This is a genomic window from Methyloprofundus sp. (genome assembly GCF_965251085.1).
GTDB lineage: Bacteria > Pseudomonadota > Gammaproteobacteria > Methylococcales > Methylomonadaceae > Methyloprofundus.
This window is the reverse complement of record NZ_OZ252594.1, coordinates 2,825,903-3,056,588: the sequence shown is the minus strand read 5'-3', so window position 1 is coordinate 3,056,588 and position 230,686 is coordinate 2,825,903. Positions and strand designations below refer to the sequence as shown.

204 protein-coding genes, 1 tRNA gene, 14 pseudogenes and 1 riboswitch (2 of these 220 cut by a window edge) are annotated in these 230,686 nt (G+C 42.2%); of the genes and pseudogenes, 128 read left to right on the top strand and 91 right to left on the bottom strand.

Features of this window, described 5'->3' with window-relative positions; genetic code table 11:
* Positions 1-1,715 carry the 3' end of an exodeoxyribonuclease V subunit beta gene (recB, locus tag ACQY3F_RS14220; RefSeq protein WP_428355559.1) on the top strand. 1,804 nt of this gene lie to the left of the window's left edge, so only the last 1,715 of its 3,519 coding nucleotides appear in the window; its start codon lies off the left edge, out of view; it ends in the stop codon at positions 1,713-1,715.
* Here recB and ACQY3F_RS14215 read toward each other — a convergent pair.
* The gene (locus tag ACQY3F_RS14215) at positions 1,686-1,898 is read right to left on the bottom strand and encodes a hypothetical protein (RefSeq protein ID WP_428355557.1); all 213 of its coding nucleotides are present in this window, start codon (positions 1,896-1,898) and stop codon (positions 1,686-1,688) included. The two genes, recB and ACQY3F_RS14215, sit on opposite strands and share 30 nt — an antisense overlap.
* Positions 1,899-2,056: 158 nt before the next feature.
* Here ACQY3F_RS14215 and ACQY3F_RS14210 point away from each other — a divergent pair, with 158 nt between their 5' ends.
* Positions 2,057-2,236, top strand: a complete 180-nt coding sequence (locus tag ACQY3F_RS14210) for a transposase (RefSeq protein ID WP_428355556.1) — start codon at positions 2,057-2,059, stop codon at positions 2,234-2,236.
* Positions 2,237-2,281: 45 nt separating this feature from the next.
* Here ACQY3F_RS14210 and ACQY3F_RS14205 read toward each other — a convergent pair whose 3' ends face one another.
* A complete protein-coding gene (locus ACQY3F_RS14205; RefSeq protein WP_428355555.1) occupies positions 2,282-3,049 on the bottom strand; it encodes an exodeoxyribonuclease III in 768 nt (255 codons plus the stop codon).
* A 98-nt stretch (positions 3,050-3,147) separates the two neighbouring features.
* On the opposite strand from ACQY3F_RS14205, the gene rpmE reads away from it, so the two are divergent.
* Positions 3,148-3,348: a 50S ribosomal protein L31 gene (rpmE, locus tag ACQY3F_RS14200; RefSeq protein WP_428355553.1), complete on the top strand. Its 201-nt coding sequence runs from the start codon at positions 3,148-3,150 to the stop codon at positions 3,346-3,348.
* Positions 3,349-3,392: 44 nt separating this feature from the next.
* Complete coding sequence (locus ACQY3F_RS14195; RefSeq protein WP_428355552.1) at positions 3,393-4,682, top strand: citrate synthase; 1,290 nt, start codon at positions 3,393-3,395, stop codon at positions 4,680-4,682.
* A gap of 254 nt (positions 4,683-4,936) precedes the next feature.
* On the opposite strand, the gene ACQY3F_RS14190 is transcribed toward ACQY3F_RS14195, so the two are convergent.
* Complete coding sequence (locus tag ACQY3F_RS14190) at positions 4,937-7,270, bottom strand: penicillin-binding protein 1A (RefSeq protein ID WP_428355550.1); 2,334 nt, start codon at positions 7,268-7,270, stop codon at positions 4,937-4,939.
* A gap of 563 nt (positions 7,271-7,833) precedes the next feature.
* Here ACQY3F_RS14190 and ACQY3F_RS14185 point away from each other — a divergent pair.
* From ACQY3F_RS14185 to ACQY3F_RS14140, 10 genes are all read left to right on the top strand, one after another.
* Complete coding sequence (locus ACQY3F_RS14185) at positions 7,834-8,895, top strand: pilus assembly protein PilM (protein WP_428355549.1); 1,062 nt, start codon at positions 7,834-7,836, stop codon at positions 8,893-8,895.
* Positions 8,895-9,461, top strand: coding sequence for a PilN domain-containing protein (locus tag ACQY3F_RS14180; protein ID WP_428355547.1), 567 nt, complete (start codon positions 8,895-8,897; stop codon positions 9,459-9,461). The genes ACQY3F_RS14185 and ACQY3F_RS14180 overlap by 1 nt, the downstream gene beginning before the upstream one ends.
* A complete protein-coding gene (locus ACQY3F_RS14175; RefSeq protein ID WP_428355545.1) occupies positions 9,461-9,961 on the top strand; it encodes a type 4a pilus biogenesis protein PilO in 501 nt (166 codons plus the stop codon). Before ACQY3F_RS14180 ends, ACQY3F_RS14175 begins: the two co-directional genes overlap by 1 nt.
* Positions 9,962-10,017: 56 nt before the next feature.
* Positions 10,018-11,583, top strand: a complete 1,566-nt coding sequence (gene tnpC, locus ACQY3F_RS14170; RefSeq protein ID WP_428353782.1) for an IS66 family transposase — start codon at positions 10,018-10,020, stop codon at positions 11,581-11,583.
* A gap of 23 nt (positions 11,584-11,606) precedes the next feature.
* Positions 11,607-12,266: a pilus assembly protein PilP gene (locus tag ACQY3F_RS14165; RefSeq protein ID WP_428355544.1), complete on the top strand. Its 660-nt coding sequence runs from the start codon at positions 11,607-11,609 to the stop codon at positions 12,264-12,266.
* A 13-nt stretch (positions 12,267-12,279) separates the two neighbouring features.
* Entirely contained in the window at positions 12,280-14,559 is a 2,280-nt protein-coding gene (gene pilQ, locus ACQY3F_RS14160; RefSeq protein ID WP_428355542.1) for a type IV pilus secretin PilQ, read from the top strand.
* Between the two features lie 60 nt (positions 14,560-14,619).
* Entirely contained in the window at positions 14,620-15,141 is a 522-nt protein-coding gene (locus ACQY3F_RS14155) for a shikimate kinase (protein ID WP_428355540.1), read from the top strand.
* Positions 15,142-15,143: 2 nt separating this feature from the next.
* On the top strand, positions 15,144-16,229 hold the full coding sequence (gene aroB, locus ACQY3F_RS14150) for a 3-dehydroquinate synthase (protein WP_428357696.1): 1,086 nt from the start codon (positions 15,144-15,146) through the stop codon (positions 16,227-16,229).
* 70 nt (positions 16,230-16,299) lie between these two features.
* The gene (gene hemE, locus ACQY3F_RS14145) at positions 16,300-17,364 is read left to right on the top strand and encodes a uroporphyrinogen decarboxylase (protein WP_428355539.1); all 1,065 of its coding nucleotides are present in this window, start codon (positions 16,300-16,302) and stop codon (positions 17,362-17,364) included.
* A 12-nt stretch (positions 17,365-17,376) separates the two neighbouring features.
* The gene (locus tag ACQY3F_RS14140; RefSeq protein WP_428355538.1) at positions 17,377-17,862 is read left to right on the top strand and encodes a DUF411 domain-containing protein; all 486 of its coding nucleotides are present in this window, start codon (positions 17,377-17,379) and stop codon (positions 17,860-17,862) included.
* Positions 17,863-18,048: 186 nt separating this feature from the next.
* Here the strand turns inward: ACQY3F_RS14140 and ACQY3F_RS14135 are convergent, their stop codons facing one another.
* Complete coding sequence (locus ACQY3F_RS14135) at positions 18,049-19,062, bottom strand: IS110 family transposase (RefSeq protein ID WP_428355537.1); 1,014 nt, start codon at positions 19,060-19,062, stop codon at positions 18,049-18,051.
* 583 nt (positions 19,063-19,645) lie between these two features.
* Here ACQY3F_RS14135 and ald point away from each other — a divergent pair.
* Positions 19,646-20,758, top strand: a complete 1,113-nt coding sequence (gene ald / locus ACQY3F_RS14130) for an alanine dehydrogenase (protein WP_428355536.1) — start codon at positions 19,646-19,648, stop codon at positions 20,756-20,758.
* A 24-nt stretch (positions 20,759-20,782) separates the two neighbouring features.
* On the opposite strand, the gene ACQY3F_RS14125 is transcribed toward ald, so the two are convergent.
* Both ACQY3F_RS14125 and ACQY3F_RS14120 read right to left on the bottom strand, forming a co-directional pair.
* On the bottom strand, positions 20,783-21,223 hold the full coding sequence (locus ACQY3F_RS14125) for a hypothetical protein (RefSeq protein WP_428355535.1): 441 nt from the start codon (positions 21,221-21,223) through the stop codon (positions 20,783-20,785).
* A 603-nt stretch (positions 21,224-21,826) separates the two neighbouring features.
* Positions 21,827-22,618: pseudogene (locus ACQY3F_RS14120) on the bottom strand (IS1380 family transposase); the annotation flags it as partial.
* 127 nt (positions 22,619-22,745) lie between these two features.
* Here ACQY3F_RS14120 and ACQY3F_RS14115 point away from each other — a divergent pair.
* The 4 genes and pseudogenes from ACQY3F_RS14115 (at position 22,746) to ACQY3F_RS14100 (ending at position 27,164) form a co-directional block, all read left to right on the top strand.
* Positions 22,746-23,653 (top strand): annotated as a pseudogene (locus ACQY3F_RS14115) (tyrosine-type recombinase/integrase).
* The gene (locus ACQY3F_RS14110) at positions 23,650-24,726 is read left to right on the top strand and encodes an IS91 family transposase (protein ID WP_428352924.1); all 1,077 of its coding nucleotides are present in this window, start codon (positions 23,650-23,652) and stop codon (positions 24,724-24,726) included. Before ACQY3F_RS14115 ends, ACQY3F_RS14110 begins: the two are co-directional and overlap by 4 nt.
* A gap of 457 nt (positions 24,727-25,183) precedes the next feature.
* Positions 25,184-26,091, top strand: a pseudogene (locus tag ACQY3F_RS14105) (tyrosine-type recombinase/integrase).
* The gene (locus tag ACQY3F_RS14100) at positions 26,088-27,164 is read left to right on the top strand and encodes an IS91 family transposase (RefSeq protein WP_428352924.1); all 1,077 of its coding nucleotides are present in this window, start codon (positions 26,088-26,090) and stop codon (positions 27,162-27,164) included. The pseudogene ACQY3F_RS14105 and the gene ACQY3F_RS14100 overlap by 4 nt, the downstream one beginning before the upstream one ends.
* Positions 27,165-27,374: 210 nt before the next feature.
* Here ACQY3F_RS14100 and ACQY3F_RS14095 read toward each other — a convergent pair whose 3' ends face one another.
* Positions 27,375-28,064 carry a transposase gene (locus ACQY3F_RS14095; RefSeq protein WP_428353770.1) on the bottom strand — a complete coding sequence of 230 codons (690 nt, stop codon included), beginning with the start codon at positions 28,062-28,064 and terminating at the stop codon, positions 27,375-27,377.
* Positions 28,065-28,812: 748 nt separating this feature from the next.
* On the opposite strand from ACQY3F_RS14095, the gene amoC reads away from it, so the two are divergent.
* The 6 genes from amoC to trmL all read left to right on the top strand — a co-directional run bounded on the left by amoC (position 28,813) and on the right by trmL (position 38,072).
* A complete protein-coding gene (gene amoC / locus ACQY3F_RS14090; RefSeq protein ID WP_428355534.1) occupies positions 28,813-29,565 on the top strand; it encodes a bacterial ammonia monooxygenase, subunit AmoC in 753 nt (250 codons plus the stop codon).
* Positions 29,566-29,686: 121 nt separating this feature from the next.
* Entirely contained in the window at positions 29,687-30,436 is a 750-nt protein-coding gene (amoA, locus tag ACQY3F_RS14085) for a bacterial ammonia monooxygenase, subunit AmoA (RefSeq protein ID WP_428355533.1), read from the top strand.
* Between the two features lie 74 nt (positions 30,437-30,510).
* A complete protein-coding gene (gene amoB, locus ACQY3F_RS14080; protein ID WP_428355532.1) occupies positions 30,511-31,755 on the top strand; it encodes a bacterial ammonia monooxygenase, subunit AmoB in 1,245 nt (414 codons plus the stop codon).
* Between the two features lie 229 nt (positions 31,756-31,984).
* Positions 31,985-34,735: a preprotein translocase subunit SecA gene (gene secA, locus ACQY3F_RS14075; protein WP_428355531.1), complete on the top strand. Its 2,751-nt coding sequence runs from the start codon at positions 31,985-31,987 to the stop codon at positions 34,733-34,735.
* A gap of 290 nt (positions 34,736-35,025) precedes the next feature.
* Positions 35,026-37,527, top strand: coding sequence for a glycogen/starch/alpha-glucan phosphorylase (locus ACQY3F_RS14070; protein ID WP_428355529.1), 2,502 nt, complete (start codon positions 35,026-35,028; stop codon positions 37,525-37,527).
* 89 nt (positions 37,528-37,616) lie between these two features.
* On the top strand, positions 37,617-38,072 hold the full coding sequence (gene trmL, locus ACQY3F_RS14065) for a tRNA (uridine(34)/cytosine(34)/5-carboxymethylaminomethyluridine(34)-2'-O)-methyltransferase TrmL (RefSeq protein WP_428355527.1): 456 nt from the start codon (positions 37,617-37,619) through the stop codon (positions 38,070-38,072).
* 256 nt (positions 38,073-38,328) lie between these two features.
* On the opposite strand, the gene ACQY3F_RS14060 is transcribed toward trmL, so the two are convergent.
* Positions 38,329-39,468 carry a PilT/PilU family type 4a pilus ATPase gene (locus ACQY3F_RS14060; protein WP_428355526.1) on the bottom strand — a complete coding sequence of 380 codons (1,140 nt, stop codon included), beginning with the start codon at positions 39,466-39,468 and terminating at the stop codon, positions 38,329-38,331.
* An 18-nt stretch (positions 39,469-39,486) separates the two neighbouring features.
* A complete protein-coding gene (locus ACQY3F_RS14055; RefSeq protein WP_428355525.1) occupies positions 39,487-40,524 on the bottom strand; it encodes a type IV pilus twitching motility protein PilT in 1,038 nt (345 codons plus the stop codon).
* 535 nt (positions 40,525-41,059) lie between these two features.
* Between ACQY3F_RS14055 and ACQY3F_RS14050 the strand changes: the two genes are divergently transcribed.
* From ACQY3F_RS14050 to polA, 4 genes are all read left to right on the top strand, one after another.
* Positions 41,060-41,740 (top strand): YggS family pyridoxal phosphate-dependent enzyme, encoded by a 681-nt coding sequence (locus ACQY3F_RS14050; RefSeq protein WP_428355524.1) that lies wholly within the window; start codon positions 41,060-41,062, stop codon positions 41,738-41,740.
* Between the two features lie 303 nt (positions 41,741-42,043).
* Positions 42,044-43,240 (top strand): ISAzo13 family transposase, encoded by a 1,197-nt coding sequence (locus tag ACQY3F_RS14045; protein WP_428352931.1) that lies wholly within the window; start codon positions 42,044-42,046, stop codon positions 43,238-43,240.
* A 270-nt stretch (positions 43,241-43,510) separates the two neighbouring features.
* Positions 43,511-43,648, top strand: coding sequence for a hypothetical protein (locus ACQY3F_RS14040; RefSeq protein ID WP_428355523.1), 138 nt, complete (start codon positions 43,511-43,513; stop codon positions 43,646-43,648).
* A gap of 14 nt (positions 43,649-43,662) precedes the next feature.
* Positions 43,663-46,380, top strand: coding sequence for a DNA polymerase I (gene polA, locus ACQY3F_RS14035; RefSeq protein WP_428355521.1), 2,718 nt, complete (start codon positions 43,663-43,665; stop codon positions 46,378-46,380).
* Positions 46,381-46,603: 223 nt separating this feature from the next.
* Here polA and yihA read toward each other — a convergent pair whose 3' ends face one another.
* Positions 46,604-47,203 carry a ribosome biogenesis GTP-binding protein YihA/YsxC gene (gene yihA / locus ACQY3F_RS14030; RefSeq protein ID WP_428357695.1) on the bottom strand — a complete coding sequence of 200 codons (600 nt, stop codon included), beginning with the start codon at positions 47,201-47,203 and terminating at the stop codon, positions 46,604-46,606.
* A gap of 99 nt (positions 47,204-47,302) precedes the next feature.
* Between yihA and ACQY3F_RS14025 the strand changes: the two genes are divergently transcribed.
* Together ACQY3F_RS14025 and ACQY3F_RS14020 are read left to right on the top strand one after the other, a co-directional pair.
* Positions 47,303-48,010 carry a c-type cytochrome gene (locus ACQY3F_RS14025; RefSeq protein ID WP_428355519.1) on the top strand — a complete coding sequence of 236 codons (708 nt, stop codon included), beginning with the start codon at positions 47,303-47,305 and terminating at the stop codon, positions 48,008-48,010.
* Positions 48,011-48,043: 33 nt separating this feature from the next.
* Positions 48,044-48,655, top strand: coding sequence for a thiol:disulfide interchange protein DsbA/DsbL (locus tag ACQY3F_RS14020; RefSeq protein WP_428355517.1), 612 nt, complete (start codon positions 48,044-48,046; stop codon positions 48,653-48,655).
* A 435-nt stretch (positions 48,656-49,090) separates the two neighbouring features.
* On the opposite strand, the gene ACQY3F_RS14015 is transcribed toward ACQY3F_RS14020, so the two are convergent.
* A complete protein-coding gene (locus ACQY3F_RS14015; RefSeq protein ID WP_428355516.1) occupies positions 49,091-49,342 on the bottom strand; it encodes a hypothetical protein in 252 nt (83 codons plus the stop codon).
* A gap of 89 nt (positions 49,343-49,431) precedes the next feature.
* On the opposite strand from ACQY3F_RS14015, the gene ACQY3F_RS14010 reads away from it, so the two are divergent.
* The 12 genes from ACQY3F_RS14010 (at position 49,432) to ACQY3F_RS13955 (ending at position 62,309) form a co-directional block, all read left to right on the top strand.
* Positions 49,432-49,893 (top strand): NfeD family protein, encoded by a 462-nt coding sequence (locus ACQY3F_RS14010; RefSeq protein WP_428355515.1) that lies wholly within the window; start codon positions 49,432-49,434, stop codon positions 49,891-49,893.
* Between the two features lie 16 nt (positions 49,894-49,909).
* The gene (locus tag ACQY3F_RS14005; protein ID WP_428355514.1) at positions 49,910-50,755 is read left to right on the top strand and encodes an SPFH domain-containing protein; all 846 of its coding nucleotides are present in this window, start codon (positions 49,910-49,912) and stop codon (positions 50,753-50,755) included.
* Positions 50,756-50,848: 93 nt separating this feature from the next.
* A complete protein-coding gene (locus ACQY3F_RS14000) occupies positions 50,849-51,754 on the top strand; it encodes an AAA family ATPase (protein ID WP_428355513.1) in 906 nt (301 codons plus the stop codon).
* A gap of 139 nt (positions 51,755-51,893) precedes the next feature.
* A complete protein-coding gene (locus tag ACQY3F_RS13995) occupies positions 51,894-52,796 on the top strand; it encodes a DUF58 domain-containing protein (protein WP_428355512.1) in 903 nt (300 codons plus the stop codon).
* Positions 52,797-53,122: 326 nt separating this feature from the next.
* Positions 53,123-53,965 (top strand): 23S rRNA (adenine(2030)-N(6))-methyltransferase RlmJ, encoded by an 843-nt coding sequence (locus tag ACQY3F_RS13990; protein ID WP_428355510.1) that lies wholly within the window; start codon positions 53,123-53,125, stop codon positions 53,963-53,965.
* 3 nt (positions 53,966-53,968) lie between these two features.
* Positions 53,969-55,930 carry a transglutaminase TgpA family protein gene (locus ACQY3F_RS13985; protein WP_428355509.1) on the top strand — a complete coding sequence of 654 codons (1,962 nt, stop codon included), beginning with the start codon at positions 53,969-53,971 and terminating at the stop codon, positions 55,928-55,930.
* Positions 55,931-56,078: 148 nt separating this feature from the next.
* Positions 56,079-56,450 (top strand): YajD family HNH nuclease, encoded by a 372-nt coding sequence (locus ACQY3F_RS13980; protein WP_428355508.1) that lies wholly within the window; start codon positions 56,079-56,081, stop codon positions 56,448-56,450.
* A complete protein-coding gene (locus ACQY3F_RS13975) occupies positions 56,447-57,010 on the top strand; it encodes a DNA-3-methyladenine glycosylase I (RefSeq protein WP_428355507.1) in 564 nt (187 codons plus the stop codon). The genes ACQY3F_RS13980 and ACQY3F_RS13975 overlap by 4 nt, the downstream gene beginning before the upstream one ends.
* A 118-nt stretch (positions 57,011-57,128) precedes the next feature.
* Positions 57,129-60,299 (top strand): type ISP restriction/modification enzyme, encoded by a 3,171-nt coding sequence (locus ACQY3F_RS13970; protein WP_428355505.1) that lies wholly within the window; start codon positions 57,129-57,131, stop codon positions 60,297-60,299.
* A gap of 107 nt (positions 60,300-60,406) precedes the next feature.
* Complete coding sequence (locus ACQY3F_RS13965; protein WP_428355503.1) at positions 60,407-60,859, top strand: REP-associated tyrosine transposase; 453 nt, start codon at positions 60,407-60,409, stop codon at positions 60,857-60,859.
* A gap of 80 nt (positions 60,860-60,939) precedes the next feature.
* Positions 60,940-61,650, top strand: a complete 711-nt coding sequence (gene dnaQ / locus ACQY3F_RS13960; RefSeq protein ID WP_428355502.1) for a DNA polymerase III subunit epsilon — start codon at positions 60,940-60,942, stop codon at positions 61,648-61,650.
* Positions 61,638-62,309, top strand: coding sequence for a Crp/Fnr family transcriptional regulator (locus ACQY3F_RS13955; RefSeq protein ID WP_428355500.1), 672 nt, complete (start codon positions 61,638-61,640; stop codon positions 62,307-62,309). Before dnaQ ends, ACQY3F_RS13955 begins: the two co-directional genes overlap by 13 nt.
* Here ACQY3F_RS13955 and ACQY3F_RS13950 read toward each other — a convergent pair.
* A complete protein-coding gene (locus ACQY3F_RS13950; protein ID WP_428355498.1) occupies positions 62,306-62,500 on the bottom strand; it encodes a hypothetical protein in 195 nt (64 codons plus the stop codon). The two genes, ACQY3F_RS13955 and ACQY3F_RS13950, sit on opposite strands and share 4 nt — an antisense overlap.
* Positions 62,501-62,928: 428 nt before the next feature.
* Between ACQY3F_RS13950 and ACQY3F_RS13945 the strand changes: the two genes are divergently transcribed.
* Positions 62,929-63,489, top strand: a complete 561-nt coding sequence (locus ACQY3F_RS13945; RefSeq protein WP_428355497.1) for a thioredoxin family protein — start codon at positions 62,929-62,931, stop codon at positions 63,487-63,489.
* A 67-nt stretch (positions 63,490-63,556) separates the two neighbouring features.
* Here ACQY3F_RS13945 and ACQY3F_RS13940 read toward each other — a convergent pair whose 3' ends face one another.
* From ACQY3F_RS13940 to ACQY3F_RS13880, 13 genes are all read right to left on the bottom strand, one after another.
* Positions 63,557-63,907 (bottom strand): hypothetical protein, encoded by a 351-nt coding sequence (locus ACQY3F_RS13940; RefSeq protein ID WP_428355496.1) that lies wholly within the window; start codon positions 63,905-63,907, stop codon positions 63,557-63,559.
* Positions 63,908-64,045: 138 nt separating this feature from the next.
* Entirely contained in the window at positions 64,046-64,768 is a 723-nt protein-coding gene (locus tag ACQY3F_RS13935; RefSeq protein ID WP_428355494.1) for a cytochrome c1, read from the bottom strand.
* A 1-nt stretch (position 64,769) separates the two neighbouring features.
* A complete protein-coding gene (locus ACQY3F_RS13930) occupies positions 64,770-66,167 on the bottom strand; it encodes a cytochrome b (RefSeq protein WP_428355493.1) in 1,398 nt (465 codons plus the stop codon).
* Positions 66,164-66,763 (bottom strand): ubiquinol-cytochrome c reductase iron-sulfur subunit, encoded by a 600-nt coding sequence (petA, locus tag ACQY3F_RS13925; protein ID WP_428355491.1) that lies wholly within the window; start codon positions 66,761-66,763, stop codon positions 66,164-66,166. The genes ACQY3F_RS13930 and petA overlap by 4 nt, the downstream gene beginning before the upstream one ends.
* A 200-nt stretch (positions 66,764-66,963) precedes the next feature.
* A complete protein-coding gene (gene hisC, locus ACQY3F_RS13920; RefSeq protein WP_428355490.1) occupies positions 66,964-68,046 on the bottom strand; it encodes a histidinol-phosphate transaminase in 1,083 nt (360 codons plus the stop codon).
* Positions 68,047-68,066: 20 nt separating this feature from the next.
* On the bottom strand, positions 68,067-68,396 hold the full coding sequence (locus tag ACQY3F_RS13915) for an ASCH domain-containing protein (protein WP_428355489.1): 330 nt from the start codon (positions 68,394-68,396) through the stop codon (positions 68,067-68,069).
* A 127-nt stretch (positions 68,397-68,523) separates the two neighbouring features.
* On the bottom strand, positions 68,524-69,825 hold the full coding sequence (gene hisD, locus ACQY3F_RS13910; protein WP_428355488.1) for a histidinol dehydrogenase: 1,302 nt from the start codon (positions 69,823-69,825) through the stop codon (positions 68,524-68,526).
* A gap of 6 nt (positions 69,826-69,831) precedes the next feature.
* On the bottom strand, positions 69,832-70,458 hold the full coding sequence (gene hisG / locus ACQY3F_RS13905) for an ATP phosphoribosyltransferase (protein WP_428355486.1): 627 nt from the start codon (positions 70,456-70,458) through the stop codon (positions 69,832-69,834).
* A 14-nt stretch (positions 70,459-70,472) separates the two neighbouring features.
* Entirely contained in the window at positions 70,473-71,738 is a 1,266-nt protein-coding gene (murA, locus tag ACQY3F_RS13900) for a UDP-N-acetylglucosamine 1-carboxyvinyltransferase (RefSeq protein ID WP_428355484.1), read from the bottom strand.
* Positions 71,739-71,744: 6 nt separating this feature from the next.
* The gene (locus ACQY3F_RS13895) at positions 71,745-72,056 is read right to left on the bottom strand and encodes an STAS domain-containing protein (RefSeq protein ID WP_428355483.1); all 312 of its coding nucleotides are present in this window, start codon (positions 72,054-72,056) and stop codon (positions 71,745-71,747) included.
* Positions 72,057-72,306: 250 nt separating this feature from the next.
* Positions 72,307-72,771, bottom strand: coding sequence for an outer membrane lipid asymmetry maintenance protein MlaD (gene mlaD, locus ACQY3F_RS13890; RefSeq protein WP_428355482.1), 465 nt, complete (start codon positions 72,769-72,771; stop codon positions 72,307-72,309).
* 2 nt (positions 72,772-72,773) lie between these two features.
* Complete coding sequence (gene mlaE, locus ACQY3F_RS13885) at positions 72,774-73,553, bottom strand: lipid asymmetry maintenance ABC transporter permease subunit MlaE (protein WP_428355480.1); 780 nt, start codon at positions 73,551-73,553, stop codon at positions 72,774-72,776.
* Positions 73,550-74,347 (bottom strand): ATP-binding cassette domain-containing protein, encoded by a 798-nt coding sequence (locus ACQY3F_RS13880; RefSeq protein ID WP_428355478.1) that lies wholly within the window; start codon positions 74,345-74,347, stop codon positions 73,550-73,552. The genes mlaE and ACQY3F_RS13880 overlap by 4 nt, the downstream gene beginning before the upstream one ends.
* Before the next feature lie 175 nt (positions 74,348-74,522).
* Here ACQY3F_RS13880 and ACQY3F_RS13875 point away from each other — a divergent pair, with 175 nt between their 5' ends.
* The 29 genes from ACQY3F_RS13875 (at position 74,523) to lpxC (ending at position 103,659) form a co-directional block, all read left to right on the top strand.
* Complete coding sequence (locus ACQY3F_RS13875) at positions 74,523-75,344, top strand: spondin domain-containing protein (protein ID WP_428355477.1); 822 nt, start codon at positions 74,523-74,525, stop codon at positions 75,342-75,344.
* 558 nt (positions 75,345-75,902) lie between these two features.
* Entirely contained in the window at positions 75,903-76,865 is a 963-nt protein-coding gene (locus tag ACQY3F_RS13870; RefSeq protein WP_428355476.1) for a calcium/sodium antiporter, read from the top strand.
* 10 nt (positions 76,866-76,875) lie between these two features.
* The gene (locus ACQY3F_RS13865; RefSeq protein WP_428355475.1) at positions 76,876-77,847 is read left to right on the top strand and encodes a KpsF/GutQ family sugar-phosphate isomerase; all 972 of its coding nucleotides are present in this window, start codon (positions 76,876-76,878) and stop codon (positions 77,845-77,847) included.
* Position 77,848: 1 nt separating this feature from the next.
* On the top strand, positions 77,849-78,376 hold the full coding sequence (locus tag ACQY3F_RS13860; RefSeq protein WP_428355473.1) for a KdsC family phosphatase: 528 nt from the start codon (positions 77,849-77,851) through the stop codon (positions 78,374-78,376).
* Positions 78,376-78,945, top strand: a complete 570-nt coding sequence (gene lptC / locus ACQY3F_RS13855; protein ID WP_428355472.1) for an LPS export ABC transporter periplasmic protein LptC — start codon at positions 78,376-78,378, stop codon at positions 78,943-78,945. The genes ACQY3F_RS13860 and lptC overlap by 1 nt, the downstream gene beginning before the upstream one ends.
* A complete protein-coding gene (lptA, locus tag ACQY3F_RS13850) occupies positions 78,932-79,447 on the top strand; it encodes a lipopolysaccharide transport periplasmic protein LptA (RefSeq protein ID WP_428355471.1) in 516 nt (171 codons plus the stop codon). Before lptC ends, lptA begins: the two co-directional genes overlap by 14 nt.
* On the top strand, positions 79,447-80,172 hold the full coding sequence (gene lptB / locus ACQY3F_RS13845; protein ID WP_428355470.1) for an LPS export ABC transporter ATP-binding protein: 726 nt from the start codon (positions 79,447-79,449) through the stop codon (positions 80,170-80,172). The genes lptA and lptB overlap by 1 nt, the downstream gene beginning before the upstream one ends.
* A 47-nt stretch (positions 80,173-80,219) precedes the next feature.
* Positions 80,220-81,671 carry an RNA polymerase factor sigma-54 gene (locus ACQY3F_RS13840; RefSeq protein WP_428355469.1) on the top strand — a complete coding sequence of 484 codons (1,452 nt, stop codon included), beginning with the start codon at positions 80,220-80,222 and terminating at the stop codon, positions 81,669-81,671.
* Positions 81,672-81,722: 51 nt separating this feature from the next.
* Positions 81,723-82,013, top strand: coding sequence for a ribosome hibernation-promoting factor, HPF/YfiA family (gene hpf, locus ACQY3F_RS13835; protein ID WP_428355468.1), 291 nt, complete (start codon positions 81,723-81,725; stop codon positions 82,011-82,013).
* Positions 82,014-82,093: 80 nt separating this feature from the next.
* Positions 82,094-82,951 (top strand): RNase adapter RapZ, encoded by an 858-nt coding sequence (rapZ, locus tag ACQY3F_RS13830; protein WP_428355466.1) that lies wholly within the window; start codon positions 82,094-82,096, stop codon positions 82,949-82,951.
* A 52-nt stretch (positions 82,952-83,003) separates the two neighbouring features.
* Positions 83,004-84,353, top strand: a complete 1,350-nt coding sequence (mgtE, locus tag ACQY3F_RS13825) for a magnesium transporter (RefSeq protein ID WP_428355465.1) — start codon at positions 83,004-83,006, stop codon at positions 84,351-84,353.
* Positions 84,354-84,383: 30 nt separating this feature from the next.
* Positions 84,384-84,740 (top strand): hypothetical protein, encoded by a 357-nt coding sequence (locus tag ACQY3F_RS13820; RefSeq protein ID WP_428355464.1) that lies wholly within the window; start codon positions 84,384-84,386, stop codon positions 84,738-84,740.
* 397 nt (positions 84,741-85,137) lie between these two features.
* Positions 85,138-85,605, top strand: coding sequence for a division/cell wall cluster transcriptional repressor MraZ (mraZ, locus tag ACQY3F_RS13815; RefSeq protein WP_428355463.1), 468 nt, complete (start codon positions 85,138-85,140; stop codon positions 85,603-85,605).
* A 14-nt stretch (positions 85,606-85,619) separates the two neighbouring features.
* Positions 85,620-86,543 carry a 16S rRNA (cytosine(1402)-N(4))-methyltransferase RsmH gene (rsmH, locus tag ACQY3F_RS13810; protein WP_428355462.1) on the top strand — a complete coding sequence of 308 codons (924 nt, stop codon included), beginning with the start codon at positions 85,620-85,622 and terminating at the stop codon, positions 86,541-86,543.
* Between the two features lie 4 nt (positions 86,544-86,547).
* The gene (gene ftsL, locus ACQY3F_RS13805) at positions 86,548-86,811 is read left to right on the top strand and encodes a cell division protein FtsL (RefSeq protein WP_428355461.1); all 264 of its coding nucleotides are present in this window, start codon (positions 86,548-86,550) and stop codon (positions 86,809-86,811) included.
* A 2-nt stretch (positions 86,812-86,813) separates the two neighbouring features.
* On the top strand, positions 86,814-88,562 hold the full coding sequence (locus ACQY3F_RS13800) for a peptidoglycan D,D-transpeptidase FtsI family protein (protein WP_428355460.1): 1,749 nt from the start codon (positions 86,814-86,816) through the stop codon (positions 88,560-88,562).
* Between the two features lie 4 nt (positions 88,563-88,566).
* Positions 88,567-90,027 carry a UDP-N-acetylmuramoyl-L-alanyl-D-glutamate--2,6-diaminopimelate ligase gene (locus ACQY3F_RS13795; protein ID WP_428355459.1) on the top strand — a complete coding sequence of 487 codons (1,461 nt, stop codon included), beginning with the start codon at positions 88,567-88,569 and terminating at the stop codon, positions 90,025-90,027.
* 5 nt (positions 90,028-90,032) lie between these two features.
* Positions 90,033-91,388 (top strand): UDP-N-acetylmuramoyl-tripeptide--D-alanyl-D-alanine ligase, encoded by a 1,356-nt coding sequence (locus tag ACQY3F_RS13790; protein ID WP_428355458.1) that lies wholly within the window; start codon positions 90,033-90,035, stop codon positions 91,386-91,388.
* Positions 91,389-91,390: 2 nt separating this feature from the next.
* Entirely contained in the window at positions 91,391-92,473 is a 1,083-nt protein-coding gene (mraY, locus tag ACQY3F_RS13785) for a phospho-N-acetylmuramoyl-pentapeptide-transferase (RefSeq protein ID WP_428355456.1), read from the top strand.
* 2 nt (positions 92,474-92,475) lie between these two features.
* Entirely contained in the window at positions 92,476-93,849 is a 1,374-nt protein-coding gene (gene murD / locus ACQY3F_RS13780; RefSeq protein ID WP_428355454.1) for a UDP-N-acetylmuramoyl-L-alanine--D-glutamate ligase, read from the top strand.
* A complete protein-coding gene (gene ftsW / locus ACQY3F_RS13775; RefSeq protein WP_428355453.1) occupies positions 93,846-95,036 on the top strand; it encodes a putative lipid II flippase FtsW in 1,191 nt (396 codons plus the stop codon). The genes murD and ftsW overlap by 4 nt, the downstream gene beginning before the upstream one ends.
* On the top strand, positions 95,029-96,078 hold the full coding sequence (gene murG, locus ACQY3F_RS13770) for an undecaprenyldiphospho-muramoylpentapeptide beta-N-acetylglucosaminyltransferase (protein ID WP_428355452.1): 1,050 nt from the start codon (positions 95,029-95,031) through the stop codon (positions 96,076-96,078). Before ftsW ends, murG begins: the two co-directional genes overlap by 8 nt.
* Complete coding sequence (gene murC, locus ACQY3F_RS13765) at positions 96,075-97,511, top strand: UDP-N-acetylmuramate--L-alanine ligase (protein ID WP_428355451.1); 1,437 nt, start codon at positions 96,075-96,077, stop codon at positions 97,509-97,511. Before murG ends, murC begins: the two co-directional genes overlap by 4 nt.
* Entirely contained in the window at positions 97,508-98,404 is an 897-nt protein-coding gene (murB, locus tag ACQY3F_RS13760) for a UDP-N-acetylmuramate dehydrogenase (RefSeq protein WP_428355450.1), read from the top strand. Before murC ends, murB begins: the two co-directional genes overlap by 4 nt.
* Complete coding sequence (locus ACQY3F_RS13755; protein ID WP_428355449.1) at positions 98,401-99,333, top strand: D-alanine--D-alanine ligase; 933 nt, start codon at positions 98,401-98,403, stop codon at positions 99,331-99,333. The genes murB and ACQY3F_RS13755 overlap by 4 nt, the downstream gene beginning before the upstream one ends.
* Entirely contained in the window at positions 99,330-100,046 is a 717-nt protein-coding gene (locus ACQY3F_RS13750) for a cell division protein FtsQ/DivIB (protein ID WP_428355447.1), read from the top strand. The genes ACQY3F_RS13755 and ACQY3F_RS13750 overlap by 4 nt, the downstream gene beginning before the upstream one ends.
* A gap of 67 nt (positions 100,047-100,113) precedes the next feature.
* Positions 100,114-101,340 (top strand): cell division protein FtsA, encoded by a 1,227-nt coding sequence (ftsA, locus tag ACQY3F_RS13745; RefSeq protein WP_428355446.1) that lies wholly within the window; start codon positions 100,114-100,116, stop codon positions 101,338-101,340.
* Positions 101,341-101,362: 22 nt separating this feature from the next.
* Positions 101,363-102,523, top strand: a complete 1,161-nt coding sequence (gene ftsZ, locus ACQY3F_RS13740; protein ID WP_428355445.1) for a cell division protein FtsZ — start codon at positions 101,363-101,365, stop codon at positions 102,521-102,523.
* Between the two features lie 215 nt (positions 102,524-102,738).
* A complete protein-coding gene (gene lpxC, locus ACQY3F_RS13735) occupies positions 102,739-103,659 on the top strand; it encodes a UDP-3-O-acyl-N-acetylglucosamine deacetylase (protein ID WP_428355444.1) in 921 nt (306 codons plus the stop codon).
* A 105-nt stretch (positions 103,660-103,764) separates the two neighbouring features.
* Here lpxC and ACQY3F_RS13730 read toward each other — a convergent pair whose 3' ends face one another.
* The 5 genes from ACQY3F_RS13730 to ACQY3F_RS13710 form a co-directional block, all read right to left on the bottom strand.
* Complete coding sequence (locus tag ACQY3F_RS13730) at positions 103,765-104,196, bottom strand: DciA family protein (RefSeq protein WP_428355443.1); 432 nt, start codon at positions 104,194-104,196, stop codon at positions 103,765-103,767.
* Positions 104,193-104,909 (bottom strand): ABC transporter permease, encoded by a 717-nt coding sequence (locus ACQY3F_RS13725; protein WP_428355442.1) that lies wholly within the window; start codon positions 104,907-104,909, stop codon positions 104,193-104,195. Before ACQY3F_RS13725 ends, ACQY3F_RS13730 begins: the two co-directional genes overlap by 4 nt.
* An 18-nt stretch (positions 104,910-104,927) precedes the next feature.
* On the bottom strand, positions 104,928-105,524 hold the full coding sequence (locus ACQY3F_RS13720) for a DUF502 domain-containing protein (protein ID WP_428355441.1): 597 nt from the start codon (positions 105,522-105,524) through the stop codon (positions 104,928-104,930).
* A gap of 24 nt (positions 105,525-105,548) precedes the next feature.
* Positions 105,549-106,277, bottom strand: a complete 729-nt coding sequence (locus ACQY3F_RS13715) for a TSUP family transporter (protein ID WP_428355439.1) — start codon at positions 106,275-106,277, stop codon at positions 105,549-105,551.
* 208 nt (positions 106,278-106,485) lie between these two features.
* Positions 106,486-107,682 (bottom strand): ISAzo13 family transposase, encoded by a 1,197-nt coding sequence (locus tag ACQY3F_RS13710; protein WP_428352931.1) that lies wholly within the window; start codon positions 107,680-107,682, stop codon positions 106,486-106,488.
* 207 nt (positions 107,683-107,889) lie between these two features.
* On the opposite strand from ACQY3F_RS13710, the gene ACQY3F_RS13705 reads away from it, so the two are divergent.
* Positions 107,890-108,348: a TerB family tellurite resistance protein gene (locus tag ACQY3F_RS13705; protein ID WP_428355438.1), complete on the top strand. Its 459-nt coding sequence runs from the start codon at positions 107,890-107,892 to the stop codon at positions 108,346-108,348.
* 410 nt (positions 108,349-108,758) lie between these two features.
* Here the strand turns inward: ACQY3F_RS13705 and ACQY3F_RS13700 are convergent, their stop codons facing one another.
* Positions 108,759-109,301 (bottom strand): DUF2380 domain-containing protein, encoded by a 543-nt coding sequence (locus tag ACQY3F_RS13700; RefSeq protein ID WP_428355437.1) that lies wholly within the window; start codon positions 109,299-109,301, stop codon positions 108,759-108,761.
* Between the two features lie 400 nt (positions 109,302-109,701).
* Here ACQY3F_RS13700 and ACQY3F_RS13695 point away from each other — a divergent pair, with 400 nt between their 5' ends.
* A complete protein-coding gene (locus ACQY3F_RS13695; protein WP_428357693.1) occupies positions 109,702-110,616 on the top strand; it encodes a D-hexose-6-phosphate mutarotase in 915 nt (304 codons plus the stop codon).
* 5 nt (positions 110,617-110,621) lie between these two features.
* On the opposite strand, the gene ACQY3F_RS13690 is transcribed toward ACQY3F_RS13695, so the two are convergent.
* A complete protein-coding gene (locus tag ACQY3F_RS13690; protein ID WP_428355436.1) occupies positions 110,622-111,167 on the bottom strand; it encodes a helix-turn-helix domain-containing protein in 546 nt (181 codons plus the stop codon).
* Positions 111,168-111,527: 360 nt separating this feature from the next.
* Between ACQY3F_RS13690 and ACQY3F_RS13685 the strand changes: the two genes are divergently transcribed.
* Both ACQY3F_RS13685 and ACQY3F_RS13680 read left to right on the top strand, forming a co-directional pair.
* Complete coding sequence (locus ACQY3F_RS13685) at positions 111,528-111,965, top strand: hypothetical protein (RefSeq protein ID WP_428355435.1); 438 nt, start codon at positions 111,528-111,530, stop codon at positions 111,963-111,965.
* Positions 111,966-112,007: 42 nt separating this feature from the next.
* Positions 112,008-113,423: a helicase HerA-like domain-containing protein gene (locus ACQY3F_RS13680; protein ID WP_428355433.1), complete on the top strand. Its 1,416-nt coding sequence runs from the start codon at positions 112,008-112,010 to the stop codon at positions 113,421-113,423.
* A gap of 148 nt (positions 113,424-113,571) precedes the next feature.
* Here the strand turns inward: ACQY3F_RS13680 and ACQY3F_RS13675 are convergent, their stop codons facing one another.
* Complete coding sequence (locus ACQY3F_RS13675; protein ID WP_428354400.1) at positions 113,572-115,758, bottom strand: IS4 family transposase; 2,187 nt, start codon at positions 115,756-115,758, stop codon at positions 113,572-113,574.
* A 145-nt stretch (positions 115,759-115,903) separates the two neighbouring features.
* On the opposite strand from ACQY3F_RS13675, the gene ACQY3F_RS13670 reads away from it, so the two are divergent.
* Complete coding sequence (locus tag ACQY3F_RS13670) at positions 115,904-116,584, top strand: type 1 glutamine amidotransferase domain-containing protein (protein WP_428355432.1); 681 nt, start codon at positions 115,904-115,906, stop codon at positions 116,582-116,584.
* 127 nt (positions 116,585-116,711) lie between these two features.
* Positions 116,712-117,077, top strand: coding sequence for an STAS/SEC14 domain-containing protein (locus tag ACQY3F_RS13665; protein WP_428355431.1), 366 nt, complete (start codon positions 116,712-116,714; stop codon positions 117,075-117,077).
* Positions 117,078-117,252: 175 nt separating this feature from the next.
* Here ACQY3F_RS13665 and ACQY3F_RS13660 read toward each other — a convergent pair.
* From ACQY3F_RS13660 to istA, 6 genes and pseudogenes are all read right to left on the bottom strand, one after another.
* Positions 117,253-117,930, bottom strand: a pseudogene (locus tag ACQY3F_RS13660) (Druantia anti-phage system protein DruA).
* A 514-nt stretch (positions 117,931-118,444) separates the two neighbouring features.
* Positions 118,445-119,941, bottom strand: a pseudogene (locus tag ACQY3F_RS13655) (ISNCY family transposase).
* Between the two features lie 207 nt (positions 119,942-120,148).
* Positions 120,149-120,754 (bottom strand): annotated as a pseudogene (locus ACQY3F_RS13650) (IS66 family transposase).
* 53 nt (positions 120,755-120,807) lie between these two features.
* A pseudogene (locus ACQY3F_RS13645) lies at positions 120,808-121,218 on the bottom strand (IS66 family transposase); the annotation flags it as partial.
* Between the two features lie 901 nt (positions 121,219-122,119).
* Positions 122,120-122,875 carry an IS21-like element helper ATPase IstB gene (istB, locus tag ACQY3F_RS13640; RefSeq protein WP_428354848.1) on the bottom strand — a complete coding sequence of 252 codons (756 nt, stop codon included), beginning with the start codon at positions 122,873-122,875 and terminating at the stop codon, positions 122,120-122,122.
* A gap of 93 nt (positions 122,876-122,968) precedes the next feature.
* Positions 122,969-124,519 (bottom strand): IS21 family transposase, encoded by a 1,551-nt coding sequence (istA, locus tag ACQY3F_RS13635; RefSeq protein WP_428357691.1) that lies wholly within the window; start codon positions 124,517-124,519, stop codon positions 122,969-122,971.
* Positions 124,520-124,633: 114 nt separating this feature from the next.
* Between istA and ACQY3F_RS13630 the strand changes: the two genes are divergently transcribed.
* Together ACQY3F_RS13630 and ACQY3F_RS13625 are read left to right on the top strand one after the other, a co-directional pair.
* A complete protein-coding gene (locus ACQY3F_RS13630; protein ID WP_428355430.1) occupies positions 124,634-125,149 on the top strand; it encodes a hypothetical protein in 516 nt (171 codons plus the stop codon).
* Positions 125,150-125,208: 59 nt separating this feature from the next.
* Positions 125,209-126,942 carry a putative transposase gene (locus ACQY3F_RS13625; protein ID WP_428355429.1) on the top strand — a complete coding sequence of 578 codons (1,734 nt, stop codon included), beginning with the start codon at positions 125,209-125,211 and terminating at the stop codon, positions 126,940-126,942.
* Positions 126,943-127,067: 125 nt separating this feature from the next.
* Here the strand turns inward: ACQY3F_RS13625 and ACQY3F_RS13620 are convergent, their stop codons facing one another.
* The 4 genes from ACQY3F_RS13620 to ACQY3F_RS13605 form a co-directional block, all read right to left on the bottom strand.
* On the bottom strand, positions 127,068-127,709 hold the full coding sequence (locus ACQY3F_RS13620; RefSeq protein WP_428355428.1) for a hypothetical protein: 642 nt from the start codon (positions 127,707-127,709) through the stop codon (positions 127,068-127,070).
* A gap of 498 nt (positions 127,710-128,207) precedes the next feature.
* Positions 128,208-129,440 carry a glycolate oxidase subunit GlcF gene (glcF, locus tag ACQY3F_RS13615; RefSeq protein ID WP_428355427.1) on the bottom strand — a complete coding sequence of 411 codons (1,233 nt, stop codon included), beginning with the start codon at positions 129,438-129,440 and terminating at the stop codon, positions 128,208-128,210.
* A 275-nt stretch (positions 129,441-129,715) separates the two neighbouring features.
* On the bottom strand, positions 129,716-130,789 hold the full coding sequence (glcE, locus tag ACQY3F_RS13610) for a glycolate oxidase subunit GlcE (protein ID WP_428355425.1): 1,074 nt from the start codon (positions 130,787-130,789) through the stop codon (positions 129,716-129,718).
* Positions 130,789-132,273 carry an FAD-linked oxidase C-terminal domain-containing protein gene (locus ACQY3F_RS13605; protein ID WP_428355424.1) on the bottom strand — a complete coding sequence of 495 codons (1,485 nt, stop codon included), beginning with the start codon at positions 132,271-132,273 and terminating at the stop codon, positions 130,789-130,791. The genes glcE and ACQY3F_RS13605 overlap by 1 nt, the downstream gene beginning before the upstream one ends.
* Before the next feature lie 396 nt (positions 132,274-132,669).
* Between ACQY3F_RS13605 and ACQY3F_RS13600 the strand changes: the two genes are divergently transcribed.
* Both ACQY3F_RS13600 and ACQY3F_RS13595 read left to right on the top strand, forming a co-directional pair.
* On the top strand, positions 132,670-132,873 hold the full coding sequence (locus tag ACQY3F_RS13600; RefSeq protein WP_428355422.1) for a cold-shock protein: 204 nt from the start codon (positions 132,670-132,672) through the stop codon (positions 132,871-132,873).
* Positions 132,874-132,976: 103 nt separating this feature from the next.
* A complete protein-coding gene (locus ACQY3F_RS13595; protein WP_428355421.1) occupies positions 132,977-133,237 on the top strand; it encodes an RNA recognition motif domain-containing protein in 261 nt (86 codons plus the stop codon).
* 174 nt (positions 133,238-133,411) lie between these two features.
* Here the strand turns inward: ACQY3F_RS13595 and ACQY3F_RS13590 are convergent, their stop codons facing one another.
* Positions 133,412-134,176 carry an inositol monophosphatase family protein gene (locus ACQY3F_RS13590; protein ID WP_428355420.1) on the bottom strand — a complete coding sequence of 255 codons (765 nt, stop codon included), beginning with the start codon at positions 134,174-134,176 and terminating at the stop codon, positions 133,412-133,414.
* Positions 134,177-134,868: 692 nt separating this feature from the next.
* Here ACQY3F_RS13590 and gap point away from each other — a divergent pair.
* From gap to ACQY3F_RS13575, 3 genes are all read left to right on the top strand, one after another.
* A complete protein-coding gene (gene gap / locus ACQY3F_RS13585; RefSeq protein ID WP_428355419.1) occupies positions 134,869-135,882 on the top strand; it encodes a type I glyceraldehyde-3-phosphate dehydrogenase in 1,014 nt (337 codons plus the stop codon).
* A 148-nt stretch (positions 135,883-136,030) separates the two neighbouring features.
* Entirely contained in the window at positions 136,031-137,485 is a 1,455-nt protein-coding gene (gene pyk, locus ACQY3F_RS13580) for a pyruvate kinase (protein ID WP_428355418.1), read from the top strand.
* 187 nt (positions 137,486-137,672) lie between these two features.
* A complete protein-coding gene (locus tag ACQY3F_RS13575) occupies positions 137,673-138,065 on the top strand; it encodes a hypothetical protein (RefSeq protein ID WP_428355417.1) in 393 nt (130 codons plus the stop codon).
* Positions 138,066-138,233: 168 nt separating this feature from the next.
* On the opposite strand, the gene ACQY3F_RS13570 is transcribed toward ACQY3F_RS13575, so the two are convergent.
* Entirely contained in the window at positions 138,234-139,280 is a 1,047-nt protein-coding gene (locus ACQY3F_RS13570) for an HD domain-containing phosphohydrolase (protein ID WP_428355415.1), read from the bottom strand.
* Between the two features lie 615 nt (positions 139,281-139,895).
* On the opposite strand from ACQY3F_RS13570, the gene ACQY3F_RS13565 reads away from it, so the two are divergent.
* Both ACQY3F_RS13565 and ACQY3F_RS13560 read left to right on the top strand, forming a co-directional pair.
* Entirely contained in the window at positions 139,896-140,408 is a 513-nt protein-coding gene (locus tag ACQY3F_RS13565) for a retropepsin-like aspartic protease family protein (RefSeq protein WP_428355413.1), read from the top strand.
* A 65-nt stretch (positions 140,409-140,473) separates the two neighbouring features.
* On the top strand, positions 140,474-141,475 hold the full coding sequence (locus ACQY3F_RS13560) for a type II secretion system F family protein (RefSeq protein ID WP_428355412.1): 1,002 nt from the start codon (positions 140,474-140,476) through the stop codon (positions 141,473-141,475).
* Between the two features lie 401 nt (positions 141,476-141,876).
* Here the strand turns inward: ACQY3F_RS13560 and htpX are convergent, their stop codons facing one another.
* Complete coding sequence (htpX, locus tag ACQY3F_RS13555) at positions 141,877-142,752, bottom strand: protease HtpX (RefSeq protein ID WP_428355411.1); 876 nt, start codon at positions 142,750-142,752, stop codon at positions 141,877-141,879.
* 86 nt (positions 142,753-142,838) lie between these two features.
* Between htpX and ACQY3F_RS13550 the strand changes: the two genes are divergently transcribed.
* Entirely contained in the window at positions 142,839-143,435 is a 597-nt protein-coding gene (locus ACQY3F_RS13550; RefSeq protein WP_428355410.1) for an NUDIX domain-containing protein, read from the top strand.
* A 109-nt stretch (positions 143,436-143,544) separates the two neighbouring features.
* Positions 143,545-144,906 (top strand): MFS transporter, encoded by a 1,362-nt coding sequence (locus ACQY3F_RS13545; protein ID WP_428357690.1) that lies wholly within the window; start codon positions 143,545-143,547, stop codon positions 144,904-144,906.
* Between the two features lie 178 nt (positions 144,907-145,084).
* Here ACQY3F_RS13545 and ACQY3F_RS13540 read toward each other — a convergent pair whose 3' ends face one another.
* The 3 genes from ACQY3F_RS13540 to ACQY3F_RS13530 all read right to left on the bottom strand — a co-directional run bounded on the left by ACQY3F_RS13540 (position 145,085) and on the right by ACQY3F_RS13530 (position 146,378).
* Positions 145,085-145,372, bottom strand: a complete 288-nt coding sequence (locus tag ACQY3F_RS13540; RefSeq protein WP_428355409.1) for a hypothetical protein — start codon at positions 145,370-145,372, stop codon at positions 145,085-145,087.
* 374 nt (positions 145,373-145,746) lie between these two features.
* Positions 145,747-145,947 (bottom strand): hypothetical protein, encoded by a 201-nt coding sequence (locus tag ACQY3F_RS13535; protein ID WP_428355408.1) that lies wholly within the window; start codon positions 145,945-145,947, stop codon positions 145,747-145,749.
* Complete coding sequence (locus ACQY3F_RS13530; RefSeq protein ID WP_428355406.1) at positions 145,944-146,378, bottom strand: PIN domain protein; 435 nt, start codon at positions 146,376-146,378, stop codon at positions 145,944-145,946. The genes ACQY3F_RS13535 and ACQY3F_RS13530 overlap by 4 nt, the downstream gene beginning before the upstream one ends.
* A 382-nt stretch (positions 146,379-146,760) precedes the next feature.
* Here ACQY3F_RS13530 and ACQY3F_RS13525 point away from each other — a divergent pair.
* Positions 146,761-147,702: pseudogene (locus tag ACQY3F_RS13525) on the top strand (IS91 family transposase); the annotation flags it as partial.
* 195 nt (positions 147,703-147,897) lie between these two features.
* On the opposite strand, the gene ACQY3F_RS13520 reads toward ACQY3F_RS13525, so the two are convergent.
* A complete protein-coding gene (locus tag ACQY3F_RS13520; RefSeq protein WP_428357688.1) occupies positions 147,898-148,710 on the bottom strand; it encodes an IS3 family transposase in 813 nt (270 codons plus the stop codon).
* Positions 148,711-148,848: 138 nt separating this feature from the next.
* On the opposite strand from ACQY3F_RS13520, the pseudogene tnpA (ACQY3F_RS13515) reads away from it, so the two are divergent.
* A pseudogene (tnpA, locus tag ACQY3F_RS13515) lies at positions 148,849-149,326 on the top strand (IS200/IS605 family transposase).
* Here the strand turns inward: tnpA (ACQY3F_RS13515) and tnpC (ACQY3F_RS13510) are convergent.
* The 5 genes from tnpC (ACQY3F_RS13510) to ACQY3F_RS13490 form a co-directional block, all read right to left on the bottom strand.
* Positions 149,254-150,813 carry an IS66 family transposase gene (tnpC, locus tag ACQY3F_RS13510; protein ID WP_428355404.1) on the bottom strand — a complete coding sequence of 520 codons (1,560 nt, stop codon included), beginning with the start codon at positions 150,811-150,813 and terminating at the stop codon, positions 149,254-149,256. The pseudogene tnpA (ACQY3F_RS13515) and the gene tnpC (ACQY3F_RS13510) overlap by 73 nt on opposite strands.
* Before the next feature lie 129 nt (positions 150,814-150,942).
* A complete protein-coding gene (tnpB, locus tag ACQY3F_RS13505; protein ID WP_428353775.1) occupies positions 150,943-151,296 on the bottom strand; it encodes an IS66 family insertion sequence element accessory protein TnpB in 354 nt (117 codons plus the stop codon).
* Positions 151,297-151,304: 8 nt separating this feature from the next.
* Entirely contained in the window at positions 151,305-151,622 is a 318-nt protein-coding gene (gene tnpA, locus ACQY3F_RS13500) for an IS66 family insertion sequence element accessory protein TnpA (RefSeq protein ID WP_428353774.1), read from the bottom strand.
* 193 nt (positions 151,623-151,815) lie between these two features.
* Positions 151,816-152,127 carry a hypothetical protein gene (locus ACQY3F_RS13495; RefSeq protein ID WP_428355403.1) on the bottom strand — a complete coding sequence of 104 codons (312 nt, stop codon included), beginning with the start codon at positions 152,125-152,127 and terminating at the stop codon, positions 151,816-151,818.
* A complete protein-coding gene (locus tag ACQY3F_RS13490; protein ID WP_428354722.1) occupies positions 152,091-152,594 on the bottom strand; it encodes a transposase in 504 nt (167 codons plus the stop codon). The genes ACQY3F_RS13495 and ACQY3F_RS13490 overlap by 37 nt, the downstream gene beginning before the upstream one ends.
* A gap of 609 nt (positions 152,595-153,203) precedes the next feature.
* Here ACQY3F_RS13490 and ACQY3F_RS13485 point away from each other — a divergent pair.
* Together ACQY3F_RS13485 and ACQY3F_RS13480 are read left to right on the top strand one after the other, a co-directional pair.
* Positions 153,204-154,111: pseudogene (locus tag ACQY3F_RS13485) on the top strand (tyrosine-type recombinase/integrase).
* A complete protein-coding gene (locus tag ACQY3F_RS13480; protein ID WP_428355401.1) occupies positions 154,108-155,154 on the top strand; it encodes an IS91 family transposase in 1,047 nt (348 codons plus the stop codon). The pseudogene ACQY3F_RS13485 and the gene ACQY3F_RS13480 overlap by 4 nt, the downstream one beginning before the upstream one ends.
* A 264-nt stretch (positions 155,155-155,418) precedes the next feature.
* Here the strand turns inward: ACQY3F_RS13480 and ACQY3F_RS13475 are convergent, their stop codons facing one another.
* The 3 genes from ACQY3F_RS13475 to ltrA all read right to left on the bottom strand — a co-directional run bounded on the left by ACQY3F_RS13475 (position 155,419) and on the right by ltrA (position 159,482).
* Entirely contained in the window at positions 155,419-155,979 is a 561-nt protein-coding gene (locus tag ACQY3F_RS13475; RefSeq protein ID WP_428355400.1) for a hypothetical protein, read from the bottom strand.
* A gap of 215 nt (positions 155,980-156,194) precedes the next feature.
* A complete protein-coding gene (locus ACQY3F_RS13470; RefSeq protein WP_428352976.1) occupies positions 156,195-157,556 on the bottom strand; it encodes an IS1380 family transposase in 1,362 nt (453 codons plus the stop codon).
* Positions 157,557-157,979: 423 nt separating this feature from the next.
* Entirely contained in the window at positions 157,980-159,482 is a 1,503-nt protein-coding gene (gene ltrA, locus ACQY3F_RS13465; RefSeq protein ID WP_428353824.1) for a group II intron reverse transcriptase/maturase, read from the bottom strand.
* Between the two features lie 841 nt (positions 159,483-160,323).
* Between ltrA and ACQY3F_RS13460 the strand changes: the two are divergent.
* Both ACQY3F_RS13460 and ACQY3F_RS13455 read left to right on the top strand, forming a co-directional pair.
* A pseudogene (locus tag ACQY3F_RS13460) lies at positions 160,324-161,231 on the top strand (tyrosine-type recombinase/integrase).
* Complete coding sequence (locus ACQY3F_RS13455; protein ID WP_428352924.1) at positions 161,228-162,304, top strand: IS91 family transposase; 1,077 nt, start codon at positions 161,228-161,230, stop codon at positions 162,302-162,304. The pseudogene ACQY3F_RS13460 and the gene ACQY3F_RS13455 overlap by 4 nt, the downstream one beginning before the upstream one ends.
* A 327-nt stretch (positions 162,305-162,631) precedes the next feature.
* Here the strand turns inward: ACQY3F_RS13455 and ACQY3F_RS13450 are convergent, their stop codons facing one another.
* Complete coding sequence (locus ACQY3F_RS13450) at positions 162,632-163,309, bottom strand: DJ-1/PfpI family protein (RefSeq protein ID WP_428355399.1); 678 nt, start codon at positions 163,307-163,309, stop codon at positions 162,632-162,634.
* A 208-nt stretch (positions 163,310-163,517) separates the two neighbouring features.
* Between ACQY3F_RS13450 and ACQY3F_RS13445 the strand changes: the two genes are divergently transcribed.
* The 3 genes from ACQY3F_RS13445 (at position 163,518) to ACQY3F_RS13435 (ending at position 165,566) form a co-directional block, all read left to right on the top strand.
* The gene (locus tag ACQY3F_RS13445) at positions 163,518-164,507 is read left to right on the top strand and encodes an integron integrase (RefSeq protein WP_428355398.1); all 990 of its coding nucleotides are present in this window, start codon (positions 163,518-163,520) and stop codon (positions 164,505-164,507) included.
* A 475-nt stretch (positions 164,508-164,982) separates the two neighbouring features.
* Entirely contained in the window at positions 164,983-165,246 is a 264-nt protein-coding gene (locus tag ACQY3F_RS13440) for a hypothetical protein (protein WP_428355397.1), read from the top strand.
* An 11-nt stretch (positions 165,247-165,257) separates the two neighbouring features.
* Complete coding sequence (locus ACQY3F_RS13435; RefSeq protein ID WP_428355396.1) at positions 165,258-165,566, top strand: AbrB/MazE/SpoVT family DNA-binding domain-containing protein; 309 nt, start codon at positions 165,258-165,260, stop codon at positions 165,564-165,566.
* On the opposite strand, the gene ACQY3F_RS13430 is transcribed toward ACQY3F_RS13435, so the two are convergent.
* Together ACQY3F_RS13430 and ACQY3F_RS13425 are read right to left on the bottom strand one after the other, a co-directional pair.
* Positions 165,508-167,724 carry a primosomal protein N' gene (locus tag ACQY3F_RS13430; protein ID WP_428355394.1) on the bottom strand — a complete coding sequence of 739 codons (2,217 nt, stop codon included), beginning with the start codon at positions 167,722-167,724 and terminating at the stop codon, positions 165,508-165,510. The genes ACQY3F_RS13435 and ACQY3F_RS13430 overlap by 59 nt on opposite strands.
* Positions 167,725-168,085: 361 nt before the next feature.
* Positions 168,086-169,753 carry an inorganic phosphate transporter gene (locus tag ACQY3F_RS13425; RefSeq protein WP_428355393.1) on the bottom strand — a complete coding sequence of 556 codons (1,668 nt, stop codon included), beginning with the start codon at positions 169,751-169,753 and terminating at the stop codon, positions 168,086-168,088.
* Between the two features lie 513 nt (positions 169,754-170,266).
* Positions 170,267-170,369: riboswitch (TPP riboswitch) on the top strand.
* Positions 170,370-170,425: 56 nt separating this feature from the next.
* On the opposite strand from ACQY3F_RS13425, the gene thiC reads away from it, so the two are divergent.
* From thiC to ACQY3F_RS13400, 5 genes are all read left to right on the top strand, one after another.
* A complete protein-coding gene (gene thiC, locus ACQY3F_RS13420) occupies positions 170,426-172,297 on the top strand; it encodes a phosphomethylpyrimidine synthase ThiC (protein WP_428355391.1) in 1,872 nt (623 codons plus the stop codon).
* A 187-nt stretch (positions 172,298-172,484) separates the two neighbouring features.
* Positions 172,485-173,678: a hypothetical protein gene (locus tag ACQY3F_RS13415; protein ID WP_428355389.1), complete on the top strand. Its 1,194-nt coding sequence runs from the start codon at positions 172,485-172,487 to the stop codon at positions 173,676-173,678.
* A gap of 697 nt (positions 173,679-174,375) precedes the next feature.
* On the top strand, positions 174,376-175,554 hold the full coding sequence (locus ACQY3F_RS13410) for an NAD(P)/FAD-dependent oxidoreductase (protein ID WP_428355388.1): 1,179 nt from the start codon (positions 174,376-174,378) through the stop codon (positions 175,552-175,554).
* A 561-nt stretch (positions 175,555-176,115) separates the two neighbouring features.
* The gene (locus ACQY3F_RS13405) at positions 176,116-178,047 is read left to right on the top strand and encodes a TonB-dependent receptor (RefSeq protein ID WP_428355386.1); all 1,932 of its coding nucleotides are present in this window, start codon (positions 176,116-176,118) and stop codon (positions 178,045-178,047) included.
* 1 nt (position 178,048) lies between these two features.
* A complete protein-coding gene (locus tag ACQY3F_RS13400; protein ID WP_428355385.1) occupies positions 178,049-178,537 on the top strand; it encodes a transcriptional repressor in 489 nt (162 codons plus the stop codon).
* A 674-nt stretch (positions 178,538-179,211) separates the two neighbouring features.
* Here the strand turns inward: ACQY3F_RS13400 and ACQY3F_RS13395 are convergent.
* A complete protein-coding gene (locus ACQY3F_RS13395; RefSeq protein WP_428355383.1) occupies positions 179,212-181,014 on the bottom strand; it encodes an IS1634 family transposase in 1,803 nt (600 codons plus the stop codon).
* 474 nt (positions 181,015-181,488) lie between these two features.
* Between ACQY3F_RS13395 and thrS the strand changes: the two genes are divergently transcribed.
* The 10 genes from thrS to ACQY3F_RS13345 all read left to right on the top strand — a co-directional run bounded on the left by thrS (position 181,489) and on the right by ACQY3F_RS13345 (position 190,010).
* Positions 181,489-183,396 (top strand): threonine--tRNA ligase, encoded by a 1,908-nt coding sequence (gene thrS, locus ACQY3F_RS13390; RefSeq protein WP_428355381.1) that lies wholly within the window; start codon positions 181,489-181,491, stop codon positions 183,394-183,396.
* Positions 183,397-183,419: 23 nt separating this feature from the next.
* Positions 183,420-183,944 (top strand): translation initiation factor IF-3, encoded by a 525-nt coding sequence (gene infC / locus ACQY3F_RS13385; protein WP_428357687.1) that lies wholly within the window; start codon positions 183,420-183,422, stop codon positions 183,942-183,944.
* Between the two features lie 292 nt (positions 183,945-184,236).
* Positions 184,237-184,434 carry a 50S ribosomal protein L35 gene (gene rpmI, locus ACQY3F_RS13380; RefSeq protein ID WP_428355380.1) on the top strand — a complete coding sequence of 66 codons (198 nt, stop codon included), beginning with the start codon at positions 184,237-184,239 and terminating at the stop codon, positions 184,432-184,434.
* A 17-nt stretch (positions 184,435-184,451) separates the two neighbouring features.
* Positions 184,452-184,814 carry a 50S ribosomal protein L20 gene (rplT, locus tag ACQY3F_RS13375; RefSeq protein ID WP_428355379.1) on the top strand — a complete coding sequence of 121 codons (363 nt, stop codon included), beginning with the start codon at positions 184,452-184,454 and terminating at the stop codon, positions 184,812-184,814.
* Between the two features lie 221 nt (positions 184,815-185,035).
* Positions 185,036-186,055, top strand: coding sequence for a phenylalanine--tRNA ligase subunit alpha (gene pheS / locus ACQY3F_RS13370; protein ID WP_428355377.1), 1,020 nt, complete (start codon positions 185,036-185,038; stop codon positions 186,053-186,055).
* 14 nt (positions 186,056-186,069) lie between these two features.
* On the top strand, positions 186,070-188,442 hold the full coding sequence (gene pheT, locus ACQY3F_RS13365; protein WP_428355376.1) for a phenylalanine--tRNA ligase subunit beta: 2,373 nt from the start codon (positions 186,070-186,072) through the stop codon (positions 188,440-188,442).
* A 5-nt stretch (positions 188,443-188,447) separates the two neighbouring features.
* Positions 188,448-188,747, top strand: coding sequence for an integration host factor subunit alpha (gene ihfA, locus ACQY3F_RS13360; RefSeq protein WP_428355375.1), 300 nt, complete (start codon positions 188,448-188,450; stop codon positions 188,745-188,747).
* Positions 188,728-189,081 (top strand): MerR family transcriptional regulator, encoded by a 354-nt coding sequence (locus tag ACQY3F_RS13355; RefSeq protein ID WP_428355373.1) that lies wholly within the window; start codon positions 188,728-188,730, stop codon positions 189,079-189,081. The genes ihfA and ACQY3F_RS13355 overlap by 20 nt, the downstream gene beginning before the upstream one ends.
* 95 nt (positions 189,082-189,176) lie before the next feature.
* A tRNA-Pro gene (locus ACQY3F_RS13350) sits at positions 189,177-189,253 on the top strand.
* Between the two features lie 208 nt (positions 189,254-189,461).
* Positions 189,462-190,010, top strand: coding sequence for a type IIL restriction-modification enzyme MmeI (locus tag ACQY3F_RS13345; protein WP_428355372.1), 549 nt, complete (start codon positions 189,462-189,464; stop codon positions 190,008-190,010).
* Between the two features lie 226 nt (positions 190,011-190,236).
* On the opposite strand, the gene ACQY3F_RS13340 is transcribed toward ACQY3F_RS13345, so the two are convergent.
* The 15 genes and pseudogenes from ACQY3F_RS13340 to ACQY3F_RS13270 all read right to left on the bottom strand — a co-directional run bounded on the left by ACQY3F_RS13340 (position 190,237) and on the right by ACQY3F_RS13270 (position 201,632).
* The gene (locus ACQY3F_RS13340; protein ID WP_428355371.1) at positions 190,237-190,512 is read right to left on the bottom strand and encodes a type II toxin-antitoxin system RelE/ParE family toxin; all 276 of its coding nucleotides are present in this window, start codon (positions 190,510-190,512) and stop codon (positions 190,237-190,239) included.
* Positions 190,509-190,727 carry a TA system antitoxin ParD family protein gene (locus ACQY3F_RS13335; RefSeq protein WP_428355370.1) on the bottom strand — a complete coding sequence of 73 codons (219 nt, stop codon included), beginning with the start codon at positions 190,725-190,727 and terminating at the stop codon, positions 190,509-190,511. The genes ACQY3F_RS13340 and ACQY3F_RS13335 overlap by 4 nt, the downstream gene beginning before the upstream one ends.
* Positions 190,728-191,002: 275 nt before the next feature.
* On the bottom strand, positions 191,003-191,503 hold the full coding sequence (locus ACQY3F_RS13330; RefSeq protein WP_428355369.1) for a YqiA/YcfP family alpha/beta fold hydrolase: 501 nt from the start codon (positions 191,501-191,503) through the stop codon (positions 191,003-191,005).
* A gap of 195 nt (positions 191,504-191,698) precedes the next feature.
* On the bottom strand, positions 191,699-192,172 hold the full coding sequence (locus ACQY3F_RS13325) for a hypothetical protein (RefSeq protein ID WP_428355368.1): 474 nt from the start codon (positions 192,170-192,172) through the stop codon (positions 191,699-191,701).
* Positions 192,173-192,578: 406 nt separating this feature from the next.
* On the bottom strand, positions 192,579-193,178 hold the full coding sequence (locus ACQY3F_RS13320; protein WP_428355367.1) for a putative adenosine monophosphate-protein transferase Fic: 600 nt from the start codon (positions 193,176-193,178) through the stop codon (positions 192,579-192,581).
* Positions 193,171-193,677: a YhfG family protein gene (locus tag ACQY3F_RS13315; protein WP_428355365.1), complete on the bottom strand. Its 507-nt coding sequence runs from the start codon at positions 193,675-193,677 to the stop codon at positions 193,171-193,173. The genes ACQY3F_RS13320 and ACQY3F_RS13315 overlap by 8 nt, the downstream gene beginning before the upstream one ends.
* A gap of 547 nt (positions 193,678-194,224) precedes the next feature.
* The gene (gene hypB, locus ACQY3F_RS13310; RefSeq protein WP_428355364.1) at positions 194,225-194,962 is read right to left on the bottom strand and encodes a hydrogenase nickel incorporation protein HypB; all 738 of its coding nucleotides are present in this window, start codon (positions 194,960-194,962) and stop codon (positions 194,225-194,227) included.
* Positions 194,963-195,221: 259 nt separating this feature from the next.
* The gene (gene hypA / locus ACQY3F_RS13305; RefSeq protein ID WP_428355362.1) at positions 195,222-195,563 is read right to left on the bottom strand and encodes a hydrogenase maturation nickel metallochaperone HypA; all 342 of its coding nucleotides are present in this window, start codon (positions 195,561-195,563) and stop codon (positions 195,222-195,224) included.
* Positions 195,556-196,065, bottom strand: a complete 510-nt coding sequence (locus tag ACQY3F_RS13300; RefSeq protein WP_428355361.1) for a hydrogenase maturation protease — start codon at positions 196,063-196,065, stop codon at positions 195,556-195,558. Before ACQY3F_RS13300 ends, hypA begins: the two co-directional genes overlap by 8 nt.
* Positions 196,062-197,435, bottom strand: a pseudogene (locus tag ACQY3F_RS13295) (Ni/Fe hydrogenase subunit alpha); the annotation flags it as partial. The gene ACQY3F_RS13300 and the pseudogene ACQY3F_RS13295, both read right to left, overlap by 4 nt.
* A 30-nt stretch (positions 197,436-197,465) precedes the next feature.
* Complete coding sequence (tnpC, locus tag ACQY3F_RS13290; protein WP_428352934.1) at positions 197,466-199,100, bottom strand: IS66 family transposase; 1,635 nt, start codon at positions 199,098-199,100, stop codon at positions 197,466-197,468.
* Between the two features lie 46 nt (positions 199,101-199,146).
* On the bottom strand, positions 199,147-199,512 hold the full coding sequence (gene tnpB, locus ACQY3F_RS13285; RefSeq protein ID WP_428353231.1) for an IS66 family insertion sequence element accessory protein TnpB: 366 nt from the start codon (positions 199,510-199,512) through the stop codon (positions 199,147-199,149).
* Positions 199,509-199,826 carry an IS66 family insertion sequence element accessory protein TnpA gene (gene tnpA / locus ACQY3F_RS13280; protein ID WP_428355359.1) on the bottom strand — a complete coding sequence of 106 codons (318 nt, stop codon included), beginning with the start codon at positions 199,824-199,826 and terminating at the stop codon, positions 199,509-199,511. Before tnpA (ACQY3F_RS13280) ends, tnpB (ACQY3F_RS13285) begins: the two co-directional genes overlap by 4 nt.
* A gap of 42 nt (positions 199,827-199,868) precedes the next feature.
* On the bottom strand, positions 199,869-200,042 hold the full coding sequence (locus ACQY3F_RS13275; protein WP_428357805.1) for a hypothetical protein: 174 nt from the start codon (positions 200,040-200,042) through the stop codon (positions 199,869-199,871).
* Positions 200,043-200,417: 375 nt separating this feature from the next.
* Complete coding sequence (locus ACQY3F_RS13270) at positions 200,418-201,632, bottom strand: Fic family protein (protein ID WP_428355358.1); 1,215 nt, start codon at positions 201,630-201,632, stop codon at positions 200,418-200,420.
* Between the two features lie 230 nt (positions 201,633-201,862).
* On the opposite strand from ACQY3F_RS13270, the gene ACQY3F_RS13265 reads away from it, so the two are divergent.
* Positions 201,863-201,991, top strand: a complete 129-nt coding sequence (locus ACQY3F_RS13265) for a hypothetical protein (protein ID WP_428355356.1) — start codon at positions 201,863-201,865, stop codon at positions 201,989-201,991.
* 14 nt (positions 201,992-202,005) lie between these two features.
* Here the strand turns inward: ACQY3F_RS13265 and ACQY3F_RS13260 are convergent, their stop codons facing one another.
* From ACQY3F_RS13260 to ACQY3F_RS13250, 3 genes are read right to left on the bottom strand one after another with little or no spacing between them, the layout of a single operon-like run.
* The gene (locus tag ACQY3F_RS13260) at positions 202,006-202,545 is read right to left on the bottom strand and encodes an NADP oxidoreductase (RefSeq protein WP_428355354.1); all 540 of its coding nucleotides are present in this window, start codon (positions 202,543-202,545) and stop codon (positions 202,006-202,008) included.
* The gene (locus ACQY3F_RS13255; protein WP_428355353.1) at positions 202,535-203,254 is read right to left on the bottom strand and encodes a 2Fe-2S iron-sulfur cluster-binding protein; all 720 of its coding nucleotides are present in this window, start codon (positions 203,252-203,254) and stop codon (positions 202,535-202,537) included. Before ACQY3F_RS13255 ends, ACQY3F_RS13260 begins: the two co-directional genes overlap by 11 nt.
* 1 nt (position 203,255) lies before the next feature.
* Positions 203,256-205,034 (bottom strand): NAD(P)H-dependent oxidoreductase subunit E, encoded by a 1,779-nt coding sequence (locus ACQY3F_RS13250; RefSeq protein ID WP_428355352.1) that lies wholly within the window; start codon positions 205,032-205,034, stop codon positions 203,256-203,258.
* Positions 205,035-205,349: 315 nt separating this feature from the next.
* Between ACQY3F_RS13250 and hypF the strand changes: the two genes are divergently transcribed.
* Positions 205,350-207,551 (top strand): carbamoyltransferase HypF, encoded by a 2,202-nt coding sequence (gene hypF / locus ACQY3F_RS13245; RefSeq protein ID WP_428355351.1) that lies wholly within the window; start codon positions 205,350-205,352, stop codon positions 207,549-207,551.
* 29 nt (positions 207,552-207,580) lie between these two features.
* On the opposite strand, the gene ACQY3F_RS13240 is transcribed toward hypF, so the two are convergent.
* Positions 207,581-209,314, bottom strand: a complete 1,734-nt coding sequence (locus ACQY3F_RS13240; RefSeq protein WP_428354873.1) for a putative transposase — start codon at positions 209,312-209,314, stop codon at positions 207,581-207,583.
* 59 nt (positions 209,315-209,373) lie between these two features.
* Positions 209,374-209,838 (bottom strand): hypothetical protein, encoded by a 465-nt coding sequence (locus ACQY3F_RS13235; RefSeq protein WP_428353027.1) that lies wholly within the window; start codon positions 209,836-209,838, stop codon positions 209,374-209,376.
* 253 nt (positions 209,839-210,091) lie between these two features.
* On the opposite strand from ACQY3F_RS13235, the gene ACQY3F_RS13230 reads away from it, so the two are divergent.
* The 4 genes from ACQY3F_RS13230 to hypE all read left to right on the top strand — a co-directional run bounded on the left by ACQY3F_RS13230 (position 210,092) and on the right by hypE (position 213,563).
* A complete protein-coding gene (locus ACQY3F_RS13230; RefSeq protein WP_428355349.1) occupies positions 210,092-210,334 on the top strand; it encodes a HypC/HybG/HupF family hydrogenase formation chaperone in 243 nt (80 codons plus the stop codon).
* Positions 210,331-211,419 (top strand): hydrogenase formation protein HypD, encoded by a 1,089-nt coding sequence (gene hypD / locus ACQY3F_RS13225; RefSeq protein ID WP_428355348.1) that lies wholly within the window; start codon positions 210,331-210,333, stop codon positions 211,417-211,419. Before ACQY3F_RS13230 ends, hypD begins: the two co-directional genes overlap by 4 nt.
* Positions 211,420-211,488: 69 nt before the next feature.
* A complete protein-coding gene (locus ACQY3F_RS13220) occupies positions 211,489-212,493 on the top strand; it encodes an IS630 family transposase (protein WP_428353111.1) in 1,005 nt (334 codons plus the stop codon).
* A gap of 29 nt (positions 212,494-212,522) precedes the next feature.
* The gene (gene hypE / locus ACQY3F_RS13215) at positions 212,523-213,563 is read left to right on the top strand and encodes a hydrogenase expression/formation protein HypE (RefSeq protein ID WP_428355346.1); all 1,041 of its coding nucleotides are present in this window, start codon (positions 212,523-212,525) and stop codon (positions 213,561-213,563) included.
* A 145-nt stretch (positions 213,564-213,708) separates the two neighbouring features.
* On the opposite strand, the gene ACQY3F_RS13210 is transcribed toward hypE, so the two are convergent.
* Entirely contained in the window at positions 213,709-213,897 is a 189-nt protein-coding gene (locus ACQY3F_RS13210) for a hypothetical protein (RefSeq protein WP_428355345.1), read from the bottom strand.
* Between the two features lie 324 nt (positions 213,898-214,221).
* Between ACQY3F_RS13210 and ACQY3F_RS13205 the strand changes: the two genes are divergently transcribed.
* On the top strand, positions 214,222-215,583 hold the full coding sequence (locus ACQY3F_RS13205) for an IS1380 family transposase (RefSeq protein WP_428352972.1): 1,362 nt from the start codon (positions 214,222-214,224) through the stop codon (positions 215,581-215,583).
* A 776-nt stretch (positions 215,584-216,359) separates the two neighbouring features.
* Here the strand turns inward: ACQY3F_RS13205 and ACQY3F_RS13200 are convergent.
* A complete protein-coding gene (locus ACQY3F_RS13200) occupies positions 216,360-216,551 on the bottom strand; it encodes a CPXCG motif-containing cysteine-rich protein (RefSeq protein ID WP_428355343.1) in 192 nt (63 codons plus the stop codon).
* Positions 216,552-216,757: 206 nt separating this feature from the next.
* On the opposite strand from ACQY3F_RS13200, the gene htpG reads away from it, so the two are divergent.
* Positions 216,758-218,686 carry a molecular chaperone HtpG gene (gene htpG / locus ACQY3F_RS13195; protein ID WP_428355342.1) on the top strand — a complete coding sequence of 643 codons (1,929 nt, stop codon included), beginning with the start codon at positions 216,758-216,760 and terminating at the stop codon, positions 218,684-218,686.
* 122 nt (positions 218,687-218,808) lie between these two features.
* Here htpG and ACQY3F_RS13190 read toward each other — a convergent pair whose 3' ends face one another.
* From ACQY3F_RS13190 to ACQY3F_RS13165, 6 genes and pseudogenes are all read right to left on the bottom strand, one after another.
* Positions 218,809-219,186, bottom strand: a complete 378-nt coding sequence (locus tag ACQY3F_RS13190; RefSeq protein WP_428355340.1) for a type II toxin-antitoxin system VapC family toxin — start codon at positions 219,184-219,186, stop codon at positions 218,809-218,811.
* Positions 219,186-219,422 (bottom strand): type II toxin-antitoxin system Phd/YefM family antitoxin, encoded by a 237-nt coding sequence (locus tag ACQY3F_RS13185; RefSeq protein WP_428355339.1) that lies wholly within the window; start codon positions 219,420-219,422, stop codon positions 219,186-219,188. The genes ACQY3F_RS13190 and ACQY3F_RS13185 overlap by 1 nt, the downstream gene beginning before the upstream one ends.
* 410 nt (positions 219,423-219,832) lie before the next feature.
* Positions 219,833-220,210 carry a CBS domain-containing protein gene (locus ACQY3F_RS13180; RefSeq protein WP_428357685.1) on the bottom strand — a complete coding sequence of 126 codons (378 nt, stop codon included), beginning with the start codon at positions 220,208-220,210 and terminating at the stop codon, positions 219,833-219,835.
* Between the two features lie 32 nt (positions 220,211-220,242).
* Complete coding sequence (locus tag ACQY3F_RS13175; protein WP_428355338.1) at positions 220,243-220,593, bottom strand: P-II family nitrogen regulator; 351 nt, start codon at positions 220,591-220,593, stop codon at positions 220,243-220,245.
* 13 nt (positions 220,594-220,606) lie between these two features.
* Positions 220,607-221,386, bottom strand: a pseudogene (locus tag ACQY3F_RS13170) (DUF1538 domain-containing protein).
* Positions 221,383-222,111 carry a DUF1538 family protein gene (locus tag ACQY3F_RS13165; RefSeq protein WP_428357684.1) on the bottom strand — a complete coding sequence of 243 codons (729 nt, stop codon included), beginning with the start codon at positions 222,109-222,111 and terminating at the stop codon, positions 221,383-221,385. Before ACQY3F_RS13165 ends, ACQY3F_RS13170 begins: the two are co-directional and overlap by 4 nt.
* Positions 222,112-222,428: 317 nt before the next feature.
* Between ACQY3F_RS13165 and ACQY3F_RS13160 the strand changes: the two genes are divergently transcribed.
* Positions 222,429-223,514, top strand: coding sequence for a TRAP transporter substrate-binding protein (locus ACQY3F_RS13160; RefSeq protein ID WP_428355337.1), 1,086 nt, complete (start codon positions 222,429-222,431; stop codon positions 223,512-223,514).
* Between the two features lie 146 nt (positions 223,515-223,660).
* Here ACQY3F_RS13160 and ACQY3F_RS13155 read toward each other — a convergent pair whose 3' ends face one another.
* Positions 223,661-223,789, bottom strand: coding sequence for a hypothetical protein (locus tag ACQY3F_RS13155; protein ID WP_428355336.1), 129 nt, complete (start codon positions 223,787-223,789; stop codon positions 223,661-223,663).
* A gap of 59 nt (positions 223,790-223,848) precedes the next feature.
* On the opposite strand from ACQY3F_RS13155, the gene edd reads away from it, so the two are divergent.
* From edd to aceF, 5 genes and pseudogenes are all read left to right on the top strand, one after another.
* A complete protein-coding gene (gene edd, locus ACQY3F_RS13150) occupies positions 223,849-225,696 on the top strand; it encodes a phosphogluconate dehydratase (RefSeq protein WP_428355334.1) in 1,848 nt (615 codons plus the stop codon).
* A gap of 82 nt (positions 225,697-225,778) precedes the next feature.
* Positions 225,779-226,426 carry a bifunctional 4-hydroxy-2-oxoglutarate aldolase/2-dehydro-3-deoxy-phosphogluconate aldolase gene (locus ACQY3F_RS13145; RefSeq protein WP_428355333.1) on the top strand — a complete coding sequence of 216 codons (648 nt, stop codon included), beginning with the start codon at positions 225,779-225,781 and terminating at the stop codon, positions 226,424-226,426.
* A 146-nt stretch (positions 226,427-226,572) separates the two neighbouring features.
* Positions 226,573-229,254 (top strand): pyruvate dehydrogenase (acetyl-transferring), homodimeric type, encoded by a 2,682-nt coding sequence (gene aceE, locus ACQY3F_RS13140; RefSeq protein WP_428355331.1) that lies wholly within the window; start codon positions 226,573-226,575, stop codon positions 229,252-229,254.
* 15 nt (positions 229,255-229,269) lie between these two features.
* A pseudogene (locus ACQY3F_RS13135) lies at positions 229,270-229,437 on the top strand (biotin/lipoyl-containing protein); the annotation flags it as partial.
* 183 nt (positions 229,438-229,620) lie between these two features.
* A protein-coding gene (gene aceF / locus ACQY3F_RS13130; protein ID WP_428357683.1) for a dihydrolipoyllysine-residue acetyltransferase crosses the window boundary here: on the top strand, positions 229,621-230,686 show its 5' portion. 194 nt of this gene lie beyond the right edge of the window; only the first 1,066 of its 1,260 coding nucleotides appear in the window; it begins with the start codon at positions 229,621-229,623; its stop codon lies off the right edge, out of view.

Here is a 230,686-nt window from a genome sequence, read left to right as displayed (position 1 = left end):
TGGCGCAACCTGCTGATATAAACCTGTTAAAACAGGCCTTAAGCTTGTCCTGGTTCGCTATGGATGGACAGCAGCTGTATCGCACTTTGAGTGATGAAGTGCAACTTGGTGCCTGGTTAAGTCGCTTTCAGGACTACCATGAACTATGGCAAAAGAAAGGCTTTATGGCAATGATGCTGCGTTTTTTAAGCCAGGAAAATGTGCGTGTGCATCTCACCCGTACAGCACAGGCTGAAAGGCAGATTACGAATTTGCATCACTTGCTGGAATTAGTGCAACAAGCCAGCCTGGATGAACATTTGGGACTGCTTAAAAGCATCGCCTGGTTACGCTCTGCGATAACGGCAGAAAATAACCCTAACGATGAGCAGCAATTACGTCTGGAAAGTGATTCCGATGCAGTTAAAATTGTCACCATGCACCGCTCTAAAGGACTGGAATATCCGATAGTTTTTTGCCCCTACTTATGGTCGCGTAGTGATCGTTTGCAAAAAGAACAACTGACGCTCACTTGCCATGCGGAAGGTGAAATGCTGGTCGATTTAGGTTCGGATAATTTTGCACAGCATCGGGACATAGCACTACAGGAAGAATTGGCTGAAGACTTACGTATACTCTATGTCGCACTAACACGGGCTAAGTATCGCTGCTATATAAGCTGGGTAGACAGCCGATCGAAGCATAAACCAAATCAGTCTGCGCTGGCTTATCTGTTATATGCACAAGCAGACATTGCATTTACCCAGCAGCAAGAAATATTACAGCAGTTAGCAAGTGACTATCCCGCTAGTTTTGCTTATCAATTGCTGCAACCCGGCAACGGGCTAAACGGAACTTACCAGGTAACTGAGCAAGGTGGTAATTTAACAATACCCAGACAGAAGCGTCATTTATACAGTAACTGGCAAATGAGTAGTTATACCGCCTTATCCTATTTAAGTCAGCATGAAGCAGCAGAATTGCCTTTGGATAAAGCTGAGGAGGGCAATGACGTTAGCTATTCAATTGAGCAAGCACCGATTGCATTAGCTAAGGGCGCGCATACCGGAAACGTTATCCACGATCTGCTAGAAAATATTAGTTTTACGACCCTGGCAGGGAGAGAAGAAATAAGCCAGCAACGAGATGCAGCCTGTCAGCGTTATGGTCTAAGCGTTGATGCTCCTGAAATTATTAACGAACTACTGTACCACGCCGTAACCACGCCCCTTAGCATAGATGATAGTGAGTTTTACCTTGCGAATATAAATGAAAAATCTTGTCTAAAGGAAATGCCTTTTTATCTAAGCTTGACTGAATTTAGCACTGATAAGATTAACGAAATCCTGCAGCAACACCCCGCTTTTCAGCCTTTGTCTGCAAAGCAAATGCAGGGTTATTTAACCGGTTTTATTGATTTAATATTTGTATATCAGGGGCGTTACTATGTGCTGGATTATAAAAGTAATACCTTGAGCGATTATCAACCGGAGTCTTTAACACAGGCTATGCGCGAGCATAACTATGGCTTGCAATACTGGCTGTATAGCGTGGTTTTGCATCAATACTTGCAACAGCGATTACCGGCTTATCAATTTGCAGAACATTTTGGTGGAGTACGCTATCTATTTGTTCGCGGTATGCAGGCAGAGCAAGCGACGAGTGGTGTGTATAGTGATTTGCCAGATGAGCAGCGGATTAGTCTGTTAACCGAGCTTTTTATGCAAGGAGGGTAATACTCTTTTAGAGTTTGTAATTATATCTGTGCTTAGCGAAAAGCGTTTTTGTTTAAAGTGATGATGTAGGCGTGAGGCTAATAATACAAAGACGACACCTGCATAAAAAAGCGGCTCACTTAAATCGGATTTAACTAACCAAAGATAATGAATCACGGCACTCACCCCTGCTAAATATACCATATATGGACTCCTCAATTATTGCAAGCCAGGTTTTTAAATTTTGGTGATATCAACAGTGAACAAGATTGCAGCTATATATTCGGTCTCTAACAGAGTGAAATGGTTCAATAAAACAGGACACTTCTAAAGACATATTTATAATATCATTAGAGCTGAATATGAGTAAGCAAGCTAAATCAACAAGACCTGTTTATAATCTTGAATTCAAACAAGATGCAGCCAAATTAGTTATTGACAAAGGATATGCTCACCAACAAACTGCGGACAGCTTAGGCGTATCCTTAAGTGCGATTGGGCGCTGGGTTAGAGCAGACAATCGAAACAAAATCAACACCTAGCTTATCTGGTCAGTCAGAATTAGCAGGGTCAAATGCTGTGGGTATTTACAGCTTATAATCCACGATGAGAGGCGCGTGATCTGAAAAGCGCGTATCTTTATAAATATAGCTAGCCTGTACGCTATCTTTTAGCCTGGCACTAATCACCTGATAATCAATGCGCCAGCCAACATTTTTTGCCCAGGACTGGCCGCGATTGGACCACCAGGTATATTGTTCTGCTTGTTGATTCACCAGCCGAAAAGCATCATACCAGGGCTCCTGCTCAAATAATTGATCTAACCAGGCGCGCTCTTTGGGTAAGAAGCCTGAATTTTTCTGATTGGCCTTCCAGTTTTTTAGGTCGATTTCTTTATGTGCAATATTCCAGTCGCCGCAAATTATATAATCGCGATCACTGCGTGCGTTTTCCTGTAAAATGGGCATATAACGATCCATAACACTATATTTAAAAGCCTGGCGTTCTTCTTTAGAAGAGCCTGATGGCAGGTAGAGGGAGATTACACTGAGCTTACCTAGCTGTATTTCTAAATAGCGTCCTTCGCTATCGATATCTTCAAAGCCCATGCCGACGATGACTTTGTCGGGTTTGTGTTTGCTGTAAATAGCGACTCCACTATAGCCTTTTTTTTCCGCGCTATGGTAATAGCAATGATAGCCTGCTGGCCTAAATGCTTCGGCTGTTAATTGCTCGGGTTGTGCCTTGGTTTCCTGTATACAGACGATATCTGCATCTTGTTGTGCTAGCCAGGGGAAAAATCCTTTGCGCTCGGCAGCACGGATACCGTTGGTGTTTATGGTAATAATACGCATAATTGTTGATAGTGACTTGCAGTAATTAATTTAAAGAAGTATTATACTCTGTTCAAAATTGTATGTTAGTCGATTTATTAGACGTGGAAAGGTCCATTATGAAACCAGAAATTCACCCAGATTATAAACAAATAACCGTTACTTGCGGTTGTGGAAATGAGTTCTCTACAGGCTCAGTTTTAGGTAAAGATTTGCATATTGAGGTATGCTCTTCATGCCATCCGTTTTATACCGGAAAGCAGCGTGTTGTTGATACTGCAGGACGAGTAGACAAATTCCGTAAGCGTTATAATAAGTAATCAGAAGAGGTTACTTTAGTGTAAACCAGACATTAGGAAACAGCATGGCACAAGATACATTGACTATAAGAAATAATTCTAATGGGCAGGAAGCTGACTTTCCCTTATTAAAAGGTACTGTAGGTACTCCCGTTGTTGATGTCAGTTCATTGCATAATCAAATGGGTCTGTTTACCTATGACCCGGGATTTTTATCTACAGCTAGCTGTAAAAGTGCAATCACCTATATAGATGGTGAGAACGGTATTTTGTTATACCGGGGTTATCCGATTGATCAATTAGCTGAAAAATGCTCTTTTCTTGAAGTGTCCTATTTGCTGATGAATGGCGATTTTGGTCAGCCATCTGAGCAAGCTGAATTTGAGCGAGAAATCAGTCATTACGCGATGTTACATGAAGCCATGCGTGGTTTTATAGATGGTTTTCATTATGATGCGCATCCTATGGCAATGATGGTTGGAATTGTGGGTTCCCTATCTGCGTTTTATCATAGTGAGTTGAATATGAATGACCCAGAACATCGACGTATTTCAGCGATGCGTATGCTGGCAAAGATGCCGGTGATTGCAGCAGCGTGTCATCGTCATTCTATAGGTTATCCTTATGTTTATCCTCGCTCTGACTTGAGCTATGGAGAAAACTTTCTGAATATGATGTTTTCCCTGCCATCGCAGAAATATATTGATATAGATAACTATATCGACCCGGTCGCGGTTAAAGCTCTGAACCTGTTATTTATTCTGCATGCTGATCATGAGCAGAATGCCAGTACCTCAACAGTCCGTCTGGCAAGTAGTACTGGAGCAAATCCTTATGCCTGTATTGCAGCGGGTATTGCCGCGCTCTGGGGGCCTGCGCATGGTGGTGCTAACGAAGCAGTATTAAGTATGCTGGCGGAGATTGGTACGGTAGACAGAATTCCTGAGTATATAGAAAAGGCTAAGGATAAGAATGATCCTTTTCGTTTGATGGGCTTTGGTCACAGGGTTTACAAGAACTTTGATCCTAGAGCAACGATTATTCGTAAAGCCTGTTATGAAGTGCTAGAAAGTACTTCGGCAAAAGATCCGCTATTTGATTTAGCGCTGGCGCTGGAAGAATATGCATTGAAAGATGAATATTTTATTGAGAAAAAACTCTATCCAAATGTGGATTTTTACTCAGGTATTATTTATAAGGCGCTTAATATCCCTGTGGATATGTTTACCGTGATGTTTACCATTGCTCGTACTGCTGGCTGGGTATCTCACTGGCTAGAAATGATGGCTGAGCCAGGGCAGCGTATTGGACGCCCAAGGCAGGTTTATACCGGGAGAGATGTGCGTAATTTATAGCACACTAGTGGATTATTTATGTTCGATAAGAAAGCAGCCTTTATGGCTGTTTTTTTATGTCTAAAGGAAAGTCGGATCTGAGCAGCGTAGTGTGTACAGAAGGAAGGGTGGTGCTGTTGACTTATGAATAAACTCCGGAGAAGGTTGGGATGAGGGGATTGTAAATGCTTGATTTTATCCTCCTCACTCACCCCTTTCCAGCAAGAGAGTGCTTAAGCCAACAGTATTGTTGGAAGGTTATTACATGCGTAAGTCTAAAATAATGCTTCTTCTGGTGTTTGCTGCTCAGGTATGCCCAGCTCTCCGGTTAGCGGGTTTTCCGCTTCATAATTAGGTGTAAACTCAGTTGGGATCGATTCGTCGGTGAAATACTCCCAGATCCCGGTTGCCGATTCTTCTCTAGTCAGCAGGCCTGTTTCTGGGTCGATCAATACTTTGCTGATGCCTTCCGGCATTAGGAGTTCTTGTTCCACATGGTTTTGTAGCGCATAACGCATAAAATCTATCCAGATGGGTAGCGCTGCTTTGCCGCCCGTTTCCCAGCGGCCAAGACTTTTGGAGTTGTCTTTACCTACCCAGGCTATGCCAACAATTTCAGCTGAAAAGCCATTGAACCAGGCATCTTTTTGATCATTCGTTGTGCCGGTTTTTCCCGCTAGATCTATCCGCAGTAGGGATTTGGCTTTGGTTGCAGTACCTCGCTGCACAACATCGCGTAATAGTGAGTTCATTAAGAAATTTATTTGCGCGGAAATAATTCTAGGCGCAGTGCTATTCTCGCATTCAGCACAAGCAGTTAAAGGCTCTGCTTGAAAGAGTATCTCGCCGGTACTGGATTCTATGCGGTCTATATAGTAAGGGTTAATTAAATATCCGCCATTAGCAAACACTGCGTACATCCGGGCCATTTGAAGCGGTGAGGCGTGTCCGCTACCTAATGCGATAGATAGCTTTTTGGGAAGCTGTTCTTCCAGAAAACCGAAACGCAGGGCTGTGTCGGTAATTGTTGGAATTCCGGTTGCTCTTGTCAGGCGTATAGCAATGAGGTTGCGAGATTTGCGTAATGCTGTGCGGATGCTGGTAGGGCCGTAAAATTTATGGCTATAGTTCTCTGGTCGCCAGGCGCTTTCTTCTGTAGAGCCGCTGGTGCTTACTATAGGTGCATCGTTGATCATGCTTGCAGGCGTGTAACCCGACTCAAGCGCGCTGGTGTATATAATAGGCTTAAAGCCTGAGCCTGGCTGGCGTTTTGCCTGGGTTGCGCGATTGTATTTATTATTGAAATAAGCATAGCCGCCGGTTAATGCTAAAATAGCCCCTGACTTGGGGTCTAACGCTACAAAAGCACCTTCTGCTTCAGGAATTTGCGCTAGCCGCCATGAGTCGCTGACTTGCCTGACGCGAATCGTGTCGTGTAATTCAATAATATCTAAATAGGAATGAATTTTTTTGCTTTGCTGAGTAGCGGAGTTCAGCTTTGTGCTCCATGGACTGTCTTTCCATAATAACTTTATGAGTGTGTCGTCTTTAAGTTTCGCCGTTAGTTGTTGTGTATTAATTTGAATGACTTCGGCTGGATAAGTTGCGCCTGTGCTATCGCTTGATTTTAGCGGGAGTTTTTGTTTATTGCTGACTCTATAGCTATGACGCTCATCATAGTGATGCAAATTTTCTCGTAAAGCGTTAACGGCAGTATTTTGCAGATCCGACTTTAAGGTGGTGTATACTTTGAAACCCTCTGAATATGCCGCATCTTCGCCATACAGCTGGATAATATCATTGCGTACCATCTCTGCTATATAAGGTGCATATAGCTCTCTTTGAGAGGTGTAAGTGTCGGCTGTGATCGGGGCTTGTTTTGCTGCAGCATATTCTGCTTGCTGGATATATTCTAAATCGAGCATACGCTTTAAGACATAATTACGCCTTAAAACAGCACGTTCCGGATTGGATATGGGGTTGTAACTAGAGGGAGCTTTAGGCAGTCCGGCAATCATACTTAGTTCGGCCAGCGTTAACTGTTCAAGCGGACGGTCGTAATAGATTTCAGCTGCAGCTGCTACGCCATACGATCTTTGTCCTAAATAAATTTTATTGAGATATAGCTCCAGAATTTCGTTTTTACTAAATTCCTGTTCGATTTGTATGGAGAGTATGATTTCTTTGAGTTTGCGGGTATAGGTTTTTTTATTACTCAACAAGAAATTTCGCGCAACTTGCATGGTTATAGTGCTGCCACCCTGCTTTTTTTTGCCTGTTAACACCAGTTGTATAGCTGCCCGGGCGAGCCCTTTAAAGTCGATACCTATATGCGAAAAAAATTGACCATCTTCGGCGGATATAAAAGCATTAATGAGTTGTTGTGGTGTCTCAGCAATACTAACGGGGATGCGTATTTTTTCACCAAATTGTTCGATTAATAGCCCGTCCTGACTGTAGACGTTTAAAGGTTGCTTGTACTGGACATCTCTTAATACTTCAATATCGGGTAGTTCAGAACTGAGTTGTTGATAGACAAAATAAGCTGTGATTAATCCTGCGATAGAGAGTGTAAGGAATATAGTGAGTAAGTGTTTTAATATTCTCATTACAGGTGTTGGTTTTTTGGTAAAGTTAATTTAGCACTTTTAGTTGCTGAAATCGTTACGTAGCCAGCTATGCACCGGTTTCAGCGCCCCGTATCAAGCACGGGGCAGGCTTTGCTATCGACAAAAATTAGCTCCCTATATTCTCCGCATCCGTAACCGCGCGAAGTATAAGCTGTTTTTTAGGTGCTATTATACTGTCTATTAATTTGTAGTGTGTTGTTTATAAAAACCTGTACTGCAATCCTCCCTTGGCACTTGTATCTGGTACAAGCGTGTGAGCGCGCTCAGGGTGAACTGTTTTATTGGCACAGCTTGGTGTTCCTTGGTACAAGTCATTAAAAGCGCTAAATCATTGCAAAAACATATAGCTTATATAGAGTCTTTTTGTATTAACTGTTAAGGTTTAACAAGTGCTTACGGTTGTGAGTTAGTTTTCTATATTAAGTTTTTGCTTAAAGGTGGTATGAAAATATAAAAATATGACTATACTTCTTACTAGATTCTAGATTGGGAAAGTGATGTGTTATTCCCTGATGTTATTGAAAAAATAAAAGAGCTTCTACATGAAATGGTTCAACCGAAAGCATAATCACCTTCTTGGGATAGATATTAGTACAGCCGCTGTTAAGTTGTTAGAGCTAAGCTTGTCCGGCAATAGGTATAAGGTTGAAAGTTATGCTGTGGCTCCTTTAGCTCAAGATGCAGTTATTGATAATAATATCTCTAATATAGAAATGATTGCTGAAGCCATTAAGGTTGCATTAAAACAATCGGGTACCCGCGAACGCCATGCTTGTGTCGCAATCGCTGGGTCTGCTGTGATGACTAAGGTAATTACCATGTCAGCACAATTATCTGAAGATGAAATGGAAGAGCAGATCATGGTAGAAGCTGATCAGTATATTCCTTACTCTTTGGATGAGGTGCGTCTTGATTTTGAAGTGCAGCAGGTTAATGATGCAAATCCTGAAATGGTAGATGTGCTTTTGGCTGCATCACGTAAAGAAAATGTTGATGAGCGTGTGGAAGTTCTGCAAATGGCAGGTTTAACGGCAAGTATTGTCGATGTAGGGGCGTTCGCTATGGAAAACTCATTTGCTTTACTGAAGGATCAGTTGCCGAATGACGATGATGAGCAAACTGTCGCAATTGCTGATATCGGTGCAACCATGACAACCCTGAATATTTTACAGGACGGGCATGCTATCTATACGCGTGAACAAGGTTTCGGAGGCAAACAGCTTACTGAGGAAATTCAGCGGCGCTATGGGCTTTCTTATGAAGAAGCAGGGCTTGCTAAGCGCCATGGTGGTTTACCCGATAACTATAACAGCGATGTGCTAGGTCCATTTAAACGAGCTTTGGTGCAGCAAGTTGCAAGATCATTACAGTTTTTCATCTCATCTAGTGCGAATAGAACCATTGAAAGTGTTGTTTTAGCGGGTGGCTGTGCTTCCATCCCGGGCATTGATAAATTAATTGAAGAAGAATTAGGTATTCCTGCATTTGTGGCCAATCCTTTTACTAATATGGCGCTATCGAATAAAATTAAACCGCAAAGTTTAAGTAATGATGCGGCTGCAATGATGATTGCCTGTGGTTTGGCGCTAAGGAGTTTTGACTGATGACTCGAATTAATTTATTACCCTGGCGCGATGAGTTACGTAAGCAAAATCAACAGGAATTTATTATAAGTATTGTGTTTGTTGCTGTTGCTGCGATTGCAATATTGTTTGGCATGCAGGCATATTTAGACAGTCTGATCGTGGAGCAACAAGATAAAAAACGTATAGTAAACGCAAAAGTAGCAGAAGTTAATTTGATTACCGCTAAAATTAAAGATATTGAAACACAAAATACCATTTTACAAAGTAAAAGAAGTGCGATCCAGGCCTTACAAAAGAGTCGCCCTGAGATAGTTCATTTTATCGATGCTATAGCAAGAGTAACTCCAGAAGGTGTGTACCTCACTCAATTGAAACAGGATAATGCCCGTGTTGCATTAATAGGCAAAACGCAGTCCAATGCACGTGTTTCAGCTTTTATGAGAAATGTCGAAGCCAATCAATGGCTAGTTGATCCAGAGTTAAATATTATTCGGGGCAGCAATAAAAACAAGAATGGTAAGTTAAGTGATTTTACTTTGTATGCGCAACAGTGGAAAAGTGAAGCTGAAGATGAGGAGTTGTAATGAACCTGTCTGAAATTAACTGGGATCTCAATGCAGCAGGTAGCTGGCCTAAGGTAATTAAAGTAGCTGCAGGAATATTAGTGTTTCTGATATTAATGGGTTTGGGATACTATCAGTTTACCAGTGAAAAAGTAGCACAATTAAAGATAGAAAAAGAAGCTGTTGCATCTGCCTTGAATAAATACCAATATGCTTGGCGGATGGCACAAAATCTGGAATTACACCAGAAGCAGTATAAGCAAATACAAGCTTCATTGGCCGAAATGATGAAATTAATGCCAACTAAAGCTGAGGTTGCGAGCTTATTGATCGATATATCACAGACGGGTTTATCGAGTGGGCTGGAATTTGAATTATTTAAACCTGCTGGCAAGATTGATAGAGGGGATGTTATTGAGTTGCCTATCGATATTAAGGTGATTGGTCAATACAGTGAATTAGGCTTGTTTGTCAGCGGGCTTGCGACACGTAAATATTCAGACCCCTACCGACAAACTTGACAACTAATTTAAAAAAGGCTTGTAACTTTATGATACCAAGAAGTATTATGTAGGCCATGCAATTAAGTAATCAGGATCTAAGCCAACTTGACGAAGAAGAGCTTCTAAATTTATCAGAAGAAGAGTTACGTCGTCTTTCAATAAGATTGCTTACAGATTTAAAGGAAGCTCGTGAACGGTTAAGCCAGAATTCCCATAATAGTTCTCGGCCTCCAAGCAGTGAAGCACCATGGGAAAGGGACACTCAAAAAGATTCCAGTAATGATTCCGAAGAGGAACAAGAAGCGACTTCAGATAAAAAAGAGTCATCTCCTACTGAAAAGCCCAATAAAACATCCAGACAGTCCCCGAAAAATGAAACAGAAGAACAACGAAAACCAGGGAAGCAACTTGGAGCCAAGGGTTTTGGGCGACAACAAAAAATAGTGATCACAGACTATCAGGAACATTTTCCTGAAATATGTGAATGCTGCCATCAACCATTAAATGACCATTTCAAAAAAGCATACACGGCTTTTGAAACCATTGATATCGTATGGTCTGATGAGAAAAATCCAGGCCTGAGGCTAACGAATACCAAGCATAGCTATTATGAAGTCACCTGTCACTGTGGACATATTACAATAAAAGAACCGCATCGTTCCAATTCCGATGGCACCTTGCAGGATATAAACTGTAGCCAATGGAGATTGGTAGGTCCGGGGCTTGCAGCATTAATTATATGCCTTACTTATCGCATGCGGCTTTCACGAGAACGTGTCCAAGAGTTTTTATGTGATTGGCTAGGGTTACAGATTAGTGTTGGCACGATTAACAATACATTACATGAAAGCGGCGCAGCAGCAATGCCTATAGAAGCTGAATTAGTAAAGGAAGTCGTAGAAAGTAATCTACTTCATGTTGATGAAACTTCCTGGATGGAACTCACCACTTTTTTATGGCTATGGGTTTTTAGTACAGATACCGTCACAGCCTACTGGATTTCAACTCGGTCATCAGAACTGATTGAAAACATCCTGGGTCAAGCATATTGCGGCTGGCTAATGAGTGATGGTTACCAGGTTTATCGAAAATACCTTAATCGAGCTCGTTGCTGGGCTCACCTGATTCGTAAGGCAAAAGGCTTAAAAGAGGGCTTAAATAAAGACTCTCAGCTATTTGGAGAACAAACACTCAAATTAATGAACATGCTTATGACAGCAATTCGTGAAGCACGGCACCACCCTCCAAACTCGCCACTGACGGAAATTTACCAAACGCAATTGATAGCCTATCGGCAACTGTGTGAACAAATGAAAGCATCAACACACACAAAGACCCATGCGCTAGCAACAGAAATGCTCAATGATTGGGAGGCTATCTTTCGGGTACTCGAATTCCCTCATTTACCCTTAACCAATAACGAAGCAGAACGTGCCTTACGGCACTGGGTTATATTAAGGCGAATCAGCTATGGAACACGAACTGAAGAAGGTTCATGTGTGTTTGCTATTTTGATTAGTGTCATCGAAACCTGTAGAAAAAGGCAGCAATCCCCATGGATATATTTAGCGGCCGTTATTCACAATCAGCGGGTAGGTGTTGCGGTTCCTAAGCTACCAATTGTTAAGGGGTCTGAATAATTACTGCGACACTGCCAAGAATTGTGACTATAAAAAATATTCAGATCTCCCCTGTTAATAAACCTTTATTAGCAATGAATGCCCTGATTACAACATACCGGGAAGGCATCAGTGATATAGAAAAAGATCCATTGGCATTGGATAATAGCGCTTTAGTTTGTTTAGGTCATGATGGATTGACAGTACAAGGATGTAAAAAGAAAAGTACCATTGTTGTGACTTATGCAGAACTTGAACAAAGATTAAAAGAAAAAAGAAAAATTACTAATCCCATAAGAATCAGCCCTATTCAACCTATGCCTCCCGTTGGTACATTTTTATTTGACCCAGATGGCTTAAGAGATCCATTTAGGCCAATTGAAAAAAGCATGGAAGCCATGGCTGCAATAGCAGTTACAGATAATGGAGTGCACCCGGATTTTAATCGACATAAAGAAGAATTAGAGGGCTATTCCCTGGATACCTTAAGAATGGTTGGTACTGTGAAAATGAAGCGTGTGCTATGGGGTCTGATTAAAGCTAGTGACGGCACAATTCACCGAGTTAGAGAAGGCAATTACTTAGGTAGAAATCATGGACGTATAATGCGTATATTGCAGGATAAAATTGAAATAATGGAAATTGTTCCAGATCAGCCGGGCAGTTGGCGTGAGCACCAGGCATCAATAGCGTTATCTGAGTGAGCTGGAGATTGATATGAATATTAAGCAAGGTGGTTTTTGTATGAGCTTTTTAAAGCAATGGTCTGTATTGCGTATTTTGGCAATAAGCGCATTATTATTGGGGCAGGTTTCTGTTACAGAAGCTAAAGAAGTTGCACTAAGTTCAGTAAGCTTGAATGCGCTGTCTGGAGATAACTTGCAGCTTGCTTTTGAAATGACAGGAGACGTTGCCAAACCAAAAGTATTTCATACCGATAATCCGGCAAGAATAGTTTTAGATTTTATAGGTGTCAAAAGTGCTTTAAAAAAGAAAAAAAATATTATACGTGTCGGGGGAGTTACTAGTTTTGTTGCCGTTGAAGCCGAAGGGCGACTAAGAGTTGTTATTAATCTTGTCAAACTTGTGAGCTACCAGGTGGAGTTGCAAGGGAATCGTGTGATTGTCGAACTGCACAGTTCTAGTAGATTAGCCCGGGATAGTCATGAAAAATTAACTAAAAAAACGCTGAATCAGTTTGCCAGTTTAATACCGGAGCAGGCGATTGATAAAATTGACTTTCGCCGTGGAAAACAAGGAGAAGGCAATTTATTAATATTTTTGTCTAATCCTAATACCGTTGTTAACACCCAGGAAAAATCTGGCAAGATTGAGCTAAGTTTTTTGAATACAACATTACCAGCTAAGTACGCAAAAAAAATGGATGTACTTGATTTTGCCACGCCTGTTTCATTGATAGAGGCAAAGAAAATAGGTTCTAAGGTAAAGGTATTAATTACTCCAGCGAATAAAGATTTTGCTTATTCTACATTTCAGTCAGATGGCTTGTTGACTGTAGAAGTCAGGGCTATTAGTTCGGGTGATGAAGAAGAGAAACGCAAAAATAAATTCCCCTATAGTGGTGAGCGATTATCATTAAATTTTCAGGACATAGAAATTCGTTCTGTATTGCAAATTTTGGCTGATTTTACCGACCTTAATATTGTCGCTTCAGATGCAGTTACCGGAAATATAACTTTACGTATGAATGATGTTCCCTGGGATCAGGCTTTAAACTTTATTTTGAAGTCTAAAGGTCTATCTAAAAGAGAGGCTGGAAATGTTATTCTTGTGGCTCCGACAGCAGAAATTCTTAAGCTGGAGGAAGAAGAGCTAGAGTCGCAAAAGGTGGCAGAACGTTTAGAGCCTTTAAAGACTGAATATATACAAATTAATTATGCCAAAGCAGAAAATTTTAGAGATATTTTGCTTGGTATTGATAACAATAATAATAACCAATCATCGGGTTCTAATGGATGTAGCGTATCTGATGGCGGGCCGCTGGGTAACATTGAGGGTGTAGCTGGAACCTCTAACCGTGGTTCCGGGGGCAGGGGCGGAGGTGGAAATTCAGGTGGAAGCAATCAAGGTGGAAATCGTGGAAATTCAGGTGATGCTGAAGATCAGAATTACACACTATTATCTACTAGAGGAACCGCAATTGTTGATTCGCGCACGAATACCTTAATTGTTAAGGATACCGCTAAAATTCAGGAAGAAATCAGGGTGATGATAGATAAATTAGACAGGAAGGTACGCCAGGTTCTAATTGAGGCCCGGATTGTCATAGCGGAAGAAGGATTCGCCCAGGAATTAGGTGTTAAATTCGGTGCGGCTTATGTGGGTCCGAATGGCTCGTTTGGAGCGACTACCGGGAGTAATCCAAACAATGGTACACCAGGAGATATAGTGTCGCCGATATTATCTAATCTGGCAGTCTCTAATCCGTATGGCGCATTAGGTATGACTTTAGCAAGTGGTGCAAATTATGTACTTAATCTGGAAATTTCTGCGCTACAGGATGACCTCAGGGCAGAATTCATATCTAATCCCAAAATTTTAACCTCTGATCGTTGTGTCGCTGCAATAAAGCAAGGTGTGCAAATACCCTTTCAGACTGTAAGTCAGAATGGAACGCAAACGCAATTTGAGGATGCCGCAATAATTCTGGCAGTAAGGCCGCAAATTACACCGAATGGTAGTGTGATAATGGACTTATTTATTACTAAGGATACACCAGGAGTGCCAACACAGGATGGGCTGACCATTAATACACGACAAATTACGACTAGTGTCCAAATAGAAGATGGAGAGACAGTTGTGTTAGGCGGGGTCTTTGAGGGTAATACACGTCATGATGTTAACTCGGTACCCTGGTTTGCTGATTTACCTTTAGTCGGTTGGATGTTTAGAAAAACGATAGAGGAGGACTTTAAAAAAGAACTTTTAATCTTTATTACCCCTAAAATTATTAAAGATTCAATGAAAATGAGGTAGTGAGCTTCAATTGCAAGAAGAAAAGGGGCATAATGCCCCTTTTTTTATGAAAAAACATTAATGAATAAAAAAAATATATATTTAATTGGTTTAATGGGTGCTGGAAAGACAACAGTAGGCCGCTTGCTGGCAAAGTCTTTGGGAGTTCCGTTTTATGACAGTGATAAGGCGATAGAGGATATAACTGGAGTCGATATTGCCACTATCTTCGAATTTGAAGGAGAAAAAGGCTTTCGCGTAAGAGAAAACAAAATGATTAAGGAGCTTACTGATCTGGAAGATATCGTTCTGGCTACGGGAGGCGGGGTTATTTTAAATGAAGAAAATAGACAGCGCTTAAAAGAAAATGGTTTTGTTGTTTATTTAAAATGCTCTGTTGATAGAATTGTTGACCGGACATCTCGCAATTCTCAAAGGCCATTACTCAATGTAGATGACCCAAGAGATAAAATTCAAACAATTCTTGACGAGCGCGAGTCCTTATATATGGATTGTGCCGATTTTGTGATTGATAGCGGGCAAATACAAAGTAAGGCTGCAGTAAAAGAGATACTTAAAGAATATACAAATAGATTAAATTAATGATAAATACCATGCAGGTCGAGCTGGGTGACAGGAGCTACCCTATTTATATGGGGGTAGGCAATCTTGATAAAGCGGACTTATTGATTCAGCATATCAAATCAAAACAAGTCATCATCGTGACAAATGAAACGGTTGCCCCTTTATATCTGCAGCAGGTAAGTAGGCATTTGCAGCAGTTTCAAGTTGAAGTCGTTATCTTGCCAGATGGAGAGCAGTATAAAACACTGTCTACAGTGGAGACAGTTTTTACAGCTTTATTGAGTAAGCAGTTTAGTCGAAATGCAACGCTGATTGCTCTGGGTGGTGGGGTGGTTGGTGATATCAGTGGGTTTGCTGCCGCTTGTTATCAACGAGGAATACCTTTTATACAGATTCCTACCACTTTACTCGCTCAAGTAGACTCTTCAGTAGGAGGAAAAACCGGGGTAAATCATGCGTTAGGTAAGAACATGATAGGTGCTTTTTATCAACCGCAATGTGTGATTATTGATGTCAATGTCTTAGCTACGCTGGATGATCGGCAGTTGGCAGCGGGAATAGCAGAAGTGATTAAATATGGCTTAATCCGCGACTACGACTTTTTTAGCTGGATTGAAGTTAATATCGATAAAATTTTAGCCAGAGATGAAACCGCGCTAACCTATATCATTGAGCAATCTTGTCGCAATAAGGCTGAAGTTGTTGCTGCCGATGAAAGAGAGTCTGGAACTCGCGCAATATTGAATTTGGGGCACACATTTGGACATGCAATAGAAACCGGAGTGGGTTATGGACGCTACCTGCATGGTGAAGCGGTCGCTATTGGAACCTGCCAGGCTGCAGATTTATCCAGGAGAATGGGTCTGTTAACTGATATTGATGTGGAACGAATTGAGACACTTCTACGCAAGGTTGGGCTTCCAACAGAACCGCCAGTTGACTTATCAGCTGAGGAATTCATTAATTTAATGGCAGTAGATAAAAAAAATGTAGATGGTGAGATTCGCCTGATTTTGCTTAATAAGATTGGTGAGGCAAGCTTGCCCATTGGCGTTGAAAGATCAGTTTTACTTGAAACATTGAATCACTATGGACGTACAGATTGATATTCTTTGCTTGTTGCAAGAATGAAAATATAAATTTAAAAGTTAAGAGAAACAAGGACTAAGATACAATATGAGTGATTTAAAAAACGATAGGTTCATTCGCGCTCTATTAAAGCAACCAGTGGATAAAACGCCGATATGGATGATGCGTCAAGCTGGAAGGTATTTGCCTGAATACCGCGAACTACGAGCACAGGCTGGTAGCTTTATGAATCTATGTACTAACCCTGAGTTAGCATGTGAGGTTACTTTGCAGCCTCTGGAGCGATTCGATTTTGATGCGGCAATCTTGTTCTCTGATATTTTAACAATCCCCGATGCTATGGGGCTGGGGCTTTACTTCAGTGAAGGAGAGGGGCCACGATTTGAACGTCCTGTACGAACTGCAGCTGATATAGAAAAACTGCCTATTCCAGATCCAGAGATGGAGTTGAAATACGTGGTCGATGCTGTACGCTTGATCCGAAAAAATCTGCAGGGGCGTGTGCCTTTAATTGGTTTTTCAGGGAGTCCGTGGACACTGGCAACTTATATGGTAGAAGGGAGTAGCAGTAAAACTTTTTCCAAAGTAAAAGGGCTGATGTTTGAGCAGCCGCATTTAATGCATAAAATGCTGGATAAGCTGGCGCAATCTGTTGCTATTTATCTTAATGCGCAAATTGCTGCAGGGGCACAGGCGGTTATGCTGTTTGATACATGGGGTGGTGCACTAGGTACAGAAGAATATCTAGAGTTTTCGCTGCGTTATGCGCAACAAGTACGGTCGTTATTAAATACAAATCAAAATGGCCAGAAGATCCCCACAATTTTGTTTACTAAAGGGGGTGGACAATGGTTAGAGGCTATGGCTGAAACAGGCTATGATGCGCTGGGTCTGGATTGGCAAACTGATATAGGTCTAGCGCGCTCTAGAGTAGGACAGCGAGTTGCTTTGCAGGGGAATATGGACCCTATAACCCTGTATGCCAATCCTGAAGTGATTACGGCGAAAGTGGCAAATATTCTTGAGAAATATGGTTCAGGTTCTGGACATGTATTTAATTTAGGGCATGGTATATTGCCAGATATTAACCCGGAACACGTGAAAGCAATGGTCGATGCAGTGCATGATTTAAGCAGGCCATATCACAGTTAGGTGGAGTGAAAAATGAAAAAAATTGTAATAGCATTATCAATAATATACGTTGTTGGCATTAATGTTTCCTACGCTCAAAGTGTCTGGGATAAGCCGGTTGTTGCGGTAGACGATAAGTCTATGGATATAGTGGTGTATAGAAGCCCTACTTGTGGCTGTTGTAGCAAATGGCTGGCACATCTCAAGAAGCATGGGTTTAATGTGCAAGATAATGTTCTTGAAGATGTGCAGAGTATTAAAGATAAATATGCGATAAATAGACAATTAGCGTCATGCCATACAGCAATTATCGATGGATATATTGTAGAAGGGCACGTCCCTGCTAATGATATTAAAGCCATGTTACAAGCAAAGCCAGACATTAAGGGATTGTCAGTGCCTGGTATGGTGGTAGGAACCCCGGGTATGGAAATGGGTAATAAGCATGCACCGTTTAAGGTAGTGGCATTCGATAAAGACGGGCAGGCCAAGGTATACAAGGCATACGACAAATATTAATGGAAGATATAGTATAGTAAAAAATTGTAACTACTCAGCGTATCTGAGTAGTTACAAAAATAGATTGTATATTTCCAGCCAGGCACCAGAGAAGCAGGTATTTGATAAAAAACATCATGATAGAACAAGCGTTTTGTAGATACTCTATTAAAACACAAGCGTAAATGTACAAATATTCATATTTTTTTATGAATCTGTAGTGATAGGCAGCGTATAAAAACGCGCTCCATCAAATTCTTTATTCGTCCGTAACATGCCATGGATGGCGTGCAATAATTTACGCATTACAGCACAGACGGCTTGTACTTTTTTTAAGCCGTTATCATCAATTAAGTGATGATAATAGCCTTTAATATTTGGCTCGAAGCGGCTCGAAACCAGTGCAGGCATATACAAGGCCTGGCGAATATATTTATTCCCTACCTTACTGATACGTGACTTCTTAGACACGCTACTCCCTGAATCAAAGATCCTTGGGTCCAGCCCCGCATGAGCAACCCATTGCCGAGCAGTCATATCCTTAGGTAAGATCATAAGCTCACTTAGTATTTGTACGGCTGAGGCTTGTGCAATCCCTTTGATTCCAGTGATTAATGTATAAGCCTGCTCCAGCTCTTCATTTTGATAAATGATATTAAGAGCACTGTCGCGAAGGGTTTTAATTTGTGCATCTAATATATCAATCAACTTTTCCGTCTGCTCAATGACCAGTGCAGGTGTTTCCACGGTTGATACTAAAGCATGAAGCTGGTTTTTAGTTTGTGTTTTTTGCTTATTTAGAGCTGCAATACGGCGCGCAGTGGCTTTTAAGCTGATACATTCATCGGCTGGACGTTCCCAGGCGTCAAAAGGCATTCTTTCAGCATAAATAGCTAAATTCCCTGCATCAACTGTATCGGTTTTGCTGCGTGTCATTAATACTTTAAAAAAATTGTGTGCAGCCTTAGGGTTAATAACCATCACCTCAATATTATCAGCCCTGCTAAGGGCGACAGCTAAATCAAAATGATAGACACCTGTTGCCTCAATGCAAACCTTTGTTTCTCCTTTAAGTTTTGTTAAAGACCCAATAATTGATTGATGACCTAAGGGAGTATTATCAAAGGATTTAGCTTTACGTGCCTTGCCATTAACCATGACGACAACAACTAATTCCTTACAGCTCACATCAATTCCGATAGTATTCATTTTTTCTCTCATATTTAAGTATTATAATGATCACTGGTTTCCCAGCCCTGACACTTCACCTACCGTCCTTGTGAATGCAGACTCAGAAGCATCGCTTACAGGTCTCAGATACTCCACGGCATGGATGACGAGGGTGGGGAGCCAATCTACATACAAGCTCGAAGCTTCAGGATGGGCCGGCTTCCCCAGAAAATCAGTTATTACTATAATTGTTTTGTGTTAAATAATCCTGTGTTTAAGAGATATGTTTAATATACTAGGATGGGCAAAGGAGGTACGACGTGCCCATCCTGTTTTCGTTGATGGGCACGGATGAGGCCCTTTGCCCATCCTTGTGTTTATTTTGCTGTAACTACTCTCAGCTTGTCTGAGTAGTTACAAAAAATATAAGTTGCTTGGCTCTAGAAAAATAAGTTACTCACGTTTTCTAGCACAAGTTATTGATTCCACAGCACTTCCAAAAAATCCCCGCTTAACCTACAGGTGAAGCTAAGATTTTTTGAAAATGTTAGATTAATTCAATATCTTGCACTATAAATTCGCGCTCAACTGATCTTTCCAGGATGATAGGTGGGCCTGTAAAATAGGAAAATAAATGATTATCGGAGTGCCAAAAGAAAAAAAGGTTCAGGAATATCGGGTCGCCATTACTCCTTCGGGAGTTGGAGAGCTTGTGGAGGCGGGACATAGGGTTTTAGTCGAGCGTGACGCAGGAGTAGGTTCGGGTTATCCAGATCAAGAGTATAAGCAAGGCGGGGCAACCATGGTTTCTGCTAAAGAGGCCTGGGCTGCAGAGCTCGTTGTTAAAGTTAAAGAGCCTTTACAGCAAGAATACCAGTATTTACAGGGGCAGATTTTATTCACTTTCTTACACTTGGCTGGAGTGGACAAAGAATTAACACGTTGCCTGTTAAGTAGTGGTACTTCAGCCATAGCCTATGAGACATTAGAGGATGAGCTAGGTAGATTGCCATTATTAGCGCCTATGAGTGCAATTGCAGGCAATATGGCGGCCTTGGTTGGCGCATATTATTTAGCTAAGTTTAACCAGGGCAATGGTGTGCAGATGGGCAGTATACTTGGTAGTCGACATGGAAAAGCGCTGGTTATAGGTGATGGGGTTGTAGGGTTTCATGCGGCTCATGCTTTGAATGGGGTGGGGGCGAATGTATATCAGGCGGGACTGTCCGAGCTTGGAGCGGGGATGCAGCAAGCTAATGGCCTAGAAGGTGTTGAATATTTTTGTTCGACTACTAGTGCAATAGAAAAGCATTGCATAGACGCAGATTTGGTGATTGGTGCCGTGTTAAATAAAGGAGCCAAAGCGCCTTATGTCGTTTCTGAGGAAATGGTTAAATCCATGCGTCCAGGCACAGTTCTAGTTGATGTCAGTATAGACCAGGGAGGATGTATAGAGACATCAAGAGCAACTACGCATGATAAACCCGTATTTATCAAGCATGGTGTAACACATTATTGTGTAACCAATATGCCGGGGGCATACCCTCGTACGGCAACGTTAGCATTGTGTGCTGAAACTTTTAAGTATGTTAACTTGTTAGCTGATGAGGGTGTGTCGGGCCTATTGGCTAGAGAAAATGCTTCAAAAGCAGTAAATATATATAAGTCAAAAGTCGTTAATGAGCAGGTAGCGGTAAGCTTAAGTATGCAGAATAATTATATGTCGCTCAAAGAATTGTTCGAGTAAAACAGAATAACACTCACCTTAAATTTATAGCCCGGAAATACCTGATAATCCGTGAAGAGTCCAGTTTCCTGAGTCCATAATGCCTTCCATGTCTGCCTCGTTGTCATATCCTATTTGACAGGCATACTTTTTGACAAATGTAGGTGTCGTTTCTGAATTCAGCTCTATTTCTGCGTTAACAATATACCGGTAGTTTCCTAAAGACCATGATTGTAGCGGTTCTGTGGGGAAGCTAATGTTGTATTCGCTATCGATTTCGTCTCTTATTGCTTTATTGCACTGGAAGAAAGCATAGCTAGTCATTTCGGTTGATGAGGGGAATCTGCTGCCTTCATCTCCAGAGTCTACAAGGAATAAGCTTGATGATGCGACTTTTTCAGCAAAAGGGATAACAGCTTTATATTGAAATACAAGTATGCCGACTAGGCCGCCTACGAACAGAAAAGGAACAAATTTTTTTTGCATGACTAATTAATGAATTGGATTTGAAAAGACACTAATATTCTAACAGAAAAATTATGATGGGATATGTCGCCTAAAGAAACTTGATATATCCTTCGTTTTGGCTAAGTCACTATAAACCTTGAAAAACCAGTTGCTCACGGTTTCTAGCACAAGCTATTGATTCCATCGCGCGTCCAAAAATGTCCGCTTAACCTATGGGTGAAGCTACAATTTTTTGAAAGTATTGCATTAATTCAATGTCTTGCACAATAAAATCGCACTCAACGGATTTTTCTAGGATAAAACTAAAGTAAGTGAATAAGTTATTAAATAACTTCCTGATTACGTGCAACTCTCAGCCATAAGAGAATAAAACATTAAAAACAGTACCTAAATCCTGCAAGCCCATATTTTGACTCTCATTAACCTGTCTAGCTAAGTGGTTATTAGGTTTTTACTGCCGCTTTGCCAGCCCTCTTTGTCCAACCGATCAAAATATCCAGATTTAAATCATAAATAGAGGAAATTTTTTGTATCGTATGGATATCCCCCGAGCCCAAGGCAATAAACACCCTGCCAACGTGCCATGACCTTTTAATCAAAGTGACTTAACTTCGGTTAATGTTAAGCGAGTAACCCCACCTTAACCCAATCATCCCATTCCTGTGGATAGAGCGGGCCTGCAGGTGTTCTGACTCTCAGCTGATTATTGCCTGTGAGTAATTTTCCAGCCACCCGAATCAGATAAGTACGAAGTGTATCCGGCTCCCATTGGCACAACGTTTTGTTGCCACTCAATTGAGCCATCCAGCGCACGGTATTGTAGGCAAGAACGGCGCAATGAAATAATGCGGCATTAGCCAGAAATTGATTCGTTCTGATTTTACCTAAACCCATTTGTGATTTTGCTTCTTCAATCCATGTTTCGCACGTCGCTCGTTCACCATACTTCTTATGTGTTTGCCAAGGCGATAGAGGTTCAGTTGTTACATAACAAAAATAGTCATATTCTGCCGTATCCCAAAGCTCGGACTGAGGTCCTGTCACTTGTTTAGGTTGCTTTATCCTGACCGCGACAAACTGACGAGAGCGAGACCAGCCACCACAACGATATTGAAACTCGCTCTGCTCCCAACCGGGTCGGCCTTGTATGGCTGTCCAGGCCTGTTTGGCCAGCAATGCGTTCAAATTCTTAAGTTTAACCTTTATTAGATACCCATGCCCTCTGGTATCGAGAAATTCAAGCAAATCACCGACAAAATAACCACTGTCACCGCGAAAAATAATGCGCATCCGATTGGGCAAGTGTGCAAGTAACTGTTTGGTAAATTCTACAACACCATTGCTTGTAAAGGCATTGCCTGTCCGGAACCAGGCTTGTAAAATTTCTTTTGTTTCCGCTAGAAAAGCGAGTTGGACGAAGCCGCTATCGCGGAGAAAAACAGCGCATCCCTTAAATTTAAAGTGTAACCTCATTGCCTGTTATATGCATAACAGGTAACTTGTAAGCTCATCCAACTAACAATAATGAGGTTACACTGTTATGACACCATCGATAGAGCTTAAATTCAACCATTATTATATCCAGCACTGTAAGCATTTAAAGCTTAAGGGACTGCAACCCAAAACCATTGACGCTTATTCACGCGCTATTCGCCGTATCGGGGAACACTTTCAGGGGCATCTGGATAACTTAACGCAAGATCAACTGGTGGATTATTTTCATGCTCTTTTAAGCCGCCTTTCCTGGAGTGCCGTGAAACTAGATCTCTATGGTCTCAAGTTTTTCTATACACATGTGCTACAAAAGCCGTGGGTTGATGTGCTAATGATTAAACCACCACGATGTACGCGTATACCCGATATTGTCACTGTGGTTGAAGCACAACAACTGTTTATGTCGACCCGTAATCTAAGCTATCGAGTTTTTTATTTTACGATTTACAGTCTAGGTTTACGTTTGGGCGAGGGCTTAAGCCTGAAAGTAGGTGATATTGATGCGACACGCATGCGGGTACATATTCGCAATGCCAAAGGCAATAAGGATCGGCTTGTGCCTTTGCCTGTGAATACCTTGAAGGTGTTGCGTAAGTTTTGGGCTGTGCATAAAAATCCAGTGCTGGTATTTCCCAACCGTGCCCGGGGTCTAAAAGGTGCACATCTTGCTGAATCCCCCCTTGATCGCGGTGGCATCCAGAAGACAATCCGTCTTGTGACGCAAGAAATGGGACTAAAAAAAAGATTTCCTGCCACTCGCTGCGCCACAGTTACGCCACTCACCTGTTAGAAGCCGGGGTTGATTTAGTTGAGTTGCAGAAGATTCTGGGCCATACCAGTTTAGTAACCACGGCTCGCTATACGCATTTGACCGATATTACCGATGAGAATGCAGAGCTGCACATTAATCAGTTAGTCAATGACTTTTCTATTCACTGGGGGCAGATTTCATGATAACCCTAGCTGCAGTGATTGATCAATTTCAGTCTGACTTTTTAAGCGAGTATCAATCTCGTTTACGCTCCAATCAGATCAGTGCATTACATGCCATGAAGAGCTGTCGGACACAGCTGAGTCCTGTGATGCAGGTTAACTGTGCAGACTGTGACTATCAAACCTTTGTGCCTCATTCCTGTGGCCAGCGTAACTGCCCGCATTGTCAACATCATGAGAGTCAACAATGGATTGAACGACAGGTACAAAAACAAGTCCCTGCTGATTATTTTATGAATACCTTTACCTTACCTGCGCAGTTAAGGTCGTTAGCCAGGCAGCATCCGCGGTTACTTTACAGTATGATGTTTGACTGTGCCTGGGCGACTTTACAGAGTTTTAGTAAAAATGATAAGCAGTTGCAAGGCGATGCCGGGGCGATTGCTGTCTTACATACACACTCACGCGAATTAAATTATCATCCGCATATTCATGTCATTATGCCTGCGGCAATCGTGGATAAAATCAAGAAGCTCTGGCGCACTAAGGAAGGCAAATACCTGTTTCATCATAAAGCACTAGCAAAAGTATTTCGTGCAAAGATGCTAGCGCGTATGAACGAAGAAAAGTTGCCATTTCCCACAGCTATTCCGGAAAAATGGGTGGTCGATTGTAAGTTTGTCGGTGCAGGCGATAAAGCATTGATATATCTGGGTCGATACCTGTATCGTGGTGTGATTCGTGAACAGGATATCTTATCCTGCCAAAATGGCAAAGTAACCTACCGTTATCAAGACAGCAAAACCAAACGCTATCAAACCAAAACGGTATCGGGGGCTAAATTTCTGTGGCTGGTGCTGCAACATGTTTTGCCTAAAGGCTTTCGTCGTGCGCGCAATTATGGCTTTTTACATCCGAATAGCAAGGGTGTTATTAAGTTGATTCACTCCCTGCTAAAGTTTGACCCGACGAAGATATTGCGTGCACTCAAAGTACGGCCGGCATTCAGTTGCAAATGTTGTGGCGGGGCGATGGTTGTTGGGCGTCGGCAAATACCCAGGGTGGAAATAATGTTTCAGCCTTTGCCAACTTAACAATTGGAATCACTAGCGCTTATGTAAATTTAAACACTTCGACCCAGGCTATCAGCGGATTAAATGCTGAGGGAGTTGCTTGGGCTAAAATCGGAGATTAAGGCAGAATTTTGCTCCGATACTTGGACTTTGAGAGTTGACTGCAATGGACAACGCTCAAAGTTCAGTTAAACAGGTAAAAACAGAGGTTCGATTCATCAGTCGGGCTGATCAACAAAAAGCTATTTTCATAGAGCGCATTAAATGAATTCCTACTATCGTGCCGGGCTTGTCCAACAAACGGTTCAGATTGTGGCTCGCTTCGCGATCACAATCTAACCTTATTCGTTGGACGAAGCCGCTATCGCGGAGAAAAACAGCGCATCCCTTAAATTTAAAGTGTAACCTCATTGCCTGTTATATGCATAACAGGTAACTTGTAAGCTCATCCAACTAACAATAATGAGGTTACACTGTTATGACACCATCGATAGAGCTTAAATTCAACCATTATTATATCCAGCACTGTAAGCATTTAAAGCTTAAGGGACTGCAACCCAAAACCATTGACGCTTATTCACGCGCTATTCGCCGTATCGGGGAACACTTTCAGGGGCATCTGGATAACTTAACGCAAGATCAACTGGTGGATTATTTTCATGCTCTTTTAAGCCGCCTTTCCTGGAGTGCCGTGAAACTAGATCTCTATGGTCTCAAGTTTTTCTATACACATGTGCTACAAAAGCCGTGGGTTGATGTGCTAATGATTAAACCACCACGATGTACGCGTATACCCGATATTGTCACTGTGGTTGAAGCACAACAACTGTTTATGTCGACCCGTAATCTAAGCTATCGAGTTTTTTATTTTACGATTTACAGTCTAGGTTTACGTTTGGGCGAGGGCTTAAGCCTGAAAGTAGGTGATATTGATGCGACACGCATGCGGGTACATATTCGCAATGCCAAAGGCAATAAGGATCGGCTTGTGCCTTTGCCTGTGAATACCTTGAAGGTGTTGCGTAAGTTTTGGGCTGTGCATAAAAATCCAGTGCTGGTATTTCCCAACCGTGCCCGGGGTCTAAAAGGTGCACATCTTGCTGAATCCCCCCTTGATCGCGGTGGCATCCAGAAGACAATCCGTCTTGTGACGCAAGAAATGGGACTAAAAAAAAGATTTCCTGCCACTCGCTGCGCCACAGTTACGCCACTCACCTGTTAGAAGCCGGGGTTGATTTAGTTGAGTTGCAGAAGATTCTGGGCCATACCAGTTTAGTAACCACGGCTCGCTATACGCATTTGACCGATATTACCGATGAGAATGCAGAGCTGCACATTAATCAGTTAGTCAATGACTTTTCTATTCACTGGGGGCAGATTTCATGATAACCCTAGCTGCAGTGATTGATCAATTTCAGTCTGACTTTTTAAGCGAGTATCAATCTCGTTTACGCTCCAATCAGATCAGTGCATTACATGCCATGAAGAGCTGTCGGACACAGCTGAGTCCTGTGATGCAGGTTAACTGTGCAGACTGTGACTATCAAACCTTTGTGCCTCATTCCTGTGGCCAGCGTAACTGCCCGCATTGTCAACATCATGAGAGTCAACAATGGATTGAACGACAGGTACAAAAACAAGTCCCTGCTGATTATTTTATGAATACCTTTACCTTACCTGCGCAGTTAAGGTCGTTAGCCAGGCAGCATCCGCGGTTACTTTACAGTATGATGTTTGACTGTGCCTGGGCGACTTTACAGAGTTTTAGTAAAAATGATAAGCAGTTGCAAGGCGATGCCGGGGCGATTGCTGTCTTACATACACACTCACGCGAATTAAATTATCATCCGCATATTCATGTCATTATGCCTGCGGCAATCGTGGATAAAATCAAGAAGCTCTGGCGCACTAAGGAAGGCAAATACCTGTTTCATCATAAAGCACTAGCAAAAGTATTTCGTGCAAAGATGCTAGCGCGTATGAACGAAGAAAAGTTGCCATTTCCCACAGCTATTCCGGAAAAATGGGTGGTCGATTGTAAGTTTGTCGGTGCAGGCGATAAAGCATTGATATATCTGGGTCGATACCTGTATCGTGGTGTGATTCGTGAACAGGATATCTTATCCTGCCAAAATGGCAAAGTAACCTACCGTTATCAAGACAGCAAAACCAAACGCTATCAAACCAAAACGGTATCGGGGGCTAAATTTCTGTGGCTGGTGCTGCAACATGTTTTGCCTAAAGGCTTTCGTCGTGCGCGCAATTATGGCTTTTTACATCCGAATAGCAAGGGTGTTATTAAGTTGATTCACTCCCTGCTAAAGTTTGACCCGACGAAGATATTGCGTGCACTCAAAGTACGGCCGGCATTCAGTTGCAAATGTTGTGGCGGGGCGATGGTTGTTGGGCGTCGGCAAATACCCAGGGTGGAAATAATGTTTCAGCCTTTGCCAACTTAACAATTGGAATCACTAGCGCTTATGTAAATTTAAACACTTCGACCCAGGCTATCAGCGGATTAAATGCTGAGGGAGTTGCTTGGGCTAAAATCGGAGATTAAGGCAGAATTTTGCTCCGATACTTGGACTTTGAGAGTTGACTGCAATGGACAACGCTCAAAGTTCAGTTAAACAGGTAAAAACAGAGGTTCGATTCATCAGTCGGGCTGATCAACAAAAAGCTATTTTCATAGAGCGCATTAAATGAATTCCTACTATCGTGCCGGGCTTGTCCAACAAACGGTTCAGATTGTGGCTCGCTTCGCGATCACAATCTAACCTTATTCGTTGTGGATGGTATGAACGGGCACCTTTCTTTTTGGGGTTGAAGCCTTTGGCACTTCCTTCTTGTCGACCACAAACGGTGTCCACAGTTGAATCGACATCGACCCACTGGACGGATTGTATGCCAGTTTTCGATTTTCCGGAACGAAGCAATCGCCGCCAGTGTTGACCACGCAAAGTATGCGTGAGCGTTTCAAACTGGCTTATCTGCCTATCACTTACTTCCTTAAAGATCCGTAAAATTGTGGTTTCAACAGGAATCTTTATCCAGCCAGCTACTTTGCGCAGTACGCTATCTGCCCATACGGTCGTCACCTTTGCCATTGATGTTGCTCCCCCCATCATGCCAACCAACGTCAATAGAACCACATCAGATAAGTGATGGTCTGCATTTTCACCCCGCCGATGTGGAACGCTTTGTTTTACGGTTTTTTCAAAACCTATCCTGTCTAAATATTTCACGACGGGAATCAGTCCCGCCTGGCTTGTCAATCCATGTGCTGTAGATGTCATTTTTACCGTTCGGGTACGGTTTCTTACGTGAGATGAGGATTTTGATACTTTAGAGGGCTTCATTAAAACAATGAGATAGTGAAATCAGGAAAATGATATTATATCATTGTTTAATAAGGAGTTTTGTGGATTATTATGTATAATGCTTGCAGGATTTAGGCAGTATATTAAAAACTCGTCATGCCCGAAGTCTTTTATCGGGAATCTATGCTTAACCTACGAGATCCCTGCTAAAAGCATGCAGGAATGACGGCTATGCACTTAAGACGGGATACCGTAGGCTGGGTTACGTTATCTGCGCTTCGCTAGATAAGCAAACCCAGCCTGCATTGCTTTGTCCCGTTTTAAAATGGTAGCTGGAATGACGGAGTCTAGCTGAGAGCTGTGGGTAATCAAGAATAACTTTAACTGGCTGAAGGCTTGGAGGGCTAAGGGTGTCATGACAGGGTTGGCTCAATACAATATATGTATTTACAAATAAATTGAATGAAGGGCTCTAAGTAAGAGGCTATTGCTACCTAGATAAACAGTTTAGTGGGTATGCAATGCCAGTATGAGGCTGAAAGAATGGGCTGGGGTGATTTATTATAAAAAAATGTATTTTAATTAAGTTAGGGAAATCAAAAGTTTAAATTAGTCGTGTCGACTCAATGTTAATGCCGGTATAGATTTGCTTGACATGAAGGAGAAAGTTGATAAACTTAGCAACACTCAAATGGAATGGTGTCATCATTATTAATGATGTTACAGGATGTATTAATGCTTTCGGTGTTTGCCGAGAGATTTAATTATTTACTTTTAGGAGGTAATAATGGCTGCTACAACTGATTCAGTGAAAGCTGACGCTTCAGAAGCACCACTACTAAACAAAACTAACCTGATCGCTGGGTTTATGTTGTATTTAGTATTCTATTCATTTATTCGTTGGTACGAAGGTGTATACGGATGGTCTGCTGGTTTAGATTCATTCGCACCTGAGTTCGAAACATATTGGATGAATATGTTGTACATTGAGCTAGTTGTTGAAGTGATACTTGCTTCGACTATCTGGGGATATCTGTGGAAATCACGTGATCGTAATGTTATGTCTATCACTCCTCGTGAAGAGTTAAGAAGACATTTTACTCACTGGACATGGTTAGTAATGTACGGTTGGGCTATCTACTGGGGAGCTTCGTACTTCACAGAGCAAGATGGTACATGGCATCAAACTATTGTTCGTGATACTGATTTTACACCTAGTCATATCATCGAATTCTACTTGTCATACCCAATCTACATCATCACTGGTGTTGCTGCTTTCTTATATGCAAAAACTAGATTGCCTGCTTATCAAGAAGGTCTATCTATGATGTATTTGATATCAGTAATTGGTCCTTTCATGATTCTTCCAAATGTTGGATTGAATGAGTGGGGACACACTTTCTGGTTTATGGAAGAATTGTTTGTTGCACCTCTTCACTATGGCTTCGTATTCTTCGGATGGGCTGCTTTAGCGATTATGGGTGTTGTAAACATCGAAGTAGAAGCATTAACTAAACTACTTAAGAAAGACCTAGCTTAATATAAAGCAGGCTTTTGATTTATATAGTAGAAAACTTGTTATCTCCTATTCTCGCCATCGTTAGATGGCGAGATGAAAGAGAGGTAATGATAATAAAAATAATTTTTTTGGAGGTAAGCTAATGAGTGCATCTCAATCAGCTGTACGTTCACGCGCTGAAGCGGTACAAGTTTCACGCACGTTGGACTGGATGATTCTCTTTACACTATTCACTGCTGTACTGGGTGGATATCATATTCACTACATGTTAACTGGTGGTGACTGGGATTTCTGGACAGATTGGAAAGATAGACGTTTATGGGTAACTGTAGCGCCAATCGTATCAATTACTTTTCCAGCTGCTGTTCAATCAATGCTATGGTACCGTTACCGTCTACCTTTTGGTGCGGTAGTAGCTGTTATGGCTCTTATGATTGGTGAGTGGATTAACCGTTATTTGAACTTCTGGGGTTGGACTTATTTCCCAGTAAATTTCGTATTCCCATCTAATCTAGTTCCTGGCGCAATCGTTCTTGATGTTGTGTTAATGCTTTCAGGCAGCTTTGTTTTGACAGCTGTTATTGGTGGCTTGGCATATGGACTATTGTTCTACCCAGGTAACTGGCCAATTATTGCTCCTTTACACGTGCCTGTTGAATACAACGGTATGATGTTTACATTAGCTGATTTACAAGGTTACCATTATGTACGTACTGGTACTCCTGAGTATATCAGAATGGTTGAGAAAGGAACGCTAAGAACGTTTGGTAAAGACGTTGCTCCAGTATCTGCATTCTTCTCAGGTTTCGTTTGTATTATCATATACTTCTTGTGGCATTATTTCGGTCGTTGGTTTAACAAAACTGACTTCATTGATTCTGACAGTATTTAATAATAACTAAAAATGCAATAAATATTATATTTATTGATAAACGAAAATAAATTTCTCTAGTTTGGAGGAGATATATGAAAACAATAAAAGACAAGATAGCTCAACTATCATTTGTCGCATTGCTTTTGGCTGTAACATCTGCGATGTTCTACACGCCTGCAGCATCTGCACATGGTGAAAAGTCTCAAGCAGCGTTCATGCGTATGCGTACTATTCACTGGTTTGATCTTAATTGGTCAAAAGATGAAGTAGTGGTTAACGAAACAGTAGTTATTGAAGGTAAATTCCACGTTTTCGCTGGATGGCCAGAAACTGTTGATAAACCAGAAGTAGCATTCCTGAACATTGGTATTCCAGGTCCTGTATTTATTCGTGCAGGTTCTTGGATCGGTGGTCAGTTAGTGCCTCGTTCAGTTTCACTAGAACTTGGTGAGACTTATGACTTTAAAGTACTTCTAAAAGCACGTCGTCCAGGTGACTGGCATGTTCACACTATGATGAACGTTGAAGGCGGGGGTCCAATCATTGGTCCAGGTAAATGGGTAACTATTACTGGTTCTATGTCTGACTTCACTAACCCTTTGACTACATTAACGGGTGAAACACTTGATCTAGAAGATTATGCGTTAGATAACGTATACTTCTGGCATGCATTATGGATGGGTATTGGTTTTGCTTGGTTATTATTTTGGATCAAGCGTCCAATGTTTATTCCACGTCATATCGCTATTACTTCTGGCAAAGCTGATACATTAATCAGTGCTACTGATAAGAAAGTAGGTATCGCATTCGCTGTTGGTACTATGGCTCTTGTCATGGCGGCTATGGGTTCTACGAATGACAAATACCCAATTACAACTCCATTACAAGCGGGTTTGATGCGTGGTATTCAGTGGATTGATCTGCCTGAAACTTCAATTGATGTAAAAGTTGAAGATGCTAGCTATCGTGTTCCTGGTCGTGCAATGCAAATGACTCTAACAATCACTAACAATGGTGATTCTGCGGTTCGTTTAGGTGAGTTCATGACTGCATCTGTACGTTTCCTAGAGCCTGATGTACTAGAAGATGAAACAGGTTATCCTGATGATCTACTAGCTGAAGAAGGTTTAACTGTTTCTGATAACAGCCCTCTAGCTCCAGGTGAGACTAGAACTGTTGAAGTAACTGCTTCTGATGCTGCATGGGAAGTTTACCGTTTAGCTGACTTGATCTACGATCCAGACAGTCGTTTTGCTGGCTTACTATTCTTCTTCGACGAAGATGGTAACCGTCAAATGATTATGGTAGATGCTCCATTAATTCCAACATTCATCTAATGAATAGAATACTCAGTTAACACTGAGTAGGAATTAGAAGCACAGAGCCCCTGTTACGCAAGTAACAGGGGCTTTTTTGCGTTTAGAGAAAAGTAAAGTAGGACGCTAGTCGTTTTAAAGAATGAATGCAATAAAATTAAAATAGGATTGTTTGTTCCTGATATAGCGAAAAAAGGTTATAATTGATAAGTTATATGTCTCAAAATGAATTCACACTGGGTAAATTAGGATGCTAGGTAAGCTTGTTAAATTTGTTGTCGGTAGTCGTAATGACCGATTAATTAAAAAGAAAAGAAAAACAGTAAAGTCGGTTAATCAATTTGCTGAAGAATATGCAAAATTAACAGACGCAGAGTTACAAGCAAAAACTAAAGAATTTAGAGTTCGCTTAGCTGAAGGTGAACAATTAGATAATTTAATTCCTGAAGCGTTTGCTACGGTAAGAGAAGCATCGTCACGTGTATATGGTATGCGCCATTTTGATGTCCAACTGGTGGGCGGCATGGTGCTTAATGAAGGCAAGATCGCAGAGATGAAAACGGGGGAAGGTAAAACCTTAATGGCTACCCTTGCTGCGTATTTGAATGCCTTGCCTGCAAAAGGTGTACACGTTGTCACGGTCAATGATTATCTTGCAGCACGAGATTCCGAATGGATGGGGCAATTATATGGATTTCTTGGCCTGACGACAGGGGTTATTATTAGTGACCTGGATCATGCGCAGCGTAAAGAAGCGTACGCAGCTGATATAACCTACGGAACTAATAATGAGTTTGGCTTTGACTATTTACGCGATAATATGGCGTTTAGTCTTGATCAAAAAGTACAAAGAGGCTTGCATTTTGCGATTGTCGATGAAGTAGATTCAATTTTAATTGATGAGGCGAGAACACCATTAATAATTTCAGGTCCTGTTGAAGATAGCACTGAAAACTATATTAAAACAAATGCAATCATTCCCTTTTTAGCAAAAGTAGAACGTCAAGAAGGTGAAAAAGAAGGTGAGGAATTAGGCCCTGGTGATTATACGGTTGATGAAAAGTCCAAACAGATTCATTTAAACGAAGCGGGTCATATACATATCGAGCAGTTATTGGTTGAACATGGACTGTTAGAAGAAGGTGCAAGTCTATATGAACCTACCAATATAAGGTTAATGCACTATGTGAACGCCTCATTAAGAGCGCATACATTATATCATCGAGATGTAGATTATATAGTTCACAACAATGAGGTGATTATAGTTGATGAGTTTACTGGTCGAGTTATGCCCGGACGACGTTGGTCGGAAGGCTTACATCAAGCTATGGAAGCTAAAGAAGGCACAAAAATTCAAGATGAAAACCAGACACTAGCTTCTATCACTTTTCAGAATTTCTTTCGCCTGTATGAAAAACTATCAGGAATGACAGGTACGGCGGACACAGAATCATTCGAGCTAAATAAAATCTATGGACTAGAAGTTGTTGTAATACCAACTCATAGACCTATGGTTAGAGAAGACAAAGGCGATTTGATTTATTTGACGACAGATGAGAAATATCAGGCTATTACTGAAGATATTAAAGAGTGTGTAAAAAGAGGCCAGCCAGTACTAGTCGGTACTACATCAGTTGAAAATTCAGAACTTATTTCGAATGTACTGAATAAAGCTAAAATAAAACACGAAGTGCTGAATGCTAAACAGCACGAACGCGAAGCGCATATTATTGAACAAGCAGGTATGCCGGCAGCAATAACCATTGCTACAAATATGGCCGGACGTGGAACAGATATTGTTCTGGGTGGTAATTTAGATGCTCAAATCCTAACATTAGGTGAAAATGCTACGCAAGCTGAAATAAATCATGTTAAACAAGAATGGCAGGAACGACATGAGCGCGTAAAAGACAGTGGTGGGCTACATGTTATTGGTTCAGAACGACATGAGTCACGCAGAATAGATAACCAGTTACGTGGTCGTTCTGGTCGTCAGGGTGATGCTGGCTCAACACGGTTTTATTTGTCACTGCAAGATGATTTAATGCGTATCTTTGCTTCTGATAGAGTTGCGGGTTTGATGAAAAAACTTGGCATGGAACAAGGTGAAGCAATTGAACATCCATGGGTAACTCGATCGATTGAGAATGCACAGAAAAAGGTTGAAGGAAGAAACTTTGATCAACGTAAAGAAGTGCTTGCCTATGATGATGTTGCTAATGATCAGCGTAAAGTTGTCTATACACAACGTGACGAATTGATGGAATCTGAGGATATCAGTGACATTATCAAGGTGATTAGAGAGGATGTGGTTAATGATGTAATAACTAAATACATCCCACCCAAAACAATGGAAGAGCAATGGGCAATTGACGGCTTGGAAGCACATTTAAAAGATGAGTTTGAAGTTGATATCCCTGTAGCAAAAATGCTCGAAGATGACTCAAGCTTACACGAAGAATCATTACGCACGGCAGTCATAGATATCATTGCCAAAGAATATGCTAATAAAGAAGAGCAGACTGGTGCAGATGTGATGCGCCATTTTGAGAAATCAGTCATGCTACAAGTTCTGGACAATAGCTGGAAGGAGCATTTGGCCGCAATGGACAGTTTGCGACAAGGAATTCACTTTAGAGGTTATGCGCAAAAAGATCCTAAGCAGGAATTTAAGCGTGAAGCATTCGATATGTTTGCCAGTTTGCTTGACCAAATAAAATATGAAGTCATCAGTATTTTATCTAAAGTTAAAATCAACAAGAAAGAAGATGTTGATGCTATTGATGAACAGCGTCAGACACCACAAGAAATGCACTTTGAACATGCTGAAGCTGATAGCGGGTTAGAGGAAGCAGAAACTAGTCAGCAAGCGAGTCAGGAACAAAACAATAAGGATGAAACTGAAGTCCCCTTTGTTCGAGAAGATAGAAAAGTTGGCCGCAATGAACCATGCCCATGTGGCTCAGGGAAGAAATATAAACAATGTCACGGTAAATTGTAGATTCTAGAAGCATACTAATTATTTTTGATAAGCATTTTTAGCGAGTAGTTACGAGCGAGTGTGCAATATTCAATAGACTCATTCTATGAGTATGAGCGCGTAGATTTTTCTTATTAATAGTATGCTTTCCCTAAGGAATGTACACGAAATTATTTCGACAACTAGTTTGCCCTTTTATCCGTCTTCTGCAACTTAGAGGCGAATAAAAATTCTACGCCAGTAATCGATCTTATTCCATGCATGTCCCTGAAGAACATTTAATAAATTTAAATCTTACCTAGTAAAAGCATATGCCAAATAACGTATTTAAAAAAAGTAACCCTTGCTCTGATATTACAGAACTACCAAAATTAGGGCTGGATAAAAAAAATATAACTGCAGACTTTAAGCGCTATTACAGTCACCGCTTAGGTCGTGACCAGCATTGTCGTTCAACACATTACGCTTATGAAGCACTTTCCTTGGCGATAAGTGACCGTTTAGTTGAACGCTGGAAAGAGACTTACAATACTTATAGAGAGACAGATTGCAAGAAAGCGTATTATCTTTCCATGGAATTTTTAATGGGACGTACGTTAAGTAACGCCATGCTTAATCTAGGTGTTACTGATCAAGTAACAAAGGCGATGTATGATTTAGGCCTGGATATAGAAGAACTGATAGATAGCGAACCTGATGCTGGCCTGGGTAATGGTGGTCTGGGTCGATTAGCCGCCTGTTTTATAGATAGTTGTGCGACCTTGCAATTACCCGTTACCGGCTATGGCTTACGCTATGAATACGGCATGTTTACCCAGGCTATTATTAATGGAGAACAGGTCGAACGACCTGATCACTGGTTAAAAAATGGCAATGTCTGGGAAATAGAACGCCCAGAATACACAAACCGTATTAAGTTTGGTGGTAAGGTCGTGGAAGCGGTTGATGATAAAGGTGCAAAGAAGAGAATGTGGATTGATACACATGATATTTTGGCCGTACCTTATGACACCCCGATTCCTGGTTATCAAAATGGTACGGTCAATACTTTACGCTTATGGAAAGCAACAGCCACTGAAGAATTCAATTTAGATGAATTTAATGCGGGAGCGTATGCTGAATCCGTTGCTGCAAAAAATACAGCTGAAAATATCAGCATGGTACTTTATCCCAATGATGCTAATGAAAATGGTAAGGCACTGCGTTTACAGCAGCAGTATCTTTTAGCGTCAGCAAGTTTACAGGATATTGTTGCCAACTGGGTGGGACGACATGGAAATGATTTTACCCATTTTGCCGAAAAAAATTGCTTTCAATTGAATGATACGCATCCAAGTATCGCAGTGGCAGAACTCATGCGCCTATTAATTGATAATCATGATATAGAATGGGCTGAAGCATGGAATATCGTGACAAAAACCATGGCTTATACAAACCATACTTTATTGCCGGAGGCATTGGAGAGATGGTCGGTTGGTTTATTTGAACATTTATTGCCGCGAGTAATGGAAATTATTTTTGAAATAAATGCTCACTTTATGGCTGAGGTATCTACAAAATGGCCTGGCGATAATGAGCGTTTAACGCGCATGTCCATAATTGAAGAAGGGCATGGTCATAAGCATGTAAGAATGGCCTATCTTGCTATCGTCGGTAGTTTTTCAGTCAATGGTGTCGCAGAGTTGCATTCGCAATTATTACAAAGAGGCTTGTTTAAAGATTTCTATGAATTATGGCCAGAAAAATTTAATAATAAAACCAATGGCGTTACTCCTAGACGTTGGTTGGCAGCATGTAATCCTGAATTAGCAGAATTTATTACCTCAAAAATTGGCGATAAATGGATTACTAATTTGTCAGAGCTAAAGAAACTTGAAAAATTTCTTGATGATAAAAAGTTTTGCAAAAAATGGTATGAATTACAACAAAGTGCCAAACAAACATTAATTGACTTCAAAAAAACAGAGCATGATATCGATCTTAATGTAAATGCTTTATTTGATGTACAGGTAAAGCGCTTTCATGAATATAAACGTCAGTTGTTAAATGTATTACATGTCATACACCTGTATGAGCGTATTAAGCGTGGTGATACAGCTAACTGGACAGACCGTTGTGTATTGATTGGTGGTAAGGCTGCACCAGGTTATTACATGGCAAAGCGTATTATTAAGCTGATTAATAACGTTTCTGAAATAATTAATAATGATCCGGATGTAGGTGAAAAATTAAAACTGGTATTTATGCCAAACTACTGCGTTTCAGCAATGGAAAAAATATGTCCAGGAGCTGATTTATCGGAGCAGATCTCTACTGCGGGTAAAGAAGCCTCTGGTACTGGTAACATGAAATTTATGATGAATGGCGCGTTAACCATTGGCACGCTGGACGGTGCAAATATAGAAATCCGCGAAGAAGTTGGCGATGATAATTTCTTCAAGTTCGGCTTAACTGAAACTGAAGTTGAAGAAATGCGCAATCATTATGACCCTATGGGAATTATTGCTCAGGATGAAGACTTACAACGCGTGATGAACCTACTAGAAAGTGGGCATTTTAATCAGTGTGAGCCTGGTATTTTTGATGATGTTATCAATTCCATTAAGAGTTCAGATGATATGTGGATGACGATTGCGGATTTCCGTAGTTTTATTGACGCACAAAAACGTGTTGAAGAAGCCTATCAGGATAAAGATCGCTGGACGCGTATGAGCATTATCAATACAGCCAATAGTGGAAAATTTTCTACTGATCGTACTATCCAGAGTTATAGTGATGATATCTGGAAACTAAAGGCAGTGAATGTTAAGTAATTAACAGGCATTGAATAAAAAGCCCAATGTGTTTTTAAATACATTGGGCTTTTTTTTGTTTGCAACCCTATGTCGAGCTGGAATTATAAATGTTTAATATCGTACTTTTTGAACCGGAAATACCCGCAAATACCGGCAATATTATTCGCTTATGCGCCAATACAGGTGCAAAATTACATTTAATCCAACCTTTGGGTTTTGAGCTGGACGATAAAAAGCTGCGTAGAGCTGGGCTGGATTATCATGAATGGGCAGATATAAAGGTGCATGAAAATATAGCTGCATTCTTAAGCAATGAGCAATATGCAACAGTTTATGCATTAACGACTAAAGCTAAGCAATGCTACTCATACACGGCATTTCAGCCCGAGGATGTGTTGATGTTCGGGCCAGAAACACGAGGATTGCCTGATAGTATTTTAACTAGCTTACCTGAACAACAAAGGCTTCGCTTACCTATGTTGCCGGAAAGTCGGAGTCTAAATTTGTCTAATACAGTCGCTGTAACCTTATATGAAGCCTGGCGGCAACAAGGCTTTTCCTAAATGCAGTAGAGCAGGCTTTAATCGGCTTCGCTCACAAGATAGATCGATAACTGGCTAAGGAACGAGAATTTAATAATATTCGCAAGTATGACGCAGGATTTTGGCATCACAGGCGTGTAAGGAAAACAGGCGCAGTGAGGCTACGCAACAGTTTTTTTAGTGCGACTGTGGAATCAAAAGAAACGTCATTCCTGCGTAGGCAGGAACAAGTCAGACTCGGGTATTATTAAATTCTCGCTCCTAAGTGTAATAGCACTTAATAGCGAATGTTTCCACCTTCATCTTCATCAATATTTGCTAAGCTTATTTCCTGATCTTCGCCGGAGAAATCAGAGTGTGCACCTAATTTAATCATCAAGCGGACTTCATTTTTAGAGTCAGCGGCATTAAGTGCATCTTCATAGCTAATTTTTCCTTGAGTGTATAAATCATATAAAGCCTGATCAAAGGTTTGCATGCCTAACTCCCTTGAAGATTTCATCAATTCTTTTAATTTATGCACTTCACCTTTACGAATAATGTCAGAAACTAAGGGTGTGCCCAATAGAATTTCCATCACTGGGTAGCGACCTTTGCCATCAGCCCGGGCAACCAGTTGCTGAGCGATAATTGCTTTTAAATTTAGTGAAAGGTCCATAAAAACCTGACCATGCATATCTTCAGGAAAGAAATGCAAAATACGATCTATTGCCTGGTTGGCATTATTTGCATGTAAGGTGGATAAGCATAAATGACCTGTTTCTGCAAAGGCCAGGGCGTGCATCATGGTTTCTCTGGTACGGATTTCACCAATAAGAATAACATTAGGAGCCTGGCGGAGGGTGTTTTTTAGTGCAACTTCATATGATTCAGTATCCATACCCACCTCACGTTGAGTTACGATACAACCTAAATGCGGGTGCACAAATTCTATAGGGTCCTCTATGCTGATAATATGTCCGCTACTGTTTTCATTACGGTATTTAATTAGAGAAGCCAGTGAAGTCGACTTACCCGTGCCGGTGGCACCAACAAAAAGCACCAGGCCACGATTTTCCATAATGACATCTTTTAAAGTAGCCGGAAGGTGCAAGCTTTCCCAGTCTGGAATCTCAGATTCGATACGTCTTAGAACCATTCCAGCAGCATCTCTTTGGGTAAATGCACTAACTCTGAAACGCCCTAGTCCATGACGGCTAATGGCAAAATTACACTCTTTAGTATTTTCAAACTCATCGCGCTGGCGTTGCGACATGATGCTTTTTACCAGCTGTAGAGATTGTTCCTCTGTTAGTGGGGTTTTTGAAACATCTTTAATTTTACCATCAATTTTCAATGCAGCTGCTCGCCCCGCAGTAATAAATAAATCTGATGCTTTTTGTGTACTCATTAATTCTAATAGCTTCTCAAAATCCATAGTATTCTCCTTGATAACTTAACGGAACATATCTCTACTAACGGCCTTAATCATAGCCGCCTTGGAGGTTATTTTTCCCGCATCTACCAGCTCTTTAAGATTTTGATCCAAAGTCTGCATACCATCACGACGCCCCGTTTGGATTGCAGAATACATTTGCGCGACTTTCGCTTCACGAATCAGGTTGCGAATCGCGGGTGTGCCGACCATAATCTCGTGTGCGGCGATACGTCCGCCGCCGATTTTTTTCAATAAGGTTTGTGAAATAACGGCTTGTAATGACTCAGAAAGCATGGAACGAATCATTTCTTTTTCGGCTGCCGGAAAAACGTCAATAATACGGTCTATGGTTTTTGCAGCAGAGGTGGTATGAAGTGTGGCAAAAACCAGATGACCTGTTTCAGCAGCCGTAAGTGCCAGACGTATGGTTTCAATATCCCGCATCTCACCGACCATTATAATATCGGGATCTTCTCTTAGAGCTGATCTTAATGCGTTATTAAAGCTTTGCGTATCTCTATGCACTTCCCGTTGGTTGATTAGACATTTTTGACTGGTATGCAGGAATTCGATGGGATCTTCAATAGTCAGAATATGTTCATATCGACTGAGATTAATATGATTAATCATAGCCGCCAGAGTAGTTGATTTACCTGAGCCTGTCGGGCCTGTGACCAGTACCAGACCGCGCGATTTTTCAGTTAATGTGGTAAAAAACTTAGGTGCATCCAGGTCTTCCAGAGATGATATCTCCGAGGGAATGGTACGAAATACCGCCGCTGCACCGCGCTCCTGGTTAAAGGCATTAACACGAAATCGAGCTAAACCGGGTAATGCAAAAGAGAAATCTGTTTCAAAAAACTCTTCATAGTCACGTCGCTGCTTGTCATTCATAATGTCATAAATAAGCGCATGCACTTGTTTATGGTTGAAAGCATCAATATTAACTCGACGAATATCGCCATCCACTCGAATCATAGGCGGGAGGCCGGCAGATAAATGCAAATCCGAGGCACCGTTTTTTACAGAAAACGCGAGTAATTCAGCAATATCCATTGAGACTCCAAGTCGATAGTAAAAATTAATTGTAATGGTATCTTTTATACCATAGCTTATGTCTTTGAATTTTTAAAGTAGTAGTGTTTAATAAAGCAACAAAAAATGATTGTACCTCTTAAACCTAGAAAAATCAGTTGCTCACGGTTTATAGCGCAAGCTCTTGATTCCACAGCACTTCCGAAAAACCCCCGATTAACCTACGTGAATCTAAGATTTTTTGAAAGTGTTATATTAATTCAATATCTTGCACTATAAATTCGTGCTCAACTGATTTTTCTAGGTTAAACTAAAAACCGCAGTTGAACGCTAAAAATACTCTAAGTATTTGAATATAAAGCATAATTACCGTAATAACTTATCGCCTGCAGGGTGAACAGACTCCGCTTCACGGTTTTGTGAATAAATCTGAGCGCGAAATACTGCGTTACAGCTATTGCCAAGGGCTACGGCCATTGCCTGCTAGCTGTGCCTGGTCTTTCGCACTCAGGTTTTCCACAAAATCCCTGCTCAACTGCGGTTTCTAGGATAAAAAATGACATCAATAGCTATAAATTTAGACAGGATTAACACCGCTATTCGCCAGAGTGAATCTGATTCGCAGCGAATCCCATATTCCGTTCAATTGCTTGCAGTTAGTAAAACCAAACCAGCAGAAGATATAATTCAAGCTTATCGTGCTGGGCAAAGGCAATTTGGTGAAAGTTATTTACAAGAAGCATTAGCAAAACAGAAGCAGCTGAGCTGTTATCAGATTTGCTGGCATTTTATAGGACCAATACAGTCCAATAAAACCCGGCAAATTGCAGCGCATTTTAGCTGGGTACATAGTGTTGATCGAATAAAAATTGCAAAGCGCCTTAGTGAGCAGCGACCAGGCTATTTGCCGCCATTAAATATATGTTTGCAAATCAATATAAGCAATGAGCCAAGTAAATCAGGTTTTCAGCTCGATGAATTAGCCGATGCAATTGAGCAGATTGAAAAGTTACCAAATCTTAAATTGCGTGGTGTAATGGCGATACCACAGCCAGCAACTGACTACGAGCAGCAATGTAAGCCATATCGTAAGCTATTTCAAGCGGTAAGCGCATTACACAGGCCTGAAATAGGTACTTTTTCTTTCGGTATGACAGCAGATTTGAAAGCTGCAATAGCTGAGGGCTCAACCATTGTAAGAGTTGGAACGGCCTTATTCGGCCGTCGATCGGCGTAGCTAATGTGATTCAACTGTTATGATTTTCTATCGTCAGCGGTCATCAAGCGCGCAGCTAAATCGTGATCAGAAAATTTGTTCATAAACCGGTGTCTACTAAGAATAAATCATCAAGTGTAGTGTCTAAACTGATAAAATTAGCTACTATCAACAGAATAGAGGCAGAGAATCTGCAGGGTGGCTTTTGATCGCACTTGGTTAGGGAGATGGAAAGAAATAATCATCCAAACGAAGTAAGCTTGTGTCTCAATAATTTATAATAATGAATTCTGAATTTATTCTCACACTAGGCAGATAAGCTTGTTGATATTAACAGATAGCATTATAGGTTGGATTATAAATACAGCCCATCGTTTAAAAGGCTCGGTACGTCGTATATTCATGGCTGAAACGGTGGAGCTACTAGGCTCAGGTGGTGCAAGTATTGCTGAAGAAAAACTAGGATGGAATAGAGGCACTATCCGAAAAGGACAATATGAACTTGAAACTCAGCCCATAGAAGATAATTTTTCAGCGAGAGGGCGTAATAAAAGTGAAGAGCATTTTCCTCATCTACTTGATGACATAAAAAAAATTGCTGAACCGGAGTGTCAAACGGATCCCTCTTTTAATTCCTGTCGATTATATACCCGGCTAACGGCTAAAGAAGTTAGAAAACGTTTACTGGAGATTGATTATTACGATGAAAAAACATTACCTTGCTCAAAAACTATCAATACAAAATTAAATGACCTGAGTTACCATCCAAAAAAGGTACAAAAAACAAAGCCTCATAAGAAAATCAAGGAAACGGATGCAATTTTTGAACAAGTTCATTCAGTCAATGGAATGGCAGATATCAACCCAAAAGAGATTCGTATATCAATTGATGCCAAAGCAAGAATGAATATAGGAAATTTTTCACGGGGAGGACGAAATCGGGTTTTAACAAAAGCAGAGGATCATGATTTAGATGTTAAGGAAAAGTTAACTCCTTTTGGTTTTTATCTGCCTGAACATGATGATTTTTTCCTTTTCTTTACAGCAGGCTATGCCAGCAGTGATTTCATCGTTGACCGATTGGAAGAAATTTGGCCAGAAATTCAAGAAAAATATGGAGTAGATATTCTGACAATTAACGCTGACAATGGTATGGAGAACAGTAGCTCCAGAACTCAGTTTATAAAAAGGCTTGTGGAGTTTGCTGAAAAAAGCAACATAAAGATAAAACTGGCCTACTACCCTCCTTATCATAGTAAATATAACCCAATTGAACGAGTATGGGGAGCCTATGAAAATCATATTAGTGGCGACATAATGGATACAGTTGAAACAACTTTAAAATTTGCCAAAAGTATGACCTACAATGGCAAAGCACCTATTGTTAAATTAACAGAAAAAATATATGAAACAGGAGTAAAGGTAGGTAAAAAAGCAATGAAGACGTATTATCAGTTTGTTGACCGAATGCCATCGTTGGAGAAATGGTTTTTGACCATTTCTCCTGGTTGTTCTGGATGATTATTTCTTTCCATCTCCCTTAGTAAAGTTTCATAGGGTCCTAGCGGTTTTATACTTGGCGCGGTCACGGATGCGGTTGTATAGTGAGCTGATTTTTGTCGATAGCAAGACGCTGAAACTGGCGCATAGCTAGAGGAAAGTAAATTATTTCAGTATTGGTCATAATAGCGGGAGTGTAATAGTTTTAGCGATTACTACTAAATAAACTGAAGTTTTTTACTCCCGTTTAAATGTTTTGTTAGAGTATTTTTTTGAAATTTTGGAAAGCTTATGAGCGCTTATAAAACCAGTAAAAAGGTGAGATATCTCACCTCAATTATTTTTATATTATTTATGGCATTTATTGTCGGTGGGTCTTATCTTGCACAGCAAAACCAGCGTGTAACGGAAAATACACTTGAATATTAAACATATTAACACTTATGCCTAAAAAACTACTCCTAGTTGACGGATCCTCTTTTCTGTTTCGTGCTTATCATGCAGTTCCGCCTTTAAGTAATGCTGAAGGGTTGCCCACTAATGCGATATTTGGCGTTGCAAATATGCTAAAGCGATTAAGAAGCGATCATAAAACGGATTATTTTACTGTGGTGTTCGATGCACCCGGCGGCACATTTAGAAATGAGCTGTATAGTGAATACAAAGCGCATCGCCCGCCTATGCCGGATGATTTACGTGTGCAGATTCAGCCTTTGCACGACTTAATTATCGCGATGGGCATACCGCTAATAATGGAAACCGGGGTGGAAGCTGATGACGTGTTGGGAGCTCTGGCACAAATGGCAGTTGAGCAAGGCTTTCAAGTGGTGATTTCTACCGGCGATAAAGACATGGCGCAATTAGTGACCGAGCAGGTGACTTTAGAAAATACCATGTCTAATACAACAATGGATATTCAGGGGGTTATTGATAAATTTGGCGTCACCCCTGCACAGATAATTGACTATTTAGCCTTAATGGGTGATAGCGCGGACAATATTCCTGGCGTGCCTAAGGTGGGGCCAAAAACTGCAGCAAAATGGCTGGCACAGTATCAAACACTGGATAATTTAATAGCCTGCGCAGATGAGATTAAAGGGAAAGTGGGTGAAAGCCTGCGTGCAAGCCTGGACGATTTACCTTTATCCAAACAATTGACCACCATTAAATGTGATCTGGGTTTAGCCTATACGATCGAAGATTTACGTTGTAGCCAGGCAGATACTGCTGAACTACAGCAGCGAGTAGCGGACCTGGGATTTTCTGCATGGTCAAAAATATTACAGCAGCCGGTCAAAGCTGAGAAAACAGCCGCTCCTGCACTAGAAGAAACTGAAGTTGCAGTCATAGCTGCGACAGAATATGCAATGATTCTGAGCTGGGAGCAATTTGATCAGTGGCTGGAAAAATTAAAGGCTGCAGAACTTTTTGCCTTCGATACGGAAACCACCAGTCTCGACTATAGTGAGGCTGAAATTGTCGGAGTATCTTTCGCCATTACTGCGGGAGAGGCGGCGTATATACCTTTGGCACATGATTATCCCGGTGTCGCTGAGCAACTCCCACGCAGTGAAGTGTTGCAGAAATTAAAGCCGCTATTAGAAGACCCTGAACAGGCGAAAGTAGGGCAAAACCTGAAATATGACAGTAATGTGCTGGCGAATTACGCGATAGAATTACAGGGAATTGCCGAGGATACCATGCTGGAATCCTATGTGCTCAATAGCACGTTAACCCGACATAATATGGATGATCTGGCGAAAACCTATCTGCATCGAACGACCATTCATTACGAAGATGTCGCGGGTAAAGGTGCAAAGCAGATTGGCTTTGCTGAAGTTGCGTTAGATCAGGCAACTCAATATGCGGCAGAAGATGCGGATATTGCGCTGGCCTTGCATCAAGTGTTGGCACCTAAACTGGCTGAACATCAGGCTCTGCTTGATTTATATAAAAACATAGAACTGCCGGTACTGGGTGTTTTATCTCGTATGGAGCGCAATGGGGTATTAATTGATAGTGATATGCTCGCACAACAAAGCATGCAGCTGGCAAATCATATTATGGCGATAGAGCAGCAGGCGCATGAGTTAGCCGGACAGAGCTTTAATATAGCCTCACCAAAGCAGATTCAGCATATCTTGTATGATCAATTACAGCTCCCGGTGTTAAAGAAAACGCCTAAAGGACAGCCGTCAACAGCAGAATCCGTGCTACAAGAATTAGCGCAAGAATATCCATTACCGGAATTGATATTAAAGCACCGCAGTATGAGTAAGCTGAAATCGACGTATACCGATAAGCTGCCGTTACAGATTAGTTCGACAACAGGCCGGGTGCATACGTCGTATCATCAGGCTGTAGCAGCGACAGGGCGTTTATCATCATCTAACCCTAACTTACAAAATATTCCGGTACGAAGTGAAGAAGGGCGCAAAATTCGTCAGGCTTTTATTGCGCCTGCAGGCTATAAAATAGTCGCGGCAGATTATTCGCAAATTGAATTACGCATAATGGCGCATTTGTCTGGTGATAAGGGCCTGCTAGATGCTTTTTCTAAAGGTGAGGATATACATAAGGCAACGGCTGCTGAGGTATTTGGCGTAGCGCTGGAGCAGGTGACCACTGATTTACGGCGTTCGGCAAAAGCAATTAATTTTGGCTTGATTTATGGTATGTCAGCCTTTGGTTTGGCAAAGCAGCTAGGTTTAGGCCGCTCTCAGGCGCAGGAATATATCGATTTATATTTTTCTCGCTACCCAGGCGTTCAGCAGTATATGCAAGATACCCGTGAGACGGCGAAGGCTCAGGGCTATGTTGAGACTATATGGGGGCGGCGTTTGTATTTGCCGGAAATTCATTCTAAAAATGCGGCGCGTAGACAATATGCAGAGCGTACCGCAATTAACGCACCTATGCAGGGAAGTGCGGCAGACATTATTAAACTGGCCATGATAGCCACGGATGTCTGGTTAGAGGACGACCAAACTGATGCCAAAATGATTATGCAGGTGCATGATGAGTTGGTGTTTGAGATAGCTGAAGATAAAGTTGTTGAATATAGTGCAATGATCAGGAAATTGATGAGTGAGGCTGCTGAATTAAATGTCCCTCTAATAGTAGATATTGGTGTCGGTATTAACTGGGATGAGGCACATTAATTAATACAGTAGAGCGGACTTTAGTCCGCTTTGGTTTTAACACTTTAGTATAGGGTGTGTTGGCGCTAGGAAACGCATTCGTGATGCGTTTCGTGTCTTAACGCATCCTATATTGGAGATAAATTTTCACTTTCTAGGTTAAAGGGTAACCCATAGGATGGGTTGAGCGTTTTTTTGCGAACCCCATTATTTTGTGAAAGCCCACCCATACCCGTCAGCTAAATTATTCAGCCTCAAACCAGCTATCTAACAATTCGTGAATATCATCTATGCCACTTTTTTTTAACGCAGAAAATAATTGTAGTGTGACCGATAGATCTTGTTCTTGCAGTTCACGTTGCACTTTAAACAAGGTATTTTTCGCCGCACCATAATTTAATTTATCGGCTTTTGTTAATAATATGTGCAACGGTTTTTTTGTATAGGCGCACCACTCGATCATTTGCCAGTCAAATTCAGTCAGCGGATGGCGGATATCCATGACCAGGATAATGCCATATAAAGATTGGCGTTCCTGTAAATAGGTTTCCATTAAGTCGTGCCATTGCCGCTTCACTTTTGCGGGAACTTTTGCATAGCCATAGCCCGGTAGGTCAACAAATCGCTGCTGCTCATTCAAATTAAAAAAATTCAGTAATTGTGTGCGCCCCGGTGTTTTACTGGTTCTGGCTAATGATTTTTGTCGGGTTAAAGTGTTTAATGCACTGGATTTTCCAGCATTGGAGCGACCTGCAAAAGCAACTTCCCGACCTGAGTCAGCAGGTGCAGAATCTAAACCGGGAGCGCTAAGGACAAATTTTGCCTGATGATAAAGAGGGTTCATGTGCATCTCAAGTAGAGGGATTAATTAAATTAGAGTAGAATTCTAACCACTATTGTACATAACAACCTTATGATTATCTTATTCCGAAGGGGAAGTCTAATGAAGAAAAGTTTACTAGTGGTTTCTGTATCGTTTGCTTTACTTAACATGTCCGGGATTGCACAAGCAGTTGGTGATATTAGTGCAGGCCAGGGGAAAAGCGGGACTTGTGCTAGCTGTCATGGTGAAAATGGTAATAGTATGATGCCTCTATTCCCTAAATTAGCGGCACAAAACGAAGGTTACCTGGTTAAGCAGATGCATGCTTTCAAGGATGGCTCACGCAGTGACCCTACGATGGCGTCAATGGTTGCGGGTCTATCAGATCAGGATATAGAAGATATAGCCGTTTATTATGAAGCGCAAGCCGTTACAGCAAATTCAGAACCACAAATAAATCCTGATGACCTGGATGAGATTGATGATAATGATTCACTCAGTGAAGATGAAAAAACCGCTGCCCGGAAAGCTTTGCAAGATAAGCAGGGTGCTTTAATAGCGCAGGGTTACGATGTCTACCGTAATGGTGATCTGGACAATGAAATATCCGCCTGTATTGCCTGTCATGGCCCAGAAGGCGAAGGTAATGAGCCTGCTTCATTCCCGGCTTTAAAAGGCCAGCATGCAGATTATCTGATAAAAACTCTGACCGACTTTAAAACCGATGTGCGTAGTAATAACCCTGATAATATGATGCATATGATTGCCAAGAAAATGACCGATGAAAAAATCAAAGCTATAGCCTATTATGTTTCGGTAATGAAATAACTGTTTGTGACCAGTAAGAGAGAAGAGCATACAATGTTAAAAAATATTATTAAAGCAGGCCTGATTAGCTTGGCAGTTTTGAGCAGTGTTAGCTTTGCTGCAGAAAAAGGTTATAAAGATTTGGCGGCAGTACAGCCAACTCAGGACCCGTCAAAAGTCGAAGTGATTGAATTTTTTTGGTACGGTTGCCCACATTGTTATCAATTTGAGCCCTATGTAGAAAAGTGGAAGTCCAGCTTGCCGGAGAATGTAACGTTTATACGTCAGCCTGCTGTATTCAGCGCGGTGTGGGCTAAGCATGCAAAAGCTTACTATACTGCAGAAGTTTTAGGTGTAGTTGATAAAATACATGCTGATTTCTTTCAAGCGATACAGGTTAATAAAAAGCAATTAACTAGTGAAGATGATCTCGCTAAATTCTTTGTTGCCCATGGCGTTGATGAAGCTGCTTTCCATGATGCTTATAATTCTTTTATAGTTGATACTAAAATGCGCCAGGCTAAAACTATGGGACCACGTTATGGTATAACCGGTGTGCCAGCAGTCGTGGTCAATGGTAAGTATCTAGTCAGCGGCAAGTCAGCAGGGTCGCATGAAGGCATGATCAAGGTGATTAACGAATTAATCGTACAGGAAAGTCAATAAATAGAGCTGACTTTGGGGCAGTTAAAGTATTTTTTGTATGTTGGGTAGAGGTACAAAACCCAACAATCGATGCCGCATAAGCTATTGATTGTTGGTGTTTCCTGGCTCGTTCCAGTCTACATGGTCAGTTTTGTAGTGTGTATCATTGAATATTTTTATAGTCTCTTTAGGCGGCTATTGATAATACCAGAAGTTCGAGGGGGGGTTGCGGACTGACGTCTGCTCTACTCTGAGTAACGGGATAAAAGAACTTAGGAACGAGAATTCAATAATACCCGAGTCTGACTTGTTCCTGCCTACTCAGGAATGACGCTTCTTTTGACTCCACAGGCGTACGAGAAAAACAGTTGCGTAGCTCTCACTGCGCCTGTTTTCCTAACACGCCTGTGAAGCCAAAATCCTGCGCCATACTTTCGGGTATTATATCCTCATTCCTTATTGTGCTAAATCGTCGGGGGTTTCTGTCGCGGCTGGCTTTTCGGATTGTACTACTTCAGACAGGGACCCACCCTGCTTGGTGCCTTCGCCAAACATGATTGCAGCCGCCATAAATAATATGACTGAAACACCCACAATGATGAATCTGTTCGGTTGATCCATCCAGAATAATAGCCATTTAGGTTTGATTAAACCTACCGCTAAAATACCGATGGCTAAAACAAGTAAGTTAATCGCCCATATAATCATGATTTTTCCTGATGCTTAAAAAAATAAATAAGCGGGTATTGTACTGTTTCATGCATGAAATATAAAAATTTTTATAAGGGGCAGAAATGATGGAATGGTTAAATACAAATATTGCTTACTGGCACTGGATGATTTTTGGCTTATGTCTGGCATTGGCGGAGGTCATGTTGGTTAGTTTCGTGGCATTATGGTTCGGCATAAGCGCGATTATTGTGGGGTTATTGCTACTGATCTATCCATTTTCATTTACCGTGCAATTGACGATATGGATAGTTTTATCTATTTTTATTGTGTTCGCTTGGTTTAAGTGGGTTTCGCCACATTTAAAAAATAAAACCTTTTCAGGCATGTCACGGGAGAGCATGATAGGCCAGATTGGTACGGTGATTGAATATAATTCCCTCCATGAAGGTCGAGGTACTTTACGCTTTCCGGCCCCCATTCTGGGCAACGATGAATGGCAATTTATTTGTACTGATATTGTAGGCATAGGGGATCGCGTAATAGTGCGCGAATTTTCGGGTAATACGCTGATAGTTTCAGCAAAATAACGAGAGAGGATTTAATATGGAAGGTTTGTCAGTTGTTGGAGTTTTTGTTGTTTTAGTCATTGTAACGGTCGTCAAAGGAGTGCGCATAGTCCCACAGGGCTATAAGCACATCGTACAACGCCTGGGGAAATATCATTCTACTTTAAAGCCAGGGCTAAATTTTATTATCCCTTATGTCGACTCTGTTATTGACCGGTTGACGACTAAAGATATCGTGCTGGATATTCCGTCACAGGAAGTGATTACTAAAGATAATGCGATGATTATTGCAAATGCCATTGCCTATATTAATATCGTATCGCCAGAGAAGGCGGTTTATGGTGTAGAAGATTACGAGTTGGCAATAATAAAGCTCATTCAAACCTCGCTCAGAGCGATTATTGGTGAAATGAGTTTAGATGATGCGCTTTCTTCTAGAGAGCATATTAAAACAAAGTTAAAGGATGGTATTTCTGATGATATCGCCGATTGGGGTATTACTCTTAAGACAGTGGAAATTCAGGATATTAATCCGTCTACAACCATGCAGGCTTCGATGGAAGAGCAAAGCGCTGCTGAACGGGAGCGTCGTGCCGCAGTCACGCGAGCAGAAGGTGCAAAACAGGCTGCCATACTTGAAGCTGATGGTCGATTAGAAGCTTCGCGTCGCGATGCAGAAGCAAAAATATTACTGGCGGATGCCAGTGGTAAAGCAATCGAAAGTATTACCACAGCACTTAAAGATAAAGAATTACCTGCAACTTATTTATTAGGTGAGAAATATATCGAGGCCATGCGCGAACTAGCAGAATCTGATAATTCTAAAACGGTTGTGTTGCCTGCTGACTTACTGCATGCTGTAAAAGGTATTTTGGGTAAGTAGTAAAACAATGGCATAGGTAGGGCGTGGCTTTAGCCCGCCTGGGTGGCGAAATAGGCGGGCTAAAGCCACGCCCTACACAAAATAAGGATATTTATGCACCAGATTCTCGACCTGGTAATTAATGCAGCAAACAACATTATACTGGGTAAAGAGCATCAAATTCGATTGTCATTATGCTGTTTATTAACGGGTGGTCATTTACTGATTGAAGATATACCCGGCGTTGGAAAAACTACTCTGGCGCATACCTTGGCAAAACTAATGGGTCTGGAGTACCAGCGCATCCAGTTTACCAGTGATTTGTTGCCCGCGGATATTATTGGCGCAACGATTTATAATCCAGAGCAGCATCAATTTACCTTTCATAAAGGTTCGATTTTCAAGCAAATGGTTTTAGCTGATGAAATAAATCGCGCCACACCTAAAGCGCAAAGTGCGTTACTAGAAGCGATGGAAGAGCAGCAAGTTACGGTAGAAGGGGAAACTTATCCCTTACCACAGCCCTTTTTTGTGATCGCAACGCAAAATCCAAATCGTCAGTTGGGTACATTTCCTCTGCCAGAATCACAGTTAGACCGTTTTTTAATGCGTATTGAATTGGGCTATCCTGATCATGATGCTGAACGCGAATTATTGACAGGTCAAAACCGTTATAAGTTAATTGCAACATTGGACGCAGAATTATCTGCTGAGAAATTAATACAGATGCAACAAGCGATAAAAAACGTTTATGCTTCCCCAGCTTTACTGGACTATGTACAAGCACTCATAAAATTCACCCGAGACTCCGAAGAATACCAGGTCGGTTTATCGCCCCGGGCAGGATTGGCTTTATTGAATTCTGCTAAGGCATGGGCTTATATGCAGCGACGTGAGTCAGTGATTCCTGAGGACGTACAAACAGTATTGGCTCCTGTGGCTGGGCATCGTCTTCGTGCCAGCCATAGTAATTCAGATAATATAGTCGCACCCCTGCTAGCGAATGTCGCAATTCCTTAAAAAGCAGGGAATGATAGGGCGCTGCCCCCCCCCCCTGAATTTAGGTATAAAGGCAGCAGTAGAGCGTGACTTTAGCCCGCAAGAAATATCGCGAAAAAAGGTCGTAGTTCGGCTCTGAAGCCTTTCATCTCTATTGAATATGAAAACAACACCCTCTGCAAAACCCATACGCTTAAGCTATAGAAGCATTTATATACTGCCTACCAAACGTGGCTTGGGCTTTGTATTGCTTATGACCATACTGATGTTGATAGCCTTTGTTTACAATAACAACCTGGTTTACCTGCTGTGCTTTTTACTCGCTAGCCTGTTTTTTATTACGATTGTACATACCGTTAACTCGTTACAAGGACTGCTGATTAAAAAAGCGCAAAGTCCTGATGTTTTTGCGGGTGAATTAACTAAAAGTGCTTTAATTATCGATAACCCGGGTAATTCAGATCGCTATAGTGTTCAGTTAGGCGCCACAAGGAAAAGTATGGTGTCTTGTGATATAAGTGCACAACAAAGTGCGCATGTCAGCCTGGCGCAGCGAGCTAATCAGCGCGGCTGGTTGGTAGTAAGTCGCCCGGTTATTTCTAGTTGTTATCCTTTTGGTTTATTTCGCGCCTGGAACCGTTTAAACATAGAAATTAAAACATTAGTTTATCCGCGCCCGGGCACACAAGTGTGTCCGCTCCCAGAAAATAGTAGTCGTCAGGGAATGCAAGGTAATGCACAAAAAGGTCAGGATGATTTTTATGGGCTACAAGATTACCAGGCGGGAGACGGTATCAGACATATTCATTGGCGAGCTTATGCAAAAGGGCAAGGCTTACTGACGCGTCAATACACGGGCTTACAGAGCGCAGAAATCTGGTTGGATTATGAACAAACTCTAGGTTCAGACCAGGAGGAACGCTTAAGTCAGATGTGTCGCTGGGTGTTAGACGCAGATAAAACCGGGGTAGAATATGGCATGAAACTAATGGATCTTAATATAGCCCCAAACCGGGGGCATGAGCATTCCACGCAATGTCTCCAAGCTTTAGCGCTTGTGTAGGGTGAGTTACCCTGCTCTAGTAAGTGTACATGGAGTATACGTAATGCGGGGAATCTCTGTTACGAATACCCGGTATTCCGCAAGCTTCTAACGGGCTACAAGTTTGACCGTTAAGCTGCAAATTAATAGCGCTTACCCAGCTTAGGAACGCGCACGAAATAACTTAAGCAACTGGCTTGTCTTTTTACCCGTCTTCTGCGTTGTAGAAACTGTTACGTAGCTGGCTATATGTCTGTTTCTACGTCTTGAATACGAATAAAAATTCTGCGCCAGATGCTCAACTTATTCCGTGCGCGTTCCTTAATATACACTTACATAAACGACCTATGCTTAGTTATCGTCACTCCTATCATGCTGGAAATTTTGCCGATGTGTTAAAACACAGCGTATTAATTCATATTCTTGAGCACCTGAAAAAGAAGCAAAAGCCTTTTTGTTATGTTGATACCCATGCTGGGGCAGGAAGCTACTCTCTAACTAGTGAACAAGCAGAAAAAACGCAAGAATATCAGCAAGGAATCGCTAAACTATGGCAAGAGAGCAACTTGCCTCCTGCGTTGACTGCCTATGTAAATGTAGTTAAAGCATTTAATGTCCAGAATGAATTAACGCGTTATCCAGGTTCACCGATGATAGCCAGGCATTTAATGCGTCAACAAGATCGCTTGTTTTTATACGAGCTACACAATAGTGAAATTGAGATCTTACGCATAGCGGTCAATAAAGATAAGCGCGTACAGATCGCGCATGAAGATGGATTTACTCGCAGTTTGTCAATTATGCCGCCGCAGCAACGCCGTGGACTGGTGCTAATAGATCCCTCGTATGAAATCAAAACCGATTACAAACAGGTTGTTGAAACACTAGACAATTTATATAAGCGCTTTGCAACCGGGACTTATACACTCTGGTATCCCGTTGTAGAGCGGCAGCGAATCGATGAACTAGAACAGAGTATTGCCGCCAGCAGTTTACAAAACGTACAGTTATTTGAATTAGCTCAATTACCGGATAAGCAGGCGCTAGGGATGACTGCCAGCGGGATGATAGTTGTCAATCCGCCATGGACATTAAAGGGAGAAATGCAACTGTCCTTATCCTGTCTGGCCGAAAAGTTAGGCATTGAGCATCAGGGAAGTTATCGTATAAAACAATTAAAAGATGAATAGCTTATGCAAGAGACAATTAATCAGCGTAGCATAGTTTTTCTGCTCAGCTCCATAGGCTTAATCACTTTACCGCATGTGTTACATGTACCTGCGCCTATTTTTGCTTTTTTCTCTGTGTTATTAATCTGGCGATTTATAGGTGTCTGGCATCCAGAGTATTTGCCGAATCAGTTACTGGTTTTTTTACTCTTACTCTGTGGTATAAGTTTGTTGGTGACCATGCATCAGGGGGTCTTCGGTCGAGATGCTGGCACCACTGTTTTTGTTATTGCTCTGGGGTTGAAATTGCTGGAAATTAAAACTCAAAGAGATGTTTATCTAATTGTCTATCTTGCGTTTATTGTTGCAGCATCCCAATTATTGTATATACAAAATATATTAATGGCGGGGTACATTTTGTTAGTCTGCATCAGTCTATTAGCGACCTTGATTTTTATTAATAGTGCTAGCCAGAGCAATATTGCATCATTAAAAACTGCTGGAAATATTTTAATGCAGGCCATCCCTTTGATGGTGATTATGTTTATCTTTTTTCCGCGCGTTGAAGCGCCGCGTTGGTCTTTTTTAGACAATGATAATCAAGCGACTTCAGGGCTGAGTGACACTTTAGAACCCGGTTCAATTAGTCAGTTAGGCTTGTCAGGAGAGCTGGTGTTTCGAGCGAAATTTACAGGAGATTTACCTCCGAATGCAGAGCGTTATTGGCGGGGGCCTGTCTTTTCTTTTACCGATGGTAAAAAATGGACCCAGACTAAAAATACACATTTCAAGCGCTATCTGGATAAAACTCAATTCATGGGAAAAGCTTATCAGTACCTGCTACTGATGGAGCCGCAATCTAAGAACTGGGTCTTTGCACTGGATATGCCTGAAACTTACCATTGGCCATTACATGAAAATGGCAACCGTCAACTAATAAGCTCAGAACCTGCAGGAAAAAGAGCAGAATACAGCATCACCTCCTATGCGCAATACAATACTGGTTATATTACCAAAACAGAGCTGAGTGATAATTTACAGTTACCGAATCGGGTTGAGGGGCGTATTGATGATTTAGTTGGGCAGTTAGGCGGCTTTGATACATCCCCGGGAACATTCATTAATAAAGTATTTGCGCATTTTAGAAATGAGGACTTTTATTACACCTTAATGCCGCCGTTACTGGATGAAAAGCCGATAGAAACTTTTTTATTTGATACCCGTGAAGGTTTTTGCGGACATTACGCAACTGCTTTTGTCTATTTAATGCGTGTTGCCGGAATCCCTGCGCGCATTGTGGGTGGTTATCAAGGCGGGGCCTATAATGAAACAGGTGGATTTATTGAAGTCAGGCAGGCAAATGCGCATGCCTGGGCGGAAGTATGGCTACAAGATAAAGGCTGGGTACGATATGACCCAACCACTGCCATAGCTCCGGAGCGAATAGAACAGGATGTTAACATTGAACAGCAGATTGCGAATAATGCAGTCAGTTTTGCACCGATACAGCTTGATAGTCAAACACTTGCATTGCTAAAACAGGCGCGAAGTTTATGGAGTAGTGCAGATTATAACTGGCACCGCTGGATAATTAACTATGATCGTCGCCAGCAGTTCAGCTTTTTATCAAGTTTTGGTATAGATACGCTTAAATCCATGTTGTATTGGCTAGTAGGCTTGGTTGCTTTAGTAACGATTTTTCTGGCTGCCTACCTGTTTCGTAAACAAACTCTGGTATTAGAAAAGTCACAGATATATTATGCCCGAGCCTGCCAGAAATTAGCTAAAACAGGTTTGATTAAACAGGATTGCGAAGGGGCAAATGATTTTTCCCAACGGGTAAGAGAGCAACAGCCAGATATTGCAGAAAGCTTTGCGCATATTACCCAGCTTTATGTGCAAATTCGGTATGCCAGGCAGTTTGATGATTCACTACTGGAGCAATTAGGCGCAAGTGCTGCGGCTTTTCGGGTAAGTAAAAGCTAAGTAAGCAGTAGAGCGGACTTTAGTCCGCTAAAATAATACACTAAAGGCGGGCTAAAGCCGCGCCCTACATTCATCTGTTGAAAATTTAACAATCAAAATCCTGCGAAGTATATAATGAACTTTTTTAGATTTATATAAATGAGGTCTTATGGCAAGCAATAATCAGCAGAGTATGAGCGCTAGTGAGCGCATAGTCGCAGAGGCACGTAAACATCAGACTGACCGGGAAAAAACCTATCGTGGTCAGGCCTTAAAAATGTACCCCTGGGTATGCGGACGCTGTTCCCGCGAATTCACCAATGCCAATTTACAGGAACTCACGGTACATCATAAAAATCATAATCATGATGACAATCCTGCGGATGGTAGTAACTGGGAATTATTATGTTTGTATTGTCATGATAATGAACATTCAAAATACGAAGAAATGCGCTTTGGCAGTGGCAAGAAAGAGATTCAGGATCACTCGGGCGGTTCACATAACCCTTTTGCCGGTCTAGGCGATCTATTAAAAAAATGAGTAAGTGTCCGTGGGCGCTTGCTAGTGAAATGGAAGAGCACTACCATGACACGCAATGGGGAGTGCCGGTACATGATGAGCGGCTATTGTTTGAGATGCTGATATTAGAAGGCGCGCAAGCAGGCCTAAGTTGGTCTACCGTGTTAAAAAAACGCGAGGGCTATCGCCAGGCATTTGATAACTTTGATGTACACAAAGTCGCTAGCTATAGCGAGCAAAAACAACTGGAACTACAAAACAATCCCGAAATTATCCGCAATAAATTAAAAATACGCTCAGCAGTGACTAATGCTCAAGCTTTTATCGCCATACAAGAACAATACGGCAGTTTCGATACCCATATCTGGTCGTTTGTAAATGGCAAGCCCATCATAAATACCTGGCAGACGATGCAACAAGTACCCGCAAATACCCCTGAATCAGATGCCATGAGCAAGAGCTTAAAAAAGGCAGGCTTTAAATTTGTCGGCACCACCATTTGCTATGCCTATATGCAGGCGGTAGGGATGGTTAATGATCACCTAGTGACTTGCCCCAGATACAATGTCTTTTATGCTTAATGTAGGGCGCGGCTTTAGCCCGCCTTGGTATAGCACGATATTATTGTACGTTAATAATGGCGGGCTAAAGCCGCGCCCTACGATGAAAGAACGGTCGTTTGAATAGATAAGGAAGACTGTGCAAGAAATACAAAGCTATATCGACAAGCTAAATCAGCGCTACAAAACGGGGATATCCCGAGAGCATAGCTATCGAGGCGATTTGCAAAATCTTCTGGAAGCAATGCTGCCGGAGATATTGGTTACCAACGAACCCGCGCATATTGCCTGTGGTGCACCCGATTATATCCTCACTAAAAAGCATATCCCTATCGGCTATATCGAAGCAAAAGATATAGGTAAGCCGCTCAATAGCAAAGAATACAAAGAACAATTTACCCGCTACAAAAATTCCCTGACTAATCTGATTATTACCGATTATCTACAGTTTGAATTTTATAAGGAAGGCGAGAAAGTCGCACATATAAGCCTGGCAAATATAACCAGTGAGGGCATCACTCCCAGCACAGAAAATTTCCAGAATTTTATCGATTTGATTCAGGACTTTGCCACTTATGTTGGGCAAACACTCAAATCACCTAGCAAACTCGCCGGCATGATGGCCGGCAAAGCCAAACTATTGGCTGCTATTATCGAGTCAGCTTTAAATAGTGACGAGCAACACCAGCATGACAGCACCCTGCAAGAACAAATGCAAGCCTTTAAAGCGATTCTGATTCACGATATCAGTGCCAAAGAATTTGCCGATGTCTATGCACAAACCATTGCTTACGGCATGTTTGCCGCACGTTTACACGATCCCACATTACCCACGTTTTCACGACAGGAAGCCGCTGAACTGATTCCCAAAAGCAATCCGTTTTTGCGTAATCTGTTTCAATATATAGCCGGTTACGATCTGGATGAGCGGATCGTCTGGATTGTCGATTCCCTTGCGGACATCTTTCGTGCCACCGATGTCGCCGCCATTCTGAATAATTTTGGCAAGGAAACTCGGCAAAACGACCCAATCATTCACTTTTACGAAACCTTTCTCGCTGCATACGATCCCAAACTGCGCAAAAGTCGGGGTGTCTGGTATACGCCTGAGCCAGTGGTTAATTTTATCGTGCGCGCGGTCGATGATCTGTTAAAAACGGATTTCAATCTGCCTAAAGGTTTGGCGGATACCAGCCAGACCACCATACAAGTGGAAAGGGCGGTTATTAAAGGTCGTGGTAAAAATAAAGCCACGCGCCTAGAGAAAATCGACAAAGACGTACATAAAGTCCAGATATTAGACCCCGCAACCGGAACCGGCACGTTTTTAGCGGCAGTCATTAAGCACATCTATAAAAATTTTGCGGGTCAGCAAGGTATCTGGCCGGGCTATGTGGAACAACATTTAATTCCCCGTCTGCACGGCTTTGAATTGCTGATGGCCTCCTATGCGATGGCGCATTTAAAGCTGGATTTATTACTGACCGAAACCGGTTATCATGGCAAGATTCCGCAAAGACTTAATGTCTACTTAACTAATACATTAGAAGAAGAACACCCGGACACTGGCACGCTGTTTGCCACCTGGTTATCCAATGAAGCCAGCGCTGCTAACCGCATTAAACGCGAAGCACCAGTGATGGTGGTGATGGGTAATCCGCCCTATGCCGTGAGTAGCAGTAATAAAGGCGCGTGGATTCAGGACTTGCTAAAAGACTATAAAAAGGACTTGAACGAGCGTAATATCCAGCCCTTATCGGATGATTACATCAGGTTTATCCGTTACGGTCAGCATATGATTGATAAAAACGGCGAAGGCATACTCGCGTATATCAGCAATAACAGTTTTATCGACGGCATAATTCATCGGCAAATGCGCAAATCCTTATTGGAGAGCTTCGATAAAATTTATATTCTGGATTTGCACGGTAATAGCAAAAAGAAAGAAGTCGCCCCTGATGGTGGTAAAGATGAAAATGTATTTGATATTATGCAAGGGGTATCGATTAATCTGTTTGTTAAAACTAGCAGGAAACGCGATTTAGCCGAGGTTTATCATCTGGATTTCTACGGCAAGCGGCAGGATAAATATCAGCGATTACTGGATAGCTCCTTAGCTTCCCTTGACTGGAATAAGCTGGATTGTCGAGCGCCGGAGTATTTTTTTGTGCCTAAGGATTTTAAAAAAGAGAAAATATATAAACAAGGAATTTCAATCACTGAAGTTTTTCCTGAATTTTCTAGTGGTATCAGTACTCATAGAGATCATTTTGTAATTGATCTTCACAAACCTGATTTAATAAAAAGAATCCAAGAGTTTCTTAATGGTGATAATTCTGACAATGAACTACAGGTTAAATTTAACTTAAAAGATAATAGAGACTGGAAAATAAGAGAATCTCGATTAAATGCCTATGCAACTACAAAGATTACAAATATTTTGTATAGGCCATTTGACAAAAGGTCAATCTATTACGACTCTGCTTTAATTGATTTTCCTCGCGAGAAAGTTATGCAACACTTGGTAAATAGAAAAAATTTTGCATTCAATTGTCTACGGCAGTCACGATCTAATGAAGCTGGTACTTTTTTAATTTCAAATGAAATTGTATGTAAAGATACTGTTTCATTATTAGATCGATGCTCCACATTTCCTCTGTATTTATATTCAGAACCAACCGCTGAACAATCGATGGAAGAAACCTCACACCGCACCCCTAACCTAAACCCCGATATAGTTAAACAAATAGCCGAACAACTAGCTCTAACCTTTACCAACGAAAAACAAAACACAGAAAATACATTTGCCCCGATAGATCTGCTCGATTATATATACGCTGTACTGCATTCGCCCACTTACCGCGAAACCTATCAGGAATTCCTGAAAATCGACTTTCCGCGTGTGCCCTATCCCGATAAAAATATCTTCTGGCAACTGGTTAAACTGGGCAGCGAGTTGCGTCAGATTCATTTGCTGGAAAGTCCGATTGTCGAAGACTTTATCAGCACCTACCCCGAATCCGGCGATAATCAGATCACCCGTAAAATCAATAAACACGATTTTGTGCTGAACCCTGAAGATAGCACGCAAGGCCAGGTATGGATTAATGACCAACAATATTTTGCGCAGGTGCCGGTGATCGCCTGGAACTTTTATATAGGCGGCTATCAACCCGCACAAAAATGGTTAAAAGACCGCCACGGCCGCACCCTGGATTTTGATGACATCCTGCACTACCAGAAAATCATCGTCGCGCTTTCTGAAACCCACCGGATTATGCAGAAAATTGATAAAATAATAACCCTGTAGGGCGCGGCTTTAGCCCGCCTTTGGTATAGTACGATATTATTTTACATTAATAATGGCGGACTAAAGCCGCGCCCTACAGGTGCTTTCGATGATTTTATGGGGGGATAATGGTTTATGCTGATTTAACTAAGGGGCGGTTTTCTGAATTGGGTCGAGCGTATTCATTAACGATAGTAACTGAAAAGCGCATTCCGCATTTTCATGATTTTGCTTATGCAAGATGCGTTATTAAACAAATGCAATCTATGCACGATGCTGAGCTATTGCATTCTCTTGCCTGGGTCTTAATGCCGGATCATTTGCATTGGTTAGTTGCAGTAGACTCTATTGAGTTATTCGAAGTGGTGCGTGTATTTAAGGGTAAAACGGGTTTTGTTTTAAATAAACGTTTAACTCGGCAAGGGGCTTTTTGGCAGCGTGGGTTTTATGATCATGCGCTAAGAAAAAAGGAAGACATAAGAGCGGCAGCAAGATATATTGTTGCTAATCCATTACGCGCTGGGTTGGTTGATGTGATTGGTGATTATTCTCATTGGGATGCTGCGTGGGTGGTTGATTAAGATTGTTGTAGGGCGTGGCTTTAGCCCGCCTTTTGATATTGGCGGGCTAAAGCCACGCCCTACAGAGTAGGTTATTATTTATGCGAAAAAAAGGCCGGCAGGTTGTTTTAGATACGGAAACAACGGGATTAAATCCTAAAGAAGGGCATCGGATTATCGAGATTGGTTGTGTAGAGCTGGTGAATCGGCGCTTAACCGATAAGCAGTTTCATATGTATATTAATCCTGAGCGGCGGGTTGATGAGGGCGCGATGGAGGTACATGGGATCACTAACGAGTTTCTGCAAGATAAGCCTTTGTTTAAGGATGTGGTCGATGATTTTCTGGACTTTATTCGTGGTGCGGAATTGGTAATCCATAATGCGCCGTTTGATGTGGGGTTTATGGATCATGAGTTTACTTTATTAGACCCTGCGGCTGAATTGACTGCTGATATGTGCAGCGTGTTTGATAGCCTGGTTTATGCGCGGAAAAAGCACCCCGGTCAGCGTAATAGTCTGGATGCTTTGTGTAAACGCTATGGTATTGATAATACCCATCGAGATTTGCATGGGGCTTTGCTGGATGCGGAAATTTTATCGGATGTATATCTGTTAATGACCGGAGGGCAGATTTCTTTGCTGGATGACGGTGATTTAACTGATGGTGCGGCAGAGCAGGTTATTCAACGCCTTAGTAGTGACAGACCCGCACTGAAAGTGATTGAATGTTCTGCTGAGGAATTAATCGAGCATCAGAAGATGCTCGAATTACTAGAGAAATCCAGCGGTGATTGTTTATGGAAAAATTAAATAAGCAAGCTTTATGGAATATACACTTTCCTGAGTTCGTTATGGCAGGAGAAGGGGGGATTAATAGCCTGATGGCTTCGGCTAAGTTAGTTGAACTTCCTGCTGGGCAGCAGGTTTTTTACCCCGGCGCAGTGTGCGAACAGTATTTATTAGTTTTAGAAGGTAGCGTTAAAGCGCAAATTATTTCTGAGGGAGGGCGGGAAATGTTGCTGTACCGTGTTTGTTCAGGTGATTCCTGTGTGTTAACCACTTCCTGTTTATTAAGTGGTGATAATTATCCTGCAGAAGGGGTTGCTGAAGGAAATGTACTGGCTTTTGCTATTTCTTCACATGCATTTTATCGTTGTATAGAGCAATCGGCTTTTTTTCGCGAGTTTGTATTCAAGAAATTTTCCGCACGTTTAACGGATGTTATTGGCTTATTAGAAGATGTAACTTTTAGTGCCATCGATACGCGCTTGAGCAAAGCTTTATTAGCAGAAAGTACAGATGTGATTACGCTGACTCATCAGGAGCTGGCTGCTAAATTAGGCTCAGCTCGTGAAGTAATTTCCCGGCATTTGAAGCGCTTTGAAGCGTATGGCTGGGTTAGTTTAAATAGGGGGACAGTCACTTTACTTAACACAGAGGCGCTAAGCAAAGTCGCCGACAAGCATTAATGAATAGAGTCTGCTTTGGCATTAGCTGAATCTTCTTTTTGTTCTTTTACGACAAATTTGACGATAGTAAAGCCAATTAGACCTCCAACAAGACAAGCCATGAGTAGAGGCATGGCAAATGGGATTTCGTGATGGTCGCGCATATTCATTTGAAACATGGAAGAAAAAATATCAAGGAAAAAATCAATCATAAGTCACCCTTATTATAATAATGCGCCATTGCGCGGATCACTGTTGTTAATAACAGTGGAAACATATATTAGAGTATTATGAAATGATTATCAGTGACTATGTCACATAAGCTGAGTTTTTTACTGGGTTATTCGTGTTAAGCTTTTGTTGTCTTTAAACCTAGAAAAATCAGTTGAGCGCGAATTTATAGTGCAAGATATGGGTTTCACAGTGCTTTCAAAAAATTTTAGCTTCACCCATAGGTTAAGCGGACATTTTTTGGAAGTGCGGTGGAATCAAGAGCTTGTGCTATAAAACGTGAGCAACTTATTTTTCTAGGTTAAACAGGAGTGCAATAGCTTTAGCTATTGGCTGCCTTATAAAAAGCTAAAGCTTTTTTACTCCTGTTCTGTTTTGTAGAAAATAGTAACTTTTTAGAGGATTATTTATGGCTGCGACACATTCAAATATGATGCCGATGGGCACTCTGGCACCCGAGTTCAGTTTACTGGATACTATCTCAGGAAAGGAATTAAGCCTTTCTGGTTTAAAAGGTAATCAGGGGACGATTGTGATGTTTATCTGCAATCATTGTCCTTATGTGATTCATATTAAAGATCAGTTGATGGGTATTGCGCATAAATATGCAAAGCAGGGCGTTCGTACGATTGCAATCAGCGCGAATGATATTGTCAATTATCCGCAGGATGCGCCGGATAAGATGCAAGCTTTGATGGCAGAATGGGGTAATCCATTTGCTGCTTATTTATTTGATGAGACTCAGCAAATAGCAAAAGCTTACCAGGCTGCCTGCACACCTGATATTTATTTGTTTGATAATCAGCTAGCTTGTGTCTATCACGGGCGACTGGATGGCGCGACACCTAAGAATGATGTTGCTTTAACCGGAGAGGATTTACGTCGTGCTGTGGATGCTTTGTTAGCAGGAGAATCTGCGCTTGAGGATCAGGTTCCTAGTATTGGATGTAATATCAAGTGGAAACCTTAATCGGCGGAGGGCGTGGCTTCAGCCCGCCTGGGCTTATTCTTGAGGCGGACTGACGCTTGAGCGGGGGTTACTTAATATCTTCTGGGCGGCAATCACCTGGACACAGCACTTTACCCATCGGACGTAAAAATGTATAGGTGGCGGGTACCACGATAAATACGTCAGCTACGCGCTCAAAGGCATCATGCGGCGGCGCAATTGAACTTAAGGCAGTGATCGGTGACATGGCAACAAATATAGCTGTACCTGCTACTGTAGCCGCTAAGCCGAGAGGGCGAAAAATTAATAAGTCAAAAGGTACAAAGAGAGGATTGTAATCAGCGGCTTCAGTTGCCTTTTTTTTTGAGTTTTCCTGGGCATGCAGCGGTTGGTTAAGGATAAAGAAGCTGAGTAGGCTAAGCAGTAGAAATTTTTTCATGTGTATTTTGAGATAAAATGAAAAAAGCGCTAGTTCGAGAGAAGTAGCGCTTTTTTATGTCGGTAAACAGACCTTCTGTAGGGCGCGGCTTTAGCCCGCTATATAAAATGGCGGGCTAAAGTCGCGCCCTACATCGTTTTAGTGTATGTCCTTCCAGTATTCCTTTTTCAATAAATAGGCAATCACACCAAACATTAGGATAAAGAATAATACATATTTACCCATGCTTTCGCGCTCCAATTGTGCTGGTTCGCCGGCATACACCAAAAAGTTAACGATATCGTTGACTGATTTATCGAACTTCTCAGGACTCATCGTGCCAGGGCGTTCAAGCACCAATTCAGTGATAACTTCTTGTCCATCGACTTTTTCGTAGATAGGCTTTTGCTGACCCTGAAGTTTCCACAGCGGATTAGGCATACCCACAGCAGGGTAGATAGCATTGTTGACACCTAAAGGTCTGGTTGGATCCATATAAAAGCCTTTTAGGTAGCTATATAGCCAGTCAGCACCTCTTGAACGAGCAATTAATGATAAATCAGGGGGTTGAACTCCAAACCATTTATAAGCATCATGGCCATTCATGGCAGTCAGCATTTTGTCATAAATACCTGCGCCTTCAGGAGCTACTTCATCTAAAATTTCCTGTTGTTCTACCCCGAAGTCATCTGCAAGGTTCAGGTAACGGATGTATTTAGTGGAGTGACAACCTAAACAGTATTGAACATACAGATGAGCACCGTTTTCTAGTGATGCTTTATCAGATAAATCATAATCTGCGGAGTCAAGTTCCATCCCCCCGGAAGCAAATACGCCCAGTGGTAGCAAGAGTAATAGACAGCTTTGTAATAATTTTTTCATATTAGTCTAGGCTCCCTATGATTTTTTTACCAAGTTTTCTTAGCTCATGGCCAATGCCAGAAGCATCAGGTCGAGTATGCATTACCGTGCGTCCATCTTTAGTTTCTGGGACATCGTGAGTCATAGCAGCAAAAGACTGCTTGATAGCCGGAAGGCGATCTTCAATACTAGGCTGCTCGTTTACGCGTTTGGGTAAAGGTTTGGGTTTTTCCCAGCGAGTATAAATTGGCATCAATAAGAAGAAGGCAAAGTATATCGCAGTAAAAACTCTTGCTGCTATTGTGGCATTGTGCGTAGGCGGCTGCATACCTAAATAACCTAGCGCAATAAAGCTAATCACGAATAGAAAGATTGCTTTTTTGTAAATACCGCCGCGATAGCGTATTGATCTTACTGGGCTACGATCTAACCATGGAAGCAAGAATAATACGACAATCGCACCACCCATGGCGATGACTCCCCCAAATTTATCAGGTACAGCTCTTAAAATTGCATAGAAGGGCGTGAAATACCAGAGTGGAGCAATATGATCAGGTGTGGCTAATGGGTCTGCCGGGATAAAGTTGGCATGCTCTAGAAAGTAACCGCCTAGTTCTGGCATGTAGAACAGTACCGTCGCAAAAAAGAACATAAAAACGGCAACGCCAACGATGTCTTTGACTGTGTAATAAGGGTGGAAAGGAATGCCATCAACAGGATGTCCCCATGGGTCTTTAGAGTCTTTTATTTCTATGCCATCAGGATTGTTTGATCCGACTTCATGCAAGGCGATAATATGTAGAAATATCAGCATGATTAAAATCAATGGTATAGCAATGACATGGAAAGCAAAGAAGCGATTTAAGGTCGCATCAGAGATAACATAGTCACCCCGAATCCATAAAGATAAATCATCTCCAATAACTGGAATTGCGCTAAATAAAGAGATAATTACCTGTGCGCCCCAGTAAGACATCTGGCCCCAAGGTAGTAGGTAACCCATGAAGGCTTCTGCCATTAAGGCTAAAAAGATCAGCATGCCGAAGATCCATATCAACTCTCGGGGCTGTTTGTAGGAGCCGTAAATCAGCCCGCGAAACATATGCAGATAGACCACGATAAAAAAGGCTGAAGCACCGGTAGAATGCATATAGCGAACTAACCAGCCCCAAGGGACTTCACGCATGATATATTCTACTGAGTCGAATGCCAGAGCCGCGTCAGGCTTGTAATTCATGGTTAGTAGAATGCCTGTGACTAGCTGGTTGACTAATACGAGTAGTGCCAGAGAGCCAAAGAAATACCAGAAGTTGAAATTTTTCGGCGCATAATATTGCGCCATATGTTCGTTCCACATTTTGGCCATTGGGAAACGTTGCAGAAACCAGGTGCCGCAATTCTCTAAGTGTTTTGACTTCATGCGCTTGCCTCCAAAGTATCTTCGCCGATTATAATGCGTGTGTCTGTAATATAACGGTGTGGCGGTACATCCAAATTAGTGGGAGCCGGAACGCCGCTGTTGACACGGCCTGCCAGATCAAATCCTGAACCATGACAAGGGCAGAAAAAGCCGCCATTCCATTCAGGCCCTAGGTCATTAGGGGCTATTTCAGGGCGGAAAGTGGGTGAGCAACCAAGGTGCGTACACAAGCCAACAGCAATAAAGATTTCCGGTTTAATAGAGCGAAATTCATTCTGACTGTAAGCTGGCTGGATTGATTCTAATGAATTTGGATCTGCTAGTTTGTCAGTATCCGTTGCCAGGATTTCTAAAATCTCTGGTGTACGGAAAAGAACCCAAACGGGTTTGCCACGCCAGGCTGCGCGTATGAGTTGACCTGGTTCTATTTTACTTATATCAATTTCTACTGGGGCCCCAGCTGCTTTAGCCTTGGTGCTCGGCTGCATTTGTGCTAGGAATGGTACGGCAATATAACCTGTACCCACAGCACCAACGACAGTTAAGGCCGTTGTTAGAAATTGGCGTTTTGAATTGTCGACGCCTTGTTCGCTCATGTATAACGCTCCTCTGTTTGTGTATTTTCAGCTTTTTTCATTATTATCGACTCAATGTTACATGAGAGTTGCGATATTATGAAGCTTGTTTTAATAAACTTTTTGTCAGTTTATAGTTTTTAATACTTTAACTGTTCGTAGGGCGTGGCTTTAGCCCGCCTGTTCGGTGTTCTGGTATATAGGCGGGCTAAAGCCACGCCCTACATTATTGCAATTTTTAGTGCCTTAATAAAAGCATTGTTTTCTTCAGGCTTACCTATAGTCACCCGTAAGCAATCACTGAGCAGGCCCTTGTGTGGAGCAAGGTTTTTAATTAATATGCCTTGCTCTTTTAAGCTGTGGAAAATGTTTGTAGCCTGGTCTTTTGCGGTGCGCAATAGAATAAAGTTTGCCGAGCTAGGGCAGGGATTTATATCTTTCAGGGTGCTGAGCTGTAAAAACATACGCGCACGTTCCTGGCGCAATATTTCAGTTTGTTCAGTAAACATTTGCGGATGAGTTAATGCAAACTCGACACTGCACTGAGTAAGGATGTTGATATTATAAGGCAGTCGCGCTTTATTTAACTGGTTAATTATTAAGCTATTGCCTGCTATAAAGCCTAAACGTAATCCTGCCAGCCCCAGTTTCGAGACTGTGCGCATAACTAATAAATTTTTATATTTTGTTAATTGCTGGATAAAATTGCTATCTGTAAAGGGCGCATAGGCTTCATCAATAATCACCAGGCCAGGAGCTTGCTGGATGATTTGCTCAATTGCATTGCGGTCGAATAAATTGCCCGTGGGATTATTAGGGTAGGCAAGAAAGATAATTTCGGGTTGCTGACTGTTAATCGTTGCCAACATCAGTTCTAGGTCTAGTTCAAAGGTATCAGCCTTTAAGGGTATGCCCTGATAATTTAGACCTAGACATAATGCGACCTGTTTGTACATAACAAAACTGGGCTCTGGTGCTATAACAGTCGCATTAGCGGGTAAGGCCATCAGCAAAAGCTGGATGATTTCATCGGAACCATTGCCCAGTAGTATTTCACTCTGATCAGGGATCTGATTATATTCTTTTAGAATACGACAAAGTGATCTGGCTTCTGGGTCAGGGTAGCGATTAATTTCTGCATCGTGCACAATTTTTAGCCACTCTACTTTAATCTCTTCTGGCCAGGTATAGGGGTTTTCCATGGCATCAAGTTTTATATATCCCGTAGCATCGGCTACTTTGTAGGCAGTTAATGCTCTGATTTCAGGACGAATAACGCTAGAGATAAGGTCTTGTTCAGTCATGTGATTAATGATATAGCGTATTAATCAACACGTTTGAAATGGTGTACCCAGACGGGTGCAGACTCATTCCATTGCATACCTTTATGCATTTTTAGAATCAGGTTTTTATACATTTCCAGATTTGGATAACCTTCAGCCTGCGCTTCTGCGTCACCCATATCACCGATGGTTTCGCGGGTTAAATCAGTCACTATAAATTCTTGACCTTCCAAAATAAAAGTTTCATTCGGGTAGGCATACACTCCGTCACGGCGTTGCTGTGTTTTTCTACCGCTTAAAGCGGCTTCGACTAGTTTTGAGTGAGTCACCAGGCGTTCTATGCTACAGGTTTTTTCGGGTAGGTCAGTCATTGTATTTTCTCGTGTTGTGTTATTTATTCTGGTTCCCACGGTCTGCGCGGGAATTCATATGAGAACGCTCTGCGTTCAGTGACGCAGAACGTAGCAACCTGCATTCCAATAATGGGAGATAAAATATTCACCTTAATCTATATTCTGCAGAGCGAGCATGTGCGGTTAAGCTTTCCCCGCGCGCTAACACTGAGGCTGTTTTGCCTAAGGTATTAGCCCCTTCAGCCGAGCAGAAAATCAGGCTGGAACGCTTCTGGAAATCATACACGCCTAACGGTGAAGAAAAGCGTGCTGTGCCAGAAGTGGGTAATACATGATTCGGTCCCGCACAATAATCACCCAGAGCTTCCGCTGTATATCGGCCCATAAAGATAGCGCCTGCATTACGGATATGTTTACAAAGCGCTTGCGGGTCTTCTACAGATAATTCTAGATGTTCTGGGGCAATAGTATTAGCAACCTCGGCAGCTTGTTCTAATGATTCCACTTTTATCAGTGCGCCACGCCTAGATAATGAGGCTTTAATAATTTCAGCGCGTTCCATTTCCGGCAGTAACTTAGCGATGCTTTGCGCTACGGCTTCCAGAAAATCAGCATCATCCGACAATAAGATCGCCTGGGCATCTTCATCATGTTCTGCCTGAGAGAATAAATCCATGGCAATCCAGTCGGGGTTGGTTTTGCCATCACAAATAATCAGTATTTCTGAAGGGCCGGCAATCATATCGATTCCTACTTTGCCAAACACCAGTTTTTTGGCCGTTGCTACATAGACATTTCCAGGGCCGACAATTTTTTCTACGGCTGGAATAGATTCTGTGCCATAGGCTAAAGCAGCGATAGCTTGCGCTCCTCCTATGGCAAAGGCACGGTCAACACCAGCGAGATGGGCGGCTGCTAAAACCAGCTGATTAGAAACACCTTGCGGTGTCGGTACAACCATAATCAGTTCACGTACTCCAGCAACTTTTGCGGGAATAGCGTTCATCAAAACTGAAGATGGGTAGGCGGCTTTACCACCTGGAACATATAATCCAGCACGGTCTAATGGGGTTACTTTTTGACCCAGCACGGTGCCATCTGCTTCAGTATATTGCCAGGACTCCAACTTTTGCTTTTCAGCATAGGCGCGTATGCGGTTGGCTGCTGTTTGCAATGCTTCTGCTTTATCTTCTGGCAAGCTATCCCAGGCAGCTTTTAATTGTTCCTGCGAGAATTCCAGCTCTGCTGCTTCGGTTAAGGAACATTGATCAAATTGATTGGTGTAATCGATGACGGCCTGGTCGCCATTTTTGCGTACATTGGCAATAATATCTAGAACGCGCTGGTGAACTTGATGGTCTGAGCCTTCCTCAAAGGCTAGTAAGTCCTTAAGTTGAGTCTGAAAATTTACGTCACCACTATTTAGGCGGTTGATAGTTTGAGTCATATTGATTTATCTTGCTGCAAGTGTTTTTTCAAATTGGTCTAGCAATGGCTGAATAATCTGGTGTTTCATTTTCATCGAAGCTTTATTAACCACCAGGCGTGAGCTAATATTCATAATCAGTTCGCGCGGTTCTAGTCCATTAGCGCGTAGAGTATTACCTGTATCAACTACGTCAACTATACAATCAGCAAGGCCTACGATAGGCGCAAGCTCCATTGCGCCGTAGAGTTTGATGATCTCTGCCTGGATACCTTTGCTGGCAAAATAGCGCTCGGCTGTTTTGACATATTTTGTTGCTACGCGCACGCGCCCCTTAATATCAGGTGCGTTAATAGGGGCTGCAGTCATCAGTTTGCAGCAGGCAATATTTAGGTCTATCGGTTCGTATAAATTATCCGAGTCATGCTCAATCAGAACATCTTTGCCTGCGATGCCTAAATCGGCTGCGCCATATTCGACAAAGGTAGGGACATCGGTGGCGCGGATGATAACGAGTTGTACATCTGCATGGTTGGTTTTAAGAATAAGTTTGCGACTGGTTTTTGGATCATCCAGTGGAACAATATCGGCATCTGCGAGTAAGGGTAACGCCTCGTCGTATATTCTGCCTTTAGAAACAGCGATAGTTAACATGAATAAAACCTGTATTATTTTGGAATGCGGCGTATGGTTGCGCCAAGTTGGGAAAGTTTTTCTTCTATATGATCGTAGCCTCGATCGATATGATAGATACGGTCAACTAATGTTTCACCTTCAGCCACCAGCCCCGTGAGCACCAGGCTGGCAGAGGCACGTAAATCTGTTGCCATAACTGGAGCGGCAGTCAGGCTTTCTACGCCTGTGCAAATAGCGGTATTGGATTCTAATTTGATATCAGCTCCCATGCGTTGCATTTCCTGAACATGCATAAAACGGTTTTCGAAAACCGTTTCGGTAATCGTGCTGACGCCATCGGCAATTGCGTTCATCGCAGTAAACTGTGCCTGCATATCCGTTGGAAAAGCAGGGAAGGGGGCGGTACGAATTGATACTGCTTTAGGACGTTTGCCCTGCATATCCAGTTCAATCCAGTCTTCACCTCTGGTAATGTGTGCGCCTGCTTCGCTGAGTTTGTCGAGTACGGCATCCATGAGTGTTGGTTGTATCTTGTTGAGTCTGATTTTTCCCCGGGTTATTGCGGCTGCAACCAGATAAGTTCCGGCCTCAATTCGATCAGGTAGAACATTGTAATGCAAGCCTTCTACACCTAAGCGCTTAACCCCTTCAATTTCCAGAATATCGCTCCCTATTCCGGTAATTTTTGCCCCCATTTTATTAAGAAAATGTGCAAGATCATTAACTTCGGGTTCGCGTGCTGCGTTTTCAATAATGGTTTTACCCTCAGCTAGGGTAGCTGCCATTAAAAGGTTTTCTGTGCCGGTGACGGTGACTTGCTCTAAAACTAGACGACAACCTTTTAAGCGTTTTGCTTTGGCATGAATATAGCCATTTTCAACTTTAATATCTGCGCCCATTTTTTTTAGGCCATCCAGGTGAATGTTAACGGGCCGCGCTCCAATAGCACACCCACCAGGAAGTGAAACATCGGCTTGACCGAAGCGCGCTAATAGCGGGCCTAAAACCAGTATTGATGAACGCATGGTACGGACCAGTTCGTAAGGCGCTTCCAGTTTGTTAATGGTGCTGCTATTGACTTCTATATTGAGCTTTTCATCTACGGATAATTCTACGCCCATGCAGCCTAATAATTCCATGGTTGTCGTTATATCGTGTAAATGCGGGATATTACCAATCAAAACAGGCGTGTCGCTGAGCAAGGTCGCCGCTAAAATCGGTAGTGCTGCATTTTTAGCACCCGAAACGGTGAGAGTACCAGACAGTTGTGTGCCGCCAGTAATGAGTAATTTATCCATAGCTGTTTAGTTGTTCTTAGAGTTAAATAAATCGATTTCAGATATATCGCATAATTTTGCCAGGGCAGTGAGTTGCGCAGGGATATGATCGAATCTTAGTTGTGTTTGATATGCGCGGGCAAATTTTATCCATTCTATAAGTAAAGCCAATCCAGCGCTATCAATTTTACCCAGTTGCTGTAAGTCTATATTGATAGATGAGGGGGATTGTGCAAAGTTTAGAGCTTTTGCGCTGGCTTTATTAATCGTGCTAAAGGTTAAGTCGCCCTTGATAATATATTGATCCTTAGCGGGTGACAGAATTTCTATTTTTTGCATAGCATTATCCTAGAAACCGCAGTTGAGCAGGGATTTTGTGGAAAATCTGAGTGCGCAAGACAAGGCACAGCTAGCAGGCAATGGCCGTAGCCCTTGGCAATAGCTGTAACGCAGTATTTTGCACTCAGATTTATTCACAAAACCGTGAAGCGAAGTCTGTTCACCCTGCAGATGATAAGTTGTTATGGTCATTATGTCTTATATTCAAATGCTTAGAGTGTTTTTTAGCGTTCAACTGTGGTTTTTAGGATTACTGGTCTTTATCCGATGAGTTAAACAGGAACTGACTTATTAAGCGCTCAAGCACCAGTGCTGATTGAGTAAGCTCTATGCTGTCGCCTTGCTGTAAAAATTCATCTAATCCACCCGGGGTTAGGCCGATGTATTTATCGCCTAGCAAGCCTGAGGTTAATATGCTTGCTGATGTATCGCTAGGTAGTTTATTAAAGCGCGCATCAATCCTTATTTTAACCAGTGCATCATAATTTTCCATGTCGAAACTTATTTCGGTTACACGGCCAATAGGCACGCCTGACATAGAGACCAATGCTTTATTTTTAAGTCCGCCGATATTTTCAAAATGGGCATTCACTGTGTAGCTGCCATTATCCTGCATAGCACTAAAATTACTCACTTGCAGGGCAAGAAAGAAAAGTGCGGCGATACTCAGGCTAACAAACAGGCCAACTAAAATTTCTATGGATTTGCTTTGCATGTTCAGTTCGCTCCATACATAAGGGCGGTTAATAAAAAGTCAAAGAGCAGAATGGCAAAAGCCGAGTTGACCACTGTGCGGGTAGTAGCACGACTAATGCCTGCTGAAGTCGGAAGGGCATCATAGCCTTCAAATAAGGCTATCCAGGATACCAGCCAGGCAAAAATGATGCTTTTAATAACGCCATTTATAATATCCTCGTGAAAATCAATCGAGCTTTGCATTTGCGACCAGTAAGCACCTGAATCTACATGCAGTAATTCAACGCCGGCCAGGTAACCGCCGATAACCCCGATAGCACTAAATAAGGCAGCTAATAATGGCAGGGATATAAATCCGGCAAAAAAGCGTGGTGCAATAATATATTTAAGCGGATCTATCGCCATCATTTCCATTGCTGAAAGTTGCTCTGTTGCTTTCATTAAACCAATTTCAGCGGTTAATGCAGATCCCGCACGTCCGGCAAATAATAGCGCACTCACCACAGGGCCTAACTCTCTGACTAATGAGGCTGCGACCATAATCCCCAGTGATGATTCGGCGCCAAAGGTAGATAAAGTATAAACACCTTGTAAGCCGAGCACCATACCGACAAATAACCCGGAAACAGCAATCAGCCAAAAAGTCAGCGCACCTACATGATACAGTTGTTTAATCAGTAAGCCAGGCCGAGTCAGGGTGTAGCCCAGACTGCTTAAAATCGCAAAAAGAAACAGACTACTTCGGCCTAATTTAGCGACAAATTTTAAACTGGCGTGACCTAAAGACTGGAATAATTTCATAAAGTGACGTTACTAGCGAGCAGGTCCGTGTCCAGATCTGCTGCTGGATAGTGAAATGGCACGGGTCCATCTGCTTTGCCGTGCATAAACTGCCTAACCCAGTCTGATCCAGTATTGTAAAGTTCTCGTGGAGTACCTTGCCCAGTAATTTTCCCCTCTGAAATAAGGTAAATATAATCTGCAATCGTTGCTGTTTCCTGTACATCATGCGAGACAATAATGCTAGTCAAATGCAAGGTGTGATTCAAGGTCTGAATGAGTTTGACGAGTACACCCAGAGAAATCGGGTCTTGCCCGGTAAAGGGCTCATCATACATGATCATTTCGGGGTCTAGCGCCAGCGCTCTTGCCATCGCTACGCGTCTTGCCATGCCGCCAGACAGTTCGCTAGGCATTAACTGACGTGCACCGCGCAGGCCTACTGCATTGAGTTTTAACAGCACTAATGTGTGAATCATCGATTCCGGAAGTTGTGTGTGTTCTCTGATAGGAAAGGCAATATTGTCGTATACAGACATGTCGGTTAATAAAGCCCCACTTTGAAACAGCATGCCCATTTTTTTGCGTAGTCTATAGAGTTCGCTGCGGGATAGTTGGTGTACGTTTTGTTGATTGACCAGAATACTGCCGCTATCAGGTTTAAGTTGCCCGGCTATCAGCTTTAATAAAGTGGTTTTTCCAGTACCACTTGGACCCATGATTGCAGTGATCTTATGCGCTTCTATTTCCAGCGAAATATTGTCAAAAATTTTTCTGTTGCCACGCGAGAAAGTTAAGTTGCGGATAGAAATCATGCTATAACAGATTTATAGGGAAAGGCATAAATGCACTATTATAGTGTATGCGTTTAGTCACAGCACATTTTTAATGTAGCGAGTGTTTTTTTGTATTGAAAAATTTGTAAGGTTGAGGAGGAGTACTCGACTAATAGTGATGTTTTGGTTTTTTTTAAACTCTGGGGGTAATATGATGAAAATATTTTACGCCAAGATCTTTCTGCTTTTCTGTATAGGCGGATTAGTTTCGACTTCTGCTGTGGCGGATAGATTGAACCTTAATGCCGGGTCAGCGGAAGTCTTGAATGCGAATGCAATTGCATTGCAAAACTTATCATTTGATGAGCAATTTTATAATGCGGTGATTCAGCTAAATCTTGATGGGACTTATCAGCTATTGTCTATAGAGCAGAGTCATATCGCAAGTACGGCAAGCTATGAAGTCAGCTTCGAAAGTACCTGGAGTGCCGCGACTCACCCTTATCAATTTCCTGCTGGGAGCGCGCATTTTTCGGGGCTGATTGGCGCGACACACCGCAGCGATTTTAAGCTTTGGCAAACGGGTGAACTTGCAACTCCTGGTATAGAAAATATGGCAGAAACAGGGGGTAAATCACCTTTAATTAATGAAATAACCAGTGCAATTGACACAGAAAATGCTGAATTTCTTTTATCCGGTGGAGGAATTGCAAGTTCTCCGGGGATGGTTGCATTGCGTTTTGACGTGACTCAGGCTTATGCATTTGTTTCTCTGGTTTCTATGATTGCACCTAGTCCTGGCTGGTTTGTGGGAGTATCGGCTTTAAGTTTAATAGCAGATGGACAATGGGTAGATGAGCTTAGGGTGCCATTGTTTGCGTATGATGCAGGAACTGATAGTGGTATTGCTTATTTTGCAGCAAATATGGATACTGATCCGCAGGCTAATATAAGCCGTTTGCAGGAGCCTCCTTTTGAAGTAGAAGGAGAAATTCCCGCTTTAGGTCGCTTTATTTTTCGGCGCGTACAGCCTTAAACCTAGAAAAATCGGTTGAACGCGGATTTATAGTGCAAGTCATTGAACTAATATAACACTTTCAAAAAACCTTAGCTTCACCCATAGCTTAATTGGGTGTTTTTTGAAGTGCCGTGGAATCAAGAGCTGGTGCTAGAAACTGTGAGCAACTGGTTTTTTTAGGTTAAACCTAGAAACCGCAGTTGAGCAGGGATTTTGTGGAAAATCTGAGTGCGAAAGACAAGGCACAGCTAGCAGGCAATGGCCGTAGCCCTTGGCAATAGCTGTAACGCAGTATTTCGCGCTCAGATTTATTCACAAAACCGTGAAGCGGAGTCTGTTCACCCTGCAGGTGATAAGTTGTTATGGTTATTATGTTTTATATTCAAATGCTTAGAGTGTTTTTTAGTGTTCAATTGCGGTTTTTAGGTTAAAGGGTAGGTTGCGGTTAGCGGGTTCTTGAAGAAGCTGTTATAGCTACTTTCTGGAGACGATTGTTTTGTCATTTTTTAAAGGCAATGCTGACACAGATGATGATTTTTATGGCACAATACGCAATTTTTGAACCAACTGATAAATATGTTGATTGAATTTCTTGCTTTGCTAGTAGGCTTGGTTGTTCTGGTTTATGCCGCTGGCTGGTTTGTGGATGGTGCATCGTCTATCGCCCGAAACTTTGGTGTTTCACCGTTATTGATTGGCTTAACCATTGTCGGTCTGGGTACTTCTGCACCGGAAATCATGGTTTCTTCATTAGCCTCAATGCAGGGAAATCCTGGTTTGGCAGTTGGTAATGCTATCGGTTCTAATATAGCTAATGTAGGTTTAATACTCGGTGCGACAGCTTTGATTGCTCCGCTGGCTTTTCATTCAGGTTTATTAAGGCGGGAATTACCCGTGCTGATGTTAATTAGCATAGGGTGTTATATTTTGGCGCTGGATGGTTTAAGCGTTATCGATGGAGTGTTAATGCTTTCAGGCTTGGTTGCCTTCCTGTATTGGTTAATACGCGCGGCAATGGCAGAACGTAAAGATGATGTTTTAGCGCAAGAAGTCGCCGCTGAAATTCCAGAAACCAGGCCAAATAATAAGGCATGGTTATTTTTTGGTCTAGGCTTAATAGGATTATTAGCGAGTTCTAAGGTTTTAGTTTGGGCTGCGGTTAATATAGCTCACTCTATGGGAGTGAGTGACCTGGTAATCGGGCTAACCATTGTTGCTTTAGGGACCAGTTTGCCGGAGCTGGCTGCATCGATTGGTAGCGTACTTAAAGGTGAAGATGATTTAGCAGTCGGTAATGTAATCGGTTCAAATGTGTATAACCTTCTAGCGGTTTTCTCCTTGCCTGCATTGCTTGCACCTGGACCAGTCGACGCTACTGTTATCAGTCGTGACTTTCCGGTATTGCTCGCCTTTACCGGGATATTATTTATTTTGGGTGTTGGCCTTTCAAAGGCGGGAAATATAAACCGCTGGGAAGGTGCTGGGTTGTTATCTGGATATTTGTTTTATCAGTGGACTATTTATCAAAGTGTCGTTTAAATAAGTAGATATGAATGATGCCCAATTGATACAAGTTGCAAGCGAAGTGATTGAGCTAGAGGCTCAAGCCGTGCAAGGTCTGTTGACTAAGCTGAATGACAGTTTTGTGCAGGCCTGTCATTTAATTATTGCATGTGAGGGGCGGGTTGTGGTCACCGGTATGGGTAAGTCTGGACATATAGCCGGGAAGATAGCAGCAACACTGGCGAGTACGGGAACACCGGCATTTTTTGTGCATCCTGGAGAGGCAAGTCACGGCGATTTGGGTATGATTACCCGGCAAGATGTGGTGCTGGCTTTATCAAATTCAGGAGAAACAGCGGAAATTTTAACGCTATTACCGATTATTAAACGTTTAGCAGTGCCCATGATAGCCATGACGGGGAGAGTCGAGTCTACACTGGCTAAATTTTCTTCAGCGCATTTGAGTAACGCAGTAGAGCAGGAAGCTTGTTCTTTAGGTTTAGCGCCTACTGCAAGTACTACAGCAGCTTTAGTGATGGGCGATGCCTTGGCTGTTACCTTGATGACTTTGCGTGGCTTTACGCGTGATGATTTTGCTTTGTCGCACCCTGGGGGAAGCCTGGGTAGGCGGTTACTGGTTATGGTGCGTGATATTATGCATACCGGTGAGCAACTGCCTGTTGTAGCGCAGGATGTCAGTATTATGGATGCTTTAGTAGAGATGACTGCAAAAAAACTAGGTATGACGGCTGTTGTTGATCAACAGGGGCAACTGGCAGGTATTTTTACCGATGGTGATGTACGCCGATTACTGGAAAAAGCTATTGATGTTAAAGTAACTTTACTGGCAGAGGTGATGACCGTTGACTGTCAGGTGATCAGTCAGGATGTTCTGGCTGCAGAAGCAATGCAGGTTATGGAGCAAAAGAAAATTAATGCTTTAATCGTGGTTGATGCCAATAAGCAAGTGACGGGTGCGTTGAATATGCACGATTTAATTCATGCAGGAATAGTCTAAAATGCAAAATAGAATTGCTAAAGCAAAGAATATTAAATTATTAATTTTGGACGTAGATGGCGTTTTAACTGATGCCAAGCTGTTTTTTGATGAGCAGGGAAAAGAATATAAAGCTTTTAATGCGCGTGATGGTTTAGGCATTAAATTATTACAAAAGTCGGGAATTCAGGTCGCCGTTATTTCAGGCAGAGCCTCTAAACCCGTTGCTTTACGCATGGAAATGTTAGGTATTAGTCTGGTGTATCTGGGACAAACAGATAAGGGGCAGGCATTTAAGGAAATTATTGCTAAGGTTGGTTGTACAGCTGACCAGGCGGCACACGTGGGTGATGACCTAATTGATTTGCCAGTATTAATTCAAGTTGGGTTGGCAATTGCTGTGCAAGATGCAAGTGAGCAGATCTTACCTTATGTTGATTGGCAAACGCGTCTAGCAGGCGGTCAGGGAGCGGTACGAGAGGTCTGTGATTTTATTTTGCAGGCACAGGGAAAAATGCAAGGTCTGGTAGAGTCATTTAAAGAAATATAATGTTTGCCGAGCAATGTAAGAATTTTTTATTTCTGTTTTTGATTTTCCTGTTCTCAATATGGGCGGTTATGTATTCGCCGGAACATAAAGAGCAAGAGCGGGTCATTACTATGGAGAAAAATGCCCAGCATTTTGCGGTTAATTATAGTAAAACGCAACTGGATGAGTTCGGCTTGACGAATAGTAAATTAACCGCCGATTTTGCAGCTAATTACAGTGGTGATGTCGGCACTGAGCTGACGAATCCAGAGATGATGGTATATAAAAAAGACGCACCACCCTGGGTAATTCGTTCCAAAGCAGGGCATATCTCTGCAGACGGTAATCAAATTTTCATGAGTGGCCCGGTTTTTATCGATCGTGCTGCGGCTCAGGGTGTGCGTGAAGTAAATATTAAAACCTCAAATTTGCGTGTTTTGCCGGATCGAAACTATGCTGAGACGGATGATTGGGCAGAGTTGGTCAGTGGACTGGATAGAATATCTGGCGTGGGTATGGAACTATTTTATCAGGATCCATTGTATGTAAAATTATTGAGTAATATTAAAGGCTTACATGAGTATTATTAAGTCGCTATGGCCAATGTTTATAGCTTTAAGTTGTGCATATAGCCCCTGGGCAACTGCTTTGGAGGACGATGCGCGGCAACCGGTTAGCATTGAATCAAATTCAGGCTTTTACGACGATAAAAAAGGGCTTAGTATTTACACCGGCGAGGTTGTTGTTATTCAGGGTAGTCTGCGTATGGATGCAGACAAGGTCGTTGTGTATATGCAAAACCGGGAGATACAGAAACTGGTAGCAACCGGAGAACCGGTAAAGTTTAAACAAACACCGGAAGAAGGCAAAGAGGATGTGCATGGCGATTCTTTAACAGCCGAATATTATCCGGAAACGCAACTATTGATTATGATTAAAGATGCTGTGGTATGGCAGGGGAAAAATAGTACGGCAAGTGAAAGAATTGAATATGATCGTATTAGTGAAGTGGTTAAAGCGGGCGATAGCGAATCTGCGGATAAGCGAGTGCATGTGATTTTGCAACCAAAAAATGGAGCAGACGAGCAGTAATGGCGATTCTGGCAGCAAAACATATTGTTAAAGCCTACTCTAAGCGTAATGTCGTTAATGATGTTTCTTTGCATGTGGAAAGTAATGAAATTGTTGGCTTGCTTGGGCCCAATGGTGCTGGGAAAACAACCAGTTTTTATATGCTGGTAGGTCTGGTGCGTGCCGATGCGGGGCATATTTTTTATGATCAGCAAGAAATAACTCACTTTCCTATGCATATACGCGCTAAACTGGGGATAGGCTACTTGCCTCAGGAAGCCTCGGTGTTTAGAAAGCTGAGTGTTAGCGATAATTTGCGCGCAGTGCTGGAGCTTAGAAAAGGTCTAAGTAAAGGGCAAATCGACCTGATTATCGATGAATTGCTGGATGAATTTAGTATCTCGCATATTCGCAATAATATAGGAATGGGTCTATCGGGAGGAGAACGGCGCAGAGTTGAAATTGCCCGAGCTTTGGCAACCGATCCTGAATTTATTTTACTGGACGAACCTTTTGCCGGTGTGGATCCCATTTCTGTGATTGAAATCCAGAAGATTATCGCGCATTTAAAGGATAGAAATGTTGGCGTATTAATTACCGAACATAATGTTCGTGAAACGTTGGGTATTTGTGATCGAGCCTATATTTTAAATGCCGGTCAAGTGATAGCAGAGGGGTCTGCAGCAGATATCGTTGCAAATGAAGAAGTAAGGCGTGTTTATTTGGGTGAGAATTTTAGTTTGTGATAATGTTGAAATTCTTTTGTTGTTGTCTGATGAATAAGGGGAGTTAAATGAAGCAATCATTGCAACTCCGCATGGGGCAGCAATTATCAATGACGCCACAATTGCAACAGGCGATCAAGTTATTGCAGTTGTCTACCCTGGATTTACAGCAAGAAATTCAGCAGGCTTTAGATTCAAATATGATGCTGGAAGTGACTGAAGAAGAAAGAACATCTTTGCAGGAGCAAAGTGTTGTTGAAAATAAAGTAGATACTACCGATAGAATGAGTAGTGAAGGCTCGCAAACCGATATGCCAGATGAGTTGCCGACTGACAGTTCCTGGGAAGATGTTTTTGATTCTGTGCAAATGGGTGCGGCATCTGCTCCTGCAGGAGAGATACCTGATTTTGAAGTGCAGCGTAGTAAGTCGATCAGCTTGCAAGATCATTTACAATGGCAAATGGAAATGGTTCCCTTTACCACTAGAGACCGTGCCATAGTTGCTGCAGTCATTGATGCAGTGAATAGTGACGGTTATTTAAGTGTTCCTGCTGCTGATATTTTTCAGGGGTTAAGCGAGCAGATTGAGGAGCTCGAAGAAGATGAGTTTTACGCTGTGTTGCATCGGGTGCAGCAATTTGATCCTCCTGGGGTTGCAGCTGAAGGGTTACAGGATTCCTTAAGTATACAGTTGCGCCAGTTGCCTGAAAATACAGCTTTTAGAAATGAAGCAATACAATTAGTCAATCATTACCTGGATTTATTAGCTGCGCAGGATATCGCCAAACTAATAAAACGCCTAGCTATTTCAGAGCATAAATTAAGCGCAACGATAGCACTGATTCGTTCTCTTGATCCGATACCTGGGCGGTCTATAGAGGAAGGGAAATCAGAATATGTTATTCCTGATTTATTTGTTAGCAAAATTAACGGTAAGTGGCACGTAGAGTTAAACCCTGATATTGCACCGAAGCTAAGGGTAAACCCTTTTTATTCAGGCATGATAAAAAGGGCGGATAATAGTAAAGACAATGTCAGCATGAAAGAACATTTGCAGGAAGCACGCTGGTTTATAAAGAGCCTGCATAGTCGAAATGATACTCTGTTACGCGTAGGGCGGAGTATTATACAACGACAAACAGGTTTTCTTGAACATGGTGCAATTGCCATGAAACCCATGGTTTTAAGAGATATTGCTGAAGAACTGGAATTACATGAGTCGACTATATCGCGGGTGACCACACAGAAGTATATGCATTTACCCAATGGCGTAATCGAGTTCAAGTATTTCTTTTCCAGTCATGTTTCGACAGAAGGCGGTGGGGAGTGTTCGGCTACTGCAATTCGAGCTTTTATTAAGGAGCTGGTTAGCAGTGAGAATCCAGTAAAACCGCTGAGTGATAGTAAAATGGCGGAATTGCTCAAAGAAAAAGGGATTAATGTTGCACGGCGGACAATTGCTAAATACCGTGAGGCAATATCTATTCCATCATCAAGTCAAAGAAAGCGACTTTTGTAAGGAAGTTGTATAATGACTGTCATTTTTTTAATGTAAAAAGGAGTTAAACTTATGCAAGTTAATGTAACCGGTCGTCACGTTGAAGTAACAAAAGCAATGAAGCAGCATGTAGATGATAAGATTAGCAAAATAATGCGTCACTTTGATCATGTTACTGATATTCATGTGATTTTGACGGTAGAAAAACTAGAGCAAAAAGCAGAAGCCACAGTACAGATTAGCGGCGCTAAACTGTTTGCAGATGATGTTCAGGAAGACATGTATGCAGCCATTGATAATATGGTTGACAAATTAGATCGTCAAATTATTAAACATAAAGAAAAAGTACAATCTCACCGTTAATAATTAGGAGCTAGATAACGAAGAATAGAAATTAGAATTCTTCGTTGTTTGTTCACTCAATTAGTCTATCTTCAGAAGCTATGAAACTATTGATTTTAACTGGGCTATCAGGCTCGGGTAAGAGTATTGCTTTAGATACTCTGGAAGACTGTGGTTTTTATTGTATTGATAATTTACCGATTAAATTATTGGATGATTTTGTTAGCAATGTTATGCTGCATGATCAATCAACCTACAGTAAAACAGCGATTGGTATTGATGCACGAAATCAAAGTGAAAGCTTATATGGTTTTGTCGATAAAATAACATCGATCCGGGAACAAAATATTCAGTGTGATGTTATTTTTATGCAGGCAGAAGACAGTGTCTTATTAAAACGCTATAGTGAAACCCGGCGCAGACATCCGTTAACTAATTTACACTTGTCTTTAAAAGAAGCCATTAAAATTGAAAAAGATGTTTTAAAGGCGGTTGCCAAAGATGCTGATCTGGTTATTGATACCAGTCGCACGCATTATCACCAGTTAAGGCAATTAATTCGGGATTATGTGCAGGAAGGCGAAGCGCAAAAGATATCCATACAGACACAGTCATTTGGTTTTAAGCATGGCATACCCCTGGATGCTGACTTTGTCTTTGATGCGCGTTGTTTGCCCAATCCTTACTGGAATCCGGAGTTGAGAGGCTATACTGGTAAAGATCAAGTGGTGATTGATTTTTTACAATCAGAAGCCATGGTAACAGAGTTTTTTCAAGATATTTCGTCTTTACTCGAACGCTGGATTCCCCGCTTTGAACAAGAAAATCGTAGTTATTTAACCGTTGCTATAGGCTGCACGGGTGGGCAACATCGATCCGTATTTTTAGTTGATTGTCTTGCGCGGTATTTTCAGAGCAAGGCATTTTATGTTATTGTTAGGCACCGGGAATTGCAATGACAAACCGTTTATTCACATTCTTTCGCTAGCCACAACATAATGAGACAGAGCTATGCCAGCCACTAGACTACAAGATCACTCGGATTTATATTTACAACAAATTATTAATGACCTGGATAATGGGGCGCTCTATGATGCGCGCAGTCATTTGCATAGTTTATATCCAGCTGAAATAGCGCTATTGCTTAGATCTTTGCCTATAGATTATAGATATCAGCTGTGGGGCATTATGGCGCCTGAGGCGATGGGGGGAACTCTTGCTGCGTTGCATGGAGAGGTACGAATTGGCCTGATTGAGCATACCTCGGTAAAAGATTTGATGGCAGCCGCAAGCCAGTTAGCACCTAGAGAAATGGCAGACTTGGTAGCAGATTTTTCTGCAGAAGCCAGGGAAAAAGTGCTTAAAAAAGAAAGTAGCAGCCGCCTTGAAGCGGCGTTGTCTTATGGCGGGCATAATGCAGGAGGGCTAATGAGCATGGATGCATTGCCGATACGAGGCGATGTAACAGTCGAAGAAACCCTGGTTTATTTGCGTGAGCAGAAAAAAATGCCAGCTAATATGGATAGTCTATTTGTTGTTGACCGGAATAACCATTATCTTGGGATGGTCGCTGTTTCAACAATTTTAACCAGTGATTCAGTCACGAAAATTGGCAAGCTGATGGATTCAGCAGAAGCGATTTCTTTAAATATGCCAGTGGCAGAAGTCGCAACTATCTTTGAGCAAAGAAACATCTTATCTGCTGCGGTGGTTGATGAGCAGGGAGAGGTTATAGGTAGAGTGACTATTGATGATGTACTTAATATTATTCGAGAAGAAGCCGACCATGCAGTTTTAAGATCGGCTGGCCTAGATGAAGAACATGATTTATTTTCACCTGTATTCGTCAGTGCCAAACGTAGGGCGGTCTGGTTAGGCGTTAATTTATTTACTGCCTTTCTGGCATCCTGGGTCATCGGCTTATTTGAAGCAACGATAGATCAGATAGTTGCTCTCGCGGTCCTTATGCCAATCGTTGCAAGCATGGGTGGAATTGCGGGTAGTCAGACATTAGTATTGGTTATTCGCGGTCTGGCATTGCATCAAATTAGCTCATCCAATGCTATGTCTTTCTTATTTAAGGAATTAGCAGTGGGTGCTGTGAATGGAGTTGTTTGGTCAATAGTGGTTGCAGTGATAGCAGGGGCCTGGTTCTCTAATGCACCGTTAGGTATGATGTTAGGCGGGGCTATGATTATCAATTTAAGTTGTGCTGCATTGGCAGGGGTACTTATTCCTCTGTTTTTACAGAAAAAAGGTATCGATCCTGCATTGGCAGGAGGGGTATTGCTAACGACCGTCACAGATGTGATTGGTTTTATGTCATTTTTAGGCTTGTCGACGATTTTTCTATTGGCTTAAAATATATTAACTAATTTTGAGGAAAGAACAATGAGTATAAAAAAATCACCCTTGGTCATTGCAGTGGGTACAGCTTTGTTTTCTGGTTTAGCAGCAACAAGCGTACAGGCAGAGGGTATTGAAAATAATGGCAATAATCCTTTTGCAATGACCCAGCTATCGAGTGGTTATATGCAAGTAGCAGAAGCAGACAAGGATAAAGCTGCTGAGAAGATGAAAGAAGGTAAATGTGGAGAAGGGGCGTGCGGAGCTGGGATGATGCCTAAGGCAGATCTCGAAAAGACATCGGAAGGTAAATGTGCCGGGAAAAAAGATATGCCAAAAGCAAAAAAAGCAGATATGGAAGGCAAATGTGGTGAAGGAAAGTGCGGTGATAAGATGAAATAAAAAATATTTATCCGGGTTAGGCCCGGAAATAGGAACTTCCAGAGCCCATAAAGCAATTTTTGCGTTATGGGTTTTTTATTGTCTGAGATTTATAATTTTGAGATGGCAAGGAGAGGTGAAAAACCGGGATCAATATTAGCAAAATATGATTCCCTACAAACCTAGAAATCACATTAAGAAAAATAAATAAATAATTGAAAAACATTGATGTTTTATGAGTGGCATTATTATTTATGAGCTTTTTAATTGAATTTTATCTAAGTCCTTGTCGAAAAAGGAGTTTTTTTTAAAATCATTCTTGACTAAGTGATGTTAGAAACCTATAGTCTGTCTAAAAGTGGTAAAAAGTGGTGGAAAGTAGTTTTTTTTAGAAAAAAATGGAAGGTAAAGGGAAATAATGTTTCGTGGTGTAACTGCAATTAATTTAGATGCGAAAGGACGTTTTGCAATTCCTACTCGGTTCAGAGAGGAATTGCAGGATTGTTGTGATCGTCAGTTAGTTGTGACCGTTGCTGTGAATGAAAAATGCATTGGTGAGCCAGGTTGTTTATGGTTGTATCCACTACCTGAATGGGAAAAGCTGGAACTAACCGTCAGTAAGTTACCTACACTAAATAAAATGGCGGGGAAACTACGTCGATTCCTGATTGGTAATGCAACAGAAACCGAAATGGATGCCCAGGGGCGGTTATTGCTTTCTGAGAAACTTAGAAAATTTGCCCATATGGAAAAAAAACTGATTTTGGTGGGACAGTTAAATAAATTTGAAATCTGGAACGAAGATGCCTGGAATGCTAAAGAGAATGAATGGCTCGAAGGTGACGATAACGAAGGGCTGGAAGAGCTAGAAAGTTTGTCATTTTAATAAGAGAATAAATCATGCACTTACCGGTATTATTTAATGAAGCAATGCATGAGTTATCGATAAAACCAAACGGGATTTATATAGATTGCACCTTTGGGCGTGGCGGACATAGTAGCGGCATACTTCAGCAGTTAGGTTCAGATGGGAGGTTATTGGCTTTAGATAGGGATCTAGATGCAATACAGTCGGAAGTTGCGCAGAAATTAGCGCAAGACTCGCGTTTTGAGTTAGAGCATTGCTGTTTTTCGCAGTTACAACAAGTAATAGAAAACCGTGGCTGGCAAGGCAAAGTGGATGGCATTCTTATGGATTTTGGCGTTTCATCGCCGCAGCTAGATAATGCACAGCGTGGCTTTAGCTTTATGCAGGATGGGCCGCTGGATATGCGTATGGATACGAGTACCGGTCTTTCGGCAGCAGAATGGCTGAGTAGTGTATCTGAAAAAGAGTTAGTGCAGGTATTGTTTGACTATGGTGAAGAGCGGTTTGCGCGACGAATTGCACATGCAGTGGTGTCTCAAAGAGTAGAAAGCCCACTCGAAACAACCCGACAATTTGTTGATTTGCTGGTTGAAGCCATACCGTTTAAAGAAAAACACAAGCATCCGGCGACGCGTAGTTTTCAGGCAGTCAGGATAGCAATTAACCGGGAGTTAGAAGAAATTAGCGTGGTACTAAATCAGGCGGTCGAAGTCTTAGCCAGTGAAGGATTGCTAGTGGTGATTTCATTTCATTCTTTGGAAGACAGGATTGTTAAGCGGTTTATTAGGGATGAGTCCAGAGGCAAGTATACGCAGAGCAAATTGCCGCTGCAGCCTGAAGCGCTGGCAGCGATACGCTTAAATAAACGGGGTAAAGCGATTAAAGCAGGTAAGCAGGAATTGGCAGAAAATTCTAGGTCGCGTAGTGCAGTGATGCGTGTAGCACAACGTAAATAGTGACATGCAGCGAATTACGATTGTCATTTTACTCTTGGTATTAGTAGGCTCTGGCTTAGCTGTTATTTTTAGTAAGCATAACTCGCGACTGGTATTTATAGCGATACAAAAAACCGAACAAGAGTTAGATAACTTGCAGGTCCGTTGGGAGCGACTCACTATAGAGGAGCGGATGTTGGCTGAGCATAATCGTGTAGAAAAGATAGCGAGAAAGAAAATGGGCTTAATAGAGCTGGATCGAAAAGCCATTGTTTATATTCGGCTTTGAAAATGTTGTTAGCTAAAAAAACCAGTAAGCAGGCAGATGACTTTTCGGGTAGAAGAAAGCTGGTCATTATTCTGATGCTCGCTGCTATGTTAATGCTGGTTGTGAAAGCAGTGCAATTACAAGTGCTAGATACTCAGTTTTTGCAGAAACAGGCACGTAGCCGCCACGTAGGAACGGTGAAAATTGCCGCTTATAGAGGGCAAATTAAAGATCGCAACGGTGAAGGTCTTGCCGTTAGCGCGCCGGTAGGTTCAGTCTGGGTTAATCCACAGTATTGCAGGGTGAAAACGGGCAAAAAGGCAAAACAGGCCTGTGCAGAATTAAATAATGTATCCAAGTTGAAGCAGCTGGCTAAATTATTGGGCATATCGACGGCTAAGGTTACCAGGTCATTTGATGCCTCGTCTAATAAACAGTTTGTGTATTTGAAAAGACGCATTGAACCAGGGTTGGCGGAACAAGTTAAAGCGCTGGGTTTACCTGGGGTAGCCGTTATTAAGGAATTTAAGCGCTTTTATCCTGCTGGTGAAGTAACGGCGCATTTGCTGGGCTTTACTAATATAGACGATAAGGGACAGGAAGGACTGGAGTTGATGCATAACTCAACTCTGGAAGGTGTTCCGGGTAGTAAACGGGTGATTCGTGATGGCGCTAGAAGAGTCATTGAAGAACACGATGTAGAAAGTATTAAAGAGTCAGAGGCGGGGCAGGACTTACATTTAAGCATAGATGAGCGGTTGCAGTATTTGGCTTATAGGGAATTAAAAACAGCTGTCATCAGGCATAAGGCAGAAGCCGGTGCACTGGTGATTTTAGAAGCTGAAACCGGGAATGTGCTGGCAGTTGTTAATCAACCTTCTTTTAATCCAAATTCGCGTAAAGGTATGAAAATATCGCATTACCGTAATCGGGCCATAACCGATGTATTTGAGCCAGGGTCTACCATGAAGCCGCTAGTTGTTGCTGCTGCTTTAGATGGGGGTTATGTAAAAGAAGATCAGTTGTTTACCACGAAGAACTTAAGAATAAGAGGTAAATGGGTTAAAGACGGGCATGATTACGGCACCTTAAACCTGACGAATGTATTAAAAAAATCCAGCAATGTAGCCGCGAGTAAAATTGCCTTATCCATGCCGCCCGAATATTTCTGGCGTTTTTATAACTCACTAGGTTTTGGTATGTCGCCTGGCGTTGGATTTCCGGGTGAGGCGAGTGGAAGTTTACCCGAATATTTTGGCTGGAGTGAATTTGAACAGGCAACACTGTCATTTGGTTACCGAATTTCCATGTCGGTATTGCAGTTGGCTCGATCTTATACAGCGCTAGCTGATGATGGGCAGCTACATTCGGTCAGCTTATTGAAGCGTGAGCAGGATGATTATGCGCAGCAGGTTATATCTGCTGCAACTGCAATAAAGGTTAGAACCATGCTAGAGCAAGTGGTTAAAAAAGATGGAACAGCCTATCAGGCAAGAGTGGATGGATATCGAGTAGCAGGTAAAACGGGAACTGTGAAAAAGGTGAAGAACGGCGCGTACAGTAATGATTACGTGTCTGTTTTTGTAGGTATGGCACCTGCAAGTGATCCTAAATTAATTATAGCAGTGATGGTGGATTCGCCTCATGCAGGACAATATTACGGTGGCTTGGTGGCCGCGCCCATTTTCTCTAAAGTGATGGGTGGAGCATTAAGATTATTAGGAGTTGCACCAGATGAAGAGCAAAGTATGTCAGTATTATTAAGCAAATAAGCTTATGAAATTAGCAGATTTATTAACAGGCTTAGGCAGCATCCAGCATGATGTTGAAATCAGCCATATTGCTTTAGACAGCCGTGAGATTACTCAGGGCGGTGTGTTTTTTGCTGTGGCGGGAAGTAAACAGCATGGTTTGTTATATGCCGAAAAAGTGCAGCAGCAAGGTGCCGCCGCCATTGTTTATGATCCAGCAAATGAAGGTAAGGAACTGGCTAGGGATATAGCCGGACTGCCGCTGATTGCAATTGAAAATTTAACCGAGAAACTGGGTAGCATCGCGACACATTTTTACGCTGATCCAGCGCAATATTTGAATGTTATTGGCATTACAGGAACTAATGGTAAAACATCCTGTAGTCAGTTTTTAGCTCAGGCGATGAATGATTGTGGGGTCATTGGTACGTTAGGATGGGGGCGATACCCTGATTTTCATAGTACCAGTAACACTACGCCTGATGCGTTTGCGCTACAAAAAATATTAGAGTGTTTTGTCAGTGATGGATTAAAACATGTCGCTATGGAAGTTTCATCGCATGGCCTGGAGCAGGGCCGAGTTAATGCGATGACATTTAATGGCGCTATATTTAATAATCTGAGTCGTGATCATCTGGATTATCACGGCAGTATGGAAGCCTATTTGCAGAGTAAACTACGTTTGCTTAAATGGCCAGGACTGAAGTTTGCAGTGGTTAATCTGGACGATGCCTATGCGCAGCGTGTCATCACTACAATTGCACATGAAGTCAGGATTTTAACTTATAGCCTACAGGATAAAGTGCATAGCATTGATTCAAGTATAACCGCTAGAAATATTAACTACACACATGCAGGGTTTGAGTGTGATGTCTATTGGCGGGGTCAACAGGCAAGATTAACAACGACTTTGTTAGGTGATTTTAATTTACAAAATATTTTGGCAGTACTCGCAGTTTTATTAGAGTCGGGCAAGAATTTGACAGAATGTTTAGTGGCGATACAGGTGATTAAACCGGTAATAGGCCGTATGGAATGTTTTACCGGGGGAGTTGGGAAACCTATGGTAGTGGTTGATTATGCACATACCCCAGATGCACTTAAAAAAGCTTTAAGCACATTAAGGCGACATTGTACGGCTCAGCTAAGCGTTGTTTTTGGTTGCGGTGGTGACCGTGATCAGGGCAAGCGTAAAGAAATGGGCTTGATTGCCGAGCAGTTAGCAGATCGCATAATAGTGACAGATGATAACCCGCGCCTAGAAGATAGCTCCGCTATTATTAAGCAGATTATCGGCGGGCTTAAAATGCATAAGCTAACGGTAATCAGTAATAGAAAAGCAGCCATAGCAAAAAGCATTGCGTTAAGTTCGCAGCAGGATATTGTTTTGGTAGCAGGTAAAGGGCACGAAAAGTATCAGGAAATCAAAGGCGTCAAATATCCCTTTAGTGATCGTGAAATCGTACAGGAGTTACTAGCCGCATGATAGACATGAGTCTGAATGAAATCAATGCTACCTTGCAGGGACAGTTATTGGGCGCTGATGTTTTAGTTTCCGGTGTCAGCATAGATACCCGGACGCTATCCAGTGGGGACTTATATATAGCGATTAGCGGCGCACAGTTCGATGGGCATGATTTTATTGCTCAGGCTGAAAAAAACGCAGCTATTGCATTAATCGTAGAAAAAAAAGTAGTCTCAGATTTACCTCAAATCATAGTAGATGATACCCGTTTTGCCTTGGCGGAACTTGCCGGTGCGCTTAGAGATAAATTACAGCTCAAAGTCTGTGCTATTACCGGAAGTAACGGCAAGACGACGGTAAAAGAGATGGTTGCCGCAATTCTGGCAGTTAACTATCAGGTGCTGTTTACCCTGGGCAATTTAAATAACGATTTTGGTGTGCCACTGACTTTATTACGCCTGAACAAGCAACACCAGTTTGCCGTAATCGAAATGGGTGCCAACCATAGTGGTGAAATAGCCTATACCAGTCATTATGCCAGGCCTGATGTGGCAGTCATTAATAATGTCGGTCCTGCACATATTGAAGGCTTTGGCAGTATAGCCGGGGTGGCTGAAGCAAAAGCAGAAATCATTCAATCCTTATCAGCTGAAGGGACTGCAATACTCAATGCAGATGACCGTTTTTTTGAGCACTGGTGTGCGATAGCAGGTCAACGCAAAGTCATATCATTTGGCTTTTCTGTTACTGCGGAAGTACGTGCAGAAAAAATTGTGACAGAGTTACAAGATCAACAATTTAAGACTAGGTTTGAATTAGTTCATGCTGGTCATAAAATACCCGTTGAGCTGGCCCTGGCGGGTGAACATAATGTAAAAAATGCCTTGGCGGCGAGTGCGGCATGTATAGCACTGGGGATAAAGCTGGAGCAGATTCAAGCTGGGTTAGCCTGCGTTGAAGCAGTCAACGGGCGCTTACAGTTACTTGCAACAGAGACAGGAATCAGGCTTATTAATGATACCTATAATGCCAACCCAGCTTCATTAGTAGCTGCCCTGGAAGTATTAAAACAATGCCCAGGAGAGTCTTGGCTAGCTTTAGGTGCTTTTGGCGAATTAGGAGCAGAGAGTGCACAGATACATAGTGAGATGGGAAGACAGATTAAACAGGCAGGTGTGCAACGCATATTTGCAACAGGTGTGATGGCGGAAAACAGCGTAAAGGCATTTGGTGTTGGAGCTGATTATTTTGCCACACAAGAAGAATTGATTGAGGCATTAAAAAAGCAAATAACACCTAAGCAGATACTATTAGTAAAAGGTTCCAGAGCCCAGAAAATGGAAGTTGTGGTTAATGCAATATTAGGCATAACGGGAAGGTAAGCATGTTACTGTATTTTTTTGATTATTTAATGCAATTTGAATCTGGATTTAGAGTATTCCAGTACCTGACTTTACGCGCAATTTTAAGCGCATTAACGGCCCTGTTAATTTCCTTTTTAATTGGGCCCTGGATGATCAGGAGCTTAAGCAATAAAAATATTGGTCAAAGTGTGCGTGATGATGGCCCAGAAAGCCATTATGAAAAAGCCGGCACTCCCACCATGGGAGGAACGTTGATTCTAGTAGGCATTGCTACCAGTACCTTGCTGTGGGGGGATTTGGAAAATAGCTATATCTGGGTGGCATTATTAGTCACCATGACTTTTGGCATTATCGGTTTTATTGATGATTATAAAAAAGTCAAACTGGGCAATAGTGATGGCTTATCGGCTCGTGCAAAATATTTTTGGCAATCGGTGATTGCACTGACGGCTGCCATTTATCTGTTTAAAACAGCGCAAGTACCTGCAGAAACGCAGTTTATCGTGCCCTTTTTTAAAGAGGTGATGATTGATATGGGCTGGACTTATGTGGTCTTGACCTATTTTGTGATTGTTGGAACGAGTAATGCGGTGAACTTAACCGATGGACTGGATGGCCTGGCAATTTTACCCACGGTGATGGTTGCAGGTGCATTCGCAATTTTTGCCTATTTGACAGGGCATGTCATGTTCGCGGATTACCTGGCGATTCCTTATATACCCAAAGCGGGTGAGCTGATTGTATTTTGTGCCGCTTTAGTGGGTGCAGGCTTAGGCTTTTTGTGGTTTAACGCTTATCCGGCCATGGTGTTTATGGGGGATGTTGGTGCGCTGGCATTGGGTGCTGCCTTAGGCGTGGTCGCTGTGCTAGTGCGTCAGGAAATTGTGCTGGTGATCATGGGCGGGGTGTTTGTGATGGAAACCGTTTCTGTGATTATGCAGGTTGCTTCATTTAAGTTAACGGGTAAGCGCATTTTTCGCATGGCACCGATTCATCATCACTTTGAGTTAAAAGGCTGGCCCGAGCCGCGCGTCATAGTGAGATTCTGGATTATAACTTTTATTCTGGTATTAGTTGGTTTAGCAACATTGAAGTTGAGATAACTATGAAAGATGAAGATATATTAAACAAGCTAGATAGGCTGTTTTCATTAAATAGGCAAAGCTCCAAAGTTATCGTAGTGGGCTTAGGCTTAACAGGGATATCCGTTGCCAGGTTTTTACATCGCCTCGATATACAATTTGCCATTGTTGATAGTCGACAAATGCCGCCATTCAATGATGCATTGTTGGAAGAAATGCCTGATGTAGCAGTCTTTATAGGCGGGTTTGACGCAAATGTTTTTGATGTAGCAACGCATATTATTGTTAGCCCAGGGGTTGCTATGGAAGAGCCTATCATTCAGCAAACAATAGCTAGAGGAGTCCGTTCTTTAAGTGATATAGACCTATTTGCCTGTGCGGTGAATGAGCCTGTCGTTGCGATTACTGGGTCGAATGGCAAAAGCACTGTGACGACGTTGCTAGGGGATATGGCAAGAGCGTCAGGCAAGCGAGTCGCTATAGGTGGCAATCTTGGTGTTCCGGCACTGGAATTAATCAGTGATAACGTAGAAATCTATATCCTTGAATTATCCAGTTTTCAACTAGAGCGTACCACTCAATTAAATGCTGTAGCGGCAACCGTGCTGAATATTTCAGCGGACCATCTGGATCGCTACGCAACGATGGACGCCTATATAGCCGAAAAGCAAAAGGTCTATGCCGGCAATGGTGTGATGCTAATAAATCTAGACTGTCCATATGCCGCTGCAATGGAGCAGGAAAATAGGGAAGTTATAAGCTTTGGTCTTAAGGCTAATGCGGATTATAGCGTTATTGAGACAGCAGAGGGTCGTAGTCTGGCATTTCACGGACGGTCAATATTAGCCGTTGATGAATTATTGATTTCTGGCATCCATAATCAGATAAATGCCTTGGCTGCGTTGGCACTTGGCAGTGTTATTGACTTGTCGGAAGCTGCTATGTGTGAAGCATTATGCAGCTTTAAAGGCCTGAATCACCGCATGCAGTTTGTCGCTGAGATAAACCAGGTGAACTGGGTTAATGACTCCAAAGCAACCAATGTAGGAGCCTGTGCTGCAGCACTACTCGGTTTGAAAGACTCTAGCGTGGTGTTAATTGCAGGCGGGGATGCGAAGGCTGCAGATATGAGCGACCTGGTTCCGGTTCTTAAAGCCAAAGTTAAAGCCTTACTATTGATTGGAAAAGACGGAAAATTGATTGCGCAGGCAGTGAACAAGTGCATCCCGGTAATCGATGTAGGTACCTTAAAAAAAGCAGTTAACAAAGCGCGGACTATTGCACAGGCAGGTGATACCGTATTGTTATCACCAGCCTGTGCGAGTCTGGATCAATTTGCTAATTACAAGCAAAGAGGTGAACAGTTTGTGGCTGAAGTAAGGGCGCTGGAACAATGAATATTAAACAGCAATTGGCAAAGTTAGCGGGTGTTGATATCTATTTTGATAAGGCACTGGTTTTTGCTGGCGTTGCGCTCATTGTTATTGGTTACCTGATGGTCTCTTCTGCTTCTTTGCATTTGGGTGCAAAGTTGACCGGGAATGTACTGCATTATCCCATTCGACAATTAATTCATATTGCTCTGGGGCTGATAGCAGGATTCGTTGTCTGTCTGGTTCCAATGGCAATGTGGGAAAAAGCTGGGCCCTCTTTATTTGTCATCGGTTTGTTTTTTTTGCTGATTATTTTGATACCAGGCGTGGGTATTAAAGTGAATGGCAGTATGCGTTGGTTATCAGTGGTGGGGGTAAGAATACAAGTCTCCGAGCTGGTTAAGTTCATTGTGGTTGTTTATATGGCAAGCTTTGTGACTCGGCATCATGATTTTGTTAAAGAATCAGCCTATGGTTTGTTCAAGCCTTTGCTACTCCTGTCGAGTGCATGTGGTTTATTGTTGTTAGAGCCTGATATGGGCTCAGCCGTGGTTATTCTGACCATTGCCATGGGGGTTTTATTTCTTAGTGGTGCCCGTTTACAACAGTTTATTATATTGATAGTCGCCGTCATAGGTGTCGGTGTCCTGGCAGTTGTATATTCGGATTACCGCTCAGCAAGAGTCACTAGTTTTTTACATCCCTGGGACGATCCTTTTGGTAAAAGTTTTCAATTAGTGCAGGCGCTAATTTCATTTGGGCGTGGAGAGTGGACCGGCGTTGGTTTAGGCAGTGGCGTGCAAAAACTGTTCTATCTCCCGGAGGCACATACTGACTTTTTATTTTCTGTGATTGCAGAAGAGCTGGGTTTAATAGGTGTACTCACGGTGATTGCTTTATTTGCAGTGATTGTCTGGCGTGCGTTTGCCATTGGCTTAATGGCAGAACAGTTAGATAAAAAATTCTGTGCATTTATTGCCTATGGCCTGGGAATCTGGTTTGCATTTCAGTCCTTTGTCAATATGGGCGTGAATATGGGTGCATTACCGACTAAGGGATTGACCTTACCTTTTATGAGTTATGGTGGCGGCAGTATGATTGTGATGTGTGCTGCCATGGCAATGCTGTATAGAGTTAACAGTGAAATCATTGCACTTAAAAATCAAGGTGCTGATCCACTGTCTGAACCAGAGGTGCGTGTTTATGAGTAAGCGTATCGTGATCATGGCAGGTGGTACAGGAGGGCATGTTTATCCTGCGCTGGCTGTTGCGCATTATTTAATAGAACAAAATTGGCAAGTAAGCTGGATAGGTACACATAAGGGAATGGAAAGCCGGGTCATTGCGCAAAACAATATTGCCATAGACTGGTTAAGTGTTAATGGGCTACGGGGCAAAGGTGTATTGGCACTGATTAAAATGCCGTGGATGTTAATAAAAGCCTGTCTAGAAGCGAGAACTATCTTGCGACAAAGAAAGCCTGATGTAGTGCTGGGAATGGGTGGCTTTGTTGCTGGCCCAGGTGGATTGATGGCGAAATTAATGGGTATTCCGTTGGTGATTCATGAACAAAACAGCGTGCCTGGTACGACTAATCGTTTACTGGCTAAGCTGGCTAATAAAACACTACAAGCATTCCCAGATAGTTTTCCAGCGGGAAAAAAGACTATTGTTACCGGCAATCCATTACGTAAAGCATTTATGCAAAACGTTGATAAAGCAAGGCATCAAACATCAACAACGCATGTATTAGTGATGGGAGGTAGCCTAGGTGCCCAACGTTTGAATGAAGTCGTTCCCGAGGCACTGGCTTTAGTGGAAAACGTAGAAGTTAGGCATCAGACCGGGGCAGTCATGTCAGAGCAGGTGACTCAGGCATACGCAGATAAGGCGATAACTGCAATAGTCACGCCTTTTATCGATGATGTGGTAGCAGCTTATGCCTGGGCAGATTTAGTGATATGCAGAGCTGGAGCAATGACGGTAAGTGAAGTCGCTGCCATGGGAGTGCCTAGTATTCTGGTGCCGTATCCCTATGCAATTGATGACCATCAGACAGTTAATGCACAATATCTGGTTGCAGTTGGAGCTGGCATTATGATTACTCAGCCGCAGTTAACGGCAGAGTCCTTGGCTAGACAAATTAAACAACTCACACCCAGGCTAGCAGAAATGAGTATCGCGGCAAGAAAGAGTGCCAAATTAGACGCAACTGACAGGGTTGCTGAGCAGTGCATGTTGGAGGCGGCATGAAAGATACGATCAATCAGATAATTCAACAGCGCTTAACAAATATGCAGAAAATTCACTTCGTGGGTGTCGGTGGTACAGGCATGAGTGGAATAGCTGAAGTTATGTCGAATCTAGGTTGTCAGGTATCAGGTTCAGATATCAAAGAAAGCCCTGTGACCGAGCGCTTAAGAAAGGCTGGCGTTAATGTTTTTATAGGGCATGAGCAGCAAAATGTAGCAGATGTAGATGTACTGGTTACTTCAACAGCGGTAAACAAGTCCAATGTTGAAGTTCAATATGCTTATAAAAATCGTATTCCGGTGATTCCACGTGCAGAAATGCTCGCTGAGCTAATGCGCTTTCGCTTTGGGATTGCAGTTGCAGGAACTCATGGTAAGACAACAACAACCAGCCTAGTGGCAAGCATTTTGGCAGAAGGGGGTATGGATCCAACTTTTGTGATTGGTGGCCGGCTGAATAGTGCGGGCACGAATGCGCAGTTGGGCCAGGGACAATATCTAGTCGCAGAAGCGGATGAGAGTGATGCATCATTTTTACATCTGCAGCCTATCATTGCGGTGGTCACCAATATTGATCAAGACCATATGGAAACCTATGAAGGTAGTTTTAGTCGCCTGAAAGATACGTTTATTGAATTTTTATATCATGTACCTTTTTATGGTTTAGCGGTGCTCTGTATAGATGATCCGGGTATCCGCGAAATTTATCCGCAGTTATCCAAACCAATAAGAACGTATGGCACAGATATAGGAGCAGATATCCGCGCCATTAATATTAAGCAACAGGGCATGCATACCCATTTTACCGTGACTCGCTGGGATGGACATCAAGACCTTAATGTTACGCTGAATATGCCCGGTTGGCACAATATGCTTAATGCCTTAGCTGCGATTACCATAGCGACAGAATTACAGGTAGAAGATGCCGCAATCATAAAAAGTATGGCCGAGTTCAAAGGTGTAGGGCGGCGCTTTCAAGTAAATGGTGAAATAGCTTTGCAACAAGGTACTTTAACCTTTGTGGATGACTATGGGCATCACCCCAACGAAGTAGCGGCGACACTTGAAGCATTGCAACAGGCGTGGCCTGAGAAACGCTCTGTGGTCGTCTTTCAGCCGCACCGTTATTCCAGAACACGCGACTTGTTTGAAGATTTTGTCAATGTATTATCGACCGTCGATGTGCTGATTTTACTGGATGTCTATCCTGCTGGAGAAGAGTTAATCCAGGGGGCTGATGGACGCGCTTTAAGCAGCGCCATTCGGGCACGCGCTCAGGTGAATCCTGTGTTTGTGGAAAACAGTGATGATTTGGCTGAGATTTTAGTCGGCATTATTCAGCCTGATGATGTATTACTGACCATGGGTGCCGGAAATGTAGGGCATATTGCAACCCAGCTACCGCAGCAATTAGCTGAATTGATAGAAAAATGAACGCCATTAACCCTAATTTGCGAGGCCAACTTTTAGTCCGTGAAAAACTGGCTAAATACACCAGTTGGCGCGTGGGCGGTGAGGCAGAGCGTATGTATATACCAGCGGATAAACAGGACTTACAGTACTTTATTGCTAGCTTACCGGTAGATGAGCAGGTTTTCTGGTTAGGATTGGGTAGTAACTTATTAATCAGGGATGGGGGCTTGCGTGGCACGGTGATTAATTTACGTGGCAAGGTTAAGAAGATGGAGCTGCTTGATGATACACGTGTTTATGTAGAGTCTGGAATTCCCTGTGCGCATGTGGCGAAATATTGTGCCGAGCGGGGTTTGACAGGAGCCGAATTTTTAGCCGGAATCCCAGGGACTATGGGGGGCGCTTTAAAAATGAATGCGGGTGCATTCGGCAGTGATACCTGGAGTCTGGTTGAAAGTGTGGAAACGATGCAAGTCGGCGGCGAATTGCTGGAACGCAAGGCTGATAGTTTTGACGTCGCTTATCGCTCAGTCAAAGGAGTAGATAATGCCTGTTTTTTATCCGCTATTTTAAAGCTAAGTACGGGTATGCAACTAAACAGCCAGGAAAAAATTAAACAGTTATTGGCGCAACGCGCTGCAACACAACCTACAAATCAACCTACTTGTGGCTCGGTATTCAAGAACCCACAGGATGATTATTCGGCGCGGCTAATTGAGGCAAGTGGTTTAAAAGGGTACCGCATAGGTGGTGCAGAAGTGTCGACAAAACATGCAAATTTTATTGTCAATACGGGTACTGCAAGCGCTCTGGATATAGAACAATTGATTGAGTATGTGCAAGCTGAAGTAGCTAAACAACAGGGAGTTGAGTTACAAACCGAAGTTTGCATCATTGGGAACAAGCGGACATGAAGGCTAGAAGCATAAAACAAGCTGCAGATTTTGGCCGCGTTGCTGTATTGATGGGGGGTACTGCTGCCGAGCGGGAAATTTCTCTGAATAGTGGCAATGCGGTGTACCAGGCTTTGTTGCGTAATAAAGTAAATGTTACCGCTGTCGATGTGCAAACGACGGTTTTGGATGCTTTGCATGAGACTGCATTTGACCGTGTGATAAATATCATTCACGGGCGGGGCGGTGAAGACGGCGTATTGCAAGCGGTGCTAGAGACTTTAGGGTTACCCTATAGCGGGAGTGGCGTATTAGCTTCTGCATTAAGCATGGATAAATTGCGTACAAAATTATGCTGGGAGGGAGCGGGTTTAACCAGTCCGAAATGGGTGTTAATACGCAGTGAGCTGGATATTCAGCGCTGTATAACTGAATTGGGCTTCCCGGTTATTGTCAAACCCGCGCTGGAAGGTTCAAGCCTAGGTATGAGCAAGGCCGGGACTGAGGAACAATTGATTCAGGCATGGCATGAAGCTGCGCAGTACCAGTGTGATGTGTATGCAGAAGCTTGGGTGACGGGTAAAGAATACACCATCGGCATACTGAATGGTGAGGCACTGCCGGTTATCAGACTAGAGACCCCGCATGTGTTTTATGATTACGATGCCAAGTATCGGGCTGATACTACGCAGTATCATTGTCCAGCCGGGTTAGCCGCGGACGTAGAGAATGAATTAGCCGAATTAGCTTTACAGGCATGCAGGATTATAGGGGTGACTGGCTGGGGACGGGTTGATGTGTTTATTGATACGCAGGGAGAGACGCAACTAATAGAGGTAAATACAGTGCCGGGGATGACAGATCATAGTCTAGTACCTATGGCAGCGAAACAGGCAGGATTGGATTTTGATGAATTAGCCTGGCGTATTCTGGAAACCAGCTTTAAATGATCACTAAACAACGGCAGTTAAAGTTAGCTGTGTTAGTGGTTGTTTTACTGGGCATCATCTGGAGTTGGCCACTCATGCAACAGGCGCTAGCTAAAGTGGCGCCGATACGTTATGTGCAGGTTGAAGGGGCTTTTCAATATATTGATAAGCAGAATATTCAAATGAAAATTAATCCGCTAATTCAGACAGGATATTTTTCAGTAGATTTACAGGCGATACAGCAATCAGTTATGAGTTTGCCCTGGACAGAAAATGTACAGGTACAGCGCATCTGGCCGGATCGGCTTAAGCTTAGGATTTTTGAGCAAAAGCCGGTTATACGCTGGCAAGCACATAGTTTGTTGAACGAAAGGGGAGAAGTCTTTAGGCCTTTGAATATAGATAGATTTCAAACGCTCCCGGTGTTATTTGCGCCAAATGGACAAAGGCAGGAATTGCTAGAGGTAATGCAAGGTTTAAGCGTTAGCCTAATGGATCAAGGATTATATCTTACAGAATTTAGAGTGAACGACCGGCAATCCTGGTTATTAAGTATGGAAAATGGTTTGCAAATACAACTAGGTAGATTGCAGCCTCTGGAAAAATTTAGCCAGTTAATGCAGGCTCTTGTGGTATCAGGAGGTGAGTTGGTGAATAAAATGCGGTATGTCGATATGCGTTACCCAAATGGATACGCCGTGCGTTGGCGAGAAAATGAACAAATAAATTGGTAAATATTACCCGGAATGCAACTAAACAAAGTATTTAGTTAATTCTTATAAAGCTTTAAAGGCAAATGTAATGGCAAAACAAACAGAACGTAATGTAATTGTAGGACTGGATATAGGTACATCTAAAGTTGCGGCTATCGTTGGCGAGGTCAATGAGAATGGCGAAGTTGAGGTGATCGGTATAGGTTCTACGCCTTCGCGGGGCTTAAAAAAAGGCGTGGTAATTAACCTGGAATCAACGGTAAATTCAATTCAGCGTGCTGTTGAAGAAGCTGAATTAATGGCGGGCTGTGAGATTACTTCCGTCTATGCCGGGATAGCGGGTAGCCATATTAAAAGTTTAAACTCGCATGGCATAGTCGCGATTAGAGACAAGGAAGTATCCCAATACGATATAGACCGGGTGATCGATTCTGCGCGCGCAGTTGCCATTCCAGCAGATCAAAAGATTATCCATATTTTGCCGCAAGAATTCATTATTGATTTACAAGCCGGTATAAAAGAGCCGATCGGCATGTCAGGTATACGTCTGGAAGCCAAAGTTCATATGGTAACTGGCAGTGTCAGTGCAGCACAAAATATTATCAAATGTATACGCCGATGTGATTTAGAGGTCGATGATATCGTACTAGAACAATTGGCATCATGTTCATCGGTACTGACTGAAGATGAAAAGGAACTAGGTGTGTGTTTGATTGATATTGGTGGCGGCACGACCGATATCGCCATATTTTCGCAAGGCGCAATTAAGCATACTGCGGTTATTCCTATTGCAGGAGACCAGGTGACTAACGATGTGGCTGTTGCGTTACGTACACCGACACAGAATGCAGAGCAGATAAAACGTGAGCATGCCTGTGCATTAACTCAGTTAGCTGATGTTAATGAAATGATTGAAGTGGCAAGTATAGGTGATCGACCTTCACGTAATATATCCAAGCAAAATTTGGCAGAAATCATCGAGCCACGTTACGAGGAATTGATGCTGCTAGTGCAAGCAGAGTTACGTCGTAGTGGTTATGAGGGATTGATAACTGCTGGGATAGTATTAACGGGAGGAAGTTCGAAGGTGATAGGTTTAGTGGATCTGGCAGAGGAGATTTTTCATATGCCAGTACGCTTAGGAATACCGCAGCATGTCATAGGGTTGACCGATGTAGTGCAAAACCCGATACATGCTACGGGCGTAGGGTTGTTGTTATATGGAAGGGATCATTTGGCGAGTGGTGATCATTTGGTAGAAACGGGAGAAGGGCTTTTCGCAAGAATGAAAGCCTGGTTTCAAAATAATTTTTAATAATAAGCATGAGGCGAGGGTTATGAAATATGAGTTAATGGATTTAGGTTTGGAAAACGCAGTCATTAAGGTGATTGGCGTTGGTGGCGGTGGCGGTAATGCAGTGGACCATATGGTTAATAGCAGTATTGAAGGTGTTGAATTTGTTTGTGCGAATACTGATGCACAGGCTTTGCGCCGACTGGAAGTGGATACGGTGATTCAATTAGGTGCCGAATTGACCCAGGGTTTAGGCGCAGGTACTAATCCTGAAGTAGGTAGAGAAGCAGCCGAAGAGAATAAAGATATTATTCGCGATGTACTAGAAGGTGCGAATATGTTGTTTCTTACTGCTGGTATGGGCGGTGGTACGGGAACAGGCGCAATTCCGGTTATTGCGGAAATAGCCAAAGAATTAAATATTCTGACGGTAGCTGTGGTAACCAAGCCATTTGATTTTGAAGGTAAAAAGAAAATGTTGGTTGCTGAAGCAGGTATTAAAGATTTAGAGAAACATGTAGATTCATTGATTATTATCCCCAATCAAAAGCTATTGCCTGTGCTTGGCGCTAATGTCTCAATGAAAAAGGCATTTGCAGCGGCGAATGATGTATTACTGGATGCGGTACAGGGAATCACTGAGCTAATCACTAGCCCGGGTATGATCAATGTTGATTTTGCCGATGTTAAAACGGTTATGTCGAGTATGGGGGCGGCGATTATGGGTACGGGTATTGCCAGTGGTGAAAACAGAGCACGTGTCGCCGCAGAAAAAGCCATTGCTTGTCCATTGCTGGAAGATATAAACCTTCAGGGCGCGCGTGGAATATTAGTGAATATTTCTGCTGCAGATATGGGTATTTCCGAGTTCGATGAAGTGGGAAATATTGTGCATGCTTTTGCCTCGGATGAAGCCATCATAAAAATCGGTACAGCGATCGATGAAAGCCTGGGTGATGAAATCAAAGTTACTGTGGTTGCAACGGGTATGGGCGGTTCGCAAAAAACAGTGAGCGCGCCTATTCAAATTGTTCCCCCTATGGCTGCGTCGGGAAATGATTATGATAGATTAGACACACCCACAATTACACGTAATCAAAAGCAGGATAGTAAAGAAACTCGATTTGGCGTACAGCCAAAAAATAATACAGCGGATATGGATTATTTAGATATTCCCGCTTTTTTAAGGCGCCAGGCTGACTAAGTTCAGTTAAATAAATCAAGCGCATAGCCTTTGCCTCAGGCTAATGCGCTTTATTTCAACGCAAAGATTAAGGCAAAACTTCAACTTAGAGTAGTTGCAGGGAACAGGCGTGTAAATTTGTTAGTAAGCAGGGCTAGAGCTAGCTCCGTAGTTTAAGCGGATGTGGTATACTTTGCCAAATTTGATAGCAGACAGATTGGACTCAGGCATAGTAAATGATTAAGCAAAGAACATTGAAAAATACCATCAGGGCAACAGGCGTTGGCTTGCATACAGGCAATAAAATTTACCTGACTTTACATCCAGCTGATATTAATACAGGAATTAAATTTAGAAGAATTGATCTAGATGAACCAGTAACCATTGATGCCATTCCGCATAATGTGGGAGAGACTAATCTGTCCACGACACTGGTAAAAGGTAAAGTAAAAATATCAACGATTGAACATTTGCTATCTGCCATGGCTGGCTTAGGAATCGATAATGCACTTATTGATGTGACAGCTGCAGAAGTGCCTATTATGGATGGTAGTGCAGGTCCTTTCGTATTTTTAATTCAATCTGCTGGCGTTAAGGAACAAGACGCACCGAAGGAATATATTAGAATCAAACATGAAGTTAAAGTCACTGATGGTGACAAATGGGCTGCTTTTTTACCTATGGACGGATTTAAGGTAACCTTTACGATAGATTTTGAGCACCCGGCTTTTGCTGAAAATGTCAAAACCGCAAGTATGGATTTTTCTTCTACTACCTTTGTTAGAGAAGTCAGTCGTGCGCGTACTTTTGGTTTTATGAAAGACATCGAGTTTTTAAGAGAGAACAACCTGGCTTTGGGCGGAAGTCTGGATAATGCGATTGTGATTGATGATGACAAAATACTCAACGAAGGCGGTTTGCGTTATGCCGATGAATTCGTAAAACACAAAATGCTGGATGCTATTGGTGATTTGTATTTGCTAGGCCACAGCTTGATAGGCGAGTATCAAGGTTATAAATCAGGGCATGGTTTAAATAATCAACTATTAAGAGCGCTGATGGCAGATACGGATGCCTGGGAAAAAGTTGCTTTTGAAAATGACGAAGATGCGCCGATTCCTTTTATGCGTTCAGCAGAAAGTCGTGCGGGCGAATAACTAACAACTTCTATAATAGCTGCGGGTGTGCAAAGTAGAGAGGACTTTAGTCCGCAATGACTACATTTCTTAGCGGACCACAGCCCGTTTTACGCTAGATATGTTTTAGCGATTATGTTTTTTTAACGCTTTGCTTAATCCTAATAAAGCGTCTTTTAATTTTCCTTCCGTTAGTGATTCGGCATTATCCCGAAGCAGATTTATGTTCTCTTCCGAGGGAAACACTTTAGTCTCTTGCTCAGCTATTTTAAAGGGTTCGGGGCTTAACACTCTGACCCGGGTCTTGTTAATGCGTTCATTGCTCTGAGCATTGACCGCCTGTTGTATTTGCACAACACAAAAGCGTAATTGTGATGCCCAGGCCGCTGAATTAACGTAAATCATTAAACTGTTATTATTAATAACACAATCTTTAATATGTGCTCGTAATTGCTTAGGGCTTGCTGCTTGTACAATGCGTAGTATTCGCTGGTGCTTGATCAGCTGCAACTTAATTGCCGAAGAATGGGAATACGTCGAGGCGGCTTTAAAGCTCATGAAAAGTGCCGTGCATAAGAATATTTAACAAAACTTAGATATAGCGCAGTTGATAAGCCAGAAGAGCCAAAAATCATAGCCATCACCATAATCTGATAGCGTGCGGCAATAAAAGGTGAAATTCCAGAAAGTATCTGTCCTGTCATCATCCCCGGTAAAGAAACTAAACCCACCGCAAACAGAGAATTAATCACCGGTATCATGGCCGCTTGAAAAGCAATGTTTCGTGCTTCTATATAGCTATGTTTATTGAGTAGTTCAGAATGTAAGCGCTCGGCAGAGAGGCTGACACTGTTCATGGAATTAGCAAACACCATTCCGGCAATAGGTACCATATAATGCGGCGCAAACCAGGGGGTTAAATGTAAAGTACCCTGGGTAATTAATAATAGGGTAAAGCCTCCACCTATAGTGATGGCCAGAAAAGCATATTTATAGAGTGTTAGGCGTAATTCTTTGACGGTACTTAATGCAATCCAGCTAGATGCAAAACACATTATGCATAAAACCAGCAAAATAATATGGCTATTTTCAGCAGCAAAAATAAAGGCTAATGCATAGCCGACCAGAGCAAGCTGGGTTAGCATGCGCATTAACGCGTAGACCGGGTGCACAACATTTAATGACCAGCGTGCAAAGATCAATAAAACTAGTAAAGCAGGAATTAAAGCCAGGGCAAGGTTGCTTAAACTGATGGTTTCTATAGTATCCACAACGTTGCCTAAACTCGCTTATTTTGGTTTCAGGGTTTGTAAATTATCAATATGGTTAAAATCAACGCCGACACTGATAATAAAGCTGGTAGCTTCTTCGATATTCATTTTTGATTTAACTATTTTTGACTCATGCACTATCACGGTAAAACCTGAAGTCGGGTTTGGCGAAGTCGGGATAAAGAGTATATACATATCATCAACTTTGTTAGTCACATAAGCAGGCACCCAAACATCATTTTTGGGGTATTCGGTATACACCACTTCACGCGCTTCTTTTTGTCCATGCCCGGTGAATAGGGTAACGATTTTTTTGATCACCCTATAGATCGAATTTAATAAAGGAATTCGGTTAACAATATTATCGATTAAGCGAATGATCCAGGAACCCCCGACCATCGATAAACGATAACCCACATAAACAAACAAATAAAAGCTGAAAACAAAAATAAAAATGGTAATTAAATAATTATCCCAATAGCCATAAACAAACTGAAACGTGCCAGATATAAACTCTTTCATAAATAACACAATTTGCAGGACAACCACAATCGGGATAAATGCAAAGACACCAATAAGAAAGTAATTGGCAATACGCTTAAGAAAATCGTTCATTATTTTTCCTTTATTATTATATGGTTAAGAGTTAAATGACTTGAGTATTAACAAAATTCCTGAAATAGCCAGAAAAATTGCAAATAAATGAGTATATTTTTGATTATCGATTTGCGTGTAAAGAAATTCTTCAGTAAATAAAAATACCACGACCGAGATTTGCAGTAACATCATATTATCGCTATAAGACATGCTGCTTTCATAGCCAATAATAAACAGAGTGAGCAATTGAAATACCGCGAAAGTTGCATAACAAACAGCGATAGTCACGCGGGTAATATTTTTAGAATGGCCTTGTTCGTGAACTAAAGCGGTAAGCAGTGAGCCGCCTAAATTAGTAATACCATGCACGATGCCCATTATCATTAAATATAATTTTTCATGCTGAATCATGGTTCTTAACGACTGTTCAATACGCGGGTAGAAATTTTTCAGCGCCACATAAATTAAAAACAAGCCGATTAACAGGCCAATATTCACTTCTATATGGGTAATAATAAACAGGAAGAAAATAATAAAAGGAATACAGTACAGGAGGATATTTTTATACAGATCAAAATTGATGTATTGGTAATGCTTTACAACCTGCAACATATTTATGGCGATAGAAATAGGCAGCAATACAGAAAGGGTGTAGCTGAAATCATAGCCCAGTAACAGCAATAGAGGTGTGCCAAATAACAGGATGCCAACCCCGAACAAAGACTGAATAACGGTAGTAAGGATTAAGGCAATTAAAATATCAACAGGCATTTTTTTTACAGTGTCAATTTACGATGTGTTTAAGTATACCTTGCATTGAATGAGTTCTGTAGAGGAAATATGTAAAGACTCTATTCTGTTTCAATGCTGTATTAGGTGTGGATGAAAAGGTATCAGTTGCTACCCTTCAAGTTTATTTCAATAGTAACTTAGGCTTGTTTGTGGGAGGTGTAGCACTAAGGGAGATGGAAAGAAATAATCATCCAGAACAACCAGGAGAAATGGTCAAAAACCATTTCTCCAACGATGGCATTCGGTCAACAAACTGATAATACGTCTTCATTGCTTTTTTACCTACCTTTACTCCTGTTTCATATATTTTTTCTGTTAATTTAACAATAGGTGCTTTGCCATTGTAGGTCATACTTTTGGCAAATTTTAAAGTTGTTTCAACTGTATCCATTATGTCGCCACTAATATGATTTTCATAGGCTCCCCATACTCGTTCAATTGGGTTATATTTACTATGATAAGGAGGGTAGTAGGCCAGTTTTATCTTTATGTTGCTTTTTTCAGCAAACTCCACAAGCCTTTTTATAAACTGAGTTCTGGAGCTACTGTTCTCCATACCATTGTCAGCGTTAATTGTCAGAATATCTACTCCATATTTTTCTTGAATTTCTGGCCAAATTTCTTCCAATCGGTCAACGATGAAATCACTGCTGGCATAGCCTGCTGTAAAGAAAAGGAAAAAATCATCATGTTCAGGCAGATAAAAACCAAAAGGAGTTAACTTTTCCTTAACATCTAAATCATGATCCTCTGCTTTTGTTAAAACCCGATTTCGTCCTCCCCGTGAAAAATTTCCTATATTCATTCTTGCTTTGGCATCAATTGATATACGAATCTCTTTTGGGTTGATATCTGCCATTCCATTGACTGAATGAACTTGTTCAAAAATTGCATCCGTTTCCTTGATTTTCTTATGAGGCTTTGTTTTTTGTACCTTTTTTGGATGGTAACTCAGGTCATTTAATTTTGTATTGATAGTTTTTGAGCAAGGTAATGTTTTTTCATCGTAATAATCAATCTCCAGTAAACGTTTTCTAACTTCTTTAGCCGTTAGCCGGGTATATAATCGACAGGAATTAAAAGAGGGATCCGTTTGACACTCCGGTTCAGCAATTTTTTTTATGTCATCAAGTAGATGAGGAAAATGCTCTTCACTTTTATTACGCCCTCTCGCTGAAAAATTATCTTCTATGGGCTGAGTTTCAAGTTCATATTGTCCTTTTCGGATAGTGCCTCTATTCCATCCTAGTTTTTCTTCAGCAATACTTGCACCACCTGAGCCTAGTAGCTCCACCGTTTCAGCCATGAATATACGACGTACCGAGCCTTTTAAACGATGGGCTGTATTTATAATCCAACCTATAATGCTATCTGTTAATATCAACAAGCTTATCTGCCTAGTGTGAGAATAAATTCAGAATTCATTATTATAAATTATTGAGACACAAGCTTACTTCGTTTGGATGATTATTTCTTTCCATCTCCCTAAGGTCAGACAAAGTGATAATATGTTGAGGGAATAATATACTTCGCGTGGTCACGGATGCGAAGTATACTTCAACAATAATTTTTTAATAAAACAAAAATACGCATGTTAAATCAAATTAAATTGTTCTTTGATGAACATATAAAGCTTCCTGCACCTGAAGAAACATCAGCAGAGCAACTACAAATTGCTAGTGCTGCCTTGTTATTAGAAATGGTGACTATGGATGATAAAATTGAAGCCATCGAACAGGAGACTGTTTTATCATTGGTACAGCAGAGTTTTTCCTTAACATTGGAACAAGCAACTACTTTGTTTGATCTGGCAGAATTGCAAAGAAAGGAAGCTGTTGATTACTATCAGTTTACCTCGCTTATTAATAAGTCATACAATCTGGATCAGAAAATCGAATTAATTGAATCGCTATGGAAAGTTGCTTTTGTTGATGGTGACCTAGATATGCATGAAGAATATCTGGTGCGAAAGATTGCTGATTTGTTATATGTCCCCCATGCTTCATTAATGAAGACTAAGCATCGAGTAAAAATAAGGTTGGAATCATAGGATCATGTGCAATTTGGGCTGAAAATAATATGATTTTAAGTAAGAGTGCCATGAACTCAGTTTTTGCTAAATCGTGGAATAATTAAAATGCATGGCTCTATGTGTTTTTTAGCGTTTAACTGCGGTTTTTAGGTTTAGCGAGAACAAAAATATTTTTCTTGGCTACAGAAGATTTTTAGCAGATTATTGGGGCTGATTTGCGCATTGAAAACACTATTTATAAAAATATTTTACAGCATTTAATTGCACGTTGTAGAGAGGTGAATGAAGAGCTGGAGGAAGATGTTTTTATGATTTACTAACAGAATATGCCAGTTTTTCCGATGTTGATGGCCATTAGATTGTAATGCAACTTTGTGTCCAGCAGAGCAAGGGTTATTCTGGACTATAGCCTAACCTTGTAGCTACATTTAATCTGGCCGATGCTTTGATGGCGGCTTATATCGCTGATCAAGCGTCTTATCAATTTTGACAGTCAGGTTTTCTACTGTTTTAATCGTCAGCTTTTTATTTGGGCCTTTCGCTTCGGAAACGTAATTTCCCACTAGCTTGGCATCGCTAACGCGGATTAAGTGGCCCATTAAATAGGCAAATAAAAAGCTGGGTTTATGCAATCGTCCCACCAGTACATAGTCAGCTTCGTATTGTTTAGCCAGATTGGCAGCAATATCATGATGATCAAATAAATAACCCACACCTCCACTAGCAGTTTTTTGGTCGATAAGAGGAATATTAATAATCACATAATCTGCTTTTTTTAGCTCTGCTTCCAGCAGGGGCCTTATGGATGCAGTTCTTTCAAGCTCAGCAGAAGTTCGCGGAATCAAGGTTAAATCTTTTAGTTCAAAGTCCAGTATGGCAATTCTGGTTTCTGCATTAGCGCCAAGACTGCTAAGACATAACAGACAGGCGATGAATAATCGAGACAACCATGTAAAGTTTAATAGGGTCATAAAATATCCCGTAATATAAGCGATTCAGAAAAAAGTAGGGCGGTGCTTTAGCCCGCCGATTGCGCAATGCCTACGGGCTAAAGCACCGCTCTACATTGAGGAGTGTCCAGAGGCACTTGAAGAGTATACACCGCAAACGACTTAAGCAAATAATTTACGACTTTATTCAGACATCACAAGTATAATTACCCGCCAATAATAAAGTATAGCTTTAAGGGCACTTCTATTAATTCATGATCGGCATCTATACGCTTAAAATATTCGATAACTACGTTGAAAACCTTGTTAATAGCTTGCTATTAACTACGATCTTCGCTTTGTTCTTAAGCATTTTAAACGCATACCTGCTCAGACTGAAATTTATAGAGGTGCCCTTAACTTATAAAATAAGAGAAATACAATTAATATTCAACAATTAAATACCGATTTTGGTATAGAAAATAAAATAGTATTCAGCGAAGGAAAAGGCGGGCTGCCTTGTATTCAGGTTAATAACGATAAAGCTTCAGCTTTAATTTCCGTTTATGCAGGTCAGGTTTTATCTTTTAAGCCTGTTACTCAGACTGAAGATATTATGTTTATTAGCGAGAATGCTTATTTCGCTGAAGGTAAAGCGGCTAAAGGTGGTGTGCCCATATGCTGGCCCTGGTTTGGTGCGGCCGCTGACAATGAAAATTCAATTCAGGTAAAGAAGCCGGACCATGGTTTTGTGCGTACCGATTATTGGTCTGTAGCTGCTGCTGAAATATTAGGAAATGGCGATACAAAAATAGTACTTGAATTCAAAGTTACGCCAGCAACTAGAGAACTCTGGCCCTATAGTTTTCAACTGATTTTAGAAATCCTTGTCTCTGATTCGCTTTCTTTGCAGTTATTAACGCGGAATACAGGCGATCAAGCTTTTGCTATCACAGAAGCTTTTCATGCCTATTTTAATGTCGGTGATGCAAGGAAAATTGTGATTTCGGGTCTGGAAAATACTGAATATCTAGATAAAAATACGGGTTATGATAAGTTCCAGCAGAGTGGTGTAATCAAGATCACAGAAGCAACTGATCATATTCATAACGCTAAAAAACAGCAGCTGATTCTTGATGATCCCGCCTTTAAACGTAAGATCAAAATCAGTTCTTCAGGAAATAAAAATGTAGTGGTTTGGAATCCTTGGGTTGAAGGTGCGATGGCAATGAAGGACTTAAAAAGCGATGATTATAAGAGCTTTATTTGCCTAGAAGTTGCGAATGCAGCAGAACATAGCGTAGAAGTTCTGCCCAATAGTGAATCCATCTTATGGGCTAATTACAGTGTTGCTTGAGTGCGTCAACTTCCGGTACGCGCTGATACTTCAAACCTATCAAGGTTCTTAAAAACCAGTGATGGCCGCACACCGAATATACCCTGAAAACAGTGATTAAAATGTGCCGAATCGGTAAAGCCGCCCTCCATGGCGGCATAAGTTAAATTATCCACTTTGTGCAAGCTGGACATTGCTGCAAGGGTACGACGCCACATTCTATAGCGTCGGTATGGTATATCAGAATGCTCACGAAACAGATGCCTAAACCGGGAAGCTGATAGCCCAACAGTAGCCGCTAACTCTTCCTGACTAATTGGGCTGTCGGGCTCCCGTTGAATGATTTTCATTGCTTTGAAAATACGCGGATCTGCAGTGATAGATGTTTTTTCACTGGTACCTAATAGCTGATCGAGCATCTGCTCAATTTCTACTTTACTTGGCTTATCTTCATAAATTTTCTGAAAACAATCGACCAGCGCGAAATCGAACAGTTCGGTAAGCACTGCATCCCTGACTGGAAAACGTTTCTTGAAATGTATGAAATCCGTAGAAATTTTTTCAACAATCAAGCTAGCGACAATATTCCCGTCGGCTATTATTTCATGCTGACAGCCTGCTGGAATAATAGCGCAACGGCAGAGCTTGGAATTTCCTGTTAAGGTTCTGATATAAAAGGGCTTATACAATCCTATGTTAATGGCTATTGAGCCCATAGAATGAAGCGCTAACTTTTGTATGGGGCCAAAAAATAAAGTACGGGTTGGCCAGATAAAAAGGTTAGGACGAAAAAAGTATTGAGATGCAGGGGCAGCCAGTTTATACAATTTTTTATTAGCAGTCATGATTACAATGGTTTTGTTAAACCTTATGTGTAGGGCAGGCTTGAGCCAGCCGGTAGCGCATACTTAACCAACTATCAGGAGAAAATCATGGATTCTATACTAAATCAAACAGCTGTAATTATCGCAATAGCATGTGCCGGATTATTTTTTATGACGGCTTTAATAACCGGGTGTTGGAAATTTTACTGTATGCTGCACAGTGAGCAATTTCAAGCACCTTATTATGTTGATATTGCTCATCGAGCGTCATTGTTATATTCCTTTGCGGCAATATTAATTGCAGTCTTCGCCTTTTTTAGTCCATTTGCAGTCTGGGTCAGTGTTATTGCAACGATAGCGCCTTTGTTATTTTTTGCAATTGCTATCTTTCACTATATCAAGTTAGGTATACACAATACCACGGATAATCAGTTGCGTGATTCTGAAGACCCAGGAGCAGATAAGATAATCATGCTGAGTTTGATGACCGCAGAAATAGGTGGTTTTCTGGTATTACTAATAGGCTTTTTTATTCAGGTCTTTTAGTATACAGTTAGCGAACAACAACGCTAGGCAAAAGGGAAGACTATGCAGGAAATATTAATTGGTGCAAATGACAAGACACAAATCATAATGGATGCTGCCATGGGGAATCGACATGGCATGATCTCTGGTGCAACTGGGACAGGTAAGACAGTCACCCTGCAGATTTTGGCTGAAGGGTATTCCCGCCTGGGGGTGCCGGTATTTATGGCGGATATCAAAGGTGATTTATCGGGTGTTGCCAAAGCAGGGCAGGCACATGAAAAGATCACTGAACGCGTGCAGCAAATCAGAATTGATGATTTTCAGTTTCGTGCCAATCCGACGGTATTTTGGGATATATTTGCGCACAAGGGACATCCTGTTCGCGCCACTATTTCCGATATGGGGCCTTTGTTGCTTGCAAGTTTGCTGGAACTGAATGATACCCAGTCTGGAGTTTTATATAGCTGTTTTAAAATCGCTGATGATCAGGGCATGTTATTGCTGGATCTAAAAGATTTGCGTGCCATGCTTAACTGGATGGGAGAAAACTCCAAAACTTTAAAATCGGAATATGGCAACATTTCTTCAGCCAGTATCGGCGCAATTCAGCGCCGTTTATTGGTTTTGGATGAACAGGGAGCCAGTGAGTTTTTTGGTGAACCCGCCATTAAAATTGATGACTTTCAACGCACTGATTTTTCCGGAAATGGTGTAATAAGCATTCTCGATGCCACTGATTTAACCTCCAAATCGCCACGTCTGTATGCCGCTTTTTTATTATGGCTGCTCTCTGATTTGTTTGAAACTTTACCCGAAGTGGGCGATGCAGAGCAGCCTAAGCTGGTTTTATTTTTTGATGAAGCGCATTTGTTATTTGACCGAGCGCCACGCGTATTGGTAGATAAAATCGAACAGATTGTGCGCTTGATCCGTTCCAAAGGCGTGGGGATTTATTTTATCAGCCAGAGCCCGATGGATATTCCTGAAGATGTTTTAGGGCAATTAGGCTTAAAAATTCAGCATGCATTGCGCGCTTACACACCCAAGGATCGTAAAGTCATTAAAGCGGTCGCAGACACTTTTCGTAATAACCCAGAGCTGGATACTGAGCAAGTAATAAAAGAACTGAAAACGGGTGAAGCTTTGGTCTCAGTATTAAACAAAGACGGTAGCCCAACACCGGTTGAGCGTGTAATGATTCGTCCTCCTGAATCGCAAATTGGTGCATTGACAGAAGCTGAGCGTACCGAAAGCATGGGACGTTCACCCTATAAAGATCGATACGATCAGGATATCGATAGGGAATCGGCCTATGAAATGCTTAAACAAAAAGCACAGAAAATGGCTGAAATGTCAGCGCAACAGGTAAAACCAAAAACGGGTCGTAGCCGTCAAACTGCAACTGAAGCCATGTTAAAAAGTGTCGCGCGTAGCATTGGTAGCCAGCTAGGACTGCCTATTACCCATAAATCATGACACACAATATCACCCGCCTTCCAGCAGCAAGAACCCTGCACACAAAAGCTGCAAAGCTGCGTACCCTCGCCACATGATTTGATGACCGGGCGGGGGATCTTTTTTCCGCCCCAGATGTCCTCCAATTCTTGCTACCAATTGTACAGCTTCACCTAGTAACAAAGGGGGTTTTAATCTTTTTTTTTGCGTAGGCGTGCAGGGTACGCAATTCAACATCAGAAAATAATATTTCAGCAGGAAGCTCAGGCGTTTCTCTACCCAGAAGCGTCATGAGCATGATCCGCCAGGCGATAACCAGATTGATACCAATCGCCCGACGCAACCGCTCAGCCGTTTCATGAGCAAGATCGTCAATTTTACAGCCTGATTTTAGCACACGATGCCAGTCTTCAATTCGCCAGCGCAACGTATACCAACGCAAACACTTTTCAATGTCCTTTGCGGATTCAATTTTAATCGTTGTCAGTAAAAACCACTCGACGGCCTTTGTGCCTTGAGGCGGGTTTTCTTCTAGCGCATGGATAAGCTGTATTTCAACCGGCTCTTTGTCATGATAATAGCTGGGAGCAGGGAGTTGTATGGCTAAGTGACGCAATGCCAGTTCTGCCCGCCTTCCTGGTCTTGCTGCTTTGGCTTTTTGCTTGCTTTTTTTAGGCCGGGCACTTTGCTGGGGAACATTGACGCTAACTCGACTTTGTACTCTGGTTTCACGAATGGCTGCGAACAGCTTGAAGGGGGATTCATTAATATTACGGTCGTGCTGAGCACGAATAAGCAGTTCAACACAGGGATTTTTTCTTTGTTCATCAAACAATTCAAAAAAATCAGCTTCCCGGTCACAGACATTAATCAGTTGTGTTTGCGGCATGGTGGCCGCTAATTCAACCAGGTCACGGTGGTGCTCTATCCAGACAAAGGTCTTTTTTTCTTCAATCGGTATTTTTGATGGTTTACGTTTGTCATCGGGCAATCGGGGGTGCGGAGCAATACACTGTGCTTTTAGGACGCCCAATGGCAATCCGTTTGGCGCAATGGCGAAGCTTGAGTGTAAAGTCAGTCCTTTGGTTTTTGCACCGGTCTGGTTGGCTTTCAACTCCCCTAAACCACTGCATTTATCCAGGTTTGTGTAGTTGAGTTCACTGCCATCTTGCAGGCATAGCACCGTTTTTTGCCCCATCATCCGTCGCGCTGTCCGTTCGCGGTGAGGTTGCAAGATATTTTCCAGATTAACGGCTGAGCCTTCTGGCTGGTCAATCATGCGATAGTAGGCCTTGGTGGCGGGCCAGTCACCTTCAACTGTCCCTGAGAAGGCACTGCCAGGGTTCTGGGCTTTTGCATGAGCGACGTTGACGAGTCTTTTGCTTAATCGTTTATCACCCAGTGGCGCACCGCCAAATTCATGTTCGGCCCATTGCGCAGCATCCAGTCCTTCACTGATAGTCAGTGCGCCCAGACCTGCATTGGCTGATAATCCCAATTGTTTCCTGAAAGAGGTGTCGAGTGGGTACATATAAATCGTTTTTTGACTTAATGTCGAGTCATTATGCCGGTCCTGGCGTCCCCGCCCTTTGGTTTTTCCGATGGCCAACCAGTTTGAAGCCTTATAGCAGGTGCCCGAATAGTGCTCGGTATCAACAAAGCTTTCAATGAGCAAGGGTGAGTATCCATACTGCCGGTTAAAATCTTTTGCTATCGTTGCCATGCTCATGCCTAGTACTTTCGATGCCAGGTTTTTGCAGTTGACACTGGGACGGATCAAAAAACGACTCATCCCGACGATCATATGGAGCTGTGCTTGATGCTCTTCTTGATTCCAGCCTATCCATTGATCGCGGGCGGATAATTGCAAAGCCGGCGCGGCATACCCAATCCCTCCTAACCAGCCATGCTCGGAACGAATCAGGTAGCGCATTTGCCTGCCCACCAATATTGCTGCTTTCAGGTAGTGTTCTGTAAGCATCAGTTCATTCCAGGTTCGCATCTGATCTGCCTCTTGTACTAGTACCAATTCAAGCGCTGCAATGTGCCTGACTTCATCGGGTACATCAACAGGATGTGGTACGGAGTCCGTTAAACGGCGGGGTGATTTTGTGCCCGTTTTGTGTTGCACCCTGGGTAGCTCAAAATGCCCCGATGATTCTAGATCACGGAGTGCTTTCAGGCAGCCACTGGTTTGCATTTCCCCACGTGCATCGTGAAATTCAAAGTGTGTACAGACTTGTTTGGCTAAATCGCTTCTATGTGCAACCCCCCCCTTGCCTTCCAGTAATTGTTTGATGTATTCTATATTGCTTGATAAGGAGAGTGTTCGTTTGATTTGGTTTTGTTTATTCATGCCTTATAGCATGCAATAATTATTCTTGATTGTCCAGCTGTAATTTATGGGTAATAGGCAGAGCTAGGAAGACAAATAGTCAGAGGTTTTATGGGCTCATTATTTGGCGGGCGTAAATAAGTATAAAAATCTCATAGGAGAGTAGATGAAGATTCTAATGGTACTCACATCGCACGATCAGTTAGGCGATACCGGCTTGAAAACAGGTTTTTGGTTAGAGGAGTTTGCTGCACCTTATTATGTGTTTAGTGATGCACAAGCGGATATTAGCATTGCTTCCCCGAAGGGAGGTCAGCCGCCTCTGGATCCAAAAAGTGATGATCCGGCAGCGCAAACCGAAGCAACCGAGCGCTTTAAAAATGATCAGTATGTGCAGGAAAAATTAGCAAATAGCCTAAGGCTGGCAGAGATTTCAGCGGATGATTATGATGCCGTATTTTACCCAGGAGGGCATGGGCCATTATGGGATTTAAGCAATAATGCATCTTCGATTAACTTAATTGAAACAATGTATGCGGCGGGGAAACCCGTGGCAGCGGTTTGTCACGCTCCGGCGGTATTGTTGCAGGCTAAATCTGCGGATAATAATCCCTTGCTACAGGAAAGATCTGTAACGGGTTTTAGTAATAGCGAAGAAGCAGCGGTACAACTTACCGAGATAGTGCCATTTCTGCTTGAAGATAGCTTAAAAGCAAAAGGGGCTGATTACACTAAAGTAGATGATTGGCAACCTTATGTTATTACTGATGGAAATTTGATAACAGGGCAAAACCCTGCTTCATCTGAAGCAACAGCAAAAGCAGTATTAAATTTACTTAAACTATAGACTCTTTATTGATAAAAATATGTGTAGGGCGTGGCTTTAGCCCGCCTTTTTATCTAACAAAGGCGGGCTAAAGCCACGCCCTACAAATCCGCAACCGTGACCGCGCCAAGAGTATATAGGTGAAATCATGTTAGAAATATTAGATATTGGTGTAGATAAAGCTGTTGCGTATCATTTGTCAGGTAAGATTAGTGAGGAAGATATGCAGCTGGCCTTTAGTGTACTCAAGGAAAAAATTGAGCAATATGGTGAAGTCTATATTTACCAGGAAATAGATGATTTTACCGGCATTGAGTTTGATGCGGTGATCGAAAAAATAAAGTACTTGTTTAAAAATGGCATCTCAAATATAAGCAGAATCGCCGTGGTAACTGATAAACCGTGGTTGCGAAAGATTGTCGGTTTTGAAGATAAGCTATTTAAAAGTATCGATATGCAATGTTTTGCACAACAGGATAAGGCGCTAGCTGTAGAGTTCTTAACGAGCGCTTAATCCTAGAAAAATCATTTTCTCATGATTTCTAGCACAAGTTCTTGATTCCACCGGACCTCCTAAAAATCTTAGCTTAACCTATGGGTGAAGCTAAGATTTTTTGAAAGTGTTATATTAATTCAATATCTTGCACTATAAATTCGGTAAATATTCGACCAACACATACTACCTAGAATCAGCGAGTTAGGTGGCTTCTAAACTGACGACACAGCGGATAAAGCCATAAGTCTTTGATGGGTACGCTTTGTTTACCAGCAGGTCCCAACTTGCCGCGCCCTTTGGTTTTACCTACGTAGATCCAGTTGGCGGCTTTGTAACAAGTCCCTGCAAATCGCTCAGTATCAACAAAAGTTTCCAGTAACACCGGACGGATGCCATAACGCTCTTCCCATTGTGTAGGAAGGCGACGAGCTATCATGGATAAAATAGTGGAAGCAAGATTTTTGGATTTCACCTAGGGCATAATCAGAAAACGGGCATTGTTCACGACTAACGGCAGGTTTTTTTGCCGCTGTTCGTGGCTCCAGCCAATAAACTGATCACGTGGTGCCGTTTGCCAGGCGGCCGCACTAAAACCGAGCGCTGCAATAATTTGCTCGTCGAGGATGACGAAGTAGCAAAGCTGTGCGCCGGGTAGCGGCTTGTGCCCCAGGTAGTGGTAGCGATGTATGTACTCATTCCATAGTCGTGAATGATCACGGGTGATGACTGGACAAAGCTGGATGGCCGCAAGTTCATGAACAGGCCGGAGGATCGCTGGTTGCGGGTCCGTCTGTTCAGTAAAGTTGAGTTTCTGTCGCGGGGGTGGTTTGCGCCGTGGTGGCGGCAGAGCGATAAGTCCATCTTCTGCCATGCGCAGCATGGCAACACGGCATGACATATCCTTGAGCCCCCCATCAGGCTTGTACCAATCAAGCATCCTGCAGGTCAGGCGCGAAAGTTCGGCACGCGTGCGCCCAGCATCCTCGGCAATCAATTTCCGCATCTGTTCCAGTTCCTGCTCGCTAAAGTTTCGTCCACAATACCGTGTCATGGTGATTGGGGCTGTTCTGACTCGAGTGGAGTCGCAGTCAGTTCAGGCAAGGGTTTGCTCAACTGCTGTTTGCGCGACTCGCTCATCATCCAGGGAATAAACGGGCGGATGTCTGAGGGAGGCTGCCCACCATTATTCGCACAGGCATCTAGATAGTGCCTGAACGAAAAGTCAGTTTTTTAAAAAAACATCACACCCAATCTACCATAATATTTTCCGATTTGGCTTAGTTGAGATAACAATCCACCCATTATTACGAATTTGCTCAGCACAATGCTATTGTGCCACTTTTCAGACATACTAATCCCTCAGTAAGGCCACTTTCTTTAAAAACTTAAGCGGCTTTCTTTTTTTCTTTGGCCAATCGTTGTCGTTCCATATCTCGTTTAATTGCGCCCACTTTTTGTATGTTCCTTGATAATACAGCCAGTGCGGTATAGCGTTCAAAACCATCAATTCCATGGTCCCGACATTGACTCAATCCATGAACCTGCAATGCATTAATGGCCGACTCAACAGCTGAGTGTTTCTTTTTGGCCTGTTTAAATTCTTCGGCATATTCACGTTCCTTATCCTTGAGGGATAACTTCCCTTTTTTCGGCAAAGTCACTTCATCAAGTATCTCTTTCAGCCCACTTTGATTGCTCTTGCTATGAAAGCCTTTGTCAAAACTACACGCATTGAACGCTGGAAATTTCGCTTGTGTCGCTTCAACCATACCTATGGCTATTTTATCATCCGTTTCTTTTTGCATGACCTTATGATGCAGTATGAATCCGTGGTAGTCTTCAACTATACAGACGCGTATACCTAATTCAACGGGAACCCCTGCCTTGCCTTTGCTAATCTATTCGGTATGTGGCTGAAACAGGGAAAATACTTTTTCATCATGAGGGATGGTTTCTCCCTCAATCACGCGTCGTCTGATCTGATCGACTTGTCGATCGCCATGCTGGAGAAAGGTTTGCATCTTAAGCAATAGGACTTCTGGAACCTTATAGGTGCTTATTAATAACGCATAACTTTGAGTGACTCGGTTCAGGTACTTTTGAGCTAAATCAATATAAACCTGATGTGCGTTACAAGTCAAATCGGCCTGAGCCCGTTTTTTCTTTTCGTCCTTCGAGGTGGAATGACGCAGCTTTTGAATCCGTCTATATTGTCGTTTGAATTCAGTGAGGTTATGTTTATGCTGCCGCCAATCGGGAAGGTCGTGTTCCTGGCACCAGTAAACACACTGACGGAATAAGACCCTCATCACATCGTAAAGCAAGTTAATGTCGGTTGGAAAGTGAACATCGGTTTTTAAGACAAATGAATCGCAACGCCCCTGAATGGATGCAGTGGACTCTAAATTAAGCAACTGATAACCCGAGCGAATGACTTCAGTATTAATGCGATCCATGATCTCAGGTGTAAATAACTTTAGATTATCTCTTAGGGTTTGTAAGCGATAGTTTTTGTCATCAAAAGTACCGTGCCCTAGCATCATTCTGAGCGTTCGATGTTCGTTGGCGAGTTCCTGGATACGATCGAAGTCAGCACCGAGTGCTACCCGTAAGGTGCCTAATACCAGAATACGCCACTGTTCCATGCCGGGACGACCTTTATTTGATGAGACGGCAGCTGTTTCATCACTGCCTTTTTTGTTCTTGCGCGGGATGACTTCTTGAAGAATTTTGAAAACAGCTTCTTTTAAAGGGCCAGTTGTATAGATGTGTTGCAAGCCCAGCAGGATGAGTGGAATATCATCGCGTGATGTGACATCAATGACGATGTTGGCAATATCGACTTGTCCTATTTCCAGTTGTGATGATATGACATTTCTCATGGTTTTTTTTGCGGCGAAGTTTTGCTAATAGAGGGCTGATATTGAAGGCTCAGTATTTGCTAATGCACTTTTTGGATAACAAGACCTATTTAAAAACAGTGACTTATGTGTTTTGTATGAAAAATACTAAAATGGCGGTTTTTGAATCTTTAATCGTTTTATTAGCTGTTATTATAGCATAGTTAGCTGATTTTAAAGGGAATTTAGTTATTTACGTTCAAGCACTAGATAGTCGTGAAGCCAGTGATGTGGGTTCAATCCCCATAACAGGATTGTCTGAAACAGTGAAAACATCATGGCTGCCAGTCTGGCACTCCATTGACTCCCTGAACCATAATAGTTTTTACGCCCCATACCGGGATTACGCATACGCCGCTCGGCGATATTGTTGTCCATGGGCACCTGGGGATTAGCCACAAATACCATCAATCCTTTCCCGTGGTTATTCAGGCTGTTTAGGATCTTGCATTGAATGCGCTCTAGGTTTTTGTTCTCTTTCTCCGCTTCCAGTAAATGCGCGTAGCGCTCTTTCATCTTTTGGCTTGCCTATGCAAGGGCTTGATGGTGTTGCTTGAAGTCTTGATTCTGGGTTTCCAGGCTTTTTGTTTCGTCCCACTCTTTCAGGCGTTGCTTGTTAAGATGATAGAGTTCGGCAATGAGTTCGACCCAATCAAGCATCCATGCTTCAAGTTTCGGATAGCTTCTGGCGGCATCCAGAAAGTCACGGCGGACATGTGCCCAGCAGAAAGCCAGTATGATCTGTGGAATTTCCCGTGCCAGCCGAATGTAACCTTTATAACGATCACAGACCACAATGACCTGTTCCAGGTGTTTATCCAGTCCGGAAAAATACTTGATGGGTATATCCCACTACGGCTAGGTGCCAGTATGTAATAGACTACCGAACGGGACTGAGTGACCCACAACCACCAGCGGTAGCCCGTTTTTCCCTCTATGATTTCAAACACTTTCCAGCCGGTTTCATCATTATGGAATAGATCTTTGGTGAGTTGTTTTTTAACCAGTTCATTGACGAGCGGTTCGAATAGCGGAGCTATCTTCTGTAATCCACCCGTGAGTGTGCCAGGGGCAATGCATAGACCTCGATGTGTGTAATCTGTACACAAATTATTGAGTGCTCGTGAGAACAGAAACTTGTTAAGCAGAACTTCTCTCCATACCGAGATGCCAATACCACTTTTGGGGATAAGACGTGGTGCAGGAGGAGCCGTAATCAATCCGGTGACTCCCTCGCATTGACAGCCCTGAACAGTCATCTTTCGTTTGACACGACGAATATAGCTGTTAACCTTTATTTCAACAATATTTGAATCCTCTGTCTGTGACAGAAGCTTGTAGGGTTTTGTACAAACTAGGCACAACGTGTTTTCAGCAGCAATGTCATGCTCTTCTTCAATAATCGGCAAATCAGGACGGGGAGTGCGCCCGTGTCCCTTGCTACCTTTTTGCTGGCCACGAGGCCGAGGTGTATCAGTATGATTATGTCTTCCAGAACTATTTCTCTTGGCAACGCCTTTTTCAGTTTTTTTGCCAAATAGGCGTTGTTTCAAGTCTCGAATGCGTGCCTGTGCAGATTCAAGCTCTAGCTTAAGATCTTCATTTTTCTGTTTGACCTGGTGATACTGTCCTTTCCAATAGTTTGCATCCCATTTAAGCTGTATATACTCTGCTTGTGTCAGTTCAATGACAATTTGAGCAAAGGGAGACTTTGTGATTTCTCCTGTCTCTATGCGTTGCGGACACGCTGCTGAATGTTGGGAGGCACTTTCCATGAACACCTTTATACAGGGTTTTGGATGATGTGTCCCGTACTCTTTTTATTTATTGCTGTATAGATGGGTTAGTCGAATATTTACTAAATTCAGACATCTTGATTCGCTATCCTGAAAGAAATCCATTAAAACTTAAACTAGGCAATATAATTAAAGGGTTAGGGAATTATTGTCAAATGATTGATATTTTCAGCTAAAGAAATGAAAATGGTACTCATTTAGGTTAAACTAAGCCCTCATATCATACGAGGTATTCAATTAATGCAGCAACTCATGCTCCCAATAATTCCTCAGGGTACGACTATTGCATATTCTTATGATCATGAACACCCATTCTTATGATCGTGAACACCTCCTTTATTCACGCATTGGCTCAGGTGTATTTTTACTCTAAGTGTTCACCATCAGTCAAATTTGATTGTATTTTTCGCATGGATTCACCCTTTAATTTTATACGATGAGCATTGTGCATAAGTCGGTCTAAAATTGCATCTGCCAGTGTATTATCACCGATAGATTGATACCATTGATCCGTCGGTAATTGACTCATAATGATAGTTGATGTTTCTTCATGTCGATCGTCCATAATTTCCATCAGGTCATTGCGCTGTGCAGCGGTTAAAGGTTCTAGTCCCCAGTCATCAATAATCAAACAGTCTATCTTGGCCAGGTTTTGCAGCGCTTTGCTGTAGCTACCATCGGCTTTGGCTTGTGTCAGAGCCAGCATCAGCCTTGAAATACGGTAATATTTAACACTATAGCCTTGCAGGCAGGCTGTTTCACCTAGTGCACAGGCAAGATAGGTTTTGCCACTGCCGCATGGCCCTGTGATAAGCAGGTTCTGGGCTTTATTAATCCAGTGACACTGTAACAGTGAGGCCATAACTGATTGCTTTAGCCCTCGAGGGTGCTGATAGTCGATATCTCGCGCATGCGCTGAGAGTTTCAATTTGGCGGCCTTGAGTAGACGTTGTTGTTTGCGGTTTTCACGATCATTCGCTTCACTGTCCGTTAATAATTGCAGTCGCTCTTCAAAGGATAATCCTTCGTAGGTCGCGGGCTGTTCTATTTGACTCAATAAAGAATTTGCCATACCAGATAGCCTGAGTTCTCTCAATTGTGTGAGTGTTTGCTGGATCATTGTTTTGTCTCTATAAGGGCTGCCTGCAACTTTTGTCTCTGATTGATCAGTCTCAGGCAGCTTATGATTTAAGGAATTAAGTAATGCGTTTGTCTAGTGAAAGCTTTCCGGACCACGTATGTTTTCATGGTTTTGCGGCATAATAGCTGTTGTGGCTTTCCGCTCTTCTGCGAGTAATTTATCTTGATTGCTACGCAGTATCTCTTTGATCTGTTTCAGCCGGTATAGCTTGTTTTGGTTGGCGATCGCACAGGCATTATTCAGCCGTTCAGCTGGATAACTTCGTGAGAGGCTCAATAAGCCTAAACAAACGCGATAGGCTTGCTCTTCATGCTGTTTTTGTTTGAGCAGAGTTTGGACCCAGAGCAGTACCTCATCACCGATGTCTTTCGCCCAGTTCATTAACCGGCCTGAACTCCATTGATGATGCTTCTCATGTCTGATGGGCATGTGATCTGGCACGGTGGTGGTGCCCGGGTGATATTTCCTGGCGTGGCTGGCCATGCGTTTGTTATGAAAGTACAGCTCAATCAGGTTTTCTTTGGCGTGAAGTTCGATTTTTTCACCCACTAGCTGATGCGGTACCGAATACACATGGTTGTCATATTGGATATGGTAGTCAATATTCACTTTGACGATTTTTATCTCGGTGTATTGATAGGCATGCAGGGGGAGCGGTGCCAGCGCTGGATTGTCAATGGATTCAAACCATTCTTTGCGCGTGCCTTTTAACTGTTTAAAGGGCTTGTTATTCACGTCTTCCAGCAGCGCTTTGATGCAATGATTTAGTTCGCTCAGGGAAAAGAAGGTGTGATGCCGTAAGCGTGCCAATATCCAGCGCTCGATAATTTGTACCCCGACTTCGGCTTTCGCTTTATCTTTGGGCTTCAAGGGTCGCGCTGGGACCAGTGCAACACCATAGTGTGCTGCCAGTTGCTGATAGGAAGGATTAATATCCGGATCATAACGACAGGCTTTGCTGACGCCGCTTTTGAGATTATCCGGCACCACCATTGCCGGTACGCCCTGAATGAATTCGAAAGCGCGGATATGGCTGTTAATCCAGTCGCTAAGTTTTTGACTCCAGGTGGCCTCGCAAAAGGTGTAATTCGAGGCACCTAATACGGCAACAAAGATTTGTGCAGTACGTACTTCACCGGTGGCGTGGCTCATAATAGGCACAGTCCGGCCGGCATAGTCGACGAACAGTTTTTCACCGGCTTTATGGGTTTGTCGCATCGAGCGCCTTTGCTTTTTTAGCCACTGACGATAGAGCCGACAATATTGGGAGTAACTAAAGCTGTATGCAGGATATTGCTCGACATGCTCTTCCCAAAGCAGTTGCAGCGTCATGCCTTTAGGTTTCAACTCTCGATACACCTCGGACCAGTCGGGTAATTGTTTCTGCGTGGCTACCTGCGGCACATCAGGTTTTGGGTAAATCCTTTCGGTTAACTGTGTGTCACTTAAGGATTGAATGATCGCCCAGTCCAGTCCTTGTTGTTCAGCGTTAGACACAATCTTTTGAATCACACCGAGGCTGACCTGGGTGCTATTTCTGATCTGACGCATACTCAGGTCAGCATGAAATCGAAGCCGTAATACTTCGCGTAATTTTCGCATTGATATTCTCTTTGTTGGCATCACCATCTCTTATTTTTAATAAATAAGAACGGTAACAGTTTTCAAAAAATCAATGCGTAAATAAGGGAATTATTGATCGTGAACACTCATTCGCATGCAACACCAAAAGTGTTCATGTTCCGGTGCGAATGGGTGTTCACGCTCGATAAGAATCAGCGTTCACGATGCATAAGAATAGGTGTTCATGATGGGTGCGAATATGCAACTATTATAAATGGTCAGGTCAGTGTTGATAACCGAAATGATGAGTGGTTTTATTTCCTCGGCGGTATCCCGATCTATTCTCACCAGGCTGACAATAAGAGATTATTTAGACTTCACACCTCTCAACTCATCAATACCGGTTCCTGTCGTTCAATCGATATTATTACAACCTTTGGTGTCTCTAAAAGTAGTGTTATGCGCTCATTAAGGCAACTACGAGAAAAAGGGGCTGATTCGTTTTTTGAACCTCGCCCGACTCGCAAGGGAGGACCACTCTTTACGCTTGAGGTTTTGCAGCAAGCTCAGGAATATCTGGATCAAGGTATGACGCCTAACGAAGCCGCTAAAGAATTAGGCATCCGGGCAGATACCTTTCGCAAGGCGATCAGTGATGGACGTTTAAAAAAAAGTCTGCCGCATCAATAGACCCCAATGATGGCAGTACCAAATCAGCCCGTGATATTATAGATGCCAATGCAGCCGATGTGCTTGGTACGGCCTGCACTCGAGTAGAAGAGCGAATCCAGGCGGCTTTGGGTGAGCAGGAAAAGGGAGCCTCAATCGAATTCGAATCCTGTTTAGATGTTCCTAAAGGCGGTGTGTTATGTGCATTGCCCGCGTTACTTGGCAATGGCTTATTAAATGACATTGAGCGCCACCTGGGCAAACTGACAGGTTACTATCAAACCTTTCATATTCTATTGCTACTCGCCTTTATGGGGCTATGTCGCATCAAAAATGCCGAACAACTTCGCGAGCATGCACCGGGTGAATTCGGAAAACTACTTGGCCTGGATCGGGCTCCCGAAGTGCGTTATTTAAGAACCAAAGTAAAAGGACTGTCTGATCCAGAATCAGTTGAAAGCTGGGCGGCCGGCCTCAGTCGACAATGGATGGAAAATGAACCAGAGGCAGCAGGAACACTCTACATAGATGGTCATGTCCGTGTCTATCATGGACACTTGACTAAACTTCCCAAACGGCATGTTTCACGCGAAAAACTCTGCTTACGGGGTATCACCGACTACTGGGTTAATGATGGTACGGGGCGTCCCTTCTTTGTCGTTGAAAAAACGGTGGATCCGGGCTTACTAAAAACGCTGGAAGAAGATATCGTCCCCCGATTACTCAAAGACATTCCGAATCAACCGAGTGCACAAGCATTACAGCAAAACAAACAAGCCTGTCGTTTTATCCTGGTGTTTGATAGAGAAGGCTATAGCCCCGCATTCTTTAGAAAGATGTGGAACAAGCATCGTGTCGCTTGCATGACCTATCATAAATTTCCCACCGAAAATTGGTCACTGGACAATTTTTCCGGCCAGGAGATCACCCTACCGAGTGGTGAAAAAGTCATCATGAAACTCGCCGAACGAGGCAGTCTGGTTGGAACCAAAAAACAGGCGATGTGGATGAGAGAAGTGCGCAAGTTGACTGATTCTGGTCACCAAACCAGTATTATTACCACAGCCTATGAACTAGAATTGACGGCTGTTTCTGGGCGAATGTTTAGCCGGTGGTGCCAAGAGAACTTTTTTAGATATATGAAGCACCACTATGGGCTAGATATGCTACAGGAGTATGGAATAGAGCCACTATCCGATACCCAAAAGGTGGTCAACCCTGATAGGCGCCAACAGGAAGGACAGCGTAATTCGATACAATCCAAACTCAATTACCGTCTATCTCGATTTGCAGCGATGGAACTTCATCCGGTGATTAAAAAAGATGAAACGGAAGATGTGAAATACAAGAAATGGGAAAGAAAACGAGCAGAATTACTCGAAGAAATAGAGCATTATGAAAATGAACTAAAAACCATCAAGGAACAACTAAGCCAAACGCCCAAACACATTACCTGGCAAGAGTTGAGAGACGAAGATAAGTTCGAACAGCTTCTGCCAGGGAAAAAGCGGCTGATAGATACTGTCAACATGATCGCTTATCGGGCAGAAACAGCAATGGCCGCTCTGCTAACCTCACCGACAATCGACTTTCCGATGGCAAGGCAACTATTACAAACGCTGTTTGTGACAGAAGCAGATATATTACCCGATAAAGTAAAAAAACAACTTCGGATACGTGTGCATAGTACTTCCCGACCTGCAAGTAATAAAGCAATAGAAAAGTTATTTGAACAACTCAATCAAACGGAACTCAATTATCCAGGAACCGATCTGCGCTTAATTTATGAGCTGACTTCATCCGCAAAAAATTAGGAAATGGTCTCAAATTAGTTTCGTCTGAATCAAGATGTCTGAAATTCGCGCTCACCTGATTTTTCTAGGTTTAACAGTTGGCTCTTCTGAGGAATGCATTCCCCAGCTCAGATTCATGATTTATCTTATTGTTTGGATTTATCCACAATTGCAATATCGGATTGATCAGTTAGCAAGCTTTGCTTGTTAATAAGCGATTGTTTATTGCGCGTTAAACGCTCTTGCCTTGCGCGTATTATGTAGCCGCTTAAACCACTGCCCGATGCGACCAGAAACATCACGCCGACTGTGACTAGCTGGCTGAAAATCAAAAGCCCACCTGCACCGACGGCCGTTGCAAAAGCAGCTCCTACCTTGAAATTTGCTTTAGCATGGGCTTTGCGGGTTTCTTTTTCAATTTTCTGATAGCTTGCTGCAATAATATTGCTTTTCTCCCGTTCGGTATCTAACAGTATCCTTTCGCGCTCACGCGCATGCATATCTTGCATTGCAGATTTTTCTTTGATTGCACTGACTTTTTCTTCACCTGCTTGTTTTAAAAAATCCTCCCTATCCTGCGCGTGTTTCTCGCGCAAAGCGGTTTGTTGATGGTGATAAATATTTCGTGCAATGGATGAAAACCAGAAGGCAGATAAAAGGGTGTTTAACAAAGCCACCATGGCAAGTACGATCACTAGTTGAAAATCACTAGAGCTACTAAGTGCCATGATCACCAAGCCGCAAGTGACCAACTGGATTAATAAAATGCCGGGTAAAAATTTGAACATAATATTTGCTTACTCACTTTTGGGATAAATACGGCATGATGTGTATTCTTTAATCTAGGGTTGATAACTTTTTTACCATGAAGGACACGATGAAAGTGAAGGTAAGCGACAAAACTATCTATTTTCCATTCGCAAGATTAAAACCTTCGCCTTTCAAGCGAATAGATTTATTTCCAATTTTATACTTAGGCATCAACAATAATTATACCCGAAACTTTGCGTAGCCCGTATGGAGCATGCGGAATACGGGAAAGTAGATGCGCTGCTATTCCTGTATTACGCAAGCTTCATACAGACTAGGCTACATTCTGATAATTTTAAACAGAATAGGGTGAGCGTAAATAACAGAGCTATTCGCCCTGTATCTCGACTTTCAGTCGCTAAGCTTCCCCCCCCCGTTTTTCAGCAGGTGGTTTAGTGCGTTGAAATTAGTATAATCGAAGCCGAAATATCTTCAAGCACTTCATGGTAAAAATCAATGGAATTGATTTTTCTAGGTTAAATAAAGCTTTCGTCCAACAGCTCGACCCAGTGTTTGACTGGGACACTAGCCTGGCTTTGTAGGTGCAATTGACAGCCGATATTAGCGCTGACTATGAGTTCGGGCTGATGCTTTTGCAATGCTGTGAGTTTGTTGTGCAGTAGTTGTTGCGATAGCTTTGCTTGTAATATGGAATAAGTACCTGCGGAGCCGCAGCATAAATATGCGTCATCTACATGACTCAGTTTAAAACCACAGCGTGTCAGAATAGTCTCGACCACTCCGTCAAGTTTTTGTCCGTGCTGCAAAGTGCAGGGGCTTTGGAATGCGATATTCTGGGTCGATGGCTTAATGCGCTCCAGAGGCAGTTTTTCTGCTGCCAGAATTTCACTGATATCCTTAGTTAAGGTACTAACCTTACTGGCCTTGTCAGCATATTGCGGGTCATGTTGCAAAACATAGCCATATTCTTTAACCATAGCACCGCAACCGCTGGCGGTGATAATAATGGCGCTCACACCTTGTTCGATATCAGGCCACCAGGCATCAATATTACGCCGCATAAAATCCATAGCTTCCTGTTCGGCGGATAAGTGCTGGCTGACTGCGCCGCAGCAACCTGCTTGTTTAGGAGAAATAAGTTGTATGCCGAGTTTTTGCAGAATATTCGCAGTGGCGCTATTAGTATTTGGTGTCGCTATAGATTGTACGCAGCCTTGTAAAATCAACATTTTTCGTGTTTGAGCTGGATCTTTATGTATGTGCTCAGCCTGCATTCTAGGTTTTTGTCTGTCGGGTATTTGCTGATTAAAGCGTTTGGGTAAGTAAGGTTTAAGCAGCTGGCCTGTTTTTAGAATAGTTGCCAGGCGGCGTGGGTAGGGTAGTAATTTTCTTAATGCAAAGCGCTTAATTTGATCAGTGAACGGCCGGGTGGTTTTGGCGTTTATTAATTGTCGCCCTATATCTACTAAGCGGCCATATTGTACGCCTGAAGGACAAGTGGTTTCGCAAGAGCGACACGTTAGGCAACGATCTAAATGTGTCTGCGTACTGTGGCTGGCAGTCTGGCCTTCGAGGATTTGTTTAATTAAATAGATGCGTCCTCTTGGGCTATCTCGTTCATCGCCTAGTAATTGATAAGTCGGGCAGGTTGCGTTACAGAATCCACAATGCACACATGAACGTATTATATTATCTGCTTCCTTGCCTTGTGCTGATTTTAAATAGTATTCTGTTGTTTGGGTTTGCATAACGGTTAGTTTATTAAATATCCACGTTCTAAGCACGTGGTTTTATGACACCCTATAAGGGTGTTTTTAGCATCGTTGGTGTTCAAAAAAACGGGTGGAGTGCAATAGCTTCAGCTATTGCAGTTGCGGAAAAAGCTGAAGCTTTTTTACTCCCCCTCTTTAAGCCCTTTTAAAAGGTAACCCTAATTTATGCAACACGCTCTCATAGTGTCAGGAAGAGCCTACGAACTTACCCACGCTCACAGGGCGTGGTTATTATTTTTAATATAAATGCTCTAAAAGTCAGGGTACATTCGGCCAATATTGAAAATTCCCTGTGGATCAAAAGCCTGTTTTAAACGCTGGTGTAGTTTTAATAATGGAGGAGCTAAGGGCTGAAAGACTGCGTCGTGTGGAGATGAGCTACGAAACAAAGTGCTGTGGCCATTTATTAAATGACTGTCCGCGCGAATTGTTTGTTGCGCTACATCACTTTTTAACCAGCGTAGCGCGCCTCCCCATTCATATAGCGTGTCTTCATTTGTAAACAGCGGGGGTGTGTTTGATGCTAAGGAGAGACGCCATAAACTTTGTTCGTTCTGGAAGAAGACGTGACTTTGATTGCTTATGGATTGCCAGAATTCATCTGCTTGATTTAACGGCTCACCGCCTATTTTTTTTACTGCGGCATAAATGGCTTTTTCTGTGCCGGATAAGCGAAGATACAATTTATTTTTATAAAAGCAGCTGGCACTGATGCCTAAAGGTAGCCTGGACCATTCGTGCAGTTTGCTTAAAGCGGTCTCTATTGAGGTCTCTTGCATCAGGGTAATCTCGGCTTCTGGTATGGGCACTACTTTTATTGAGGCATCCATTATGACACCTAAGGTTCCTAGTGCCCCAACCATTAAGCGGGAAACATCATAACCAGCAACATTTTTCATTACTTGCCCACCGAAGGATGCAATTTCCGCTTTGCCATTCAGTAGGGTCGTGCCTAAAACATAGTCTCGAGCTGCGCCACTATATGCGCGGCGAGGTCCAGAAAAATTCCCGGCCAGGGTTCCTCCCAGCGTAGATTTTTCATTGTAGACAGGCGGTTCAAATGCCAGCATTTGTCCTTCTTCTGTCAGAGTTTTATGGATTTCTGTCAAAGTTGTGCCAGCTCTGGCTTGAATGAATAATTCAGCAGGCTCATAACTAATAATCCCCTGATGCGCTGCAGTGTTTAAAACTTTGTCTGCAGCGACTTTACGCCCATAAAATTGCTTAGAACCACCGCCTTGAATGGCTAAGCAACTTCCTGTTGCTTTGGCTTGCAAGACTTCATCTTGCAGCTGCTGGTGTAAATCATTTTGCGTGCCGGGCATTAAAAACGCTCCAGTTCAGGGTGTGAAAGTTTGCCATTATGTACATGCATAGCACCAAATTCTGCACAGCGATGCAAGCTGGGTACAGCTTTCCCCGGATTTAATAAGGCTTTTGGGTCAAATGCGGCTTTTACTGCGTGAAACTGTGCCAGTTCAACAGGCTCAAATTGCACACACATTTGATCGAGCTTTTCTATGCCAACCCCGTGTTCGCCAGTTATTGTGCCGCCTACTTTAATGCAAAGCTGCAGAATTTTAGCGCCTAGTTCTTCAGCGCGAGCTAGTTCGCCTGGGACATTTGCATCGTATAGGATTAATGGGTGCAGGTTTCCGTCGCCAGCATGAAAGACATTGGCAATAGCAAGCTCATATTGTTGCGCTATTTCTGCCATGGTTTGTAATACATAAGCTAGGCTCTTCCGTGGGATAGTGCCGTCCATGCAATAATAATCGGGAGAAATACGGCCCACAGCAGGGAACGCAGCTTTACGACCTTTCCAGAAGGTCATTCTTTGTTGTGCATCTTTTGCCTTGCGTACTTCAGTAGCACCACTTTGTTTCAGTAGTTCACAGACTGCTTCGGTATGTGCGCTAACTTCTAATTCACTGCCGTCTATTTCGCATAATAAAATAGCCGCAGCATCGGTAGGATAGCCTGCGTGTACAAAAGCTTCTGCGGCTTGAATAGCGAGTTGATCCATCATTTCCAGGCCGGCCGGAATAATGCCTGCTGATATGATATTTGCCACGGCAGCGCCTGCTTTGCTTATATCATCAAATGGGGCTAATAAAGTTTGGGTGCATTCAGGCTTGGGTAAAAGTTTTACGCTGACTTCGACTATTACACCCAACATACCCTCGGAGCCTGTCATTAACGCCAGTAAATCATAACCAGAGCTATCTAGGCCTGCGCCACCTATTGTAATAAGTTCACCTGCAATAGTGACTATTTTTATTTGCTGAATATTGTGTACAGTTAAGCCATATTTTAAACAATGCACGCCCCCTGAGTTTTCTGCGACATTGCCACCGATAGTGCAGGCAATTTGTGAAGAAGGGTCAGGCGCATAAAATAAACCTAGATGCTCAACTGCTTGTGAAATAGCAAGGTTACGCACCCCCGGTTGAACACAGGCCGTGCGTAAATCTGCATCTATAGATATGATCTTTGTCAGTTTGGCGAGAGAAAGCAATAGTCCCTGTTGATTAGGTAAAGCGCCTCCAGACAGCCCTGTTCCAGCGCCTCTGGCTACGACGGGCAGGTTGATGTCATTGCAAAAGCTCAATATCTTTTGTATTTGTTTGGTAGTTTCGGGTAGGACTACGATTAAAGGCAATTGCCGGTAAGCAGAAAGAGCATCGCATTCATAAGGTCGAAGGTCCTCTTCCCTGTATAAAATCAACTCTGTGGGAAGAATATCGAGTAATTGTTGGTGTAATTGCAATCGATTGATGCTTTTAGTTGAATTCTGCTTCATTTGCATGCAATATATTCGGGTTAGGGCGCTTTTTTAGTTACTCGAATGGCGGCTGAGTAACGAAATAATTTTATTTTACAGGTATTGCATATAACACTTTATTTTCTTTCGCTGGTTTGACCTGTCTCGTTACATGACTTGTTATCACTAGCTTTCAGAGTGGTGCTGATGTTCTTTTATCTATGCAATATCCGCATCAGCCTTATTTTTTCCTGTAGATATCTCCCTGAATTATAAATTATTTCTGGTAAATTTCCTGAAATTCTCATATAGTATGCCCAGCTACAGATTTTGTAATTGGCAGTAATGGTTGTTCCCTCAGTGTTACCCCCTTATCGATTCCCCGTTTCACTAGCTGTACGCATACTCTATTTGTTTAATTTATTTCAGGTGTAAAGATACATGGCTACAGGTACTGTAAAGTGGTTCAACGAAGCTAAAGGTTTTGGTTTTATTTCTCAGGATGATGGCGGCGCAGATGTATTCGTACATTTTAGTGCAATTCAAGGTGGAGGTTTTAAAACTTTGAATGAAGGTCAGGCAGTTTCTTATGATGTAGAAGATGGTCCAAAAGGCCCTCAAGCTACGAGTGTTACAGCTGCTTAAGGTTTAACCGCCTTAAGCATGTAGAACCCCGCTCCGGCGGGGTTCTTTTTTTGTGGATTAAATTTTAATTCGCCTCAATTAATACTCTCGAAAGGAAACAGAATTGAAAAAACTATTTGTTGGAAATTTGTCTGCTAGCACAAGTGAGCCAGAGCTTGAGGCTTTGTTTTCCGAATTTGGAACTGTGCGTTCACTTAAACTTGTTACGGATGTTTTTTCCGGGCAATGTAAAGGTTTTGGCTTTATCGAAATGGAAGGTCATGAGGCTCGTGCAGCAATAACTGGCTTAGACGGTAAAGATTTTAACGGTAAATCAATAAAAGTGGGTTTCGAAACTGCAAAAGCAGGACGTCGAGGCCGCTAGTTTTACTTATTTGCTCCAGCCCCAGACTTCTCAATCCTCTATTTATTCTTTAAGAGTTAAGAGTCCCCAGCTAACGAAGGTTAATTGTATTCATTGAATATAACCTGACATCAGGGGATTGTATGGGGCATAATCAATTACCCCTCCTCATCGCTATTTTATCAATTGTGGACTTTACATTAATTGTAACAGTTCATTCAAAATCCCGCCGTTACTAGCTAGGATTTGCTTGGGAAATACACCGTTGTTTCCTTTGAAATCAGTTACTGTACCACCTGCTTCCAGTACGATAAGAGCACCTGCTGCGGCATCGTATAAGTTTAGCTCCTGCTCCCAAAATGCATCGACTTGACCGTCAGCAACCAAACATAAATCCATAGCAGCTGAGCCAAAACGTCGTTGCCCTGTGGTTTTTTGTGCAATTCTGCCAAAGCGTTCTAAATTATTATCTTCCAGATAGGCACGTAGACACGCGAACCCCGTAGCAACCATCGAATTTCCAAGGTCTGTTTCATCAGATACACTGATTTTCTGACCGTTTTTAGATGCACCCTGATCTTTTTTGGCGCAATAATAGTCATTTAATGCAGGTGCGTACACCGCGCCAAAAATTAACTCATTATCAATTTCCAGCGCGACACTGATAGACCAGAAGTATTGGCCCTTGGCAAATGAGTGCGTGCCATCGATAGGGTCAACAATCCAGCGTTGCGCCTGATTTTCACTTTTCCCGCTTTCTTCTCCCCAGAAGCCATATTCAGGAAATTGCCGGGTAAGTTCCTGTTGCAGGAATTTTTCTACCGCTACATCAGCGGCGGTAACAAAGTCACGAGGGCTTTTTTGTGAAACTTGTAGATTTTGTAAGTCATTAAAATGACTTAAGGCTATATCTCCAGCCTCGCGAATGATAGTTTCTAGTGTGTTTAGTGATACGGGCATGAGTGAGTGCTCTTCTCGGAAGTAGTAAGGGGTTTAGTGCATAATTTAGTCATATTATACGTGTAGGATAGCAGTGAAGCTCGGCAATCGTGTTGTTTTTTTGGGGTTGCTCTTCCGCAAATATATTTTGTAGGGCATTTAGTATGGTAGATTGCCTCCAAAATACATTATAATTACTAGGCTTGTTGGGCGATATTCATCAGTTGAGTGATGCAAATTATAGTGTATACGCACCTAAAACGTTACAGGGTATTGATGATAATTTACTTATTCATAGGAATGCCTGGGAAGATTAGGTGAGTTATGATGCAGCGATGCGGCACAATTGGCTGATATGTTCATAGAAAATTTTAAAAAATACCAGGATACTGGCAATGAGTTTGATTTTTCTAGGATTATTGATTTAAGGGGTTTCTAATGATCCCGGGTTTCAGCTAGTCAAAATTTTCTACATGTTAATGGCATGCAGGCGTGATCCGCATAAAGTTTATGGAATGCAGGGGATTTGGTGTTACGAAATCCCGTATTCCGCTCGCTGCATACGGGCTACACAATAAATTTTTGGTGAGTCAATTCGATCAGTATGATTTCGATGGCGAATTACTTGAATATTTGCTATAATTTTAAGGCTTTCCGCACTTGCTTTGAGTTGTGGATAAACATTTTATATTTACCTCTAGGAGAAAAAATCGATGGCGATTAAAGTTGCAATTAATGGTTATGGCCGTATTGGTCGTAATATTGTACGTGCTGTATATGAAGCAAAGCGTACAGGTGAGGTTGAAATTGTTGCAATCAATGATTTAGGCGATGCTGAAACCAATGCGCATTTAACGCAATATGACACAGTGCATGGCAAATTTCCGTTTGAGGTTACTGTAGAAGGCGACTATATCGTTATTAATGGCGATAAAATCAGAGTTCTAGCGGAAAGAGATCCTGCTAAACTTCCTTGGGCTGAATTGGGTGTTGATGTTGTACATGAGTGTACTGGTTTTTTTGCGACTAAAGAAAAAGCGTCGGCGCATTTGGCAGCAGGTGCAAAAAAAGTCATTATTTCTGCACCAGGTGGAAAAGATGTTGATGCAACGATTGTTTATGGTGTGAATCATAATGTATTAAAAGCATCTGATACTGTTATTTCTAATGCTTCTTGTACAACTAACTGTCTAGCGCCGTTAGTTAAACCGCTGATTGATGGTATCGGTATCGAAAGTGGCTTAATGACGACTATTCACTCATACACGAATGACCAGGTATTAACGGATGTATATCATCCTGATTTACGCCGTGCGCGTTCAGCAACTCAGTCAATGATTCCCACAAAAACAGGTGCAGCTGCAGCGGTTGGTTTAGTGTTACCTGAAATGGCGGGTAAACTGGATGGTTTCGCAATGCGCGTACCCACCATTAATGTATCAGTGGTTGATTTAACGTTTGTTGCTTCAAGAGCGACTACTAAGGAAGAAATTGATCAGTTATTGGTTGCGGCATCGGAAGGCTCGTTAAAAGGGGTGTTAAACATTAACACTAAGCCGTTAGTCTCAATGGATTTCAATCATGATCCTGCCTCATCAACTTATGAGGCAAGCTTAACTAAAGTAACTGGTGGAACATTAGTGAAGGTGCTTGCCTGGTACGATAACGAATGGGGCTTTTCGAACCGCATGATTGATACCACGATTGCTTTGATGAATGCAAAATAAGCTATAGCAAGCCAAGCGTAGGGCGGACTTTACTCCGCCTTTCTTGTTACTTATTAATCCAGCATAATGGCTGGTAAATTATTCAACTGTTTCTGCCGTTGAATCCTTGTATTGTTTAGATAACTTAAATATAGCCACTCCCTCTTATATGTCTGAAATTAGAAGAACGAAAATATTAGCAACCCTTGGACCCGCAACTGATAAAGAAGGAGTTTTAGAGCAATTATTCTATGCTGGCGTTGATGCTGTACGTTTGAATTTTTCTCATGGTGTTGCACAAGATCATATTGATCGCGCGAATCAAGTGCGTGCTTTATCCAAAAAAACAGGTCGTAGAGTAGGAATCCTGGCCGATTTACAAGGCCCCAAAATTCGTATTGCACGTTTTGCCGAAGATAAGGTCTGGTTAGATGATGGGCAAGATTTTGCGCTTGATATGAAGCTGGGTGAGAATGCCGGTGATAATACAGAAGTGGGTATTACTTATGAAGCACTTGCGAATGAGGTGAAAGAAGGTAGTCGTTTATTGCTTGATGATGGTCGTATTGTTTTAGATGTTGTTAACGTAGTTGATAGGCGCATTAACTGTACTGTGATTGTCGGTGGTAACTTATCAAATAATAAAGGCATTAATCTATTAGGTGGTGGCTTATCAGCTGCAGCACTAACGGTTAAAGATAAACAAGACATTATTACCATTGGGGAAATTCAAGCCGATTTCGTAGCTATTTCTTTTCCACGTTGTGCGGAAGACTTAAATGAAGCACGTCGATTATTGGCGGATGTTAATTGTTATGCAAACATCGTTGCTAAAGTTGAGCGTGCGGAAGCGATGGTGCCAGAAACCATGGATGAAATTATTCGTGCTTCTGATGTCATCATGGTTGCGCGTGGAGATTTAGGTGTAGAAATTGGTGATGCTAACTTACCTTCTGCACAAAAGACTCTGATTAGCCGCTCCAGAGAGCTAGATCGGGCGGTGATTACTGCAACGCAAATGATGGAATCAATGATTGAAAATCCAATTCCAACGCGTGCTGAAGTATTTGATGTCGCTAATGCGGTGCTTGATGGTACCGATGCTATTATGCTCTCAGCAGAAACTGCGGCGGGTAAGTATCCTGTAAAGGCCGTTGAGGCAATGGTTCGTGTCTGTGTGGAGACCGATAAACAGCGTGCAGCGAGAAGGTCTAAGCATCGCGTTGACGCGCGCTTTAAACGCACTGATGAAGCGATTGCCATGGCTGCAATGTATATGGCGAATCACTCGGATGTACAAGGCTTAGTCGCGCTGACAGAATCAGGTGCAACGCCTTTATGGATGTCACGCATCAGATCCGGTTTGCCTATCTTTGCATTTAGTGGTTCTGAAGCGACCTTGGGGAAAGTGACCCTGTATCGGGGTGTCATACCGGTTTTCTATGAGTTAAAAACTCAGGATCATGCGCAAATCAATAGAGGCGTTATCGAACTGCTAAAAAGATTTAATTATGCGGAAAAAGGCGACACCTTTATTATTACTAAAGGCGATCTGACTGGGCAGGAAGGTGGTACCAATGCTCTGAAAGTAGTCACTGTTGGGGAAGGTTTAATTCCTGAGTAGGGAGGCTGCTTGAGTGAGCTGAGCTTATATAAAAGTGATTTCAAATCTATCTCCACACAAGTTACCATATATAGTGTAAGGCTTTAATACTTGGAGCTATTTTCCCCTTGTTATGTTAAAATTAAAAACTTGCGTATGTTCTTGTTATGCATCAACACTATAATTATTTAATAAGGTGAAATCTAAAATGAATTTATTGAAAAAATTAGTACTGGCTTTTTTTGTTAGCTTTGCAATGCTTGCTGTGGCTCCTTCTGCAATGGCTGGTAAACAAGAGAACCAGACACAGGCACAAGTTGCGCAGTCACTGACAGATACTGTTACCGCAGCTGAGGAAACTTTAGCTGCCATGAAAAGTGGTGCTGATAAAGAGACTGTAATGGCATTACTTAAGAAGACTAAGCAGACTGCTAAAACAATTGAAAGTTCAGTAGTATTGGCTAATCGCGATAGAGCCCTGGGTAAAGTTAAAAAAGCGCGTTCTGCTTACAAAAAAGACCAACATGCAAAAGCTGAAGAGTTAATGACGCAAGCCGTTGATAAATTCAAAAAGGTTAAAGAGCAATATCACAATTTCTAAGTCATTAATTGCTTGTAGTCATCTGATCTAAGAGACCACAACATTAAAAGGCTCGTTGCTGGCAAAGCAACGAGCCTTTTTTATGTCTGGGCTCTTAATTTCGAAAGGTTTATCCGGGATATCTCAAGCGGTTAAAGAAAAGCGGGAAATCTAAATTGCTTACTCCATTTACCCCAGGTGTTCAACGGTAATCTCGGCATATTGATCTTTAATTTCGATAATTTGCGGCATGATGCTTAAAAATTTATCCATCAGTTCAGGGTCGAAATGAGAGCCTGCTTCTTGCTTCAACAAATCGATTGCATCCGCAACCAGCCATGCGTGTTTATAGGGTCGGACAGTGGTGAGTGCATCAAAAGTATCCGCTATGGCAACGATACGCGCGTGTAGCGGAATCTCTTCTCCTTTTAAACCATTAGGATACCCGGAGCCATCCCATTTTTCATGGTGAGTAAGGGCTATATCTCGTGCTAGATTGAGCAATACAGAGTTATCACTGCCCAATATATCGGCACCCATTTGTGGGTGTGTTTTCATGATTTTCCATTCATGTTCATCCAGTTTCCCTGGCTTTAAAAGGATTTTATCTGGAATACCAATTTTGCCTATATCATGCATCGGTGCGGCGTTAAGTAATAGATCCGCTTCTTCTTCAGACATACCATTAGCAAGTCCGAGTAATTTTGAGTAATGACTCATTCGGATGACGTGCATACCCGTCTCATTATCTTTATACTCAGCGGCACGCCCCAGGCGTTGAATAATTTGTAAACGAGTCTGGTCTAATTCTTTGGTTCTTTCCTTTACTACTTCATCTAAAAGGCGTTTTTCATCGTAAAGTGACAGCTGAGTACGTACGCGGCGCAGAACCAGGGGAGGGCTAACCGGTTTGGTAATATAATCTACCGCACCAATATCAAAGCCTAGACTTTCATCAGCAGTTTCGTCCTTAGCGGTAACAAAAATAACGGGTATCTTTGCAGTAGCATAATTTGTTTTGAGACGTTTACATACTTCATAGCCATCCATTTCCGGCATCATAATATCCAGCAGAATAAGATCCGGCGCTGATTCAGACTGGGCGATCCTAAGTGCCTTTTCGCCATTAGAGGCAACCTTGATTTTATAATCCTGCTTGAGAATTCCGCGCAACACATCGATGTTCTCTGGAGTATCATCTACGATTAAAAGGGTTGCTACTCTGTTTTCGTCCATTCTATGTCACCATCAGTAGGGTAAGGTATTGAAAGTCAGGTTTTTCAGTAATTTATTCAATCAACGCTGCTATGCAGTCTTGATTATAACTAATTATAAGTGACCCTCCAATACGATTTATGTCATTATATACTTCGCGCGGTCACGGGTGCGGTTGTATAGTGAGCTGACAAGAATTTATAAAAAACGGGTTAATTTGATGCTAAGCACTTAGAAGTATGGAGGCGTCATTATTTCAACATTTTTGTGTTAAGGTTTTGCGGATGGGTAGAGCGTCTTTTTGCGACTCGTAAGAGCTCGAAGAGAAACCCATCGTTTTACGTGGGATTGATGGGTTTCGCTACGCGCTCTTGCGAGTCACTGCGCACCTAAAAAACCGATGCTACGTTCTACCCATCCTGTTAAATTAATTTTACGCAGGTACTTACAATCCATTAAATCCTTTCTTATCACCCTAGAAATCGCAGTTGATCGCTATACAAACACACTAAGCCACTGAATATTAAATGTAATGATCATAATTACTTGTCACCTGTTGGGTGAGTATAGCCTGCTTTACGGTTTTGTGAATAAATCTGAGCATGAAATCCGTGCTCAACTGAGGTTTCTAGGATAATGAAACATCCTATATTTTTAGTAGTGCTAGCTTTTACTATGCTGTATTTGTTAGCGGATAATTTGTTGAGTAGGCAGTCACCAAGTTATGCAATTGAACACCCCAATGATTTTGTGCAGAAGATTCTATATAAAAACCCAATTGAAATTACCCAAAAAGGTATTATTATTTCTGCTGATAGAAGAGGGCATTATTCAGGGGCGGGATTAATAAATAATCAGCCTATGGAGTTTATGATTGATACCGGGGCAACACGAGTAGCTGTTCCTGCAAAATTAGCGCAGTTGGCAGGGCTTAAAATTGGCATGCCGGTCATTAGCCAAACAGCTGCTGGTAGTGTGCGCTCTTATCAGACAATCATCCCTTCATTACGAATTGGAGCGATCACTATATACAATGCGCACGCTGTTATTCTGGAGAAACTAGATCAGGTTTTAATTGGTATGAGCGTGCTGAAGCAATTTAAAGTGACACAATTTGATGGAAAAATGACGATTGAAGTAAACGATTAATATCATTGCATTAATTGTGTAAACACAGAAGCAGGAAACATATGTCCAGAACCAAGCATAAACACATGCCCGATATTTCTGAGCTCGCGAACTTATATCTCCAGTTGGGTAGAATGGAAGAGGCGGGTGTTTCTCATGCACAGGCATTTAACATTTTGATAGAAACGGGTAGCCCACTGAGTGCGAGTCTATCTAAGACAATAAATTTCATGCAACAGGGTCGGCCCATAGCGGAGTCAGGTTACCGTGCAGGATTGTTTAAGCAATTTGACAGAGAGCTTATTAGGGCAGGAGAGTTCAGCGGTAGGCTGGGTAATATTTATCAGCAAATGGCCAGGTATTATGGAGATAAGGCCAGGCATGTTAGAAAAATTAAATCTCAGCTGTTTTTCCCCTTAAGTATTTTATTATTAGCATTGCTAATACAGCCGATTCCCGCACTATTTGTCGGTAGTATTACTGTTATGGAATACATTCTTAGCAGTTTTGGCGCGTTCGCTTATATATTGTTGTTAATGTATGTTTGTTGGCGATTACCTTATTGGTTAACAGACGGAGCTTTACGTTTTCTCGGCTTACGTCAGTCCATATTTCAATTGCAATTAACCTTGCCATTGATAGCACCATGGATAATTCGCAGACAAGTCAAAGAGTTCTTGCTAATTCTGGGGCTAATGCTGGAAGCCGGAGTGCCTATACTGGAGGCAATGCCAAAAGCGGCGGATACGGTAAAAAATGCAATTTTGACAGAGCGTATTAGAGAGGCAAGTAATGCGCTGCAAAAAGGTCAAAATTTAACCGAGGCTTTGATGCAAATCAATGAATTCAAATCGAGCACCCTACAAATAATCGCTATTGGTGAGCAAAGTGGTAAATTAGCTAGCAGCCTGTTACATTTTTCCAAACTAGAAGCGGAAATTATTAGTTTACAGGAAGAAATGCTTGCGCAATGGGTTCCACATTTAATTTATACAGTAATTACAGTCTGGATGGCGTATTCAATCATTAGTTCTTATCAGGCTTATTTTTTAGGATTGGATCAAACTATATCTAGTCTTGGTGCATAAGACTTTACCCTAGAAAAAACAGTTGAGCGCGAATTTACAGTGCAAGATCAGATAACCTGATCTCTCTGAAAACAATAGGATACTTATTACGGTTCGTAGGATGCTGCTGAGGAACGAAGCGCATCTATCGCGAATGATGTGCTTCGTTCCTCAGCAGCATCCTACCTATTTTAATCTCACCTTATTATCACTTGTGCTGGAGAATAATACATCATAATTGTTGCTACCTTATGAGCGCTGGTACTGAGGCGCTCAGATAAACTTCAGCTAATTTACTCAAGTTAGATTAATAAATTTTACGCGTGCATATACTTCGCGCGGTCACGGATCGGGACTTTTAGCCCTGCCATTTCCATGCGGGACTAAAGGTCCCGCGTCCAAGTTGAGCTTATTGCTGAAAGTTAACGCTGATTCTGCAATGCAGCAATACGTTCTTCCAAGGGAGGGTGACTCATAAATAATTTTTTAACACCGCCACCATTAATAGCAAATGCCGCAAACTGTCCAGGTAATTCCTGGGGTTCATGAGCACGCTGCAAGGCACGCAGTGCGCCTATCATTTTATCTCTACCGGCAAGTTTTGCACCACCTGCATCCGCTTTGAATTCACGATGACGCGAGAACCACATAACCACAATAGATGCCAAAAATGACAAGGCTATCTGGGCGATTATTTGCACGACATAGTAGCCCATGCCACGACCTTGTTCGGTTTTGAAAATAACCCGGTCGACCACATGGCCGATAATGCTGGCGAAAAAATACACAAAGGTATTCAATACGCCTTGCATCAATGCCATGGTAACCATATCGCCATTCGCTACATGCGAGATTTCGTGGCCCACTACAGCTTCCACTTCATCAGGCGACATGGATTGTAATAAACCGGTGCTCACTGCAACCAGAGAGCTATTTTTAGTCATACCGGTTGCGAAGGCATTGGCATCAGATGTCTGGAACATGCCAACTTCTGGCATTGCTATACCTGCTCTTTGAGACTGACGTTTTACAACAGAAATTAGCCAGCGCTCGGTTTCATTCTGTGGTTGCTCAATAACATGTACCCCCATGCCGCGTTTTGCAGACCATTTTGATATGGCTAAAGAAATAAATGAGCCAGACATGCCTATAATTCCGGACATGATTAATAAGGCCTTTAAATTTAGGTCAACACCATTAGCGTCCAGTGTGCCACTTAATCCTAAAATACTAAATACAATACTGATGACTACCATAATGGCAATGTTAGTCGCTAAAAAAAGAAAAATCCGCATCATGGTTGCTATACTCCCAAAGAAATAAAATATATATACACTATAGTGGTGATATTTATATGAAAATGCAAACATAAAAAGAGTGAACTATGAAAAAAGAATTTAAAGTTTTGCAGCAAGAAACCATGTATCAGGGATTTTTTAGTTTAAACCGTTACCAGGTGCAGCATACTTTGTTTGCAGGGGGGCAGAGCGAGATATTATCGCGGGAACTGTTTCAACGAGGGTCTTGTGTTGCGGTGTTATTGTATGACCCCGATGCTGATAAACTGGTTATTATTGAGCAATTTCGTATGGGCCCCGTTGGCCAGCCCGATAAGCATGATCAGGCGTGGTTGCTGGAAATTGTTGCTGGTGCGATAGAAGAGGGTGAAACTGCCGAAGAAGTAGCCTACCGGGAATCGCAAGAAGAAGCGGGTTGTGTGGTTAAAGAAATGCATTTGATAAATGAATTTTATACCTCACCTGGAGGTACATCAGAGCGTATTGCTTTATTTTATGGGCGCATTGATGCAACTGAGGTAGGGGGTATTCATGGTCTGGATCATGAAAATGAAGATATTCTGGTATCTACCGTTAGTTTTGATGAAGCTTATAAAATGATCGAAGACGGACGAATCGAATCAGCCATACCGATTATTGCTATCCAGTGGCTGGCATTGAATAAACATAAACTACATGATTAAAACTGTTAAAATAATAAGTTACCCTACAAGCAGCGAATGAAGTCGCTGCGATAATATTTACCCTAAGGAGTTTACGGTTTTGACACACGTTCAGGATATAACGAGCCCTATGTCGTCAATGGAACGACGCGCTACTTGGTCATTGTCCAGCATCTATGTATTACGCATGCTGGGTTTATTTATGATTTTACCGGTTTTATCTTTATTTGCTGAGTCATTAGAAGGTGCAACGCCTTTATTAATCGGCCTGGCAATTAGTGTGTATGGTTTAACGCAGGCCTTATTGCAAATCCCCTTTGGTTTGTTGTCGGATCATTTCGGGCGCAAAAAAATCATTATTATCGGCTTGTTATTGTTCATCGCCGGGAGTGTTGTCGCCGCTTTATCAACAACCATTTATGGCGTGTTAATAGGCCGTGCATTACAAGGGAGTGGTGCAATTGCCGCTGCGATTATGGCGATGGTCGCTGATTTAACCCAGGAAGTGCACCGCACTAAAGCCATGGCAATGATAGGCGCGAGCATTGGCATTTCATTTGGTGTGGCAATGACTTTAGGGCCTATTATCGCTGGATTTTCAGGTATTCAGGGCATATTCTGGTTAACGGCAGTCTTATCATTTTTGGCTATTTTTGTAGTCTTATTTGTGGTGCCTAATCCAGAGCACACAAAAGTACATCGTGATGCAGAATTAGTCCCCTCACAATTTACCACAGTGCTGAAGAATAAAGACTTATTGCGCTTAGATTATGGTATTTTTATTCTGCATTTAGTATTAACTGCCAGTTTTATTATCGTGCCATTATTATTGCGTGATGCTGGTTTAATTGCCAAAGATCACTGGATGGTGTATTTACCTGTTTTGATCACCTCTATGGCGATGATTATCCCGTTTGTGATTATTGCCGAGAAAAAACGCAAAATGAAAGCCGTCTTTATTGCTGCTGTAGCGACTGTATTGTTTGCCTTTATCGGTTTGTATTTTTTTAATTCCAGCCTGTATGCTTTAATCGCGGGTTTATGGGTGTTTTTTTGTGGCTTTAATCTATTAGAAGCAACACTCCCTTCTTTGATTTCAAAAACCGCTCCCGGTGATTTAAAAGGTACCGCCATGGGTGCTTATTCTAGCTCTCAATTTATGGGCGCTTTTATAGGGGGAACATCGGGTGGCTGGATTTATGGGGAATGGGGAGCACAATATGTATTTTTATTCTGTGCCTGTGCCGCTGCTAGCTGGTTAATTGTGGCATTATTTATGAATCCACCGCAGTATCTGGCAAATTTATTAATTTCTACGGAAGATATAACGGATGATAATCTGGATGCCTTTATAGCCGCGATTGTAGCCCTCAAGGGTGTTGCTCATGCAACACTGCAAGCAAGTGAGCAAGTTGTATATTTTAAAGTAGATAACGCGCAATTAGATAAAGAAAAATTTCAATCTTTAATTACTGAGTGGAGTGAAGCTTAACAAAGCAGCATCTAAACGCAGCTCAGATCAAACTGGGAATATTTAAATTTGATCACAAGCAAAACATACGGTGCAAGCCCGTCACGGTTCTAAGCAGACGGTAATAAATTTTACTTTCAATCGAGTTTCTTTTTGACCCTGGCCCCTTTGCAAGGTTAGGGATGGTCTGAGCCTAAATCTAAATAGTGATTGGCGATAGCCTAATCAGTCTTCGTATAATATAAGAGGAAGGATTAATAAAGCTCTCTAGCATTTCGCACAAGTCATCCAATTCAAAAGCTAATTGTCTATTGTTACAATGATTGCATTCTAACGATAAATAACCTACTAACTCTTTAATATCTCCCTGTTCAATATCTATGGTTTTTCTGCGCTTATTTTTGAGTTGAACCTTCACGCTTTCAGGAGCCGTGTACCAATATTTATAAATAAGTTCTTTCTCATGGTTATTAATCTGTATTCTCATTAACTTCCTGCAATTGTTTCCATAAACTAAGGATAACCATACCAGAGGCATCATCTGAATGCACGACACCACAATCAGTGGTCAATTTTTTTACCAGATCACAAAGGAAAGTGGGGTCGAAAAAGTGCGAAAAGTGGGGGGGTCGGGTCTTTGATTGTATGATTCTTAACAATTATTGCATGACCTGAACATCCCATAGAAATATAGGGGTCTTTGATTTATGATTCTTAGCAAAACGACTGACTGAGTCATCGTAATCAATCATAGGCCGGCCCACGATGATTTTTTTAAATAACTTAATATTATCAATCGAGTCTGACCCTTTTGGTTCATGCTTTTGGTTCTTTCGGATTTAGTTCTCTGCTTTTTTCCAATTAAGATGTTTTATTTCGTAAAGACATTGCTTCTCGACTTAATTTTTCAAGGCTCATATCATCATCCATATTTTGATGCCATTTTGTGTAATCAAACGGATCTCTTTGAATAAGTGCAATAAAACGTTCCATTTCCACATCACCAAGGTGTGTTGCAAGGATTTGAACTCCTTTAGATTTTATTTCTGTATCAGTAATCATATTGAAACTTCCTTTATGAAACCAATCGGATCAACGATTTGGATATTTTGTATGTGTATTGCTTTCTTGATTACTCCATCATCAGTTGTTAAAAAGTAATCAGCATTTGCTTTGATAGCACAAGCTAAATGTAATGAGTCCATTTTTTTAACGCCATGTTTCATAATCATAGTTGCAATATTTAGAACATCTCGGCTCTCTGCAATATCTTCATTAGAATATGTTCTCCATTTAAGAATCTGTTCACGTCTTTCTCGAAATGGGTTGGTACTATTTTCATAATCTAAAATATACGACCAAATCAGTTCAAATGTACCAGAACGAATATTTTCTTGTATTCTTAGTTTAGCCTCAGACTCTAATAAAATTCTCAGCTGTGATTGATCATCAAATGGTCTATTGAAACAGCAATTGTCTAAATAAATTTTCATACTCAATCTTACCATTCTAAATGATAAATAAGTAAGAGATGTATTGGTAAGTCTCAGATGTAATATAAATAGTCTGCCATAGGGATAGGTTTAGCATATATAAATGTGTTGCGTCTGAGCCGCTCCAGTTCACTTTGTTCCGTTACGCGGCACAGGCGCAACGGCTCGCGGATAAAAATCCGCGAGCCGTTATAGAAAGACCTGCCCCCTTTTTTGCAAACGTGTTATTGAAAGACCCCTTTTTCATATTTCAATCGAGTCTGATCCTTTTGGTTGTAACCACGGCTCGCTATACGCATTTGACCGATATTACCGATGAGAATGCAGAGCTGCACATTAATCAGTTAGTCAATGACTTTTCTATTCACTGGGGGCAGATTTCATGATAACCCTAGCTGCAGTGATTGATCAATTTCAGTCTGACTTTTTAAGCGAGTATCAATCTCGTTTACGCTCCAATCAGATCAGTGCATTACATGCCATGAAGAGCTGTCGAACACAGCTGAGTCCTGTGATGCAGGTTAACTGTGCAGACTGTGACTATCAAACCTTTGTGCCTCATTCCTGTGGCCAGCGTAACTGCCCGCATTGTCAACATCATGAGAGTCAACAATGGATTGAACGACAGGTACAAAAACAAGTCCCTGCCGATTATTTTATGAATACCTTTACCTTGCCTGCTCAGTTAAGATCGCTGGCAAAGCAGCACCCACGTTTACTTTACAGCATGATGTTTGACTGCGCCTGGGCGACTTTACAGAGTTTCAGTAAAAATGATAAACAGTTGCGAGGTGATGCCGGGGCTATTGCAGTTTTACACACGCATTCACGCGAATTAAATTATCATCCGCATATTCATGTCATTATGCCTGCGGCAATCGTGGATAAAATCAAGAAGCTCTGGCGCACTAAGGAAGGCAAATACCTATTTCATCATAAAGCACTAGCAAAAGTATTTCGTGCAAAGATGCTAGCGCGTATGAACGAAGAAAAGTTGCCATTTCCCACAGCTATTCCGGAAAAATGGGTGGTCGATTGTAAGTTTGTCGGTGCAGGCGATAAAGCATTGATATATCTGGGTCGATACCTGTATCGTGGTGTGATTCGTGAACAGGATATCTTATCCTGCCAAAATGGCAAAGTAACCTACCGTTATCAAGACAGCAAAACCAAACGCTATCAAACCAAAACGGTATCGGGGGCTAAATTTCTGTGGCTGGTGCTGCAACATGTTTTGCCTAAAGGCTTTCGTCGTGCGCGCAATTATGGCTTTTTACATCCGAATAGCAAGGGTGTTATTAAGTTGATTCACTCCCTGCTAAAGTTCGCTATATGTCAACCAACCTGTCGCATTTTTGTGATATAAAACTTGCTACGCAAGTTCATGGGGGCTTTGCCCCCAAACCCCCAAGGTATTTAAGCAAGGGTAATGATATAATATTCTTACAGTACAGGCTGAGGAGCCGATGACTGTCAAGGGTAATGGGCGGCTTATGTCGCCGATTGCTTTACTGTTAACTTAAGCGATATTTTTCAACTGTAATTCGTTTTCTGCCGAGCTGATTTCATCCTTATCAGGATTCAGAAAAACAGTTTTTATAGGGTCTAAATTCCTTGTGTTACGCCCATTCCAGCGCTCAGGATGACATTCCTTCGCTTGCTCGATAACACTCTTTCTCTTCTCTAGAATTGCACTATCTAAGCTCTTATGGCGTTGATTAGGTGTTACATATTTAATCGTACTGTGTTGATGCTCATTGTTATACCAATCTACAAACTGTTCCACCCAGTGCCTTGCTTCGTGTAGGTTGACAAAGGGGGCTTCTGGAAAGGTGTAATGGTATTTGACCGTTTTAAATAGAGACTCCGAATAGGGGTTATCATTACTAACACGTGGCCTGCTGTACGATGGACTGATTTCCAGATCTATCATTTTTGCTCTTAACGTTGCACCTTTCATCGGGCTTCCATTGTCGGAATGAATTACCAACTGGTTTTTATCTATTTTTTCTCGGTAGACAATATCTTCTATTAAATCAGCAGCATGAGAACTTGATTCACAATCATGAGCCTGCCAGCCAACTATTTTTCGGCTATAAATATCCATCACCATATACAAATAATAGTACTGTCCCTTTACCGGGCTTAATAAATAGGTAATATCCCATGAATAGATTTCATTGGCTGCAGTCGCTTTTAGTGACCGGGGTTTCTTGCGCTGAGCTGCTGTCCCTTTACCTCTGTGTTTAAGTAGATTATGCGCCTTCATTACTCGGTAAAATGTTGATTCTGATGCAATATAGTGACCTGAATCTAATAAAGTAGGTACTATTTGATAAGGGGTTAACGTGCTATATTACAACTTAGATAACCGCGCCCTGTGGGCGGGGGTAAAAAAAGCTTTGCGTAAAGGCCTGCTCAAGAGTATCAAATAGTTAAGTTGTTCCCGCAATTTAACTAGGAGAAACAAATGAGCAGATTTCAAAAATTATCACATGTCGTCTGGTTTTGCCAGTACCCTATTGTTTTTGTGCCAAAGTACCGTTATCAAATTTTAAAAGGAGATCTTGGGAAGTATGTTTACCAGAGTATTTATGCTCATACTGAGAGAGCAGGGTGTGAAGTTATCGAATTAAATGTACAGCCTGATCATGTCCATTTGCTTGTGAAAGTTCCCCCCAAAGATTTCAATATCAGATTTGGTTGGGAGAGTAAAAGGAAAGACTGCAATTCAAGCTTTCCAGAAATTTCCCAGTTTGCGTAAAAAGAAATACTGGGGAAATCATTTTTGGTCGGCTGGTTACTGTGTTGATACCGTAGGTATGGATGCAGAAATGATAAGAAAGGTAAGCGCTCAACGAAGCACGTACTTGCCCTATTCAGGCGTATCTGATTTTTTAATATTCCAGGGCAACAAAGCCTCCACTTTATCAACCGTATCAGCATAAGGTAAAGCAGTGAGAACCTGCTTAAGATATGCATAAGGCTCCAGCCCATTTGCTTTAGCTGTTTCTATCAGGCTGTAATGTATTGCACTGGCACGAGCACCCGCAGGGGTATCAGAAAATAACCAGGCTTTGCGCCCTATCACAAACGGGCGAATCGCATTTTCTGCCAGGATGTTGCTAATATTGAGTTCACCATGGGTGCAATACACATTGAGTTTTTCCCACTGGTTACTCAGGTAAGTCATTGCCTTTCCTGTCAGGCTATCTTTAGGTACTTTATGCTGGTTTTCTTCCAGATAGGCTTTGAGCTGGTTCAATACAGGAATGCTCTTCTCCTGGCGCTGCTGATATTTTTCATCCACTGACAGGTCTTTAATTTCTCGCTCAATGACATACAGTTTATTGATCAGGCTCAGCGCTTTACCTGCTTTTGAGGGTTTGTTATTTTGTCCCTTTTTGCGTTTAGGCTGTGCATTCTGGGCATCTTTAAAATAACGACGCGCATGATCCCAGCACCCCAGCTGGGTGATGCTGTTTTTTTGGCACACGGCATTGTACCCCGCATAGCCATCGGTTTGCAGATAGCCACTAAAGCCGTCAAGCAGGCGCATGGGGACGTCTCCACTACGAGAGGGATCGTATTCAAACAGGATGCTTTTTTCACCCGGTGGCCCGCCAAGCGTCACCCACATATATTTATCTGAGGTCGCTGGCCGCCCCGGTTCTTTTAATACCTGAACCCGCGTTTCATCAGCGAGTATGACTGCCCCTGTGTGTTGATGCTCTCGCATCAGGTTAATCAGGGGCTGAAGTTGTTTAGCCAGTGCGATCATCCAGTTTGCTAATGTCGCTCTGGAGATGTCACCCCCATAACGAGACAAGATGCCTTCTTGCCGATATAAAGGTAAGCCGTCAGCATACTTGGCGATAATAACAAAGCACATTAAACTGATGCTTCCCATTGCTCTGGCAATAGGGTGTCTGGGCATTTGTGCGGCTTTAACCTGGCGTTGTTTTTCGCCTTCAATCTGTTTGATAAAGACCGCTTTTTCCTGCATGTATTCAAGAACACGTACTTTAGCAGGAATAATATCCAGCTCTTCTTTCACTTTAGTAAAGAAAGTATCAATAGCACCTTCTTTTTCTTCATCGGTTAAATAAATAAAAATTTGCTCGCGAGGTAACTTATCTGAGAAGGGTTTGCGTCCCGGCTTTTTCTTCGTGCCAGTAGAACTTGTCTGCTTATCGCCCTCAGGTGCTTCATCAGCTTCCTGGTCTAATTCCTCGCTGCTATCTGCTTCATTCTCTGCTTCATCAAACAAAGAGGATTGATGAGATTGTTCACTCGATGACCCAAAGCGTTTTATTTTAGATAAGCGTAGTACCTCTTCCAGAATAAGGATGCGTTTTTTCTGTTCGGAAATCACCCCAGACTTAACTTCAATCACACGCGTCAGTTCATCAATAGCCTCTTCTTTTTCAAGCAACAAAGCAACAAAGCAACACTCTCCGACAGCAAAGAACCGGCTTTATCTTGTTGTTTTATATTTGAAATATCGGCTAAAATCATGGCTTTATTATAGCATTTATAGTGGCAATAATGAACACAAAAACAGCTAAAAAACAGACTCATATTGAAGTTTTTTATGACCTTTCATCGCGCTAATATCAAAGCCATCCAGCAACCAGTTTAACGGCTGTCCTGTTAAGGTTAATGTCTCTTCATCACCTTTAGGCCACTTAAATTTGTCTTCTACCAATGACTTGTAATAAAGGACAAAACCATTATCTTCCCAGAACAGACATTTAATCTTATTCCGCTGTTTATTCGTAAAGGCATAGAGAGCCCCCTCAAAAGGATTATGCCCTAACTCACATTCAACAATCGCCGATAGCCCTCGGTGTGACTTACGAAAATCAATGGGACGCCGATACAGATACACCTCCGTTAAAGACAGGGATGGACGCATAACAACCGTCACCGCAACAGCTCAAGCAGTGGTTGAATACACGACATAGTGTCCTGCGTAATACCTTCCAGACGTGTGCCATCATTAAATCGTAAGGATAATCCAATAGCTAGATCCGGTGAGATACCCTCGTCAACCCGAATGCGCGTAAATCCTGTAGGGGAAGTAGTAGGCTTTACAGTCGATTTACGTTTCCAGTAGCCGAACTTTTGCGGGCATAAATCATGTTGCCGACAATAAGCTGCCTGTGATTGGCCTGATGCCTGCCAGTGCTCTATGTGAATAGGCCAGAAAGTCTTTTCCTGTATTTTTTCTAACGCTGCCATTTAAAATTCCCCGTGGTATTTAACAATGGGGATAGTTTGGCATTAATCTGAGTTGCCGTGAAGTACGCTGACTATTGAGCGCTTACTAAGAAAGTATGTAAAGTTCCAGGATAATAAATAACCACTGAAATATTGGGAACAACTTGATCTTATTTCAGCAAGGCCCCAGAGGGGTTTTGCTGAGGACGGCCTTTTAGGTCGAACTTAAACCACGTTTTATAAGCGTGGTAGTTAATTCTGGCAGGTTAATGACCTTTAATATTTCTTGCGTAACGGCCTCTGATAGCTTGTTGTGTGCAGGGGTATCATTATAAATTCTTTGGTCTTCTGATAATTTCTCACCCTGATTCCATCGTTGATAAGTACGGGCAGTAATGCCAACAAGCTCGCAAGCCAGCTGTTGTCTTGCTCCATTTTGTACCGCCTCATTAACGAGTGCACAGTATTGTTTGCGATCTGGGTAGGAGATTAATCGACCTCCGTTTCCCCCCAGATCGCTTGGCACTTTTTTGATAACACCAGTAAAGCCGCCGTTTCAGAGAGAGCTCTGTCCTTACGATTGAGCTCTTTCTGTAGTCGTTTATTTTCTTGTTTGAGTTTTTTTTGTTCCTGCCTGGAGGTAGAATTAGATGCTTGATGTTCTGATAAAAAATCTGATTTCCATTCCTGAACATGATGCGGGTAAATTCCATTTTCTCGGCAGTAAGAGCTAAGATGCTCATCGTTCAGGCCGTGACAGTCCATTACAGCCTCAAGACGTTGTGCTTTAGTCCAGCTCTGTGGGCTTTTTTCAGTTGACATATTTGTTTCAGGATTTTCTAGTTTATTTTCCTTGGCTAATCGGATCCATCTTTGAAGTGTTGAATAACCAATATGTAAATTATCGGCAATATCGTGAAGCGTTTGTTCGTCACGTTTGGATAATGCTTTTTCTACAGATTGTACTTTAAATTCTTGGCTATATATGGCCATTTCTGTCTCCTAATATTAATTTTTACAGGCGACAGGTATGTTGACATAGGGGGAGTTTGACCCGACGAAGATATTGCGTGCACTCAAAGTACGGCCGGCATTCAGTTGCAAATGTTGTGGCGGGGCGATGGTTGTTGGGCGTCGGCAAATACCCAGGGTGGAAATAATGTTTCAGCCTTTGCCAACTTAACAATTGGAATCACTAGCGCTTATGTAAATTTAAACACTTCGACCCAGGCTATCAGCGGATTAAATGCTGAGGGAGTTGCTTGGGCTAAAATCGGAGATTAAGGCAGAATTTTGCTCCGATACTTGGACTTTGAGAGTTGACTGCAATGGACAACGCTCAAAGTTCAGTTAAACAGGTAAAAACAGAGGCTCAATTCATCAGTCGGGCTGATCAACAAAAAGCTATTTTCATAGAGCGGATTTAAACGACTTTCTACTATGTGTGCCGGGCTTGTCCAACAAACGGTTCAGATTGTGGCTCGCTTCGCGATCACAATCTGACCTTGTTCGTTGGACGAAGCCGCTATCGCGGCAGAAAAACCCATTTACGGATACACTCCAATATGTACTCATTGTCGAGTATGATAATTGGAGTTTACCATGAATACGATAGAACAAACTTATTTTGAAAAGCTATATAACCGTCACCTTCGTGCTTTAAAATTACGCGGCATGAGTGATGCAACCATTGATAGCTATGCTCGTGCTGTGCGCAGAGTCACTGAGCACTTTGATTGCTCACCGGAAAGACTCAGTACTGAACAGCTTGAAGTCTATTTTGCTGAATTGGTTGACTCTCATTCCTGGAGTACCGTTAAAATCGATCGTAATGGTCTCCAGTTTTTCTGGCAATATGTCCTTAAAAAGGATTGGCAATGGATTAAAATCATCAAAGCCCCCAAGATACAGACACTGCCTGATATTCTGGCGGTTTCCGAGGTAGAGCAACTGATTGCGGTGACCTACAAACTACGTTACAAAGTCTTTTTATTAGCAACCTACTCAATGGGCTTGCGCCTGGGTGAAACGCTTTCTTTGCAAGTCGGTGATATTGATGCAAAGCGCAAACAGGTACATATTCGCCGGGGCAAAGGGCATAAAGACCGCTTTGTGCCATTACCTGATTTAACATGCTATGCATTGCGTGACTTATGGCGTAAACACCGTAATCCAATCTGGTTATTTCCCAGTGGAACCGGCTCAATGGAGACCCTTCAAAATGCGACAACACCGATGGATAGAGGCGGCGCTCAAGCCGCGATGAAAGCGGCCCTTAAAGACTGTGGGATTAAAAAAAAGCCTCGATTCACACGCTGCGTCATAGCATAGCCACGCACCTGCTGGAACAAGGATTAAGCCTGATTCATATTCAGCACTTGCTCGGCCATGCTAGCCCGACCACGACAGCTCGCTATGCTCATTCCACGGAACTGACAGAAAAGGATACTATCTCAGCCATTAATCAACTGACCAATACCTTATCAACAGGTTTCAGGAGTCAGTCATGATCCCCCTTGTCACGATTATTGAGCATTATGAAAGCAGTTTTCACAAAAAATACTCGACAAAATTATTGCCTGGCCATTTAAAAGCTATCTCTGCAATAAAGCGTTGCCGCACGGCACTGTCAGGTGAGTTTCATGTGCAATGTACAGAATGTGGTCACTCAGAATGGCACCCTAAATCCTGTGGACATCGTAGCTGTCCCCAGTGTCAAAACCATGAAGCGTCGGAATGGCTGATGCGTCAGCAAAAGAAACAACTTCCGGTTGACTATTATATGGTGACCTTTACGCTCCCTGCTCAATTGAGAGCGTTGACATGGCATCACCAGACAATCATTTATCAGCTGATGTTTCTCTGTGTCAGTAGCACATTAAAGGATTTTGGGCTCAACCCCAAAAACCTCGGGGCTGAAATAGGCATGACGGCCGTATTGCACACGCACAGCCGCAAGCTGGATTATCATCCGCATATTCATGTCATTATTCCGGGCGGCGGGATCAACAAAGCTAAAAGGCAATGGATAAAAACCAAAGGCAAATACCTGTTCAATGAGTTTGCCCTGGCTAAAGTCTTCCGTGCCCGGATTCTGGACGGACTGAATGCAGCAAAGCTACCGATTCCCTGTTCAATGCCAGAAGAGTGGGTCGTCGATTGTAAACGTGTCGGTAACGGTGAACCTGCTTTAAAGTATTTATCGCGTTATTTATATCGCGGGGTGATCAGTGAGAAGAACATCATTGCAGATAACAATGGCAGGGTCACCTTTCGGTACACAGATGGCGACACGGGCGAGACCTTAACCCGATCTCTGAAAGGAGAGGATTTTTTATGGCTGGTTCTGCAGCATGTCCTGCCTAAAGGGTTTCATCGTGTCAGAGATTATGGTTTTTTGCACAGCAATGCAAAGACATTACTGAAGCTAGTACAGCTAGTCCTGCGTGTTGTTATTCAGTTACTGGCACCTAAACCAAGGCTCGTTGTTAAATGCCCTCATTGCCAGGCTCCCATGCAGGTCATCGGTTTTAGGCCACCAGAGCCAGGATAAATAAAATGGATCATAAACCCCCAATTCACAAACAGAGAGAATAATTTATAACATAATGATATAGCTGTATTTTTTTTTGCAGTATAGAATGCAAAGGCGGGAGCTTGCCTGAAGGAAAGTGATGATCCGTATTAAGGCCAGGAGCCAAAAAGATATTTGCTTATTATAAAGCGTTTACCTCACCCCGGGCTTGTCCAACACGGGATAAGATTGTGGTGCGCTTCGCTTACACAATCTATCCTTATTCGTTATGTTAATTTCTAGCTACTCAATTTCTGTAATTACAAATGTTTCTATACCTTCACTTACTTTTTCTAGTTTTGCCTTTGCATAAACTTTAAACCCAAAAGACGTATATTCAACGGATGGTAAACTTAAAGTGCCTGTTTTAATGTCGTATGTTGCCCTTTCGGTACAGTACCTATTTGAACTCTTGCAAACCTTATCAGCTAAACTAATACCTTGTTGAAATGCATTTAATGCTAAATCAAACATTTGTACACTTACTTGTTTATCTCTCTTGTTTAAAATATCTATTCCTGTTTCTCCTATTACCATTTCATTTTCAATAATAAGTGTAGGTGCACAGCCAGCAATAATATAAGAGTCATTAAATTTTGATATTACGGTAAGCCACTCAATATTTTTTTCAAACGTACTGAGCATTGGTCCAAAACCATTTTCCTTATCAATCTTAATGTTAGAGCTTTCGATTTTATTGGAATAGAACTCCTTTGTTATTTCTATCTCAATAAAATTATTTTCTGAAAATTCGCTATTTATAACTCTGAAACTAACTATTATACCTAAATCCTGCAAGCCCATATTTTGACTCTCATTAACCTGTCTAGCTAAGTGGTTATTAGGTTTTTACTGCCGCTTTGCCAGCCCTCTTTGTCCAACCGATCAAAATATCCAGATTTAAATCATAAATAGAGGAAATTTTTTGTATCGTATGGATATCCCCCGAGCCCAAGGCAATAAACACCCTGCCAACGTGCCATGACCTTTTAATCAAAGTGACTTAACTTCGGTTAATGTTAAGCGAGTAACCCCACCTTAACCCAATCATCCCATTCCTGTGGATAGAGCGGACCTGCAGGTGTTCTGACTCTCAGCTGATTATTGCCTGTGAGTAATTTTCCAGCCACCCGAATCAGATAAGTACGAAGTGTATCCGGCTCCCATTGGCACAACGTTTTGTTGCCACTCAATTGAGCCATCCAGCGCACGGTATTGTAGGCAAGAACGGCGCAATGAAATAATGCGGCATTAGCCAGAAATTGATTCGTTCTGATTTTACCTAAACCCATTTGTGATTTTGCTTCTTCAATCCATGTTTCGCACGTCGCTCGTTCACCATACTTCTTATGTGTTTGCCAAGGCGATAGAGGTTCAGTTGTTACATAACAAAAATAGTCATATTCTGCCGTATCCCAAAGCTCGGACTGAGGTCCTGTCACTTGTTTAGGTTGCTTTATCCTGACCGCGACAAACTGACGAGAGCGAGACCAGCCACCACAACGATATTGAAACTCGCTCTGCTCCCAACCGGGTCGGCCTTGTATGGCTGTCCAGGCCTGTTTGGCCAGCAATGCGTTCAAATTCTTAAGTTTAACCTTTATTAGATACCCATGCCCTCTGGTATCGAGAAATTCAAGCAAATCACCGACAAAATAACCACTGTCACCGCGAAAAATAATGCGCATCCGATTGGGCAAGTGTGCAAGTAACTGTTTGGTAAATTCTACAACACCATTGCTTGTAAAGGCATTGCCTGTCCGGAACCAGGCTTGTAAAATTTCTTTTGTTTCCGCTAGAAAAGCGAGTTGTGGATGGTATGAACGGGCACCTTTCTTTTTGGGGTTGAAGCCTTTGGCACTTCCTTCTTGTCGACCACAAACGGTGTCCACAGTTGAATCGACATCGACCCACTGGACGGATTGTATGCCAGTTTTCGATTTTCCGGAACGAAGCAATCGCCGCCAGTGTTGACCACGCAAAGTATGCGTGAGCGTTTCAAACTGGCTTATCTGCCTATCACTTACTTCTTTAAAGATCCGTAAAATTGTGGTTTCAACAGGAATCTTTATCCAGCCAGCTACTTTGCGCAGTACGCTATCTGCCCATACGGTCGTCACCTTTGCCATTGATGTTGCTCCCCCCATCATGCCAACCAACGTCAATAGAACCACATCAGATAAGTGATGGTCTGCATTTTCACCCCGCCGATGTGGAACGCTTTGTTTTACGGTTTTTTCAAAACCTATCCTGTCTAAATATTTCACGACGGGAATCAGTCCCGCCTGGCTTGTCAATCCATGTGCTGTAGATGTCATTTTTACCGTTCGGGTACGGTTTCTTACGTGAGATGAGGATTTTGATACTTTAGAGGGCTTCATTAAAACAATGAGATAGTGAAATCAGGAAAATGATATTATATCATTGTTTAATAAGGAGTTTTGTGGATTATTATGTATAATGCTTGCAGGATTTAGGTTATATTATTTTCATGCATAAGATAGTCAGATAGCAACGTATTACTACAGCTTCCGCTACTAGAAAATGCAATATTTGGAAGCAATAGAAATATAAAAAACATAGCATTTTTGATCATAATTTTTACCCTCGTCTTTTGAAAAGCATGAAAATATTAACGTGTTTTAAAGCTGTACTGATACAGATTTAAAAACACCGGATAGGTCAGGGCTTCGCAGCCCTTCCCCTCCTAAGAACCGTACTTGCGAGTTTCCCAGCATACGGCTCAAGCCCTTTAAAAGCCGAGTATATTCGACCCGATCGCTCATTTCTTATTAGTGGTCATATTACCCTCTAATCAAGGTTCTTTCCAGTGTTGTACTGGCTAAAAATAAACGATCATAGTTTCGTGTACGACATTGTTTCTCTGCACGGTCTTTAAAGTATTCCCGATAAGCAGGGTCATAAGGGTTAGCTTCGCCACGAACTTTAACGTGGTAACGGATAGGCACGTCGGCCATCCGAAATAACCCTAACCATTGTCGCTTCCCTTGTTTATTGATCACAAACGTACCGAAATTACTTCGTCCTTCTATGCGAGAACGATAACGGTGTGTTATCCATGCATTGGTTTTACTACGGTGGCAATGTCGCAACCAGCGACGTACACCATAATATATTTCATTATCCAACGTATTGAATAAACGTTTGGCCACGACCTGACGGTTTGAGAAAGCCCAGCCTCGAAGTTTGCTGTTCAATTTTCTAAGCATCGCTTCAAAGGGTAGCTTTTGCGATTCTTTAAAGAAAATTTTCAGCATTTCCCGAAACTGAGTGACTTTCTTTTGAGAAGGGCAGATTATCAATTTATCTTTGAACTTTCTAAGGGTAAACCCTAGAAAATCAACCCCTTCTTCAATCGGGCGTAGATGTGTCTTTTCCTCTGATAATGTCAGCCCTCGGGGCTGAAGAAAGTCTTTTACCGCAGGTAATATTTCGTCGCGTAGAATGCCTTCCGTTGCCCCCGTAATAACAAAATCATCCGCATAGCGGATCACGTTGAGTTTGCGGTGTTTCTTATTGCGTCCTTTTATGACGACAGTTTCCAGCCCATCCAAGGCCATATTGGCTAAGATAGGGGAAATAATACCGCCTTGCGGTGTGCCTTCATGACTATCATAGTACTTTGACTTCTCCATATACCCTGACTTGAGCCATTGTTTCAGTACCTTTTTCGGTAGCAGAATGTGCTCAAGCAGCCAGTCGTGGCTGATACGATCAAAACAGGCTTTAATATCAGCATCTAGTACCCAGGGCGCTGCCCTGCGTGTTGCCAGCGCTATAAAGCATTGCTTGACTGCATCATGTACACTACGTTTTTCCCGAAACCCATAAGAATGCTTGTCACCTAATGTTTCGGCAACAGGTTTTAGGGTCAATGCGTATAATGCTTGCATCGCCCGATCATGCATAATGGGGATGCCGAGAGGACGCAGTTTGCCATTGCTTTTAGGAATCCAGCAACGACGTAAGGGATGGGCTTTATAGCCCCGTATTTTTAGTTGTGACACGGCACACCAATAGTGCTGGTGTGTTTTCCAGATAACACCATCAATTCCTGATGTTCTTTTACCTTTGTTAGAAATGATTCGCTTTACGGCCAGCATTCTGGCATAAAACGAACGACTCAGAAGATATTGCAAAGCTTTCACCTTGTGCCATCGTCCTCGCCGTACGGCCTCTGCGATACGCATTTGCAGCCGATTAACCAAACACTCAACAATGGACCAGTTGACCTGATTCCAGTTCTGTTGATTGGCAGAAGGTGCACCAGCCATACAGGCCGTCATTTGCGTTTCCTTCTCAAAATCGGTTCTCCAAACTCTTTCGCAGAAAAGCACCAAATGGACGTGGGCACACTTTCGTGTCGGACAAATCTTGAATCCGTATCGACTACATTACATAATCGCCTTCGCTTTTTCCATTCTCTCATCGACGTACCGCCTTCGGCATCCCTTGCGGGCAGCTTTCTCCATCGCTGGAGGACGATACGACATTGCCACGTTCCACATAAATATCTTAACGAACGACTTAGGTGCTGCCTGTATCCCAGTAGTGCTTTATCTGCGTGAAACCGACGTTATAACAGTTCCACTGACTACCCACCTGTTGGTTACAGCCTATCAGTGCTTTTTGGCTGCTCTTTTGTTAACGGGACTTCAAGACGACAGTTCACATTACATTCACCCTATCATTCCATCCTAGCTCCCGACCGCCTTAGCACTGGCAGAATACGAGTCCCCTCACGGTTCCTCTTATACGAGTTTCATTGTCCCAGACGCTTCACACCACATCCGTGTCGCATGGCCTGGTAGGATACTGGAGGCAGAACTCCAGGTTGCGCCTCACTTAAAAAAAGTGATTTACAACATATATTTATGCAACTTCGTGTCGCAAATAACGCCTGCTTCACCGGCTGCCATGAGTGGCGGTTTTTTTGCGAATAGCAAAAAAAGTGACGCTTATGGCAGTCCGCGTGCAAGCAATTGTTCAAGCAATTGTTGGACGAAGCCGCTATCGCGGAGAAAAACAGCGCATCCCTTAAATTTAAAGTGTAACCTCATTGCCTGTTATATGCATAACAGGTAACTTGTAAGCTCATCCAACTAACAATAATGAGGTTACACTGTTATGACACCATCGATAGAGCTTAAATTCAACCATTATTATATCCAGCACTGTAAGCATTTAAAGCTTAAGGGACTGCAACCCAAAACCATTGACGCTTATTCACGCGCTATTCGCCGTATCGGGGAACACTTTCAGGGGCATCTGGATAACTTAACGCAAGATCAACTGGTGGATTATTTTCATGCTCTTTTAAGCCGCCTTTCCTGGAGTGCCGTGAAACTAGATCTCTATGGTCTCAAGTTTTTCTATACACATGTGCTACAAAAGCCGTGGGTTGATGTGCTAATGATTAAACCACCACGATGTACGCGTATACCCGATATTGTCACTGTGGTTGAAGCACAACAACTGTTTATGTCGACCCGTAATCTAAGCTATCGAGTTTTTTATTTTACGATTTACAGTCTAGGTTTACGTTTGGGCGAGGGCTTAAGCCTGAAAGTAGGTGATATTGATGCGACACGCATGCGGGTACATATTCGCAATGCCAAAGGCAATAAGGATCGGCTTGTGCCTTTGCCTGTGAATACCTTGAAGGTGTTGCGTAAGTTTTGGGCTGTGCATAAAAATCCAGTGCTGGTATTTCCCAACCGTGCCCGGGGTCTAAAAGGTGCACATCTTGCTGAATCCCCCCTTGATCGCGGTGGCATCCAGAAGACAATCCGTCTTGTGACGCAAGAAATGGGACTAAAAAAAAGATTTCCTGCCACTCGCTGCGCCACAGTTACGCCACTCACCTGTTAGAAGCCGGGGTTGATTTAGTTGAGTTGCAGAAGATTCTGGGCCATACCAGTTTAGTAACCACGGCTCGCTATACGCATTTGACCGATATTACCGATGAGAATGCAGAGCTGCACATTAATCAGTTAGTCAATGACTTTTCTATTCACTGGGGGCAGATTTCATGATAACCCTAGCTGCAGTGATTGATCAATTTCAGTCTGACTTTTTAAGCGAGTATCAATCTCGTTTACGCTCCAATCAGATCAGTGCATTACATGCCATGAAGAGCTGTCGGACACAGCTGAGTCCTGTGATGCAGGTTAACTGTGCAGACTGTGACTATCAAACCTTTGTGCCTCATTCCTGTGGCCAGCGTAACTGCCCGCATTGTCAACATCATGAGAGTCAACAATGGATTGAACGACAGGTACAAAAACAAGTCCCTGCTGATTATTTTATGAATACCTTTACCTTACCTGCGCAGTTAAGGTCGTTAGCCAGGCAGCATCCGCGGTTACTTTACAGTATGATGTTTGACTGTGCCTGGGCGACTTTACAGAGTTTTAGTAAAAATGATAAGCAGTTGCAAGGCGATGCCGGGGCGATTGCTGTCTTACATACACACTCACGCGAATTAAATTATCATCCGCATATTCATGTCATTATGCCTGCGGCAATCGTGGATAAAATCAAGAAGCTCTGGCGCACTAAGGAAGGCAAATACCTGTTTCATCATAAAGCACTAGCAAAAGTATTTCGTGCAAAGATGCTAGCGCGTATGAACGAAGAAAAGTTGCCATTTCCCACAGCTATTCCGGAAAAATGGGTGGTCGATTGTAAGTTTGTCGGTGCAGGCGATAAAGCATTGATATATCTGGGTCGATACCTGTATCGTGGTGTGATTCGTGAACAGGATATCTTATCCTGCCAAAATGGCAAAGTAACCTACCGTTATCAAGACAGCAAAACCAAACGCTATCAAACCAAAACGGTATCGGGGGCTAAATTTCTGTGGCTGGTGCTGCAACATGTTTTGCCTAAAGGCTTTCGTCGTGCGCGCAATTATGGCTTTTTACATCCGAATAGCAAGGGTGTTATTAAGTTGATTCACTCCCTGCTAAAGTTTGACCCGACGAAGATATTGCGTGCACTCAAAGTACGGCCGGCATTCAGTTGCAAATGTTGTGGCGGGGCGATGGTTGTTGGGCGTCGGCAAATACCCAGGGTGGAAATAATGTTTCAGCCTTTGCCAACTTAACAATTGGAATCACTAGCGCTTATGTAAATTTAAACACTTCGACCCAGGCTATCAGCGGATTAAATGCTGAGGGAGTTGCTTGGGCTAAAATCGGAGATTAAGGCAGAATTTTGCTCCGATACTTGGACTTTGAGAGTTGACTGCAATGGACAACGCTCAAAGTTCAGTTAAACAGGTAAAAACAGAGGTTCGATTCATCAGTCGGGCTGATCAACAAAAAGCTATTTTCATAGAGCGCATTAAATGAATTCCTACTATCGTGCCGGGCTTGTCCAACAAACGGTTCAGATTGTGGCTCGCTTCGCGATCACAATCTAACCTTATTCGTTATGGTTTGAATGCACGTTCCAGCCGATTAAATTGTATTGCCTCTGAAATTTCTTTTGAAAACTTTTCAGAGCTTAATTTTGTCAATAATTGAAACGCTGCTTGATAGCTAACAGGACCTCCATTCGAAGTAATGACTTTGCTATCAATAACCACATTTTTATCGTATTGAACTTTGATTTTAGGATATGCCTTGGCTAGCCCCTTTTCTCCGCCAGCCCATGTTGTTGCATTTTTTCCATCAAGAACACCTGCTTCACCAAGTAAAAAGGCTCCAGAGCAATTACTTGCCATCCAAGATGTTGACTGACTTTGTTTTTTGATATATCGAATGAGTTCTTTGTTTTTCAAGAAACTGTCCATTTTATAGGCACTAGGAACAATTAGGACATCAAGTTTGAGGTCATCGTAAATTGTCTTATCTGCGATTATTTTTAGCCCTTCTTCTGAAACTACTTCCTTCTTTTTGGAAGTAGAAATAACCACCACTTCATACGACGAAAACCAAGCCTTTTTTGTTGCTGCTCCAAATACCTCAATAGGAGCGGTTACATCGCTAGTTAAAAAACCATCAAAGACCAAAATACCAATTTTTGATGCTGCTGCATTAGCAGAATTCATAACGAAAAATACTAAGCCAAAGATGACTAATATTGAAAATCGATTTGCTTTTCTCATACGTGTTTTACCTTTCTGTGTTTGAAGCCATAACTATATACTTATCAGGCACATTCGCCCTGATAACCTGATATTACCGTACAAATCAGGCATATTTGCCTGTATTTTTTAATATCAGGGAAAATTTACCTGATAAGTTGATATTAGCCTGTAAATCGGGCAAACTTGCCTTTATTAGTTATCGTCAGTCTAAACACTAGGATATGCTATGTCAATACCAAAAAATGGCAGTTTATTGGATGATGTTCACCAGGTTATGCGACTTAATCATTATTCAATTCATACTGAAAAAACCTATTCTGACTGGATTAGGCAGTATGTGAAGTTTCATAAAATGACTGACCGTTGTGAATTGTCTGTTTTACCAGAAGCTAAAGTTGAAGAATTTCTTACTTATTTAGCCATACACCGGAAGGTGGCAGTTTCTACACAAAATCAGGCGATGAATGCGCTGGTTTTTTTGTATAAGCGAGTGTTAGATAAGCCTTTAGAAAAAACAGTCGATGCTATTCGGTCTACAAAAAACCGTCAAATTCCCGTTGTGCTCACTCAAGATGAAGTAAAGCAAATTATTACTTTACTCGAAGGGGTGCCTCAATTGGTGGTGAAGTTGCTTTATGGTAGTGGCTTACGGATTACTGAGGGGGTTAGGCTACGTGTTCACGATATAGATTTTGAGTATAAACAGATTACTGTTCGTTCTGGAAAGGGAAATAAAGATCGGGTGACTACTTTTTCAGAAGGTTTAATGCCCTCACTTAAGGATCATCTTCAGAGGGTTAGATTAATACACGAACAAGATTTACAGGAGGGTTATGGTGTTGTCTATTTGCCTAATGCTTTAAGCAAAAAATATCCTAATGCCAGTAAGGAGTGGGGGTGGCAGTATGCTTTTCCTGCTAGAAGCCTGTCTACTGATCCGCGCTCAGAGGGTACAATACGACGCCATCATATTGATCAATCGCTGATTAATAAGGCGATTAAAGTAGCAGTGAAGAAATTAGGTATCGTAAAAAAAGTGAGTGCGCATACTTTCAGGCATAGTTTTGCCACACACTTATTGCAGCGGGGTACTGATATTCGTACTATTCAGGCTCTTTTGGGACATAATGATCTGGAGACGACTATGATTTATACGCATATTTTAAAGCAGGGTGGTGAGGGGGTAACAAGCCCATTGGATGATCTAAATATTTAGGACTTGCTCATTTTTCCCCGTGCATGCTGGTGCAGCATAATAATGCTGCACACCCATACTGTTTAATAGAAAACTATCAAGGTATCAAGAAGCCAGTATGGTTTTCTGAAACACTGGTTATTAACGTTCGTAACAACCGATGTAATTAAATAATATCAAAAACCAAACTGGTTGAACCCTCTTGACTGTTCAAAAATAGGTGCTGCATTCAACTGGTCTGTTTGTTTGCAAATGCCTGATAAACAAACATCGCAAAAGCAAATACCCCAATACGAAAATGGGTCTGGTCTTTGATTTATGATTCTTAAGCAATTATTGCAAGACCTGAACATCCCATAGGAATTTTCAATGTTGTCTTCAATCCTTATGCTCTTCTCGGCTATTGAAATTTTGTTAAAGAGCACTTTCTAGGGTATAAGGTACAATTAATAGCTTACTAACGTGCTAAAAGCACACTCACTAGAAAGGTTTTAAATTGATAATTGATATTTACAAAAGCACAAAAAATGGCAATAAATACTTATCTATCCCTAAAGGTACAAAAATTGCGCAGTTAGAGCTTCCGGATTCTGTGGATTCTGATCTTTTGACTTTGTCACCGTTCAAAACCAGATTAGAAATAGAGCCTAAAAACACACACGCTACACTTGATCAAGACGATATTATTCAACAAATAGAGAGAAATGGTTATGCTGTTCACGAAGCGAAAACAGTCATTACTGTTGGCACAGTAAAGTAATTTCGTTTGAAATGATGAGAGCAAAAAATCTGATTTCAATTTGCTTCATTGCTTCACTTTATATATTCTTACCTAGTATTACTTTTATAAGGGTCATAATTATGCAATCTACATCAGTTGCAAGCAAGGGCCAAATAACCATTCCTAAACATATTCGACAACAACTTGGTATTCGTAAAGGGAGTAAATTGGAAGCTGCTATAGTAGGAAATCACATTGAAAAGTTAATATCCCTTGATGGGATGGTTTCTTTAGAGAGTTTTAATACAAATCAATCGGATCTACGTCCAGTGACCAGCGAACCTTCCGTGCCAGTTTGAGCTTTGCTATTTCAGGCATTAGCCAATTTAACAGCTGGTGTAGTTGTTTACGTTTACTGTGTTGTAATAGTAATTGAAAGCGGAATTGACCCGCACGCTTGGCCATGGGCGCTGCAACGGGGCCGAGTACCAATGTTCCGTTTGTTTGCTGGTTAATTAATTCGGCAACAGCTAACAGAAACTCAAAAGCAATATCCTTTTCGTGCGATAGCGAACGCAATAAAGCCTGGTAGCTATACGGGGGGAGTTGGGCATTTTTACGCTCAGCTAATGCGGCCTGAGCAAACGCCTGGTAGCCTTGATGAATCAAGGTATTTAGCAAGGGATGATCCGGCTGTCTGGTTTGCATAATCACGCGGCCTTTCTTTTCTGCGCGGCCAGCACGCCCGGCGACTTGTATAATCAGCTGTGCCAGTCTTTCGGGGGCATGAAAATCTATACTGAATAAACCACTATCGACATCTAATAACACCACTAAAGTCACATTCGGAAAATGATGGCCTTTAGCCAGCATTTGAGTGCCCAGGATAATATCTACCTCCCCCTGATTAATCGCATCTAAATGTTGTTTTAAAGCGCCTTTCCTTTGCGTACTGTCTCTATCCAGGCGCACGCTTTTATGCTCAGGGAATAGTTGATGTAATGCATTTTCTACGCGTTCAGTGCCTAGGCCTAAAGGTTTTAACTCTTCTGATTTGCAGGCAATACATTGCCGGGGAAGTGATTGTTCGCTGGCGCAGTGGTGGCAACGCAGTTTTTGCTGTTTATAATGCACGACCATGTTAGCATCGCAACGCGAGCACTGGGCTACCCAGCCGCAACTGTGGCAAATAAGCGTCGGCGCAAAGCCTCTGCGGTTTAAAAACAATAATACCTGTTGCTTTTTAGCCAGCGTTTTTCGTATCTCTCTGATGAGAGGTGGAGAAAGACCTTCGTGTAGACTCTGGTTTCTTATATCCAGTAAAGACATGCTGGGTGGCTTGGCATTTCCTGCGCGGTTGGGTAGGCGTAATAATTGGTAGCGTTTTTTATCCACATTGTAGAGGCTCTCCAGAGAGGGTGTTGCGGAGCCTAATATAATAGGAATATTCAGCACTTTTGCACGTACGATGGCGACGTCGCGGGCTGAAAAGCGAAAGCCTTCCTGTTGCTTAAAAGAGCTATCATGCTCTTCATCCAGAATAATCAGCCCTGGCCTGGGTAAGGGTGTAAACAGGGCTGAGCGTGTGCCTAATAAAATGGAACTATGACCTTTTTGCAGCTTAAGCCAGGCTGCATGGCGTTGGTTTTCATTATGCTGCGAATGATAGGTTTCTATCGGTACAGTGAAGCGTTGCTTAAAGCGTGCTTCTAATTGCGGTGTCAGGGTGATTTCAGGGAGTAATACCAGTACTTGCAAATTTCGTTCTAAGACCTGTTCAATCACCTGCAAATAAACCTCGGTTTTACCACTACCTGTCACACCTTCCAGTAAATGCACGGCAAACTGGTCTAGTTGTGTCGATATGCTATCAATCGCTGTTTGTTGCTCGGCATTGGCTATAAGTGGCGTTTGCTGGGTAATATTCAGGTGTGTGCTGTCAAAGACTGGTTGATTACTCGTACAGACATAAGCTTTATCTATCAGTGCCTTTAAAGGTGCGCGCCAGAGTTTGAAATGCAACGCAATTTCCTGGCTGCTTATAGCACCCGGTTGTGATTTCAGGAATTTGAACAGGGCAAGTTGTTTGGGCGCGTTTTTTAATCGTGACTCTACTACTTCAGTACCTTCTGCAGTGGGTAGGTAATAATCTATGGATTTTAATTCACTGCTTTTACCTTTACGTAAGGTGGTTGGAAATGCGCTGGTAAAAACGTCGCCTATAGGGTGATGGTAATACTGTTTTGCCCAATTTAAGAGTTGTATATCTTTAGCAGACAATAAAGGCTCGGTATCTAAAATGGCTTCTACCTGTTTTAATTTGCTGGTGTTCTTATCATCGCCGGATTTTACTTCAATCAGTACGGCTATTTTCGATTGTTTGCCAAAAGGGACTTTAATGCGAATACCTGTTTTCAGGTGTTGCGGGTCATAGTTATCAGGTGGGAGGTAATCAAATAAGTGATTGAGGGGAATAGGGACGGCAACACTTAAAATTATTTTTCTTGAGCTATTCACTGGCTACATTTTTTGATGAAAATTCGATATAAACACGCTAAGTCTTTATGCTTAAAAGAAAAATAAAGTTACCCACAAAACCTGTGGATAACTTTGTGGATAGGGTTTGTAAAAGTGAGTGTAAGCCTTAGCTTTATTGTGTTTTTGTTAAATCGTGTAATATTTTGACAGTTGCATTAGTTATATATTTAACAATAGCTTAGGCATGTCAAGAGTTAAATATCTTAGCCGCATGATAGAGGCCCAAGTTATTGTGCTGTTCTAAAAAACAATTGTGTGTAAAGTGAAACAATTGTAATGAAATAGTTGACAGATTATATTAATCACCTGCTTCATATTTTATGCAAAAGTGGGCTAATTATTAAGGTATCAGGATTCCCCTAATTGTAAAATACAAAAATGCTGCCATCAAAGCAGATGTTGGAACGGTGACCACCCATGCCACAGCAATTTTATAAACGTGTGAACGTTTAACGAGTTGTTGTTTGTAGACTTTGTTAAGCGACTTTCTTTCTTTTTTGGTGAATTCTGTTTTGCCTTTCTTTGCTTTTAGCTCTTTAAGCATTTTTGATTTAGTCGCAATATCCGCCCGGTTAAACGTATTTAAAAAGGCTTCTGTAACTTCTGGGTCATGGTGCTCCCTTATTTCGTCAAGGCGTTTGGCGTCGGAGCGCTTTAGATATTCACGCAAAAAACCGACTCCAAAGATTGCGCCAACGGCAATATGGGTTGAGCTGACGGGTAAACCGAGTTGACTGGCAATAATGACAGTAATAGCTGCCGCCATGGAAATACAGAATGCGCGCATTTTATCCAGCTCTGTAATTTCACTACCCACAGTACGAATCAATTTGGCACCATATAATGCTAGCCCTAATGACAAGCCTATTGCTCCAATTAGCATGACCCAAAGTGGAATAGCGGCCTTTTTAGCGATACCACCATGAGTGATGGCATCATTTATAGCCGCTAAAGGACCTACGGCATTAGCAACATCATTTGCGCCATGGGCAAAACTAAGGAAACAGGCGGCAAAAATAAGCGGGATGGTAAATAAGGTATTGACGCTGGCTTTTGAGTTGTCTAATGCAATAGCGGCTTTATTAATTAAGGGGCGAACTGCAAAATACAGAGTTAAGGCGATAGCGAAAGCAATAGAGCCTGCCATTACAAAATCTACCTTCCAGATTTTTTTCAGACCTTTTAATATTAAATAAGTTGAAAATGCCCAGGCCATCAAGGCAATTAATAGAGGTAGAATACGTCTTGCAGCAAGCAGCTTATCCTCTTGGTAGGTAATAGTGCGCTTAATCAAATACAGGAAAATAGCCGCAATAAGACCACCCAAAACGGGCGATATAACCCAACTGGCAGCAATTTTTCCAAACACTGCCCAGTTTGCTATACCAAAGCCCCCAGCGGCAATACCGGCGCCAAGTACACCGCCGACAATGGAGTGTGTGGTGGAAACGGGCGCATTAAAAAAAGTCGCGATATTTAACCAGATAGCTGCAGCTAATAGCGCGGCCAGCATTAGCCAGATAAAGGTATCAGAATCGTTAATAAGTGACGGGTCTATAATGCCTTTTTTTATGGTGCTGACCACTTCACCACCAGCAATAAGTGCGCCAGCAGACTCAAATACCATAGCGATGCAGATAGCGCCGATTAAAGTGATAGCCCCAGAGCCCACTGCAGGCCCCACATTATTAGCAACATCATTAGCTCCGATATTAAGAGCCATATAGCCGCCAATAACGGCAGAGACAATAAGGAAAGTATGATTAGGGACGTGGCCCATTGTGTTGCTAATAAACAATCCGACAGCAACTAAAAATAGTAGTGCTCCTGCAAATTTAAGTATATCAAGGCGCATATTGCTGCCTCTTTCTTCTAGGGAGTTTAATTTAGTATCATCCATACTTTCTCTTGGAACCTTTATTATTGTAATTTTGATGTCGGGTAATAATAACAAAAAAACTCCCTTCATAAGGAAGTAATATGACAAAAAAATGACATTTGAAATCATTTAATGTATTTGCTTCTTGTTAAGGTGGTTGACTGCAAAGATTAAATCGGATTACGCAGAGTTTTGTTTAACCTGTCATAACCTTGTAAACCCCTAGAAAAATCAGTTGGGCCCGGAATTATAGTGAAACCAATAACTTGTGCTAGAAGCCGTGAGCAACTGATTTTTCTAGGTTTAAGTACTCGATTAAAAATATCTTAACACTTTTGTTTGAAGTTTCGCGTAAATGGGTAGAGCGTCTTTTTTGCGAAATCCATCATTCTACGTGGGATTGATGGGTTTTACTGCGCACCTAAAAAACCGATGCTACGTTCTACCCATCTACAGAAATGTTAAATTAATTCACCTCATGTACTTATTTAGCTATTGTTACATTGCTGAAGAGGGAAAAAAGACCCGTAGGTTGATATGTTATTTAATATAACTCACCGAGGTGAGTTTATGCACTAAGCACAAAATTATCGATTAAATTTGCAAAAAAACGTGATATCTATTATTGTGGCTTTCTTAAATTAAAAAGGCTAGGGGTGCTACCGATATTATAGTGTAGCTGAGACAACACCCTTTGAACCTGAGGCCAGCTAATACTGGCGTAGGAAAGCCCTAAGCAACGTTCACCGTTTCTTAATCAAGACTTACCCGCGCCGTGTTCTATTGAAATTGGAGAGATACATGAGCGCAGTCCCTAAAGATATTTCCGCGGCGAATAAAAGTGATATAAAAATTGACTCATATCCTGCGTCAGAGAAAATTTATATTCAAGGGAGCCGTCCCGACATACGTGTTCCCATGCGTAAAATCACCCTGTCAGATACACCCGCACATTTTGGTACGGAAAAAAATACCCCTTTATTTGTCTATGACACGTCTGGTATTTATACAGATCCCAATGTAGATGTCGATTTGCAAAAGGGTTTGAGCGGTATTCGTGATGCCTGGATTGCTGAGCGCGACGATACCGAAGCTTTATTGGGCCCTAGTTCAGATTTTGGTCAGGAACGATTAAACGATCCTGAAACAGAAGATATGCGTTTTGAGCATATTCGCAAGCCACGTAGGGCAAAAGCGGGAAAAAATGTTTCGCAAATGCATTATGCGCGTCAGGGTATTATCACCCCGGAAATGGAATATATTGCCATCCGCGAAAATCAAAATATGTCTGAAATGCGTGACTTATATAAAGGTCAGCATAAAGGGCAGTCTTTTGGTGCATCAATTCCTGATGAAATTACCCCTGAATTTGTCCGCGATGAAGTGGCGCGCGGACGGGCGATTATTCCTCTAAATATTAATCACCCTGAAGTAGAGCCGATGATTATCGGGCGTAACTTCCTGGTCAAAATCAATGGTAATCTAGGTAATTCAGCGGTTACCTCTTCTATAGAAGAAGAAGTGGAAAAAATGCTCTGGGGTATACGCTGGGGTGGTGACACCATTATGGATCTGTCCACCGGTAAAAATATTCATGAAACGCGTGAATGGATTCTGCGTAATTCGCCCGTGCCTATCGGTACCGTGCCAATTTATCAAGCGCTGGAGAAAGTGGATGGTAAAGCCGAAGACCTGACCTGGGAAATTTTCCGTGATACATTGATTGAACAGGCTGAGCAAGGCGTGGATTATTTTACCATTCATGCGGGTGTGCGTTTACACCATGTGCCGATGACTGCCAAGCGTATGACTGGTATTGTTTCGCGCGGTGGCTCTATTATGGCGAAATGGTGTCTGGCGCACCATACTGAAAGCTTCTTATATACGCATTTTGAAGATATCTGTGAAATTATGAAAGCCTATGATGTCTCATTTTCATTAGGAGATGGCTTACGCCCAGGCTCAATCTACGATGCCAACGATGAAGCACAATTTGCCGAACTGGAAACTTTAGGTGAGTTGACGCAAATTGCCTGGAAGCATGATATTCAGACCATGATTGAAGGGCCAGGGCATGTACCATTGCATCTGATTGAAGAGAACATGACCAAACAGCTAGCTGATTGTGATGAAGCGCCTTTCTATACTTTAGGGCCATTAACCACTGATATTGCCCCTGGTTATGACCATATTACTTCAGTGATTGGTGCTGCTAATATCGGCTGGTACGGTTGTGCGATGCTTTGTTATGTCACCCAAAAAGAACATTTAGGTTTACCTAATAAAGAAGATGTACGTGAAGGCATCGTGACGTATAAAATCGCTGCTCATGCTGCTGATTTAGCTAAAGGTCATCCGGGAGCGCAGGCACGTGATAATGCCATGTCTAAAGCTCGCTTTGAATTCCGCTGGGAAGATCAGTTTAATATCGCTCTGGATCCTGAAAAAGCCCGTTCATTCCATGATGAAACGCTGCCTAAAGATTCCGCAAAAATTGCGCATTTCTGTTCTATGTGTGGTCCACATTTCTGTTCCATGAAAATTTCTCAAGATGTGCGTGAGTATGCTAAAGAAAAAGGCATCAAAGACGCAGAAGAAGCTTTGCAAAAAGGCATGGAAGAAAAATCTCAGCAATTCCTTGATGAAGGTGCGGAAGTTTATCATAAAGTTTAAACCATTGTAGGGCGCGGCTTTAGCCCGCCTAAGAACAAATAAAATCCCCTTTTCCCGCACGGGAAAAAGGGGATTTTTTTATGAGTCAACTTTGTGATTGAGTTCTCATTAATAACCAGCTGATGTCATCGTTATGTCATATTCCCTTGTTAAATTAGTATCTTTATTTTACAAGACGAATCCAGCGATGAAACATAAAATAATAAAACTATCACTTTTGGCAGTTTTGGCTACGAGCAACGTGCAGGCGGCTGACAAAGTCTCGGATGAAGCTTCATTAATGAATGCCATTGAAATGGCAAATGCTGATAGTAGCATTCACAAAATTGTATTTGAGAAAAATTCTCAGATTGACTTAACTAGCGCAGTTATATATACAGGTAGCCAAGATTTAGCAGTGCTCGGCAACGGCTCAACAATTAGTGGAGCAGCGATTGGTGATGGTGATACGCTAACTTTTATAACAGCGGGTAATATATCAATTCAAAAGCTTGCCGTAGTTGATAGTACCGCACGTGGTGTCGTTGTAGAAATTCCAGCTGATGCCGAAGGCGATGATATACAAGTGTCATTACATAAAGTGAAAATACTGAGATCAGCACTGTATGGCTTGCATATTGATGATAATGCAGATGAGCTAGATGATGGAGAAGAGGGTTCGGCCATAGGTATAGAGCTGAATATTTCACACTCCAGTTTTATCGCTAATGGAACTGGAGCCATTGATTACGATGGTGTTCGAGTTGATGAACGTGCGGATGGAGATATTCATGCCACAATCAGTCATACGCATATAGATGGTAATGGTGGTGATGGTATAGAGCTGGATGAAGCGGGCGATGGTGACGTTGATGTAACAATGAGGCATGTCACTTTAAATGGCAATGGTTTCTTTAATGAAGAAGATCTGGATGATGGCTTTGATATTGATGAAGCAGGCGCGGGTGATGTCATCGTTTCATTATTTAAAGTTGAAGCTAAAGACAATCAGGATGAAGGTCTGGATTTTGATGAGGCTGGCGCAGGAAATGTCAAGTTAAAGCTACGTAAAGTTGTGGCAATGAATAATTTCGATGAAGGCATTAAGGTGGATGAGGAAGATGCTGGAAATATCGAAGCGAAGTTGTTCAAAGTTGTAGTGCAGGGTAGTGGCGATGATGGTATTCAATTTACTGAGTTAGGCGAAGGCCGTGTTGAAGCAGAATTGAAAAAAGTATCAGCGACTGAAAACGCAAAATATGGCGTTAAGATAGAGCAATGGGATATTGAAGATGAAGGCGCGGATACAGCTGAAAAGGGCGCTCTTAAAGTTAAAAATCTTACTCTAGATGGCAATGGTAAGGGTGACGAACTTATATTACATAATATTATTGTTGAATAAGCTGTCGTCCCCCTCCGGCTTGGTCGGGCAGAGAGTCTTTATTCAAAACAGATAAAAGCCCACCTTTTCAGCTGGGCTTTTTTTATGCAGAAGAACAGTTAACCTGAAAAATCAGTTGAGCGCGAATTTCAGATAACCTGATCTCTCTGAAAACAATAGGATATTTATTACGGTTCGTAGGATGCTGCTGAGGAACGAAGCGCATCATTCGCGATAGATGCGCTTCGTTCCTCAGCAGCATCCTATCTATTTTAGTCTCACCTTATTATCTTTTATGAATTGCTATACTTTTGATTTTATTGGGATTACACAAGCTCCATTCTGGTTATTGTTTGATTTTAGGTGCTATTGCAACATTTGAACTGTTGCAGTTTAAATGCCAAACTATAAAAATTTGCGTAGAGTGCGGCTTTAGCTCGTTTGTTGTGACATTTATGGGTTAAAGCCTCGTACTACAATAAGTTTTTCTGATTACCCATAACCCTCAGCTATACTTCGTCATTCCTGCATGCTTTAAGCAGGAATCTAGTCGGATAAGCATAGATTCCCGATAAAGCTTGTGCCCACGCTTGACTGGGTAGACTTCGGGAATGACGAAGTTTTTAACATGCTGATGTTTCATGCTTTATTCTACTATGGCTGAGAGTTGTACGTAACCAGGTAAGTTTTTATCATTTGTCTTATATTTGAAATTAATATGCTTGAAGTAGATGTAATAATTATTGGTGCCGGAGCGTCGGGCCTGATGTGCGCAATAGAAGCAGGTAAGCGGCAGCGTAAGGTGCTGGTTTTGGAGCATGCGAATAAACCGGGAAAGAAAATTCTTATGTCAGGCGGTGGGCGTTGTAATTTCACTAATTACAGCGTTGAAGCAGAGCATTTTGTATCGGAAAATGCGCACTTTTGTAAATCAGCTTTGAGCAGGTTTACTCAATGGGATTTTCTGGAAATGATTCATGCACAAAATATTCCCTATCACGAGCGGGAACACGGGCAGTTGTTTTGTAATGAAAGTGCGCGGGATATATTAAACCTGCTATTAGGCGAATGTGAAAAAGTTGCTGCGAATATCCAGTTAAATACTCAAATTCAAAATATTCAACGACAGGGTGAGTTAGGGTTTAAAGTGAAAACTAACCGACAAGAAATTTCCTGCCAGTCTTTAGTGATCGCCACGGGCGGTTTATCAATTCCTAAGATGGGCGCGACGCCATTTGCCTATAAAGTTGCTGAGCAATTTGGCATTAAAGTACAGCCTACCAGGGCAGGGCTGGTGCCTTTTACACTGCATGTTGAAGATAAGGAAAAGTTTTCTGCGCTTTCGGGCTTGGCACTACAAGCCACTATTGGTAATGAGCGGCAAAGTTTTACTGAAAACCTGCTGTTTACACACCGTGGATTAAGTGGCCCTGTGGCTTTGCAAATGTCTTCATATTGGCAGGAAGGTGAAGAATTAACAATAAACTTGTTACCTGAGATGGATTTGCAGCAGCTGTTACAAGCGCAACAACAAAAAATTAAGCTGAAAGTTAAAAATTACCTGGCGCAATTCCTGGCAAAGCGATTGGTAGCAACCTTTTTGCCAGCAGTATTACTTGAGCTGTCTTTGCTGGATTTATCCCATAAGCAAATCCAGGCCATCGCTGAGCTATTTAACCAATGGATCGTTAAGCCTAATGGCACTGAAGGCTATCGTACGGCTGAAGTGACGCTGGGTGGAGTGGATTGTCATGCCATATCATCTAAAACGTTGCAGGCGAATCAGGTGCCGGGGCTTTATTTTGTGGGTGAAGCGCTGGATGTTAGTGGTTGGCTGGGGGGCTATAATTTTCAGTGGGCCTGGGCATCTGGCTGGTGTGCTGGTCAGGAAGTATAGAGATTAATAAGTGGAAAAACGTTGTTATCAAAGGGCTTATCTCGCCCAAATAAAGTGTGGCTTATAATCCTAGAAAAATCAGTTGCTCACAGTTTCTAGCTCAAGCTCTTGATTCCACCGCATTTCTAAAAAATGCCCGCTTAAGCTATGGGTTGAATCTAAGATTTTTTGAAAGTATTATATTAATTCAATATCTTGCACTATAAATTCGAGCTCACCTGAACTCTTGGATAATAACTTGATACCAATGATTAACAGGTAGGTTGGCGCTGAGTATACGAAGCCCAACAATCACTGTGCAATATCATGTTGGGCTTCGTATACTCAGCGCCAACCTACACGCTTTAGTGTCATCTAATTACCTTATGAAAACGGTAAGCTTTTGATTTCTTTATGTCGAGGTCAGGTGTTCTGAGGGTAATCAAACAGCCTTGACAAAGTAAATATAGACACAGTAAATGTTATAATATAACATATCATTTTGTTTCGCTATTATGCTTGAGCCTAATGTTTTTTAGACAGTGTTGTTATTTATTAATTCTTTTTGTTCCATGTGTTGTCATGGCAGAGGAAATACAGGAATTAGAGCCGGTCATTATTTCCGCGCCTTTACATAAAAAAGCTGCAGAAACAGTGCATCCGGTTAATATTCTTGCGGGTGATGATTTAGCGCAAAAGCAGGCGACAACCATTGGCGAAACCCTGAAGGGTGAGCTGGGTATACATAGCATGTCTTTCGGTTCTAATGTTGGCCAGCCCGTGATAAGGGGGCAAACAGGACCCAGAGTACAGGTCTTGCAAAATGGCTTGAGCAGTCTGGATTTGTCGGGCACCAGCCCTGATCATGCCAACAGCACCGAGGCTTTGTTAGCCGAACGCATTGAAGTGTTACGTGGGCCAGCCAGTTTGCTCTATGGTAGTGGTGCCATTGGCGGTATTGTTAATGTCATCGATAACCGGATTCCCATGTACGTGCCTGAATCGGCAGAACTGGCTTTTGAACAGCGCTATAACTCAGTCTCAGATCAATGGAGTAGTGTTTTAAAGCATGATGGTGGCCTGGATAATTTTGCCTGGCATATTGACGGCTTTTATCGTACGAGTGATGATTATCATGTGCCTGTTGACTCGAATGGATTGGGTTATGTGCCGAATACCGATGCAGAAAGTTGGAGTGGGACGGTCGGCGCATCGTGGATAGATAACTGGGGAATGCTCGGTTTTTCAGTGAATTATCTGGATAATAATTATGGTGTACCACCCGTCGATGAGCTGGTGCGTATCGATTTAAAGCAAACCCGTTATGATGCTAAGGCGGAGTTTTATGAGCCTTTTTCCTGGGTGGAAACTTTGAAATTGCGCTTTGGATATAACGACTACCAGCATGTTGAATTAGAGGATGGTATCACTGTCGGTACGCAATTTGATAACCAAGGTATAGAAGGGCGTGCGGAATTAGTGCATAAACAACTCGGATTTATAGATCATGGCGCATTTGGCTTTCAGGCAATCAGTAAAGATCAGGTTGCCACGGGTGTGGAAGCGTTTGTCCCACCGTCTGAAACGGCAAATTATGCGGTGTTTATGGTCGAGGATATACATGCTGGAAATCTTGCGTATGAATTCGGTTTACGCGTGGAGCATCAACAAATTGATGCAGAAGGTTTTGCGCGTAAACAACATACGCCGGTAAGTGCTTCATTATCGACGCTATGGACTGCCACCGATAATATATTTACTAGTTTGGCTTTTACCTTTTCTCAGCGTGCACCAGATGTACCTGAATTGTTTGCTGACGGGGTGCATTTTGCAGCGCAAAGCTATGAATTGGGCGATGAGAATTTGCAGGTAGAAACCTCCTATAATCTTGAGCTGAGCTTTAGCGCAGAATATGAGTGGTTTAGCACTGAGTTGAATTTGTTTCATAACTGGAGCGATAATTATATTCTGCAAGAAAACACCGGCTATTGGTTTGATCTGGATAATGAAAATTTCGTTGCAGTCTGCAATGCTGATGAGGATTGTTTGCCTGTCTATCAGGCGAAGCAGAATAATGCGCGCTTCTATGGTTATGAAGCTGAGCTGGGAATTCCCTTATGGGAAGGTGTGGAGAATCAATTTGAGCTGACCTTATTTAGCGACTTTGTACGTGGTGAGTTAGTCGCCGGGGGAAATGTGCCGCGTATGCCACCGCTGCGTTATGGTTTTCAGTTTGATTATTTCGGCTATGATGCTTTTTCCGCAGGCTTAAGATTAACGCGAGCAGAAGCGCAAAAGCATGTCGGCGAGAATGAAACACCCACACCAGGCTATATATTGTTGGCCGCCAATGTTTCTTATAACGTACAGCTGGCAGAAAAATATGACCTGCTGGTGTTTGTAAAAGGGAATAACTTGCTTAATGAAACGATACGTAATTCAACCTCATTTCTTAAAGACTATGCGCCAGAACCAGGGCGTGGCGTGGAACTGGGATTGAGGATGAGTTTTTAATATGAAAAAAAATATCGACGATACAGCTTTGCAGGGCGGACATAATCACCGTGGCTGTATCGATCATGCATTGCAGACAGCAGAGCAAATTTGCTTAACAAAGGGTGTGCGCCTGACCGCATTAAGAAAGCAAGTGCTGGAGCTTATTTGTGCTAATCATAAAGCCATTGGCGCATACGAGTTACTGGATTTGTTGCGCGAACAAGACCCAAAAGCAAAGCCGGTGACTATATACCGTGCTTTGGATTTTTTAATCACAGCGGGTCTGGTACATAAGATCGAATCGCTGAATGCCTTTATTGGTTGTTTGCAAGCTGAAACCCAGCATAAGTCGGCCATTTTAATTTGTGATCAATGTAAGAATGCTTATGAAATAGATGCGACAGCAGTTTATGAGAGCTTGTTTGCACTAAGTGAAGCAGTGCAATTTCAACCTCATTGCTTAACTTTGGAGTTGCATGGTTTATGTGCAAGTTGTAAGGAGGATTAAAGTAGTTCTGGAGATACCGTTATAGAAACTACAGGTCTATTTGCAAGATTATGCTTTATTTATGACTTATATATAAACCTAGAAAAATCAGCTGCTCACGGTTTCTTGCACAGGCTTTTGATTCAACAGCACTTCCAAAAAATGCCCGATTAACCCACAGGTGAAGCTAAAACCTTTGAAAGTGTTACATTAATTTAATATCTTGCACTATTATTCCGCGCCCAACTGATTTTTCTAGGATAAGGCAGTACAATTACTGATACACAAAAAGCTAAGGCTTATTTACTCCTCCCTTTTGTTAGCGTACTTACGCAGTGCTGCTTATTTAGTATTATTCCCATTTAGCACAGCCTAAGGCACCTGGAAACAAATAATTATCCAACTTCAGAACTCCTGATCTCGACATAAAGAAATCAAAAGCTTACCGTTTTCACAAGATAATTAGATGATACTAAAGTGCAAGGTTGGCGCTGAGCATGCGAAGCCCAACATGATATTGCACAGTGATTGTTGGGCTTCGCGAGCTCAGCGCCAACCTACATATCAATCATTGGCATCAAGTTATTATCCTAGCCCATCTTTCGATTTCAGTGACAACAAATCATTTAAAAACAATTAGATACACACAATCAGGCCTTGCTGTTGGCACTACAGATTTTTTATTTTGAATTCGGCTAAATCACTGTTTTTTTAACACCCCCTGGTTGTGCTGATATTTCTAGCGCTTTATAAATGACGGATTGTCGTGGCTCTGCATTCGTTGCTTTCCTTAAATGAATCGTCTTCCCGTCTTCTCGCCGTAAAATAACAGTAATGCGCTGCTGGTTTTCCATGATCCGTCGAATTGTTTGCCAGCTATCATTAATATGTTCAGTCTTGAGTTGATAACGAAGGGTCTGGACGAGATGATAGGCAATGAGAGTGATAAAGATATGCCCATTAACCCGTTCTTCTTTTCGATGGTAGATAGGGCGTAGCCCGAGTTCACTTTTCAGACTGCGAAAAACACTTTCTAGATCGGTTAGCATGGTGTAGGTGCGCCAGAGCGTTTCTTCATTCCAGTCGGTCAGGTTGGTGCGTAAGCAATAGACACCGGGGTGGGTTGCCTGCGAGTTGGCTTTTTCCACACGCTTCCAGCTGATTGAGTTGGCCTTGTCTCCTTCATCATCAGGTACGACCGTTACTTCATAGTGCTGTGCTGCACGCGCGTATTTTTCCTTTATGCGTCCCAGCCGTTCTAACACTTTTGTATAATTTTTTGTGGTTCCTTTTTTGCTCAATCCAGCATGCAGGCTGTTGAGTGCGGTTTCATATTTTTCTGAAAAACTATCCTGCATGGCTTGTTCTTTCTTTTCCCTGAGTTGCGAGTGACAGTACAGTTCAATTTCTCCGGTCTCTTCTACAGTCACTTTTTGAACTTTTACGCGTTGCCCCGGAATATCTTTGATCAGAGTTGCCTTTTCTTCATCGAAATCCCGCTTGCGTTTGCGTGAGACAACAATATAGTGAAAGCCATGCTCAATGAGATACTGGATGTTTTCTTCACTGGCAATGCCTGCATCAAGTATCACAGTGGATCCTGTTCGCCCTTCCAGTCCTTCAAGTATGGTTTGCAGGGTTTGTGGTTCACTTGCATTACCTGGGAAGATCTGGATTTTACGTGGAAAGCCACTGCCATCAAGCACCAGCCCTAATGTAACCAGGGGACAGTCACTGCGCTTTTCCTTGGAGCGGCCTCTTTGGGCGGCTGGGTTTGTTTTGGCTTCGCCTTCAAAGAAGGTATTTGTCAGATCATAACGCGTGATAGTTTCACTGAAGCTGAACAGATCCCGTTCTTGCTGATATAAATGGGTTTCAATGGCTTCCCGGTGTTTCCATAATTGGTCGGATACCTGATACAGACGATCCAGCCCCATGTCTTCGAAGTCATAGTCGATTAACTCACCCAGCGCACTGGTGGTCTGTAGCCAGCCATGTGTGGCTAATTCGCTTGCAGGCGAGGCCATCCGGGCAATGATAGTGCCGAGGGAAGCGGCAAGCTGATGTTGATTAAAACCCAGTGATTTCAACTTGTCATCCAGTGTTAACTGCTTGACAGCGTGTAATGCGATTTGCTCAACCCCAACACGGCGCGGGCGCACAAGTTCTATATTGCTGATATCGACTGTCTCAAATTGTACGTCGTTATTTATATCTGTACTGCGAGATGCGATGATTTGGGCGGCATAACATTGAGCCAGTGTTTCGAGTGTTTCTTCTAGATCAATGGTAAGCCAGTCAGTCTGTGCAGTAAGTAATTGATCAATACGACTTGATAGTGATTTCCACTGGGACTTGGGTACATCAAAGTAACGGCCAAGGTTAAGCAGGGTGTGTTGTTTGACTTTGCCATCAAGCCGCACGGATTCGACTAGCCGAAACGTTTTGTAGGTCTCGCCAGTTGCCTTGGTTCGGAGCGTTGTGCATCGGATATACATACTTGAATTTTTCCATAAAAATCAAGTGAATGCAACTATTTTTGTTATGTTATGGCACTACGCTTTGCTTGGAAATGCAAATGTTTGTAATGATTAGGTTTTTATTTTTTTATCCTATTAAAATAGACCTGTTAGTGGTTTTTGAGCGAAAAACGACTGAACATGGGCTAGAGTTCAGGTGGTCTGAACTTTGCAGGTCTTTTTGTCCGTCATTAGCACTGTAGTAATAGTTACGTAGCCAGCTATGCGCCTACTTCTACAGCACTAATGACAAACAAAACTCCTGTCCAAATATTGGTCGCTTATTTATTTCCTGGTGCCTAAGTTAATAAAAACACTTAAGTATATGTATACAAAGATATTAAATTACGAGTATAATTTGCCGATTAACTATCTTTCGGCTATTGGAGGCCGGGAGAGATAGGCATTGCTTAAGCAATGCTTTTTTATTTTATATGCCTGAGAAAAGATTGTATGCCTGTAATTACCTTGCCTGATGGTTCAAAACGTGAGTTTGATGAAGCTGTGACTGTTATGCAAGTCGCACAATCTATCGGCTCTGGCCTGGCAAAGGCGACCTTGGCAGGTAGAGTTGATGGTCAGCTAGTAGATGCCAGCACCGTGATCAATGATAATGCAGAGTTGCAAATTGTTACGGCTAAAGATGATGATGGTATTGAAGTTATACGTCACTCTACCGCACACTTACTGGCGCAGGCGGTTAAGCGAACTTTTCCAGAAGCGCAGGTAACCATAGGTCCGGTTATCGAAAATGGCTTTTATTATGATTTTTCTTTTGAACGTCCCTTTACACCTGAGGACATCAAGAAAATAGAAAAAGAAATGCAACGCCTGGTTGCCAGTAATCTGGAAGTTACGCGTTCTGTGGTTTCTCGTGATGAGGCAGTTAAGTTTTTTCGTGATTTAGGCGAGCTTTATAAAGCGGAAATTATCGAGTCGATTCCTAGTAATGAAGATTTATCTTTGTATACACAAGGTGATTTTACTGATCTTTGCCGTGGGCCGCATGTGCCGAGTACCAGTAAGTTAAAGGCCTTTAAATTAATGAAAATTGCCGGAGCCTATTGGCGCGGTAATTCAGATAACGAAATGTTGCAGCGTATTTACGGTACAGCATGGAATGATAAAAAAGAACTTAAGGCTTATCTGCATCGTTTAGAAGAAGCAGAAAAGCGCGATCATCGTAAGCTAGCGAAAACTTTAAATTTTTTCCATACTCAGGAAGAAGCGCCGGGCATGGTGTTCTGGCATGAGAAAGGCTGGATAATATATCAGCAGATTGAGCAATATATACGTGATAAATTGCGCGTGCATGGTTATGGCGAAGTAAAGACGCCGCAGCTTGTCGATCGTAGCTTATGGGAGAAATCAGGACACTGGGATAAATTTGGTGACATGATTTTCACCACTCATTCCGAGCATCGTGATTATGCCATTAAGCCGATGAACTGCCCGTGTCATGTGCAGATTTATAATCAAGGCTTAAAGAGTTATAAAGATTTACCTTTACGTATGGCTGAGTTTGGCTCTTGTCATCGTAATGAGCCATCAGGAACTTTGCATGGCTTAATGCGGGTACGCAATTTTGTTCAAGATGATGCACATATTTTCTGTACAGAAAGCCAGGTGCAAGATGAAGTGTCGACTTTTATCGATTTATTATTTGAAGTATATAAGGATTTTGGCTTTGAAGATGTATTAATTAAATTGTCCACGCGACCTGACAAACGAGTGGGTTCTGATGAGGTCTGGGATAAAGCAGAAAAGGCTTTAGAGCTTGCTCTGGATAAGAAAGGTCTGGACTGGGAATTGCAGCCAGGTGAAGGTGCTTTTTATGGGCCTAAAATAGAATTCTCATTAAAAGATTGTTTAGAGCGTGTCTGGCAGTGCGGAACCATTCAGGTGGATTTTTCCATGCCAGACCGCCTTGATGCCAGTTTTATTGCCGAAGATGGTTCTAAGCAAGTGCCAGTAATGTTACATCGAGCCATCTTAGGTTCCTTGGAACGGTTTATCGGTATTTTAATTGAACAACACGCGGGAACTATGCCTTTATGGCTTTCCCCTGATCAAGTTGTGGTGCTAAATATTGCTAGTCGCCATGATGAATATGCAGAACAAGTGCATGCTGAATTGAAAAAACAAGGCTTTAGAGCAAAAATAGACTTGAGAAATGAGAAAATAGGCTTTAAAATTCGCGAGCATTCTATGCAAAGAGTCCCTTATCTGCTAATTATTGGTGATAAAGAATTAGAAGATCAAACTGTGACAGTAAGATCACAGAAAGGCGATGATCTGGGTGGTTTTTCGGTGGATAGTTTTGTACAGCGACTGAGGCAAGAGATTGAGCAAAGAAAGTAATTTAGTAACTGGAGGAATAGGGTATCGCTTCTAAAAAAGATGCAACACGTTTAAATGATGCAATTACTGCAAGACGTGTCAGAGTTTCAGGTTTGCCAGAAGGGCAGGGTGGTGTTGTTTCGCTGAGTGAAGCAAAACAATTGGCTGCCGAAGCAAATATGGATTTGGTAGAGGTTTCACCGAATGCTGATCCGCCAGTTTGTAAAATTATGGATTACGGCAAATTTTTATTCGATCAGAATAAAAAGATGGCGATAGCCAAGAAAAAACAAAAGCAGATTCAGGTTAAAGAAATCAAATTTAGACCTGGAACTGATATTGGGGATTACAATGTTAAGTTGCGTAATTTGACCAAATTTCTTGAAGAAGGCAATAAAACCAAGATTACTGTACGTTTCAGAGGTAGAGAAATGGCGCACAGGGAAATTGGCATGAACCTGCTTAAGCGAGTGGAAAAAGACCTGGAAGAACTGGCAGCTGTTGAGCAATTTCCTAAAATGGAAGGTCGCCAGATGGTTATGGTTCTAGGGCCTAGAAAGAAAAAATAAATTTATAAAGTGTAGGTTGGGTTAGATTTTTTTGCAAAGCAATAAAAACGTAACCCAACAGAGATTTGCATGATGTGCAAATGTTGGCTTACGTTATCAGCGTTTCGCAGATAAGCTAACCCAATCCAACCTACACCCACTTTTATCTTTAGGAATAAAGGGTGGAAGACAAATTTTAATTGTTGCTACTGTAGGAACAGTAGTGTTATCAATTCAGTCGGGCCAGTGCATTTTGCCTTGCTGGGTTTTTATAACAGGGACGTGTTATTTTTATATTAATCGGAGAAAATAAATGCCAAAAATGAAAAGCCATAGTGGTGCTGCTAAACGCTTTAAGCGTACAGCAAATGGCGGTTTTAAATGTGGAGCGTCACACCGTCGCCATATTTTGACTAAAAAATCGACTAAGAGAAAAAGACAGTTGCGTAAAGCGGCTACTCTTCATCCATCAGATGTGCGTATGACTGCACGTTTGTTACCTTATAGCTAATTTTTTAGGAAAAGAGAATGGCCAGAGTAAAACGTGGTGTAACAGCCAGAGCAAGACATAAAAAGATTTTAAAGCAAGCGAAAGGCTATTACGGAGCTCGTAGCCGTGTTTATCGTGTTGCTAAGCAAGCGGTAATCAAAGCAGGTCAATATGCTTATCGCGACCGTAAAAACAAAAAACGTACTTTCCGTGCTTTATGGATTGTGCGTATCAATGCAGCTGCGCGTCTATGCGACATTTCTTATAGCCGCTTAATTAATGGCTTAACAAAAGCAAATGTAGCAATTGACCGTAAAGTATTAGCTGATATCGCAGTGCGCGATATGGATGCTTTTGCTGAAATTGCAAAAATTGCTAAAGCAAATCAAAGCTCGCTATAGAGAATAACGACAGTTATTCCTTTTGCAAGGTTTGAAGAAAGGGCTGAAAAGCCCTTTTTTTTGCTACGGAATATGCACGAAATAAAACAAGATGTAGGTTTAAATGTATTTTTACTTGCTTATAAATTTTTGCTAAGAAAAAATGTTGATGGCAAATAATCTTTAATTATTTCGTACATGTTTCACCCCTTATCCCCCCCTTTACTATAAGCGAAAGATCCGTGTCAGCGACCCTCGAAGAAATTCTTGCACAAGCCCTACAGGAGCTTGAAGCAGCAAATGATTTACAAACATTAGATCAAATCCGTGTGCAATATCTGGGTAAGAAAGGTGCTTTCACCCTACAGATGAAGCAGCTAGGTAAACTAGACCCAGACCAAAGGCGCACTGCGGGTCAAGCGATCAATAATGTTAAAGCCGATTTTCAAAACACTCTGGAAGAACGTCGCAATGCTTTGCAACAAGCAGAACTTGATGCGCGTTTGGCAAGTGAAACCATCGATGTGACTTTGCCCGGTAGAGGCCAGTCTGTCGCAGGCTTACATCCGGTCACTCTTACTTTAAGGCGGATATCTAAAATCTTCTCCAGTGTCGGTTTCAAAGTAGAAGAAGGGCCGGAAATTGAAGATGATTATCACAATTTTGAAGCGCTGAATATTCCCTCACATCATCCTGCACGAGCGATGCACGACACTTTTTATTTTGATGCACATACCTTATTAAGAACGCATACCTCACCGGTACAAGTGCGTGCTATGGAAAAATATCAACCGCCTCTTAAAGTGATTGCACCGGGACGGGTTTATCGCTGTGATTCTGATGTTACACATACGCCTATGTTCCACCAGGTAGAAGGTTTTTTGGTGGATGAAAATGTCAGCTTTGCTGATTTAAAAGGTGTGGTTTATGAATTTTTAAGAGCCTTTTTTGAAAAAGATATACAGGTACGTTTTAGACCTTCTTATTTCCCGTTTACCGAGCCTTCCGCTGAAGTTGATATCGAATGTGTGATGTGTGACGGCAAAGGCTGTCGTGTGTGCAGTCATACCGGCTGGTTAGAAGTGATGGGTTGTGGCATGATTCATCCTGAAGTATTTAAAGCCGTCAATATCGATACCGAAGATTTTACCGGTTTTGCCTTTGGTATGGGCGTCGAGCGATTGGCTATGTTGCGTTATGGCATAAATGATTTAAGACTGTTTTTTGAAAACGATCTTAAATTTCTTGAGCAATTTAATTAAGGGAGGGTTGAATAATGCAATTTAGTGAAGCCTGGTTAAGAGAATTAGTCAATCCAGCGTTAGATACACAGGCACTGGTCGAACAGATCACCATGGCAGGGCTGGAAGTTGATTCCGTTAAACCAGCTGCAGCAGAATTTAGTGGTGTTGTCGTTGGAGAAGTGGTCTCTGTTGATGCGCACCCTGATGCGGATAAATTAAGAATTTGCAATGTCGCCGTGGGTGAAAGTGAGCCCTTGCAAATTGTTTGTGGCGCAAGCAATGTTCGTGAAGGTTTAAAAATACCGGCAGCCTTAATTGGCGCAGTATTACCGGGTAATTTTAAAATTAAAAAATCTAAATTACGTGGCGAACAGTCTTTCGGCATGCTCTGCTCAGAAAAAGAGCTAGGTCTGGCCACTGACGCCGATGGGCTTATGGAATTAGCCGCAGATGCGCCAGTAGGAACAGATATACGCGAGTATTTATCCTTAAACGACCAGTTAATTGAAGTTGATCTAACGCCAAATAGAGCGGACTGCTTAAGTGTAGAAGGGATAGCCAGAGAGGTTGCGCTACTAAATGATCTTGAATTTAAAGTGCCTGCTGTCAGCCCCGTAGCGGTTGATCATCAAGATAAATTGAATGTTAAAGTCAGTGCGCCAGAGGCCTGTCCGCGTTATTTGGGGCGATTAATTAAAGGGGTTAACCCAACTGCTGAAACGCCTTTATGGATGCAGGAGCGCTTGCGTCGCTCAGGTTTAAGAAGCTTAGGGCCTGTTGTTGACGTGACAAATTATGTGCTATTGGAAATGGGCCAGCCTTTGCATGCTTTCGATGCTGCGAAATTATCCGGCGGAATTGAAGTGCGCCTAGCGCATGCTGATGAAACATTCAGCTTATTAAATGATCAGGAAATTAAAGCGAACACAGAAACGCTAGTGATTGCAGATAGCGAAAAAGCATTAGCTTTAGCGGGTGTTATGGGCGGCAGTGAGTCAGCTGTTGCAGATAATACTAAAGACATATTTCTGGAGTGTGCCTTTTTTAATCCCAGCTTTATGATGGGCAAAGCGCGGCATTATGGCTTGCATACCGACTCTTCACATCGTTTTGAACGAGGTGTGGATGCTGAGCTACAAAGCAGAGCTATAGAGCGTGCTACCCAGCTTATAGTTGATATCGCAGGTGGAAGTGTTGGTGCTATTACTGAAGTCACGGTAGATGAACATTTACCGCAACGCCCTGCGGTTACATTACGTGCACAAAGAATTAAACGTATTCTAGGTGTCGCTCTTGCTGAAGCGGAAGTTGAAGGTATCTTGCAACGTTTAGGCATGGCAGTTGTGAAAGATGCCGAAGGCTGGCAGGTAACTCCTCCTGGTTTTCGCTTTGATATCGCCATAGAAGCTGATTTAATAGAAGAATTAGGTCGTGTCTATGGCTATAACAACTTGCCGCAATCTAGCTTACTGATGCGTTCAGCATTAAGTCAGGCGCCAGAAGCAGTTCTGGAAATTGATCAGATTAAAGATTTATTAGTCGGGCGCGATTATCAGGAAGCGATTACCTATAGTTTTGTAGACGAAGAGTTGCAAAAAACACTGGTACCTGATGATACTTATATCAAACTACAAAATCCGATTTCATCAGAACTTGCGGTGATGCGTACCACGCTTTGGTGTGGCTTGTTACAGGCAGCGGCATATAACACTAAGCGCCAGCATACACGAGTGCGTTTGTTTGAAGCGGGGCAGCGTTTTTTAGGTACCGATGTTGCGCAGCAAGAAAAAATGCTGGCAGGTATTGCATTAGGCTCAGCTAACCCCGAGCAGTGGGGAGAGAAAGCGCGTAAAGTTGATTTCTACGATATAAAAGCAGATGTAGAAGCAATCTGTGCCTTGACCGGGCGTGAAGTGCAGTTTATAGTCGCTAAACACAGTGCATTGCATCCTGGTCAAAGTGCTGAAATTCAAACTATGCAAGGGCAGTCTTTGGGCTGGATAGGTATGTTGCATCCGACGCTGGAAAAACAACTGGGCTTTGATAGTAATGTGTTTTTGTTTGAGCTATCTCAGACAGTTTTATTAGACAGAAAAGTTCCAGCTTTTAATAGTTTGTCTAAGTTTCCATCGGTACGTCGTGACCTAGCACTATTATTGGAAGAACAAGTGTCTTTTCAGACAGTTAAAAAGTGCATCGATGGCTGTCAGGAAAAACTAATTCAGGACGTTATGGTATTCGATATATACCGTGGACAGGGCGTTGAACAAGGGTATAAAAGTATAGCGTTAGCATTAATTATGCAAGATGCAACACAAACTCTTACAGATTCTGAAATTGATGCTATAGTTAACAGGGTGTTAGACGCTTTATCTAACAAATTAAGTGCAAAATTGAGAGATTAGAATAAATGGCAGTAACTAAAGCAGATTTCGCAGAAAAATTATTTGATGAAATTGGTTTAAATAAGCGCGAAGCGAAAGAAATGGTTGAACTTTTTTTTGAGGAAATTAAGACTTCACTTGAGCAGGGAGAGCAGGTAAAAATCTCAGGTTTTGGTAAGTTTGAATTAAGAGACAAAAATAGTCGCCCAGGAAGAAACCCCAAGACGGGTGAAGAGATTCCTATATCAGCACGTAGGGTCGTTACTTTTAGAACCGGACAGAAGTTAAAATCGCGAGTAGAAGCCTATGTTGGAGCCAAGCAATAATAACGAATTACCCCCCATTCCTGCAAAACGCTATTTTGCAATAGGAGAAGTCAGTGACTTATGTGGTGTTAAGCCGCATGTATTAAGGTACTGGGAACAGGAATTTGAGCAACTAGAACCCGTTAAAAGGCGTGGCAACAGGCGTTATTATCAACGCAATGATGTTATGCTGATTCGTCAGATTAGAGCCTTGTTATATGAACAAGGTTATACGATAGGCGGTGCTAGAAGTCATTTGGAAAGTGATGATGCTAAAGACGACTCAGGGCGTACCAAGCAGGTTATCCATCAGATGATTGGCGAGCTGGAAGATATTTTAGAAATATTAAAATAATCATTGATAAGCTGGATAGTTGCTATATACTTGTCCAACTGATCTATATGGCTAACGTTCGTTAGACATTCTAAATAGTAAAAAGTTCAAAATGTCGGGGCGTAGCGCAGTTTGGTAGCGCACCACGCTGGGGGTGTGGGGGTCGTAGGTTCGAATCCTATCGTCCCGACCAATTGAATCAAAGGCTTATATGAAAATATAGGTCTTTTTTTATGCCTGCAGTTCAGTGGCTAAAAACGTCTTGTGGTAAAGCTGTTTATTTTTACTCTGGTATTTCGGCAAGAGTCGCAACTGCTCATGAGCAAAGACAATAAGAGGACTCATAATGAAAGAAGAATATAACTCTTTCAATCGAGTCTGACCCTTTTGGTTGCTTTTGGTTGACCCTTTTGGTTTTTGCTTTTGGTTTTTTTGATTTTATCGCTGGCTATGAAGATATAAGCAATAGCATAGAAGAAATTGACTTAAACATTCAAGCAGCCGAATTGCTGGGTGCGTTTCATGATGCTCTACTCGAAAGTGGTTACCAAGAGCATCAATTAGAAATCTTACTGGTGCGGATATTATTCTGCTTATTTGCTGAAGATACCGGAATTTTTCCCAGACACCAACTGATCAACTACCTGCTAAACTACACTAAAGAAGATGGTTCTGATACAGAAATGCATTTGGCAAAACTGTTTCAGGTTCTGGATATCCCGGTAAATAAACGCAATAAAAACCTTTCAGAAGACTTAAATGCCCTCCCTTATGTTAACGGTCTTTTGTTTTTGGAACGCATTGATATGCCATCATTTGATGCCGCCCTGAGAGATGAGTTGATCGAATGTGCCTATTTTGACTGGTCGGCGATTTCTCCCGCAATATTTGGTTCCCTGTTTCAGTCTGTTATGAACAAAGAGGATAGGCGAAATTTAGGGCTGCACTAACACTTTAGCCCGCCAATGCGAAAGAGCATCTAAAGGCGGGCTGAAGCCACGCCCTACAGTTTTCAATATGTCTCGTATTAAAATAGTAGCCATGATTTTTGTTACTCAATGAGTTGCCAATATGAAGGTAAATCTTGAAAATGACATATATTAAGGCTTTCAGACAAGCTTTATGAGCAATATCAACCGAGCCAAGCAATAGTGCCATATTTATTGAAGCTGGGGTTTATTGCTGCTTTAGATCGCGGTAAAAATTTTCATGTGTTCCATGCTCAATGAATGTTAGTAATAACTCATCATCAACATATTCATAAGCAACAAGATATAGCTGGGTATTTAGTTTGTATTTATACACCTGGATACCACTCAGATCTCCAGTTTTCATTTCACCAATAGATGGATCAGAGATAATCCCTTTAACCGCCTTATCAAGCGCTTTCTTTTCAGTGTTGTGCATCTTTTTTACTCGACGTTTAAAGATACTGGTTTGCTTTACTTTCATCCGAACTGATAGTCCGAGACATCACCCGCTTTACTTTCTTCTATTCCGATTAAAATGCCTTTAATAAATGCCAGAGGTAGATCGGGGTTTTCATCTGCTATTTTTCCGATCCTGGCCCAATATTCGATTTGTTTAGGAGCGCTTCGGTGTTGTGCTTTGCCATTAATGACCGCATCATTAATCAAACTTTCTGATAACTTTATTGCTTTTGACATTGATTTAATCCTCATCCAATAAATCTTAGTATAGTATATACCTAAGGTTTCATATTGAAACCTTTTGAATGATTCGGCTACCCACTTAACGCGGGACACAACTCACCATGAAGAGCATGAAGCTAATGAAGAAAAAACCTAACCCCTTCATTTTCTTCATGTCCTTCATGGTAAATAATAATCTTCTCCTGAGTCACTATTTTCAGGTGTCCCGCCATAAATTTGTAGCAAATCTTTATCTTCATCGTTCCCCACGCTGGAGCAGAGAAACTAGCTTAATCATCATCAGCCCCAAAACCATAAACAAGTGAAGGTCGTTCAAAAAAATCTTCTATCTCACGTAAACTTTCATTTATATGCTCAAACCGATGATTCCCTCCTTCAAATATTCTTGTACCATAGAAATTCTCAAGAGTTGATAGCGTTTCTTCGGAATTAATCAGCTTATCACCACGATCAAGTAAAATAAGCCCGCAACCCTCTAAAGCAAAGCCAGGGTATGTGGTGATCGTTTCCTTTTTTAAAGTATAAGCATCACCAGTAAAAGTGAATCCATCGCCTATAATCGAAGAATAATATCCCCCTAAACTTGTGCCAACCACAAGATCAATATCTTTATCCAAAACAAATTTATGCAGGATATTCTTAATTTCCTTAAATGCATTGGTGTAGTCCAGTGTTACACCGAATACCTTACCAAGCTTATTTAATGCCTGGACTTTAGCTGACTGTTCTTTAAATTGGCTTTTAAAACCATGTATATAAAGGATGTTCATTAATTGCTCTCTTCCACTTGTGTGTATTATTTAGTCTGACCGAATAAGTTTATAACTAAACAGGGCTAGTACAACACTAGCCATTTAAGACGGTACATAACGATAATTGTAGGGCGCGGCTTTAGCCCGTTAATGCCAAAGAGCATCTAAAGGCGGGCTGAAGCCGCGCCCTACAGGTTTTCAATTTATCCCGCGTTAAGTGCGATCTTGGTATTCAGGGTTCCTCAACTTTGATTTATTTTTGAGTACATTAGCCTTGTCTACAAAACCATAAGCTTCATCAGCAGGGACCCCTACTCTATCGCTGAATGAAGAATCCTCCATAAAATTACCCACATAAACTTTTTTTTCAATTTGGGTATCGTAAATCCACATATCAAATGCAATTGGTTTACCTTCATACTCAGTGTTATCAATGATAATGCTTTCGCCATCATAAAGAACCTCAGCTAAAAAATTAAACTTAGGTTCATCTAGATTAAACACTATATCGTTTACAATCTGTGCTAATGTCTGAAAATTCGCTTGTGCAAATACAACTTTATAAACTTCGTATTCTGCTGAATTTAAAGTAAACGACCCCATAAAACCAAGTTCACTTTTTATAAAAACAATAATATATCGTGAGTCTGGTTTTTGCGGATAATAAGGGATATTCTTTAAGCACACAACGGCGGGGTCAACGGCGGGGGCTTTGGTTTATGATTCCCCAAGAGACCAGCTAGGTAGGGTGGGCATTTTTTTTTGCCCACCTTTTTTATCAGCAAATGGAGTGCAAACGGAAAGGCTGTTTGCACTCCCTAACAAATTGACTGATCCAAAGCAGGCATTGAAACAAGTAATTTTATTCGAGATTGCTCCCTTTGGCACTCTATGAGGTGCATGACAAGTGTCATAGAGCTTCTTCGGGGAGTTGTGAGCAACGGGGTCTTTGATTTATAATTTTTAAAAAGGAATGGGATAACCTTGGAGTTCAGTAATCTTGATTTTTAAGTTCTATTGCATAAATCAAAGCCCCTATTTTCCTTAACGGTGACAGAGCCTTTTTGTTTGATAGTGTTTGTGCTCTATTTTTCTACATTCTTTTTGGGATAATCACACATCTCTTTAATATTTCCCCCATCAAACTATAGTCACAATGATATCCATGAATATTTGCATCAACCCACTCATTGCTTTCGATAGTTTCAAAGTTCATGTTATATCCACAATTAATAACGAGATGTTCAAAAAGTAAACGCTGTGCTCTACCGTTGCCCTCTCTGAATGGATGAAGTGCATTAATATCACAATAATATTCAGCAAGTCTTTCTATCAAAAGGTGAAATGAGAGTCCTAGCAAATAATTCTCCTTTGCAAGTTTGGCAAATATTAAGTTTGCCTCTTTTTCGATATATCTATAGTTGCAGAATCTAGTTTGCCCTTTTGATATATCGATTGCTCTTAATTCACCAGCCCATTCAAATAGATCACCAAATAATTTTTTATGTAAATTACACAGGTATTGAAAATCGTATGGTGGAGACTGAAACTCAATATCCATAGCAGCAATGAGTGTAAACTCCTTTTCTGCCTCTTCTAGAATAGCCTCATCTCGTATATTGAACTTATTGATCAAGATAGTTGAATCGTTATAAGTATATGGGTCTTGATCAACACCATACTTATCAACCATAAGCTTTGAGCTTATTAGGTAAATTTGGATCTTTATATTGGGAATATTTTTTTATTAATTCTTCTCGAAATAACTTTCGTTCGGGCTTTTCTACAGGATAATCTTCAATATTTATAGAATAGCCTTCTAGCCTCAAACTTTCTTTAAAGTTATGAGTTTTTACTTTCTCAAAATATTCGTGTTTTTCCGAAAAAGTGGTAAGCAGTAGTGGTTTAGATTTTTTTAATAGAGACATAAGTTCGCCGTCTATTTTCAGTTCTATCGTATCAAGTTTCTTCCTTAAAACATTACCAGACTCAAAAACGCCCCAGTCTTTAACAACGAAGTAATTACTACGCCCTATATTCTTACGAAGAATTTTGATATGAAAGTCACTACTCAAAGATTTGATGACATTCTGAACTTTTCGCTCAGAAATTCCTGTTGCGATCACGATTTTTTTTGTGCTTGGGTGCTCCAAGCGAGTTATAGCAGCTAATATAGATAGTTCATAATTCATGGTCATCCCTCGCATATTTATGCGGACTTTATTAATATACTCCACTTCCTTATTCGGCTCCAGATATAAGAAGATTTATGCAGCCTTCTTCAATATAAAATGAGTCTAATCTGATAAATTCATTCAATCTGTTCAAGATGTAGATATGAACGCCGTCATTTTTTATTGATTGAAACAGGGTGAAAAGTGCTTTTGTTACTCTGGGGTGTGAGTTAGAATCCAGTCGTCGACCAATTGAATCAAAGGTTTATATGAAAATATAGGTCTTTTTTTATGCCAAAAATCTACCTGATTACCCATAAGTCTCAGCTATACTTCGTCATTCCTGCATGCTTCTAGCAGGAATCTAGTGGGTTAAGCATAGATTCCCGATAAAAAACTTCGGGAATGACGAGTTTGTTAACATGCTGATTATTCATGTTTTATTTTACTATGGTTGAGAGTCATACGTAATCAGGAAAATCTATGGCTTTCGTAAATTTTCTCAGGACGTTATCGTTAAGTGTACGGATTACAATGCGAAAACCTGCTTTTTAAATCAAGGAATTCATACAGCGATATTTTCTTTTAACCAATTCGTCCACTCAGAAAAATTATCGCCTTTGGTCGCCGATAATTGAATAATGCTGATATCTGGATTCACCTGTTGTGCATAGCGTATGCATTGCTCTACATCAAAATCAACGTAAGGTAATAAATCGATTTTATTAATTAACATTAAATCAGCCGCATGAAACATATCTGGGTATTTTAGGGGTTTGTCATCTCCTTCGGTAACGGATAAGACCACCACTTTATGCGCCTCGCCTAAATCAAACGAGGACGGGCAAACCAGGTTGCCCACATTTTCAATAGCCAGTAGGCTTTTCGGCTGTAGCTGTAAGTCCATGACTGCATGGCCAACACCATGTGCGTCTAGATGGCAAGCCCGGCCGGTATTAATCTGTATGGCAGGTGCGCCTGATGCCCGGATACGATCGGCATCATGTTCTGTCTGTTGATCTCCTTCAATTACCGCAATAGGAAATTGTTTCTTTAGCTGCTTAATGGTTTCAACGAGCAGGGTTGTTTTTCCTGCGCCAGGGCTGGAAACCAGGTTTAGGGTGAAAATATTATTTTTCTGAAAATAGGCCCGATTTTGTTCAGCATAGCTATTATTTTTACTTAACAGCGCTTGTTCTACTTTAATTAAACGTTCGGGCGTCACTGCATCGTACTTATGAGCGTGCACATGATTATGATCATGCTGTTGCTCTGTTTGTCCACATCCACATATTCCACACATAATATTAACCTTGGTTAAACCTAGAAATCGCAGTTGAGCACGGTTTTGTGGAAAATCTGAGTGCGAAAGACAAGGCACAACTCGCAGGCAATGGCCGTAGTCCTTGGCAAGAGCTGTAACGCAGAATTTCGTGCTCAGATTTATTCACAAGACCGAGAAGCGGGGTCTGTTCACCTACCAGGTGATAAGTTGTTATGATCATTATATTTTATATTCAAATACTTAGAGTGTTTTATAGCGTTCAACTGCGGTTTTTAGGTTAAATCACCACTAAATCTTTAATCATCATATCGTTGCCTTGGGTAATGTTCACAAAAGGGTGTTTACAAAACTCGCAAGGGTCGTATAGCTTATCTAAAATACTCTCTTGTCCGCAAGCATTACATACCCCTTTACCTGGGGATTCGATGAGTATCAGTTCAGCACCTTCTGCTAAGGTATCTTGCATGACTACATCGAAACCAAAGCGTAAGGCATCCGGCTCTACACAAGAGAACTTACCAATTTCTAGCGTCAATTTTATGACTTGTTTAAAGTCCTGACTATGGGCATGTTCTTGTAAAATTTCTCTTACATTTTCCAGCAAGGATATTTCATGCAAGATCTGGTTCCTTACTGACTTCAGGCAAACTTGCCTGTTGTTGCCAGAAATCTAACTCAGCATTGTTAAGTAACTCTTCTGCAAATGACACCGCGAGTTGTAAATTCTTTGTTGCCTGCTGACTCATCGCAGTACCCAATCCAAACCTGAACGCTTGTATCGACAATAAAAAGCAAGGGGGAGGCGCTTGTTTTTTAATCGACTGATACACGTGTAACACGGACGCAGGACTCATGGCGTGAGTAGTATAGCTGCTATCTTTTATGGGCTGTAAGCGCATAAAGCCAAAGTTTGTCGTACATGAAACGGATGCATCGACAAATAAAACCAGTTGTCGACCCTCTAAATCTAAAGCGTGTTCAACCTGTAGTTGGAAATCAGATAATATCTCAATAGTCTGCGTCTCTATTCTTTCCTGAATGCTTTCGAGTAATAATGGCCCCAGCGCATCATCGCCGCGACTCAGGTTGCCATAGCCAAAAATTAAGATAGGTTTAGTCATCGGTTTCTTTCTATCTGACCGTCACTGTGTTTGAGTAATTTATCAATAATCTGTCCCTCAGCATCAACCAGCTCAAGTTGCAGTGGCATTTTACCTACCGCATGTGTGGCACAGGATAGGCACGGATCATACGCACGAATAGCCACTTCCAGATTATTTAATAGCGGCTCTGTTAATTCCCGGCCAGATAAATATTCGGCGGCCACCTGACGTACGGATTCGTTCATCGCCATATTATTGCTGGTAGTCGAGACAATCAGGTTGGCTTTGGTGACGATATCATTTTCATCGACTTGATAATGATGAAATAAAGTGCCACGCGGTGCTTCAATCACACCAATACCTTCAAAGCGTCTAGTTCCCTGCGCGACCAATTCAGTGCCCATAATGTCAGGATCATCCAATAATTGTTTAATGCTCTCGGTACAATGTAAAACTTCAATTAAGCGTGCCCAATGGAAAGCCAATGTACTATGCACCATCTCACCGTCACCGTGCAGTTTAAACTCCATGCGCGCTTGTTCTGCTAGTGGGGTATCAATAAAATCGCAGTTATTCACCCGTGCTAAAGGACCGACACGATACCAGCCTTGCTCTTTACCTAGTTTCGTTAGGTATGGAAATTTCATATAGGTCCAGGAGCGAACTTCTTCATGGATATAATCGTTATAGTCGCAATAATCAGTATGATCCATAATCGTTTTGCCATTTGCATCTTTGGCTCGTATGCCGCCATGATAAAGCTCTAGCGCCCCATTAGGCTTGACTAACCCCAGATAGCTTGTCGGTATCGTAGCAAAATCATCGTAATAGGGTAAGTTTGAACAATGCACTTTCTTTGCCAGCGCAATTGCTCCCACTGCCCATTCAAGCATTTGCTCAATATCTTGCTTTAAATAATCCCGTTCAGCTGTACTTAACGACTTATTCATACCGCCAGCAATTGCACCCGTGCCATGGATGCGCTTACCAGAGACCATGCGAATCACTTCCTGACCATATTTACGTAACTTGATTCCTTGCAAACCTATATCCGGGTATGCATTGAGTACTGCGATAATATTGCGTTTATTAATTTCACTTTCAAAACCAAATAATAAATCGGGGCTGGCTAAGTGAAAAAAGTGCAGGGCATGGGATTGCATCACTTGACCAAAATGCAGTAGCCTTCTAAGTTTATCTGCTGCGGGAGGAAGGTTTTCGGGGTCTATACCCACTAACTGGTCGATGGCTTTTGCCGCAGCCAAATGATGACTAACGGGACATATACCACATAAACGTTGCACCAAAACCGGTAATTCCCAATACGGCCTGCCTTGAATAAAGCGTTCAAAGCCTCTGAATTCCACGATATGCAAACGCGCTTGTTTGGTAAGCGCTCAACGAAGCACGTACTTGCCCTATTCAGGCGTATCTGATTTTTTAATATTCCAGGGCAACAAAGCCTCCACTTTATCAACCGTATCAGCATAAGGTAAAGCAGTGAGAACCTGCTTAAGATATGCATAAGGCTCCAGCCCATTTGCTTTAGCTGTTTCTATCAGGCTGTAATGTATTGCACTGGCACGAGCACCCGCAGGGGTATCAGAAAATAACCAGGCTTTGCGCCCTATCACAAACGGGCGAATCGCATTTTCTGCCAGGATGTTGCTAATATTGAGTTCACCATGGGTGCAATACACATTGAGTTTTTCCCACTGGTTACTCAGGTAAGTCATTGCCTTTCCTGTCAGGCTATCTTTAGGTACTTTATGCTGGTTTTCTTCCAGATAGGCTTTGAGCTGGTTCAATACAGGAATGCTCTTCTCCTGGCGCTGCTGATATTTTTCATCCACTGACAGGTCTTTAATTTCTCGCTCAATGACATACAGTTTATTGATCAGGCTCAGCGCTTTACCTGCTTTTGAGGGTTTGTTATTTTGTCCCTTTTTGCGTTTAGGCTGTGCATTCTGGGCATCTTTAAAATAACGACGCGCATGATCCCAGCACCCCAGCTGGGTGATGCTGTTTTTTTGGCACACGGCATTGTACCCCGCATAGCCATCGGTTTGCAGATAGCCACTAAAGCCGTCAAGCAGGCGCATGGGGACGTCTCCACTACGAGAGGGATCGTATTCAAACAGGATGCTTTTTTCACCCGGTGGCCCGCCAAGCGTCACCCACATATATTTATCTGAGGTCGCTGGCCGCCCCGGTTCTTTTAATACCTGAACCCGCGTTTCATCAGCGAGTATGACTGCCCCTGTGTGTTGATGCTCTCGCATCAGGTTAATCAGGGGCTGAAGTTGTTTAGCCAGTGCGATCATCCAGTTTGCTAATGTCGCTCTGGAGATGTCACCCCCATAACGAGACAAGATGCCTTCTTGCCGGTATAAAGGTAAGCCGTCAGCATACTTGGCGATAATAACAAAGCACATTAAACTGATGCTTCCCATTGCTCTGGCAATAGGGTGTCTGGGCATTTGTGCGGCTTTAACCTGGCGTTGTTTTTCGCCTTCAATCTGTTTGATAAAGACCGCTTTTTCCTGCATGTATTCAAGAACACGTACTTTAGCAGGAATAATATCCAGCTCTTCTTTCACTTTAGTAAAGAAAGTATCAATAGCACCTTCTTTTTCTTCATCGGTTAAATAAATAAAAATTTGCTCGCGAGGTAACTTATCTGAGAAGGGTTTGCGTCCCGGCTTTTTCTTGGTGCCAGTAGAACTTGTTTGTTTTTCGTCCTCAGGTGCTTCATCAGCCTCCAGGTCTAGCTCCTCATCGCTATCCGCTTCATTCTCTGCTTCATCAAACAAAGAGGATTGATGAGATTGTTCACTGGATGATCCAAAGCGTTTTATTTTAGATAAGCGTAGTACCTCTTCCAGAATAAGGATGCGTTTTTTCTGTTCGGAAATCACCCCAGACTTAACTTCAATCACACGCGTCAGTTCATCAATAGCCTGTTTTTTTTCAAGCAACAAAGCAACACTCTCCGACAGCAAAGAACCGGCTTTATCTTGTTGTTTTATATTTGAAATATCGGCTAAAATCATGGCTTTATTATAGCATTTATAGTGGCAATAATGAACACAAAAACAGCTAAAAAACAGACTCATATTGAAGTTTTTTATGACCTTTCATCGCGCTAATATCAAAGCCATCCAGCAGCCAGTTTAACTGCTGGCCTGTTAAGGTTAATGTCTCTTCCTCACCCTTAGGCCACTTAAATGTTTCTTCTACCAATGACTTGTAATAAAGGACAAAACCATTATCTTCCCAAAACAGGCATTTAATCTTATTCCGCCGTTTATTCGTAAAGGCATAGAGAGCCCCCTCAAAAGGATTATGCCCTAACTCACATTCAACAATCGCCGATAAGCCCCGATGTGACTTACGAAAATCAATGGGCTGCCGATACAGATACACTTCTGTCAAAGACAGAGAGGGACGCATAACAACCGTCATCGCAACAGCTCAAGCAGTGGTTGAATACACGGCATAGTATCCTGCGTAATACCTTCCAACCGAATACCATCATTAAATTGCAAAGATAATCCTGGGACTGGCGCAGATGAACGATCCCCGTCAACCCGAATACGTGTAAACCCTGTAGGGGAAGTAGTCGGCTTTACAGTCGATTTACGTTTCCAGTAGCCTAACTTTTGCGGACATAAATCATGCTGTCGACAATAAGCTACCTGTGATAGGCCTGATGCCTGCCAGTGCTCTATGTGAATAGGCCAGAAAGTCTTTGCCTGTATTTTTTCTAACGCTGCCATTTAAAATTCCCCGTGGTATTTAACAATGGGGATAGTTTGGCATTAATCTGAGTTGCCGTGAAGTACGCTGACTATTGAGCGCTTACCTTGTTTGACTTTATTTTCTTCGTCTAAAAGTAGGGTAACTTTGCCATGTCCTTCCACTCTTGAAACCGGGTCGACGACCACGCGCTTCAAGTTCTCTTGATTTTCAGCTGTTTCTAAATTTTCGTACATAATGATTCTCTGCTGTTATGCATTGTCTGAATATGAATTTGTTAGTAACAGAACCCACGTTATTAACAAGCATCTCTGAAAGGGTGTTGGTAAATCTATCAGTTCTATTTTTTATAGAACTGATAGATTTAGTGCTAAGGAGCGAGGATTTAATAATACCCGAGTCTGACTTGTCTTTTGACTCCACAGTCGCACTAGAAAAACAGTTGCGTAGCCTGCTATGCGCCTGTTTTCCTAGCACGCTTGTGATGCCAAAATACTGCGTCATACTTTCGGATATTATTAAATCCTCGCTCCTAACTACCTAAAGATAATTGCTATTTTCTGGTTTTTTAACATTGTAAAAAAATCCTCTTTCAATGATGAGTGTTGGTTTCACCCTTCAGTTTGGTCTAATGTGAAATCAGCAAATAATTTTGGAAATAATATTCTTGATGAGTCTAAATCGAACCGAAGAGAAACAGGGCCTTTAGGCGTATCGGAGCTTAAAATTCCATCATCCGTTAGTTTTGATAATATTGTTCTAGCACTTCGCTCTTTATGTCCTGTTATCCTTACTGCATCCCCTCTAGGGATCTCACCATTACTAAGCGCAGCCTCTAAAATATACATAGATTCTGGTTTAAATTCTTTTAATTTTACATAACTCTCTAAGCGTTTTTTTAGGTGTGGACGTTCAAATAAGCTAGTCATAAAATCAACCTGATCAATACTTAATTTTAAAAACCAGTTAGTAAACTCAACCAATGCTCGTAGAGATAAACGGCCTCTACCATCAAGATCACCTTGCCTTTTCATATCAGCTAAACGCATCATTCTTTTATATTCATCAGGCGCTTTCAATCCTCTAGCAAGCCCTCTGGATATAGACCACAACCCTGAAGCTCCTATTCCAGCCTGCAATCCCATTGCATGGCTCATTAATCTACAAACCCTACCATTCCCGTCTAAAAAAGGATGAATATAAGCAAGCCTATGGTGCGCTGAAGCAATCGCCATCACTTGAAGACTCTTTCCATTCGCCTGATTATAACGATTTTCAAAATAACGCATAAAAGTTTCAACATACTGACCGCTAGGCGGCTGATGCTGACCAACAATAACAGTATGCTCTGCTGTTGATCTAAATGTACCCGCCTCCATTAAAATACTTCTATTGTTATTTTTAATGGTTAACATGCTATTCGTTGCATCTTTGTAAAATTCTTTGTGCAGCCATAAAATAAATTCAATGGAAGTTGGATCTCCAAGGTCTCCACTTAAATGCATCTGCTCTATCTTACGTTGAACTCTAATATGATCCAAAGCTTCAACTTGTAGATTTCTTTTTTTTTCATCATCTTCAAAATCACTATTAAGGGCCCTTTCTATATCCTGAAGCTTTGTATTATGTCCTTCAATAAGGTTTGAGTAATAGCAATTCATCATCCTAACAATTGATGATAAACTTTCAGCCGTTTTAGAATTTAACCAAGCGGTTAAATTTGATGATTTCCCGACAAGGTCAGCCGCTAAATCTGAAGTTATTGCTGGAACATTTTCACCAAATAGGCAAGGCTCAATTCGTGATGTTGACTCCTGGTTTAACATGCCGATTAATTCTCCATGCAAAGCATTGATATATAAAATATATTATAGCTATTTTATCTATTTTTTGCCGATTATTGTGCCGATAAAATAATGCAGCATAACTGATTGATTTATAATTTATATTTATAGTTTTTTATGAGATTTTTGCCGATATATTATCGCTACATTAGAAACCCGATTAAAACAACACACTTTCAGAGGCGCTTGCGTTATACTTCGCGCGGTTACGGATGCGCTGTTATAGCGAGTTGATTTTTGTTGATAGCAAGGCGCTGAAATGGGCGCATAGCTGGCTACGCAACCATTTTAGCAACGCAGTCTATCGGCAAAAAGCGACCGATAAAAATCCGCATCCGTAACCGTGCGAAGTATATTAATCATAATGAACTAACTCATACGGCAAACTCGGTTCTTGTCCTGCTATCAGATCAGTGAGGAATTTCCAGAACACATCGGCTGAGGGTGGACATCCCGGTAAAAAATAATCGACTTTAACCACTTCATGAATCGGGCGAACTTTATCTAATAACAGGGGTAATTCAGGGTCATTGGGGATTTGTGGGTTCTCTACTCCCAGACCATCAAGATAAGCTTCATTCAGGCATTCTGCCAGTGGAATATGATTGCGCATGGCAGGTAAGCCGCCATTAATGGCACAAGCACCTACTGCCACCAAAATTTTACAATTGTTACGAAATTCTCTCAGTACGTGTACGTTTTCAGAATTGCACACACCGCCTTCAATTAAGCCGATATCGCTATTAGTACAATGCTCTATATCGGTAATTGGCGAGCGATCAAATTCCACGACTTCAGCAAGCTGCAGTATGCGCTCATCAATATCCAGAAATGACATATGACAGCCAAAACACCCACCAAGAGATGTGGTTGCGACTCTGATTTTATCCGTCATGGGTATTATGCTCCTGCGCCAGGCTGACGACGTCAATTTGCTTGTTATCGTACACACGTTCACCAATGGGTATGGCATAACCAGTACGCTTAATAAGAATTGCGCCGGTAGGACAAATATGTGCAGCATGATCATTTACATCAATATCACTGTCCTTTAACTTGCCCGAAACTGAATTGACGATTAAACGTTTATTAATGCCTCGACCACTAATGGCAAAAACATTTTTGCCATCTTTCTCACGACTTGCACGCACACATAAATTACAAAAAATACAGCGGTTGTGATCAATGAGTAAATCAGGGTGGGAAGCATCCATTTCTCTATTCGCAAAAAAATGCGGAAAATGGTTGTCCAGCATATTCAAATAATAGGCAACACCCTGTAACTGGCAGTTGCCGGTTTTTTCACATGAAGGGCAGAGGTGATTACCTTCTACAAATAACATCTGGGTGATTTTTTTTCGATCTTCATCCAGTTGCTGGCTGGAATTGACTATATTCTGACCTTCCATTGCCGGAAATGTACACGCGGTGCAACTGCGGCCATTGACTTGTACGGTGCATAGCTTACAGCTGCCATGTGGTTCATATCCCGGGTTATGGCATAAATGAGGAATATATATATCTGCAGCAGTCGCTGCCTGCATAATAGTCTGACCCTCCTGAAAGGGAACCTCTTGTCCATCAATGTTAATCGTTTTGCTCATCTCACTCCTCCACTTGTGCTAAATGGGCATGTTCATCATCTCTATTCGCTAATTGCCTAGCCGTTTCCAAGGCAGCATCTAAATCAAACCCTGGCTCGTAACTAATTTTCTTTAACAGCTGTTGATAAATTTCCGGGTAACGCTGCAAAGTCGTGATCACCGGATTTGCTGCGGTTTGCCCTAATCCACAATGGCTATAATCTTTGACCAGCTGGCAGAGTTCATCCAGAGCAGCGACATCTCCGGCTGAGCCATGTCCATCGAGAATTTTATCCAGTTGTTTTTTAAGTAATGCAGTCCCCACTCGGCAAGGTGTACAAAAACCACAGCTTTCATGGGCGAAAAAGTGGGTGAAATTTTTGACCAGCTGAAGAATATTACGACTCGTATTCAGAATGATAAAGGAGCCCCCTGTCGCTAAATCTTCAAAAGCTAATTGACGCTCAAATTCATCATTGCCAATAAAAGTGCCAGAAGGCCCGCCTACTTGCACTCCTAACACCTGGTCGGCACCGCAATCATGCAATACTTCCTTAACACGGGTACCAAAAGGGTATTCGTAAATACCTGGACGCTGACAATCACCGCTGATACTTAATAATTTAGTGCCTTTAGATTTTTCGGTGCCCAGATCGGCAAACGCCTGGCCTCCGATAACTGCAATTTTTGCCGCCGCCATAAAAGTCTCGACATTGTTGACCACAGTAGGTTTGTTTAAATAGCCCTGGCTAACCGGGTAGGGGGGTCTGTTTCGTGGGATTCCGCGTTTACCCTCTAATGATTCAATCAGCGCGGACTCTTCTCCGCAAATATAAGCGCCGGCACCCAGGCAAATTTCTATATCAAATTCCTGGCCTGAGTGAATAATATCTTTACCCAGTAAGCCTTGCTTACGTCGAACTTTGAGTACCTCTTGTAATGCATCATAGAGATGTAGGTATTCGCCTCGTAAATATAAATAGCCCTGTTTAGCATTGATAATTGCAGCACACAGCGTCATGCCTTCAAAGACTTGATGGGCAAAGGAATTGAGCAGCACGCGGTCTTTAAACGTACCTGGCTCTCCTTCATCCGCATTACAAACTACATAGCGCTCGGTTTCTGCCTCGCTAGCACAAAATTTCCATTTCATTGCGGTACTGAAACCTGCTCCACCCCGACCACGCAGGCCAGAAATATCAATTTCATGCAAGGTTTTTTGCCAGCCTCGAGTCGATGCTGTTTTAAGCGCGTCTCCTTGTGCTATTTCAGATGATAATAATAAATTTTCTTTATAGATATTATCCGCAGTAGTAAATAACGACTTAGGCCAGTCGCTGACAGGTACCTGCTGGTTAACCAGGACAACAATTTCATCGACCCTGCGCTGAGTGAGTCGTGTCAAAGCAATTCCATTGACTAGGCCGGCAGGTCCCTGATCGCACATGCCTGTGCAAGACGTGTTATCCAGACTGACCAAGCCATCTTCACGGATCTCGCCGATAGCTACCCTCAGCTGCTCAGATAAATAAGCCATGATGGCCTGTTTTCCCAGCATATGATCAGTAATAGAGTCGCTTATCAGAATGTCGTATTGACCGCGTGGCTGCAAATGAAAAAAGTTATAAAACTCGACGACACTGATGATTTGCGTGCGCTCAATATTAAGTAATCCGGCTAATATTTCTATTGCGTCTTTTGATATAAAACGATATTCAGCTTGAATCTCGCGCAAAATATTAAGTAAGCGCTCGGATTTAAAGTCGTTGTTGACGACTAATCCATGAATAAACTGTTCCATGCTCCTACTTTCCCCGCTTATTTAGGAACGAGCACGAAATAAACTGATCAACTGTAGATGCGAATTCATTCGCGCGGTACGTACTGTCGAACCCATAAGCCTTGTGTTAAAGGTTGCTCAAGTTATTTCATGCACAATCCTGTGAAAGAATGCCTCATACTTAAAGTATAATACCTTAAGAGTATTAATGTTCTATTATATGAAAAAAATATGACAGTTATATGTTTTCAGGCATGAGCATTTATAAAAACTCTTTAAATTTGAGAAGAGTGTATTTGTCTCCTCATCTAAACGCTTACTTTCATAAAGACAGGTATGTGCTTAAAAAAACACCTCTCCATTCAAATAACAGGGTTTGTGCAAGGTTTAGGTTTTCGGCCTTTTGTCTATCGATTGGCAACACAGTATCAACAAAATGGCTGGGTAGCGAACACCAGCGCAGGCGTTTCTATTGCGCTTGAGGGTGTGCCAGATCAACAGCAACTTTTTTTATCCAGCCTGCAAAAGCAGCTACCGCCATTTGCAGAGATACGCGAATTGAGTATTCAGCAAAAGCAACTGAAAAATTACGCTTCTTTTAGCATAAAACCCAGTTCCACTAATGGTCAACATTCTGCTTTTGCATTGCCCGACATCAGCCCTTGTCCTGACTGTCTCAAAGATTTAATCAACCCTGCCAGTCGCTTTTATCGCTACCCTTTTACCAGTTGCTGTTATTGTGGCCCTAGATACAGCATTATGCGCCAGCAACCTTATGATCGTATTAGAACCAGTATGGCAGAATTTACAGCCTGTCCCGACTGTTTAAAGGAATATGCAACTCCTGATGATCGGCGCTTTCATTCTCAGACGATTGCTTGTCCCCGCTGTGGTCCACAATTAAGCCTAGTAGATAGCCGGGGCAATAAAGTGCAGCAAAATCAGCCAGTATTGGCACAGGCGATAGAGCTATTAAAGCAAGGAAAAATACTGGCGATAAAAGGGGTAGGTGGCTTTCAATTAATTGCTGATGCCAGCAATCAACCCCTGATTGAGTCATTGCGCTTGAGAAAACAACGCCCTGCCAAACCTTTTGCCCTGTTGCTTAAGGATTTGTCTAGCGTACAAGCGCTGTGTCATGTCAGTTCTATCGAAAAACAAGCGTTAAGTTCGCGCGCTAGTCCGATTGTGTTATTAAAGCGGCTTAGTCATGCTCTAATCGCTGATGCAGTCGCACCAAATAATGACTTGCTGGGTATTATGTTGCCTGCGTCACCTTTACATTATTTACTGGCGCATGATTTTAACAAACCGCTGGTTGCGACTAGCGGCAACCTTAGCGATGACCCTATTTGTATATCAAACCAGCAGGCGGTGAATAAACTGGGCGAGATAGCAGACTTCTTTTTAATGCATAACAGAGAGATTATTCATCCCCTAGATGACTCTATTGTTCGCCAGATCAATAATAAACCGACCTGCCTGCGCCGTGCCAGGGGTTATGTGCCTATCCCTATCAATATCAGCAGGGCACTCCCTGATATGCTTGCTGTCGGTGGGCAAATGAAAAATACCGTGGCAATCAGTCTGGGAAAGCAGTTGATTGTCAGTCAGCATATTGGTAATTTAGATTCAGCAAGCTCTCAAGAACATTTCCAGCGAACGATGACTGACTTGCAAACTTTTTATGGCAGCAAAGCCAGCGTAATTCTTCACGATCTGCATCCGGATTACCATAGTAGCCGGTTTGCAAGCCAGCAAGCTTTACCCAAACAAGCGATACAGCATCATTATGCGCATATATTGTCCTGTATGGCAGAGTATGACTTGACAGCTCCCGTTCTGGGTTTTGCCTGGGATGGTACCGGATTAGGTACGGATAATAGCAGCTGGGGCGGAGAGTGTTTATTGCTTACTCAACAAAAACAGCAACGTTTTGCGCATTTTCGTCAATTCCCCCTGGCGGGCGGGGATAAGGCCGCTATTGAACCCAGACGTTCGGCATTAGGCTTACTGTATGAAATGGAAAATAACACACTATTTCAGCGCAAGGAGTTAAGTTTTTTAGCTGAATTTTCAACTCAAGAGCTCAGTTTATTGCAGCAAATATTAAATAAGCGCATCAATACTCCGCTGACCTCAAGTGTCGGCAGGTTATTTGATGCCGTCGCAAGCTTATTAAACCTATGCCATATCAACCAATTCGAAGGGCAGGCAGCTATGTTATTAGAGCAAGCCGCCAACCGAGTGAAAACAGAGTACTATTACCCCTTTGAGTTGAGCGGGGAAAGCCCGATTGTTATTGACTGGATGCCTATGGTTCAAGCAATCCTGTTTGATTTAGGCAGCTTAGATAGCAATATCATTGCGGCTAAATTTCATAATACCCTGGCAGAAATGACAGTGCATATTGCCGAGCGTGCCCATCAGCAACAGATTGTTTTAAGTGGTGGCTGCTTTCAAAATGCCTATTTAACAGATAAATGCGTTAGTAAATTAGAAACAGCTGGATTTTCTGTCTATACTCAGACATCTTGATTCAGACGAAACTAATTTGAGACCATTTCCTAATTTTTTGCGGATGAAGTCAGCTCATAAATTAAGCGCAGATCGGTTCCTGGATAATTGAGTTCCGTTTGATTGAGTTGTTCAAATAACTTTTCTATTGCTTTATTACTTGCAGGTCGGGAAGTACTATGCACACGTATCCGAAGTTGTTTTTTTACTTCATCGGGTAATATATCTGCTTCTGTCACAAACAGCGTTTGTAATAGTTGCCTTGCCATCGGAAAATCGATTGTCGGTGAGGTTAGCAGAGCGGCCATTGCTGTTTCTGCCCGATAAGCGATCATGTTGACAGTATCTATCAGCCGCTTTTTCCCTGGCAGAAGCTGTTCGAACTTATCTTCGTCTCTCAACTCTTGCCAGGTAATGTGTTTGGGCGTTTGGCTTAGTTTTTCCTTGATGGTTTTTAGTTCATTTTCATAATGCTCTATTTCTTCGAGTAATTCTGCTCGTTTTCTTTCCCATTTCTTGTATTTCACATCTTCCGTTTCATCTTTTTTAATCACCGGATGAAGTTCCATCGCTGCAAATCGAGATAGACGGTAATTGAGTTTGGATTGTATCGAATTACGCTGTCCTTCCTGTTGGCGCCTATCAGGGTTGACCACCTTTTGGGTATCGGATAGTGGCTCTATTCCATACTCCTGTAGCATATCTAGCCCATAGTGGTGCTTCATATATCTAAAAAAGTTCTCTTGGCACCACCGGCTAAACATTCGCCCAGAAACAGCCGTCAACTCTAGTTCATAGGCTGTGGTAATAATACTGGTTTGGTGACCAGAATCAGTCAACTTGCGCACTTCTCTCATCCACATCGCCTGTTTTTTGGTTCCAACCAGACTGCCTCGTTCGGCGAGTTTCATGATGACTTTTTCACCACTCGGTAGGGTGATCTCCTGACTGGAAAAATTGTCCAGTGGCCAATTTTCGGTGGGAAATTTATGATAGGTCATGCAAGCGACACGATGCTTGTCCCACATCTTTCTAAAGAATGCGGGGCTATAGCCTTCTCTATCAAACACCAGGATAAAACGACAGGCTTGTTTGTTTTGCTGTAATGCTTGTGCACTCGGTTGATTCGGAATGTCTTTGAGTAATCGGGGGACGATATCTTCTTCCAGCGTTTTTAGTAAGCCCGGATCCACCGTTTTTTCAACGACAAAGAAGGGACGCCCCGTACCATCATTAACCCAGTAGTCGGTGATACCCCGTAAGCAGAGTTTTTCGCGTGAAACATGCCGTTTGGGAAGTTTAGTCAAGTGTCCATGATAGACACGGACATGACCATCTATGTAGAGTGTTCCTGCTGCCTCTGGTTCATTTTCCATCCATTGTCGACTGAGGTCGGCCGCCCAGCTTTCGACTGATTTTGGTTCAGCCAGTCCTTTTACTTTGGATCTTAAACAACGCACTTCGGGAGCCCGATCCAGGCCAAGTAGTTTTCCGAATTCACCCGGTGCATGCTCGCGAAGTTGTTCGGCATTTTTGATGCGACATAGCCCCATAAAGGCGAGTAGCAATAGAATATGAAAGGTTTGATAGTAACCTGTCAGTTTGCCCAGGTGGCGCTCAATGTCATTTAATAAGCCATTGCCAAGTAACGCGGGCAATGCACATAACACACCGCCTTTAGGAACATCTAAACAGGATTCGAATTCGATTGAGGCTCCCTTTTCCTGCTCACCCAAAGCAGCCTGGATTCGCTCTTCTACTCGAGTGCAGGCCGTACCAAGCACATCGGCTGCATTGGCATCTATAATATCACGGGCTGATTTGGTACTGCCATCATTGGGGTCTATTGATGCGGCAGACTTTTTTTTAAACGTCCATCACTGATCGCCTTGCGAAAGGTATCTGCCCGGATGCCTAATTCTTTAGCGGCTTCGTTAGGCGTCATACCTTGATCCAGATATTCCTGAGCTTGCTGCAAAACCTCAAGCGTAAAGAGTGGTCCTCCCTTGCGAGTCGGGCGAGGTTCAAAAAACGAATCAGCCCCTTTTTCTCGTAGTTGCCTTAATGAGCGCATAACACTACTTTTAGAGACACCAAAGGTTGTAATAATATCGATTGAACGACAGGAACCGGTATTGATGAGTTGAGAGGTGTGAAGTCTAAATAATCTCTTATTGTCAGCCTGGTGAGAATAGATCGGGATACCGCCGAGGAAATAAAACCACTCATCATTTCGGTTATCAACACTGACCTGACCATTTATAATAGTCGTACCCTGAGGAATTATTGGGAGCATGAGTTGCTGCATTAATTGAATACCTCGTATGATATGAGGGCTTAGTTTAACCTAAATGAGTACCATTTTCATTTCTTTAGCTGAAAATATCAATCATTTGACAATAATTCCCTAACCCTTTAATTATATTGCCTAGTTTAAGTTTTAATGGATTTCTTTCAGGATAGCGAATCAAGATGTCTGATACTCATGAAAAAATACCTCCTAACGATGGCGGACTTGCTCTGGGGCAATTATATGCTGCCACCTTAAATGGATAACGCTTATGTGCTTAGCTGTACCAGGTAAAATTATTTCTATTTCAGATGATGAGCCACTCTCTCGAACAGGACGAATCGATTTTTCTGGTGTGACCAAAGAAGTGAGTCTCGCTTATTTGCCTGAAGCCTTGATTAATGACTATGTTATCGTCCATGCGGGTTTTGCGCTTTCTATTATTGATCAACACGAAGCTGCCGAGAGTTTAAAGCTGTTCCAGGAGTTGGATAGCTTTGAGGCTTTGTTGTGAAATTTGTCGATGAATACCGAGACCCCAAAAGTGCGAAGAAAATATTAAACGCCATTCAATCCATTATCACGCAGCCCTGGAATATTATGGAAGTCTGCGGTGGGCAAACACACAGTATTATCAAGCATGGTATTGATCAGTTGCTCCCTGAGCAAATCAACCTTATCCATGGTCCGGGCTGTCCCGTCTGTGTCACACCACTACAATCTATCGATAAAGCACTGGAGATAGCCAGACAGGACAAGGTTATTTTTTGCTCCTTTGGTGATATGTTACGCGTCCCCGGATCACATGATGATTTACTGAGTTTAAAAGCGCAAGGAGCTGATATTCGTACTGTCTATTCACCTCTGGATGCATTGAAATTGAGCCAGGATAATCCTGATAAACAAGTGGTGTTTTTTGGTGTCGGCTTTGAAACTACCGCGCCCACAGTAGCCTTAGCTATTTATCAAGCCCGGCAGTTACAACTAGAAAATTTTTCGGTACTTGCAAGCCACGTTCGGGTTCCTCCGGTGATGCAAGCGCTATTAAGCTCAGAAGCTAACACCGTACAAGGGTTTCTGGGAGCGGGGCATGTCTGTACTATTATGGGCTATCATGAATACCTACCTATTGCCGAACGCTATCATATTCCCATCGTGATTACGGGTTTTGAGCCAGTCGATATATTGCAAGGGATATACATGTGTATAAAACAGTTAGAAGCGGGGCGTGCTAGCGTGGAAAACCAATATAGCCGGGTCGTTAAGCAACAGGGTAACTTGCCTGCGCAACAATTATTGCAGCAAGTATTCACAGTCGTTGATCAACAATGGCGCGGGCTAGGTAAAATTCCCGAGAGTGGTTTAGCAATATCAGCTGATTTTTCTACATGGAATGCTGAATACAGATTTTCTCTTGCATCGATAAATACTCAAGAGCCAGAAAATTGCCGTAGTGGGGAAATCTTACAGGGTTTGCTAAAGCCCGATGCCTGCCCTGAGTTTGGTAAAAGCTGTACGCCCGAACATCCACTTGGTGCTACCATGGTTTCTTCTGAAGGCGCATGCGCTGCCTACTACCGGTATCGTTCTCATGCCTGATAAGTACTTACGCAAAATTAATTTAACGAAAAAAGGTGTCATAATAAACAATTATTTTGCTGACTCTAAATGTTTGTGCTCTATATAAAACACCTACTCCCAGAAGAAATTACTGCTTTAAATGTGATGCATAAAAACCATCCACTTCATTTAAGTAGAAGTCGAGCTCATGCTATTTTATTAAGTTTCAAAGAGCATTCTGTTCCCATGATTTGTTCTATTTATAACGTATGCCGCCAAACTGTTTCCACTTGGTTTTCTAACTGGGAAAAGAATGGAATCGATGGATTGGTTGACTGTCAGGGAAGAGGACGGCGAGGTATTTTAACTGAAAAACAACAAATAAGCTTAGTCCAGAGAGTTGAAAAATCTCCTAGATCATTAAAATCAGTACTAGCAAAATTTGAAGAAGATCTAGGCATTTCAGTTAGCATTGATACTATAAAACGTATTTGTAAACAAGCTGATCTTGTTTGGAAACGAGTTAGAAAATCCTTAAGGATAAAGCGTAATCAAGATAAATTTGATTTGGCAACCGATGAAATAAAAGAATTAATACAACAACATAAAGAGAATGAACTTGATTTGTGCTACTTTGATGAGTCGGGGTTTACACTAGAACCCTGTGTTCCTTATGCTTGGCAACAGTCAGGTGAGACGATTGAAATACCAAGCTCAAACAGCAAGCGTCTTAATGTATTAGGTTTTGTTAACAGAGATTGCAGGTTTGATTCTTTTGTTTTTGAAGGGAGTGTAAACACTTCGGTTGTTGTGGCTTGTATTGATGAATTTGCTAAACAGATTAAAAAACCAACAACTCTTATTATTGATAATGCATCGACTCATACGAGTAATGAATTTAATGAAAACCTTGAAAGGTGGAAAGAAAAAAACCTATCCATTTACCGTATACCGCCATACTCACCCGAGTTAAATATTATCGAGATTATATGGCGTAAAATAAAATACGAATGGCTTCCTTTTTCAGCTTATGAATCCTATGCCTCTCTTCAGGAAGAATTATTTAAGGTGCTGTCTAATATTGGAAAGAATTACAAAGTAGAGTTTGCATAAAAGGTTAAATTAATTTTGCATGGGTACTTATGCAACTCAACTGTCCCTTGCCACTAGACTACGAAAAAATTGTTCTGGCGCATGGCGGTGGGGGGCGCATGATGCAGCAATTAATTGATAATTTTATCCAGCCCATTTTTAGTAACGATATTCTAAATCAAAAACATGATAGCGCCATTCTGGACATTAACCAGAGTAAGTTGGCGTTTACCACGGATTCTTATGTTATAAATCCGCTGTTTTTTGCCGGAGGAGATATAGGCAAGCTTGCCGTTTGTGGCACTTTAAACGACTTGTCTATGAGTGGCGCCAAGCCGCTTTACCTAAGTTGTGGGCTTATTATTGAAGAAGGCTTTCCGATTAAAGACTTGCAAGCCATACTGCAATCCATGCAAGCTAGCGCAAAGCAGGCAGGGGTAGCGTTTGTTACTGGCGATACCAAAGTTGTTGATAAAGGCAAGGGCGATGGTTTGTATATTAATACGGCTGGGATCGGTCTTGTTGAGAATAACATATCTATTAACTCAGAAAATATTAACATTGGCGACCATATTATCGTCAGCAGTGACCTGGCTCGTCATGGCATTGCGGTTATGTTGCAACGCGAAGGTTTGAACTTTGAAAATAATATTAGCAGCGATTGTGCCGATCTTTCTGGCTTAGTTCAAAGCCTGATTCAAGCTGGTGTGCAATTGCATTGCATGCGGGATCTGACACGGGGCGGCCTGGCTAGCGGCCTGATAGAGCTGGCAACCGCTTCACAGCATCGTTTTGAAATTACCGAAAGCGAAATCCCCGTACATGATGATGTCAAAAGTGCCTGTGAAATTTTAGGCTTTGACCCTTTATATATAGCTAATGAAGGGTGTTTTGTCTTATTTGTTCCTGAAGCTAGCAGCGCACAAGTGCTGACCTTATTGCGACAACATAAACTGGGCAAGCAAGCCTGTATTATTGGCAAAGTAACAGATAATGCTAATCACAAGGGCATTGTTAGTCTTAAAACAGCTTTCGGAGTGAGTCGGGTATTAGATTTGTTTAGTGGAGAACAGCTGCCACGTATCTGTTAAATTCAGTCCCGATTGAGCCTTTTTTATTATTCAGACCACCTGAACTCCAGGATAATAACTTGATACCAATGATTGACATGTAGGTTGGCGCTGAGCTTGCGAAGCCCAACAATCACTGTGCAATATCTCTTGCTGCTGGTTGCACTCAACAGTCTGCTGGAGACAGCCGCCCGGATGGATGCACCGACTTAGAGGGCTTGTACGAAAGCGGGCAGGCACATCCGAAGCTGGCGAGATCCATATAACCTGTGCTAACCGGATAGGCATGGATTAAAATATCTATGCTTTTTCCGCAATAGGGGCATTGTTCATTTCTTTCTTTTAAATCATTCATTTTTTGATACCTCCGCCCGGTTTTGTTATGAACACCCATTCCTATTCTTCATTGCAAAATCCTTGTAGCTTCCTTCAGAATACACCCAAGTTCAGAAAGTGTTATTGTTAGAAAAGCTAAAAATTCACAATTCGGGACCCTGCTGACTGCTGACCCTAGCGTTTCAATGACGGGCCTTCAGTCGTCAGATCTGGATCTAAAAAATTCTTCTGTTTTTAACTATATAACCTAAATCCTGCAAGCATTATACATAATAATCCACAAAACTCCTTATTAAACAATGATATAATATCATTTTCCTGATTTCACTATCTCATTGTTTTAATGAAGCCCTCTAAAGTATCAAAATCCTCATCTCACGTAAGAAACCGTACCCGAACGGTAAAAATGACATCTACAGCACATGGATTGACAAGCCAGGCGGGACTGATTCCCGTCGTGAAATATTTAGACAGGATAGGTTTTGAAAAAACCGTAAAACAAAGCGTTCCACATCGGCGGGGTGAAAATGCAGACCATCACTTATCTGATGTGGTTCTATTGACGTTGGTTGGCATGATGGGGGGAGCAACATCAATGGCAAAGGTGACGACCGTATGGGCAGATAGCGTACTGCGCAAAGTAGCTGGCTGGATAAAGATTCCTGTTGAAACCACAATTTTACGGATCTTTAAAGAAGTAAGTGATAGGCAGATAAGCCAGTTTGAAACGCTCACGCATACTTTGCGTGGTCAACACTGGCGGCGATTGCTTCGTTCCGGAAAATCGAAAACTGGCATACAATCCGTCCAGTGGGTCGATGTCGATTCAACTGTGGACACCGTTTGTGGTCGACAAGAAGGAAGTGCCAAAGGCTTCAACCCCAAAAAGAAAGGTGCCCGTTCATACCATCCACAACTCGCTTTTCTAGCGGAAACAAAAGAAATTTTACAAGCCTGGTTCCGGACAGGCAATGCCTTTACAAGCAATGGTGTTGTAGAATTTACCAAACAGTTACTTGCACACTTGCCCAATCGGATGCGCATTATTTTTCGCGGTGACAGTGGTTATTTTGTCGGTGATTTGCTTGAATTTCTCGATACCAGAGGGCATGGGTATCTAATAAAGGTTAAACTTAAGAATTTGAACGCATTGCTGGCCAAACAGGCCTGGACAGCCATACAAGGCCGACCCGGTTGGGAGCAGAGCGAGTTTCAATATCGTTGTGGTGGCTGGTCTCGCTCTCGTCAGTTTGTCGCGGTCAGGATAAAGCAACCTAAACAAGTGACAGGACCTCAGTCCGAGCTTTGGGATACGGCAGAATATGACTATTTTTGTTATGTAACAACTGAACCTCTATCGCCTTGGCAAACACATAAGAAGTATGGTGAACGAGCGACGTGCGAAACATGGATTGAAGAAGCAAAATCACAAATGGGTTTAGGTAAAATCAGAACGAATCAATTTCTGGCTAATGCCGCATTATTTCATTGCGCCGTTCTTGCCTACAATACCGTGCGCTGGATGGCTCAATTGAGTGGCAACAAAACGTTGTGCCAATGGGAGCCGGATACACTTCGTACTTATCTGATTCGGGTGGCTGGAAAATTACTCACAGGCAATAATCAGCTGAGAGTCAGAACACCTGCAGATCCGCTCTATCCACAGGAATGGGATGATTGGGTTAAGGTGGGGTTACTCGCTTAACATTAACCGAAGTTAAGTCACTTTGATTAAAAGGTCATGGCACGTTGGCAGGGTGTTTATTGCCTTGGGCTCGGGGGATATCCATACGATACAAAAAATTTCCTCTATTTATGATTTAAATCTGGATATTTTGATCGGTTGGACAAAGAGGGCTGGCAAAGCGGCAGTAAAAACCTAATAACCACTTAGCTAGACAGGTTAATGAGAGTCAAAATATGGGCTTGCAGGATTTAGGTAGTATTCCTTCGATAAAAAGAAAAAAAACGGCAAGTTGCTTGAAGCTATACATAAATGGAGTAAAAATAAATTCTATACTTTGCGTGGTGACGGTTGGGCTGTTATAGTGCGTCGATTTTTGTTGAGAGCAAGGCGCTGAAATAGGCGGCCAGCCTTCGAAAATGGCAACAAAGCATTGATTAAAAAATTAGCTAAGGTTATTGGAGAGAATTGAACATACGCAGTTATAAAGCTTAGCTGTTGCTAGGCTATCTTTACATATTCTGCCCTAATCTTACATTACCTGGTAGCATCTTTCTCTACTCCTGATGAACCTAGAAAAATCAGTTGCTCACGTTTTCTAGCACAAGCTCTTGATTCCACCGCACTTGCAAAAAATGTCCGCTTAACCTATGGGTGAAGCTAAAATTTTTTGAAAGCACTGTGAAACCCATATCTTGCACTATAAATTCGCGCTCAACTGATTTTTCTAGGATGAAGGTTGTTGCCTATTTGCAGTTCGGTGCCTGCATCTGATATAGAATTGGCGACCTAAAACTTTAGTCATTTTCCTGTAAAAGGGAAATAAAGATTTCACCCTCGTGAGAAATCGTCACATCAATAGTGATGGGTTGGCAGCAAACCTGACAATCTTCAATATAATTTTGATGCATCTCCGATGGGTCAATCAGAATTTCTATACTTTCCCCGCAATACGGGCACTGTTCTTTTCGTTCTTGCAAACCACTCATATTAGATACCTTTATTTGTTCAGAAATGTATTTGGATGTCGCTTAGTCATCTTGATAAATAAAATAGCAGGGTTTCTGCGAAAATGTAAAAAATATTCCAGTTGGCTGTACGTTACTTTGTGCATATTTTCTTTTGCCCTTGAAAAACTATTCTTTACCCTAATATCGAAAGGACTATTTATTTTTATTTGGAGAGCATTATCACCATGACCGTTGAAGCTAAAAAAGAGACGCTTGGATTTCAAACTGAAGTTAAGCATTTATTAAATTTAATGATTCACTCTTTATATAGTAATAAAGAGATTTTTCTGCGCGAGTTAATTTCTAATGCATCTGACGCGGCTGATAAGTTGCGCTTTGAAGCATTGTCTAATGATGGCTTGTATGAAGGTGATAGTGAGTTAAAAATACGCCTGGCTTTTGATAAGGAAGCAAATACGATTACCGTAAGTGATAACGGTATTGGTATGACGCGCGAAGAAGTGCAGGAGCATATTGGTACGATTGCAAAATCAGGCACAAAACAATTTTTTGATGCTCTTACTGGTGACCAGGCAAAAGATAGCGAATTAATTGGTCAGTTTGGTGTGGGTTTTTACTCTGCGTTTATCGTGGCTGATAAGGTTACTTTGATTACACGTAAAGCGGGTAGCGAAGAAGCAACGCTTTGGGAATCAGCAGGTGAAGGTGAGTATACACTGGAAAGCGTAGAAAAATCTGGCCGTGGTACTGAAGTCACCTTGCACTTAAAAGAAGATGAAAAAGAATTTTTAGACGATTTTCGCCTTAGTTCTATCGTTAGAAAATTCTCTGATCATATTTCTTTGCCTATTGTTATGGCGAAAGAAGTTCCTGCCGTTACTGATGAAGAAGGCAAGGAGACTGAGCCAGCTAAAATAGAAGACGAAACGATTAATAGTGCTTCAGCGATGTGGACTAAGTCTAAAGGCGAGTTAGATGAGGAAGCCTATAACGAATTTTACAAGCATGTAGGCCATGATTTTCAAGACCCTTTAGCACACGTACATAGCAAGGTTGAAGGGACTAACGAATATACAATGTTGTTATATGTACCTGCACGCGCGCCTTTTGATCTGTGGGATAGAGATGCAAAGCATGGTGTAAAACTGTATGTACGTAAAGTATTTATCATGGATGATGCTGAGCAATTAATGCCACGTTATTTGCGTTTTGTACGCGGTGTTATCGATACTGATTCATTACCGCTTAACGTATCGCGTGAACTTCTGCAGCAAAGCAAGAAAATCAGTACGATTAAAGCAGGCGCAGTCAAGAAGATTCTAGGCTTATTAGAAAATATCGCGACTAACGACAAAGAAAAATATGCTACTTTCTGGGAGCAGTTTGGTAATGTGATCAAAGAAGGCCCAATTGAAGATCATAAAAACAAAGACCGGGTTGCGAAATTATTACGTTTTGCTTCAACTCATGCAGATACTGATGCGCAAGAGGTGTCATTCGAAGATTATATTGGTCGTATGCAGGAAGACCAGGACAAAATTTATTATGTAACTGCAGATAGTTTTGCTGCCGCTAAAAATAGTCCGCACCTGGAAATCTTCCGTAAAAAAGGCATCGAAGTTTTATTATTAACGGATCGTGTTGATGAGTGGCTGGTTTCTAACCTGAATGATTTTGATGGTAAAGTCTTGCAATCAGTTGCTAAAGGTCAACTAGACTTAGACAAATTCGATACTGAAGAAGATAAAAAAGAGCAGGAAGAAGCCTCTAAAGATTTTGAGTCGGTTATTAATCAGATTAAAGAAGTGCTAGCAGATAAGGTGGGTGATGTACGTTTAAGTCATCGTTTGACTGCATCTCCTTCTTGTCTGGTGACTGAGCAAGACGCGATGAGTTTAAATATGGAACGCATCATGAAAGAAGCCGGTCAGGATATGAGCATGATGGGTATGGGTGCGAATAAGCCTATCTTTGAAATCAATCCGGAGCATGCTTTGGTTACGCGTTTAAAAGAAGAGCAAGATGATACTCGCTTTTCTGATCTAACTCGTATTCTGTTTGACCAGGCAGTATTAAGTGAAGGTGGTCAATTAGATGATCCAGCTGAGTTTGTACACAACCTGAATGGATTATTGCAGGGTTTATTGAAATAACACTCTCGTTTTAATAGATTGTAGAAAAGGCCGCTATATGCGGCTTTTTTTATGCCTGCAGAAAGCGTAGAGCTCATTTGTCAAGAGCTTCAGCGGTTACTGGTTTAAAAATATGTAACGAATTACCATGACCACGATAACGTATATTGTTGGATATGCTGGTCAACTGTTATCAAGTTTAAACCTTCCATCTGGGCTTGTGCGATTAGCATTCGATCAAAAGGATCACGATGTAGCATAGGTAAACTTGCTGACTGAAGAATATGGGAGGTTTTTATTGAAAGCAATTCAAATCCATTTAGTTGTAATTCAGACTCTAAGGATTTCAGGGGAAAAGTTAAGCGGCCAATAGAAACTTTTATCGCTATTTCCCAATAACTGGCATGACTCACAAAAATACTATTATCAGGACGACTAATAATTTTCTTAGCAGTTGCACTTAATTCAGGTGAGTTATTTAGCCACCAGATAAATGTATGGGTATCAAGCAAGTAATTCATTACATACCTAATGCTGAGGCTATATCGTCAGGTAAAGGTGCATCAAAATCTTCATTAAAGCTAATTTTTCCATGTAGGCTACCTGGTTCACGTTGTTGTACTGGTTTAACTGAGTATGGAATAAGCCGCGCAATTGGCTTGCCGTGACGAGCAATAATCACATCTTCGCCAGCTTCTATTTGTTCAAGTAATTGTGATAAGTGTGTTTTAGCTTCGTGTATATTCATTTGTAACATAGACAGGCTCCGCAGTTAGCTAAACTTAGTTTAGTTCTATTTCTGGTGTGTGACAAGCTAATCATCCTTTTTTGTCTGTTACAGTGTCCGGAAAGGTCTTGGTGGGGCAGTTTTATGATTGAATTGATACAGTAATAGCTGGAGAAGAGCTAAAATTCAGGCGGTGAAAAAATACCGAGACTTATGTCGTTCTGTGTTGTTCGCTGTGAAGCGTGTTCTTATCCCCTGAGTCAGTTTGAATTATAATCAGTATTTAGGGAGTAAAAAAATCGTTGCAAGCCCTAGGAAGATTAGAAAACCCATGGTATCGGTAATAAAGGTAATCATAACGCTGGTACCTACTGCCGGGTCTTTACCCATAACACTATCTAGCAAGCATAAGCATCATTATGGAATAAAAAGTTTAACCATCACTCTGGTTCTATTGTTTTATATAAGCCTTCTAATACCAGTGCATTTGGGCTAACTGTACCGATAACTTCGCGACCCTCTAGTACCGGAGCACGCACTAGATCATAATGCGCAAATAAGCGCGAACAATAGCGAATGTCCATATCTGGCCGCACTGAAATAACCGGCTTTAACATGATCTCATAAACATTAACGCGCTCAGGGGCTTTGTCTTTTGCGAGTACATGCCGAGCTATATCACCCGAGGTCACCAGAGCGTATTCATCATCATCATGGCGTTTATTGACCACTAGCGTGGATGTTTTTTGGGCTTTCATGACCCGTAATGCTTCGCTAATGGTTGCACTTCCGTCTATGCTGGCAAAATCTGTTTTCATCACATCGCGTACTCTTGTTATCACTCTTTTACTCATAGCTTTTCCTCAACAATTGGCGTTAGTTTTTCGACCTGATGCATAACCCCGATGGCATCTTCAACATCAATCTGAAAGGCAATCCCGGTCCCTGGTTTGGAGTCAAATTCAGCCACTTTTGAAATGGCTTCTAAAATCGTGCGACTTAGGTGTTCTTCTACTAGAAACAATAGCACATCACGCTGAGATTCTAGGGTTAGACCAAAAAAGGTTTTTGATGTCTCAAGACCTTCCCCGCGAGCATTATTAATGACCGTGGAGCCGGTTGCACCATATTCACGAGAGGTCTCCAGAACTAAGTCCGTCTTATCATCTTCTACAAAAGCAATAATCAGTTTGAAATGCATTTATCTACCCTATTTATTTTGATTGTTTTTGGCTTCGGCGGCTTTTCCAGTTAGCAATTTGCGCATATCCCAGCACTGCAATAATAGGAAATAAACTGGCAAATGCAATCAGGCCAAAGCCATCTAGTAATGGGTTGCGCCCAGGGACCGTGGAAGCCAGGCCTAGTCCAAGTGCTGTCACTAACGGTACAGTCACAGTTGATGTGGTTACGCCACCCGAGTCATAGGCTAAGCCGATGATCATTTTAGGTGCAAAAATAGTTTGTATGATAACAATGACATAGCCAGCTATAATGAAAATATACAGTTCAGTACCTGAAACGATACGGTAAGCACCTAAAGCAATGCCAAAAGCAACACCGACTGAAACGGCTAGTCTTAAACCTAATGCGTGAATCGCTCCACCGGAAATTTCCTGTGCTTTGATGGCAACGGCCATCAAAGCCGGCTCCGCCAGTGTGGTTGCAAAGCCTATGCTGGCGGCAAAGATATATACCCAGTAATAAGCCTGCCAGGGAGCATTGCTTGCTGAAGCATCGATGTGCAAAAATTCAGGAGTAGTCAGCTGTTTTGCCATTAATTCACCAATTGGAAATAATGCCATTTACAGCCCTTGCAAAAACAGGGCAATACCTAGTAAAACGTAAAAAAAACCAACGAATATTTTTTTAGGCTGGTGTATAGGTTTGCGGATAATGAGCAATTGAAAGCCAATAATAATGGCTGCAATCGGCATGACATCCCGGAATGTCCCGAGCAGGGTTTGCCAGAAAGATAGCAGCCACTCCATCATAGAATCATTCCGTAGGCCATTACAAAGATCATCGGTGTAAGTGAGGCAAATGCGATCAAGCCAAAGCCATCTAGCATCGGGTTACGCTCTTTAATCGCAGAAGCAAGTCCAACCCCTAAAGCGGTTACCAATGGGACGGTAATGGTTGAGGTCGTTACCCCACCGGAATCATAGGCGATACCGATAATTTCTTTAGGCGCGAAAAAGGTCATGATAACAATGCCGACATAGCCTGAAATAACCAGATAATGTATAGGCCAGCCTTTAATAATACGAATGACACCGATAAAAATTGCAAATCCCACGGCCAATGCAACGGTCAAGCGCAGGCCAAATGCATAATCCGCCTTTGCTGCTGCAGTATTACTGATCATGTCACCCTTGGCTGCAATAGCAGCTGCCTCTTCAGCAACGGCTATCAATGCTGGTTCCGCGATAGTGGTACCAAACCCGAGTGAAAATGCAAAAGTAAGCAACCAGAATAAGCTGCCTTTACGGGCAAAGTCGAATGCCATTGCTTCGCCTATTGGGAAAAGGCTTTGTTCCAGGCCCTCGATAAAAAAAGTCAGGCCCAAAACGACTAATAACATACCGAAGATTAAATCAGCGACATCTGGAATAGGCTGGCGGATAACTAGAATCTGAAAAAAAAGTACCACCAGCAAAATAGGCAGCAGGTCAATAAAGCTACTTATTAGTTGTTTTAAGAAACGATTTTTTATCATCATAGAGTCATTCGCTCATGTATTGATATGGTTATCAATATTCCTACTGATTATGCTGTAAAAAAAGCCGTATGGGTATGTTTTAGTTATTTTTAATTGCAAGCTAAGGAATGTGCATGGAACAAATGAGTCAACCTGGAAGCGGGACCTTTAGTTCCGCTTCCATTGCTTGTGGTGAATTTTATTTCGTACATTGTTGATAGAGGGCTGATGTTTTTTCAGTACTCCTTTTGTAATGTTCGGGTTTTAGGATAAAGCAACCCAGTTGCTGTTTAATTCGGGTAAAATACGCCAACTAAAGTATAAGGCAACAGAATATGAAAAGACGTGATTTTATTAATAAGGCTGGTGTAGGCGCTATAGCGACAGGTGGTACATTACTCGCTCCTGGCGTTGTTCACGCCAAAGCGCAGTTCAAATGGAAAATGGTTACGGCTTGGCCGAAAAATTTTCCTGGTCTGGGTGTTGGGGCTAACCAGCTGGCGCAAATGATTAATGAAATGAGTGGCGGCCGTATTAAGGTAAAAGTCTACGGTGCGAATGAATTAGTGCCTGCTTTTGAGGTGTTTGACGCAGTTTCTACTGGTACTGCGCAAATGGGACATTCAGGTGCTTATTACTGGAAAGGCAAGAATGAAGCAACGCAGTTTTTTTCTTCTGTCCCGTTTGGCTTAACGGCTCAGGAAATGAATGCCTGGTTGTATTATGGTGGTGGTATGGAGCTCTGGCGCGAGTTATACGCGCCATTTAATTTAATCCCGGCGGCGGCAGGTAATACGGGGGTGCAAATGGCGGGCTGGTTTAATAGAGAAATAAAAACTATTGATGATTTAAAAGGCCTGAAAATGCGTATCCCTGGCCTAGGTGGAGAGGTATTGCGTAGAGCGGGCGGTACCACGGTCAATATGCCGGGTGGTGAGTTATTTACGTCTTTGCAATCAGGTGCGCTGGATGCCACGGAATGGGTGGGGCCATATAATGATCTGGCTTTTGGCTTTTATAAAGTAGCCAAGTATTATTATTACCCTGGCTGGCATGAGCCAGGTTCTACGCTGGAAGCCATGATTAATAAACAGGCGTTTAACAAGTTGCCTGGTGATTTACAAAGTATTGTTATGGCGGCATGTAAAGCAGTGAATATAGATATGTTGTCTGATTATATGGCGAAAAATAATCAGGCACTGGATGCCTTAGTTAACAAGCATGGTGTAAAGTTAATGCCATTGCCGGATGAGGTGCTGAGAAAACTAAAGCAGATTTCCGAAGAAGTGGTGCTAGAGCTGGCTAATAAAGGTCCGATGGCAAAGAAAATCTATACTTCTTTTAACCAGTTTAGGGGGCAGGTTTCAAACTGGAGTGCTTTGTCTGAGCAGGCATTTTTAAAGGCTAGAGCTTTGGTGTAGGGTAGACTTTAGTCTGCTATATTTCGCGTGGTCACGGATGCGGTTGTATAGTGAGTTGATTTTTGTCGATAGCAAGATGCTGAAACTGGCGCATAGCTCGCTACGTAACGGTTTCAGCGGCGTTGCTATCGGCAAAAACTCAGCCGCTAGAAATCCGCATCCGTGACCGCGCGAAGTATAGAACTGAATCTTGCCAATAATAGCGGACTAAAGTCCGCTCTACAGTCTGCTGTGGTTTTTGTTGGCACAGTGTTGCTGTATAATAACGCGTTCATAATTTGGGGTACTTTATTATTTATTACTTCTTTAAAGTAACTTTACAGGAAAAGATTAAATGCATTCAGTAGTAGAAGAGGTTACTCAAAAAATCATTGAGCGCAGTCGTGTGGTGCGTGCTCTTTATTTAAAACATATTGATAAAGCTGCTGAACAAGGCCCGCATCGGTCAACTCTGGCCTGTGGTAATTTAGCACATGGTTTTGCAGCCTGTAGTCCAGCAGATAAAGCCGATTTAACGGCGGAAAAGAAAGCGAATATTGCTATTATTTCTTCATATAATGATATGTTATCTGCGCATGAGCCTTATAAAGATTCACCTGCTTTAATTAAAGCCGCGATTAAGCAAGCCGGTGGTGTTGCGCAGTTTGCTGGTGGCGTTCCTGCCATGTGTGATGGAGTGACGCAAGGTCAGCCAGGTATGGAGCTGTCTTTATTTAGTCGTGACGTGATAGCGATGTCTACCGCGATTAGCTTAAGCCATAATATGTTTGATGGTGGCTTATATCTTGGGGTTTGTGACAAGATTGTTCCAGGTTTATTATTAGGTGCATTGAGTTTCGGACATTTACCCGCTGTTTTTGTTCCTTCTGGTCCAATGACCAGCGGTATCTCCAATAAAGAAAAATCCCGCACACGGCAGAAGTATGCGGAAGGGAAAATTGGCCGTAAAGAATTATTAGAATCTGAATCTAAGTCCTATCATAGTCCAGGTACTTGTACTTTCTACGGTACGGCTAATAGTAACCAGATGATGGTCGAGATTATGGGATTACATTTACCGGGTAGTTCTTTTATCAATCCTTATACACCACTGCGTGATGAGCTCACTAAAGCCGCGGCAGAGCAAGTCTTGAAATTTACTGCATTAGGTGATGATTATCGTCCATTAGGTCGGGTGATTGATGAAAAAGCTATCGTTAATGCTATTGTGGGTTTACTGGCGACGGGTGGATCAACTAATCATACGATGCACATTGTAGCGATTGCGCGAGCAGCCGGTATTGAAGTGAACTGGAATGATTTTGATGAGCTATCGCGTGTTGTGCCGTTATTAACACGCGTGTATCCAAATGGGCCGGCTGATATCAACCATTTTCAAGCCGCTGGGGGTATGAGTGTGTTGATTGCCGAATTATTACGCGGCGGCTATTTGCATGAAGATGTTTTAACTGTGGGCGATCAACGCGGTATGACGGGTTACTCGCAAGAACCAAAAATAGAAAATGGCAAACTGGTCTGGAAAGAGGGACCTAATGGCTCATTGGATAAAGAGGTTATCGGTTCATTAGAAAAACCTTTTGCTGTAGGCGGTGGTCTGCATTTGATGCGTGGTAATCTGGGGCGCGGTATTTCTAAAGTATCTGCAGTTTCTGAAGATCACCAGGTGGTTGAAGCGCCTGCGATTGTATTTGATGATCAGGATGAAGTACTCGCTGCTTTTCATCGTGGTGAGCTAGAACGTGACTTTATTATTGTGCTACGTTTTCAAGGACCGAAATCCAATGGTATGCCTGAGTTGCATAAATTAACCCCGTTATTAGGTTCTTTGCAGGATAGAGGCTTTAAAGTAGCAATTGTTACCGATGGACGTATGTCCGGCGCATCAGGTAAAGTGCCTTCAGCGATTCATATGTGCCCTGAATGTGAAGATGGTGGCCCATTGACTAAAGTACGCACGGGTGATGTGATTAACCTGAATGCCCAGACTGGTGAGGTTAATGCGCTAGTGGATGCTGCTGTGTTTGCTGCTCGTAAACCTGAGCCGAATAGTGCGCAGGATCATCACTGGGGTATGGGTAGAGAAATGTTCGGTGCATTCAGGGTAGGCGTTTCTTCTGCAGAAACCGGAGCAACTAATTTATTTGATGAAGATAACCTGTATTGTCGAGTTAATCGGACCTAACTGAGGTAGGGAGTGGCTTTAGCCCGCCAATACATAAAAGGCGGGCTAAAGCCACTCCCTACTAAAATAATTAAAAATCAATATGACTATAAATAACTGGAAAGTACATCCCTCTGACGTTTTAAATGCATCGCCTGTTATGCCGGTCATGGTTATTCAAGACGCGGCGGATGCAGTACCTTTGGCTAGAGCGTTAATGGCTGGTGGTATCAAAGTGCTGGAAATTACTTTACGCACAGCGGCAGCAATGGGCTCTATTAAAGCCATTAGTCAAGAAGTTGAAGGTGCGTATGTTGGCGCAGGTACGATTACTACGCCTGAGCAGTTGCAGGCTGTTGCAGATGCGGGCGCAGTATTTGCAATTAGTCCGGGTTTAACACCTAAGCTTTTGGCTGCAGCGAATCAAAGTGAAATAGCGCTTATACCTGGAATTGCATCTGTTTCAGAGTTAATGTTAGGCATGGAATATGGTCTGGATCATTTTAAGTTTTTTCCGGCTGAAGCGGCAGGAGGTATTCCCATGTTAAAAGGGATAGCTGGGCCGCTTCCACAAATAACTTTTTGCCCCACTGGTGGAATTTCACCGAGTAATTATAAAGATTATCTGGCGCTTAAAAATGTAGCTTGCGTGGGTGGTTCCTGGTTAGTACCGGCCGAAGCAGTGAAGAATAAAGATTGGGCTGCCGTAACCGCACTGGCTAAAGAGGCGGTTGCAAATGCAAAAAAATAGTTAAGTGTAACAAGCTAGGGTGGGCAGCTCTTTTTTGCCCACTGAATATTATCGGACTACAGGGTGGGCAGGAAAGTATTGCCCACCCTACAATTGTTTTAGAGTGCTGAAAAAGTAGGCACAACACAAAATCGCAGGAGTATGGGATGAGTAATGGTTTGAATGCCAATATGTTAGATCAGCTTGATATAGATCCGCAAGAAACAAAAGAATGGCTGGAAGCTTTAGGTGCTATCCAGGACCAGGATGGTAATGAGCGTGTCCAGTTTATTATTGGACAGCTGGTCGAAATGGCAAGACAATCAGGTGCAGCGATCCCCTTTAGTGCCCATACCGCTTATATCAACACGATACCTGTTGAGCAACAACCAAAGTTTCCTGGCATGACCACAATTGAGCGTAAAATTCGCGCTTATGTTCGCTGGAATGCCATGATGATGGTCTTAAGAGCGAATAAGAATACTAATGTTGGCGGACATATTGCCAGCTTTGCATCAGCTGCAACCTTGTATGATGTTGGGCATAATCACTTTTGGCATGCGGCCACTGAAGAGCGCGGTGCGGATATGATTTTCGTGCAGGGACATTCTTGTCCTGGAGACTATGCTCGCGCTTATTTATTAGGCCGTTTTCCTGATGAGCAGATGGATCAATTCCGTCAGGAAGTGGGCGGCAATGGACTTTCTTCTTATCCTCACCCCTGGCTAATGCCTGATTTTTGGCAATTTCCTACCGTTTCTATGGGCTTAGGCCCTATTATGTCTATCTATCAGGCACGCTTTATGCGCTATATGCAGAGTCGTGGTCTGGCTAAGACGGAAGATCGTAAGGTCTGGGCATTTCTGGGAGATGGTGAGACGGATGAGCCTGAAACGCTGGGTGCTATTACCATGGCTGGTCGCGAAAAGCTGGATAACCTGGTTTTTGTGGTTAACTGTAACTTGCAACGTCTAGATGGACCTGTACGCGGTAATGGCAAAATTATTCAGGAGCTGGAAGGCAGCTTCCGTGGTGCAGGCTGGAATGTTATCAAAGTCATCTGGGGGCGCTATTGGGATGCGTTGTTAGCTAAAGATAAAGAGGGCTTACTGATGAAGCGCATGATGGAATGCGTTGATGGTGACTATCAAACCTATAAGTCCAAAGATGGTGCTTATGTGCGCGAGCATTTCTTTAATACACCTGAATTGAAAAAACTGGTCGAAGAATATACAGATTGGGATATCTGGACGCTGAACCGGGGTGGGCATGACCCAATCAAGGTCTTTTCTGCTTATCAGGCGGCCGTGCAGCACAAGGGGCAGCCTACTGTTATCCTCGCTAAAACGATTAAAGGCTATGGTATGGGAGATTCCGGTCAAGCGCAGAATACCAGTCATCAGCAGAAAAAAATGAGCATAGAATCGATTACAGATATTCGTGATCGGTGGCATCTTCCAGTGACTGATAAAGAAATTGAAGGCTTGCCGTATTTAAAATTTGCCGAAGATTCTGAAGAATATAAATATATGCTGCAGCGGAGAACAGACCTGGGTGGTCATATTCCTGCACGTAGACAAAAATCAGATGCGTTGGAAATTCCTGAGTTGAGTGCATTTCAGGCGGTATTGAATGGTACAAAAGCAGGACATGGTATTTCGACCACGATGGCTTTTGTTAGAATTCTCAATGTATTGGTAAAAGATAAAAAAATTGGCGAACGTATCGTGCCGATTGTACCTGATGAGTCACGTACTTTTGGTATGGAAGGGATGTTCCGTCAGCTCGGTATCTGGTCTCAGGTTGGGCAGTTGTATACACCTCAGGATGCCGAGCAGTTAATGTATTATAGAGAGGACGAAGCAGGCCAGGTATTGCAGGAAGGGATTAATGAAGCGGGAGGCTTATGTGACTGGATTGCGGCTGGAACAGCGTACTCTACGCATAATGTACCGATGATACCGTTCTTTATTTACTATTCCATGTTTGGTTTTCAGCGCGTTGGAGACTTGATCTGGGCCGCTGCTGATCAACGTACCAGAGGTTTCTTGCTTGGTGGTACTGCGGGAAGAACGACCTTGAATGGTGAAGGCTTGCAGCATGAGGATGGACATAGTCATATGATGTCGGCGACGATTCCTAATTGTATTTCTTATGACCCGACTTTCGGTTATGAATTAGCGGTCATTATTCATGATGGTTTACGCCGCATGTATGTAGAGCAGGAAGATGTGTTCTACTATATTTCGGTGATGAATGAGAATTATGATCAGCCGCCAATACCAGAAGGTGTTGAGAAAGATATTCTAAAAGGCATGTATCTGTTTCAGTCAGGTATTAGTCGTAAAAAAGCGCCGAAAGTGCAATTATTAGGTTCCGGCACGATTTTCTGTGAAGTAATGGAAGCGGCCAATCTATTGCGTGAGGATTGGGGCGTTGAAGCTGACCTTTGGAGCTGTACGAGTTTTACTGAATTAGCGCGTGATGGCGTGGCATGTGAGCGCTGGAGTCGATTACACCCGACAGCAAAAGCACGTGTCTCTCATGTAAGCAAGTGTCTTACTAAAACAGGGTTTCCGGTGATTGCTGCAACCGATTATGTTCGGGCTTTTGCCGAGCAGGTTCGTCCGTTTATCAAGGCTGAGTATACTGTTTTGGGAACTGATGGTTTTGGGCGTTCTGATACGCGTGAAAAATTACGTGGATTCTTTGAAGTGGATCGTTATCATGTCACTATTGCTGCACTGAAAAGTCTGGCAGACAAAGGTGAATTTGAGGCGGCGAAAATTGATGAGGCGATTAAAAAATATAATATTGATGCTGAAATCATTGCACCTTGGTTAATCTAACAAAAGAAGTTTATTATGACGCTATTAACAGAAGTAAAAGTGCCAGATGTCGGTGATGTTGCTGATATTGATGTTATTGAAGTATTGGTGAAAGTGGGCGATGTTGTTGAACAAGAGCAAACGCTGGCCGTGTTAGAAACAGATAAGGCCAGCATGGATATGCCCTCTAGCGCAGCGGGTATCGTTAAAGCAGTGCATATCAGTGTGGGTGATAAGGTTTCTGAAGGCGCTTTAGTCGTGACAGTGGAGGCAAGTGAAAGTGCAGCCGTTGCGAGCGAAGAAGTCATAGGCGTAGAGGATGTTCAGATTGATCTTGCGCAAAAGGCAGAAACTCCAGCTGAAGTTGCACCCGCTACCAGTGTAAGTATAGTTGAAGTGAAAGTGCCGGATGTGGGCGATGTTGCTGATATTGATGTCATAGAAGTATTAATCCAGACGGGTGATACGGTAGAGAAAGAACAGACTCTGGCGGTACTGGAAACCGATAAGGCAAGTATGGATTTGCCTTCCACGCATTCAGGTATTGTTAAAGATGTGTTTGTTAACGTGGGTGATAAAGTTTCTGAAGGGGCTTTAGTTATTAGCCTGGAAGTTCAGTCTTCAGCAGCAGCGGCACCTGCTGCTGAGCAAGCTAAACCCGCCGCTACGCCAGCAGATGCTCCGGCAGCACAGAAAAAAGTAGCTAGCAGTCCTGCCGCAAGTACAGCGACTGCCCGCGTTTCTGGTAAACCTTCTCATGCGAGCCCAAGTGTACGATTATTTGCCCGTGAATTAGGCGTGGATATCAGCCTGGTTACTCAGGGTAGTGGGCGTAAAGGGCGTATTTTAAAAGAAGATGTAAAAAGTTTTATTAAACAGGTCATGTCTTCAGGTGTGCCGGCACAAGGTGGCGCAGGTATACCCTCTATTCCGGCGGTAGATTTCAGTCAGTTTGGTGAAATTGAAGAGCAAAAACTCAGCAAAATACAGCGTTTGACCGGGCGAAACTTAAGCCGGGTGTGGTTGAATTTGCCATTAGTGACTTATCATGATGATGCTGATATTACCGAAATGGAAGCATTCCGCAAGGCCTTGAATGCAGATAAATCCACTGAAATCAAAGTCACGGGTTTGATATTTATTGTCAAAGCTCTGGTTGCAGCACTGCAACAATTCCCGAGAATTAATAGTTCTTTATCGCCGGATGGCGAATCTTTAATTCTGAAGAAATATTTTAATGTCGGTATTGCGGTAGATACTCCGAATGGTCTGGTTGTGCCGGTTCTAAAAGATGTCGATAAAAAAGGTCTTGCTGAATTAACGCGGGAATTATCTGAGCTCAGTGAGAAGGCGCGTAACGGTAAATTGCTCCCCGCAGATATGCGCGGTGGATGTATCACTATTTCCAGTTTAGGTGGTATTGGTGGTAAGGCTTTTACGCCGATAGTTAATG

Coding starts and splice junctions, on each gene's coding strand:
- ACQY3F_RS14140 (WP_428355538.1), top strand. CDS start 17,377: ATGAAAAAAATTGTAATAGCATTATCAATAATATACGTTGTTGGCATT.
- ACQY3F_RS14010 (WP_428355515.1), top strand. CDS start 49,432: ATGGAATGGTTAAATACAAATATTGCTTACTGGCACTGGATGATTTTT.
- ACQY3F_RS14110 (WP_428352924.1), top strand. CDS start 23,650: ATGATAACCCTAGCTGCAGTGATTGATCAATTTCAGTCTGACTTTTTA.
- thrS (WP_428355381.1), top strand. CDS start 181,489: ATGCCTGTAATTACCTTGCCTGATGGTTCAAAACGTGAGTTTGATGAA.
- ACQY3F_RS14185 (WP_428355549.1), top strand. CDS start 7,834: ATGAAATGGTTCAACCGAAAGCATAATCACCTTCTTGGGATAGATATT.
- aceE (WP_428355331.1), top strand. CDS start 226,573: ATGAGTAATGGTTTGAATGCCAATATGTTAGATCAGCTTGATATAGAT.
- ACQY3F_RS14015 (WP_428355516.1), bottom strand. CDS start 49,342: ATGATTATATGGGCGATTAACTTACTTGTTTTAGCCATCGGTATTTTA.
- ACQY3F_RS13700 (WP_428355437.1), bottom strand. CDS start 109,301: ATGACCCTATTAAACTTTACATGGTTGTCTCGATTATTCATCGCCTGT.
- ACQY3F_RS13565 (WP_428355413.1), top strand. CDS start 139,896: ATGAAACATCCTATATTTTTAGTAGTGCTAGCTTTTACTATGCTGTAT.
- murG (WP_428355452.1), top strand. CDS start 95,029: ATGAGTAAGCGTATCGTGATCATGGCAGGTGGTACAGGAGGGCATGTT.
- ACQY3F_RS14180 (WP_428355547.1), top strand. CDS start 8,895: ATGACTCGAATTAATTTATTACCCTGGCGCGATGAGTTACGTAAGCAA.
- hisC (WP_428355490.1), bottom strand. CDS start 68,046: ATGACTGAACAAGACCTTATCTCTAGCGTTATTCGTCCTGAAATCAGA.
- tnpA (WP_428353774.1), bottom strand. CDS start 151,622: ATGGCAGCGTTAGAAAAAATACAGGAAAAGACTTTCTGGCCTATTCAC.
- ACQY3F_RS13270 (WP_428355358.1), bottom strand. CDS start 201,632: ATGTTAAACCAGGAGTCAACATCACGAATTGAGCCTTGCCTATTTGGT.
- ACQY3F_RS13975 (WP_428355507.1), top strand. CDS start 56,447: ATGAGTAAGTGTCCGTGGGCGCTTGCTAGTGAAATGGAAGAGCACTAC.
- ACQY3F_RS13935 (WP_428355494.1), bottom strand. CDS start 64,768: ATGAAAAAATTATTACAAAGCTGTCTATTACTCTTGCTACCACTGGGC.
- pilQ (WP_428355542.1), top strand. CDS start 12,280: ATGAATATTAAGCAAGGTGGTTTTTGTATGAGCTTTTTAAAGCAATGG.
- ftsA (WP_428355446.1), top strand. CDS start 100,114: ATGGCAAAACAAACAGAACGTAATGTAATTGTAGGACTGGATATAGGT.
- ACQY3F_RS13980 (WP_428355508.1), top strand. CDS start 56,079: ATGGCAAGCAATAATCAGCAGAGTATGAGCGCTAGTGAGCGCATAGTC.
- ACQY3F_RS13180 (WP_428357685.1), bottom strand. CDS start 220,210: ATGAAAACAGATTTTGCCAGCATAGACGGAAGTGCAACCATTAGCGAA.
- petA (WP_428355491.1), bottom strand. CDS start 66,763: ATGAGCGAACAAGGCGTCGACAATTCAAAACGCCAATTTCTAACAACG.
- ACQY3F_RS14000 (WP_428355513.1), top strand. CDS start 50,849: ATGCACCAGATTCTCGACCTGGTAATTAATGCAGCAAACAACATTATA.
- tnpC (WP_428352934.1), bottom strand. CDS start 199,100: ATGATTTTAGCCGATATTTCAAATATAAAACAACAAGATAAAGCCGGT.
- ACQY3F_RS13795 (WP_428355459.1), top strand. CDS start 88,567: ATGAAATTAGCAGATTTATTAACAGGCTTAGGCAGCATCCAGCATGAT.
- ACQY3F_RS13630 (WP_428355430.1), top strand. CDS start 124,634: ATGTTCCGGTGCGAATGGGTGTTCACGCTCGATAAGAATCAGCGTTCA.
- ACQY3F_RS13880 (WP_428355478.1), bottom strand. CDS start 74,347: ATGATTTCTATCCGCAACTTAACTTTCTCGCGTGGCAACAGAAAAATT.
- ACQY3F_RS13315 (WP_428355365.1), bottom strand. CDS start 193,677: ATGAATTATGAACTATCTATATTAGCTGCTATAACTCGCTTGGAGCAC.
- lptC (WP_428355472.1), top strand. CDS start 78,376: ATGTTTGCCGAGCAATGTAAGAATTTTTTATTTCTGTTTTTGATTTTC.
- ACQY3F_RS13205 (WP_428352972.1), top strand. CDS start 214,222: ATGAAGCCCTCTAAAGTATCAAAATCCTCATCTCACGTAAGAAACCGT.
- ACQY3F_RS14040 (WP_428355523.1), top strand. CDS start 43,511: ATGAGCGCTTATAAAACCAGTAAAAAGGTGAGATATCTCACCTCAATT.
- ftsL (WP_428355461.1), top strand. CDS start 86,548: ATGCAGCGAATTACGATTGTCATTTTACTCTTGGTATTAGTAGGCTCT.
- glcF (WP_428355427.1), bottom strand. CDS start 129,440: ATGCAAACCCAAACAACAGAATACTATTTAAAATCAGCACAAGGCAAG.
- ACQY3F_RS13255 (WP_428355353.1), bottom strand. CDS start 203,254: ATGAGCAAAACGATTAACATTGATGGACAAGAGGTTCCCTTTCAGGAG.
- ACQY3F_RS13435 (WP_428355396.1), top strand. CDS start 165,258: ATGATGAGAGCAAAAAATCTGATTTCAATTTGCTTCATTGCTTCACTT.
- ACQY3F_RS14100 (WP_428352924.1), top strand. CDS start 26,088: ATGATAACCCTAGCTGCAGTGATTGATCAATTTCAGTCTGACTTTTTA.
- ACQY3F_RS13915 (WP_428355489.1), bottom strand. CDS start 68,396: ATGACTGACCTACCCGAAAAAACCTGTAGCATAGAACGCCTGGTGACT.
- ACQY3F_RS13230 (WP_428355349.1), top strand. CDS start 210,092: ATGTGCTTAGCTGTACCAGGTAAAATTATTTCTATTTCAGATGATGAG.
- ACQY3F_RS14055 (WP_428355525.1), bottom strand. CDS start 40,524: ATGGATATTGCTGAATTACTCGCGTTTTCTGTAAAAAACGGTGCCTCG.
- ACQY3F_RS13425 (WP_428355393.1), bottom strand. CDS start 169,753: ATGATTTCAAATGTCATTTTTTTGTCATATTACTTCCTTATGAAGGGA.
- ACQY3F_RS13450 (WP_428355399.1), bottom strand. CDS start 163,309: ATGAGAAAAGCAAATCGATTTTCAATATTAGTCATCTTTGGCTTAGTA.
- ACQY3F_RS14195 (WP_428355552.1), top strand. CDS start 3,393: ATGGCACAAGATACATTGACTATAAGAAATAATTCTAATGGGCAGGAA.
- ACQY3F_RS13590 (WP_428355420.1), bottom strand. CDS start 134,176: ATGCCCGTATCACTAAACACACTAGAAACTATCATTCGCGAGGCTGGA.
- rpmI (WP_428355380.1), top strand. CDS start 184,237: ATGCCAAAAATGAAAAGCCATAGTGGTGCTGCTAAACGCTTTAAGCGT.
- ACQY3F_RS14215 (WP_428355557.1), bottom strand. CDS start 1,898: ATGGTATATTTAGCAGGGGTGAGTGCCGTGATTCATTATCTTTGGTTA.
- tnpA (WP_428355359.1), bottom strand. CDS start 199,826: ATGGCAGCGTTAGAAAAAATACAGGCAAAGACTTTCTGGCCTATTCAC.
- ACQY3F_RS14135 (WP_428355537.1), bottom strand. CDS start 19,062: ATGAGAGAAAAAATGAATACTATCGGAATTGATGTGAGCTGTAAGGAA.
- ACQY3F_RS14155 (WP_428355540.1), top strand. CDS start 14,620: ATGAATAAAAAAAATATATATTTAATTGGTTTAATGGGTGCTGGAAAG.
- hpf (WP_428355468.1), top strand. CDS start 81,723: ATGCAAGTTAATGTAACCGGTCGTCACGTTGAAGTAACAAAAGCAATG.
- rpmE (WP_428355553.1), top strand. CDS start 3,148: ATGAAACCAGAAATTCACCCAGATTATAAACAAATAACCGTTACTTGC.
- ACQY3F_RS13470 (WP_428352976.1), bottom strand. CDS start 157,556: ATGAAGCCCTCTAAAGTATCAAAATCCTCATCTCACGTAAGAAACCGT.
- ACQY3F_RS13200 (WP_428355343.1), bottom strand. CDS start 216,551: ATGAGTGGTTTGCAAGAACGAAAAGAACAGTGCCCGTATTGCGGGGAA.
- ACQY3F_RS13395 (WP_428355383.1), bottom strand. CDS start 181,014: ATGTATATCCGATGCACAACGCTCCGAACCAAGGCAACTGGCGAGACC.
- ACQY3F_RS13600 (WP_428355422.1), top strand. CDS start 132,670: ATGGCTACAGGTACTGTAAAGTGGTTCAACGAAGCTAAAGGTTTTGGT.
- ACQY3F_RS13405 (WP_428355386.1), top strand. CDS start 176,116: ATGGCAGAGGAAATACAGGAATTAGAGCCGGTCATTATTTCCGCGCCT.
- ACQY3F_RS13575 (WP_428355417.1), top strand. CDS start 137,673: ATGAATTTATTGAAAAAATTAGTACTGGCTTTTTTTGTTAGCTTTGCA.
- ACQY3F_RS13940 (WP_428355496.1), bottom strand. CDS start 63,907: ATGAAAAAATTTCTACTGCTTAGCCTACTCAGCTTCTTTATCCTTAAC.
- ACQY3F_RS13400 (WP_428355385.1), top strand. CDS start 178,049: ATGAAAAAAAATATCGACGATACAGCTTTGCAGGGCGGACATAATCAC.
- amoA (WP_428355533.1), top strand. CDS start 29,687: ATGAGTGCATCTCAATCAGCTGTACGTTCACGCGCTGAAGCGGTACAA.
- ACQY3F_RS13445 (WP_428355398.1), top strand. CDS start 163,518: ATGTCAATACCAAAAAATGGCAGTTTATTGGATGATGTTCACCAGGTT.
- ltrA (WP_428353824.1), bottom strand. CDS start 159,482: ATGACGGCCTGTATGGCTGGTGCACCTTCTGCCAATCAACAGAACTGG.
- ACQY3F_RS13715 (WP_428355439.1), bottom strand. CDS start 106,277: ATGCCTGTTGATATTTTAATTGCCTTAATCCTTACTACCGTTATTCAG.
- hisD (WP_428355488.1), bottom strand. CDS start 69,825: ATGACTCAAACTATCAACCGCCTAAATAGTGGTGACGTAAATTTTCAG.
- ACQY3F_RS13355 (WP_428355373.1), top strand. CDS start 188,728: ATGTTGGAGCCAAGCAATAATAACGAATTACCCCCCATTCCTGCAAAA.
- mraZ (WP_428355463.1), top strand. CDS start 85,138: ATGTTTCGTGGTGTAACTGCAATTAATTTAGATGCGAAAGGACGTTTT.
- ACQY3F_RS13670 (WP_428355432.1), top strand. CDS start 115,904: ATGAAGATTCTAATGGTACTCACATCGCACGATCAGTTAGGCGATACC.
- ACQY3F_RS13260 (WP_428355354.1), bottom strand. CDS start 202,545: ATGACGGATAAAATCAGAGTCGCAACCACATCTCTTGGTGGGTGTTTT.
- ACQY3F_RS13550 (WP_428355410.1), top strand. CDS start 142,839: ATGAAAAAAGAATTTAAAGTTTTGCAGCAAGAAACCATGTATCAGGGA.
- ACQY3F_RS13275 (WP_428357805.1), bottom strand. CDS start 200,042: ATGTACGAAAATTTAGAAACAGCTGAAAATCAAGAGAACTTGAAGCGC.
- ACQY3F_RS13730 (WP_428355443.1), bottom strand. CDS start 104,196: ATGAGCTTTAAAGCCGCCTCGACGTATTCCCATTCTTCGGCAATTAAG.
- amoB (WP_428355532.1), top strand. CDS start 30,511: ATGAAAACAATAAAAGACAAGATAGCTCAACTATCATTTGTCGCATTG.
- ACQY3F_RS13790 (WP_428355458.1), top strand. CDS start 90,033: ATGAGTCTGAATGAAATCAATGCTACCTTGCAGGGACAGTTATTGGGC.
- ACQY3F_RS13675 (WP_428354400.1), bottom strand. CDS start 115,758: ATGAATAAACAAAACCAAATCAAACGAACACTCTCCTTATCAAGCAAT.
- rapZ (WP_428355466.1), top strand. CDS start 82,094: ATGAAACTATTGATTTTAACTGGGCTATCAGGCTCGGGTAAGAGTATT.
- ACQY3F_RS14205 (WP_428355555.1), bottom strand. CDS start 3,049: ATGCGTATTATTACCATAAACACCAACGGTATCCGTGCTGCCGAGCGC.
- mlaD (WP_428355482.1), bottom strand. CDS start 72,771: ATGCAAAGCAAATCCATAGAAATTTTAGTTGGCCTGTTTGTTAGCCTG.
- ACQY3F_RS13175 (WP_428355338.1), bottom strand. CDS start 220,593: ATGCATTTCAAACTGATTATTGCTTTTGTAGAAGATGATAAGACGGAC.
- ACQY3F_RS13865 (WP_428355475.1), top strand. CDS start 76,876: ATGAATGATGCCCAATTGATACAAGTTGCAAGCGAAGTGATTGAGCTA.
- ACQY3F_RS13985 (WP_428355509.1), top strand. CDS start 53,969: ATGCAAGAGACAATTAATCAGCGTAGCATAGTTTTTCTGCTCAGCTCC.
- secA (WP_428355531.1), top strand. CDS start 31,985: ATGCTAGGTAAGCTTGTTAAATTTGTTGTCGGTAGTCGTAATGACCGA.
- ACQY3F_RS13895 (WP_428355483.1), bottom strand. CDS start 72,056: ATGCAAAAAATAGAAATTCTGTCACCCGCTAAGGATCAATATATTATC.
- murB (WP_428355450.1), top strand. CDS start 97,508: ATGAACGCCATTAACCCTAATTTGCGAGGCCAACTTTTAGTCCGTGAA.
- ACQY3F_RS13720 (WP_428355441.1), bottom strand. CDS start 105,524: ATGAACGATTTTCTTAAGCGTATTGCCAATTACTTTCTTATTGGTGTC.
- istA (WP_428357691.1), bottom strand. CDS start 124,519: ATGCCAACAAAGAGAATATCAATGCGAAAATTACGCGAAGTATTACGG.
- mlaE (WP_428355480.1), bottom strand. CDS start 73,553: ATGAAATTATTCCAGTCTTTAGGTCACGCCAGTTTAAAATTTGTCGCT.
- lpxC (WP_428355444.1), top strand. CDS start 102,739: ATGATTAAGCAAAGAACATTGAAAAATACCATCAGGGCAACAGGCGTT.
- mraY (WP_428355456.1), top strand. CDS start 91,391: ATGTTACTGTATTTTTTTGATTATTTAATGCAATTTGAATCTGGATTT.
- murD (WP_428355454.1), top strand. CDS start 92,476: ATGAAAGATGAAGATATATTAAACAAGCTAGATAGGCTGTTTTCATTA.
- ACQY3F_RS13475 (WP_428355400.1), bottom strand. CDS start 155,979: ATGGGCTTGCAGGATTTAGGTATAATAGTTAGTTTCAGAGTTATAAAT.
- ACQY3F_RS13265 (WP_428355356.1), top strand. CDS start 201,863: ATGCGCTGTTATAGCGAGTTGATTTTTGTTGATAGCAAGGCGCTGAAA.
- pyk (WP_428355418.1), top strand. CDS start 136,031: ATGTCTGAAATTAGAAGAACGAAAATATTAGCAACCCTTGGACCCGCA.
- tnpB (WP_428353775.1), bottom strand. CDS start 151,296: ATGCGTCCATCCCTGTCTTTAACGGAGGTGTATCTGTATCGGCGTCCC.
- hypF (WP_428355351.1), top strand. CDS start 205,350: ATGTGCTTAAAAAAACACCTCTCCATTCAAATAACAGGGTTTGTGCAA.
- ACQY3F_RS13570 (WP_428355415.1), bottom strand. CDS start 139,280: ATGGACGAAAACAGAGTAGCAACCCTTTTAATCGTAGATGATACTCCA.
- ACQY3F_RS13990 (WP_428355510.1), top strand. CDS start 53,123: ATGCTTAGTTATCGTCACTCCTATCATGCTGGAAATTTTGCCGATGTG.
- murA (WP_428355484.1), bottom strand. CDS start 71,738: ATGGATAAATTACTCATTACTGGCGGCACACAACTGTCTGGTACTCTC.
- ACQY3F_RS14175 (WP_428355545.1), top strand. CDS start 9,461: ATGAACCTGTCTGAAATTAACTGGGATCTCAATGCAGCAGGTAGCTGG.
- gap (WP_428355419.1), top strand. CDS start 134,869: ATGGCGATTAAAGTTGCAATTAATGGTTATGGCCGTATTGGTCGTAAT.
- ACQY3F_RS13250 (WP_428355352.1), bottom strand. CDS start 205,034: ATGGAACAGTTTATTCATGGATTAGTCGTCAACAACGACTTTAAATCC.
- yihA (WP_428357695.1), bottom strand. CDS start 47,203: ATGAACCCTCTTTATCATCAGGCAAAATTTGTCCTTAGCGCTCCCGGT.
- ACQY3F_RS14070 (WP_428355529.1), top strand. CDS start 35,026: ATGCCAAATAACGTATTTAAAAAAAGTAACCCTTGCTCTGATATTACA.
- lptB (WP_428355470.1), top strand. CDS start 79,447: ATGGCGATTCTGGCAGCAAAACATATTGTTAAAGCCTACTCTAAGCGT.
- ACQY3F_RS13665 (WP_428355431.1), top strand. CDS start 116,712: ATGTTAGAAATATTAGATATTGGTGTAGATAAAGCTGTTGCGTATCAT.
- ACQY3F_RS13220 (WP_428353111.1), top strand. CDS start 211,489: ATGTTTGTGCTCTATATAAAACACCTACTCCCAGAAGAAATTACTGCT.
- hypE (WP_428355346.1), top strand. CDS start 212,523: ATGCAACTCAACTGTCCCTTGCCACTAGACTACGAAAAAATTGTTCTG.
- ACQY3F_RS13750 (WP_428355447.1), top strand. CDS start 99,330: ATGATCACTAAACAACGGCAGTTAAAGTTAGCTGTGTTAGTGGTTGTT.
- ACQY3F_RS13335 (WP_428355370.1), bottom strand. CDS start 190,727: ATGTCAAAAGCAATAAAGTTATCAGAAAGTTTGATTAATGATGCGGTC.
- ACQY3F_RS14190 (WP_428355550.1), bottom strand. CDS start 7,270: ATGAGAATATTAAAACACTTACTCACTATATTCCTTACACTCTCTATC.
- ACQY3F_RS13800 (WP_428355460.1), top strand. CDS start 86,814: ATGTTGTTAGCTAAAAAAACCAGTAAGCAGGCAGATGACTTTTCGGGT.
- ACQY3F_RS13820 (WP_428355464.1), top strand. CDS start 84,384: ATGAGTATAAAAAAATCACCCTTGGTCATTGCAGTGGGTACAGCTTTG.
- ACQY3F_RS13165 (WP_428357684.1), bottom strand. CDS start 222,111: ATGATAAAAAATCGTTTCTTAAAACAACTAATAAGTAGCTTTATTGAC.
- amoC (WP_428355534.1), top strand. CDS start 28,813: ATGGCTGCTACAACTGATTCAGTGAAAGCTGACGCTTCAGAAGCACCA.
- ACQY3F_RS13945 (WP_428355497.1), top strand. CDS start 62,929: ATGGCTGCGACACATTCAAATATGATGCCGATGGGCACTCTGGCACCC.
- ftsZ (WP_428355445.1), top strand. CDS start 101,363: ATGAAATATGAGTTAATGGATTTAGGTTTGGAAAACGCAGTCATTAAG.
- ACQY3F_RS13685 (WP_428355435.1), top strand. CDS start 111,528: ATGGATTCTATACTAAATCAAACAGCTGTAATTATCGCAATAGCATGT.
- ACQY3F_RS13875 (WP_428355477.1), top strand. CDS start 74,523: ATGAAAATATTTTACGCCAAGATCTTTCTGCTTTTCTGTATAGGCGGA.
- ACQY3F_RS14060 (WP_428355526.1), bottom strand. CDS start 39,468: ATGGATTTTGAGAAGCTATTAGAATTAATGAGTACACAAAAAGCATCA.
- ACQY3F_RS13870 (WP_428355476.1), top strand. CDS start 75,903: ATGTTGATTGAATTTCTTGCTTTGCTAGTAGGCTTGGTTGTTCTGGTT.
- ACQY3F_RS13995 (WP_428355512.1), top strand. CDS start 51,894: ATGAAAACAACACCCTCTGCAAAACCCATACGCTTAAGCTATAGAAGC.
- murC (WP_428355451.1), top strand. CDS start 96,075: ATGAAAGATACGATCAATCAGATAATTCAACAGCGCTTAACAAATATG.
- ACQY3F_RS13155 (WP_428355336.1), bottom strand. CDS start 223,789: ATGAACGCGTTATTATACAGCAACACTGTGCCAACAAAAACCACAGCA.
- ald (WP_428355536.1), top strand. CDS start 19,646: ATGATTATCGGAGTGCCAAAAGAAAAAAAGGTTCAGGAATATCGGGTC.
- hemE (WP_428355539.1), top strand. CDS start 16,300: ATGAGTGATTTAAAAAACGATAGGTTCATTCGCGCTCTATTAAAGCAA.
- ACQY3F_RS13620 (WP_428355428.1), bottom strand. CDS start 127,709: ATGTTCAAATTTTTACCCGGCATTTTATTAATCCAGTTGGTCACTTGC.
- ACQY3F_RS13210 (WP_428355345.1), bottom strand. CDS start 213,897: ATGAATGATTTAAAAGAAAGAAATGAACAATGCCCCTATTGCGGAAAA.
- polA (WP_428355521.1), top strand. CDS start 43,663: ATGCCTAAAAAACTACTCCTAGTTGACGGATCCTCTTTTCTGTTTCGT.
- ACQY3F_RS13545 (WP_428357690.1), top strand. CDS start 143,545: ATGTCGTCAATGGAACGACGCGCTACTTGGTCATTGTCCAGCATCTAT.
- ACQY3F_RS13860 (WP_428355473.1), top strand. CDS start 77,849: ATGCAAAATAGAATTGCTAAAGCAAAGAATATTAAATTATTAATTTTG.
- hypB (WP_428355364.1), bottom strand. CDS start 194,962: ATGTGTGGAATATGTGGATGTGGACAAACAGAGCAACAGCATGATCAT.
- ACQY3F_RS13185 (WP_428355339.1), bottom strand. CDS start 219,422: ATGTTACAAATGAATATACACGAAGCTAAAACACACTTATCACAATTA.
- ACQY3F_RS13705 (WP_428355438.1), top strand. CDS start 107,890: ATGTTAAATCAAATTAAATTGTTCTTTGATGAACATATAAAGCTTCCT.
- edd (WP_428355334.1), top strand. CDS start 223,849: ATGCATTCAGTAGTAGAAGAGGTTACTCAAAAAATCATTGAGCGCAGT.
- lptA (WP_428355471.1), top strand. CDS start 78,932: ATGAGTATTATTAAGTCGCTATGGCCAATGTTTATAGCTTTAAGTTGT.
- mgtE (WP_428355465.1), top strand. CDS start 83,004: ATGCCAGCCACTAGACTACAAGATCACTCGGATTTATATTTACAACAA.
- tnpB (WP_428353231.1), bottom strand. CDS start 199,512: ATGACGGTTGTTATGCGTCCCTCTCTGTCTTTGACAGAAGTGTATCTG.
- ACQY3F_RS13340 (WP_428355371.1), bottom strand. CDS start 190,512: ATGAAAGTAAAGCAAACCAGTATCTTTAAACGTCGAGTAAAAAAGATG.
- ACQY3F_RS13680 (WP_428355433.1), top strand. CDS start 112,008: ATGCAGGAAATATTAATTGGTGCAAATGACAAGACACAAATCATAATG.
- ACQY3F_RS14095 (WP_428353770.1), bottom strand. CDS start 28,064: ATGAAGCCCTCTAAAGTATCAAAATCCTCATCTCACGTAAGAAACCGT.
- ACQY3F_RS14050 (WP_428355524.1), top strand. CDS start 41,060: ATGACATCAATAGCTATAAATTTAGACAGGATTAACACCGCTATTCGC.
- ACQY3F_RS13605 (WP_428355424.1), bottom strand. CDS start 132,273: ATGCAAATGAAGCAGAATTCAACTAAAAGCATCAATCGATTGCAATTA.
- ACQY3F_RS13190 (WP_428355340.1), bottom strand. CDS start 219,186: ATGAATTACTTGCTTGATACCCATACATTTATCTGGTGGCTAAATAAC.
- ACQY3F_RS13755 (WP_428355449.1), top strand. CDS start 98,401: ATGAAGGCTAGAAGCATAAAACAAGCTGCAGATTTTGGCCGCGTTGCT.
- ACQY3F_RS13455 (WP_428352924.1), top strand. CDS start 161,228: ATGATAACCCTAGCTGCAGTGATTGATCAATTTCAGTCTGACTTTTTA.
- ACQY3F_RS13490 (WP_428354722.1), bottom strand. CDS start 152,594: ATGGCCATATATAGCCAAGAATTTAAAGTACAATCTGTAGAAAAAGCA.
- hisG (WP_428355486.1), bottom strand. CDS start 70,458: ATGTTAACTATCGCTGTTTCTAAAGGCAGAATATACGACGAGGCGTTA.
- ACQY3F_RS13965 (WP_428355503.1), top strand. CDS start 60,407: ATGGTTTATGCTGATTTAACTAAGGGGCGGTTTTCTGAATTGGGTCGA.
- ACQY3F_RS13300 (WP_428355361.1), bottom strand. CDS start 196,065: ATGACTAAACCTATCTTAATTTTTGGCTATGGCAACCTGAGTCGCGGC.
- ACQY3F_RS13145 (WP_428355333.1), top strand. CDS start 225,779: ATGACTATAAATAACTGGAAAGTACATCCCTCTGACGTTTTAAATGCA.
- ACQY3F_RS13955 (WP_428355500.1), top strand. CDS start 61,638: ATGGAAAAATTAAATAAGCAAGCTTTATGGAATATACACTTTCCTGAG.
- pheT (WP_428355376.1), top strand. CDS start 186,070: ATGCAATTTAGTGAAGCCTGGTTAAGAGAATTAGTCAATCCAGCGTTA.
- ACQY3F_RS13540 (WP_428355409.1), bottom strand. CDS start 145,372: ATGAGAATACAGATTAATAACCATGAGAAAGAACTTATTTATAAATAT.
- ACQY3F_RS13535 (WP_428355408.1), bottom strand. CDS start 145,947: ATGATTACTGATACAGAAATAAAATCTAAAGGAGTTCAAATCCTTGCA.
- ACQY3F_RS13930 (WP_428355493.1), bottom strand. CDS start 66,167: ATGAAGTCAAAACACTTAGAGAATTGCGGCACCTGGTTTCTGCAACGT.
- ACQY3F_RS14125 (WP_428355535.1), bottom strand. CDS start 21,223: ATGCAAAAAAAATTTGTTCCTTTTCTGTTCGTAGGCGGCCTAGTCGGC.
- ACQY3F_RS13840 (WP_428355469.1), top strand. CDS start 80,220: ATGAAGCAATCATTGCAACTCCGCATGGGGCAGCAATTATCAATGACG.
- ACQY3F_RS14005 (WP_428355514.1), top strand. CDS start 49,910: ATGGAAGGTTTGTCAGTTGTTGGAGTTTTTGTTGTTTTAGTCATTGTA.
- ACQY3F_RS13410 (WP_428355388.1), top strand. CDS start 174,376: ATGCTTGAAGTAGATGTAATAATTATTGGTGCCGGAGCGTCGGGCCTG.
- ACQY3F_RS13235 (WP_428353027.1), bottom strand. CDS start 209,838: ATGCAGCAACTCATGCTCCCAATAATTCCTCAGGGTACGACTATTATA.
- dnaQ (WP_428355502.1), top strand. CDS start 60,940: ATGCGAAAAAAAGGCCGGCAGGTTGTTTTAGATACGGAAACAACGGGA.
- glcE (WP_428355425.1), bottom strand. CDS start 130,789: ATGCCCGGCACGCAAAATGATTTACACCAGCAGCTGCAAGATGAAGTC.
- ACQY3F_RS13950 (WP_428355498.1), bottom strand. CDS start 62,500: ATGATTGATTTTTTCCTTGATATTTTTTCTTCCATGTTTCAAATGAAT.
- ACQY3F_RS13480 (WP_428355401.1), top strand. CDS start 154,108: ATGATCCCCCTTGTCACGATTATTGAGCATTATGAAAGCAGTTTTCAC.
- ACQY3F_RS13320 (WP_428355367.1), bottom strand. CDS start 193,178: ATGGTTGATAAGTATGGTGTTGATCAAGACCCATATACTTATAACGAT.
- rplT (WP_428355379.1), top strand. CDS start 184,452: ATGGCCAGAGTAAAACGTGGTGTAACAGCCAGAGCAAGACATAAAAAG.
- tnpC (WP_428353782.1), top strand. CDS start 10,018: ATGCAATTAAGTAATCAGGATCTAAGCCAACTTGACGAAGAAGAGCTT.
- ftsW (WP_428355453.1), top strand. CDS start 93,846: ATGAATATTAAACAGCAATTGGCAAAGTTAGCGGGTGTTGATATCTAT.
- ACQY3F_RS13530 (WP_428355406.1), bottom strand. CDS start 146,378: ATGAAAATTTATTTAGACAATTGCTGTTTCAATAGACCATTTGATGAT.
- htpX (WP_428355411.1), bottom strand. CDS start 142,752: ATGATGCGGATTTTTCTTTTTTTAGCGACTAACATTGCCATTATGGTA.
- thiC (WP_428355391.1), top strand. CDS start 170,426: ATGAGCGCAGTCCCTAAAGATATTTCCGCGGCGAATAAAAGTGATATA.
- ACQY3F_RS13415 (WP_428355389.1), top strand. CDS start 172,485: ATGAAACATAAAATAATAAAACTATCACTTTTGGCAGTTTTGGCTACG.
- trmL (WP_428355527.1), top strand. CDS start 37,617: ATGTTTAATATCGTACTTTTTGAACCGGAAATACCCGCAAATACCGGC.
- ACQY3F_RS14020 (WP_428355517.1), top strand. CDS start 48,044: ATGTTAAAAAATATTATTAAAGCAGGCCTGATTAGCTTGGCAGTTTTG.
- rsmH (WP_428355462.1), top strand. CDS start 85,620: ATGCACTTACCGGTATTATTTAATGAAGCAATGCATGAGTTATCGATA.
- ACQY3F_RS14210 (WP_428355556.1), top strand. CDS start 2,057: ATGAGTAAGCAAGCTAAATCAACAAGACCTGTTTATAATCTTGAATTC.
- ACQY3F_RS13160 (WP_428355337.1), top strand. CDS start 222,429: ATGAAAAGACGTGATTTTATTAATAAGGCTGGTGTAGGCGCTATAGCG.
- htpG (WP_428355342.1), top strand. CDS start 216,758: ATGACCGTTGAAGCTAAAAAAGAGACGCTTGGATTTCAAACTGAAGTT.
- ACQY3F_RS14025 (WP_428355519.1), top strand. CDS start 47,303: ATGAAGAAAAGTTTACTAGTGGTTTCTGTATCGTTTGCTTTACTTAAC.
- ihfA (WP_428355375.1), top strand. CDS start 188,448: ATGGCAGTAACTAAAGCAGATTTCGCAGAAAAATTATTTGATGAAATT.
- ACQY3F_RS13330 (WP_428355369.1), bottom strand. CDS start 191,503: ATGAACATCCTTTATATACATGGTTTTAAAAGCCAATTTAAAGAACAG.
- istB (WP_428354848.1), bottom strand. CDS start 122,875: ATGATCCAGCAAACACTCACACAATTGAGAGAACTCAGGCTATCTGGT.
- ACQY3F_RS13560 (WP_428355412.1), top strand. CDS start 140,474: ATGCCCGATATTTCTGAGCTCGCGAACTTATATCTCCAGTTGGGTAGA.